The 206,862-nt window shown below is 62.5% G+C and carries 199 protein-coding genes, 5 tRNA genes and 2 riboswitches; of the genes, 104 read left to right on the plus strand and 100 right to left on the minus strand.

Annotation, left to right across the window (positions count from 1 at the left end; translation table 11 throughout):
* Positions 1 to 52 precede the first annotated feature (52 nt).
* The 3 genes from ABNW52_RS09020 to ABNW52_RS09030 all read right to left on the minus strand — a co-directional run bounded on the left by ABNW52_RS09020 (position 53) and on the right by ABNW52_RS09030 (position 320).
* Positions 53 to 128, minus strand: a tRNA-Val gene (locus tag ABNW52_RS09020).
* A gap of 29 nt (positions 129 to 157) precedes the next feature.
* Positions 158 to 234: transfer RNA gene (locus ABNW52_RS09025), tRNA-Asp, on the minus strand.
* 10 nt (positions 235 to 244) lie between these two features.
* Positions 245 to 320 (minus strand) — tRNA-Val (locus ABNW52_RS09030).
* A gap of 230 nt (positions 321 to 550) precedes the next feature.
* Between ABNW52_RS09030 and ABNW52_RS09035 the strand changes: the two genes are divergently transcribed.
* Together ABNW52_RS09035 and tilS are read left to right on the plus strand one after the other, a co-directional pair.
* Entirely contained in the window at positions 551 to 1,516 is a 966-nt protein-coding gene (locus tag ABNW52_RS09035; RefSeq protein ID WP_349586633.1) for an acetyl-CoA carboxylase carboxyltransferase subunit alpha, read from the plus strand.
* Positions 1,506 to 2,810: a tRNA lysidine(34) synthetase TilS gene (gene tilS, locus ABNW52_RS09040; RefSeq protein ID WP_349586636.1), complete on the plus strand. Its 1,305-nt coding sequence runs from the start codon at positions 1,506 to 1,508 to the stop codon at positions 2,808 to 2,810. The genes ABNW52_RS09035 and tilS overlap by 11 nt, the downstream gene beginning before the upstream one ends.
* A gap of 80 nt (positions 2,811 to 2,890) precedes the next feature.
* Here the strand turns inward: tilS and ABNW52_RS09045 are convergent, their stop codons facing one another.
* The 5 genes from ABNW52_RS09045 to pabA all read right to left on the minus strand — a co-directional run bounded on the left by ABNW52_RS09045 (position 2,891) and on the right by pabA (position 7,584).
* Positions 2,891 to 3,295 (minus strand): cytidine deaminase, encoded by a 405-nt coding sequence (locus ABNW52_RS09045; RefSeq protein WP_349586639.1) that lies wholly within the window; start codon positions 3,293 to 3,295, stop codon positions 2,891 to 2,893.
* 151 nt (positions 3,296 to 3,446) lie between these two features.
* A complete protein-coding gene (gene prmB / locus ABNW52_RS09050) occupies positions 3,447 to 4,397 on the minus strand; it encodes a 50S ribosomal protein L3 N(5)-glutamine methyltransferase (RefSeq protein WP_349586642.1) in 951 nt (316 codons plus the stop codon).
* 119 nt (positions 4,398 to 4,516) lie between these two features.
* Positions 4,517 to 5,890: a phosphomannomutase/phosphoglucomutase gene (locus ABNW52_RS09055; protein WP_349586644.1), complete on the minus strand. Its 1,374-nt coding sequence runs from the start codon at positions 5,888 to 5,890 to the stop codon at positions 4,517 to 4,519.
* Positions 5,891 to 5,966: 76 nt separating this feature from the next.
* A complete protein-coding gene (trpD, locus tag ABNW52_RS09060) occupies positions 5,967 to 6,992 on the minus strand; it encodes an anthranilate phosphoribosyltransferase (protein ID WP_349586646.1) in 1,026 nt (341 codons plus the stop codon).
* A gap of 22 nt (positions 6,993 to 7,014) precedes the next feature.
* A complete protein-coding gene (pabA, locus tag ABNW52_RS09065) occupies positions 7,015 to 7,584 on the minus strand; it encodes an aminodeoxychorismate/anthranilate synthase component II (RefSeq protein ID WP_349586648.1) in 570 nt (189 codons plus the stop codon).
* A 218-nt stretch (positions 7,585 to 7,802) separates the two neighbouring features.
* Between pabA and ABNW52_RS09070 the strand changes: the two genes are divergently transcribed.
* Positions 7,803 to 8,135 carry a rolling circle replication-associated protein gene (locus tag ABNW52_RS09070; protein ID WP_349586650.1) on the plus strand — a complete coding sequence of 111 codons (333 nt, stop codon included), beginning with the start codon at positions 7,803 to 7,805 and terminating at the stop codon, positions 8,133 to 8,135.
* A 23-nt stretch (positions 8,136 to 8,158) separates the two neighbouring features.
* Entirely contained in the window at positions 8,159 to 8,419 is a 261-nt protein-coding gene (locus tag ABNW52_RS09075; protein WP_349586653.1) for a hypothetical protein, read from the plus strand.
* Between the two features lie 111 nt (positions 8,420 to 8,530).
* Here the strand turns inward: ABNW52_RS09075 and ABNW52_RS09080 are convergent, their stop codons facing one another.
* Together ABNW52_RS09080 and ABNW52_RS09085 are read right to left on the minus strand one after the other, a co-directional pair.
* Positions 8,531 to 8,983, minus strand: a complete 453-nt coding sequence (locus tag ABNW52_RS09080; RefSeq protein WP_349586655.1) for a hypothetical protein — start codon at positions 8,981 to 8,983, stop codon at positions 8,531 to 8,533.
* Positions 8,984 to 9,121: 138 nt separating this feature from the next.
* Complete coding sequence (locus ABNW52_RS09085; protein ID WP_349586658.1) at positions 9,122 to 9,472, minus strand: hypothetical protein; 351 nt, start codon at positions 9,470 to 9,472, stop codon at positions 9,122 to 9,124.
* Positions 9,473 to 9,633: 161 nt separating this feature from the next.
* Here ABNW52_RS09085 and ABNW52_RS09090 point away from each other — a divergent pair, with 161 nt between their 5' ends.
* The 10 genes from ABNW52_RS09090 to ABNW52_RS09135 all read left to right on the plus strand — a co-directional run bounded on the left by ABNW52_RS09090 (position 9,634) and on the right by ABNW52_RS09135 (position 15,708).
* Complete coding sequence (locus tag ABNW52_RS09090; RefSeq protein ID WP_349586660.1) at positions 9,634 to 9,888, plus strand: hypothetical protein; 255 nt, start codon at positions 9,634 to 9,636, stop codon at positions 9,886 to 9,888.
* Between the two features lie 2 nt (positions 9,889 to 9,890).
* Positions 9,891 to 10,040: a hypothetical protein gene (locus tag ABNW52_RS09095; RefSeq protein ID WP_349586663.1), complete on the plus strand. Its 150-nt coding sequence runs from the start codon at positions 9,891 to 9,893 to the stop codon at positions 10,038 to 10,040.
* A 24-nt stretch (positions 10,041 to 10,064) separates the two neighbouring features.
* A complete protein-coding gene (locus ABNW52_RS09100; RefSeq protein WP_349586666.1) occupies positions 10,065 to 10,397 on the plus strand; it encodes a hypothetical protein in 333 nt (110 codons plus the stop codon).
* Between the two features lie 2 nt (positions 10,398 to 10,399).
* Complete coding sequence (locus tag ABNW52_RS09105; protein ID WP_349586668.1) at positions 10,400 to 11,557, plus strand: phage/plasmid replication protein, II/X family; 1,158 nt, start codon at positions 10,400 to 10,402, stop codon at positions 11,555 to 11,557.
* A complete protein-coding gene (locus ABNW52_RS09110) occupies positions 11,554 to 11,676 on the plus strand; it encodes a hypothetical protein (protein ID WP_349586670.1) in 123 nt (40 codons plus the stop codon). The genes ABNW52_RS09105 and ABNW52_RS09110 overlap by 4 nt, the downstream gene beginning before the upstream one ends.
* An 85-nt stretch (positions 11,677 to 11,761) precedes the next feature.
* Entirely contained in the window at positions 11,762 to 12,010 is a 249-nt protein-coding gene (locus ABNW52_RS09115; protein ID WP_349586672.1) for a hypothetical protein, read from the plus strand.
* A 24-nt stretch (positions 12,011 to 12,034) separates the two neighbouring features.
* Entirely contained in the window at positions 12,035 to 12,814 is a 780-nt protein-coding gene (locus ABNW52_RS09120) for a zonular occludens toxin domain-containing protein (protein ID WP_349586674.1), read from the plus strand.
* Complete coding sequence (locus ABNW52_RS09125; protein WP_349586676.1) at positions 12,808 to 14,232, plus strand: hypothetical protein; 1,425 nt, start codon at positions 12,808 to 12,810, stop codon at positions 14,230 to 14,232. Before ABNW52_RS09120 ends, ABNW52_RS09125 begins: the two co-directional genes overlap by 7 nt.
* A 2-nt stretch (positions 14,233 to 14,234) precedes the next feature.
* Positions 14,235 to 14,540 carry a hypothetical protein gene (locus ABNW52_RS09130; protein WP_349586678.1) on the plus strand — a complete coding sequence of 102 codons (306 nt, stop codon included), beginning with the start codon at positions 14,235 to 14,237 and terminating at the stop codon, positions 14,538 to 14,540.
* A gap of 877 nt (positions 14,541 to 15,417) precedes the next feature.
* Positions 15,418 to 15,708: a hypothetical protein gene (locus ABNW52_RS09135; RefSeq protein ID WP_349586681.1), complete on the plus strand. Its 291-nt coding sequence runs from the start codon at positions 15,418 to 15,420 to the stop codon at positions 15,706 to 15,708.
* Here ABNW52_RS09135 and ABNW52_RS09140 read toward each other — a convergent pair.
* From ABNW52_RS09140 to ABNW52_RS09195, 12 genes are all read right to left on the minus strand, one after another.
* Positions 15,698 to 16,024 (minus strand): hypothetical protein, encoded by a 327-nt coding sequence (locus tag ABNW52_RS09140; RefSeq protein ID WP_349586683.1) that lies wholly within the window; start codon positions 16,022 to 16,024, stop codon positions 15,698 to 15,700. The two genes, ABNW52_RS09135 and ABNW52_RS09140, sit on opposite strands and share 11 nt — an antisense overlap.
* Positions 16,025 to 16,214: 190 nt before the next feature.
* On the minus strand, positions 16,215 to 16,418 hold the full coding sequence (locus ABNW52_RS09145) for a hypothetical protein (protein ID WP_349586686.1): 204 nt from the start codon (positions 16,416 to 16,418) through the stop codon (positions 16,215 to 16,217).
* 68 nt (positions 16,419 to 16,486) lie between these two features.
* Positions 16,487 to 17,389 (minus strand): MerR family transcriptional regulator, encoded by a 903-nt coding sequence (locus ABNW52_RS09150; RefSeq protein ID WP_349586688.1) that lies wholly within the window; start codon positions 17,387 to 17,389, stop codon positions 16,487 to 16,489.
* Positions 17,390 to 17,424: 35 nt separating this feature from the next.
* Entirely contained in the window at positions 17,425 to 17,838 is a 414-nt protein-coding gene (locus ABNW52_RS09155) for a nuclear transport factor 2 family protein (RefSeq protein ID WP_349586690.1), read from the minus strand.
* Positions 17,835 to 18,608, minus strand: a complete 774-nt coding sequence (locus ABNW52_RS09160; protein ID WP_349586691.1) for an SDR family NAD(P)-dependent oxidoreductase — start codon at positions 18,606 to 18,608, stop codon at positions 17,835 to 17,837. Before ABNW52_RS09160 ends, ABNW52_RS09155 begins: the two co-directional genes overlap by 4 nt.
* On the minus strand, positions 18,605 to 19,144 hold the full coding sequence (locus tag ABNW52_RS09165) for a DUF3833 domain-containing protein (protein ID WP_349586693.1): 540 nt from the start codon (positions 19,142 to 19,144) through the stop codon (positions 18,605 to 18,607). The genes ABNW52_RS09160 and ABNW52_RS09165 overlap by 4 nt, the downstream gene beginning before the upstream one ends.
* Positions 19,111 to 20,364 (minus strand): MFS transporter, encoded by a 1,254-nt coding sequence (locus ABNW52_RS09170; protein ID WP_349586695.1) that lies wholly within the window; start codon positions 20,362 to 20,364, stop codon positions 19,111 to 19,113. The genes ABNW52_RS09165 and ABNW52_RS09170 overlap by 34 nt, the downstream gene beginning before the upstream one ends.
* Positions 20,361 to 20,813 (minus strand): chalcone isomerase family protein, encoded by a 453-nt coding sequence (locus ABNW52_RS09175; RefSeq protein ID WP_349586697.1) that lies wholly within the window; start codon positions 20,811 to 20,813, stop codon positions 20,361 to 20,363. The genes ABNW52_RS09170 and ABNW52_RS09175 overlap by 4 nt, the downstream gene beginning before the upstream one ends.
* A 46-nt stretch (positions 20,814 to 20,859) precedes the next feature.
* A complete protein-coding gene (locus ABNW52_RS09180) occupies positions 20,860 to 22,110 on the minus strand; it encodes a cyclopropane-fatty-acyl-phospholipid synthase family protein (protein ID WP_349586699.1) in 1,251 nt (416 codons plus the stop codon).
* Positions 22,076 to 22,924, minus strand: a complete 849-nt coding sequence (locus ABNW52_RS09185; protein ID WP_349586700.1) for a DUF1365 domain-containing protein — start codon at positions 22,922 to 22,924, stop codon at positions 22,076 to 22,078. Before ABNW52_RS09185 ends, ABNW52_RS09180 begins: the two co-directional genes overlap by 35 nt.
* Positions 22,921 to 24,234, minus strand: a complete 1,314-nt coding sequence (locus ABNW52_RS09190) for an NAD(P)/FAD-dependent oxidoreductase (protein ID WP_349586702.1) — start codon at positions 24,232 to 24,234, stop codon at positions 22,921 to 22,923. Before ABNW52_RS09190 ends, ABNW52_RS09185 begins: the two co-directional genes overlap by 4 nt.
* 294 nt (positions 24,235 to 24,528) lie before the next feature.
* Entirely contained in the window at positions 24,529 to 25,011 is a 483-nt protein-coding gene (locus ABNW52_RS09195) for a MarR family winged helix-turn-helix transcriptional regulator (protein WP_349586704.1), read from the minus strand.
* A 57-nt stretch (positions 25,012 to 25,068) separates the two neighbouring features.
* On the opposite strand from ABNW52_RS09195, the gene ABNW52_RS09200 reads away from it, so the two are divergent.
* Positions 25,069 to 26,199 carry a YbdK family carboxylate-amine ligase gene (locus ABNW52_RS09200; protein ID WP_349586707.1) on the plus strand — a complete coding sequence of 377 codons (1,131 nt, stop codon included), beginning with the start codon at positions 25,069 to 25,071 and terminating at the stop codon, positions 26,197 to 26,199.
* On the opposite strand, the gene tldD is transcribed toward ABNW52_RS09200, so the two are convergent.
* From tldD to ABNW52_RS09215, 3 genes are read right to left on the minus strand one after another with little or no spacing between them, the layout of a single operon-like run.
* Complete coding sequence (gene tldD / locus ABNW52_RS09205) at positions 26,196 to 27,638, minus strand: metalloprotease TldD (RefSeq protein ID WP_349586709.1); 1,443 nt, start codon at positions 27,636 to 27,638, stop codon at positions 26,196 to 26,198. The two genes, ABNW52_RS09200 and tldD, sit on opposite strands and share 4 nt — an antisense overlap.
* Before the next feature lie 12 nt (positions 27,639 to 27,650).
* The gene (locus ABNW52_RS09210; protein WP_349586712.1) at positions 27,651 to 28,460 is read right to left on the minus strand and encodes a carbon-nitrogen hydrolase family protein; all 810 of its coding nucleotides are present in this window, start codon (positions 28,458 to 28,460) and stop codon (positions 27,651 to 27,653) included.
* Between the two features lie 12 nt (positions 28,461 to 28,472).
* Positions 28,473 to 32,312 (minus strand): YhdP family protein, encoded by a 3,840-nt coding sequence (locus ABNW52_RS09215; protein ID WP_349586714.1) that lies wholly within the window; start codon positions 32,310 to 32,312, stop codon positions 28,473 to 28,475.
* A 28-nt stretch (positions 32,313 to 32,340) separates the two neighbouring features.
* On the opposite strand from ABNW52_RS09215, the gene glnE reads away from it, so the two are divergent.
* The 7 genes from glnE (at position 32,341) to ABNW52_RS09250 (ending at position 39,033) form a co-directional block, all read left to right on the plus strand.
* Positions 32,341 to 35,016, plus strand: a complete 2,676-nt coding sequence (gene glnE, locus ABNW52_RS09220) for a bifunctional [glutamate--ammonia ligase]-adenylyl-L-tyrosine phosphorylase/[glutamate--ammonia-ligase] adenylyltransferase (protein ID WP_349586715.1) — start codon at positions 32,341 to 32,343, stop codon at positions 35,014 to 35,016.
* A gap of 78 nt (positions 35,017 to 35,094) precedes the next feature.
* Positions 35,095 to 36,018 (plus strand): branched-chain amino acid transaminase, encoded by a 924-nt coding sequence (locus tag ABNW52_RS09225; RefSeq protein WP_349586717.1) that lies wholly within the window; start codon positions 35,095 to 35,097, stop codon positions 36,016 to 36,018.
* Between the two features lie 58 nt (positions 36,019 to 36,076).
* Complete coding sequence (locus tag ABNW52_RS09230) at positions 36,077 to 36,283, plus strand: zinc-finger domain-containing protein (protein WP_349586719.1); 207 nt, start codon at positions 36,077 to 36,079, stop codon at positions 36,281 to 36,283.
* A gap of 62 nt (positions 36,284 to 36,345) precedes the next feature.
* A complete protein-coding gene (gene waaF / locus ABNW52_RS09235; RefSeq protein ID WP_349586721.1) occupies positions 36,346 to 37,392 on the plus strand; it encodes a lipopolysaccharide heptosyltransferase II in 1,047 nt (348 codons plus the stop codon).
* 4 nt (positions 37,393 to 37,396) lie between these two features.
* Entirely contained in the window at positions 37,397 to 37,990 is a 594-nt protein-coding gene (locus ABNW52_RS09240; RefSeq protein ID WP_349586722.1) for a TetR/AcrR family transcriptional regulator, read from the plus strand.
* Between the two features lie 55 nt (positions 37,991 to 38,045).
* A complete protein-coding gene (locus ABNW52_RS09245) occupies positions 38,046 to 38,513 on the plus strand; it encodes a YbaN family protein (RefSeq protein ID WP_349586723.1) in 468 nt (155 codons plus the stop codon).
* Positions 38,500 to 39,033, plus strand: coding sequence for a hypothetical protein (locus ABNW52_RS09250; RefSeq protein ID WP_349586726.1), 534 nt, complete (start codon positions 38,500 to 38,502; stop codon positions 39,031 to 39,033). The genes ABNW52_RS09245 and ABNW52_RS09250 overlap by 14 nt, the downstream gene beginning before the upstream one ends.
* A gap of 7 nt (positions 39,034 to 39,040) precedes the next feature.
* On the opposite strand, the gene ABNW52_RS09255 is transcribed toward ABNW52_RS09250, so the two are convergent.
* The gene (locus ABNW52_RS09255; protein WP_349586728.1) at positions 39,041 to 39,223 is read right to left on the minus strand and encodes a hypothetical protein; all 183 of its coding nucleotides are present in this window, start codon (positions 39,221 to 39,223) and stop codon (positions 39,041 to 39,043) included.
* 112 nt (positions 39,224 to 39,335) lie between these two features.
* Between ABNW52_RS09255 and trxB the strand changes: the two genes are divergently transcribed.
* From trxB to ABNW52_RS09285, 6 genes are all read left to right on the plus strand, one after another.
* Positions 39,336 to 40,283, plus strand: a complete 948-nt coding sequence (gene trxB / locus ABNW52_RS09260) for a thioredoxin-disulfide reductase (protein ID WP_349586730.1) — start codon at positions 39,336 to 39,338, stop codon at positions 40,281 to 40,283.
* Positions 40,284 to 40,360: 77 nt separating this feature from the next.
* A complete protein-coding gene (locus ABNW52_RS09265) occupies positions 40,361 to 40,900 on the plus strand; it encodes a Smr/MutS family protein (protein WP_349587119.1) in 540 nt (179 codons plus the stop codon).
* A gap of 14 nt (positions 40,901 to 40,914) precedes the next feature.
* Positions 40,915 to 41,358, plus strand: coding sequence for a peroxiredoxin (locus ABNW52_RS09270; RefSeq protein ID WP_386107515.1), 444 nt, complete (start codon positions 40,915 to 40,917; stop codon positions 41,356 to 41,358).
* A gap of 46 nt (positions 41,359 to 41,404) precedes the next feature.
* Positions 41,405 to 42,808 (plus strand): PhoH family protein, encoded by a 1,404-nt coding sequence (locus ABNW52_RS09275; protein WP_349586733.1) that lies wholly within the window; start codon positions 41,405 to 41,407, stop codon positions 42,806 to 42,808.
* A complete protein-coding gene (locus ABNW52_RS09280) occupies positions 42,805 to 43,650 on the plus strand; it encodes an alpha/beta hydrolase (RefSeq protein ID WP_349586736.1) in 846 nt (281 codons plus the stop codon). Before ABNW52_RS09275 ends, ABNW52_RS09280 begins: the two co-directional genes overlap by 4 nt.
* A 54-nt stretch (positions 43,651 to 43,704) precedes the next feature.
* Complete coding sequence (locus tag ABNW52_RS09285) at positions 43,705 to 44,628, plus strand: DUF808 domain-containing protein (RefSeq protein ID WP_386107519.1); 924 nt, start codon at positions 43,705 to 43,707, stop codon at positions 44,626 to 44,628.
* A gap of 58 nt (positions 44,629 to 44,686) precedes the next feature.
* On the opposite strand, the gene ABNW52_RS09290 is transcribed toward ABNW52_RS09285, so the two are convergent.
* On the minus strand, positions 44,687 to 45,472 hold the full coding sequence (locus ABNW52_RS09290; RefSeq protein WP_349586740.1) for an enoyl-CoA hydratase: 786 nt from the start codon (positions 45,470 to 45,472) through the stop codon (positions 44,687 to 44,689).
* 289 nt (positions 45,473 to 45,761) lie between these two features.
* Here ABNW52_RS09290 and ABNW52_RS09295 point away from each other — a divergent pair, with 289 nt between their 5' ends.
* Positions 45,762 to 46,433, plus strand: coding sequence for a sulfite exporter TauE/SafE family protein (locus tag ABNW52_RS09295; RefSeq protein ID WP_349586742.1), 672 nt, complete (start codon positions 45,762 to 45,764; stop codon positions 46,431 to 46,433).
* Here ABNW52_RS09295 and ABNW52_RS09300 read toward each other — a convergent pair.
* From ABNW52_RS09300 to ABNW52_RS09325, 6 genes are read right to left on the minus strand one after another with little or no spacing between them, the layout of a single operon-like run.
* Complete coding sequence (locus tag ABNW52_RS09300) at positions 46,417 to 47,304, minus strand: metal ABC transporter substrate-binding protein (protein WP_349586744.1); 888 nt, start codon at positions 47,302 to 47,304, stop codon at positions 46,417 to 46,419. The two genes, ABNW52_RS09295 and ABNW52_RS09300, sit on opposite strands and share 17 nt — an antisense overlap.
* A gap of 9 nt (positions 47,305 to 47,313) precedes the next feature.
* Positions 47,314 to 48,186 (minus strand): metal ABC transporter permease, encoded by an 873-nt coding sequence (locus ABNW52_RS09305; protein ID WP_349586747.1) that lies wholly within the window; start codon positions 48,184 to 48,186, stop codon positions 47,314 to 47,316.
* Complete coding sequence (locus tag ABNW52_RS09310; RefSeq protein WP_349586749.1) at positions 48,183 to 48,929, minus strand: metal ABC transporter ATP-binding protein; 747 nt, start codon at positions 48,927 to 48,929, stop codon at positions 48,183 to 48,185. Before ABNW52_RS09310 ends, ABNW52_RS09305 begins: the two co-directional genes overlap by 4 nt.
* Positions 48,926 to 49,120 (minus strand): hypothetical protein, encoded by a 195-nt coding sequence (locus tag ABNW52_RS09315; protein ID WP_349586751.1) that lies wholly within the window; start codon positions 49,118 to 49,120, stop codon positions 48,926 to 48,928. The genes ABNW52_RS09310 and ABNW52_RS09315 overlap by 4 nt, the downstream gene beginning before the upstream one ends.
* A 1-nt stretch (position 49,121) precedes the next feature.
* The gene (locus ABNW52_RS09320) at positions 49,122 to 50,063 is read right to left on the minus strand and encodes a CobW family GTP-binding protein (RefSeq protein WP_349586754.1); all 942 of its coding nucleotides are present in this window, start codon (positions 50,061 to 50,063) and stop codon (positions 49,122 to 49,124) included.
* Positions 50,051 to 50,485 carry a Fur family transcriptional regulator gene (locus ABNW52_RS09325; RefSeq protein ID WP_349586757.1) on the minus strand — a complete coding sequence of 145 codons (435 nt, stop codon included), beginning with the start codon at positions 50,483 to 50,485 and terminating at the stop codon, positions 50,051 to 50,053. The genes ABNW52_RS09320 and ABNW52_RS09325 overlap by 13 nt, the downstream gene beginning before the upstream one ends.
* Before the next feature lie 154 nt (positions 50,486 to 50,639).
* Between ABNW52_RS09325 and ABNW52_RS09330 the strand changes: the two genes are divergently transcribed.
* Both ABNW52_RS09330 and ABNW52_RS09335 read left to right on the plus strand, forming a co-directional pair.
* A complete protein-coding gene (locus tag ABNW52_RS09330; RefSeq protein ID WP_349586760.1) occupies positions 50,640 to 51,071 on the plus strand; it encodes a c-type cytochrome in 432 nt (143 codons plus the stop codon).
* Positions 51,072 to 51,169: 98 nt separating this feature from the next.
* Positions 51,170 to 51,604 carry a c-type cytochrome gene (locus ABNW52_RS09335; protein WP_349586762.1) on the plus strand — a complete coding sequence of 145 codons (435 nt, stop codon included), beginning with the start codon at positions 51,170 to 51,172 and terminating at the stop codon, positions 51,602 to 51,604.
* A gap of 66 nt (positions 51,605 to 51,670) precedes the next feature.
* On the opposite strand, the gene ABNW52_RS09340 is transcribed toward ABNW52_RS09335, so the two are convergent.
* Positions 51,671 to 52,315: a cytochrome b/b6 domain-containing protein gene (locus tag ABNW52_RS09340; protein WP_349586765.1), complete on the minus strand. Its 645-nt coding sequence runs from the start codon at positions 52,313 to 52,315 to the stop codon at positions 51,671 to 51,673.
* 190 nt (positions 52,316 to 52,505) lie between these two features.
* On the opposite strand from ABNW52_RS09340, the gene tyrS reads away from it, so the two are divergent.
* The 3 genes from tyrS to ABNW52_RS09355 all read left to right on the plus strand — a co-directional run bounded on the left by tyrS (position 52,506) and on the right by ABNW52_RS09355 (position 57,458).
* The gene (gene tyrS, locus ABNW52_RS09345; protein ID WP_349586767.1) at positions 52,506 to 53,780 is read left to right on the plus strand and encodes a tyrosine--tRNA ligase; all 1,275 of its coding nucleotides are present in this window, start codon (positions 52,506 to 52,508) and stop codon (positions 53,778 to 53,780) included.
* Between the two features lie 385 nt (positions 53,781 to 54,165).
* Positions 54,166 to 56,679, plus strand: a complete 2,514-nt coding sequence (locus ABNW52_RS09350) for an EAL domain-containing protein (protein ID WP_349586770.1) — start codon at positions 54,166 to 54,168, stop codon at positions 56,677 to 56,679.
* A gap of 56 nt (positions 56,680 to 56,735) precedes the next feature.
* Positions 56,736 to 57,458, plus strand: a complete 723-nt coding sequence (locus ABNW52_RS09355; RefSeq protein ID WP_349587125.1) for a TenA family transcriptional regulator — start codon at positions 56,736 to 56,738, stop codon at positions 57,456 to 57,458.
* Positions 57,459 to 57,518: 60 nt separating this feature from the next.
* Here the strand turns inward: ABNW52_RS09355 and lipA are convergent, their stop codons facing one another.
* From lipA to ABNW52_RS09375, 4 genes are all read right to left on the minus strand, one after another.
* Positions 57,519 to 58,469 (minus strand): lipoyl synthase, encoded by a 951-nt coding sequence (gene lipA / locus ABNW52_RS09360; protein WP_349586772.1) that lies wholly within the window; start codon positions 58,467 to 58,469, stop codon positions 57,519 to 57,521.
* Complete coding sequence (gene lipB, locus ABNW52_RS09365; protein WP_349586774.1) at positions 58,466 to 59,089, minus strand: lipoyl(octanoyl) transferase LipB; 624 nt, start codon at positions 59,087 to 59,089, stop codon at positions 58,466 to 58,468. The genes lipA and lipB overlap by 4 nt, the downstream gene beginning before the upstream one ends.
* A 7-nt stretch (positions 59,090 to 59,096) precedes the next feature.
* Positions 59,097 to 59,375: an HP0495 family protein gene (locus ABNW52_RS09370; RefSeq protein WP_349586777.1), complete on the minus strand. Its 279-nt coding sequence runs from the start codon at positions 59,373 to 59,375 to the stop codon at positions 59,097 to 59,099.
* Between the two features lie 74 nt (positions 59,376 to 59,449).
* On the minus strand, positions 59,450 to 60,592 hold the full coding sequence (locus tag ABNW52_RS09375) for a D-alanyl-D-alanine carboxypeptidase family protein (RefSeq protein WP_349586779.1): 1,143 nt from the start codon (positions 60,590 to 60,592) through the stop codon (positions 59,450 to 59,452).
* 366 nt (positions 60,593 to 60,958) lie between these two features.
* Here ABNW52_RS09375 and ilvA point away from each other — a divergent pair, with 366 nt between their 5' ends.
* From ilvA to ABNW52_RS09390, 3 genes are all read left to right on the plus strand, one after another.
* Positions 60,959 to 62,488: a threonine ammonia-lyase, biosynthetic gene (ilvA, locus tag ABNW52_RS09380; protein ID WP_386107531.1), complete on the plus strand. Its 1,530-nt coding sequence runs from the start codon at positions 60,959 to 60,961 to the stop codon at positions 62,486 to 62,488.
* Between the two features lie 68 nt (positions 62,489 to 62,556).
* Positions 62,557 to 63,204 carry an HAD family hydrolase gene (locus ABNW52_RS09385; protein WP_349586783.1) on the plus strand — a complete coding sequence of 216 codons (648 nt, stop codon included), beginning with the start codon at positions 62,557 to 62,559 and terminating at the stop codon, positions 63,202 to 63,204.
* Positions 63,205 to 63,248: 44 nt separating this feature from the next.
* Positions 63,249 to 63,914, plus strand: coding sequence for a TetR/AcrR family transcriptional regulator (locus ABNW52_RS09390; protein ID WP_349586786.1), 666 nt, complete (start codon positions 63,249 to 63,251; stop codon positions 63,912 to 63,914).
* A 107-nt stretch (positions 63,915 to 64,021) separates the two neighbouring features.
* Here ABNW52_RS09390 and ABNW52_RS09395 read toward each other — a convergent pair whose 3' ends face one another.
* The 8 genes from ABNW52_RS09395 to ABNW52_RS09430 all read right to left on the minus strand — a co-directional run bounded on the left by ABNW52_RS09395 (position 64,022) and on the right by ABNW52_RS09430 (position 73,623).
* Positions 64,022 to 64,915, minus strand: a complete 894-nt coding sequence (locus ABNW52_RS09395; protein WP_349586788.1) for a shikimate dehydrogenase — start codon at positions 64,913 to 64,915, stop codon at positions 64,022 to 64,024.
* Between the two features lie 60 nt (positions 64,916 to 64,975).
* Complete coding sequence (locus ABNW52_RS09400; protein ID WP_349586790.1) at positions 64,976 to 65,986, minus strand: TRAP transporter substrate-binding protein; 1,011 nt, start codon at positions 65,984 to 65,986, stop codon at positions 64,976 to 64,978.
* A gap of 65 nt (positions 65,987 to 66,051) precedes the next feature.
* Positions 66,052 to 67,332 (minus strand): TRAP transporter large permease subunit, encoded by a 1,281-nt coding sequence (locus ABNW52_RS09405; RefSeq protein ID WP_349586792.1) that lies wholly within the window; start codon positions 67,330 to 67,332, stop codon positions 66,052 to 66,054.
* A 16-nt stretch (positions 67,333 to 67,348) separates the two neighbouring features.
* The gene (locus ABNW52_RS09410) at positions 67,349 to 67,852 is read right to left on the minus strand and encodes a TRAP transporter small permease (RefSeq protein ID WP_349586795.1); all 504 of its coding nucleotides are present in this window, start codon (positions 67,850 to 67,852) and stop codon (positions 67,349 to 67,351) included.
* 59 nt (positions 67,853 to 67,911) lie between these two features.
* Positions 67,912 to 68,358, minus strand: coding sequence for a type II 3-dehydroquinate dehydratase (gene aroQ / locus ABNW52_RS09415; protein WP_349586798.1), 447 nt, complete (start codon positions 68,356 to 68,358; stop codon positions 67,912 to 67,914).
* 407 nt (positions 68,359 to 68,765) lie between these two features.
* The gene (locus ABNW52_RS09420) at positions 68,766 to 70,652 is read right to left on the minus strand and encodes a bifunctional sugar phosphate isomerase/epimerase/4-hydroxyphenylpyruvate dioxygenase family protein (protein WP_349586800.1); all 1,887 of its coding nucleotides are present in this window, start codon (positions 70,650 to 70,652) and stop codon (positions 68,766 to 68,768) included.
* Positions 70,653 to 70,870: 218 nt separating this feature from the next.
* A complete protein-coding gene (locus ABNW52_RS09425) occupies positions 70,871 to 72,583 on the minus strand; it encodes a diguanylate cyclase domain-containing protein (protein WP_349586802.1) in 1,713 nt (570 codons plus the stop codon).
* On the minus strand, positions 72,580 to 73,623 hold the full coding sequence (locus tag ABNW52_RS09430; RefSeq protein ID WP_349586804.1) for an extracellular solute-binding protein: 1,044 nt from the start codon (positions 73,621 to 73,623) through the stop codon (positions 72,580 to 72,582). Before ABNW52_RS09430 ends, ABNW52_RS09425 begins: the two co-directional genes overlap by 4 nt.
* 378 nt (positions 73,624 to 74,001) lie before the next feature.
* On the opposite strand from ABNW52_RS09430, the gene hppD reads away from it, so the two are divergent.
* Together hppD and ABNW52_RS09440 are read left to right on the plus strand one after the other, a co-directional pair.
* Positions 74,002 to 75,078, plus strand: a complete 1,077-nt coding sequence (gene hppD / locus ABNW52_RS09435) for a 4-hydroxyphenylpyruvate dioxygenase (RefSeq protein WP_349586806.1) — start codon at positions 74,002 to 74,004, stop codon at positions 75,076 to 75,078.
* A 50-nt stretch (positions 75,079 to 75,128) separates the two neighbouring features.
* Positions 75,129 to 77,420, plus strand: coding sequence for a heavy metal translocating P-type ATPase (locus ABNW52_RS09440; RefSeq protein ID WP_349586809.1), 2,292 nt, complete (start codon positions 75,129 to 75,131; stop codon positions 77,418 to 77,420).
* 93 nt (positions 77,421 to 77,513) lie between these two features.
* On the opposite strand, the gene ABNW52_RS09445 is transcribed toward ABNW52_RS09440, so the two are convergent.
* Both ABNW52_RS09445 and ABNW52_RS09450 read right to left on the minus strand, forming a co-directional pair.
* A complete protein-coding gene (locus ABNW52_RS09445; RefSeq protein ID WP_349586811.1) occupies positions 77,514 to 77,819 on the minus strand; it encodes a DUF2325 domain-containing protein in 306 nt (101 codons plus the stop codon).
* A 393-nt stretch (positions 77,820 to 78,212) separates the two neighbouring features.
* Complete coding sequence (locus ABNW52_RS09450; RefSeq protein WP_349586814.1) at positions 78,213 to 79,175, minus strand: tRNA dihydrouridine synthase; 963 nt, start codon at positions 79,173 to 79,175, stop codon at positions 78,213 to 78,215.
* 212 nt (positions 79,176 to 79,387) lie between these two features.
* Here ABNW52_RS09450 and ABNW52_RS09455 point away from each other — a divergent pair, with 212 nt between their 5' ends.
* The 8 genes from ABNW52_RS09455 to recN all read left to right on the plus strand — a co-directional run bounded on the left by ABNW52_RS09455 (position 79,388) and on the right by recN (position 87,611).
* Positions 79,388 to 80,332 carry a nucleoside hydrolase gene (locus ABNW52_RS09455; RefSeq protein ID WP_349586816.1) on the plus strand — a complete coding sequence of 315 codons (945 nt, stop codon included), beginning with the start codon at positions 79,388 to 79,390 and terminating at the stop codon, positions 80,330 to 80,332.
* Positions 80,329 to 80,571, plus strand: a complete 243-nt coding sequence (locus ABNW52_RS09460; RefSeq protein WP_349586819.1) for a DUF1653 domain-containing protein — start codon at positions 80,329 to 80,331, stop codon at positions 80,569 to 80,571. The genes ABNW52_RS09455 and ABNW52_RS09460 overlap by 4 nt, the downstream gene beginning before the upstream one ends.
* A gap of 9 nt (positions 80,572 to 80,580) precedes the next feature.
* Complete coding sequence (locus tag ABNW52_RS09465; RefSeq protein WP_349586822.1) at positions 80,581 to 81,483, plus strand: histone deacetylase family protein; 903 nt, start codon at positions 80,581 to 80,583, stop codon at positions 81,481 to 81,483.
* Between the two features lie 5 nt (positions 81,484 to 81,488).
* Positions 81,489 to 82,025 (plus strand): peptide-methionine (S)-S-oxide reductase MsrA, encoded by a 537-nt coding sequence (msrA, locus tag ABNW52_RS09470; protein ID WP_349586824.1) that lies wholly within the window; start codon positions 81,489 to 81,491, stop codon positions 82,023 to 82,025.
* Between the two features lie 136 nt (positions 82,026 to 82,161).
* On the plus strand, positions 82,162 to 84,426 hold the full coding sequence (locus tag ABNW52_RS09475) for a CHASE domain-containing protein (RefSeq protein ID WP_349586827.1): 2,265 nt from the start codon (positions 82,162 to 82,164) through the stop codon (positions 84,424 to 84,426).
* Entirely contained in the window at positions 84,426 to 85,055 is a 630-nt protein-coding gene (locus tag ABNW52_RS09480; protein WP_349586830.1) for a response regulator transcription factor, read from the plus strand. The genes ABNW52_RS09475 and ABNW52_RS09480 overlap by 1 nt, the downstream gene beginning before the upstream one ends.
* Positions 85,056 to 85,066: 11 nt before the next feature.
* Positions 85,067 to 85,942 (plus strand): NAD kinase, encoded by an 876-nt coding sequence (locus ABNW52_RS09485; RefSeq protein ID WP_349586832.1) that lies wholly within the window; start codon positions 85,067 to 85,069, stop codon positions 85,940 to 85,942.
* A 7-nt stretch (positions 85,943 to 85,949) separates the two neighbouring features.
* Positions 85,950 to 87,611, plus strand: a complete 1,662-nt coding sequence (gene recN / locus ABNW52_RS09490) for a DNA repair protein RecN (RefSeq protein ID WP_349586835.1) — start codon at positions 85,950 to 85,952, stop codon at positions 87,609 to 87,611.
* A gap of 47 nt (positions 87,612 to 87,658) precedes the next feature.
* Here recN and ABNW52_RS09495 read toward each other — a convergent pair whose 3' ends face one another.
* The 3 genes from ABNW52_RS09495 to ABNW52_RS09505 all read right to left on the minus strand — a co-directional run bounded on the left by ABNW52_RS09495 (position 87,659) and on the right by ABNW52_RS09505 (position 92,164).
* Positions 87,659 to 88,957 carry a tetratricopeptide repeat protein gene (locus tag ABNW52_RS09495; protein ID WP_349586837.1) on the minus strand — a complete coding sequence of 433 codons (1,299 nt, stop codon included), beginning with the start codon at positions 88,955 to 88,957 and terminating at the stop codon, positions 87,659 to 87,661.
* A 308-nt stretch (positions 88,958 to 89,265) separates the two neighbouring features.
* Positions 89,266 to 90,624, minus strand: coding sequence for an aspartate aminotransferase family protein (locus tag ABNW52_RS09500; protein ID WP_349586839.1), 1,359 nt, complete (start codon positions 90,622 to 90,624; stop codon positions 89,266 to 89,268).
* 202 nt (positions 90,625 to 90,826) lie between these two features.
* Positions 90,827 to 92,164 (minus strand): glutamine synthetase family protein, encoded by a 1,338-nt coding sequence (locus ABNW52_RS09505; protein ID WP_349586842.1) that lies wholly within the window; start codon positions 92,162 to 92,164, stop codon positions 90,827 to 90,829.
* Between the two features lie 218 nt (positions 92,165 to 92,382).
* Between ABNW52_RS09505 and ABNW52_RS09510 the strand changes: the two genes are divergently transcribed.
* The gene (locus tag ABNW52_RS09510) at positions 92,383 to 93,033 is read left to right on the plus strand and encodes a GntR family transcriptional regulator (RefSeq protein WP_349586844.1); all 651 of its coding nucleotides are present in this window, start codon (positions 92,383 to 92,385) and stop codon (positions 93,031 to 93,033) included.
* 8 nt (positions 93,034 to 93,041) lie between these two features.
* Entirely contained in the window at positions 93,042 to 93,617 is a 576-nt protein-coding gene (locus ABNW52_RS09515) for a flavin reductase family protein (protein WP_349586847.1), read from the plus strand.
* An 84-nt stretch (positions 93,618 to 93,701) separates the two neighbouring features.
* Here the strand turns inward: ABNW52_RS09515 and selD are convergent, their stop codons facing one another.
* The gene (selD, locus tag ABNW52_RS09520) at positions 93,702 to 94,742 is read right to left on the minus strand and encodes a selenide, water dikinase SelD (RefSeq protein WP_349586849.1); all 1,041 of its coding nucleotides are present in this window, start codon (positions 94,740 to 94,742) and stop codon (positions 93,702 to 93,704) included.
* Between the two features lie 19 nt (positions 94,743 to 94,761).
* Between selD and mnmH the strand changes: the two genes are divergently transcribed.
* Positions 94,762 to 95,802: a tRNA 2-selenouridine(34) synthase MnmH gene (mnmH, locus tag ABNW52_RS09525; RefSeq protein WP_349586852.1), complete on the plus strand. Its 1,041-nt coding sequence runs from the start codon at positions 94,762 to 94,764 to the stop codon at positions 95,800 to 95,802.
* A gap of 144 nt (positions 95,803 to 95,946) precedes the next feature.
* Here the strand turns inward: mnmH and ABNW52_RS09530 are convergent, their stop codons facing one another.
* From ABNW52_RS09530 to ABNW52_RS09540, 3 genes are all read right to left on the minus strand, one after another.
* Positions 95,947 to 98,469 carry a PEP/pyruvate-binding domain-containing protein gene (locus ABNW52_RS09530; protein WP_349586855.1) on the minus strand — a complete coding sequence of 841 codons (2,523 nt, stop codon included), beginning with the start codon at positions 98,467 to 98,469 and terminating at the stop codon, positions 95,947 to 95,949.
* Positions 98,462 to 99,085, minus strand: a complete 624-nt coding sequence (locus tag ABNW52_RS09535; protein WP_349586857.1) for a TetR/AcrR family transcriptional regulator — start codon at positions 99,083 to 99,085, stop codon at positions 98,462 to 98,464. Before ABNW52_RS09535 ends, ABNW52_RS09530 begins: the two co-directional genes overlap by 8 nt.
* Positions 99,086 to 99,195: 110 nt before the next feature.
* Positions 99,196 to 99,681: an AtaL-like protein gene (locus ABNW52_RS09540; protein WP_349586860.1), complete on the minus strand. Its 486-nt coding sequence runs from the start codon at positions 99,679 to 99,681 to the stop codon at positions 99,196 to 99,198.
* Positions 99,682 to 100,000: 319 nt separating this feature from the next.
* On the opposite strand from ABNW52_RS09540, the gene ABNW52_RS09545 reads away from it, so the two are divergent.
* A complete protein-coding gene (locus ABNW52_RS09545; protein WP_349586863.1) occupies positions 100,001 to 100,876 on the plus strand; it encodes a hypothetical protein in 876 nt (291 codons plus the stop codon).
* A gap of 38 nt (positions 100,877 to 100,914) precedes the next feature.
* Here ABNW52_RS09545 and ABNW52_RS09550 read toward each other — a convergent pair whose 3' ends face one another.
* Both ABNW52_RS09550 and ABNW52_RS09555 read right to left on the minus strand, forming a co-directional pair.
* Positions 100,915 to 101,532: a helix-turn-helix transcriptional regulator gene (locus ABNW52_RS09550; RefSeq protein ID WP_349586866.1), complete on the minus strand. Its 618-nt coding sequence runs from the start codon at positions 101,530 to 101,532 to the stop codon at positions 100,915 to 100,917.
* On the minus strand, positions 101,532 to 102,779 hold the full coding sequence (locus ABNW52_RS09555) for an MFS transporter (protein ID WP_349586868.1): 1,248 nt from the start codon (positions 102,777 to 102,779) through the stop codon (positions 101,532 to 101,534). Before ABNW52_RS09555 ends, ABNW52_RS09550 begins: the two co-directional genes overlap by 1 nt.
* Positions 102,780 to 103,124: 345 nt before the next feature.
* On the opposite strand from ABNW52_RS09555, the gene ABNW52_RS09560 reads away from it, so the two are divergent.
* The 10 genes from ABNW52_RS09560 (at position 103,125) to ABNW52_RS09605 (ending at position 112,354) form a co-directional block, all read left to right on the plus strand.
* Positions 103,125 to 104,489: a deoxyguanosinetriphosphate triphosphohydrolase gene (locus tag ABNW52_RS09560; protein WP_349586870.1), complete on the plus strand. Its 1,365-nt coding sequence runs from the start codon at positions 103,125 to 103,127 to the stop codon at positions 104,487 to 104,489.
* A 143-nt stretch (positions 104,490 to 104,632) separates the two neighbouring features.
* Positions 104,633 to 105,505 (plus strand): AEC family transporter, encoded by an 873-nt coding sequence (locus tag ABNW52_RS09565; RefSeq protein WP_349586873.1) that lies wholly within the window; start codon positions 104,633 to 104,635, stop codon positions 105,503 to 105,505.
* Between the two features lie 77 nt (positions 105,506 to 105,582).
* Complete coding sequence (locus tag ABNW52_RS09570) at positions 105,583 to 106,221, plus strand: histidine phosphatase family protein (protein WP_349586876.1); 639 nt, start codon at positions 105,583 to 105,585, stop codon at positions 106,219 to 106,221.
* 49 nt (positions 106,222 to 106,270) lie between these two features.
* Positions 106,271 to 106,675, plus strand: coding sequence for a peptide-methionine (R)-S-oxide reductase MsrB (msrB, locus tag ABNW52_RS09575; RefSeq protein WP_349586878.1), 405 nt, complete (start codon positions 106,271 to 106,273; stop codon positions 106,673 to 106,675).
* Positions 106,676 to 106,859: 184 nt separating this feature from the next.
* The gene (locus ABNW52_RS09580; RefSeq protein ID WP_349586881.1) at positions 106,860 to 107,336 is read left to right on the plus strand and encodes an FKBP-type peptidyl-prolyl cis-trans isomerase; all 477 of its coding nucleotides are present in this window, start codon (positions 106,860 to 106,862) and stop codon (positions 107,334 to 107,336) included.
* A gap of 368 nt (positions 107,337 to 107,704) precedes the next feature.
* Positions 107,705 to 108,256 (plus strand): hypothetical protein, encoded by a 552-nt coding sequence (locus tag ABNW52_RS09585; RefSeq protein WP_349586884.1) that lies wholly within the window; start codon positions 107,705 to 107,707, stop codon positions 108,254 to 108,256.
* A gap of 534 nt (positions 108,257 to 108,790) precedes the next feature.
* Entirely contained in the window at positions 108,791 to 109,327 is a 537-nt protein-coding gene (locus tag ABNW52_RS09590) for a DUF2939 domain-containing protein (protein ID WP_349586887.1), read from the plus strand.
* Between the two features lie 584 nt (positions 109,328 to 109,911).
* Positions 109,912 to 110,373: a hypothetical protein gene (locus tag ABNW52_RS09595; RefSeq protein WP_349586889.1), complete on the plus strand. Its 462-nt coding sequence runs from the start codon at positions 109,912 to 109,914 to the stop codon at positions 110,371 to 110,373.
* A gap of 285 nt (positions 110,374 to 110,658) precedes the next feature.
* On the plus strand, positions 110,659 to 111,078 hold the full coding sequence (locus ABNW52_RS09600) for a LexA family protein (RefSeq protein WP_349586891.1): 420 nt from the start codon (positions 110,659 to 110,661) through the stop codon (positions 111,076 to 111,078).
* Positions 111,068 to 112,354, plus strand: coding sequence for a Y-family DNA polymerase (locus ABNW52_RS09605; RefSeq protein ID WP_349586894.1), 1,287 nt, complete (start codon positions 111,068 to 111,070; stop codon positions 112,352 to 112,354). Before ABNW52_RS09600 ends, ABNW52_RS09605 begins: the two co-directional genes overlap by 11 nt.
* A gap of 184 nt (positions 112,355 to 112,538) precedes the next feature.
* Here the strand turns inward: ABNW52_RS09605 and typA are convergent, their stop codons facing one another.
* Positions 112,539 to 114,353 (minus strand): translational GTPase TypA, encoded by a 1,815-nt coding sequence (typA, locus tag ABNW52_RS09610; protein WP_349586896.1) that lies wholly within the window; start codon positions 114,351 to 114,353, stop codon positions 112,539 to 112,541.
* Between the two features lie 111 nt (positions 114,354 to 114,464).
* Here typA and ABNW52_RS09615 point away from each other — a divergent pair, with 111 nt between their 5' ends.
* Positions 114,465 to 115,325 (plus strand): hypothetical protein, encoded by an 861-nt coding sequence (locus ABNW52_RS09615; RefSeq protein ID WP_349586899.1) that lies wholly within the window; start codon positions 114,465 to 114,467, stop codon positions 115,323 to 115,325.
* A gap of 84 nt (positions 115,326 to 115,409) precedes the next feature.
* Here the strand turns inward: ABNW52_RS09615 and ABNW52_RS09620 are convergent, their stop codons facing one another.
* On the minus strand, positions 115,410 to 116,399 hold the full coding sequence (locus tag ABNW52_RS09620) for an NAD(P)H-quinone oxidoreductase (RefSeq protein ID WP_349586901.1): 990 nt from the start codon (positions 116,397 to 116,399) through the stop codon (positions 115,410 to 115,412).
* A gap of 51 nt (positions 116,400 to 116,450) precedes the next feature.
* On the opposite strand from ABNW52_RS09620, the gene ABNW52_RS09625 reads away from it, so the two are divergent.
* The 9 genes from ABNW52_RS09625 (at position 116,451) to ABNW52_RS09665 (ending at position 127,650) form a co-directional block, all read left to right on the plus strand.
* A complete protein-coding gene (locus ABNW52_RS09625) occupies positions 116,451 to 118,898 on the plus strand; it encodes a heavy metal translocating P-type ATPase (RefSeq protein ID WP_349586903.1) in 2,448 nt (815 codons plus the stop codon).
* Positions 118,898 to 119,065, plus strand: coding sequence for a cbb3-type cytochrome oxidase assembly protein CcoS (ccoS, locus tag ABNW52_RS09630; RefSeq protein WP_349586905.1), 168 nt, complete (start codon positions 118,898 to 118,900; stop codon positions 119,063 to 119,065). The genes ABNW52_RS09625 and ccoS overlap by 1 nt, the downstream gene beginning before the upstream one ends.
* Positions 119,066 to 119,247: 182 nt before the next feature.
* Positions 119,248 to 120,618: a Trk system potassium transporter TrkA gene (gene trkA / locus ABNW52_RS09635; protein WP_349586908.1), complete on the plus strand. Its 1,371-nt coding sequence runs from the start codon at positions 119,248 to 119,250 to the stop codon at positions 120,616 to 120,618.
* Positions 120,618 to 121,010, plus strand: coding sequence for an SMU1112c/YaeR family gloxylase I-like metalloprotein (gene gloA2 / locus ABNW52_RS09640; protein ID WP_349586910.1), 393 nt, complete (start codon positions 120,618 to 120,620; stop codon positions 121,008 to 121,010). The genes trkA and gloA2 overlap by 1 nt, the downstream gene beginning before the upstream one ends.
* Positions 121,011 to 122,465 carry a TrkH family potassium uptake protein gene (locus tag ABNW52_RS09645; protein ID WP_349586913.1) on the plus strand — a complete coding sequence of 485 codons (1,455 nt, stop codon included), beginning with the start codon at positions 121,011 to 121,013 and terminating at the stop codon, positions 122,463 to 122,465.
* A gap of 2 nt (positions 122,466 to 122,467) precedes the next feature.
* A complete protein-coding gene (locus tag ABNW52_RS09650; RefSeq protein WP_349586915.1) occupies positions 122,468 to 124,351 on the plus strand; it encodes a transglycosylase SLT domain-containing protein in 1,884 nt (627 codons plus the stop codon).
* Between the two features lie 25 nt (positions 124,352 to 124,376).
* Complete coding sequence (locus tag ABNW52_RS09655; protein ID WP_349586918.1) at positions 124,377 to 125,318, plus strand: complex I NDUFA9 subunit family protein; 942 nt, start codon at positions 124,377 to 124,379, stop codon at positions 125,316 to 125,318.
* The gene (locus tag ABNW52_RS09660; RefSeq protein ID WP_349586920.1) at positions 125,315 to 126,541 is read left to right on the plus strand and encodes a multifunctional CCA addition/repair protein; all 1,227 of its coding nucleotides are present in this window, start codon (positions 125,315 to 125,317) and stop codon (positions 126,539 to 126,541) included. Before ABNW52_RS09655 ends, ABNW52_RS09660 begins: the two co-directional genes overlap by 4 nt.
* A complete protein-coding gene (locus ABNW52_RS09665) occupies positions 126,538 to 127,650 on the plus strand; it encodes a 2-methylaconitate cis-trans isomerase PrpF family protein (RefSeq protein ID WP_349586923.1) in 1,113 nt (370 codons plus the stop codon). The genes ABNW52_RS09660 and ABNW52_RS09665 overlap by 4 nt, the downstream gene beginning before the upstream one ends.
* Before the next feature lie 65 nt (positions 127,651 to 127,715).
* Here ABNW52_RS09665 and ABNW52_RS09670 read toward each other — a convergent pair whose 3' ends face one another.
* Entirely contained in the window at positions 127,716 to 128,261 is a 546-nt protein-coding gene (locus ABNW52_RS09670; protein WP_349586926.1) for a hypothetical protein, read from the minus strand.
* Positions 128,262 to 128,404: 143 nt separating this feature from the next.
* Here ABNW52_RS09670 and ABNW52_RS09675 point away from each other — a divergent pair, with 143 nt between their 5' ends.
* The gene (locus tag ABNW52_RS09675; protein WP_349586929.1) at positions 128,405 to 129,595 is read left to right on the plus strand and encodes an EAL domain-containing response regulator; all 1,191 of its coding nucleotides are present in this window, start codon (positions 128,405 to 128,407) and stop codon (positions 129,593 to 129,595) included.
* 21 nt (positions 129,596 to 129,616) lie between these two features.
* Here ABNW52_RS09675 and ABNW52_RS09680 read toward each other — a convergent pair whose 3' ends face one another.
* From ABNW52_RS09680 to ABNW52_RS09700, 5 genes are read right to left on the minus strand one after another with little or no spacing between them, the layout of a single operon-like run.
* A complete protein-coding gene (locus ABNW52_RS09680; protein ID WP_349586932.1) occupies positions 129,617 to 130,204 on the minus strand; it encodes a thermonuclease family protein in 588 nt (195 codons plus the stop codon).
* Between the two features lie 54 nt (positions 130,205 to 130,258).
* Positions 130,259 to 130,822 carry a cob(I)yrinic acid a,c-diamide adenosyltransferase gene (locus ABNW52_RS09685; RefSeq protein WP_349586935.1) on the minus strand — a complete coding sequence of 188 codons (564 nt, stop codon included), beginning with the start codon at positions 130,820 to 130,822 and terminating at the stop codon, positions 130,259 to 130,261.
* Positions 130,822 to 133,203, minus strand: coding sequence for a hypothetical protein (locus tag ABNW52_RS09690; protein ID WP_349586938.1), 2,382 nt, complete (start codon positions 133,201 to 133,203; stop codon positions 130,822 to 130,824). The genes ABNW52_RS09685 and ABNW52_RS09690 overlap by 1 nt, the downstream gene beginning before the upstream one ends.
* Positions 133,200 to 133,628 (minus strand): DNA polymerase III subunit chi, encoded by a 429-nt coding sequence (locus ABNW52_RS09695; protein ID WP_349586940.1) that lies wholly within the window; start codon positions 133,626 to 133,628, stop codon positions 133,200 to 133,202. The genes ABNW52_RS09690 and ABNW52_RS09695 overlap by 4 nt, the downstream gene beginning before the upstream one ends.
* Positions 133,615 to 135,177: a leucyl aminopeptidase gene (locus ABNW52_RS09700; RefSeq protein WP_349586942.1), complete on the minus strand. Its 1,563-nt coding sequence runs from the start codon at positions 135,175 to 135,177 to the stop codon at positions 133,615 to 133,617. The genes ABNW52_RS09695 and ABNW52_RS09700 overlap by 14 nt, the downstream gene beginning before the upstream one ends.
* A 166-nt stretch (positions 135,178 to 135,343) precedes the next feature.
* Between ABNW52_RS09700 and lptF the strand changes: the two genes are divergently transcribed.
* From lptF to ABNW52_RS09720, 4 genes are read left to right on the plus strand one after another with little or no spacing between them, the layout of a single operon-like run.
* Positions 135,344 to 136,453 carry an LPS export ABC transporter permease LptF gene (gene lptF / locus ABNW52_RS09705; RefSeq protein ID WP_349586944.1) on the plus strand — a complete coding sequence of 370 codons (1,110 nt, stop codon included), beginning with the start codon at positions 135,344 to 135,346 and terminating at the stop codon, positions 136,451 to 136,453.
* Positions 136,450 to 137,526: an LPS export ABC transporter permease LptG gene (gene lptG / locus ABNW52_RS09710; RefSeq protein WP_349586946.1), complete on the plus strand. Its 1,077-nt coding sequence runs from the start codon at positions 136,450 to 136,452 to the stop codon at positions 137,524 to 137,526. Before lptF ends, lptG begins: the two co-directional genes overlap by 4 nt.
* The gene (locus tag ABNW52_RS09715; RefSeq protein ID WP_349586948.1) at positions 137,523 to 140,099 is read left to right on the plus strand and encodes a [protein-PII] uridylyltransferase; all 2,577 of its coding nucleotides are present in this window, start codon (positions 137,523 to 137,525) and stop codon (positions 140,097 to 140,099) included. The genes lptG and ABNW52_RS09715 overlap by 4 nt, the downstream gene beginning before the upstream one ends.
* A 7-nt stretch (positions 140,100 to 140,106) precedes the next feature.
* Positions 140,107 to 140,556, plus strand: coding sequence for a MaoC family dehydratase (locus ABNW52_RS09720; RefSeq protein WP_349586951.1), 450 nt, complete (start codon positions 140,107 to 140,109; stop codon positions 140,554 to 140,556).
* A 24-nt stretch (positions 140,557 to 140,580) separates the two neighbouring features.
* On the opposite strand, the gene ABNW52_RS09725 is transcribed toward ABNW52_RS09720, so the two are convergent.
* From ABNW52_RS09725 to ABNW52_RS09735, 3 genes are all read right to left on the minus strand, one after another.
* Complete coding sequence (locus ABNW52_RS09725; RefSeq protein ID WP_349586953.1) at positions 140,581 to 142,194, minus strand: methyl-accepting chemotaxis protein; 1,614 nt, start codon at positions 142,192 to 142,194, stop codon at positions 140,581 to 140,583.
* A gap of 264 nt (positions 142,195 to 142,458) precedes the next feature.
* The gene (locus tag ABNW52_RS09730; RefSeq protein ID WP_349586956.1) at positions 142,459 to 143,409 is read right to left on the minus strand and encodes a GMP reductase; all 951 of its coding nucleotides are present in this window, start codon (positions 143,407 to 143,409) and stop codon (positions 142,459 to 142,461) included.
* A gap of 192 nt (positions 143,410 to 143,601) precedes the next feature.
* Positions 143,602 to 144,381 carry a nucleotide-binding protein gene (locus ABNW52_RS09735; RefSeq protein ID WP_349586957.1) on the minus strand — a complete coding sequence of 260 codons (780 nt, stop codon included), beginning with the start codon at positions 144,379 to 144,381 and terminating at the stop codon, positions 143,602 to 143,604.
* Here ABNW52_RS09735 and ABNW52_RS09740 point away from each other — a divergent pair.
* Positions 144,329 to 144,958, plus strand: a complete 630-nt coding sequence (locus ABNW52_RS09740) for an HAD family hydrolase (protein ID WP_349586958.1) — start codon at positions 144,329 to 144,331, stop codon at positions 144,956 to 144,958. The genes ABNW52_RS09735 and ABNW52_RS09740 overlap by 53 nt on opposite strands.
* Here the strand turns inward: ABNW52_RS09740 and ABNW52_RS09745 are convergent.
* On the minus strand, positions 144,942 to 145,874 hold the full coding sequence (locus ABNW52_RS09745) for an exopolyphosphatase (RefSeq protein ID WP_349586960.1): 933 nt from the start codon (positions 145,872 to 145,874) through the stop codon (positions 144,942 to 144,944). The genes ABNW52_RS09740 and ABNW52_RS09745 overlap by 17 nt on opposite strands.
* A 171-nt stretch (positions 145,875 to 146,045) precedes the next feature.
* Between ABNW52_RS09745 and ABNW52_RS09750 the strand changes: the two genes are divergently transcribed.
* The 5 genes from ABNW52_RS09750 to ABNW52_RS09770 are packed head-to-tail and all read left to right on the plus strand — an operon-like array spanning position 146,046 to position 148,731.
* Complete coding sequence (locus ABNW52_RS09750; protein WP_349586962.1) at positions 146,046 to 146,579, plus strand: septation protein A; 534 nt, start codon at positions 146,046 to 146,048, stop codon at positions 146,577 to 146,579.
* Positions 146,579 to 146,881: a YciI family protein gene (locus ABNW52_RS09755; protein ID WP_349586963.1), complete on the plus strand. Its 303-nt coding sequence runs from the start codon at positions 146,579 to 146,581 to the stop codon at positions 146,879 to 146,881. Before ABNW52_RS09750 ends, ABNW52_RS09755 begins: the two co-directional genes overlap by 1 nt.
* Positions 146,878 to 147,141, plus strand: a complete 264-nt coding sequence (locus tag ABNW52_RS09760) for a BolA family protein (protein WP_349586966.1) — start codon at positions 146,878 to 146,880, stop codon at positions 147,139 to 147,141. The genes ABNW52_RS09755 and ABNW52_RS09760 overlap by 4 nt, the downstream gene beginning before the upstream one ends.
* A gap of 4 nt (positions 147,142 to 147,145) precedes the next feature.
* Positions 147,146 to 147,934 carry a peptidylprolyl isomerase gene (locus ABNW52_RS09765; protein ID WP_349586967.1) on the plus strand — a complete coding sequence of 263 codons (789 nt, stop codon included), beginning with the start codon at positions 147,146 to 147,148 and terminating at the stop codon, positions 147,932 to 147,934.
* A 17-nt stretch (positions 147,935 to 147,951) separates the two neighbouring features.
* Entirely contained in the window at positions 147,952 to 148,731 is a 780-nt protein-coding gene (locus ABNW52_RS09770) for a peptidylprolyl isomerase (RefSeq protein WP_349586970.1), read from the plus strand.
* A gap of 67 nt (positions 148,732 to 148,798) precedes the next feature.
* Here ABNW52_RS09770 and ABNW52_RS09775 read toward each other — a convergent pair whose 3' ends face one another.
* Positions 148,799 to 150,052, minus strand: a complete 1,254-nt coding sequence (locus ABNW52_RS09775) for an Hsp70 family protein (RefSeq protein WP_349586973.1) — start codon at positions 150,050 to 150,052, stop codon at positions 148,799 to 148,801.
* Between the two features lie 73 nt (positions 150,053 to 150,125).
* On the minus strand, positions 150,126 to 150,653 hold the full coding sequence (locus tag ABNW52_RS09780) for an Mpo1 family 2-hydroxy fatty acid dioxygenase (protein ID WP_349586975.1): 528 nt from the start codon (positions 150,651 to 150,653) through the stop codon (positions 150,126 to 150,128).
* On the opposite strand from ABNW52_RS09780, the gene ABNW52_RS09785 reads away from it, so the two are divergent.
* The 3 genes from ABNW52_RS09785 to ABNW52_RS09795 all read left to right on the plus strand — a co-directional run bounded on the left by ABNW52_RS09785 (position 150,652) and on the right by ABNW52_RS09795 (position 152,877).
* Positions 150,652 to 151,383, plus strand: coding sequence for a Crp/Fnr family transcriptional regulator (locus ABNW52_RS09785; protein WP_349586977.1), 732 nt, complete (start codon positions 150,652 to 150,654; stop codon positions 151,381 to 151,383). The two genes, ABNW52_RS09780 and ABNW52_RS09785, sit on opposite strands and share 2 nt — an antisense overlap.
* 73 nt (positions 151,384 to 151,456) lie before the next feature.
* Positions 151,457 to 151,777, plus strand: coding sequence for a DUF2249 domain-containing protein (locus ABNW52_RS09790; RefSeq protein ID WP_349586980.1), 321 nt, complete (start codon positions 151,457 to 151,459; stop codon positions 151,775 to 151,777).
* Positions 151,778 to 151,893: 116 nt separating this feature from the next.
* Positions 151,894 to 152,877: a potassium channel family protein gene (locus ABNW52_RS09795; protein ID WP_349586982.1), complete on the plus strand. Its 984-nt coding sequence runs from the start codon at positions 151,894 to 151,896 to the stop codon at positions 152,875 to 152,877.
* Positions 152,878 to 152,925: 48 nt separating this feature from the next.
* Here ABNW52_RS09795 and ppnP read toward each other — a convergent pair whose 3' ends face one another.
* From ppnP to ABNW52_RS09810, 3 genes are all read right to left on the minus strand, one after another.
* A complete protein-coding gene (gene ppnP, locus ABNW52_RS09800; protein WP_349586984.1) occupies positions 152,926 to 153,237 on the minus strand; it encodes a pyrimidine/purine nucleoside phosphorylase in 312 nt (103 codons plus the stop codon).
* A gap of 91 nt (positions 153,238 to 153,328) precedes the next feature.
* The gene (locus ABNW52_RS09805) at positions 153,329 to 154,174 is read right to left on the minus strand and encodes an SPFH domain-containing protein (protein WP_349586987.1); all 846 of its coding nucleotides are present in this window, start codon (positions 154,172 to 154,174) and stop codon (positions 153,329 to 153,331) included.
* A gap of 100 nt (positions 154,175 to 154,274) precedes the next feature.
* Positions 154,275 to 155,414, minus strand: a complete 1,140-nt coding sequence (locus tag ABNW52_RS09810) for an HD-GYP domain-containing protein (RefSeq protein WP_349586989.1) — start codon at positions 155,412 to 155,414, stop codon at positions 154,275 to 154,277.
* A gap of 262 nt (positions 155,415 to 155,676) precedes the next feature.
* Between ABNW52_RS09810 and ABNW52_RS09815 the strand changes: the two genes are divergently transcribed.
* Both ABNW52_RS09815 and ABNW52_RS09820 read left to right on the plus strand, forming a co-directional pair.
* On the plus strand, positions 155,677 to 155,880 hold the full coding sequence (locus tag ABNW52_RS09815) for a cold-shock protein (RefSeq protein ID WP_174874128.1): 204 nt from the start codon (positions 155,677 to 155,679) through the stop codon (positions 155,878 to 155,880).
* Positions 155,881 to 155,981: 101 nt separating this feature from the next.
* Entirely contained in the window at positions 155,982 to 156,542 is a 561-nt protein-coding gene (locus ABNW52_RS09820; RefSeq protein WP_349586992.1) for a DUF1415 domain-containing protein, read from the plus strand.
* A gap of 52 nt (positions 156,543 to 156,594) precedes the next feature.
* Here ABNW52_RS09820 and ABNW52_RS09825 read toward each other — a convergent pair whose 3' ends face one another.
* On the minus strand, positions 156,595 to 157,143 hold the full coding sequence (locus tag ABNW52_RS09825; RefSeq protein WP_349586995.1) for a lysophospholipid acyltransferase family protein: 549 nt from the start codon (positions 157,141 to 157,143) through the stop codon (positions 156,595 to 156,597).
* A gap of 325 nt (positions 157,144 to 157,468) precedes the next feature.
* Here ABNW52_RS09825 and ABNW52_RS09830 point away from each other — a divergent pair, with 325 nt between their 5' ends.
* Entirely contained in the window at positions 157,469 to 157,636 is a 168-nt protein-coding gene (locus ABNW52_RS09830) for a hypothetical protein (protein WP_349586998.1), read from the plus strand.
* Positions 157,637 to 157,967: 331 nt separating this feature from the next.
* On the opposite strand, the gene ABNW52_RS09835 is transcribed toward ABNW52_RS09830, so the two are convergent.
* The 9 genes from ABNW52_RS09835 to ald all read right to left on the minus strand — a co-directional run bounded on the left by ABNW52_RS09835 (position 157,968) and on the right by ald (position 167,227).
* Complete coding sequence (locus tag ABNW52_RS09835; RefSeq protein ID WP_349587001.1) at positions 157,968 to 158,399, minus strand: GNAT family N-acetyltransferase; 432 nt, start codon at positions 158,397 to 158,399, stop codon at positions 157,968 to 157,970.
* An 83-nt stretch (positions 158,400 to 158,482) separates the two neighbouring features.
* Entirely contained in the window at positions 158,483 to 159,268 is a 786-nt protein-coding gene (locus tag ABNW52_RS09840; protein WP_349587003.1) for a TrmH family RNA methyltransferase, read from the minus strand.
* Positions 159,269 to 160,597: an HDOD domain-containing protein gene (locus tag ABNW52_RS09845; RefSeq protein ID WP_349587006.1), complete on the minus strand. Its 1,329-nt coding sequence runs from the start codon at positions 160,595 to 160,597 to the stop codon at positions 159,269 to 159,271.
* Complete coding sequence (locus tag ABNW52_RS09850; protein WP_349587009.1) at positions 160,584 to 161,333, minus strand: class I SAM-dependent methyltransferase; 750 nt, start codon at positions 161,331 to 161,333, stop codon at positions 160,584 to 160,586. The genes ABNW52_RS09845 and ABNW52_RS09850 overlap by 14 nt, the downstream gene beginning before the upstream one ends.
* Positions 161,334 to 162,242, minus strand: coding sequence for a flagellar motor protein MotB (gene motB, locus ABNW52_RS09855; protein WP_349587012.1), 909 nt, complete (start codon positions 162,240 to 162,242; stop codon positions 161,334 to 161,336).
* A 194-nt stretch (positions 162,243 to 162,436) separates the two neighbouring features.
* Positions 162,437 to 163,819: an aspartate aminotransferase family protein gene (locus ABNW52_RS09860; RefSeq protein ID WP_349587015.1), complete on the minus strand. Its 1,383-nt coding sequence runs from the start codon at positions 163,817 to 163,819 to the stop codon at positions 162,437 to 162,439.
* A gap of 105 nt (positions 163,820 to 163,924) precedes the next feature.
* On the minus strand, positions 163,925 to 165,259 hold the full coding sequence (locus tag ABNW52_RS09865; RefSeq protein WP_349587018.1) for a glutamine synthetase family protein: 1,335 nt from the start codon (positions 165,257 to 165,259) through the stop codon (positions 163,925 to 163,927).
* 72 nt (positions 165,260 to 165,331) lie between these two features.
* Positions 165,332 to 166,087 (minus strand): gamma-glutamyl-gamma-aminobutyrate hydrolase family protein, encoded by a 756-nt coding sequence (locus tag ABNW52_RS09870; protein ID WP_349587020.1) that lies wholly within the window; start codon positions 166,085 to 166,087, stop codon positions 165,332 to 165,334.
* 15 nt (positions 166,088 to 166,102) lie between these two features.
* A complete protein-coding gene (ald, locus tag ABNW52_RS09875) occupies positions 166,103 to 167,227 on the minus strand; it encodes an alanine dehydrogenase (protein ID WP_349587023.1) in 1,125 nt (374 codons plus the stop codon).
* A 210-nt stretch (positions 167,228 to 167,437) separates the two neighbouring features.
* Here ald and ABNW52_RS09880 point away from each other — a divergent pair, with 210 nt between their 5' ends.
* The 4 genes from ABNW52_RS09880 (at position 167,438) to ABNW52_RS09895 (ending at position 171,539) form a co-directional block, all read left to right on the plus strand.
* Positions 167,438 to 167,983 (plus strand): cupin domain-containing protein, encoded by a 546-nt coding sequence (locus tag ABNW52_RS09880; protein WP_349587026.1) that lies wholly within the window; start codon positions 167,438 to 167,440, stop codon positions 167,981 to 167,983.
* A gap of 45 nt (positions 167,984 to 168,028) precedes the next feature.
* A complete protein-coding gene (locus ABNW52_RS09885; RefSeq protein WP_349587029.1) occupies positions 168,029 to 169,516 on the plus strand; it encodes an aldehyde dehydrogenase in 1,488 nt (495 codons plus the stop codon).
* Between the two features lie 270 nt (positions 169,517 to 169,786).
* On the plus strand, positions 169,787 to 170,761 hold the full coding sequence (moaA, locus tag ABNW52_RS09890) for a GTP 3',8-cyclase MoaA (RefSeq protein ID WP_349587032.1): 975 nt from the start codon (positions 169,787 to 169,789) through the stop codon (positions 170,759 to 170,761).
* 115 nt (positions 170,762 to 170,876) lie between these two features.
* Entirely contained in the window at positions 170,877 to 171,539 is a 663-nt protein-coding gene (locus tag ABNW52_RS09895; protein WP_349587035.1) for a carbonic anhydrase, read from the plus strand.
* Positions 171,540 to 171,743: 204 nt separating this feature from the next.
* Here ABNW52_RS09895 and purU read toward each other — a convergent pair whose 3' ends face one another.
* Positions 171,744 to 172,604, minus strand: a complete 861-nt coding sequence (purU, locus tag ABNW52_RS09900) for a formyltetrahydrofolate deformylase (protein WP_349587038.1) — start codon at positions 172,602 to 172,604, stop codon at positions 171,744 to 171,746.
* Between the two features lie 229 nt (positions 172,605 to 172,833).
* Between purU and betB the strand changes: the two genes are divergently transcribed.
* Complete coding sequence (gene betB / locus ABNW52_RS09905) at positions 172,834 to 174,297, plus strand: betaine-aldehyde dehydrogenase (protein ID WP_349587041.1); 1,464 nt, start codon at positions 172,834 to 172,836, stop codon at positions 174,295 to 174,297.
* 136 nt (positions 174,298 to 174,433) lie between these two features.
* Positions 174,434 to 176,173, plus strand: coding sequence for a choline dehydrogenase (gene betA / locus ABNW52_RS09910; protein ID WP_349587044.1), 1,740 nt, complete (start codon positions 174,434 to 174,436; stop codon positions 176,171 to 176,173).
* A 112-nt stretch (positions 176,174 to 176,285) separates the two neighbouring features.
* Here betA and ABNW52_RS09915 read toward each other — a convergent pair whose 3' ends face one another.
* Complete coding sequence (locus tag ABNW52_RS09915) at positions 176,286 to 176,498, minus strand: hypothetical protein (protein WP_349587047.1); 213 nt, start codon at positions 176,496 to 176,498, stop codon at positions 176,286 to 176,288.
* 439 nt (positions 176,499 to 176,937) lie between these two features.
* A riboswitch (glycine riboswitch) is annotated at positions 176,938 to 177,035 on the plus strand.
* 1 nt (position 177,036) lies between these two features.
* A riboswitch (glycine riboswitch) is annotated at positions 177,037 to 177,136 on the plus strand.
* An 86-nt stretch (positions 177,137 to 177,222) separates the two neighbouring features.
* On the opposite strand from ABNW52_RS09915, the gene glyA reads away from it, so the two are divergent.
* Together glyA and ABNW52_RS09925 are read left to right on the plus strand one after the other, a co-directional pair.
* Positions 177,223 to 178,491: a serine hydroxymethyltransferase gene (glyA, locus tag ABNW52_RS09920; protein WP_349587050.1), complete on the plus strand. Its 1,269-nt coding sequence runs from the start codon at positions 177,223 to 177,225 to the stop codon at positions 178,489 to 178,491.
* Between the two features lie 2 nt (positions 178,492 to 178,493).
* The gene (locus ABNW52_RS09925; protein WP_349587053.1) at positions 178,494 to 179,894 is read left to right on the plus strand and encodes an L-serine ammonia-lyase; all 1,401 of its coding nucleotides are present in this window, start codon (positions 178,494 to 178,496) and stop codon (positions 179,892 to 179,894) included.
* 85 nt (positions 179,895 to 179,979) lie between these two features.
* Here the strand turns inward: ABNW52_RS09925 and ABNW52_RS09930 are convergent, their stop codons facing one another.
* From ABNW52_RS09930 to ABNW52_RS09990, 13 genes are all read right to left on the minus strand, one after another.
* Positions 179,980 to 180,393: an organic hydroperoxide resistance protein gene (locus ABNW52_RS09930; protein ID WP_349587055.1), complete on the minus strand. Its 414-nt coding sequence runs from the start codon at positions 180,391 to 180,393 to the stop codon at positions 179,980 to 179,982.
* 314 nt (positions 180,394 to 180,707) lie between these two features.
* Positions 180,708 to 181,646, minus strand: a complete 939-nt coding sequence (locus tag ABNW52_RS09935) for a choline ABC transporter substrate-binding protein (RefSeq protein WP_349587058.1) — start codon at positions 181,644 to 181,646, stop codon at positions 180,708 to 180,710.
* Between the two features lie 149 nt (positions 181,647 to 181,795).
* The gene (locus ABNW52_RS09940) at positions 181,796 to 182,779 is read right to left on the minus strand and encodes a GlxA family transcriptional regulator (RefSeq protein ID WP_349587061.1); all 984 of its coding nucleotides are present in this window, start codon (positions 182,777 to 182,779) and stop codon (positions 181,796 to 181,798) included.
* 128 nt (positions 182,780 to 182,907) lie between these two features.
* Positions 182,908 to 183,789: an ABC transporter permease gene (locus tag ABNW52_RS09945; protein WP_349587064.1), complete on the minus strand. Its 882-nt coding sequence runs from the start codon at positions 183,787 to 183,789 to the stop codon at positions 182,908 to 182,910.
* Positions 183,790 to 183,855: 66 nt separating this feature from the next.
* A complete protein-coding gene (locus tag ABNW52_RS09950) occupies positions 183,856 to 184,971 on the minus strand; it encodes a quaternary amine ABC transporter ATP-binding protein (protein WP_349587067.1) in 1,116 nt (371 codons plus the stop codon).
* A gap of 504 nt (positions 184,972 to 185,475) precedes the next feature.
* Entirely contained in the window at positions 185,476 to 186,579 is a 1,104-nt protein-coding gene (locus tag ABNW52_RS09955; RefSeq protein ID WP_349587070.1) for an FAD-binding oxidoreductase, read from the minus strand.
* A 148-nt stretch (positions 186,580 to 186,727) separates the two neighbouring features.
* The gene (locus ABNW52_RS09960) at positions 186,728 to 187,987 is read right to left on the minus strand and encodes an aromatic ring-hydroxylating oxygenase subunit alpha (protein WP_349587072.1); all 1,260 of its coding nucleotides are present in this window, start codon (positions 187,985 to 187,987) and stop codon (positions 186,728 to 186,730) included.
* 76 nt (positions 187,988 to 188,063) lie between these two features.
* Positions 188,064 to 188,837, minus strand: coding sequence for an electron transfer flavoprotein subunit beta (locus ABNW52_RS09965; RefSeq protein ID WP_349587075.1), 774 nt, complete (start codon positions 188,835 to 188,837; stop codon positions 188,064 to 188,066).
* Positions 188,837 to 189,958: an electron transfer flavoprotein subunit alpha/FixB family protein gene (locus ABNW52_RS09970; RefSeq protein ID WP_349587078.1), complete on the minus strand. Its 1,122-nt coding sequence runs from the start codon at positions 189,956 to 189,958 to the stop codon at positions 188,837 to 188,839. The genes ABNW52_RS09965 and ABNW52_RS09970 overlap by 1 nt, the downstream gene beginning before the upstream one ends.
* Before the next feature lie 14 nt (positions 189,959 to 189,972).
* Positions 189,973 to 191,859: a (Fe-S)-binding protein gene (locus ABNW52_RS09975; protein WP_349587081.1), complete on the minus strand. Its 1,887-nt coding sequence runs from the start codon at positions 191,857 to 191,859 to the stop codon at positions 189,973 to 189,975.
* A gap of 1 nt (position 191,860) precedes the next feature.
* On the minus strand, positions 191,861 to 193,921 hold the full coding sequence (locus tag ABNW52_RS09980; RefSeq protein ID WP_349587084.1) for an NADH:flavin oxidoreductase: 2,061 nt from the start codon (positions 193,919 to 193,921) through the stop codon (positions 191,861 to 191,863).
* 8 nt (positions 193,922 to 193,929) lie between these two features.
* Positions 193,930 to 194,466 (minus strand): DUF5943 domain-containing protein, encoded by a 537-nt coding sequence (locus tag ABNW52_RS09985; RefSeq protein ID WP_349587087.1) that lies wholly within the window; start codon positions 194,464 to 194,466, stop codon positions 193,930 to 193,932.
* Positions 194,467 to 195,338: 872 nt separating this feature from the next.
* A complete protein-coding gene (locus tag ABNW52_RS09990; RefSeq protein WP_349587090.1) occupies positions 195,339 to 196,028 on the minus strand; it encodes a Bax inhibitor-1/YccA family protein in 690 nt (229 codons plus the stop codon).
* A 160-nt stretch (positions 196,029 to 196,188) separates the two neighbouring features.
* Here ABNW52_RS09990 and ABNW52_RS09995 point away from each other — a divergent pair.
* Together ABNW52_RS09995 and ABNW52_RS10000 are read left to right on the plus strand one after the other, a co-directional pair.
* Positions 196,189 to 196,273 (plus strand) — tRNA-Leu (locus ABNW52_RS09995).
* A gap of 47 nt (positions 196,274 to 196,320) precedes the next feature.
* Positions 196,321 to 196,410: transfer RNA gene (locus tag ABNW52_RS10000), tRNA-Ser, on the plus strand.
* Between the two features lie 151 nt (positions 196,411 to 196,561).
* Here ABNW52_RS10000 and ABNW52_RS10005 read toward each other — a convergent pair.
* Positions 196,562 to 196,939: a site-specific integrase gene (locus ABNW52_RS10005; RefSeq protein WP_349587093.1), complete on the minus strand. Its 378-nt coding sequence runs from the start codon at positions 196,937 to 196,939 to the stop codon at positions 196,562 to 196,564.
* On the opposite strand from ABNW52_RS10005, the gene ABNW52_RS10010 reads away from it, so the two are divergent.
* From ABNW52_RS10010 to ABNW52_RS10035, 6 genes are all read left to right on the plus strand, one after another.
* Positions 196,914 to 197,966, plus strand: a complete 1,053-nt coding sequence (locus ABNW52_RS10010) for an MBL fold metallo-hydrolase (RefSeq protein ID WP_349587096.1) — start codon at positions 196,914 to 196,916, stop codon at positions 197,964 to 197,966. The genes ABNW52_RS10005 and ABNW52_RS10010 overlap by 26 nt on opposite strands.
* A gap of 263 nt (positions 197,967 to 198,229) precedes the next feature.
* The gene (locus ABNW52_RS10015; RefSeq protein WP_349587099.1) at positions 198,230 to 199,051 is read left to right on the plus strand and encodes a 5'-nucleotidase, lipoprotein e(P4) family; all 822 of its coding nucleotides are present in this window, start codon (positions 198,230 to 198,232) and stop codon (positions 199,049 to 199,051) included.
* Positions 199,052 to 199,310: 259 nt separating this feature from the next.
* Positions 199,311 to 200,090, plus strand: coding sequence for a slipin family protein (locus ABNW52_RS10020; RefSeq protein ID WP_349587102.1), 780 nt, complete (start codon positions 199,311 to 199,313; stop codon positions 200,088 to 200,090).
* A gap of 463 nt (positions 200,091 to 200,553) precedes the next feature.
* Positions 200,554 to 201,276: a GntR family transcriptional regulator gene (locus ABNW52_RS10025; RefSeq protein WP_349587105.1), complete on the plus strand. Its 723-nt coding sequence runs from the start codon at positions 200,554 to 200,556 to the stop codon at positions 201,274 to 201,276.
* Positions 201,277 to 201,422: 146 nt separating this feature from the next.
* The gene (locus tag ABNW52_RS10030) at positions 201,423 to 202,436 is read left to right on the plus strand and encodes a GlxA family transcriptional regulator (protein WP_349587108.1); all 1,014 of its coding nucleotides are present in this window, start codon (positions 201,423 to 201,425) and stop codon (positions 202,434 to 202,436) included.
* 633 nt (positions 202,437 to 203,069) lie between these two features.
* On the plus strand, positions 203,070 to 206,510 hold the full coding sequence (locus ABNW52_RS10035; protein WP_349587111.1) for a pyruvate carboxylase: 3,441 nt from the start codon (positions 203,070 to 203,072) through the stop codon (positions 206,508 to 206,510).
* Positions 206,511 to 206,862 lie beyond the last annotated feature (352 nt).

Consider the following 206,862-nt stretch of genomic DNA (forward strand, 5'->3'; position numbering starts at 1 on the left):
GGCGTGACAGGCCGGTATTCTAACCAACTGAACTACCGCTCCAACCTAAAGCTGGTGGGCGTTGACGGAGTCGAACCGCCGACATTCTGCTTGTAAGGCAGACGCTCTACCAACTGAGCTAAACGCCCGAAACTTGCTCGGTACTACTTTGTGTTGTTGGCGGAGCGGACGGGACTCGAACCCGCGACCCCCGGCGTGACAGGCCGGTATTCTAACCAACTGAACTACCGCTCCAACCTAAAGCTGGTGGGCGTTGACGGAGTCGAACCGCCGACATTCTGCTTGTAAGGCAGACGCTCTACCAACTGAGCTAAACGCCCTGAAATCTGGCTGCTGAACTAGTGCTTTTTTGCTGCGTCGTTCAGCGAGGAGGCGAATTAAAACACAGCAACGACGGGCCTGCAAGGGCTATTCGCAAATTTTTGCATGCAAATTTTCAAGCGTCTGTTTTTGCTATTAATGATGCCGTGGGCATTTTGTCGGACAGGGTGGTGCGTGATGTAAAACGCTCATGTATCATTGCTCGATTGTCCCTAATCGGAACCTAAGCATGAAGCCGACCTTTCTTGATTTTGAGCAGCCGATTGCCGAGCTCGAGAACAAGATAGAGGAACTGCGTTTCGTCCAAGACGATTCCGTCCTCGATATCTCGGAAGAGATTGCCCGTTTGCAGAAGAAGAGTCAGGAACTGACCAAGACCCTATATAGCAAACTGACGCCTTCGCAAATTGCCATCGTGGCACGTCACCCGCAACGCCCGTACACCCTAGATTACCTTGGCAGCCTGTTTACCGACTTCCAGGAGCTGCATGGCGACCGCTCCTATGCCGATGATCCGGCCATCGTCGGTGGCCTCGCGCGTTTTAATGGTCAGTCGGTAATGGTGATTGGCCATCAGAAGGGCCGCGACACCAAGGAAAAGATTTACCGTAATTTCGGCATGCCACGCCCGGAAGGCTATCGCAAGGCACTGCGCCTGATGCGAACCGCCGAAAAATTCGGCCTGCCGATCATTACCTTCGTTGACACACCGGGCGCCTACCCCGGCATTGGCGCAGAAGAGCGCGGCCAGTCCGAAGCCATTGGCCGCAATCTGTACGAGATGGCACGCCTGAAGGTGCCGGTGATCGTTACCGTAATCGGCGAGGGTGGCTCCGGTGGCGCGCTGGCGATTGCCGTGGGCGACTACGTCAACATGCTGCAGTACTCCACTTATTCGGTAATTTCGCCGGAAGGCTGCGCCTCCATTCTGTGGAAGACTGCCGAGCGTGCATCCGAAGCAGCCGAAGCGCTGGGCATTACCGCGCCGCGCCTGAAATCGCTGGGACTGATCGACCGCGTGATCAACGAACCGTTGGGCGGCGCGCACCGCGACCATCCGGCGATGATGGCCGCACTGAAGCGCGTCCTGCAGGAACAGCTGAAGGAAGCCAGCAGCCGCGACGTAACCGAGCTACTGAAAACCCGCTTCGATCGCCTGATGAGCTATGGCCGCTTCAAGGAAGATGCAGCCTGACCTGCTGCCACAGCTGATCGCCCACTGGCCGGACAATTTGTCCGGCCTTTGTCATTTGGAGCTGGCGCTGTCCGGCGGGCTGGATTCCTGCGTGCTGCTGCACCTGCTGTGCCGCTGGCGCGACGAGGCCGGCGGGCCGGCGCTGAGTGCGGTGCATGTGCATCACGGCATCAGTCCGCATGCCGATGCCTGGGCGTTGCACTGCGGCCAACTGTGTCAGCAGCATGGCGTGCCACTGCGGGTGGTACGGGTGTCGCTACAAAAATCCGCCGGCCAGAGCCTGGAAGCGGTGGCGCGCACGGTGCGCTACCGGGCGTTTGCCGAATCGTCGGCGGCGGTTGTGGCCCTGGCGCAGCACGCCGACGACCAGACCGAAACCGTGTTGCTGCAGTTGCTGCGTGGCGGCGGCCCGCGCGCGCTGGCGGCTATGCCGCTTAGTCGCGACTGGCAGGGCAAGACCCTGTGGCGGCCACTACTGCAGGTTGGCCGCAGCGAACTGCGCCAGTATGCTGCGGCGCATGGCCTACAGTGGGTGGAAGACGACTCCAACGCCGATGCGGCCAACTACCTGCGCAACCATCTGCGACTGGAAACGCTGCCGGCATTGCGCCAACGGGTGCCGCAGCTGGATGCGCAACTGCAGCGCAGCGCGCAGCGCATGGCCGATGCCGCGGCGATACTGGACGACATGGCGGCGCTGGATCTGCAGCAAGCTGCCCATGGTAACGCCCTGCTGCTGCCAGCCTTGCTGGCATTGAGTCCACCTCGACAGCGTAATCTGCTGCTGCACTGGCTATCGCAGGCCGACTGGCCACTACCAACACCAGATGCACTGAACGGTCTGCTGGTCGCACTGGCGGCCGGCGAGGCGGCGCGGCTGTCGCTGGCAACCGGCGAACTGTATGCCTACCGCGGCGAACTGCGGCGTGTACGGGCGCTGGCCACTCTGCCGCCATGGCCGCAGGCATGCCGAGTGGGCGAAGACTGGCGCTGCGCACATGGCGAGCTGCACTGGCAGCGCGGGCATGGCCTGCCGGCAAGCTGGCAGGGGCGGGCACTGCGATTGGCGGCGCGACAAGACGGCGATGCCTTACCGCACAAGGTTGGCCGCAAGGCGATCAAGAAGCTGTTCCAGGAGCAGGCGGTGCCAGCGCTGTTGCGTGCCGACTGGCCATTGCTGCGCACGGCCGACGGCGAGTTGCTGGGCGTGCCCGGTGTAGCGCTGGCCGAAGTCGGGCTGGAGGATGACGGCTGGTGGCCGCAATGGCTGCCGGCGGCAGTGAGTCGCACCTGACCCAGTCACTCACTGGGAAAACAAAAACCACCGCGCTCCAGATTTGGGGTGCGGTGGTTTTTTATTAGCAGACCTTGAGGTCAGGCCAGGTTTTTCGGGCCGAAAGCACCGGGCAGTAGTGCGTCCAACGTGGTGTTGACTTGCTCGACACCGTCGCAGATGGTGCGTACCGCCATTGTGGGGCCGAATTCGTTCAGCACCTGGCGACAGGCGCCGCAGGGCGGGGTGGGTACACTGGTGGGTGTGTAGATGCAGATGGCAACCACCTCGCTCATGCCGTCGGCACGCGCCGTGAAGATGGCCGTGCGCTCGGCGCAGTTGCTCAGACCATAGGAGGCATTCTCCACATTGCAGCCACGCACAATACGACCGTCACTGGTCAGCAGTGCGGCGCCGACGGCAAAGCGACTATAGGGCACATAGGCCTGCTTGGCGGCGGCACGCGCCTGCTTTTCCAGTTCTTCCCAGGGAATGGCATGGGTCATGAGCGTTCTCCTTGAAATGGGGGCGCGATACTCGGCTTCTCCAACTGGCGTGTCAATGGCCTTCCCGGACAGGGGGCGCGAGCGCAGCACTTTCGTTGTACAGCAAAAAGGCCGGGCAACGCCCGGCCTTTCGCGTGCCACGGACACAGACTTAGTCGTCGGCACTCACATCGGCAAAGTCGTCATCGTTCAGCGGATCGCCGAGACCGGCATCCACCAGCTCCTCGCGGGTGAGCAGGAACACGAAGCCATCGCCGCTTTCGGTTTCCATCCAGGTAAACGGCAGGCTGGGATAGGCTGCCTCCAGCACGTCGCGATTGTGGCCAATCTCCACCAGCAGCACGCCCTGCGGAGTAAGCAGGCGCGCGGCGTTCTGCAGAATCACGTGGGTGGCATCCAGGCCGTCTTCACCGGAGCCCAGTGCCAGCTCCGGCTCGTGCAGGTATTCCGCCGGCAGAGCGTCCACCGATTCCGCATCCACGTACGGCGGATTGGAAATGATCAGGTCGTACGGCTCTTCCAGGCCTTCCACCAGGTCACTGTGGATCAGCTGGATACGTTCTTCCAGGCCGTAGTTCTGAATGTTGATGCTAGCCACTTCCAGTGCGTCCAGCGAGATATCCACCGCGTCGATATTGGCGTCCGGATAGTGGTGCGCCAGCTGGATGGCCAGGCAGCCGGAGCCGGTGCACAGATCCAGCGCGCGGTTGACCAGCTCCGGATGCTCGATCCACGGCGCCAGCGGTTCACCCAGCAGCTCGAAGATGAAGGAGCGCGGCACGATCACGCGCTCGTCGACGTAGAAATTGAACTCGCCCTGCCAGGCTTCATGGGTAAGGTAGGCCACCGGCACGCGCTCTTCGGCGCGGCGCTCGATCAGGTCCACCACGTCCTTGACTTCGGTATCCAGCAGCTTGGCATCCAGGAACGGCTCCAGCCGGTCGATGGGCAATTTCAGTGCCGACAGGATCAGGTAAGCGGCCTCGTCATAGGCGTTGTCGGTGCCGTGGCCGTAGGTAAGGCCGGCATCATTGAAACGCGATACGGCAAAGCGCAGCAGGTCGCGCACGGTGTGGAAGCTGCTGGCGGCTTGTGCGTACATGGTCATCCTTTCAAAAACAGGGCGACCCGCGCCTGCGGGTCACGAAAAACGAAAGGTTGGCCGCGGCCAACCTTGTGCTGCTGGCGCAGCGCGTGGCGTCAAATGGACGCGATTATCGCTCAGAACGGCAGCGCTTCGCTGGTTTCCTTGGCCAGTACGCGGCGGAAGTCATCCTGGATGCGCGCCAGCGCGGCGGCGTTGTCGGCCTCGAAGCGCAGCACGATTACCGGCGTGGTGTTGGAGGCGCGCATCAGGCCGAAGCCATCGACGTACTCCACCCGCAGCCCATCGATGCTGATGATGTTCTCGGCGCCTTCGAACTGTGCACTGTGCTGCAGGCGGGCGATCAGCGCGTGGTTCTCGCCTTCCGCGGTCTTCAGGTTCAGTTCCGGCGTGGATAGCGCGTTGGGCAGTGCATTCAGCAACACCGACGGGTCGGCTACCTTGGACAGGATTTCCAGCAGGCGGGCGCCGGCATACAGACCATCGTCAAAGCCGTACCAGCGTTCCTTGAAGAACACGTGGCCGGACATCTCGCCAGCCAGGCCGGCATCCGGATGCTCCTTGAGCGCCGCCTTCATGAAGCTGTGGCCGGTGCGGTTGATCAGCGGCTCGCCACCGGCGGTACGAACGGCCGGCGCCAGCAGGCGGGTGCATTTCACGTCATAGATGATCTTGCAGCCCGGCTGGCGCGACAGTACATCCTGCGCAAACAGAATCAGCTGGCGGTCCGGCCAGATAATATTGCCATCCTTGGTCACCACGCCCAGGCGGTCGCCGTCGCCGTCGAAGGCCAGGCCAATCTCGGTGTCGGTGTCGCGCAGCGCCTGGATCACGTCCTGCAGGTTTTCCGGCTTGGCCGGGTCCGGATGGTGGTTGGGAAAGGTGCCATCCACTTCGCAGAACAGCTTGTGCACCTCGCACCCCAGACCGCGGAACAGTTCCGGCGCAAAGTCGCCCGGCACGCCATTGCCGCAGTCCACCACGATCTTCATCTGGCGCGCCAGCTTGATGTCGCCCCAGATGCGCGCCAGGTATTCGTCGACGATGTCGTGCGTGCGATAACCGCCGTGGCCGCTGGCAAAGTCGTTGTTGACGATGCGCTGATACAGCTTCTGGATCCAGTCGCCGGCCAGTGTGTCGCCGCCCAGCATCATCTTGAAGCCGTTGTAATCCGGCGGGTTGTGACTACCGGTAACCATCACGCCGGAGAAGGTTTCCAGCTGATAGGCAGCGAAATACAGCATTGGCGTGGCTACGCGGCCAACGTCGATCACGTCCACCCCGGTGGCGCGGATGCCATCCGACAAGGCGCCGGTCAGCTCCGGGCCGGACAACCGGCCGTCACGGCCAACACAGATGGTACTGACATTGCGCTCGCGCGCCTCGGAGCCGATGGCGCGGCCAATCTGGAAGGCGGCCTCGGCCGTCAGGGTGTCACCCACAACACCGCGGATGTCGTAAGCCTTGAAAATGGAAGCAGCGATAGTCATGACGGGGAAATCCATTACGGTACGTCTCAAAAGTGCGCCGCCGGTCAGCGCCGGCGGCGTGGGGCAGGGCAGCAGCTCAGGCGAAGGAGCGTGACAGCGCCACCAGTTCATCCAGCTTCTGCTGCGCCTTGCCGCTGTCGATGGCGGAACGGGCCATGGCCACCCCCTCTTGCAGGTTGGCCGCAATACCGGAAGTGTAGATAGCCGCAGCGGCATTCAGCAGCACGATATCGCGCGCCGGGCCCGTTTCACCGGCCAGCACCGCCTGCAGGATGGCTTTGGATTGCTCAGCGCTTTCGGCGCGAAGGGAGGGCAGTGCGGCATAGCCCAAGCCGAACTGCGCCGGATCAAGCCGGTATTCGGTGATCTGGCCATCTTTCAGCTCTGCCACCAGAGTATCGCCGGACAGGGTGATTTCATCCAGGCCATCTGTGCCGTGCACGATCATCACGCGATCGCTTCCCAACTCGCGCAGCACACGCGCCTGGATGCCCACCAAATCAGGATGGAACACGCCCATCACCTGGTTGGGGGCGCCAGCTGGGTTGGTCAACGGCCCCAGGATATTGAAGATGGTGCGCACCCCCAGTTCGCGACGCACCGGTGCCACGTACTTCATCGCAGTGTGGTGGTTGGGGGCAAACATGAAGCCGACGCCGATCTCGTCAATGCAGCGGCCAACCTGTTCTGCCGACAGGCTCAGGTTCACGCCCAATGCCTCCAGTACATCAGCGCTGCCAGAGCTGGACGACACCGAACGGCCGCCGTGCTTGGCGACACGCGCCCCCGCGGCCGCCGAGACGAAGGCCGAGGTCGTAGAGATATTAAAGGTGTGGCTCTTGTCACCGCCGGTGCCGCAGGTATCGACCAGGTTACGGGTATCCTGCACCGGCACCCGGGTGGCGAATTCACGCATTACCTGAGCCGAGGCCGCGATTTCCGACACGCTTTCGGTCTTTACGCGCAGGCCAACCAGAATGCCGGCAATCACCGTGGGCGGCACTTCGCCACGCATGATCTGGCGCATCAGGTCCAGCATTTCGTCATGAAACAGTTCGTTCTGGTCAATCAGGCGATTGAGGGCAGCCTGCGGGGTGATCATGTTGTTATTCTCCGTTGCGGGATCAGGCAAATTCTTTCAGGAAATTCTGCAGCATCTGGTGGCCATGCTCGGTGAGGATGGATTCCGGATGGAACTGCACACCTTCAATGGGCAGGGTCTTGTGACGCACCCCCATGATTTCGCCATCATCGGTCCAGGCGGTGATTTCAAGGCAGTCCGGCAGCGTCTCGCGCTCAATCACCAGCGAATGATAACGAGTGCAGGTTACCGGGTTGGGCAGGTCACGGAACATGCCGACATTGTGATGGTGCACCGGCGACACTTTGCCGTGCATCAGCTGCTTGGCGTGAATGATCTTGCCGCCAAAAGCCTGCCCGATGCTTTGATGCCCCAGGCACACGCCCATGATCGGCAACTTGCCGGCAAAGTGCTGGATCGACGCCAGAGATATGCCGGCTTCGTTCGGCGTGCACGGCCCTGGGGACAGCACCAGATACTGTGGTGCCAGGGCTTCTATTTCTTGCAAGGTAATTTCGTCGTTACGGAATACCTTTACCTCTTGCCCCAGCTCGCCAAAGTACTGCACAAGGTTGTAGGTGAAGGAATCGTAATTATCGATCATTAAGAGCATGATTGCGCCAAAAGCCTTATGTTTCGCGGCTTTTCGCGCCGCTGTCAGTAAATTTCATCCAGTGATTTTCTGTTCGGCCGCAAGCCGCCATGGCGCCAGCGGAACAGAGCTACAGGATAACATGATTGGAAATCGGACTGTTTCTTGCAACTTGAGCAGGCGAGATGCGGAACGTAAAGCGTTCCGCAGGGCCTGCCCTTACTGCCAAAGACATCACCATGCCCAAGCCAGACAAGCAGGGCTGGTGGCCTCACGGCATGACGAAATGCGAGTGGGCACGCAAGCCGGTAGGGTACGTTGCCAAGTACGCCAGCAAGGGTCAGCAGCACGATGACAACGGCAACGCATTGCCGATGCCTAAGAGGGCGCGGATTTACGGGCAGGGCGGGCTTGACGGTGCACAGCGCGATGAAAAGGCGTGGTGGATTTCGCCGGCGTGGGTTCGTGATGCCTGGATGATTCAAGACAGGCCGCGCCAGGCCATCGGTGGCGGCTGGTTCGCGCTGGAAACCGGCGACTGGCGACCTTCGCCGTTCGAAATCCAGTTTTAGCGGGTAGGGTGTATATACGGCGCGTGGTAGAGCAGGTGGTGTATCTGGATGGCTGCATTGGCCTGTCCATGCACACCGACGACACCGTGCGCGACTTCATCCAGACAGCACCGCTGGCCGGGTTCGACGTGAAGCTGTTCGACGGCCAGAAAGTTACTGCAGTAGAAATTGACGACAGCGTGACTGCGTTCCGTGGGCATGGTGACTTGGGCACCATGAATGCGGTGTATGAAGAGCAGGGCATCTATGAGGCCATGATCGAGTCTGGCCTGCGGCGAGGATAGAGCCAAGGCAGACCGTTTGATTGCATTCGAGATGACGCGCGATCGAAGCATATCGCCAGCCACTGCCACGGTTGAAGCACTGGACAGACTTCAACGTGACAGGTCTGGTTACTAGCTGAACAGCTGGTTAACGACCATGCCGAATCGAGCCTGCTGGTGGCACTCGCGGCGGTAGAAGTCCCGTTCGATGGTGAGGCGTTCGATTAGATCGGTCTGCAGGTGGTGCAAGTGGTACAGCCTGCGGTAGTCCGGCAGACGCTCCAGCTCGGCAAACTCCAGTGCAAGATCGTGGCCACAGTCTAGGTACAGCCGGGTGCCATCGGCGCGTGAGCCGTTCCAAGGGCCGGCGCATCGTAGCGTGTCTCCGGCATCGAGCACCTGCAGCAGTCTGACGGCCATCGGTGGCACGGCATCGTGTCCAGATTTCCAGCGTTCGATCTGGTCGATGGTGACAGCCAGGTCAACGGCGAGTTGCTGCTCGGTGCGTCCGAAATGAAAAAGCCAGACAAGAGTGTCTGGCTGGATGCTCACATCAGAGCAGTGGATTTTGAATTCTCTGCGCACAAGTCATTGCCTTATGTGTTGCAAATGACACAGACAGAATATTTGAACGAACTTCGTAAAGAATCGAGCGGAAGAGGTGTAGTAGCGCACGAAACGACGACGCAAATTTGACATAATAAACATTATACGACGTAACCACTAAACCCCTTGGGGGGCTTTAGCGCTTGTCTGGCTTGGGTTCACCAGCATCGTCAGTACCATCAGACCGGCGATGGCCAGCGCGCCGATCTTCCTTCGAAAATCCTGCCAAAAGTCCTTTCTGGCTTGGTTTTTCTCACGCTCCATGTTGGCCGCAGCAATGATTTCTAGGGCGTCAACGCCCAACAGATCGGCAATCACGATGCACGCATAGTCGTCCATGATGCGCTCGCCGTTCTTGTACGAAATCAGCGTGTTTTTGTGGATTTTTAGCGTCTCAGCTTTCTTGCCTTCAGGCATGTCCCCAAGCTTTTCCAGAGCTTCATGCAGGTAGTCAGTCGTTTTTTTCATGGCTTTTCCTTGAGCACACACATCCGTGTGACTATCATGTCTTTACACACACATGTGTGTGATTTGCCTCTATTTCCATTTTAGCAGGCTAGACCACGCGGCATGCACAACCGCGATGCCACACAAGCGCTAAACACCACGCCACGCAAGGAGATGCCGCCATGGAACAGCAACTGAACGTAAACGCATGGGACTTCGGGCCAGATCGTTACCAGCTTCACGATGCTTCTTATCGTCATTCGGTTGAGGTGAAAGACAAATTCCTCTGGCTCTCTGCTTCGATAGCTCGCATGGCGGTTGCTGGTGAGGTTGTACCCGCTTACATGTCTGAAAAATGGCATTCGCTTGATGAGTTAGATGATTTTTGCCGGGATCGCACCCTGAGAATTTTCTACGACACCATGTTGGATTCCTAACCATGCAATCCGCTCAGCTCCTGCTCTACGCCCTCGGCCTGCTGTCCCTGCTGTTGATCGCTCTCGGCGTTTCCATGTTCGTAAGCCGCCTGTCCAGCTTCCGCCATCGTTTTTCTAACTGCCTGCCGTCAGTCCACCACGGCCAACCCTGATTCGTGACATCAAAGGAAACCACCATGTCCAACATGAAAGCCGTAGCCATCGCCTTAACCAAGGCGCGTGGCGTAGCCAAGAAAACCCAGAAGCCTTTCGACATGCAGATGCTGTCCATCCTGATCCCCAACGATCAGGTGGCCACCGAAAACTACAGCAAGTTCGGCAAGGGCTTCCAGGTACTGGAAATGCCCGTCTCCGACGAGGGCTACCAAGCCTTGGCCATGCTGGAATACCCGATTGCTGCCGAGTTCACCACCGGCATGGTGCCGCGCTTTGGCCGCATGGAAACCATGGTTACAGGCGTCAGCGGTACGCCGCGCGTTATCGATATTTCAGGCGCAGCCAAGGCCTGATCATGTCCGCCATCTTCATCGACTTCATCCGCATCCAGCAGACACACCCCGTCGGCCACATGGCCGATGGCACGTTCCGCGAACGGCTGCCTGTCGTTGAAGATGGCATCGTCTACAAGTTCAAGCGCGACGAGTCCGGCAACTGGCCGCAGGACGACGAAGGCAATCCTATTCCCGAATACGAGTCCGTATCGCGCCGCTTCATCAGCGGCTCGTACGATTCCCTGTATGTCATCCGCTGTGATGGCGCCAAGGTCGAATTTGAAGGCAACGTTGGCCGCTTCTGCCGGCCTGACAATCTCTTCAACTTGGACTTCGATGCCACCGTTCAGAAGATCAACGAGATCCTGGCGACCTACGGTCTGCCCCCCTTTGATGCTGGCGACCCCTACTTCAAAACCAATCCGAGCGCCCACGACTACAAGCATGGCCTGCTAGTGGAATGGACCGGCGCTAGCGTGTCAGAAGTCCACATCACCCAGAACTACGCCACCGGCAACGCCGGCAATGCGCAAGCCGCCATCGACTGGCTGGCCTCGCAGTCCGTCAACCACATCAAGCGCACCCGCGCCCATGACACCACTGTGTCATGGGGCAAAAAATCCGGCCGCAAGTACCTCAAGGCCTACTTGAAAGCCCCGGAGATGCTCACCCATCGCCACGGCCGCAGCAAAACCGAAATCGAGCAAGACCCCGTTTACCAATACGCCAACACTCACGGCATTTTGCGCTTCGAACTGGAAGCAAAGCGCCTGCACCTCCGTGACCATCACTGCCGCTTCCTCGGGGAAATCACCATGGACAAACTCGTCCGTCTGTTCAACGAAGATGTTGAGCCGTTGCTGGGCCGCGTCAAAACCGACGTTACCCGCCTGGAGCTGGAAAGCCTGCCCGCCCCTGTTCGCATGACCGCCTCCGCTTACCTGCGCGGCGAGAACGTGCGCGCCCTCCTCGCCCGCGCCACCTTCTTCCGCCACCTGAAAGTGCTGCGCGACTACGGCCTGGACATCTCCGAGCCGCTGCCAACCCTGCACAAGTTCAGCCCGGTGATTCAAGTCATCCAGATTCAACCCGTCACCGAAGTGCCGGATTGGTACTGGAGTCACCAGCGCACCCTGTCGCTGCGCGCGGTGGAAGCCCCGGAAAGGGCTGCGGCATGACCTTCGATTTCCAATCGTTCATTGGCTACTGCATGGCTTCGTTCTTCGTCGGCTTTTTCATCCGCAAGATCTTCAAAACCGTGGCGCGACTCATGTCGGGCTCGTATTTCGATGGCTAGCAGGTGGCCGCCCTGTGCGGCCCCTGTAGGGGGCTGCACAGGGGGGCACCCTGCCTCTTTCTCTCTCTTTAAAAGGAAACACATCATGCAAATCAAACAACTGATCGCCAACGTTGTTAAGGCTCACGCTTCCAAAGTTGAAAAAGCTGCCCTGGGCGGTGCCATCTTCACTGCGGCGCAAGCGTCGTTCGCCGTGTCGATCATCAATTGGTCCACGCTGGCCAGCGGCGTTACCGAAGAAGCCACCGCCGCCATCACTGCCGGTATCGGCGTGCTGGCGCTGTTCCTCGGCGTGGCTGGTGGTACTCGCATGTTCAAGAAATTCATTGGCTAATTAGCCAGGTCGGAGGGTCTTGTCATGGCTTGGTTTATTGCAATGGGTACACTGGGCAGTGGCAAGACCTCTTGGGCTGTCTCGCGCGCATTACGCTACCTCAATAAAAATCGCCGCGTTGCGGCGAATTTTCCTTTGGACTTCACCGGCTTTGATTCGGCGCATAAAGATTCATACGCCACGATTCTGCCGGATATTCCTACCTCTGCTGATTTACACGCCCTTGGTCGTGGCGGCCCTAACGAACGCGAATCCGGGCTGCTGATTATCGATGAAGGCGCATTCGTGCTGAATGCCCGCACCTATAACGACCCCGACCGCATCAAGCTGATTGAATGGTTCGCCTTGTCACGTAAATTGGGCTGGGATGTGATTTTGATCATTCAGCACATTCAGGCTCTGGATAAGCAGATTCGCCTGCTGTTTGCCGAGCATGTCGTGATTTGCAAGCGTATGGACAAATTGAAACTCGGCGGCATTATTCCGCTGCCACCGATGCACCTGGCTGTCACGAAATACGGCTCTGAACAGCACGCACCGATTGCCGCCAGGGATTTCTATTTCCCAGCAAAGATTGGCAAGGCTTACGACACCGCCAAGCTGTTTTCCCATGATGGCGCGTCCGGCATGTATTGCACCTTGACGCCGCACCTGGCCGTCCGCCGTTATCTGCCGTCCAAGCCGACGCTCACGGCCAACCTGCTGCTGCCTCTTCAACTGGCGGCTTGGTTAGGCCTGATGGTTGTCTATCGCACCACTTCCACTAAAAAGATTCTGGCCAAGCTGGAGCTTGCATCATGCTGAACAAAATCAAGTCCTGGTTCGTCCTGGTATCGTTCGTTTTTCTGTCTGTGCTTATGCCGATCAAGGCTTATGCCTTTGTCCCCGCCATGCTTGGTTTTATTGGTGCCTATGATGCTGCTGGTGCGGGTGCACTTCTTGGCTGGCGCATCGGTCAGGGTTTGATCGGGCTGGGTATTGGTGGTGGTATTGCGGCTGCGGCAGAGGATCGTTATCCAGGCATTGGTAAGTGCCTCATGGTGGTCGCTTTGGGCAAGCCTGGTCTGTGTCAGCCTACTGGTTGGGGCAGGGATTCAACTGGTGCACCATCGCCACCTGCAACCAGTTCTCCGTCTTCCTTGCAGGATGCCGCAGTTGCTAAATGCAAAGATTTGGTCGCGGCCAACAGTACCGGCGGTATTGTTGTTACATATCAAGGCATTGGCCCCCTTGACCCTCCCGCTGCTGATGGCTCTGTAGGTTTTCGTTGCTACTGGTCTGCCAGCAATGGCAATAGTGGTAGCTGGCTGTCGCGTGCTTATCCTTCTTGCCCTGCTGGCTACGCCATGCAATCTGGCGCTTGTGTTCTTTCAAATGGCGCTTTAGTAAAAAAGCCAGCTGGTACGCCTTGTCAGTTGGTGCTGACTGCCGGTGTGGTTGGTTATGACCCGGATAATCCTTCTTGCCCAACTACTGCGCCGACCACAGTCACTATCAACGGCGTCAAGCTCACTGTCTCGTCTGATGGTAAGACCATCACCTTAGTCGGCCCCAACGGTGAATCTGGCGTTATCCAGATTGGTTCTGGCTCAATTGGTGTGGTTCAAAACGTACCAATGAACGATGACATCGGTTCGCCTATTACACAGATCGGCAATACCACGCTGGATAACAGCAGGGCCAAGCCTATCGTGACTACGCAAAATGTCGACTACAAAAAGGGGCAGGGCCAAACGACTACCGGTGACCCGGTGATTACGCCGCCCATTAGCTGCACCATGATTTCAAACTGCAATTGGGCCAACGCTCAAATTCAGCAGCAACAGCTTGAGCTGCAGAATCAGCAGCTCCAGTCACAGAATCAGACCAGGGATAAAGTCACGTCCATTTCGGATGCCATGACGCAAACGCGGGAAGCGCCGCCGTTGGCTACGCCGGCACAAACAGCCGCTGCCGTTGACCAGCTCAATGCAATGAAGCCAGACCCTGCCGGTTATGGCGGGCCGATTACTCAGATTCTCAGCCACATCGGCATTCCTGCTGGTGGCGGCTCCTGCACGCTTGCTAGGACAGTCACTATGTTTGGCCGCACCTTCACCATCAACTTTTTGCAGCCTGGCTTCTGCGAAACCTACCAACCCGTTGCCAACTGGACAGTGTGGGGCTTGGTATCGCTCTACGCGTGGAACACCCTGCGGCGACAGCACGTCAGCGAGGCCTAACCATGCCACTCGTTCTTGCCATCTTTGCGCCACTCCTTGAATGGGTGGCGAAGTTCTTCGCCGACAAGTCAATGGCGTATGCTCTGGCGGCATTCATGGCCACCGCCATGCTGGCTTACATCGGCGCCATAGCGGCCATTGTGGCGATGATCGGCAACACCGTGCCCGCATCCATCGCCGACGTGCTGAACGCCGTCCTGCCGTCGCAGTGGGCCGCACAATTGGCAACCATCGGATCTATCCAGGCAACCGCGGCACTGCAACGCACCTGGGAAAAGACCATCACCACCTTTGCGCAATCCCAGTGAGGCTTTCATGACTCCCGACCAAGCGACTGAACTCATCCAGATGATCCAGGTGGGCTTTTACCTGTTTGCCGGCTTCATCGGCTTCATGGCGGCATGATGTTGCTCAACGACGTCTGCCAGCTGCACGCCCTCGCTGTGCACCCTGCAGCCACCGCTAGCGCGTCTGTGTGGTACGAGGGCAGGATTGCGCACCCGGTGTGCGTAATCGTCTCTCAGGGCCGCACGCTGCGCCTGGAACTGCCACTCACGGGCGGCGTGCCGCCCGACTACGCCTTTACCGTCCGCTGGAGTGATGGCACTCGCACTGAGTCGCCCGCAGCGGCGCAGCCGCCCGGCGACTAAATGCAGGTTCTGTTTTCACGTTGGCCGCTTGCGGACAACGTGAAGGCAGGACCCGCCAAGCGTCAGCGCGGCAGCGACTTGAAACGTTTTTCGACTGAAGCCGCCGTTTGCCTTGACCACGCCTTGCCCGCCTGCCGCCTTTGACCTACCCGCCTTTGACCTACCCGCACTTGACCTACCCGCACTTGACCTACCCGCACTTGACCTACCCGCACTTGACCTATCCGCACTTGACCTACCCGCCTTTGACCTACCCGCCTTTGACCTACCCCGCCTTTGACCTACCCCGCACTTGACCTACCCCGCACTTGACCTACCCCGCACTTGACCTTGCCGTTTTGCCCTTCCGCCGTGCCACCAAAACAAAGCGCCCCCGACGGGGCGCGGCCTGCCTTGAAGTCAGACGGGTGACTGGTAATACCCGTCTTTTGTCTCATTTTGAGACTCCAGCCCCTTTTTCGGGGGTAGTCCAGCCCTTGCCAACCGGCCAGCTTCTGCCCCACCATGATGCCAACGACATTCAAGCATTGACGCCATGAAGCTGCTTCTGCTCTGCGCCTTTACGCTGCTGTTCATTGCAGTGGTGATCTCGATTTTCAGTCTGCCGCAAACGCACCGCGAAAAGTGGTTCCGCACCATGTCGAAGCGTGACCGACTGGCCCACAATCGGCTTGTGGCTGCCTGCGGCAACAATCCCGAGCTGGCCAACAAGATGATTGCCCACGAGCAGCTGATGAACGAGCGGCTGAGCCGCTATCACGCCACCATGGCCGCACTTAACCGCATCCAGAATTACCGCCGCCACGACCGGTTCACTACCCTTTGAACAGCCGGTTTATCATCATCCCGAACTTGGCCTCGCGGTGGCACTGCCGCCGATAGAAATCCCTCTCCACCAGCAGCCGTTCGATGGTCTCGGCCTGCTCCCTGACCAGCTGGTCAAGTCGGCGGTATTCCCGCAGCCGCAGCACGTCATCGAGGCCGATGCCGGCCCGGTACTCGTCCGACACGAGCCGGCCCCTGTCCAGGTAGAAACCAGCCCACTCACCCCACATGTCGGTGAGCACCGGCTTGTCTTGTGCCTGCAGGAAGGCGAACACCGCGAACGGCACGGCATCTGTGCCGATGCGCCAGCGTTCCACCTGGTCAACCGTGACATGGAGCTTGGCCGCAATGCCTGCGGCGTCGCCAAAGCAAACAACCCTGATGAGATCATCAGGGTTGCAGGGGAAGTCAGCGCGGGGGAATCGTCTTACTCGCATTGGTAAAAACGCAACAGCATATTACCGCGCCAATCTGTTTGACATATGACCGAATTATACGACGTAAACACTAAACCCCTTGGGGGGCTTTAGCGCTTGTCTGGCTTGGGTTCACCAGCATCGTCAGTACCATCAGACCGGCGATGGCCAGCGCGCCGATCTTCCTTCGAAAATCCTGCCAAAAGTCTTTCTTGGCTTGGTTCTTGTTGCCCGCAACAAAGTGGACTGAAAGTGAGGTTAAGAAATTGGCGAAACTCTGGGAGGCGTAGAACAAACCACCGCCATGACAATCAGGTCCACCACCAACGTTACAGACACAGCGCCGGCCCACTCATGCCGCACTCAAGCTTGCAGCCAGCACTCCACTAGCCCGTCCAGCTCGGTCAGTTCGCGCACATGGCTGACCCCCGGCGGCAAGTTGCTCTGTTGACGACAACCGCCGCCGCCCACCCAGAGCTGCGCCCGAGTAGGTAGTTGCTGCGCCAGTTGCGCCAGATCGGCAGCGATATTGCCCTGGTAAGACGGTGAAAACGACAACACCACCACATCCACCGCATGCTTGCCGGCGGCCTGCACAATATCGCTCAGCGGCATCTGCGCGCCAAAGGCAATGGTGTCACAGCCATGCAGCCGCAGTAGCGTCTCCACCATCAACAGACCCAGCACATGCTGCTCACCCGGACAGGTGGTCAGCATCACACGCGGGGTTTGCCGACCAGCCGGCACCGTGGACAGCGATTCACGGATCACCCGGGTGACCTCTTCCGAATACAGATGCTCTTCATACACCTGCAGCTCACCGCGCAACCAAGCCTCGCCCACCAGTTGATTGGCGGCCGGCAGGAACTCCAGCACGAAGTGGCGTAGGCCCTGCTCCAGCAATTGGTGACGCAGGTACTCCCGCGCCGCCGCGGCAGCGTGGCCCTGCAGTACCGCCACCAGACGGCTGCAGTTGGCCGGCACCTCCTGCATCGGGGTATGCACCGTGGTCAGCGCCTGCAAGGCGTCAATCTCCAGCCGCACCAGCTTGCCGGGGCGAAAACCGAGGTCGAGCAGCCGGCTGATCAGCCTGAGTTTGGCGACTTCTGCCGCCGAGTACTGGCGGTCGCCGGCGGCATCGCGCTGCGGCTGCGGAAAGCCGTAACGTCGTTCCCACATGCGCAGCAGGTCCTTGGGGATACCGGTTTCGCGCTCGACTGCGGCGATGGGTAGTCCTGAAGGGGCAGAAGTGGTAATGGCAGACATGGCAGGGTCAGCGTGAAGATGGCCAAAGGCGGGCATTATGCCATGCGCCGCTTGAGGCAGCGCAGCAGCCAGCCCAGCAGCGGCAGTTGCTCATATACGCCTTCGGCGGCGTCCCAGTAGTCGCGGTGCTCGCGGATCAGGCCGGCGTCATCCAGCCGCAACAGCGTACCGCCGTGGATCTGCAGCTGGCGGCCGTGCAGCGCAAAGCAGAAATCCCAGTTCACGAATGCCGTATTGCCCTGCTGCACCACCTCGCCGATGACGAAACGCGGCTGTGTCAGGGTGCGGAACATGCGCGCATACACTTCCTGTATGGCAGTGCGACCACGCAAGTGGTGAAACGGGTCGCGAAAGCTGGCATCGGCGGCATACACACGGTCGATCTGCGCCAGCGTGGCGGGCGACAGGCCGGCAAACCAGTCCAGGTGGCGGGCAAGCATATCGTTCATAAGCCGGTAACCTTGTGTGCCAGCCAGAAATACAGCCGGTAGGGCAAATGCGCCGCCAGCTTCAGCACCAGGCTGAAGCGGCGCGGAAAGTGGATGTCGAAATCGCCGCGCGCCAGGCCGGCCAGCAACGCGCCGGCCGCCTGCTCGGCACTGATCAGCGCCGGCATAGCAAAGTCGTTCTGCGCGGTAAGCCGCGTGGCGACGAAGCCCGGGTTGACCACATGCACGCCGATGCCGCGCGGCCGCAAGTCCAGGTACAGGGTCTGGGCAAAGTGGTTCACCGCTGCCTTGGTGGCGCCATACACCAGCCCGTTGGGCATGCCGGCCCAGCCGGCAACGCTGGCCACCAGCGCGATACTGCCGTGCTGCTGCCGCAGCAGCGCCGGCACCACGGCGGCGGTGCCATACATCACCCCCAGCAGGTTGACGTCCACCATGTGCCGCGCCAGCTCAGCCGTTAGCTGCCAGGCGCGCACCGCGCGGTAGTCGCCGGCCAGCATCACCACCAGGTCGATACGCGGCCAACGCTGCAACAGTTGGCCGCAGGCCTGCTGCCAGTCCTGCTCGCGGGTGACATCCAGCGGCAGCACCAGGCACTGCGCATCGTCGGCCGCCACCTCGCGCAGCGCATCCTCGCTGCGCCCGGACAAGGCCAGAATCGCGCCGGCGGCACGCAGCTGCCGTGCCAGCGCGGCGCCAATGCCATGACCGGCGCCGATCAGCCAAACATGCCGGCCCTGCCAGTCGCGCAGCCGGGGGTTGAGGCTCACGGCGTGTCCTCCTTGCGGATATACAGCGTTACCTCGCCCAGGCGCACGCCGAACTTGCTCATCACCGAGCGGTTCAGCACGCTGCGCTCGTCCAGCTGGTACATCCAGTCCGCAAAGCGGACCTCGTATTCCTTGCCATCCACCGGCAGGCGCAAGGTGTAGTCCCAGAACAGCGCAAAACCCTCGGCACGCCCGCTGGCCTCGCCCACCACATCGGCCGCCGTGCCGAGATAGCGGCCATCCGGCAGTTTTTTCAGGGTCCACACCCGGCGCTGGGTTTCACCATCGTCGTAGCGGAACTGTTCATCCAGCACGCCGGTGTCACCCTGCCAGCGTCCCTGCATGGCCACGGTAAAGCGGCGCAGCACCTTGCCGCTGCGATCCTGGAACATGCCATGCGCGGTGAGCGGGCCGGCAAAAAACTGCCGCAGGTCAAAGTTTGGCCGCGTGCCGCGGTAATCCTCGATGCCGGCAGTGGAACAACCCGCCAGCAGGCACAGCATCAGCACAAGGGCGGTACGACCGATTTGCCACATGGTGAAACTCCTGATTGCGGCAGGCGGCGCAACAGCCACCAGGCCGACAGTTTGCAGATCGCCGGCAGGCTGGCGTACAGATACAGCAGGCCGCCGGCAGCCTCGCCAGGCTGGTAGCCGCTCCACTGCGCCAGCGGCAGGGCGATGCCGGCAGCCAGCGCCAGCGCCAGCTTGCCCTGCATCGACACCACCCCGAAGGCAGCACCACCGTGGCGCGCCACGTTGTCGCCCAGTTCATCGGCCACCAGCGCACTGCCAAACGCCAGATCCGCCCCCAGCGCCAGCCCGGTCAGCACGCAGACCAGGGCAAAGCCGGCAATGTCCCCTGCCCCCAGCCACAACACCGGCACGAATCCCAGCAGCGCCAGCAGCATGCCGGCACGCCAGGCCAGCACCTTGCCGACACGGTCTGCCAGCCGCACCCACAGCGGCATGGCCAGCATGGCGGCCAGGAAATACAGCAGCAGCAATGGGCCGGCGGCACTGCTGTCCTGCAGCACATCGGCCACGTAGAACTGGAACAGCGTGGCAGGCAGCGCCATGGCCAGGCCATTGAGCAGCAGCACCAGCGCGGCCAGCTGCAAGCTGCGCGAGCGCCACCAGCCGGATGACTGCCGGCCTGCGGCCAACACTGCCGGTGCCGCCGGCGCCAGCGCCGTGGCCAGCAGAGCCAGCACACTGCACGGCAACAGCAGCCACAGGAACTGGCGCATGGCAGCCAGCTCGCCACTGCTTGCCGCCCACCAGGCGGGTAAGGCTGCTGCCAGCAACACGCCAATCACGCCCCAGCTTTCACGCCAGGCCGCCACCCGCATGCGCCCGGCCGGCGTGGGCCACAGCGCCGCGCCATAGCGCAGCAGCGCGATGTTCAGCCAGCCGTGCGCCAGGTACACCAGCACCAACGCTATCGCCAGCTGTGGCAGCAGCGCCGTACCAGCCTGCGGGTACAACAGCCAGCCATAGCCGGCCAGCCCGACCATGCCGGCCAGCAGGTTGGCCGCATGCAGCGGCACTGGCGCCAGTTTGTCCTGCCAGCGGCCCAGCAAGGGGTCGAGCAGCGTATCCAGCAGCCGGCAGGCGAACAGCACCATGCCAAGGCTGCCCAGCGCCACGCCGAATTCGCGGGCATACAGCGCCGGGGTGTGCACGTACAGCGGCAGCGCCACCATGGCCAGCGGCAGAGCGCCGATACCGGCCAGCGCCAGCTGCAGCGGCTTCACCCCTGGCTCCGCAGCAGCTGCTGGCGCAGTGCCGGCGCGCGCGATGCCGGGTCCAGCCAGATGCGGAAGAACATCCGCCCGAACAGCGGATCCTCCACCGTGGCGGTAAGCCGCCCGTTGTGCCAGAAGCGCACGCTGCCAGCCTGGTAAGCGCCGATGATTTCGTCACCCTGCTTCACATCGGGAAAGGCGCTCTGCATCAGCGCGCGCCAGCTGTTCTTGCGCTCCGGCGGCATGCCGTAGCGCTGCATCTCCTCCACGCTGGCGTCCACGATGCGTGCCGACGGAATATCCCGCGCGTAGCGCAGCGCCAGCGCGAACGGCTGATTCCAGTCAAACGCCTGCCCCTGCCGGGTATACAGCGTGGCGTCGTACAGCTTGAAGCCGAACCAGCGCAGATTGCCCGCCCCCAATGGCTGCAAGCCGTTCAGTTCTGCTGGTAGTGCCATGGCAGCCTCCGACCACAGTAACAAGGCCACGCCGCAGTGCAGCGCGCTAGGCACGACGCTGGATTTCCAGTTGGCAAACATCGGTCCTCCCCGCTTCGAACGCCGCAATGCAGTAGTACAGATAGAACTGCCACAGGCGGATGAAGCCATCGTCAAAGCCCTGGCGCCGGATTTGCGGCAGCGCCTGCTCGAAGCGCGCCAGCCAGGCGCGCAGCGTCAGCGCGTAATCGGCGCCGAAGGTGTAGCGATCGGCCAGATGCAACCCGGCACGCTGAATTTCCTGCTGCAACCGCGACGGCGACGGCAGCATGCCACCCGGGAAAATGTATTGCTGGATAAAGTCGGTACCGCTGCGATAGCGTGCGAAATGCTCGTCGCCCATGGTGATTACCTGCACCAGCGCCTTGCCGCCGGGCTTCAGGCAATCGCGCAGCTTGGCGAAGTAGCTTGGCCACCAGCGCTCGCCCACCGCCTCCAGCATCTCGATCGACACGATGTAATCGTACTGGCCGCCGACATCGCGGTAATCCTGCAGCCGCAGCTCGGCCTGCTGTGCCAGCCCGCCTGCGGCCAACCTTTGCTGCGCCCAGTCCAGCTGTTCGGTGGAAAGCGTCAGCCCGGTGACATGCACGCCGCACTGGCGGATCGCCTGCTCGGCAAAGCCGCCCCAGCCGCAACCGATCTCCAGTACGCGCTGCCCGGCGCTGGGCGCCAGTCGTTGCAGGATGCGCTGGTACTTGGCCTGCTGTGCATCCTCCAGCGACAGCGCGGCATTACCGGCATAGATACCGGACGAGTAGCTCATGCCCGGGTCCAGCCACAGCTGGTAGAAGTGATTGCCCAGGTCATAATGGGCATGGATGTTACGGCGGCTGCCACGGCGCGAATTGGCACGCGATAGGTGGCGCAGCAGGTAGCCGAGCGTGCCCAGCCAGCTACCGTGGATGGCACGCTCGAAAGCCGCCTCGTTTTCCAGCGCCAGCTTCAGCAGTGCCGGCCAGTCCGTTGCCGAGACCTGACCATCGCGCCAGGCTTCCGCCAGACCGATATCACCGGCCAGCGCAATGCGGCGCAGCGCGCGCCAGTCGTGCAGCTGCAGCTCGGCACGGCTGCCGTGATGGCGGCCGTTGAACAGCCGCTGGCCGCCATCCGGCGTGTGCAGCAGCAGTTCGCCATACAGCAGCTTTTCCATGCCGGCGAGCAATGGCCGCGCCAGCCAGGGCAGCTTGCCGGCTGCCTGCTGATACGCCGCCGTTGGCGCATCAGCGCGCCGCAGGGTGTCGGAAGCGGTATTCATGAGGTTGTTCTCTGTTGGGGGACGGTTGGGCTTGGTTGTTGGCGACTGCCGCTGGCTCGGCCAAGGCTTGGTGCGGCCTGTCGACACGGCCATCGCTGCCAAAAAATGGCGCCCCCTTGCGCCACAGCCGCCAGGCCTGCCAGTGAATGCGCAGCCACACGGCAAAGGTCAGCGAGGCGCAGGCCAGCACCAGGCGCCAGACGTTGGCCGCCGTGGCGGCTTGCGGCCAACCGTGCTGCCGCGCGGCAAAGTCGCGCCGGCTGCCATCACGGCTGTAGTCGATGGCGACGCTGAAACGGCCGGAGGCGGCATCGCGGTGAAAGCGGAAGCGGTATTCGCCCTCGACCTGGAAAAACGGCGATACCTGCAGCGCCTTGGGGGCGACAAAACCGTCGCGGGGCCGGATCGGCGCCAGGTCTGGATGGTGCAGGCAGTAGTCGTGGTGGGCGCCAAAGGTGTTGTTCACCTCCACCCACACCGCGCGCAATTGCTTGCTGCCATCCAGCACCAGGTAGAAGCTCACCGGGTTGAACACGTAGCCCAGCACCGCCGGCAGGGTATGCAGCTCGATGCGGCCAACCTCGTGCACCCCGTGTTCCTGCAGACGCTGGCATAGCCATGGCCATAGCGCGCTGCCATCGCGCGGACCGTGGCGGCGACGCTGCCAGCGCACCCCGGGCGCCAGCCGCAGCTGCGTCACATCCTGCTGCGGCAGGCTGATCGCCACCCAGGCATGGCGGTAACGGAACTGGTGCCGCACCGGCTGGCTGCGCCCGTGCCAGACCTCGCCCCGGTACAGTTGCGGCGGCTTCACGCCGCCTCCGCCGCTGCCAGTGGCGGCAACACTTCGTGCGCCTGCAAGGGCTGATCCAGCTGCCATGGGATCTCCGCCTGCAGGCCACGCGCCACCGCCATACCGGCCTTCAGGCCATCTTCATGGAAGCCATAGCCGGCCCAGGCACCGGCAAACCAGGTGTGGCGACGGCCCTGAATCTGGGCAATGTCGCGCTGTGCGGCAATGGCGGCGGTATCGAATACCGGGTGCGCATAATCGAACTCGGCCAGCACCTGCTCCGGCTCGCGATAGGGGTTCAGCGTCACCATCACCGGTTGGTTGAACGGCAGCGGCTGCAGCTTGTTCAACAGGTAGCTCACCATCACCGGCTGATCGCTCGGCCCCGGGCTGCCGACACGGTAGTTCCACGCCGCCCAGGCGGCACGCTGCCGGGGCAGGAAGCTCGCATCGGTATGCAGCAGCGCACGGTTGCGCTGATACGGTAAACGCCGCAGCACCCCTTGCTCGGTTGCATCGGCATCGCCCAGCAGCGCCAGCGCCTGATCGCTGTGACAGGCCAGCACCAACTGGTGGTAATGCTCCTCGCCGTGACGGCTGCTGACATACACGCCCTGCTCACTGCGGCGCACCTGCGTTACCGGCGTCTGCAGCCGCAGTTGGCCGCAGCTGGTCAGCATGCGGCGCACATACTCGCGCGAGCCGCCCAGCACCGTCTTCCACTGCGGCCGGTCCAGCACCTGCATCAGGCCATGATTGAGACAGAAATCAAAAAAAGTGGCAGCCGGAAACCGGGAGATGCCGCGGGTGGAGCAGGACCAGATCGCGGCCCCCATCGGCAGCAGGTACCAATCGCGCAGCGGCTGGCCAAACTGATAGCGATCCAGTATCTCGCCCAGCGTCTCACCACTGGCGTGCGCTTCCAGCTGCAGCCGCGGGGCAAGCCAGTGCAGCCGCAGAATGTCTCCCAGCATGTGCCAGAAACGGCCGCGCAGCAGATTGCGACGCTGCACGAACAGACTGCCCAGGCTGGTGCCGGCCCATTCCAGCTGCGGCTGCTCCAGCGCCACCGAGAAAGTCATTTCCGTCTCGTGTACCGCCACGCCCAGCAGGCGGAACAGGCGGGTCAGATTGGGGTAGGTGCGGTCGTTGTGCACCAGGAAGCCGGTGTCCACCGGGGCCGTCACCCCCTGCAAGGTAAGGTCCACGGTATTGCTATGCCCGCCGGCGTAGTCATTGGCTTCGTACACCACGACCTGGTGCCCGCTGCGGCTTAGCAACCAGGCCGCAGACAACCCGGCAATTCCTGCCCCCACCACGGCTATTTTCATTGACTCCTCCTTGGCACTTAAGCCGATGCAGCGACTGACATCTGGCCATGAACTGCAGTGCTGCATACATTTGTACAGTATTTGTACTGTACAAAAAACAAAAAATCAATAAAAAAAGCCAGTGGATGGCTCCGCAGTAGCTTTGCTACATAAGTCAGGATCGGCCTGCGTAGGGTGACATGGCCCCGCCTCTCCAGAGACCTGACCACAAGTTGGCTTGCCTATAGTTCCAGGCGCAACAAGGAGATAAGCCTGTTTGCTCTCACTATGGCAGCACGAGGGCGTTGCCCAATCTTATTCGGTAAACGGTAGCGGACTGTTACCGCCTACCTGCAGGTTCACATGCATGACAGACAGCAGCGCGGCAAGGCCTGTCGACAGGTCGGCAAGTTGCTGCGGTGACATGCGCGATAGCGCCTCCGGCAGCCAGCCACGTGGCGCATAGTCAGCTTTGCCGACCAACTCCCGCCCCGTATCGCTCAACACCACCTCGACGACCCGCATGTCCTGTGCATTCCGCTGGCGCTGCAGGTAGCCCAATTCATCGAGCCGCAACAGCATATTGCTGAGCGTTGCCGGTTTGATGGACATGCGGGCAGCCAGTTCGCCAGCCTTGAGTGGACCATTGTCACGCAGCTCAACCAGCAGCCAGGCCTGTGCGCCGGAAATACCCAGCAGCTTCTCGATATCGGCGGAATGCTGCTGTGCGGCGCGAAACACCACGCGGAACTGCTTGAGCACGTCCAGCGGTGCATTCGGAACTTTTGTATCGGTCATAAGCTCTGTTTAGAGGGTTTTTGTTTTTGTACAAAACAATAAATAGGGAGGCAAGACATGCATCTAGACGAATTTGCCCGTTCCGAGCTTGGCACCCTGGGAGTTGAACTGGAAATTCAGCTACTGGATCGCGACACGCTAGACCTCAAGCCCTGCGCGGAGGAACTCTTGGCAAAGCGGGAAAGCTGCGATTTTCCACATTTCAAACAAGAAGTTACCTGCTCGATGGTGGAAATCAACAGCAGCATTCACCACGACACGGCGACACTGGCAACAGAACTGCAGCACCTCGCCCAGCGCTTGCAACAGTTGGCCGCATCTTGCGGTGCCATCCCCTGCGGTGGCGGTACTCATCCGTTTCAGGACTGGCGTGAACGCCAGATCAGCGACAAGCCGCGTTACCAGGCGTTTGCCGAGCAATATGGCTACCTGGCGCGGCAGTTTACCGTGTTCGGCCAGCACATCCACATCGGTTGCCCGGATGGCGATACCGCGATCTGGCTTTGTCACGCGCTAGGCTATTACATCCCCCATCTGATCGCACTGTCGGCCGCGTCACCGTTTGTACAGGGCGAGGCAACATCGTTTGCCTCATCGCGCAGCAATACGGTGCTGGCATTCCCCAATAGTGGCCACCTGCCGGGCAACATCAAAAACTGGCAGGACTTCCAATCGCTTGCCACACAACTTGCCAGCTGCGGCGTGATTCAGTCGCTGAAGGATTTGTACTGGGACATTCGCCCCAAACCGGAATACGGCACGGTAGAGCTACGGATTTTCGACACCCCGTACCGGCTGACACGCGCGACGGAGCTGGCGGCAGTGGTACAGGCGCTGGCCCTCTATTTTGTCAGCACGCGCCCCATGTTGCCTGGCCGGGAGGCGCTGTACAGCGTGTATGCCTACAATCGTTTCCAGGCGGCACGCTTTGGCAGCATCGCCGAGTTCATCGACGTGCGCTGCGGCCAACGTCGTCCGCTACGCGACAGCCTGCTGCAGTTACTGACTGAGTCGGCCCCGTATGCCGCCAGCCAGCATGCCGCCGATTGCCTGCTGCGCTTGCAACAGGCAATCGAGCAAGACACGCTGGACTACCAGCGGGCCATGCGCCTGGCCGCGCAGCACCAGGATCTGCGTCTGGTGCAACAGCAGCTGGCCGCCGACTGGGTGGCTGCCTCGGCCAATTAGACGGCCGTGCCCCCCACGGTCAGCCCGCCGTCGATGCGCAGCGTGGGCTGCCCTACTCCCACCGGCACGCTCTGGCCTTCTTTGCCGCACACCCCCACGCCCTCATCCAGCGCCAGATCGTTGCCGATCATACCGACGTAATTCAGCACCTCCGGACCGTTGCCGATCAGGGTGGCCCCCTTGACCGGATAGGCAAGCTTGCCGTTTTCGATCTTCCACGCTTCGGAGGCGGAAAACACGAACTTACCGCTGGTAATGTCCACCTGGCCACCGCCAAAGTTGGCCGCATAAATGCCATCTTTCACCGAGGCGATGATTTCTTCCGGTGATTTGTCGCCGGCCAACATATAGGTGTTGGTCATCCGCGGCATCGGCAGATGGGCATAAGACTCGCGCCGGGCATTGCCGGTCGGGGCCATGCCCATCAGCCGCGCATTCATCGCATCCTGCATATAGCCTTTCAGGATGCCGTCCTCGATCAACGTAGTGCAGTGGGTGGCATTGCCTTCGTCGTCGATAGCCAGTGACCCGCGGCGCCCCGGCAAGGTGCCGTCATCCACGACCGTCACCCCCGACGCTGCCACGCGCTGGCCGATGCGGCCGCTGAATGCTGAGGTGCCCTTGCGGTTGAAGTCGCCTTCCAGTCCGTGGCCAATAGCCTCATGCAGCAGCACGCCAGGCCAGCCAGATCCCAGCACCACAGTCATGGCGCCGGCCGGCGCCGGGCGGGATTCCAGATTGATCAGCGCCTGGCGTACTGCCTTGTCTACGTGACGGGCAATAAAGTCATCACTGAAGCCGGTGAGGTCATAACGACCGCCGCCACCGCTGCTACCCATTTCACGGCGGCCATCCTGCTCGGCAATCACCGTTACCGACATGCGCACCAGTGGGCGCACGTCGCCAGCACGCACGCCATCGTGGCGCGCGATGTACACCACGTCGTATTCGGCCACCAACCCGGCCATTACCTGGATGACGCGCGAATCGCTGGCACGCGCCAGTCGTTCCACCTTTTCCAGCAACGCCACCTTGGCTTCAGCCGGCAGGCTGTCCACCGGATCCAGTGCCGGGTACAAGGCCTGTGCCTGGCGTGACTGCACCGCACCGGCATTGCCGTGGCCGCCCGCCGCGCCGATGGCGCGCACCGCATCGGCCGCCTGGCCCAAGGCAAAGGCGCTGATATCGTCGGAATAGGCAAACGCGGTCTTGTCGCCGGAAACGGCACGCACTCCCACGCCCTGATCAATGCTGAAACTCCCCGCCTTGACGATGCCCTCTTCCAGACTCCAGCCCTCGGTGCGGGTGTACTGGAAGTACAGATCGGCGTAATCCACCTGGTGGGCCAGCATGCGCCCCAACGTGGCGTCGATCACGCGCTCGTCGACGCCATACGGGGCCAGCAACAGGTTGTCTGCAATGGCTTGTGCGTTGCTCATAATCTTGTTCTTTCAGGAAAACACGCGATGCGCCAGCGCCGGCAAGCGCTCACGCACCGACTGGATCAGGTCGGGGTCGATCTCGGCTATCACCACGCCCTCGCCCTTGGGCAGTGCGGCCACAATGCGGCCCCACGGGTCGATGATGATGCTCTGACCATAGGTCTTGCGGCCGTTTTCGTGCTCGCCGCCTTGCGCCGAGGCCAGCACATAGCACTGGTTTTCAATGGCGCGGGCGCGTAGCAGCACTTCCCAGTGCGCCTCACCCGTTGTTGCGGTGAACGCCGCCGGCAGCACCAGCAGGTCGAATGGAGCCAACTGGCGAAACAGCTCGGGGAAGCGCAGGTCGTAACAAATACCGAAGGCGATATCCGCCAGTGGCGTGCTGACCTTCAAGGGCTGATCCCCGGCCGCGATGCTGTCGGATTCGCAGTACCGCTCACCCTGCCCGGTAAAACCGAACAGGTGAATCTTGTCGTAACGCCCGGCCACGCTGCCATCCGGCGCGAACAGCAGCAAGGTGTTATAGACCTTGTCCGGCTGCGGGCAAGCCAGCGGCACCGTGCCGCCTACCAGCCACACGCCGTGTTGGCGCGCCATGGCGGCCAGACCCTGCTGCAACGGGCCTTCCGCGAACGCTTCGCGAATCGCCACCTTGTCGCCATCCTGCCGGCCCATCAGGCAGAAATACTCCGGCAGCACCACCAGTTCGGCGCCCTGCGCCGCGGCCTCGGCAACCAGTGCGGCGGCACGTTGCAGGTTCTGCTGCGGGTCGGTGCCGGACACCATCTGTATTGCGGCGACCTTGAACGCTTTTTTCATGGATTGCTCCAGCTAGGGAGACGGCTTCGTCTCGGGTCGTTTTTCCACCTGCTGCCCGACTTTGCGCACTTGCGGCTCGTTCAGGCTACCGGTGATTTCGTATTCGTAGGACAGTATCTGACTGACAGGATCCTGCAACAGTTTCTGTGCCGCAAACGCCACCGCACCGGCCACCGGGTTCAACAACGTGGCACCGGTGATCACCGCCACGCTTTCCGACAGCGCGGGGGTGATCCGTACCAGCACCTGTTGCCGGTTGTTGGCCAGATCGGCTTCACCGCTCATCGCCACCTTGGCTGCCGGCCCCTGAATCCGCACATCGTTGGAGCGGAACACGCCGGAGTCAATGTTGGCCGTGCCGCGCAGACTGTCGAAGGCAAAGCCGCTGCTGAACACATCGGTGAAATCCAGGCGAATGCGGCGGGTCAGCGACTGCAGGCTGAGCAGGCCAAGCAGGCGACCGGCACCGGGATCGACCTGCGCAAACTGCCCCTTGCCCATATCCAGCTTCACGGTGCCGCTCAAGCGCGACAGATCGAATGCGGCCAACTGTCCCAGCCATTGCACGCTACCGGACATCTCGCCCGAGCCGCCCTTCAGCATGCCGGCCAGGCCAATGCGATCCAGCAACGCGCCGGCATTATTGGCCTGCAGGCTGAACTCCAGCTCGGTACGCCGCCCGCCGCTGCCAGCCCCTTCCGGCGCGGCGCCTTTCACCCGCAATTCGGCTTCCGGCGACTGCAACACCACCTCGTCCAGCAGCCAGAGTTGCGGTTGATGGTGCGCCTGCAGGCGCATGGCGCCAAGCTCGTGACCGGACAGCTGCAGGGCATCCACCTGTACATCCAGTGCCGGGATGGATTGTTGCGATTCGTCGACCGGTTCGCCCTCCAGCAGCGGCAGCGGCAAGGCCAGCCGTTGCATGCGGGCATGCAGCACACCACTGCCGGCAGGCTGGTAATTGAACTTGCCTTGCAGCTCCCGCGCCTGCAGCTGCAGGTCAAACGCAGCGGCGCCACCCTGCCAGTCCAGCTGTCCGGCCACATCGTGCAGCTGCTTGCCGCCGGCCTGCAGCAGCGGGGTATCCACCCGTACCCGCAGTGGTGGCATCGCCGTATCGCTATTGCCGCCGGCGGTGCTTACGGCGGCCAGCCACTCTTCCAGCTTCAGCTGCGGCACGCGGCCATAGATATCGATATTGTCCTGCGGCTCGGGTGAGGCCACGCCCACGCCAACCCCTACGCCTTGCAAGCCGCCATCTGCGGCCAACGTTACCACGCCGGCAGCGCGATCCTGCTGACGCCAATCCAGCCGCCAGCCACGCAACGCAGGGCGCAGGGCCAGCGTAAGTGGCCAGTTGTCCGGCGCCGCCTTGGTCAGCGGCGCCGGCGCCGTGCTGCTGATGCCTTGCAGGCTGGTCTCGATGGTCAATTCATCCAGATTGCTGCCGACTGTAAAGCGGGCCTGATATGGCGTGCTGCCACTGAGGTAGCGGCTGAGCAACGGCACGTACTGCGTGGTGACCTGTGGCAGCTCCAGCTCACCGCTGCTGACAAAATGCGACTTGCCGGCGGCATCCAGCGTGGCGGTGAGGTGGCTGCGGCCGCCAAAGGCGCTGTAATCGATGCCGGGGCTGGACACGCCGCGCTCATTGAAGCGCAGCACGCCGGCGACATCCTGCAGCACCGGCAGCGGCAGGCTGCGCAGCTGCAGGCGGTTGCCCGGTAGCGTCACGACGCCATCCACTTTTGTATCGGCCACGTGCGCCAGCGGAATATTCAGCCCCAGCTGCAGACTGCCGCGACCGGTGCTGTCAATGGTGGCAAGAAAACCATCCAGCCAGCCATCCACCGGGCTGGCACGGGTGTACGCCAGCATTTTGGTGAGTTCACCCTGGGCGCGGCCGTTGATCAGCAGGCGCTGGTCGCCGCGCGTGGTGTCCGGTAGCTCAGCGCTAACGCCATCCAGTGCCACGCCGGCGGTCTGCGCCCGCTCGGCATCGATGCGGATGTCGTCGTTGCGCATGCTGAACCGGCCCTGAATGGCGGTAATAGCCGGCCAGTCCGGCTCGAACTGCAATTTGCCATCCTGAATGTCAGCCGACACCTCGAACCGCCCCTGTTTGCCATCGGCAAAGGGAAACGCCACCAGATTGCCCTGCAGACTGGCACGCACCTGACGCGCCTCGCCACCCTGCAATGCGGCGCGCAGCCAGTGCACGGTGTCGGCGCCAATCAGCGCCGGCAGATAGGCCGGCACGCGGCTGGCCGGCACGCTGTCGGCCGCCAGCTTCAGGTCGCTGCGTACCGAGCCATCCGGCGGCAGCTGCAGGCTGCCGTTGATGGTGGCCGACAGATCCGGCGTGGTGATTGTTACCGTCGGCACCGCCACTTGCCAGCTGCTGCCGCTGCGCTGCCATTCAAGGTTGGCCGCAAGCTGCTGCATGGCGACCGGCTGCGGCAGTTCGCCGGGAATGGCCAGCTGCAGTTTGCGGCCATCCAGCTGCAGCTGCCCACCCTTGGCCGAGGCGCTGACGCGACCAGCCACGCCGCCATCCAGACGGATGCCGTTGTGCAACTGCAAGGTCAGACCGGCAAAACGGGTGGCAAATTGATAATCACGCAGCTGCTGCAGTTGGCCGCGCCAGCTGAGTTCCAGCTGCTGCAACTGGCCATCCACCTGCGCCAGCTGACTATCCGCCAGCGTCGGCCAGTGCGGCGACAGCAACGGCAACACTGGCGCCAGCGACAATCCGCTGATACGCACACTGCCACCCTGCTGCTCCTGCCACTGCGCATTGATGGCAGCATCGGCCAGCAGCTTGCCGTACTGGGTGTTGACCACCAGGTGGCTGGCCTGCAGTGCGTGGCTGCCCGGCTGTGCGCTCTGGTAATCCAGTTCGCCCGCCAGATGCGGCAACGGCAGCGCCTTACCTGCCAGCGACAGCGCCACCTTCTCTACCTGCCACTTGCCGGCCAGGGTAGTGACACGCCCTTCGGCAAACGCCATGCGCAACTGCGACGACGCCGCCCCACCTACCGAGAACGGCGCATCCGGCCAGTAACGCTGCAGCCAGTTCAGCTCCGGCGCGTCGGCTTTCAGCGCCACCTCGCCCGCCCACTCTCGCCAGTCGCGCATGCGGCCGCCGCGCCAACTACCCTCCAGGTCCAGCCGGGACAGCAGGGCGCTCTCCGGCTTGGCCTGCACCTGCAGGCGATGACTGAGCAGCCCGGCAAACAGCTGCAGGCGCATGTCGCGCGCCGACAATGGTGGCAGGCCCAGTAGCTGGTCGTGCCAGGTAAAGCGCTGCAGCAACACATCCACTTCGTCTTGCCGCAGCAGCCAGTCGAGAGCGGCACCGTCACCCTTGCCTTCGTCCAGCGCCACGCCGTTCAGGCGCAGGCGGCCATTCGACAGGCGCTGCAGGTCCAGCGCCAGGCCGCGCAGGGTAATGCGCGCCAGCCGCGGCTCCAGATACAGCAGGCTTTTCCAGGCCGGAACCAGCTGCGCTTCGCGCAGCAGCATCGGCGGCGCGTCACTACGCGGGCGGATGGACACCTGGCTCAGTGTGATTTGTGGCGCCCACACCTGCCATTGTCCGGCAATGCGGCCAACCGTAACCGGCATGCCGATACTGGCGCTGGCCCAGCGCTCGATGTCGGGGCGAAAGCGGTCCACATTGGGCAAAAACAGGAAGCGGAACAACAGAAAAGCGGCGGCCAGCGCCAGCGTCAACAGCAGCAATAGCAGGCTGCTCAGCCGCAGTACGCGCCGCAGCAAAGACACCACCCGCAGGCTGCGATCATCGCGCGCTGCGTTCGGGTCGGTAGAAGGGGTAGAATGGTGAGTCACGATTTCGTCATAGCGTTGAAGGCGCATTATGCCAGCAAACACCGCCGTCATCCCAGCAGCCAGAACATTCAGTTACTACCTCGATCGCCAGCTGTCCGCCTACCCGGAACAGCTTGCCCTGCTTACCGAACGGCTGCAGCTGCCATTCGACCAGGCGGAAATGCAGGCCTTTGCCGACTGGGACAGTGTGGACAGCATGGAAGTGCTGCAAACCCTGCTCCGCAAATTGCGCACCGCGGTCATGGCGCGACTGATTGCCCGAGACGTCGGCGGCCTGGCCGACCTGGACGAGGTGGTGCGCACCATCAGCCTGCTGGCCGACTTCGTCATCAACATCACCCTGCCGATTGCCAAGCGTACCCTGGCGCACTTTGGCGAGCCGATCGGCGAGGACAGCGGCGAGGTGCAGGAGCTGATCGTGGTCGGCATGGGCAAGCTGGGCGGCCACGAGCTGAATGTATCGTCCGACATCGATCTGATCTTCCTGTACCCGGAAGGCGGCGACACCAATGGCAGCCGCAAGCTGGCCAACCACGAGTACTTTACCCGGCTGGGCAAGCTGCTGATCGCCGCACTCAACGACCTGACCTTCGATGGCCAGGTGTTCCGCGTCGACATGCGGCTGCGGCCGTATGGCGATTCTGGCCCGCTGGTGATGAGTCTGGCGGCACTGGAAAACTACCTGCTGAGCCAGGGGCGGGAATGGGAGCGCTACGCCTGGATCAAGGCACGGGTAATCGCCGGCGATGCCAGCCAGCTGGAGCCGCTGACCCGCCCCTTCGTATACCGTAAGTACCTGGATTACGGCGCTTATGGCGCGATGCGAGACCTGCACGCGCAGATTCGCCGCGAAGTGGCACGCCGCGACATGGCGGAAAACATCAAGCTGGGGCCGGGCGGCATCCGCGAAGTGGAGTTCATCGCTCAGGTGTTCCAGCTGATCCGCGGCGGACGCGAGCGCCGGCTGCAGCTGAAAAGCACCCGCGACACGTATGCCGTGCTGGCCGAACTGCGCTTGCTGGAGCCGGACACCGTGACCGAACTGCTGCAGGCCTATACCTTCCTGCGCAATCTGGAGCACCGCCTGCAATATCTGGATGACCAGCAGACGCAGAACCTGCCGGGCAACGACGAAAACCAACGCCGCATTGCTGTCAGCATGGGCTTTGCCGACTGGCAGGCGTTTATGGACGAGCTGAACCAGCATCGTCGCAAGGTGGCGCGACACTTCGAGCAGGTATTCTTCCTGCCCACCGAAGGCGCACCAGCACATCCACTGGAAAGCCTGTGGCGTGACATTGCCGATACCGATGTCGACAGTCAGTTGGCCGCACTGGGCTATCAGGATGCCAGCGCGATCCAGACACAACTGCGCAGCCTGAAAGCCAGCCAGCGTTACCAGCAGCTGCCGGATGGCGGCCGCAAGAAACTGGACGCACTGATGGGGCCGCTGACCGAAGTCGCCGCCGGCTTTGAGAACCCGGACACCACGTTGTCGCGCGTGCTGACGCTGATCGAGGCCATCAGCCGCCGCTCCTCCTATCTGTCGCTGCTGCAGGAATACCCGCAGACCCTGCAGCGCCTGGCATCGCTGTGCTCCGCCAGCGCCTGGGTGTCCGGCTACCTCACCCGCCACCCCATCCTGCTGGACGAGCTGCTGGATGCCCGCGTACTGTATGCCACGCCAGACTGGCCACAGTTGGCCGCACAACTGCAACAGCAGCTGGAAGACTGCCAGGGCGATGTCGAGGCCAAGATGGACACCCTTCGCCACTTCCAGCATGCGCAGACCTTCCGGCTGGTGGCGCAGGATCTGGCCGGCATGTGGACGCTGGAGGCGCTGTCGGACGAGCTGTCGCGACTGGCCGACCTGGTGTTGGCTGCTACTCTGCAACATGCCTGGCAAGACATCCCCAAGCGCCATCGCGAGGTACCGCTGTTTACCATCATCGGCTACGGCAAGTTGGGTGGTAAAGAGCTGGGCTACGCCTCCGACCTCGATGTGATCTTCCTGTACGACGACGAGCATCCGGACGCCGCCGAACTGTACTCGCGGCTGGCGCGCAAGATGACCACCTGGCTCACCAGCACCACCTCGGCAGGCGTGCTGTACGACATCGACCTGCGCCTGCGCCCCAACGGCTCCAGCGGCCTGCTAGTCAGCACTACCGATGCCTTTCGCCACTATCAGCATCACGATGCCTGGCTGTGGGAACATCAGGCACTGACCCGCGCCCGTTTTGTCTGCGGCAATGTCGAGATCGGCGCGCGCTTCGACGCCATTCGCGAAGAGGTGCTGTCCTTGCCACGCGAACAGGCCAAGTTGGCCGCAGAAGTGGTCGCCATGCGCAACAAGATGCTGGAGACCCATCCGTCACGCGATGACGATGTAAAGCATGCGCGCGGCGGTATCGTGGATGTGGAGTTCATCGTGCAGTACCTGATCCTGGCGCATGCCCGTCAGGTACCGGGGCTGCTGGCCAACAGCGGCAACATCGCGCTGCTGGCCACCGCAGCCGACGCCGGGCTGGTGCCTGCGGCGCTGGCCAACCAGGCGCGCGATGCCTATCGCACCTATCGCCGCCTGCAGCATGCCAGCCGCCTGAACGACAGCAGCAAGGTCAGCCATGCACCGCTGGAGTGCTATCAGCAGGTACAGGCGCTATGGCTGGCGGTATTTGGTGCCGCCGCCAGCGCGCCATGAAAGCCATAACACTTTGCAGGATGGCGACTGTATAATCGCCGCACACTCGAAAAACAGGACAAGACGGAGAACTCACCCATGTCGATGGCAGATCGCGACGGATACATCTGGTACAACGGCGAACTCGTGGAATGGCGCAACGCCACCACCCACGTGCTGACCCACACCCTGCACTACGGCATGGGCGTCTTTGAGGGCGTGCGCGCTTACGAAACCGCCAGCGGCCCGGCGATTTTCCGCCTGCAGGACCATACCGATCGCCTGTTCCGCTCCGCCAAGATTCTGGGCATGAACCTGCCGTTCAGCAAAGAGCAGATCAACCAGGCTCACCTCGATGTGGTGAAAGCCAACAAGCTGCAGTCCTGCTACTTCCGCCCGATGGCGTTCTACGGCTCCGGCAAGCTGGGCGTGGCCCCGAAGCAGGACGACGTACAGGTGATCGTGGCTGCCTGGCCATGGGGCGCCTATCTGGGCGAAGAAGGCCTGGAGCAAGGCATCCGCGTGAAGACCAGCTCCTTCACCCGTCATCACGTGAACATCACCATGTGCAAGGCCAAGGCCAACGGCAACTACATGAACTCCATCCTGGCCAACAACGAAGCCACCGCCGACGGTTACGACGAAGCACTGCTGCTGGACGTGGATGGCTTCGTGGCCGAAGGTTCCGGTGAAAACGTCTTCATCATCCGCAAAGGCAAGCTGTACACCCCGGATCTGACCAGCGCGCTGGAAGGCATCACCCGCGACACAGTGGTGCAGATCGCCGGCGAAATGGGCCTGCAAGTGATCGAGAAACGCATCACCCGCGATGAAGTCTACAGCGCCGACGAAGCGTTCTTCACCGGCACCGCCGCCGAAGTGACGCCGATTCGTGAACTGGATCGCCGCAGCATCGGCGAAGGCAAGCGCGGACCGATTACCGCCGAGATCCAGAAACGCTATTTCGATTGCGTGAAGGGCCTCGACAGCAGCAAACAACACTGGCTGACCTACGTCGGCTGATCACGACACCCGGCGGCTCCGGCCGCCGATTATCGACCACACCGAAAGCAAGTTAAGCATGGCTGAACTGAAAGAAAACACCGCCCGCGTCATCGAAGTTACCGCCAAGGACCTGCCGCTGCACTGCCCGACGCCGGACCAGGTGAAGTGGAACTCCCATCCGCGCGTGTACCTGCCCATCCTCAAAAATGGCGGCGAGGCGCTGTGCCCGTACTGTGGCACGCAGTACAAGTTTACCGGCCCGTTGCCGCATGGCCATCACTAAGCCATCCACTCAATCGCCTGACTCAAAGGTGTAGCCTTGCTGCACCTTTTTTGCTTCTGTACATGATCAAGAAAATCCTGGTGATCGGCCCCTCCTGGGTTGGTGACAGTGTGATGGCGCAGCCGCTTTATCGCCGCCTGCACGAACGCCACCCCGGCCTGGAGCTACACGTATTTGCCCCAGCCTGGACCCTGCCGCTGCTGTCGCGCATGCCGGAAGTGGCCAAGGCCCACCTCAACCCGTTCGGTCACGGCCAGTTGCGCCTGAAAGAGCGCTGGAAAGTCGCCCGCCAGCTACGCACGGAGCGCTTCGATCAGGTGGTGGTACTACCCAACTCGCTGAAGGCGGCGCTGATCCCGTTTCTGAGTGGTATCCCGCTGCGCACCGGCTTTACCGGTGAACTGCGCTACGGCCTGCTCAACGATACCCGCGACTTGAACGAACAGGAGTTGCCCACCATGGTGGAGCGCTTCTGTGCGCTGGCAGAGGCGCCGGGTCAGCCGGTACCGCGGCCGATTCCGCACCCCAGCCTGTCTTCGCGGCGGGAGCAGCAGCAGGAAACCGCGCGCAAACTCGGCATCGACCTGCAGCAGCCGCTGATCGCCATGTGCCCGGGGGCCGAGTATGGCCCGGCCAAACGTTGGCCGGCACGGCACTTTGCCGAACTGGCACGCCGCTATCGCGCCGCCGGTTATCAGGTCTGCCTGTTCGGCTCGGGCAAGGACAAGGAAATCGGCGAGGAAATCGCCAGCCTGTCACAAGGCGCTGCGGCCAACCTTTGCGGCAAGACCGGGCTGGAAGAGGCCATCGACCTGATCGGCCTGGCCAAGCTGGCCGTCTGCAATGATTCTGGGCTGATGCATGTGGCCGCCGCGCTGGATGTGCCGCTGGTCGGCATTTACGGCTCATCCAGCCCGGACTTCACTCCGCCGCTGAGCAACAAGTCGGTGATCGTGTCGCTGAACATGGATTGCAGCCCGTGCTTTGAACGCAACTGCCCGTACAAGCACACGCTCTGCCTGGAAAACCTGCATCCGGCGCAGGTATGGCAAGCGGCGGACGGCCTGTTGCAGCAGGCGAACCCACCAGCAACCTTATCGCAAGAATGAACTCATGAAGCGCAACGAACTGCCCGCCACCCCGGAAGAAAACAGCCGCCGCATGGAACTGGTGCGCGCCGCCGCCCGCCTGTTTCGCGACCAGGGCTATGAGCGCACTACCGTGCGCGACCTGGGCAATGCGGTCGGCCTACAATCGGGCAGCCTGTTCTATCACTTCCGCACCAAGGAAGAAATTCTGGTGGCCGTGATGGCGCTGGGCATCACGGCTACCACCGAGCAGCTGGCCAGTGCGCTGGCTGGCGCCAAGGACACCCGCAGCAAGTTAGCCACCTTGTTCCGCGTCCACCTGCATTCGCTGCTGGGTGACAACCAGGCGGCGCTGGAAGTGATGCTGTACGAATGGCGCAGTGTTTCCGCCGCCGCCAAACCCGGACTGATCGTGCTACGGGACCGCTATGAAGCGCTGTGGCAGCAAGTACTGGATCAGGCGGCCAGTGAGGGCCTGGTCAAACAGGATACCCGGCTGTTGCGCCGCACCCTGCTGGGCAGCCTGCACTGGACTGTGCAGTGGTATCGCAACGACGGCGAACTCAGCGTGGCCCAGCTGGCCGAACGCATGCTGGCACTGGTTATACAGGAAAACTGACTTGCCAATGGCTGGCGTGTGCTCTTGAATGAAGAGGGTTTTGGAGGATTCATAAATGGCAGCACGCCGGCTACGCAAGCATGCTTGGGCAGTGCTGGGCTACCTTAGCCTGGGCTTGGGTCTGCTCGGCGCCGTCACGCCGTTATTGCCCACCACCGTGTTCATCCTGATGGCCGCCGCCTGCTTTACCCGCAGCCACCCGCAGCTGGAACAGCGCCTGCTGCAACACCCGGTTTTTGGCCAAGTTATCCACGACTGGCGCCAGCATCGCGGCATGCGCCGCGGCACCAAGCGGCTTGCACTGGGCAGCATGCTGCTTTCCTTCGGCGTCAGTATCGCGCTTTGCACCCAGCTGCCCTATGTGCAGGCCATGCTGGTCTTGTTGTGGCTGAGCCTGAGCGCCTGGATATTACACCTGCCCACCCTACCCGCCGGGCAGCTGCCACAGCCAATGACCGCGCCGCGGTGTACGCTGCGTAAGCTAACGACTCCGACCGAGGAATATCAAGATGGCCACCATTAACAGCAACTACAGCACCAGTAGCGCAAGTGATGTTGGCCGCAACCTCCAGCTGGACCGGCAACAGCAGGAGCGTCAGCGCCTGCAAAGCGATCAGGCGGCCACGGAATCGGCGCGGCAGGCCGATGTGCGCCAGAACGACACAGTACAAACTGCTCAGGCCGTGCGTGAAAGCGAGTCGGCCGCCGCCGTTCGCAACGGCACCAGCAGCCAGAGCACCCGGCAATTGGAAGACAGCCTCCAGGCGCAGCTGCTGAATACCCGCAACGCCTCGCAAACTGGCACGGTGAGTAGCGCCTCGTCCAACCAGCAAAGCGACGACAAGCCCAGCGGAGAAGACAACCGCCGCCGTGACACCCAGGCCAGTAATCGTCAAGCCACCGGCCAGCCAGTCCAACAGCAGGATACCAGCCGCGCGGAACTCAACGCCTACAGTCAGCAGGCAGCCGTGGCGCAGTATCAAAGCAGCCAGTCGCTACTGCAGGATGCCGGCCCAAGCAGCACGGTACGCACCAGCGCCTGAGCGGGGCTTATGCCCAGGCATCGATATGCTGCCCCAGGTTGGGCGGACTTTCCCGCAAGGTGGCTTCCTGTGTCGGCACTCCTTGCAGCAAGGCCAGCACCGAAGCTTCATCTGCTTGCTGCGCCTGCTTCAGCGCGTAGACCCCTGCCGCCGTCCTTACCCCTTCTGCCGCGCTGCCATTGATTTCCATCGCTACGCCCCCATTAGTGCAAAACTATCCCGTCATTAGCAACGCTTAATCAGCTTGCCCACCACATTATTGCTAAAATAGCGCCAATTCACCGACGCACAGGAAAACGAACATGAGCCAAACTCGTCACTGCCCGCTGTTGATCCTGGGTTCCGGCCCGGCCGGTTACACCGCAGCCGTTTACGCCGCACGCGCCAACCTCAAGCCGGTGCTGATCACCGGCATGGCCCAGGGCGGCCAGCTGATGACCACCACCGACGTAGACAACTGGCCTGCCGACGTTGCCGGCGTACAGGGTTCGGAGCTGATGGTACGCTTCCAGCAGCATGCCGAGCGCTTCGGCACCGAAATGATTTTCGACCACATCCACACAGCCAAGCTGGACGAGAAGCCATTCCGTCTGATCGGTGACTCCGGCGAGTACACCTGCGATGCGCTGATCATCTCCACCGGCGCTTCCGCCAAGTATCTGGGTCTGCCGTCGGAACAGGCGTTCTCCGGCAAGGGTGTCTCCGCCTGCGCTACCTGCGATGGCTTCTTCTACCGCAACCAGGACGTGGCGGTAGTGGGCGGTGGCGACACGGCCGTGGAAGAAGCACTGTACCTGGCCAATATTGCCAAGCACGTTACCCTGATCCACCGCCGCGATAGCTTCCGTGCTGAAAAAATCATGGTGGACAAGCTGAACGCACGTGTAGTCGAAGGCAAGATCACCCTGAAGCTGAACGCCAACCTGGACGAAGTGCTGGGGGACGACAGCGGCGTGACCGGTGCCCGCTTGAAATTCAACGACGGCAGCACGGAAGACCTCAAGCTGATGGGCGTGTTCATCGCCATCGGTCACAAGCCAAACACCGACATCTTCCAGGGCCAGCTGGAGCTGGATGAAACCGGCTACATCGTGACCCGCGGTGGCCGCGACGGCAATGCCACAGCCACCAGCGTACCGGGCGTGTTCGCCGCCGGTGACGTGCAGGATCATATCTACCGCCAGGCGATTACCAGCGCTGCCTCCGGCTGCCAGGCCGCTCTGGACGCCGAACGCTTCCTGGATCACTGAGCCCAACTGCATTGAAGTCGCTCAAGGAGCAACTCAAGCCGATCAAACCACAGGCAAGGCCCGCGAGGGCCTTGCCTGTGGTCGTTGCGGCCAACCCCGAGCCAGAGCCAGACTTCTCCAGCCTGATGCGCAATGTGCAGCCGCTGAAACCGGATGGCCGCGTGCAACACCCACTGCCCCGACCCAAGCCCCGACCGCTGCGTCAGCCGCACAGCAAGCAGGCAGCCAGCACGCCCGACGGCTTGTTTGCCCAGATGCTGGGCTGGTTCGAACCCGCCGACATCGCCCAGCAGCACCGCCGTCCCGGCATGCCCAGCGGTACACTGCGCAAGCTGCGCAGTGGCCACTGGCCGGTATGTGCCGAGCTGGATCTGCATGGCCTGGATCGCTTCGAGGCGCACGAGCGGCTGGCGCTGTTCCTGCACCGTGCACGGCAGGTCGGCCAGTGCGTGCGCATCATTCATGGCAAGGGTTTGAGTTCGCGCGGCGAACCGGTGTTACCCAAAATGGTCCGCGCCTGGCTCAGCCATCACCCGGATGTACTGGCCTTTTGCGAAACTGCCAGCCATCAGGGCGGCAGTGGTGCCGTGCTGGTACTGCTCAAACGCCCATCGTGACAAGGAATATAAGCATGGAAATCTGCCCGACTTTTACCGCACCCACCACCGCTGGCCAAACGATCAGCCTGCCCGATGGCCAGCTGACAGTGCTGTACTTCTACCCCAAAGACAACACCCCGGGCTGCACCACCGAAGCGCAGGGCTTTCGTGACCAGCACGCCGCCTTTGCTGCCGCCGGCGCGCGCATCATCGGCGTATCACGGGATAGCATCAAATCGCATGAGAACTTTAAAGCAAAGTTCGAATTGCCATTTGAATTGATCAGCGATCCGGAGGAAACTGTATGTAATCTGTTCGCTGTCATGAAGCTGAAAAACATGTACGGCAAACAGGTGACAGGGATTGAACGCAGCACCTTTGTGATCGACGGTGCCGGTAACATCCTTCGCCAGTGGCGCGGGTTGAAAGTGCCGGGCCATGTTGAAGAAGTGCTTGCGTTCGTGAACACGCTTTAAGCGGGGCGCACATGGGGTGGGCCCCGCCAGCCAAGGGGGCCCTATCATGGCAAGCCGCAAAAAGAGCAAAAACATCAAACTTTTCGTTCTCGACACCAACGTATTGCTGCATGACCCCACCTGCCTGTTCCGCTTCGAGGAACACGACGTCTTCATTCCCATCATCACGCTGGAAGAGCTGGACACCCACAAGAAGGGCATGTCCGAAGTGGCGCGCAATGCCCGCCAGGCCAGCCGCTTTCTGGATGAAATCGTCAGCCAGGCCGGTGCCGATATCACCGATGGCATCGAGCTGAAAAACGCCAGCCGCGAGGCCGCCACCGGCCGCCTGCTGCTGCAGACCCAGGCTATTCACGCCACGCTGCCGGCCTCGATGCCGGTGGGCAAGGCCGATAACCAGATCCTGGGCATCGTGATGGCGCTCAAGCAGCTGGAGCCGTCGCGCAACGTGATCCTGGTGTCCAAAGACATCAATATGCGCATCAAGGCGCGGGCGCTGGCGCTGGAGGCGGAAGACTACTTCAACGACAAGGTGCTGGAAGACACCGATCTGCTGTACACCGGCATGCGCGAGATCGACCAGGGCTTCTGGGACCGCAACGGCAAAGACCTCAAGTCCTGGCAAGAACACGGCCGCACCTACTACCAGCTGAAAGGCCCGGACGTGCCGGGGTTGATCCTCAATCAACTGCTGTGGCAGCAGGGCGAGCAGCTGCTGCAATGTCGTGTGATCCAGCTGGATGGCAAGACTGCGGTGCTGGAGACCCTGCGCGACTACAGCCATCAGAAGAACAATATCTGGGGCATTACCGCCCGTAACCGCGAGCAGAACTTTGCGCTCAACCTGCTGATGAACCCGGAAGTGGATTTCATCACCCTGCTGGGCCAGGCCGGTACCGGCAAGACCCTGCTGACGTTGGCCGCCGGCCTGGCGATGACGCTGGAGCAGAAGTTGTACAGCGAGATCATCATGACTCGCGTCACGGTGCCGGTGGGTGAGGACATCGGCTTCCTGCCCGGCACCGAAGAGGAAAAAATGATGCCGTGGATGGGGGCGCTGGAAGACAACCTGGACGTGCTGGGCAAGACCGAGGAAGACAGCGGCGACTGGGGCCGCGCCGCCACCCGCGACCTGATCCGCAGCCGCATCAAGGTCAAATCGCTCAACTTCATGCGCGGCCGCACCTTCCTCAACAAGTACCTGATCATCGACGAGGCACAGAACCTGACACCCAAGCAGATGAAAACGCTGATCACCCGTGCCGGCCCCGGCACCAAGGTGGTATGCCTGGGCAACATCAGCCAGATCGACACCCCGTACCTGACCGAAGGCAGCTCCGGCCTGACCTATGTGGTAGACCGCTTCAAGGGGTGGGATCACTCCGGGCACATCACGCTGCAGCGCGGTGAACGCTCGCGGCTGGCCGACCACGCCGCGGAAGTGCTGTGAGCGGCCAGGCACTGGAACTGCTGCACGCGGCAGCCAGCGGCGGAGCCAACGCGGCTCCGCCGCTGTTGTTTGTGCATGGCGCCTACAGTGCGGCCAACTGCTGGCAGCAGCACTTTCTGCCGTGGTTCAGCCAACAGGGTTACGACTGCTGGGCGCTGAGCCTGCGCGGTCACGGCAACAGTCCGGGCCGCGACCGGCTGCACAGTTATGGCATCGCCGACTACGTGGCGGATGTGGCCTGGGCCTGCGGCCAACTACCGCAGCCGCCGGTATTGCTGGGCCACTCCATGGGCGGCTTTGTCATCCAGCAATACTTGCGCCAGCACACCGCCCCGGCGGCCGTGCTGCTGGCCAGCGTGCCGCCGGGCGGACTGGCGCTGTCAACCTGGCGCCTTGCCCTGACCGCGCCGGACATTCTGCTGGGCCTGAACCTGTTCCAGCAGGGCAAACATCAGCCGACAGCGGAGGAAGTGCGCCGCATGTTGCTGTCGCCCGATGTCGACCCTGCCAGCGCGCAATGGCTGGCAAGCAACTGCCAGGTAGAAAGCCAGCGCGCGGTCATGGACATGACACTGACCACCGCACTGTTTACCCGTCACCTGCCCTGCCCGGCGCTGTCACTGGTTGGCCGCAACGATCTACTGGTCAGTCCGCTGGAGGCTACCTCCGGCGGGCACCTGCTCGGCATCAGTATCACCGTGCTACCCGAGCTGGGGCACATGCTGATGCTGGATCACCGCTGGCAAAGCGTGGCGCAGACCGTGGCCGACTGGCTGGCCCGGCAGTTTCCGCAACCGGCCGTAGTCCGCGGCCAACTTGCCGGGCGCGGCAAGGTTTGCTAGCGTGGCCGCCGTTTTGCATGCCGCAACACTACAATTTCTCTTACAGGAGTACAGATGGCTGGTAGTAGCCTTTTCATGCTGATTGACGATATCGCCACCCTGCTCGACGACGTGGCCGCCATGACCAAGGTCGCGGCCAAGAAAACCGCCGGGGTGCTGGGGGACGATCTGGCGCTCAACGCCGAGCAGGTATCCGGCATCCGCGCCGAGCGCGAACTGCCGGTGGTGTGGGCGGTGGCAGTCGGCTCGCTGCGCAACAAGGCGATCCTGGTGCCGCTGGCGCTGGCCATCGGCGCCTTCCTGCCGTGGTTGATTACCCCGCTGCTGATGCTAGGCGGAGCCTTCCTGTGCTTCGAAGGGGCCGAGAAACTGGCGCACAAGTACCTGCATGCGGCAGAAGAGCAGCAGGAGCACAGCGAGCGTCTGCATGCACTGCAAGACCCGGCGACGGACATGGTGGCGTTCGAACACGACAAGATCAAAGGCGCCATCACCACCGACTTCATCCTGTCGGCAGAAATCATCGCCATTGCACTGGGCACCGTGGCGACGCAGCCGTTTGGCACCCAGCTGGCAGTACTGGTGGGTATTGCCCTGGTCATGACCGTGGGCGTGTATGGACTGGTGGCCGCCATTGTCAAACTGGACGATGTGGGGCTATATCTGACGCAGAAACCACAGGCCATCAGCCAGGCCATTGGCTGCGTGCTGTTGAATGCCGCCCCACCGCTGATGCGCTTTCTGTCGGTTGCCGGCACGGTGGCGGTATTCCTGGTGGGCGGCGGCATTCTGACACACGGCTTGCCGACGGTGCATCACGCCATTGAAGCTGCCGCAGCGGCTGCGGCCAACCTTGGCAGCCTGCTGGCAGGCATGCTGCCAAGCGTACTCAACGGGTTGTTCGGCCTGCTGGTCGGGATGTTGCTGGTGCTGTTGCTGACGCTGTTTTCGCGCCTGCGCGTCGGCTTGAAAGCCTGAGCGCCGCGACAATAAAAAACCCGGGCTTACCCGGGTTTTTTTATTTACGGCGACAGCGTTAATCGTCGTCATCCGCCAGCCAGGATGGCTTGCGCTTTTCCAGAAAGGCACTCACGCCCTCCCGCTGCTCGTCGCCGCCCATCAGCTCCAGAAAAGCGGCCTTTTCCTGCAGCAGCTGCCGCTCCAGCGTGCCCTGCGGACTGCCTTCGATCAAGCGCCGGGCCGCCAACACGGCGGAGCGGGCCTGACGGGACACCTTGCCAGCCAGGCTGACCGCCATGATCTTGGCCAGCCCGGCATCCACCACCTCTTCCACCAGCCCGATACGCAACGCAAGGTCGGCATCGACCATCTCGCCGCCCAGGATGATGCGCTTGGCCCACGGCACGCCGACCCGATCCGCCAATGCCTTGGTGCCGCCGGCACAGGGAATCAGCCCTACCGATGCTTCCGGCAGACCCAGCTGCGCCCCGCGTTCCGCCACGATGTAGTCACAGGCCAGCGCACACTCCAGGCCACCACCCAGCGCATAGCCATTGATCGCCGCCACGGTCACGCCGTGAAACTGGCGGATACTGTTGAACGCCAGCGCGAAGGCATCCGCCACCCGGCCGGCCTGCTGATTGTTGCCGTTGGCGAACAGGCGCAGATCGGCGCCGGCGGAGAAGAATTTTTCCCCGGCACCGGTCAGTACCACCGCATTCACCTGCTGGTCGGCATCCAGCGATTCCATCGCCGCGGCCAGTGCCTGCAGCGATTCCAGCGTCCAGACATTGGCCGGCGGGTTGTTGATGGTCACAATCGCCGACTGCCCAAGATGCTCGATCACGATTTGATTGTTCATGTGTGCTTGCTCCCATCCCTGCACACCTGTCACGCGGGCAAGGTGCAGTTGATGCTACGTGACCGGCGACACCAGTCGACACCGTTCAAGGCGTGCCATTTTGTGGCCAAATGACAAGTTTATCTAGCTATAACGATGGACTATCCCACTGTTTTTTCAAGGTATCGCTTAGAAATAAAGCTAATTGCATTAATAATTTAATTGCATAGTCATTAAGCCTAAAAAGCGCAAAATTTCCGCGCCGCAACACCGCTGCTACAATGCCGTTTTACCTAGCGCTGCTGCCACCATGCTGGAAATCAGTCTGCTCTCGCTTTTTCTTACCGGCCTGCTGGGCGGAGTGCATTGCCTAGGCATGTGCGGCGGCATCGTCACCGCCATCTCGGTAACCGGGCAAGGCAGTAAACCGCTGTTGCTGCTGGGTTATAACCTAGGCCGGTTGGCAAGTTATGTCGCCATCGGCGCACTACTCGGCGGGCTGGCACAGTGGGGGGTGGCAGAAGCGGACTTCAGACCATTGCAACTGGGGCTGTTTGCTGCGGCCAACGTGTTACTGATCCTGCTGGGGCTGTATCTGGCGGGGCTGTCCGGCGCGGTGACGCGCATCGAAAAACTGGGGCAACCACTATGGCGCAGCTTGCAGCCGCTTACTCGCCGCCTGCTGCCGCTGCGCCATGGCTGGCAAAGCGTACTGGTCGGTGCACTGTGGGGCTGGGTGCCATGCGGGCTGGTCTACACCGCCAGCCTGTCGGCGCTGGCCAGCCAGAGTGCCGCCAGTGGCGCGTTGGTGATGCTGAGTTTTGGCCTCGGGACCCTGCCCAACCTGTTGTTGATGGGCGCCTTTGCGAGCAAGCTGGGGCAATGGAAACAACAACGGCCAGTCCGCCTGCTGGCGGGACTGACCGTCAGTGCTATGGGCGCATGGCATTTGCTGCAGCTGCTGCTTAACGCATCGCGCTGAGCAGGGTTTCGACGTTGCTGCGGAACAATTGCACATAGCTGCTGGCCTTGCCGTCGCTGGACAAGGCATCGGCATACAGCTTGCCGCCCACTTTCACCCCAGCCTCATTGCTCAGCTGCTGCAGCAGGCGCTTGTCGGCCATGTTCTCGAAGAAAATGGCTTTCACCTGTTCCTTTTTCACCTGCTGGATCAAGCGGGCCACCGCCTTGGCCGAGGCTTCCGCTTCGGTGCTGATGCCCTGCGGTGCCATGAAGCGGATCTGGTAACGCGCCGCCAGATAGCCGAATGCCTCATGCGAGGTCAGCACCTTGCGCTTGGCCACCGGCACAGTGGCGAACTGTTGCGCCGCCCAGGCATCCAGCGCCTTGAGCTTGGTCTTATAGGCATCGGCGCGCTGGCGGAAATAGCCGGCCCCCGCCGGATCGGCCTTGGCCAGGCCATCGGCGATGGCATCGGCGTACAGCATCACGTTTTGCGGGTTGTGCCAGGCATGCGGATCGACACTGCCATGGTCGTGACCATCCTGCTCATGGTGGCCTTCTTCCGCTGCGGCCAGCGGCTTCACCTTGGCGGCAGCAGTCACCGTCAGCCCTTTGAAACCGGCGGCGCGCGACATGCGCGGCATCCAGCCTTCAAAACCCAGCCCGCTCACCACAAACACCTTGGCGGCGGCCAACTTCTTTACATCAGCCGGCGCCGGCTGAAACACATGCGCATCCTGATCCGGGCCGACCAGCGACTGCACTTCCACCCGCTCACCACCCAGTTCGCGGGTAATGTCGGCCACGATGCTGAAACTGGCCACCACCGGCACCTTGGCCATGGCGAATAACGGCGACAGCAACAGCGTTGCCGCGATGAACTTGCGCATTGAAAACTCCTAGTTGGTCAGATGGCGGGAACGGAACAGTCGCGGTAGCAAGCCGCCGCGCGGTGCCAGCAACATGGACAATAGGTAGGCGATGCCTGCCAGCAGGATGATGGCCGGGCCGGATGGCAGCTCGGCATGGTAGGACAGCAGCAGGCCGCCTACCGCCGACAGGCTGGCGATCAACAGCGCCACCAGCAGCATGCCCCCCACCGAAGCCGCCCACAGTCGGGCCGCGATGGCCGGCAGCATCATCAAGCCCACCGACATCAGCGTGCCCAGCGCCTGGAAACCGGCTACCAGGTTCATCACCACCAGCAACAGGAACAGCAGGTGCCACAGCCCGCCGCGGGCGCCGATGGCGCGCATGAACACCGGGTCCAGGCTTTCCAGCAGCAACGGCCGGTAAATCGCCGCCAGGATCAGCAGGGTGACACTGGCCACACTGGCCACCAGCAACAGCGCAGCATCGTCCACCGCCAGCACCGAGCCAAACAGCAAGTGCATCAGATCGACATTGCTGCCGCTCTTGGAAACCAGCAGCACCCCCAGCGCCAGCGATAACAGGTAGAAACCGGCAAAGTTGGCGTCTTCCTTCACCTCGGTGTAACGCGTGGCCAGCCCGGCCAGCAGCGCCACCAGCACGCCGGCGACAAAACCGCCGGCACTCATCGCCGGCAGGCTCAGCCCGGCCAGCAGATAGCCCACCGCCGCCCCTGGCAATACCGCGTGGCTCATGGCATCGCCCATCAGGCTCATGCGGCGCATCACCAGCAGCAGCCCCACCGGCGCACTGCCCAGCACCAGCGCCAGACAACCCACCAGCGCCCGGCGCATGAAGGCGAAATCGGCAAACGGAGCAACAAGCACTTCGTGCAAGCTCATGGGCGGGCTCCTTGGCCATCCACGGCGCACACCGGAGCATTGGCCTGCCAGTGGGCGGCGGTTTCGGTGGCGCGTTTCAGGTTGCTATCGGTCAGCACAGTATCGGTTGCGCCCCAGGCCACCACCTCGCGTGCCATCAGCAGGGTCTGCGGAAAAAAGGCGCGCACCTGTTCGTAGTCATGCAGCACGGCAATCACCGTGCGCCCTTCTTCCTGCCAGCGACGCACCAGCTCCAGCAAGTCGAAAGTGGTACGTGCATCCACGGCGTTGAATGGCTCATCCAGCAGGATCAGCCGCGCGTCCTGCACCAGGATGCGGGCGAACAACACGCGCTGGAACTGGCCGCTGGACAAGGCCGACACCGGATGCAGTGCAAAGTCTTCCAGCCCGACGGTAACCAGCGCATTCCAGCTGGCATCGTCCAGCTGGCGGCCAACCCGGCCAAACAGCCCGCTTCGGCGCCAATGGCCACTGCTGACCAGATCGATCACCGATACCGGCAGGCTGCGGTCGATCTCCGACTGCTGCGGCAGGTAGGCGATGTCCTTGCGATTGAGGCCATCAAAGCGTACCTCGCCGCTATCCGGGCGGATGGCGCCCATGATGGTTTTCAGCAGCGTGCTCTTGCCGGCGCCGTTGGGGCCGAAAATGGCCGTTGCCTGCCCGGGAGCAAAGCGGCCGCTCACATGGTGAACGGCCGGATGGCGCTGGTAGGACACGGTAAGGTTATGTAGCGAGATCAACTTTCCCCTCCCAATGCCCACAGCACCAGCATCCACAGCAGCAGCAGCAGGCCGGACGCCAGCAGCAGGCGCTGCCCGGCCGACATGGCCAGCAAGCGCCAGCGCGGCAGGTGGCTATCGTCGCCGGCACCATGCGGATGCGGGTGGGAGTGAGCATGTTCGTGCTCGTGATGATGGTGGTGTTGCGCCATGTCAGTCCTGCGACCAGGGTTCGATGCAGGCACGTAGCGCCGTCTCGATGGCGGCAGCATCCAGCCCGTTGGCAATCAGTTCGAAGCGGTTGTCGCGGCGCCACGCCACCTGGTTGGCCGCCCAGCGGCCCTCGGTCCAGTTCAGCCACAGCCAGGAGTCCATCACCTGGAACACACCCTTGGCGCGCACCAGGCCATCCACCTTCTGCGGCAGCGTGTCGAAAAAGTCGGTCAGCGCCTCGCCGGAAAATGTCGTGCCGGCCGGGAAGGTCCAGCCCTGCGACTGCCAGCCCGGCGCGTCATCCTTGCGTACCGAGGGGCGATACTGCGGCTTGGGCGCCAGCGCGGCATCCAGCCATATCGGGTTGGCCGCACCATGGTGGATTTCCGCCACCAGGGATTTGGGTGGAAACAGTCCGGCAGCCTTGTCGCGGTATACGGCCAACGTATCGGCATCCGCCAGATCGCTCTTGGTAGCCAGCAGCACGTCGGCCACCATCACCTGGTCGCGGTACAAGGGCTGACGGAAGTAGTCGTTGTTGACGAACTGCCGCGGGTCCACCAGCGTCAGTACCGCACCGACCTCCAGCGCGTTGCCCAGCGGCTCGGTGCGCAGTTCGTCGATCAACCCAGCGGCATGGGCCAGGCCGCTGGCCTCGATGATCAGCCGGTCCGGCTTTTCGCGGCGCAGCAGGTTGGCCACCGTTACTGTCATCTGCGGCCCGGCCACGCAGCACAGGCAGCCACCGGCGATCTCGGCCACCGGCAGTTCGCCATCATCCAGCACGGCGCCATCGATGCCGATTTCGCCAAACTCATTGACGATGATCGCCCACTTCTCGTCGCGCGGACGGTGGCTGATCAGATGGCGCAACGCGGTAGTCTTGCCCACCCCCAGAAAGCCGGTCAGTACATTGACGCGGGTTTTTTTCATGCTTGGCATCCTTGGCAATGTCCCGTCAACAACAGGTTTTGCGGTGCAATGGAAAAGCCCTCGCCACCGGCCTGCTCGCGCAATAGCGCCAGCATCGGCGTGGCGTCCAGTTCTTGTACGCGGCCACACTGGCTACACACCAGGATCAACCCTTCGTGGCTGCAACCGACATGCCGGCACACGATATAGCCGTTCAGTGCGTCTACCTTGTGCAGCAGGCCGCTAGCCACCAGAAAATCCAGCGCGCGATAAACCGTGGGCGGCGCGGCAATGCCGCGCTGACGTTGCAGGTCGGCCAGCACCTGATAGGCCTTCACCACCCCGTCGTAGCCCAGCACCAGTTCCAGCACCTGGCGGCGCAAGCTGGTGAGCTTTACCCCCTGTTGCTGGCAATGCCGGTCGGCGGCCTCAAGAAAACATGCTGCATCCATGATTGACGGATACTTCAAATAAGTAACAGACGAATAATGTTACGGTATAACAGCACCATTAACAAGCCTTAACCAATCCGTCGGCAAACCGGCCACACGACTGTGCTAAGCTGCCGCCGTTCATTCGTTTGCCATTTCTGCCGGAATCTACGCCATGAAAAAATTTCTGCTGACCGCCCTGTGCTGTGCCGTACTCGCCCCCGCCTTTGCCGCCGATCCGATCAAGGCGCGCCAGGATGTGTTCAAGCAATACAAGCAGACCGTGGCCACCATGGGCAAGATGGTAAAAGGCGACACGGCGTTCGATCAGGCGGAGTTTGCCAAGTTGGCCGCACACATGGACGAGCTGGCGCAGCAACCGTGGCAGTACTTCACTCCGGGCAGCGATAAGGGCAAGACCGATGCCAAGCCGGAAATCTGGTCCAAGCCAGCCGAATTCAAGGCCGCGGCAGACAAGCACAAGGCCGAAGTTGCCAAAATGAAGGCCACGGCCGCCAAAGCCACCGGCATCAACGATGTCAAAGCTCAGTTCGGCGCCATGCAGCAAACCTGCAAAGCCTGTCACGACCAGTTCCGCGCCGACTGACATCCCGCCCACGGGCTCGCCTGTGTGAGCCCGCTTGCTTACGCCGCGAAACTTATTACACTCGCGCGGTCAAAACCCGTTTCCCTCTCCTTGCCATCATGAAAAAAAGCACCACCGCCCTGATCCTGGCCCTGGCCCTGCTGTGCAGTAGCGCCATAGCCGGCCCCGGCGAAGATCGCCAGAAAAGTTTCAAGAAGGTTCTGCTCAGTTTCGAGCCCATCGGCGTGATGCTGCGCGACGGCCCGTTTCGCCAGGACCAGTTCATCAAGCATGCCGATGCCCTGAAGGCGGCGGCGCCGGTGCCGTTCACACTGTTCAAGCCGAACAGCATTGACGATATCAGCCGTGCCAAAGCGGAAATTTGGAGTCAGCCCGCCAAGTTCAAGGCCGAGCAGGACAAATTCCTCGCCGCGGTCAATGCATTGCAAGCTGGCGCGCGCAGCGACGATCTGGCTGCGGTGCGCATCAAGTACACGGCGGTTACGCAAAGCTGTAAAAGCTGCCACGACAGCTTCCGCGGCCCGAAGAAGTAATACCGGGCGCGCCGCACGAAAAAAGGCATGCGCTAACGCATGCCTTTTTGTTTGCCCGCTCGCCAGCTATACCAGCGCCAACCCGCCTAGCACTACGCCCGCCACGGCGACCAGCAGCAGCACGGCCAGCCAGGGCGAGGCAAACGCCGGCTGTGGCATCTGCTGCATCACCTCCTTATGCCCGGTCAGCATCGGCTTCACCAGGTTTTCCCGGCGCAGCACGCGATAGCCGATGATGGCCAGCAGGTGTACACCTACCAGAGCCAATAACACATTGAACCAGGCCTCGTGCCACTCGCTGACCCGCTCAGCCAGTTCACTATCCAGTAGCTTCGCCAGCGGGCCATCGAAGGTATAGCTGTCCACATCCACGGCGAATAGCCCCAAGCCCAACTGCACCAATAGTGCGGCCAACAGTGCCAGCACCATCAATGCGCCCAACGGGTTATGCCCGATGCCGTCGTACTCGCCGCGCAGGTAGCGCTGTATCGCTGCCGGGCCGCGCACAAAGCTGCCGAACCGCGCGGTCTGGCTACCCAGCACACCCCACAGCAGGCGAAACAGCACCAGCACCAGCAACGCTACGCCGGCACGGGTATGCCACAGCAACTGTCCGTTTTCCGCGCTCCACCACATCAGCCCGAACAAAGCCACCAGCGACCAGTGGAACAAGCGCGTCGGCAGATCCCAAACCTTCACCCGATAATTCATTGCCCAGCTCCATATCATTGCCAACTGTTGGCAGTTTACCCGTGCCACCGTGGCGACCAGCAACAAAGCTTTAACGAATGTTGCGGCGCAAATGCCGGGGCTGCCGGACAGCAAAATCGGCTAGAATAGCCCCTTTGCCGCCATTGCCAGCCAAGGCAGGCACCGCACCAACCTCAGGAGAGTTTTCAAGATGCACCAGTCCGCCCTTATCCAGGATCTGCAAGCCCGTGGCCTGATCGCGCAACAAACCGACGCGGCAGCCCTCGACGAACTGCTGACCAAGGAAAGTGTGACGTTGTATTGCGGCTTCGATCCGACCGCCGACAGTCTGCATCTTGGCCACCTGGTACCGGTACTGGTGCTGAAGCGTTTCCAGCAGTTTGGCCACAAGCCCATTGCCCTGGTGGGCGGCGCCACCGGCATGATCGGCGACCCCAGCTTCAAGGCTGCCGAACGCAAACTCAACACCCCGGACGTGATCGCCGGCTGGGTAGAGAAAATCCGTGGCCAGGTGTCGCCGTTCCTGTCGTTCGAAGGCGACAACGCCGCCATCATGGCCAACAACTACGACTGGTTCGGCGGCATGGGCGCACTGGAATTCCTGCGCGACATCGGCAAGCATTTCTCGGTCAACCAGATGATCAAGAAAGAGTCGGTACAGCAGCGCATCAGCCGCGAAGACCAGGGCATCAGCTACACCGAATTCAGCTACAGCCTGCTGCAGGGTTACGACTTTGCCGAACTGTACCGTCGCCACGGCTGCGTATTGCAGATTGGCGGTTCTGACCAGTGGGGCAACATCACCGCCGGCACCGACCTGACCCGCCGCCTGCATCAGCACCAGGTATACGGCCTGACCCTGCCACTGGTGACCAAAGCCGACGGCACCAAATTCGGCAAAACCGAATCCGGCGCCATCTGGCTGGATGCCAAGAAGACCTCGCCGTACGCGTTCTACCAGTTCTGGCTGAATACCGCCGACGCCGACGTGTACAAGTTCCTGCGCTACTTCACCTTCCTGTCCATCGCCGAGATCGACGCCATCGAAGAGCAGGACAAGAGCAGTGGCGGCAAGCCGGAAGCCCAGCGCATCCTGGCCGAACAAGCCACGGCCCTGGTACACGGCGCAGCCGCGGTGGCCGCCGCGCAGCGCATCAGCGCCAGCCTGTTCTCCGGCAGCGTGACAGAGCTGACCGAATCCGATCTGGCGCAACTGGCACAGGACGGCATGCCCAGCATTCAGCTGACCCGTGACAGCAGCGGCCTGATCGATGCACTGGTAGCCGGCGGCCTGGCCAAGTCCAAGTCCGAGGCGCGCACCTTCATCCAGAGCGGCGCAGTCAGCATCAACGGCAACAAGGCCGACAGCCTGGAACACCAGATCGCCGATGGCGAGCGCCTGTTTGGCCAGTACAGCCTGCTCAAGCGCGGCAAGAAGAACCACACCCTGGTGTGCTGGCAATAAGCCCTCCTCTGCGGCCAACGTTGGCCGCATGCAAAAGGCAAGCTCGCGAGCTTGCCTTTTTTACGGACACAGCAAATTATTTGGCATGAGCGGGCATTGTTCGGCGCGAAACAACCGGCCTGCCCGCCTTCGTTGCCACCCGCCGCACGGCGGCAGCACCGCCTCCGCGCTTACGGTCAGCAGTTCCGGCTCATCGCCAGAAAAGCCACTATTCATTTCATACACAGGCGGCTATAACGCACAATGACATGGGCAATAATGCATAAAAAGCACATAGCCCGTTATCGCTACAGTATCGCCACACTGTCCGTGCCACCAGACGCGGACTGACCAGCGCACCGGTAAGCACAGCCGGGCCTTGCCACGTGAAAAGGTGATTCGACCCATGCGCCAAACCCCCACCCGCAATCCATCGCATCTGCTGGGCATTGTCTGGCCATTCATTGTCGTGGCATTGCTGCAGGCGGCCATCAGCGGCGTGAGCCTGAATGTCCTGTCCAGCGTGCGCGCCTATGTCAGCGGCGAAAGCCTGTGGTCCAAGGGGCAAAAAGACGCCATCTACAATCTCAAGCTGTACGCCGACACCCGCAATCCCAACTACTACCTGCAGTACCAGCGCGCCATCGCCATCCCGCTGGGCGACCACGAGGCCAGAATGGCACTGGATCGCCCGGAGCCGGACCTGGCCCGCGCCGAGGCCGGCTTTCTGCAGGGCGGCAACCACCCCCAGGACATTCAGGGCCTGATCTGGCTGTTTCGCAACTTCCGCCACTTCAGCTACCTGGAAACCGCGATTGAGCACTGGCGCACCGGCGATCGCTTTGTGCTGCAGCTCACCCAGATTGCCGAGCAGATGCACCGCAACCTGAGCCGGCAACAGGCCAGCGAGACAGACATCGCCCGCTGGGTGATGCAGATCCAGCAGATCAACGCGCAGGTCACCCCGATTGAAAAAGCCTTTTCCGACACCCTTGGCGAAGGCTCCCGTTTCATCCAGCTGCTGCTACTGGCGGCCAACCTTGCCGCCGCCAGCATCCTGATCCTGCTGGCGGCACTGCGCACCGGCAAGCTCCTGGCCCAACGGCAGTCGTTCGAAGCCGCCCTGCATGCCGAAAAAGAGCGCGCCCAGGTTACGCTGGCCTCAATTGGCGATGCGGTGATCACCACCGACGAAACCGGCTTCATCTCCTACATGAACCCGGCAGCCGAGCAGCTCACCACCTGGCTGGACGAACAGGCGCGCGGCCTGCCCCTCACCTCCATTTTCCGCATCATCGACGAGCACTCGCCACAGGATGACTGGCGGCTGATCGACCAGATCCTGGCCGGCGAATGCAGCGACGGCAATCTGCACGCCCAGTTGATGGTGCGGCTGGATGGCAGCGCCATCGCGGTGTCACTGGTGGCAGCCCCCATCCACAGCAACAACCGCATCAGCGGCGCCGTAGTGGTACTGCACGACATGACGCGCGAGCGGCAATATGTGGCCAACCTTTCCTGGCAGGCAACCCACGACGCCCTGACCGGCCTGGCCAACCGCCGCGAGTTCGAGCACCGGCTGGAGCAGGCGCTGGGCAAGCTGGAGCAGCACAGCGGCCAACATGCCGAACACGCACTGATGTTCCTGGACCTGGACCAGTTCAAGGTGGTGAACGACACCTGCGGCCATGCCGCCGGCGACGAACTGCTGCGCCAGATCTGCACCCTGCTGCAACAGCAACTGCGCGATGGCGACACCCTCGCCCGCCTGGGCGGCGATGAGTTCGGCATCCTACTGGAACACTGCCCGGCCATACCGGCCGAGCAGATTGCCGAATCTCTGCGCCAGACCGTGCAGGACCTGCACTTTGTGTGGCAAGGGCATCCGTTCAATGTCAGCGTCAGCATCGGCCTGGTACATATCAACCATGCCATGACCACGCTGGCCGAGGCACTGCGCGCCGCCGATGTCGCCTGCTACATGGCCAAGGAAAAAGGCCGCAACCGGGTACAGATCTACCATGCCGACGATTCCGAACTGTCGTTGAAATTCGGCGAGATGGCATGGGTGCAGCGCATTCACCTTGCACTGGAAGAACACCGCTTCTGCCTGTATGCACAGCAGATCGCACCGCTTGGCGACACGCTGGAGCCGGGCGCCCACATCGAACTACTGCTGCGCCTGCACGATGAATTCGGCCGGCTGGTACCGCCGATCAGCTTTATTCCCGCCGCCGAGCGCTATGGCCTGATGCCGCTGATCGACCGCTGGGTGGTGCAGAACGCCTTTACCATCCTGGCGGCGCGCCAGCGCTGCGGTAAACCGGAATCCATCACCACCTGCGCCATCAACCTATCCGGCACCACCATTGGTGACGATGCTTTCCTGGATTTTTTGCGCGACCAGTTCCGCCTGCATGCGGTCGTGCCGCAAACCATCTGCTTTGAAATCACCGAGACCAGCGCCATCGCCAACCTCAGCGATGCCATCCACTTCATCACCGAGCTGCAGAAGATCGGCTGCCGCTTCTCGCTGGACGATTTCGGCTCCGGCATGTCCTCGTTCAGCTATCTGAAACACCTACCGGTGGACTACCTGAAGATCGACGGCAGTTTCGTGAAAGACATGCTGGACGACCCGATCGACCACGCCATGGTCTCGGCCATCAACCACATTGGCCATGTCATGGGCAAACGCACCATCGCCGAATTCGTGGAAACACCGCAGATCATGCAGGCAGTGGCAGCGCTGGGCATCGATTACGCCCAAGGCTACGCCGTCATGCGGCCGCAACCATTTACCTGCGAATGCGAAGTGCAACACCATTTCCAGCGCGACTGTCTGACCGCACCCTCTTCCGCCATGCCGCTCGACATCCTGCAGCAGGATATGCAGACCACCAGCAAAGGAAGCCATTAGTGAATGAGTTTCAGCGCCGGGGGCCATTGCGGGCCGCTGCCAGCTATCCGCAGTGGATGCAGCAGTTGCTAAATCAGTGCCAGCCTGCCAAACAGCTGGTCGTGGAGCATGAACTGTTTCGCCGTATGGCGGCCGGAAAACTGGGCTTACCGGCCATGCGCCTGTTCCTGATTGGCACCTGGCCGGTGATTGAGCAGTTTCCACTGTACATGGCGCAGAACCTGCTGAAGACCCGCGCTGGCCGCCAGCGGGGCGAGGACATGGCCCGCCGCTACCTGGTGCGCAATATCCGGGTGGAGCAGAACCATGCCGATTACTGGCAGGCGTGGGCCGAGTGCTATGGCATCACCATGGCAGAACTGCAGGCACAGCAAGTGCCGCCGGAGATGCACGCCCTCAGCCACTGGTGCTGGCATTGCAGCGCCAGCGACGAGCTGCTGCTGGCCATGGCCGCCACCAACTACGCCATCGAAGGTGCGACCGGCGAATGGTCGCAGCGCATTTGTACCAGCGGGCGCTATGAAGCATCGCTGCCGGAAGCGCGTCGTAAGCGCAGCATGAAGTGGCTGAAACTGCATGCCCACTACGATGACGACCACCCGTGGGAGGCACTGGACATCATCTGCACCCTGGCCGGGGAACAGCCGTCCAGCTGCCTGCAATACCAGCTGCAAGCGGCCATCTGCAAAAGCTACAGCTATATGCTGCTCATTCTTGACCGCTGCCTGCAGCTGGAAGCCAGCCTCAAGCCGCCCAGGCATGCGGCCAACCTTGCCTGACGCGCCACAAATGAAAAAAGCCGGGTAGCAACCCGGCTTTCGTTCAACCCGACAGGGTGATTACACCACGCCGGCCTCATGCGCCTGCACGTCGGCGTGATAGCTGGAACGCACCATCGCTCCCACCGCAGCGTGCTTGAAGCCAATTTCGTAGGACTTGTTCTCGAAGGCCTTGAACAGGTCCGGATGCACGTAGCGCAGCACCGGCAGGTGACCGTCGGTCGGCTGCAGGTACTGACCGATGGTGATCATGTCGATGTTGTGGGCGCGCATGTCGGCCATCACTTCGTACACTTCCTCATCGGTCTCACCCAAGCCCACCATGATGCCGGACTTGGTCGATACATCCGGGCACAGCTTCTTGAAGTCCTGCAGCAGCTGCAGCGAATGCAGGTAATCCGCCCCCGGACGCGCCTGCTTGTACAGCCGCGGCGCAGTTTCCAGGTTGTGGTTCATCACATCCGGCGGCGTCTTGCTGAGGATGTCCAGCGCGATGTCCAGACGGCCGCGGAAGTCCGGCACCAGCACTTCGATCTGGGTATTCGGCGACAGCTTGCGGATCTCGCTGATGCAATCGGCAAAGTGCTGGGCACCGCCGTCGCGCAGATCGTCACGGTCCACCGAGGTGATCACCACGTACTTGAGCTTGAGCGCGGCCACGGTTTCGGCCAGATGCTTGGGCTCGTTCGGGTCCAGCGGGTTCGGGCGGCCGTGGCCGACGTCACAGAACGGGCAGCGACGGGTGCAGATGTCACCCATGATCATGAACGTGGCCGTGCCCTTGCTGAAGCACTCGCCGATGTTCGGGCAGGTGGCCTCTTCGCACACGGTATGCAGCTTCTGTTCGCGCAGAATCTGCTTGATCTCGTTGAAGCGCTGGCCATTGGGCAGCTTGGCGCGAATCCACTCCGGCTTCTTGAGCTTTTCGTCCAGCGGTACGATCTTGATCGGAATCCGCGCGGTCTTGTCGGCGCCCTTGTGCTTTACGCCGGCCTGGTTATCCAGTTTCATGCTGTCTCCTTGATCACCGTCAGGTTGCGCTCCAGATGCGGCAGCAACCGCGCGGCGGTTTCCGTCACGGTAAGCGATGCACCGTGATTCTTCAATTGCGTCACCTTGAGGCCGGCATAGCCGCAAGGGTTGATCCAGCTGAACGGGGTCAGATCCATGTCCACGTTCAGGCTCAGGCCGTGATACACCGCGCCGTTCTTGATGCGCAGCCCCAGCGAGGCAATTTTTTCGCCGGCCACGTACACGCCCGGCGCGTTCACATCGCCATAGGCTGCGATGCCCAGCTCGGCCAGCAGATCGATCACCGACTGCTCGATACGCCGCACCAATTCGCGCACGCCGATGCCCATGCGCTTGAAGTCGATCATCAGATACACCACCAGCTGGCCCGGGCCGTGGTAGGTCACCTGGCCGCCGCGGTCGCACTTCACCACCTCGATGCTGCTGGGCATGATCAGGTGCTCGGGCTTGCCGGCCAGGCCCAGGGTGTACACCGGCGGGTGCTCCAGGCACCACAACTCGTCCGGGGTATCGCCCGTGCGCTGGTCGGTGAACGCCTGCATGGCGTGCCAGGTCGGGGTGTAGTCCACCTGGCCCAGGTATTTGACGATGCGACTCATGGCAGCCTTACAGCACCCACTTCACCAGCGTATGGCTGGTCAGCGAGCGGTAGATATTGTCCAGGTGCTCACGCGAGGTGGCGGTCACGGTAATGGTCAGCGACACGTATTTGCCGCTGGAACTATCGCGTGAAGTGATGTGCGCGTGCTCCAGGTCCGGCGCATGCACGCGTACCACTTCGTAAATGGTGAGCTGGAAATCCGGGTGGCACTCGCCCATCACCTTGATGGGGAAGCGGCAGGGAAACTCCAGTACGTCATTGATATCGATTGCTTGCTTGCTCATGTTACTTCCTGTCCAGCAAAAGGTTGGCCGCATCCAGGGCCTCATGCCCCACTAAATGCGGCCAAGTGCGGGAATTACCAGCCCAGCCAGAGCTTGATGCTATCCCACAGGCGGCTGAAGAAACCACCCTCTTCCACGCCCTGCAGCGCAACGACCGGTTTTTCCGACAGCACCTTGCCATCCAGCGACACGGTCAGTTTGCCCACCTGCTGACCCGGCTTCACCGGCGCGATCAGCGGCTGCACCGTGCTCAGCTCGGCCTTCAGGTGGCCGGACTGACCACGCGGCACCGTGGCATAGACATCACGGGCAAAGCCGACCGGCAGTTGCTTGCTGGCGCCCTTGTATACCGGGATCTCCTTCACGGCCTTGCCGGCGCTGTACAGCTTCGGCGTCTCGAAGAATTGCAGCGCGTAGTTCAGCAGCTTGCTGCTTTCCACGGCACGCGCTTCTTCGCTGGCGGTACCCACCACCACCGATAGTACGCGACGGCCGTCACGCTTGCTGGAAGCGATCAGGTTGTAACCGGCCGAGTCGGTGTGCCCGGTCTTCATGCCGTCCACGTTCGGATCGCGGTACAGCAGCAGGTTGCGGTTCGGCTGGGTGATGTTGTTGTACGCGAACGACTTGATCGAATAGATCGGATAATACTGCGGGAAGTCGCGGATGATAGAGGTCGACAGCGTGGCCAGATCGCGCGCCGTGGTGTAGTGCTGCGGGTCCGGCAAGCCGGTGGCGTTGCGGAAGCTGGTGGCGGACATGCCCAGGCGTTTGGCCTCGGCGGTCATCATCTGGGCGAACACTTCCTCGCTGCCGGCAATGGCTTCGGCCAGCGTCACGCAGGCATCATTACCGGACTGCACGATCATGCCCTTGATCAGGTCGTCGACCTTGGCCGGCACTTTCGGATCCAGGAACATGCGCGAGCCTTCCTGCTTCCAGCCATGCTGGGACACAGTCAGCATCTGATCCATGGTCAGCCGCTTTTCCTTCAGCGCCTTGAAGGTCAGATAGGCGGTCATCAGCTTGGTCAGCGATGCCGGCTCGATACGCGAATCCGGGTCGCGCGCGGCGAGCACCTGGCCGCTGTAGAAATCGGTAACAAAATAGGCCTTGCCGGCAATTTCCGGCACCGGCGGGACAAACCCGGTCGCGGCTTGGGCCAGGGCGGACAGCGACAGGGTTGCCGCCAGCAATACGGTGGTGGTTTTTTTCATTGGAACATCTATGGACGTGAGTTGCCGCAAAACAGCCCGCCATTATACACGGCGATCAGCGGCTGCCCTGCCCGGCGGGATACAAAATGTAGCGTGACAGCCGCCACCGGCCACCACACCCGGAGCAAGCTTGACCGGACGCGCCGCGGCAAGTTTCGCGCACTGCAGTTTTTTGCCGCCGCGACAGCAATCCGCCGCACGGTTTCCACCGGACAAAACCAGCCAGCCGCCCCGCTTGCCGCGGCATTGCCAATCACCGCCGCCCGTGCATTGCGCTGCACAAATCTGTCCCGTTCAAGCATTCCACCGCCGGTGGGTTCCTGCTACTCTGCCCCTTCAGGGACAAAAAATACGGAATCACCAACCATGTCGCACCCTAAGGACTATCTGGAACGCATCCTCACCGCCAACGTCTACGACGTCGCCATCGAAACACCGCTGGACGTTGCGGCCAACCTTAGCCGCCGCACCGGCAACACCATTCTGCTCAAGCGCGAAGACTTGCAGCCGGTGTTCTCGTTCAAGCTGCGCGGCGCCTACAACAAGATGTCCAAGCTCACGCCGGAGCAGCTGGCCCGTGGCGTGATTACCGCCAGCGCCGGCAACCATGCCCAGGGCGTGGCACTGTCGGCACAGCGCATCGGCTGTGAAGCCATCATCGTGATGCCGGTCACCACCCCGCAGGTGAAGATCGACGGCGTCACCCGCCGTGGCGGCAAGGTGGTACTGGCCGGCGAATCGTTCAGCGATGCCTACCAGCACACCATGAAGCTGGTGGCGGAAAACGGCATGACCTACATCCCGCCGTTTGACGACCCGGACGTGATCGCCGGCCAGGGCACCATCGGCATGGAAATCCTGCGCCAGCACGCCGGCCCGATCGACGCGGTATTCGTCGCCATCGGCGGCGGCGGCCTGGCCGCCGGCGTGGCCAGCTACATCAAACGCCTGCGCCCGAAAACCAAGATCATCGGCGTGCAGCCGGTTGATTCGGACGCGATGAAGCAGTCCATCGCCGCCGGCCACCGCGTGGAGCTGAAAGACGTAGGGCTGTTCGCCGACGGCGTGGCGGTGAAGCTGGTGGGCGAGGAAACCTTCCGCATCTGCCGCGAGCTGCTGGACGAGATCATGCTGGTGGACACCGATGCCATCTGCGCCGCCATCAAGGATATCTTCGAGGACACCCGTTCCATTACCGAACCGGCGGGCGCGCTGGCGGTGGCAGCGGTCAAGGCCTACGTGGAACGCGAAGGCTGCAGCGGCCAGACGCTGGTGGCGATCAACTGCGGCGCCAACATGAACTTCGACCGCCTGCGTCACGTGTCCGAGCGCTCCGAGCTGGGCGAGCGCCGCGAGGCCATTATCGCGGTGACCATCCCGGAAAAACCCGGCAGTTTCAAGAAATTCTGCAGCGTGATCGGCAACCGCAATATCACCGAGTTCAACTACCGCTTTGCCGACCCCAGCATCGCCCACGTGTTCGTTGGCGTGCAGATCAGCGGCAAGGAAGACGTTGGCCGCATCGTGGACGATCTGAAATCCAACGAGCTGGATGGCCTGGACCTGACCGACAACGAGCTGGCCAAGTTGCACATCCGCCACCTGGTGGGTGGCCACGCACCGCAGCTGAAGGACGAGCGCGTGCTGCGCTTCGAGTTCCCGGAGCGCCCGGGCGCACTGATGCGCTTCCTGGAGGCGATGCACACCGACTGGAACATCAGCCTGTTCCACTACCGCAACCACGGTGCCGACTACGGCCGCGTGCTGATCGGCATCCAGGTGCCGGCGGAAGACAACGCCGCCTTCGCCGCCTTCCTCGACAACCTGGGCTACCCGTGGGTGGAAGAGACCGACAACCCGGCCTACAAGCTGTTCCTCGGCAAGACACTGCGTTAAGCCTGGCGTAAACTCATGCGGCCAACTGTCCAAAGGTTGGCCGCATTTCTTTTGGAGACCGCAGCACCATGATCAAGGCCGTACTGTTTGACCTTGACGGCACCCTGGCCGACACCGCCCGCGACCTGGGCGCCGCCCTCAACCGCCTGCTGGCCGAAGAAGGCCTGCCGCCGCAGCCGTATGAAGCGGTGCGCCCGATCGCCAGCCACGGCGCCCGCGGGCTGGTCAGCCTGGGCTTCGGCATCGACAAGAGCCATCCGCGCTTCGAAGAATACCGCCTGCGCTTTCTCGACCACTACGAGCACAGCTTCGCCGATGAAACCGTGCTGTTCGACGACATCAACCCGCTGCTGGACGCACTGACCGCACGTGACCTGCAATGGGGCATCATCACCAACAAGCCGATGCGCTTTACCGACCGTCTGGTACCGGCACTGCCGTTTGCCAGCACGCCGGCAGTGGTGGTCAGCGGCGACACCGTGGGTGTGGCCAAGCCGGACCCGGCGCCGATGCTGCATGCTGCCCAGCAGCTGGGCATCGCCCCGGAGCAATGCCTGTACGTGGGCGATGCCGAGCGCGACATGCAGGCCGGCCGTGCCGTCGGCATGAAGACCGTGCTGGTGAACTGGGGTTACATCTCCGACGAAGACGACACCGCCAGCTGGCCGGCCGACATCGCCATCGACCATCCGCTGCAACTGCTGCAGCACTTGTAAGCACGCTTGCCGGTCAAGCCGGCATGCCTGGATTCTGACCTGCCATGACTACCAACGACGCCGCCACGCCCAGCAAAAAAGCCGCCCCGCGCCGCAAGAACGACCCGGAGGGCATGAAGAAGCGCATCCTGGACGCCGCCGTGGCCGAGTTCGCCCAGGCCGGGCTGAGCGGCGCCACGCTGGATGCCATCGCCGACCGCGCCGGCACCATCAAGCGCATGGTGGTGTACTACTTCCGCAGCAAGGAAGAGCTGTATATCGCCGCGCTGGAACGTTGCTACGGCGAGATTCGCGACATCGAAACCGGGCTGGTCCTGAAAGACCTGCCGCCGGTGGAGGCCGTGATCCGTCTGGCCGAGTTCACCTTCGATTACCACGCCAGCCACACCGACTTCATCCGCCTGGTCAGCATCGAGAACATTCACCACGCCAAGCACATCGCCCAGTCGCAGAAGATCAAGTCGCTGAACCGCAGCATCATCAACGAGATCGACGCGGTGCTGTCGCGCGGCAAGGCGCAGGGGCTGTTCCGGCCGGAAGTGGACGCCACCGACCTGCACATGCTGATGAGTTCGTTCTGCTTCTTCCGCGTCGCCAACCGCTACACCTTCGAGACCATCTTCGGCCGCAACATGGTCAGCGATGCGGCGCGCGAATCGCACCGTAAGATGCTGGTGGAAGCGGTACTGGCCTACCTGCGCCAGCACTGAGCCACGCGCGGCCACACGTTGGCCGCAGGCCAAAAAAACGGCCTTGCCGGGGGAACCGGGCAAGGCCAAAGCAACGCCGAGAAGAAAACGGGAAAAACGTAACGGGATCAGCCCGCAGCGATCATGCTGCGGAAATGCTGCTCCATGCGCTGACTGTCGGGCGCGCGCCCAGTAAACAGCGCAAAGGCGCCCACCGCCTGCCATACGGCCATGCCACCGCCATCCAGCACGCGGCAGCCGCGCTCGCGCGCCAGTTGCAAGAGTTCAGTTTCCAGCGGGAAGTACACCACCTCCGCTACCCACAGGCCGCCGTGCACCAGCTCGGCCGGCAGCGGCAGGCCCGGATGGCCGTACATGCCGGTAGGCGTGGCGTGCACCAGCCCACTGGCCCCCTGCATCGCCTGCTGCACATCGGTCTGGCCGCTGACACGACGATCGGCAAAGAAGCCTTGCAGCCGTGCGGCCAACCCTGCGGCGCGAGCGGCATCCTGATCGACAATCACCAGCTCCTGCGTGCCCGCCACCAGCAGCGCATGCGCCACCGCCGAGCCGGCACCGCCGGCGCCCAGCAGCACCACACGGCGCAGGTCATCGCCGGCAAAGTGGCGACGGAACGGCTCGGCAAAGCCGGACCAGTCGGTGTTGTGGCCATAGCGCTTGCCATCGCGGAACACCACGGTATTCACTGCACCGATCTGGCGGGCGTCTTCCGACAACTCATCCAGATACGGTATCACTGCCTGTTTGCACGGATGGGTGATGTTGACGCCGGCAAAGCCACAGGCTTCGGCGGCGGCCAGCAGCTCCGGCAAGGCCTCCACTCCCTTGCCCAGCCGCGTCAGGTCGATCAGCTGGTAATGCAGGTGAAAGCCCGCGGCCGCCGCCTCCTGCTCATGCAGATAGGGCGACTTGGAGCGCTGGATGTCGGCACCGATCAGGCCGACCAGCACCTTGTCGTGTGCGGCTGCCTCGGTTGCGAAAGTGGATACTTCAGTGATCATGTGTTGCCTCGGTAAGTTAAGTCCGGCGCCGCCACGGCGCCGGATTGCGCCGCTACCGGCTTAACGCAGCTTGGCCAGCTCGCTGTTCAGCTCGCTCATCAGCGGCTCGCCGACATCGGCGCTGAACTTCTTGGTCACGCCTTGCAGCTTGATGCGGATGCGGGTTTTTTCGGCGGCCGACAGCTCGTTCACCTTCATGGTGGCCTTGAGTTTGGTCAGCGCCAGGCTGGTGGCTTCGCGGTTGACCTTGCGCTGGTACAGCGTGGCGTCACGCGCGGCCTTCTGGATCAGCGCCTTTTCATCGGCGGACAGCTGGCCCCACAGCTTCTGGCTCACCAGCAGCACTTGCGGGTTGTAGGTATGGCCGGTCAGCGACAGGTACTTCTGCACCTCGTTGAGCTTGGTGCCCAGGATGGTGGCTTCCGGGTTTTCCTGACCATCCACCGCCTTGGTCTCCAGCGCGGTGTACAGCTCGGTAAACGGCATCGGTACCGGGTTGGCACCCAGCACGGAGAACATCTCGATGTACAGTGGCGACTGCACCACGCGCAGCTTCAGGCCGGCGATGTCTTCCATCTTGACCACCGGGCGCACGTTATTGGTGACATGGCGGAAGCCCAGCTCCCAGTAGCCCAGACCCACCAGACCCTTGCCGTTCAGCTTGGCCAGCAGCTTGCTGCCTACCGGGCCATCGACGATGGCATCGGCCTCCTTGCCGCTGTTGAACAGGAACGGCAGGTCGAACATCACGAATTCTTTGGACTGGCTGGCCAGCAGGCCGGCGTTCAGCACGGTGAAATCCACGGTACCACCCTGCAGCGCCGACACGGTCTGCACGTCGCCACCCAGCATGCCGGACGGGAACAGCTTGACTTGGATCTTGCCGCCGGAGGCCTTGCCGATCAGCTCGGCAAACTTGGCGGCGCCCAGCCCCTGCGGGTGATCCTTGGCGTTCAGGAACGAGAAGCGCAGCGTGCGTTCCTTGATATCTGCGGCCAACGTTTGGCCACTGGCGGCCAGACCCAGCAGGGCCACGCCAGTCAGGATGGCGATCTTGTTGAATTTCAGCATGGTGTCTCTCCTAGTGTTATGAGTGCCCGGGTTCTCTCCTCCCCGGGGTACGGCTTGAAAACGGATCAGTGGGCGAACCAGGCGGCCGGCACGGTAACCAGGCTGGGGAACAGCACCAGCAGGAACAGCACCGCCAGTTCGGCAAACAGGAACGGGTTGATGGCGCGGATCAGGTCGCCCATCGAGGTGCGCGTCGCGCCGCACACCACGTTGAGCACCGTGCCCACCGGCGGCGTGATCAGGCCGATGGCAGTGTTGATCACGAACAGCACGCCGAAGTAGATCGGGTCGATGCCGGCTTGCTGCACCACCGGAATCAGCACCGGTGCCAGGATCAGGATGGTGGGCGCCATGTCCATGGCGGTACCTACGGCCACGATGATCAGCATGATCACCAGCATCAGCAGCGTCGGGCTGTCCATCAGCGGCGCCAGCAGGCCGGCCATTTGCGACGGCAGGTCGGCAATGGTGATCATCCACGCCGATACCAGCGAAGCGGCCACCAGGAACATCACCACACCGGTGGTCTGCGCCGACTGGGTAAACACGTGGAACAGCTGCGACGGCTTCAGCTCGCGATACACAAACATAGCGACGAACAGCGAGTACACCGCGGCCACCACGGCGGCTTCGGTAGGCGTGAAGATGCCGAACTTCAGCCCGCCGACGATGATGCCCGGCAGCAGCAAGGCCCAGAAGCCATCGCGGAAGGCGGTCAGCACCTCGGCACGCGACTTGCGCTCGGTCGGCTGGATATTCTCGCTACGTGATACCCACCACCAGGCCAGACACAGCGACAGGCCAATCAGGATGCCCGGCACAATGCCGGCCAGGAACAGCTTGGAGATCGACAGGTTGCCGGCCACCCCCAGCAGGATGAAACCGATACTGGGTGGAATGATCGGCGCGATGATGCCGCCGGCGGCAATCAGCGCACTGGAACGCGCCTGGTCATGGCCGGCACGCACCATCATCGGCACCAGCAGCACCGCCAGCGCGGCGGCATCGGCCACTGCCGAGCCGGACAAGCTGGCCAGGATGCAGGAGGCAATGATCGCCACATAGCCCAGGCCGCCCTTGACGTGACCCACCAGTGCCAGCGCCACGTTGACGATGCGGCGTGACAGGCCGCCGACGTTCATCACCTCGCCAGCCAGCAGGAAGAACGGCACAGCCAACAGAGTGAAGCTGTCCGCGCCATTGATCAGGTTCTGCGCCACGATCTGCGCGTCGAACATGTCCATGTGATACATCAGTGCCACGCCGGACAACAGCAGGGCAAAAGCGATGGGCATGCCGATCGCCATGGCGCCCAGCAGGGAGCCCAGGAAAATAGTCAGTACCATGATTGTGTGCTCCCGCTCATTCGGCCATGTTCAGCTGGGTACCGACATCGGACAGCGGTGCGCCGCCCAGTACCCGCACGATATCCAGTGTCACCAGCAACGCCGACAGCGCACTGAACACCACCCCGGCCGCGTACAACAGACCGGTCGGCAGGCCGGACATCGGCGCCGGCACGCTCATGTTGATCTGCATCTGCTGCCAGCTGCCGCTGCCGAACATCCACAGCAGGTACAGAATGGTGGCCTGGCACAGCAGGTGACAGACCTTTTGCCCGAACATGGGCAGGTGACGGGTCAGGCTATCGACATTGAGGTGGCCTTTTTCGTACACGGCCACGATTGAGGCGAGAAAGGTCATCCACACCATGCTCCAGCGTGACAACTCTTCCGACAGGGTGATGCCGCTGTTGGCGGCATAGCGCAGCACCACATTGGTAAACACCAGTACCACCATGCTGGCCAGCAGCAGGGCCATCATGCCCTTGAGTACCAGCAGCAGCCGTTTGATCCACTTATCCATACAACCTCCGCACAGGTTGGCCGCAGGCACTATCCAGCGCCGCGCCCTACCCGCTTCCGTTACGCTTGCTTGTTCAGATGGCAGGCCAGGTGATGCACTGCCAGGCTGTAACCGTTGATCCCCAGACCGCAAATCACACCACTGGCCACCTTGGAAACATAGGACAGGTGGCGAAAGGCTTCGCGGCGATGAATATTGCTGATGTGCACCTCGATAATCGGGCCGCTGAACGCGGACAAGGCATCCATCAGCGCGATCGAGGTATGGGAATAGCCGGCCGGGTTGATCACGATGCTGCGATGCTGTTCGCGCGCCTCGTGCACCCAGTCGATCAACTGCGCTTCGGCGTTGCTTTGACGGAAGTCGATGGTGAAACCGTATTCGCGTGCCACGCTGCGGCAACCGCGTTCGACATCGGCCATGGTTTCGTGGCCGTAGATATCTGGCTGGCGCTTGCCCAGCAGGTTCAGGTTGGGGCCGTTAAGCACCAGGATGTCGGTGGCCATGTCACACCACCTTCTGCGCGGCCGCGGGTTGCGGCGAAATGGAACGGAACATGCTGCTCTCCTCTTGGACTGTGTCGCTTCTTATATTTTATGTACCGCGTGGTACATAACTAGAGAATGGTACAGCCATTGATGTGTGTCAATGCGCAATTGCCGGCAAAACCAAGTTTTTGTACCGTGCGTTACATTATTGCCACGCTGCGGCGTCACGCACCAAACACATCATGCCAATAGCAATTCATATGAGATAACGGCATGACACCGGCGCTAGCAACATCGACAGCAATCGCGATCCGGACCGCAGCAGGCCAGCGCGCCGGACCGCGGCAACGGCAGCGCACGGCACAAAAAAAAAGCGCCCCGCAGGGCGCCCAAGGAGAGATTGCCGGCCAGGCCGGCAGAGAGCATCAAATGGTCTGGCGACGACGCAGCTGCGCCTGTGCGGCCAACCTTACCGGCGCGTTAGCGGCACCGTACTGGTCGTAGCTGCCGAGCCGCTGCACCATCTCGAAGAAGAAGCGCTCTTCGAACGGCGCCGAATACACATGCAGGAACTCGCCGCCCTGCGCGTCGCGGTCGTACAGCACGTTGTGCGCCTGCAGCCGGGCGACAAAATCATCATCCAGATTGAAACGTGCCAGCAGGTCGTCGTAGTAGTTGTCCGGAATATCCAGCAACGGCACGCCATTGCTGCGCGCCTGCGCCACGGCGGCAAAGATGTCGCTGGTGGAAAAGGCAATGTGCTGCAGGCCGGAGCCCTTGTAGGTGGAGACCGAGCGGGCAATGGCGGTGTTGCGGTTTTCCGAGATGTTCAACGGAATACGCACGCTGTCGTTGCTGCTGCGCACCACCCGGCTCTTCATCAAGCCGTACGGGTCCGGCAGCGTCCACTCGTGCTCGGTGACAAAACCGAACACTGCGCGGAAGTGCAGGATCCAGTTGTCCATGGTTTCCGCCGGCAGGCCGATGGCAAAGTGGTCGATGCGCTGCAGCAGCGCCGGCCCGGAGGTTGGCCGCAAGTCGAAATCCGACTCGTAGATCGAGCCTTCACCGGCATCCACCAGGTATTGCAGGCTGCCATCCGGTGCCCGCACCGCCGGGATGTGGCGCTCGTTCGGGCCAACCCGGCTTTCAAACGATTTGCAGCCATACAGCTTGGCGCGCTGCAGCGCCTGCTGGGCGTGGTCGGTACTGAAAGCCGCGGCGCACAGCGACGGGCCGTGCGACACGTAGAAGGCATGGGCGAAGGAGTCCGGCTCCGCGTTCAGGATCAGGTTGATGTCGCCCTGCTGATACAGCGTCACCGCCTTGGACTTGTGCTCGCCGCTGCGGCTGAAACCAAAACCCTGCAGCGCCTTACCCAGCCGCGCACCAGATTCCTCGTCCACCGCGAACTCCAGGAACTCCACACCTTGATACTGCGCCGGCGGTGGCGGTGCAAACAGCGGCACATCCGGCAGCGACTGTTGCTGCCGCACCAGCGTGGCTAGCGTCATTTCTTCCAGGTAACGCAACGAACGCAGGCCATCGCCTGCGGTGAGGCGGGTCGGCGCCGCGCGGAAGCCGTCATTGAAGATTTCCAGCGACAGCGGACCGCGATAGCCCGCTTGCAGGATCGGCGCCAGGAATGCGCCCAGATCGAAATCGCCCTGCCCCGGAAAACTGCGGAAATGGCGGCTCCACTCCATCACGTCCATGTTCATGATCGGCGCGTCGGCCAGCTGCAGGAACACGATCTTGTCACCGGGAATCTGCGACAGCAGCGACAGATCATCCTTGATCGACAGGGTATGGAAGCTGTCCAGAATGATGCCGAGGTTGGGATGGTTGGCCGCCTGCACCAGCTGCCAGGCATGGCGATAGGAGTAGATATGCTTGCCCCAGGCCAGCGCCTCGTAGCCGACCTGGATGCCGCGCTTGCCGGCCCGCTCCGCCAGCTGGAACAGGTCGTCGGCGATCAGCGCATCGTCGCGGCTGGTATCCGGCGCCACACTGCTGCATACCAGAATGCGGTCGGTGCCCAGTTCGCCCATCAGGTCGAACTTGCGCTCGGCGCGATCCAGATTGCGCCCCAGGCGCTCGCGCGGGCCGCCCTCGAAATCGCGGAACGGCTGGAACAGCATGATTTCCAGCCCCAGGTCGGCGCACATCTGCCGCACGGTGGCCGGGGTGCCATCGAAGTACAGCAGATCGTTTTCAAAGATTTCGACACCGTCGAAACCTGCGGCGGCAATGGCTTCCAGCTTTTCCGGCAGCGTACCGCTGAGTGACACGGTGGCAATGGAATGCTGCATGTCGTCCTCCATCTTGTGGGTTGCGTGGATTTATTATGTACCAAACGGTACATAATAAACAGCACAACCCCGCAGTCGCCTTGTCGCAAGCACCCGACGCCAGCCGCAAATCATTGCAAAGTCATTTTTGCGCAATAAAAATAATACTATGGGCAGTGAAGCAAATAAAAATGCCCGGCAGCACGGCCGGACATGGCACCAAGGAGTGGAGAGTCGTCTCAATCCTGCAACACGGCAAAACCAAAACCGCCACGACCGTTGGCCTTGACGCTGTACATGGCCCGGTCCGCCGCCATCAATAATTGCGGGGCGGTTATGCCATGCTGCGGGAAGATGCTGATGCCGATACTGGCTGCCACCCGCAAGGTTCCGCCCTGGAAGGGAATGCCCGGCGACAGGCAGTCGATCAGCTTGCCGGCAATCAGCGCAGCATCACGCTCGGTATCCGGCCCATCCAGCAACACCACAAATTCATCGCCCCCCAGCCGCGCCACGGTATCGGTGTCGCGCACCGACAGCCGTAGGCGCTGCGCTACGGCCACCAGCACGGCGTCGCCCGCATCGTGCCCCCAGCCGTCGTTGATGTCCTTGAAGTTGTCGAGGTCGATGAACAGCACCGCGGCGCAACCGCCGTGACGCCGGGCGCGGGCAATAGCCAGGTCGAGACGGTCCTGCAGCATGCGGCGATTGGGCAGCTCGGTCAGCGCGTCATACTGCGCCATCTGCTTGAGCTGCTCCTGGCTGGCATGCAGCGAACCAAGCTGCTCGCCGATCTGCCGCTGCATCTGCTGGAAGCTGCGCGCCAGCTCGCCGATTTCATCCTGCCGGTCCAATGGCAGGTAGCCGATTTCCTGCCCGCGGCCAAAAAGGTTGGCCGCAGCAATCAGCTGCCGCAGCGGCCGCAACACCAGCCGGGCCAAAAACAGCGTACCCAGCAGCCCCAGCAGGCCGAAGCCCAGCACGCTGATCATGATCAGCAGGCCCAGGTGCCGCGCCCCTTCCCGCACGCTGGACAAAGGCTGTGCCAGGCCGACATACAGCTGCCCCTCTTCCGAGCGCAGCTTCAGCGGCTGGCGCACAAAGGCCATCACCACCGGCTGCAGCAGGCCGTCGGTGGTGGGCTGCTGAAACACTACCTGGCTCGTCGCGCCCGTCACCAGGCTGCGCGTAGCGGCAAATTCATCCTGCAGCAACACGCGCCGGCCGCGATCGAAACCGAAGGTCTTGCTGTGATCCGGATGGATCAGGATGTCGCCCTGACCATTGGCCAGGAATAGGCGGAAATCCAGCGGCAAGTCCGTCGCCAGCAACGCGAACATGCCATCGACGTCCAGGTTGATCACCACCACGCCCAGCGCTTTGCCGTCGGTGTCGCGCACCGGCATGGCCAGCTGCATCGATGGCCGTTCGGCCCCGGTATAGACGCCACGCTCGTGGTTGATGGTGATGCGCGACATGTACACGGTGCCGCTGGGCAGCTGCAGCGTCTCGGACACGTAGGAAAAGTGCCCCTTTTCCTGCAGGTCGGCCTCCGGCACATTGATGAACGATGGTCCCAGGCGATCCACCCGCACCTGTTCCAGGCCGAAATTGTCGGCCGAGATCAGCCGGATCTGAAAGTAAGCCGGGTTGGCCTGCATCATCAGTTCAAACAGCTCGGCCAGCTGGGCATTCATCTGCGGGTCCGGCTGCTTGAGCGTGCGCCGTACCGACGGGTGGTTGGCCAATACCTGCAGGTTGCGGGCGATTTCCTCCAGCGAGGTATCCACCCGCCGGCCCAGCACCTGGGTGGCTGCCACCAGCGATTGCTGCGACGACTCCACCAGCAGGCTACGGCTGACGCCATAGCTGTAAGCACCGGTCAGCGCGGAGGCACAGATACCGACTGCGGCCAACAGCAGGGCCAGTTTGACCGCAATGCCGTACTTCATGGTTGCAATACCTTGCCAGCGCGATCCCCCGCCAGGATGCGCCCCCACAGCTTGTCGCGGCGCTCTTCGCTTTCCGCCGGCTCCAGCCAGACAATGCGCGCCGTATTCTTGAAGTACGGCGACGGCGATGTGGTATTCGCCAGCCCCTGCCGCTGCAGCAGCACCCGGCCCGGCATGTCGTCGAGCACGTAGTTGATCCAGCGCGTGGCCAGCGGCATATCACGCACGCCGCGGCTGATGGCCCAGCAATCCAGCCAGGCCAGCGCCCCTTCGCGTGGAATGGCATAGCCGACATCGACATTGGCCGCTTTCAACAGCTGCAGCTGCTGCGAGCCAAAGTTGGCAAACATCAGGGCAGCGCGACGCTCCTTGAACAGCGCGACCGACTCAGCCGGCCCGGTATAGAACGCGCTGGCATTGCGCCGCAGCGCAATCAGCTGGGCCACCGCGGCCGGCCACTGTTGCTCGCCGATATGGAACGGCGACGGCAGCGCCAGCACCTGCGCCGCCAGCGAGAAGCTGTGCACCCCGCCGTTATACGCAATGATCTTGCCCTGATAGCGCTTGTCCCACAGCGCGGTAATGCTGTCCGGCGCCACCGGGATTTGCTTGCGGTCGTAGATCAGCCCCATCTCGGAATAGGTGTAGGGGATGGCGTAGGTTTTACCGCCATGCACCAGGCCGGGAATGCCCTGCCGCTGTCGAAAGCGCGGCAGCTGCCGCGTCAGGTTGGGGATCGCCGCGGTATTGATTTCGGTTACCAGCCCCTGGTGGATATAACGCTGCAACTCGGCGGTATTGACGGCAAAAATATCGAAATTCGCGCCATTGTCCTCGTTCAGCTTGCGCCATAAATCCGCATCGGATTCAACAATGGTGACTTCGACTTTGCTATTGGTGCGCTGCTCGAATTCCTTTACCACATCAGCATCGGCATAACCCGGCCATGCCAATACCCGCAGCACCCCGTCGGCCAAGGCTGGCAGTGGTGATAGCAGCAAGAGCGCAGTGGTAAGCAGTCGGCGCCAGTCAGCAAGCATTTGTATTACTTTCCATTAACATATTGATATGTGCGGTAGCGGAGAATCATTTTCATTTAGCTGGCTAGTTTTGCCAGAAATATTAAAGATCCCGCCCTAATTAACGCGGTTACCTATTAAATATCACCGCTTAATCCGTAACGGCAAGCCTTCGACGTGCCCGCTAAAGTTTTGGCGGCCATTCATGTCATACAACTCATTTATGGCATATTTTGTATTGCCAAAATCGTGTTTTATCCGCAAAAACCTCACCGCATTACCGACACCCCGCAAACCCAAGCCACAGGCATAAACAGGCAACCGGCAACAACGCCAGCTATTGTTGTTGGTAAGAGCTGGACACTCGCCACAGCACGCACCCATTGAGGAGGCATCACCATGGCTGACCTGTTCGACAATCCCCTGGGCCTGATGGGCTTCGAGTTCGTGGAGTTTGCCTCGCCCGCCCCCGGCACGCTGGAGCCAATATTCACCATGCTGGGCTTTGCCAAAGTGGCGCATCACCGCTCCAAGGACGTAGATCTTTATCGTCAAGGTGGCATTAACTTTATCCTGAATAACGAACCGCACAGTCTGGCGGCGTACTTTGCCGCCGAGCACGGCCCCTCGGCCTGCGGCATGGCGTTCCGCGTACGCGATGCACACCATGCCTATCGCCGGGCGCTGGAGCTGGGCGCGCAGCCGGTTGACATCCCCACCGGGCCGATGGAGCTGCGACTGCCGGCCATCAAGGGGATTGGCGGTGCCCCGCTCTACCTGATCGACCGCTTCGAAGACGGCAAGTCCATCTACGATATCGACTTCGAGTTTCTGCCCGGTGCCGATCCACACCCGCCGGGCTACGGTTTCAAGCTGATCGACCACCTGACTCACAATGTGTATCGCGGGCGCATGAGCTATTGGGCGTCGTTCTACGAGCGACTGTTCAACTTTCGCGAGATCCGCTATTTCGACATCAAGGGTGAATACACCGGGCTGACCTCCCGCGCGATGACCGCGCCAGACGGGCTGATCCGCATTCCGCTCAACGAAGAAGGCGGCTCGGGCCATGGCCAGATCGAAGAATTCCTGATGCAGTTCAACGGCGAGGGCATTCAGCATATCGCACTGCTGACCGATGACCTGCTCGCCAGCGTGGACCAGCTGCAAGCCGCCGGCGTGCCACTGATGACGGCGCCTCCTGCCACCTATTACGAGATGCTGGACGAACGCCTGCCCGGGCACGGCGAACAGACGGTGCAGCTGCAGACACGCGGCATCCTGCTGGATGGCACGACGGGCGACGGCAACCGCCGGCTGCTATTGCAGATTTTCTCGCAGACCCTGCTGGGGCCGGTGTTCTTTGAGTTCATCCAGCGCAAGGGCGACGACGGCTTTGGAGAGGGCAACTTCAAGGCACTGTTCGAATCGATGGAGCGCGACCAGATACGCCGCGGGGTGTTGCAGAAACCCTGATACGGTCTGGCGCTTGCCCGACGCTGCAGCCCCTTACGGAAAGGCTAGTCTTGTCACTCCCCATTACCGCACGCCTGAATCATGTGCTGCTGCTGATCGCGATCGCCACCTTGCTGGCCGGTGGTGCCTGCTACTTACTGGCCGCCCCCGCCCTTGCGCAGCAGCTGTGGCTGGCCGGGGTGCTACCGGTGCTAATCGCGCTGCTGTACGACACGGTGCGCAGCCTGCTGCAACGCAAGGCCGGGGTGGATATTCTGGCGCTGCTATCCATCCTGCTGGCGCTGTCACTGGGCGAAGTGCTCACCGCCGCCGTCATCGGCCTGATGCTGGCCAGCGGCCGCACACTGGAAGACTACGCCGCCGCGCAGGCGCAGCAGGAAATGACAGCCCTGCTGCAGCATGCGCCACGCTACGCCCACCGTTTTGAAAATGGCCAATGGCTCAAGATCGACATCAAGGAGATTGCCGCCGGCGACCGCCTACTGGTGCGCAACGGCGAAGTCGTGCCTGCCGATGGCAACCTGCTTACCGCCGCCATCCTGGATGAATCCACGCTGACCGGCGAACCGCTGCCGGTAAAACGCGCCGCCGGCGAAGCCCTGCACAGCGGCGCCATCAATGCCGAGCAGGCTTTCGAAATGCTGGCGACCGCCAACAGCGAGCACAGTACCTTCGCCGGCATCGTGCAACTGATGCGCCAGGCACAACAGCAACAAAGCCCATCCAGCCGGATGGCCGACCGTTACGCACTGCTGTTTGTCCCGCTGACGCTGTTCATCGCCTTGTTTGCCTGGCTGATCAGCCAGGACTTGACCCGCGTACTGGCCGTACTGGTAGTCGCCACGCCCTGCCCGCTGATCCTGGCAGTGCCGGTGGCCATCGTCTCCGGCATGTCCAGCTGCGCCCGCCGTGGCGTACTGGTGAAAAGTGGTGCCGCGCTGGAGCAGCTGGCGCAGGCGGATACGCTGTTTTTCGACAAGACCGGCACGCTGACCGGTGGCCACGCCCGGCTGGCCATCATCCAGACCTCGACTGGCATCAAGGCCGACAACGTGCTGTGGTTGGCCGCATCGCTGGAGCAGGCCTGTAACCACGTACTGGCAGAGTCGGTCGTCAGCGCGGCGCGCGAGCACGGCATTGCACTGGCCCTGCCACTGCAGACCAAGGAAACCCCGGGCGCGGGCATTAGTGGCGACATTGCCGGCCATCACGTGGCAGTGGGCTCCTATGATTTTGTCAGCAGCCAGGCCATCCCCGCCCCCTGGAGTCCGCTGTTTCTGCAACGGCTGGGTTATGAAGGCGCCAGCGGTGTGTTTGTCAGCATGGATGGCTTCATGGTGGGCGCCCTACAGCTAATGGACAAGCTGCGACTGGATACCCCGCGCGCGCTACGCCGGCTGTCGCTGGCCGGCATGCGCCGCATCGTCATGCTGACGGGCGATCGCAAGGACATTGCCAACACCCTTGGCTCACAACTGGGCGTCACCGAAGTGCTGGCCGAACAAACCCCGGCGGATAAGCTGGCGGCGATCCGGCAGGCGCGCCAGCAAGGCATCGTGGTAATGGTGGGTGATGGCGTGAATGATGCCCCGGCACTGGCCGCCGCCGATGTCGGGGTGGCCATGGGCGCCCGCGGTGCTGCAGCGGCAGCGGAAGCAGCCGATATCGTGCTGCTGGTAGACCGGCTGGACCGGCTGGTAGAAGCGCTGCACATGGCCCGCCGCGCGCGGCGCATTGCCGCCCAAAGCGTCATCGTGGGCATGGGGCTGTCCATCGTCGCCATGTTGGCCGCAGCACTGGGGCACTTGCCGCCGATCGCTGGCGCACTGCTGCAAGAGGTCATTGATGTGGCCGTGATCCTGAACGCCTTGCGCGCCCGCCAGAGCGGGCCGAGTGCCGCCAATCAGATGTCGCCGCAAGATGCGGCAGAGCTGAGCGCCGAGCACCGCGAGCTGGAGTCACTGCTCGGCCAGGTGGCGCAGCTGGCCGACCGCCTGCCCGACCTGCCCGGCCCGCAGGCGGTTGCCGAGTTGACCAGCTTGCACCTGGCACTCAACGAGCAACTGCTGCCGCACGAACAGCAGGAGGATCACGAGCTGTACCCGCAACTGGCACGCAAACTGGGGGGTGACGACCCGATGGCGGCGATGAGCGGCACTCATCGCGAGATTTTCCGCATCACCCGGCTGCTGGACTGCCTGATTGGCGACTTGCCGGTCGATGGCCCCAGCCCGCAGGCAGTGCAAGAGCTGCAACGGCTGCTGTACGGCCTGGATGCCATCCTGCATCTGCATTTTTCGCAGGAAGAAGAGCTGTACCACAGCCTGAGCAACCCGCCCTGAGCTACGCCGGACAACGGAACCACCACCTGTTTCCACTGGTAACAGCCACTATCGAGCCAATATCCCGCTTGCAGCACAGCGCGCCGCCAGCGCTCAGCTAGCCTGCAACGGTTTGGCACAGCCACGACGCCCGGCTGCCGCATCCGGCTCACCCTGACGTTTGCGGCCAACATAGGCCACGCTGATCTGTCGCTCCCGCGCCAGGTCTTTCATGCGTCGAGCCAGGTTGTGATTGATGAAGTCCAGCATGATCACCATGTGCGCCACCCCGGCCGGCAGCGGCCGGGTGAGATCCGCCGGCTTCCGCCCGCTCCAGTGCACGATATCGCCATAGCCGGACGCCAGCAACGCACGCCGCGCGGTATCGATGCGATCACCTCCGACAATCATTGCCTTCATGGTTCACCTCCCTTGACATGACCACACTGTAGCCAGGCAAAGGTTGCCCGCAGAACCAAGAAAAAGCGCATTGCTTATCAGTGGATATCGCGCGAGCGGATGGCGTGCTTTGTTTGCGGTGCGGACCCGCGGATGGCTGACGGATGGGGATCAATCGTTCGGCTGCACATCGCGGAACGACGGCAGGTTGACGGCATCTGCGTGGCACACACAGTTGCATCTTGCGCAAGGAATGACGGACAAAAAAATAACCTCCTGAATCGTCACGTCCAGGAGGCTTTATAAGTTACGGACTCGCCGTGATTCCTGAACTGCTAGCGAGGAACGCGCAGTAATCCAAGAACTGTTTGAATGATACGTGCAGGACCCCGCTGCGACTATTCGTAAAAATACCTAGCCTTGTTGCGCGGCTTTTTGCAGCGCACTCACCAGCTGGGAAAAATCAGTCACAGCCTTGATTTCATTGAACATTTTATCTGCCGCGCAATAGTTGCGGCGCAACAACTTCAACCATTGCTTGGTACGGCTCAGTGCATAGTTGCCGTTGGCCGCACGCAAGTGACATTGTTCGGCCAAGTCCAGTATCCACGGCAGCATGTCATGCCATGCCATTGGCGGCGGGATTTCGCCATGCTGCTGCATGTGCTTGATGCGCAAAGCCAAGTCTGGTGCCGACACCAGGCCACGGCCGATCATGACGGTGTCGCAACCACTCACCTCGCGGATAGTGCGATAGTCTTCCGGCGTCCACACCTCGCCATTGGCGATAACCGGGATGCTGACGGCTTCGCGAATGCGCGCCAGCCACTCCCAATGCGCCGGCGGCTTGTAGCCCTCTACCTTGGTACGGGCATGCACGGTCAGCTCATCGGCCCCGGCGCTGGCAATCGCCTGTGCGCACGCCAGCGTCAGACTGGTGTCTTCGTAGCCCAGACGCATTTTGGCGGTAACCGGCGTAGCGGCAGGCACCGCCGCCCGCACCGCCTTGACGATCTGGTGCAGCAGTTCCGGCTCTTTCAGCAACACAGCGCCGCCGCGATGTCGATTGACAGTCGGCGCCGGACAGCCAAAATTCAGATCGACGGCAGTCGCCCCCAGCTCGGCAGCGCGCACCGCGTTGGCTGCCAGCCAGTCGATATCCGACCCCAACAGCTGTACGCGCAACGGCGTGCCACTACGGGTAAGGGAGGCGTTATCCAGTTCGGGGGCCAGGCGGTGGAAGGTACGCGTCGGCAACAGCGAGTTGGTCACCCGGACAAATTCGGTGACACACAGGTCGATGCCACCGATACGCGTCAGAACGTCGCGCATGATGTCGTCAACCAGCCCTTCCATCGGAGCCAGAACGATTTTCATGAAACATGCCAGTAAGCAGGAGCCCGGATTGTATACAAGCCACTCCAACCGCACCACGACAACCGGAGACCAGTAGCGGGATGCACAGGGCGTTACGCCAGGCCCAGGTCGGGGCAGCAACCACCCCTTGCCACAAGGACAGTAATGCTTGACGCCGCGTGGCAAAGCACAGATTCTCGCCCGTCTTTTACGGCACCAGGCACAAGAACATCATGACGGATAAACGCGCCATCATTATCGATACGGACCCGGGGCAGGATGACGCAGTGGCGATTCTGGCGGCCTTGGGCGCACCCGAGCTGGATGTACTGGGCATCACCGCCGTTGCCGGCAACGTGCCGCTGGCGCTGACGCAGCGCAATGCTCGCATCATCTGCGAGTGGGCCGGCCGGCCGGAAGTACCTGTGTTTGCAGGCGCAGCGAGCCCGCTGCTGCGCCCGCTGGTTACCGCAGAACACGTGCATGGCAAGACCGGCATGGATGGTGTCCCGCTGCACGAGCCCACCATGCCGCTGCAACCGCAGCATGCCGTCGACTTTATCGTGCACACCCTGCGCAGCCGCCCCGTCGGCAGCGTGACCCTGTGCGCGCTGGGGCCGCTGACCAACCTGGCGCTGGCACTGCGCCTGGCGCCGGACATCGCACCGCGCATCAAGGAAATCGTGCTGATGGGCGGCAGCTATTTCGAAGGTGGCAACATCACGCCGGCGGCGGAGTTCAACATTTATGTCGACCCGCACGCCGCCGACGTGGTGCTGCGCTGCGGCGCGCCCATCGTGATGATGCCGCTGGATGTCACCCACAAGGCGCGCACCTCGGCCGAGCGCATCGGCTGGCTGCGCGCCCTGCCCAACCGCGCCGGCAATCTGGCTGCCGACACCATGACCACGCTGGAGCGCTACGATGTGCAGCGCTATGGCGAGTTTGGCGCGCCGCTGCACGACCCGACGGTAATCGCCTACCTGCTGCAACCCGCACTGTTCAGTGGCCGTCAGGTCAATGTCGCCGTGGAGCTGGCCGGCGAGCTGACGTTGGGCGCCACTGTGATCGACTGGTGGGGCGTCAGCGGCCGTGCGGCCAACGTGCACTACATGACCGAAGTCGATGCCGACGGTTTTTTCCGGCTGCTGGCCAACTGCCTGGCGCAGCTGCCATGAACGAGGACACCAATATGACGCAACCGACACTGCCAGCCGGCCGTTACCAGCACTACAAGGGCGGCCTGTACCAGGTGCTGGGCGTGGCGCGACATTCCGAGAGCGCCGAATTGCTGGTGGTCTACCGCCCGCTGTACGGCGAGATGGCGCTGTGGGTACGACCGTTGAGCATGTTTACCGAGCAAGTACAGATCGCCGGCGAGTGGCAGCCACGTTTTCGCCTGTTGCAAGCCGATTAGCTGCGTCACATGTTGATCTTCCGCACCGACCAGTACCCGTTGCCGCTACCGGCCGGGCATCGCTTTCCCGCCGAAAAATATGCGTTACTGGCAGATGCCGTCGCCCGGCTGGCGCCCGCGCAGCTGGATATCGCGCCAGCCGCCACGCACGATGAACTAATGCTCGCGCATGCGGCCAACTATGTTATGGCCCTGTTCGATGGCAGCATCGACGCAAGCAGCATGCGCGAGATCGGCCTGCCGTGGAGCCCGGAGCTGGTGGAGCGCAGCGCCCGCTCGGTCGGCGCCACCATCGGCGCAGCCCGCAGTGCGCTGCAGTACGGGGCTGGCATCAATCTGGCGGGTGGCACGCACCATGCCGGCCATGCCAAGGGCAGTGGTTTTTGCGTGTTCAATGATGTGGCGGTCACCATTCGGCTGTTGCAACGGGAAGGCCGCATTCGCCGTACCGCGGTCATCGACCTGGACGTTCACCAGGGCAACGGCACCGCCGAGCTATTTCAGGGCGATGGCAATGTTTTCACACTGTCGCTGCATGGCGAAAAGAACTTCCCGTTCCGGCGCACGCCGTCTACGCTGGATGTGGGGGTTGCCGACAACACCAGGGATGACGCTTACCTGCAGCTGCTGGATGACGCGCTGCACACCCTGGCGGCCAACTTCCAGCCGGACCTGGTGTTCTACCTGGCCGGCGCCGACCCATATGCGGGCGACCGCCTGGGCCGGCTGTCGCTGAGCAAGGCAGGCCTGCTTGCCCGCGACCGCCGCGTGTTCGACCTGTGCGAACAGCGGCAATGGCCACTGGCGCTGGTGATGGCCGGTGGTTATGCCGTACCGATCAGCGATACGGTGGACATCCATGTGCAGACAGTGCGCGAGCTACTGTCGCGTCATCACCCGAAAGGAGGTTGATCTCTATGGAACCTGTAACCGCCACATTTGCCGGCGGCTGCTTCTGGTGTACCGAAGCAGTGTTTCGCCAGCTGGACGGGGTGGTCGATGTTACCCCCGGCTATATAGACGGACATCTGGAGGATCCGGATTACGAACGTGTCTGCCACGGCAATACCGGTCATGCCGAAGCCATCGAGCTGACGTACCTGCCAGACAGGGTCAGCTACCAGACTTTGCTGCAAGTGTTTTTTCTGACCCACGACCCCACTACGCTGAATCGCCAGGGCCATGACATCGGTACCCAGTACCGCTCGGCGATATTTGCCCACGATCAGGCACAGCTACAGGCAGCACGCGACATGATCGCCAACCTGGAAGCCTCCGGCAGTTACGACGCCCCCATTGTCACCGAAGTGAAAATGGCACCGCGCTTTTATGCCGCCGAGCACTTCCACCACAATTACTTCTCGCATAACCAGACGGCGGGCTATTGCCAGGTCGTCATCGCACCCAAGCTTTATAAGCTGCATGAACAGCACCCGGAGTTGCTGAAAGCCTGATGGCTGCGGGGCTGGCACGGCCAGCTCCGTTCGCACTCCCCTGCACATAGCCTTGCGCTACAATGGCGGCATTGCCTGCGCCAGTCACCTGTCATTGTCGATGCCCACCAAAAAATCAGAAAAGCTTTTCGCCAACATGCCGTCACTCGATTCGTGGTGGCGCATGATTGGCGACCTTTCCATGCGGGTAAAGGCCAGCTTTGTGTTGCTGTGGCTGCTGCTGTCACTGGCCATCCTGCTTGCCGCGCTGTTCCTTACCGAAGAGAGCCGCCAGCAACAGTTTGAAGCCGCCACTCTGCACATCAAGAAGACCCTGGAAGAACGGCTGCTGATCTGTGAAACCGCCATCTACGGCTTTGCCGAGCTGTCTGCGGCCAACTATGGTAGCGAACAGACCCGCCTGCGCCAGTTTGCGCAGAATATCGGCACCCGCTACCCCTACATCTACCTGATGGGTTTTCAGCCCACCGTCAGCCTGGCCGATCGCGAAGGCTTTGAAGCCGCGATGAGCTTTCGCAGCAAGCACCCGTTTTTCATCAAGGATTACAACGGCCAAAAGGACAGCGGCTGGCAGCAGGCCCAGTTCTGGCGCCCGGCCCCGGCCCGTCCGTACTACATCCCGCTGGTGGACGCCCAACCGGCCAGCGCCCGGCGTTACGACTTCATGACCGGCCTCGACATCGCCCGCGACCAGGTGCTGGGGCCGGCGGTACTGCAGGCTATTCGCAGCGGCGAGATCGAAGTCACCCCACCGTTCAACCTGCAGGACGGCGAACACGGTTTCGGCTACCTCAAGGCGGTGTACCGCGAAGGCGTGGCACCGGAAACCGTGGCCGAGCGGCAAGACAGCGTGATCGGCATCATCCTGCTGGGAGTACGTGCCGAAACCCTGCTGACCGTGCAAGGCGACAGCAGCCGCCAGCTGGACTTGCGGCTGCTGCCCAACGACCCGCAGCAGCCGCTTGGCAGCATCGGCACGCACCCGGCGGCCACCATCTCCACCGCCAGCAGCGGCTGGCTGCACCAGATGCTGTTCCCCTCGCGGCAGATGCAGCTGTCCATCGAGCGCGATTACTTCCCCTATCGACTGGAGGTATTTCGCGGTGACGATGCCAACCGCATTCCGCCGCCCCTGTACGGACTGGCCCTGGGCTCCGGCGCATTCATCGCCGCGCTGCTGCTGCTGATTGCGGCCTCGCAGAACAACGAGCGACTGCAAAGCGAGCGCTACCACGAGACCCTGCACCGCGAACGGCAGCAGGCGCTGATCACCCTGGAAAGCATCGACGATGCAGTACTGGTGATTGATGGCGACTACCGCGTGGAGTACCTCAACCCCAAGGCCGCCCTGCTACTGGGCGTATCGCAGCAACGCTCGGTCGGCATGCTGCTGAGCGAAGTGTGGAAGGTGCGCTTTGAACTGGCGCGCGGAGCGATTGCCGACCCGGTGGCGGCGTGCCGCCAGCAACTGCAGCGCATCGAGCTGCCGGAGAACGCCTGCCTGCTGCGTCCGGACGGCCAGGGCGCCTTCATCGAAGGCACCGTATCGCCGCTGCTGGATCAGGACGACAACCTGCGCAGTATCGTCATCACCTTCCGTGACATGGCGCCGCTGCGCCAGCGCATGGCCGAGGCGCTGGAACGCAGCGAACAGCGCCTGAAGCAGCACCAGGCCGAACTGGCGCGCGTCGCGCGCATCAACACCCTGGGCGAGATGACCTCCGGCATCGCGCACGAGATCAACCAACCGCTGTCGGCGATTGTCAGCTACAACGAAGCCTGCCTCAGCATGCTGGAAGACGAGGAGCCGGATCGCATCCTGCTCAAGACCGCGCTGTTCTCCTCGGTGAAACAGGCGCAAAGAGCTGGGCATATCGTCAAAAAACTAAGAGAATTCGTCGCCAGCAAGCAGGCCGAGCTGAGCGCAGTGGATGTCAATCAGGCAGTGCTCAATGTCATCACGCTGATTGAGTCGGAGTTGCGCGATCATGCCGTCACCGTCGACACCGACCTAGCCGGTGAACTGCCGCGCGTGCAGGCCGATGCCATCCAGGTAGAGCAAGTGGTGATGAACCTGTGCAAGAACGCCATGGAAGCGCTGATGGACCTGCCGGGCGAGCGCCGGCTGTTCATCTACAGCGAACCACGCGGCCAACGTGTGCGCGTCGGTGTGCGCGACAACGGCCCGGGCATGCCGGCCGACACGCTGCAAAAAGTGTTTCAGCCGTTTTTCAGCTCCAAGTCGCAAGGCATGGGGCTGGGGCTGACCATCAGCCATACCATTATTGAAAACATGGGCGGGGTACTGCATGCCGGCAACCTCGATACCGGCGGTGCCGAATTCTACTTCGAGCTGCCCATGATCAAGCCGCAGGGCGAAACAGAAGGAGCAAGAGCGTAATGCCAGCCATGACCCCGACAATCTTTGTCATCGATGACGACCCGGCCGTGCGCGATTCGCTGGCGTTGCTGATCGGCACCCAGGGCATGCGCGTGCAGACCTTTGAGCACGCCGAGGCATTCCTGCAGAAATTCCACCCGGACGAGATTGGCTGCCTGGTACTGGACATCCGCATGCCGGAAACCTCCGGCCTGGCGCTGCAGGATATCCTGAACCTGCGCAACATCCGCATGCCCATTATTTTCATTACCGGCCACGGCGACATCGAGGAATGCCGGCGCGCCTTCCGTGGCGGTGCGGTGGACTTCCTCACCAAGCCGATCAATGCGCCACAGCTGCTGGACAGTCTGAAAAAGGCCATCCGCATCAGCATCCAGCAGCAGGAGCAGGTATCCGCCACCCAGGACGTACGGCAGAAGCTGGAGCGCATTACCGACCGCGAGCGGCTGATCCTGCGCCACGTGGCCGAAGGCCTGTCCAGCAAGGAAATCGCCCGCGAGCTGGACCTGTCGCCGCGCACGGTGGAAGCCCACCGTGCCAAGCTGTTCGAAAAACTTGAAATCAACTCACTGGCCGAGCTGGTGCGCTTCTATCTGCACGCACTGGAAGCCACCCAACCCAGCCAATAGCAAGCCTCACCATGACCCGACTCTTCAACAAAATCGGCCTGGTTGCCCGCCACGGCAAACCGCACATCATCGAATCGCTGCTGGGGTTGGCCGCACACCTGACCAAGCGCGGCTTCCACGTTCTGGTCGACAAGGACAGCTGTGACAACACCCATGTCGCCGGCTACCCGATCGTCGACCGCGACGACCTGGGCAAGCTGGCCGATCTGGTGATCGTGCTGGGCGGCGACGGCACCATGCTGTCGGTTGCCCGCGTGCTGGCACCCTACCGCGTACCGCTGGTCGGTATCAATCAGGGCCGGCTGGGCTTCATGACCGACATTCCGCTGCACGAAATGCTGGTGGCGGTGGACGGCATTCTCGACGGCCAATTCGTGCCGGAAGAACGCATCCTGCTGCATGCCTCGGTGATCCGCGAAGATGCCGAAGTGGTCAGCGCCCTGGCGCTGAACGACGTGGTAATCAGCCGCGGCTCGCTGGGCTCGATGATCGAGTTCGAGGTGTTCGTCGACAACCAGTTTGTCTACAGCCAGCGCTCCGACGGCCTGATCATCAGCACCCCCACCGGCTCCACCGCCTACTCGCTGGCCTCCGGCGGCCCGATCCTGCACCCCACGCTGCAGGCCTTTGCGCTGGTACCGATCTGCCCGCAATCGCTGTCCAACCGCCCGATCGCGGTCAGCAACAACTGCGAGGTGGAGTTCATGCTCACCCGCGGGCTGGACACCAAGGTGCACTTCGACGGCCAGTCGCACTGCGACCTGATGGAAATGGACCGCGTGATCATCCGCAGCTACCGCAACACGCTGAAGATCCTGCACCCGGTCGGCTACAACTACTACGACATGCTGCGCCACAAGCTCCACTGGGGCGAGCGCCTGCTGTGAGGCATCCATGCTGCTTTCGCTGAACGTCAAAGATTTCGTCATCGTCGATCAACTGCAACTGGAGTTCGCCCCCGGCTTTACGGTACTGACCGGGGAAACCGGCGCCGGCAAGTCCATCATCCTCGATGCGCTGGGCCTGCTGTTGGGCGACCGCGCCGAGGTGAGCCAGATCCGCGAGGGCACCGAGCGCGCCGAAATCGCCGCCCAGCTGGACATCCGCCAGCAGCCGGACCTGACCGCCTGGCTGGCGGAAAACGCGCTGGCCGGCGACGACGGCGAGCTGTTGATCCGCCGCATCGTCGACCGCAACGGCCGCTCGCGCAGCTTCATCAACGGCATGCAGGCCACCCAGGGCCAGCTCAAGGCAATGGGCGAATACCTAGTGGACATCCACGGCCAACATGCGCACCAGTCGCTGGTGCGCCCGGACGCGCAGCGCGAACTGCTGGATGCCTACGCCGGCGCCACGCAGCTGGCACGCGATACCCGCACCGCCTGGCAAGACTGGCAACGCATCCGCAAGGTGCGCGAGGATGCCGATAAGCGCCAGCGTGAATCCGAAGTGGAACGCGAACGACTGACCTGGCAGATCAGCGAATTGAGCGAACTGGGCCTGACCGCCGACGAATGGCCGCAGCTGAACCAACTGCACAGCCGGCTGGCCAACGCCGCCGAGCTGGCGCAATCGGCACAAGCGGCGGTGGACGTACTATCGGAAATGGACGGCAGCTGCCTGACGCTGCTGTCGCAGGTGCAGAGCCGGCTGGGCAAGCTGTCCGGCTACGACACCCGGCTGGCGGAATCGCTGGCGCTGCTGGATTCGGTGGATGCCGAGCTGCGCGAAGTGGTGTACAGCCTGCGCGACTACGCCAGCGGCTTCGAGGATGACCCGGGGCAACTGGCCGATATCGAAGCACGCATCCACGCGCTGATGAGCGCCGCGCGCAAATATCGCTGCCAGCCGGAAGACCTGCCGAAAAAACTGGCCGACTGGACGCAACAACTGGCCGAGCTGGAAGCCGCCACCGACATCGAGGCGCTGAGCACCGCGGAAAGCGCCGCGCTGGCGCGCTACCGTGCCCAGGCCGAATCGCTGTCCGCCAAACGCCGCCAGGCCGCCGCCGAGCTGTCGGCGCGCATCGGCAACGAGATGCAGCGCCTAGCGATGGAAGGCGCCCGCTTCGCCATTGAGCTGTCCGCGGCCAGCGAGCCGACCGCCCACGGTCTGGAAACCATCGAATACCTGGTGGCGGCCAACCAGGGCAGCACGCTGCGACCGCTGGCCAAGGTCGCCTCCGGCGGCGAGCTGTCGCGCATCAGCCTGGCGATGCAGGTAGTGATCAGCCAGGTGGCCAGCGTGCCGACGCTGATCTTCGACGAAGTGGACGTCGGCATCGGCGGCCGCGTTGCCGAGGTGGTGGGCAAGCTGCTCAAGCAACTGGGCGAACGCTACCAGGTACTGTGCGTCACCCACCTGCCACAGGTGGCGTCATGCGGCAACCAGCACTGGCGCGTGAGCAAGGCGGCGGAAGGCGGCCGCACCGTCAGCCGCATCGCCGCGCTGGATGCCGAGGGCCGGGTACTGGAAATCGCCCGCATGCTGGGCGGCGAGGACATCACCGCCACCACGCGGCAACACGCCAGCGAGATGCTGTCCAGCAATGCCTGAGCGCAGCCTTGCTACAAGCTACCAGCCCGGCCCCGCGCCGGGCTTTTTCATGCCGCCAACCAGGCGCTGTACAGCTCGCCACGCATCGGCACCCCGGATTCCTGGCGCAGTATCACCGGCTGACTCTGCCAGCGGGCAAAACCGGCGGCGGCCAATTGCGCGACCAGATAATCCGGCGCGTGGCTGTAGCGGCCGCTGCTATTGAGGCGAAAACCGACGGCATCGTCGTCGCCTAGCCATTCGCTGGAAAACACCAGCTGCCCGCCGGGGCGCAGGCTATCGGCGATGGCCGGCAGTACGCGGGACAGATCACCGATGTAGATGAAGGTGTCCATGCACACCACCAGCTCGAACAACTCATCCTGCTCTTGCAGCCAGGCACCCAGCTCCGCCTGCTGCAACAGCTGGTAGATACCCTTGCCCCGCGCCTGCGCCAACATGCCGGTGCTCAGGTCCACACCGACCAGGTAACGGGCATACGGCTGCAGCACCTGGCCGACCAGCCCAGTGCCGCAACCCAGGTCGGCGATGCGCCAGCCGGCATGCGGCCAACCTTGCTCCCTCGCCAGCGCCGCCACCAGCGCCGGTCCCTGGTAGCCCAGCTCGGCCAGCTTGTGATCGAAATGGCCGGAAAACTGGTCGAACGCCTGTTGCACATAGCTGTCGCTACAGCGCGGCGGGGCGTCGCCCCCGCCGCAGGCCGCCAGCAGATGACGGGCGATGGCATTGTCCGGCTCCTGCTGCAGCCATTGCCGCAGCAGCGCCTGCGCCGCTTCTGGCTGGCCAATTTCGTGCAGCGCCTGCGCCAGCGTGGCCGGCGGATGCTTGACAGCCCCCTCACAGACGATGCCGCGATAGTTGCACTGCTGGGCAGCGGCAGCATCGCCGTTGGCCGCATAGTGGGCGGAGAGCAGAAACCAGGCATCCGGCAGCGCCGGCTTCAGCTGCAGCGCCTGCTGCCACGCCTGTTCCGCCAGCGCGCCATGGCCCAGCGCCGCCTCGCTGGCCCCCAGATTGGTCCAGAAGAAATACTGCCGCGCATCCAGCGCCAGCGCGGCGCGGAACGCCACCACCGCCTCGGCATAGTGCTGCAGGCTGGCACAGACGATGCCAAGACTGAACCACCATGCTGCCTGGCTATTGTCGCCCTGCACCGCCCGCTGCAGCCACGGCAGCGCCTCCGCATCCCGCCCTTGCTGGTGCAACACGCAACCCAGCCAATGCTGGCCGGCAGCATCGTCGGGGTAGGCCGCAAGATGCTGGCGGTACAGCGCCTCGGCGGCGGCAAGCTCGCCAGTCAGATGCTGACGCTGGGCAGACTGAAACAGGGTGTGGGTAGCAGGCATGGTGTGACGTGGTGCGGGAAAAGGCTGCCACTATATGAATTTTGCGGGGCGGGAGCCAGCGGCGGCGGCTGACAGCACTCGCCATCGCCCATGCGGCCAACAGTTGAGCGCCGCGAACAATCGCGCCATTCGTGCAGAGGGGGCGCTGCCATCACCCCGGATGTGCTGGCGACTTCGACGCTAGTGTCGGCAGACAACGCTGTTGCGGCACCAAGGCACAAGGGCATGCGGCCAACGGCCGCATGCCCTTGCTCTGCGCCACCCAGTCGATGCGGCGGCAGAATGCCCGACAATACCGGGTTACTGCGCTATTTCACCGCTGCCACGAAGTCGCCAAAAGCCGCCACCAGCCGGTCGACATCGGCCGCGGTGGTGTCCGGGCACACCAGAATCATGTTGTGGAACGGCGTGATCAGCAGACCACGATTGAGCAGAAACAGGTGCACGATGTGCTCCAGCTCGCTGTCCAGGATCTGGTCGGCCTCGCTGCCGTTGACGGGCGGCGTGGCGGTGAACTGGAACTCGGTGCGCGCGCCGATCTGCGTCACACACCACGGCAGCCCGTGCTGCGCGATGACGCCACGCAAGCCTGCGGCCAACCTTTCCGCCAGCCCGAACATGTACTGGTAGGCGCTGTCAGTCATCACCTCGGCCAGATTGGCGCGCATCGCCGCCATCGCCAGCAGGTTGGCGGTGAGCGTGGTGCCGATGCCGCTGTGCCCCGGCGGCGCGGTGCGCTTGGCCTCTTCCGCACGGCGCGCGGTCTGCTCGCTAAAACCATACACCGCACACGGCACGCCGCCGGCCACCGGCTTGCCGACCACCAGCAGATCCGGCCGCAGGTCGTGGGCGCGGGTGTAGCCGCCGGGGCCGCTGCTGATGGTGTGGGTTTCGTCGATCAGCAGCAGCGTGCCGTAGCGCTTGCATAGTTCTTGCGCCGCCTGCCAGAAACCGGGCTGCGGCAGCACCATGCCGATATTGGTCATCGCCGGCTCGGCCAGCAGGCAGGCCACCTCGCCGTCCTGCAGCGCGGCTTCCAGTGCAGCCAGATCGTTGAACTCCACGCTGCGGGTGTGCTGGGTGATGTCGTACACCTGACCCAGCAGACTATCGCGGGTCTGCGGCTGGCCGTCCACCAGGTCGACGAACACGTCGTCCACCGTGCCGTGGTAGCAGCCATTGAAAATCAGCACCTGGCTGCGCTTGGTGATCGCCCGCGCCCAGCGGATGGCAAAACGGTTAGCGTCCGAGGCCGACAGCGCGAACTGCCAGTACGGCAGGCCGAAGCGGCGCGCCAGCTCCTGTGCCACCCACACGCCGTCCTCGCTGGGCAGCATGGCGGTGTAGCCGCGCTGCGCCTGGTGGGCGATGGCATCGGCCACCGGCCTGGGGCTGTGGCCGAACATGGCGCCGGTGTCGCCGAGGCAGAAATCCACGTAGTCGTGGCCGTCCACGTCCTGGAAGCGTGCGCCTTGCGCCGCTGCCACGTACAGCGAGAACGGCGTCGACCAGTCGTTCATCCAGTGCAGCGGCACGCCGAACAACAGGTGGCCGGCAGCGCGCGACGACAGCTCGCGCGAACGCGGCATGCGGCCGATGAAGGCGTTGCGCTCGGCGACTTGCAGCGCCTGCGCCTTGTCCCAATTGATGCCATGGCGAGTGCTCATGGTGCTCTCCTTGTCTTGTATTGTGTGCCGGCGGCGGCCAAGGTTGGCCGCACGCCGTGAATTCATTCAGTGCGTAACCGAAAATCGGTTTACGAGCCAGCGCGAGAGCAGGCAAAAATGGAGGGGCGCGGAATCGACCTAGCGTCAATGCGCACTCTTGAGTCGAACTCGCGCCGCCGCGCCACCGATCGCCAGCGGGCTCTTAGACATGCAGCTGCAGGTGCTCGCGCTCCCAGGCGGTGATGCCGCGGCTGAAGGTTTCAAACTCCTTCTCTTTCACCGCGCAGAATGCCTGCACGAAGTCCTCGCCCAGGATCTCCGCCAGCTCCGGGCAGGCCTGCATCAGCGCCACCGCGTCTTCCAGGCTGCGCGGCAGCTCGTAGTCCAGGTCGTAGGCGCTGTCGTTCATCGGCGCCGACGGTTCGATCTGGTTCACCATGCCCAGGTAGCCGCAGGCCAGTGTCGCCGCCATCGCCAGATACGGGTTCACGTCCACGCCGGGCACGCGGTTTTCCACCCGCCGCGCAGCCGGGCCAGACGGCGGAATACGGATGCCGCAGGTGCGATTGTCATAGCCCCAGCGCACATTGATCGGCGCCGCGGTGTGGCGGCTAAGGCGGCGATAGCTGTTTACATACGGCGCGAACATCGGCATCGCCCGCGGCAGGTAGCGCTGCATGCCGCCGATATGGTGGAAGAACAGCTCGCTGGCGCTACCGTCTGCTTGCGAGAAAATGTTGTCGCCGGTTTCAGCGTCCACGATGCTCTGGTGGATGTGCATGGCGCTGCCCGGCTCGCCTTCCATCGGCTTGGCCATGAAGGTGGCGAAGATGTTGTGACGGTAGGCGGTCTCGCGCACCGCGCGCTTGAACAGGAACACCTGGTCGGCCAGTGCCATCGCGTCGCCGTGACTGAAGTTGATCTCCATCTGGCAGGCGCCCACCTCGTGGATCAACGTTTCTACGTTCAGCTTGGCCGCCTCGCAGAACGCCGACAGCTCCTGGAAGAAGGGGTCGAAATCGTTGACCGCGTCGATGGAGAACGACTGGCGCCCCACCTCGGAGCGGCCGGCGCGGCCGGATGGCGGGCGCAGCGGCTCGTGCGGGTTGTTGTTCTGGCGGATCAGGTAGAACTCCATCTCCGGCGCCACCACTGGGCGCCAGCCACGGTTTTCGTACAGCTTCAGCACCTTGCGCAGCACCGCACGCGGCGAGATGCCAACCGGGGTGCCGTCGAAATCCTCGCAGTCGTGGATCACCACCGCCACCGGTTCGATCGCCCACGGCACCAGGCGGATGGTAGACGGGTCCGGGCGGCACACCATGTCCGGGTCGTTGGCGCCGGCAAAGCGCTCGAACTCGGCGAACTCGCCGTTGACGGTGATGGTGAGCACCGCCTTGGACATCTTCATGCTGTCCTCGGCCAGAAACAGGTTCTTGGGCACGATCTTGCCGCGCGCCACCCCGGTCATGTCCGGTATCACGCACTCCACCTCGTGGATGTGGTGTTCGCGTATGAACGCGGCGAGTTGTTCATTCATGGTCATTCTCCTCCGGTATGCGATGTCGAGGGGCCGTTGGCTCCCGTCCCTGCCCAGCTTGCGCCATCCCTGGCAACTCAGAAAACCGCGGCAACTCGCAGATTGTGCTGCGCATGGTGAATTTGATCAAATTGTATTGTCAATATTTGATCAAATGCAAACTTGCACCCGCCGGCCGCTCTGCTATGCTTGCGGCCAACTTTGTTAGCCGCCCGATCATGAAGACCGCTTCCGCCTCTACCCTGCAGGACGACACCTACGACAAACTGCGCCACATGCTGATGCTGGGGCGCTGGCTGCCGGGCGAGCGCCTGAAGATCAACCACCTGGCCAGTGAGCTGGGCGTCAGCCAGATGCCGGTGCGCGCCGCGCTGCAAAGGTTGGCCGCAGAAAAAGCGCTGGTGAATACCCCCAACTGCGGCGTAACGGTGCCGCAGCTGACCGTAGCGCAGTTCGACGACATCCTGCAGAACCGCATCCTGCTGGAAGGCCAGGCCGCCTGGCTGGGCGCGCAGCGGCTGGATGCAGCCGGACGCGAGCAGCTGGTGGCGCTGTGCCAGGCGATGGCCGTCGCCATCGCTGCCGACGATGTAAAAGGCTACCTGGATGCCAACGAGCTGTTCCATCTACAGCTGTACCTGGCAGCCAACTCGCCGCTACTGCTGTCGCTGATTGAGACAGTGTGGCTGCACGTTGGCCCGATCTCCAACCAGCTGCACCAGGATCTGGCGGTATGGAAAACCATGAACGACGCCCACGACATGCTGATTACCGCGCTGCAAAACGATGATGCCGACGGCGTGCGCGCCGCCATCGCCCAGGATCTGCGCACCGCCGGCAGCTATCTGCGCCGGCTGTGCCTGCCATGAGAACCGCCATGCCCGATTACCAACCTGTCGACCTGACCAAATGCTACCGCCTGCTCAACCACGGCCCCACGGTGCTGGTAAGCAGCGCCCACGGTGGCCGCCACAACGTAATGGCCGCCGCCTGGAGCATGCCGCTGGATTTCAATCCGCCCAAGGTGGCGGTGGTGATCGACAAGGCCACGCTTAGCCGCCAGCTGATCGAGGCTTCCGGCGAGTTCGTACTCAACGTGCCGCTGCAGCCACAGGCGGCTGCGGTGCTGCAGGTAGGCTCGGACAGCGGACTGCAGGTGGCCGACAAGTTCGCCGCCAGCGGCCTTGTTGCCATGTCCGGCCACGCGGTGGCCGCGCCACATGTGGCCGGCTGTGCCGGCTGGCTGGAATGCAAGCTGCTGCGCGAGCCGCACAACCAGCAGCAGTACGACCTGTTCATCGGTGAGGTGGTGTCTGCCTGGGCAGACCCGGAACTGTTTGCCAATGGCCACTGGCAGCCGATTCTCGACGACGCCAAACGCACGCTGCACTACATCGCCGGTGGGCATTTCTTTGCCATTGGCGATGCATTCGATGTGAGCGTGCCGGACTAGTCGCGCCCGGTTTTCGGCAACAAAAAAGCAGCCAGACTGGCTGCTTTTTTTGTGCCTCGCGGCCAGGGTTGGCCGCAAGCCGTATCAACTCACGTGAATGCGCGGATCGCCCGCCGCCAGCACGCCGATGCGGCTGGCGTATTCAAAGCCGGCGGCATGGAACAGCTGCAACACCTGTTCCGCCGCCTCCGGCGCCACTGCCACCAGCAGGCCGCCGCTGGTCTGCGCATCGGCCAGCACCCGCAGCTGCCAGTCGGCCACGCTGTCGGCGCAGTGCACATCGGCACCGAAGCTGGCCAGGTTGCGCTCGATGGCGCCCGGACCGATGCCCTGCTCGGCAAAGCCGCGCGCCTCGCGGATCACCGGCACGCTGGCCATGTCCACATGGGCGGCAAGGTTGGAGCCGCGGCAGATTTCCAGCAGGTGGCCGAGCAGGCCAAAGCCGGTAACGTCGGTCAGCGCATGCACCGCATCCAGCGACGCCAGCTGCCCGCCCACCTTGTTGAGCTGGGTGGTGGAAGCGATCAGCGCGCGGTAGCCTGCATCGTCCAGCAGGCCTTTTTTCATCGCCTGCGCCAGTACGCCCACACCCAGACCCTTGCCGAGGATCAGCACGTCGCCCGCCTTGGCATCGCAGTTGCGCTTGATCTGGTCCGGGTGCATCAGCCCCATCACCACCAGGCCGTAGATCGGCTCCGGCGCATCGATGGAGTGGCCGCCGGCAATCGGGATGCCCGCCTCGCGGCACACCGATTCGCCGCCCTGCAGGATGTCGCGAATCACCTCCACCGGCAGCGTGTTCACCGGCATGCCGACAATGGCCAGCGCCATGATCGGCGTGGCGCCCATGGCGTAGATGTCGGAAATGGCATTGGTGGCGGCGATGCGGCCAAAGTCGTGGCCGTCATCGACGATGGGCAGGAAGAAGTCGGTGGTGGCCACCAGCGCCTGGCTGTCGTTCAGGCGGTATACCGCCGCGTCGTCGCTGGTTTCGCGCCCCACCAGCAAGTCCGGGTACGGCAGCAGGTCCTTGGCGCCGGCAAGAATCGATTGCAGTACGGACGGCGCGATTTTGCAGCCACAACCGCCGCCGTGAGACAATTGCGTCAATCTGATATCAGCCATCAAAGAAGCCCACAAAACCATGTTGTTCAAGGCCGCGACCGTAGCACAGCTGTCCCAGTTTGACGAGATCATCGACGTGCGCACGCCGGCGGAATTCGCCGAGGATCACATCCCCGGCGCCATCAACTGCCCGGTGATGAGCGACGAGGAGCGCATGCGGGTGGGCACCCTGTACAAGCAGGTGTCGCCGTTCGAGGCGCGCAAGGTGGGCGCCGCCATTGCCGCGCGCAACATCGCCCGCCATCTGGACGAACAGTTCGCCGGCCACCCCAAGTCGTGGCGGCCGCTGGTGTACTGCTGGCGCGGGGGGCAGCGCTCCGGCTCCATGGCCATCATTCTGGCGCAGATCGGCTGGGCGGCGCACCAGCTGCAGGGCGGCTACAAGGCTTATCGTCACCAGGTGCTGGCCGAGCTGGCCACGCTGCCCAGCCAGCTGCGGCTGCAGGTGATCGGCGGCCCGACCGGCAGCGGCAAGAGCCGACTGCTGGCGGCGCTGGCCCGCGCCGGCGCCCAGGTGCTGGATCTGGAACGGCTGGCGGTGCACCGCGGCTCGGTGCTGGGCCGGCTGCCGGATACCGAGCAACCCAGCCAGAAAGGCTTTGACAGCCAGCTGGCCGCCGCCATCAAGGCACTAGACCCGGCGCGCCCGGTATTCGTAGAGGCAGAAAGCAAGAAGATCGGCTTTGTCGCCTTGCCGGACGCACTGTTCGAGCGCATGCACCAAAGCCCCTGCCTGCAGGTGGAGGCACCATTGGCCGCACGCGTTGCCTTCCTGAAGCAGGACTACGACTTCTATCTGGCCGAGCCGGAACGGCTGGTGACCCAGCTGAACTTCCTGCGCAATGTGCACAGCAAGGCGCAGCTGGAGGCCTGGTATGCGATGGCGCGCAGCGGCGACTTCGACACCCTGGTGGGCGAGCTGCTGGTCAACCACTACGACCCGCTGTATCGCCGCTCGCAGGGCAAGCACTACACCGCCGGGCAGCAGACCCTGCTGCTACCGGCGCTGGACGACGCCACGCTGGCCACGGTGGCACAGCAGCTGACCAACGCCGGCTAAGCAGCGCCAGCTGCCGCTCCGGGATTACGCCGCCATGCCGTACTGCAGGCATGCTCGGCATCGGCGCCCCTAGGCCTGGGTACACAACACGGTTAGCAAGCAGCAGCCCGCCTGCGGCCAAGCTACCAGGTTGGCCGCACGGTTTTAGGTTTGCTCCAGCCGGCGCACAGTACCGCTACTGCCACACACCTCCACCAGCTCACCATCCTGCAACAGGGCCAGCACGCCCGGCAGGTTCACCACCGCCGGCACGCCGAACTCGCGCGCTACGATGGCGCCATGCGACAGGTAGCCGCCGGTTTCCATGATCAGCCCGCCGGCCTTGAGAAACAGCGGCGTCCACGCCGGGTCGGTGGACGGCGCCAGCAGAATGTCACCCGGCTGCAATCGCGCACCATCGGCGGGTTGCAGCAGCCGGCACACCCGTCCGCGCGCACGGCCGCTGGCGACGGGCAAACCTTGCAGCAGCTCGCCACTGACCGCCGCCACCGGCGGCGTGGCGGCATGGCTGGCGCCGTAGTGGATCACATCCGGCAGCTGCTGCGTCTGCCATGCCGCGCGCTGGCGCCGGCGGTCGGCGGCCAGCGCGGCAAAACTGCCGCCGCGCGCGCCGTGCAGCGCCTGCACTAGCTCGCGGCCGGTCAGGTAGAACACGTCGTCCCACTCGTTTAGCGTGCCTCGCTGCACCATGCGCTCGCCCGCCAACCGTAGCAGCTGACGCAGCGGCTCCAGGTAGGCCACGATGCCGCTGCGCGCCAGTTCGCGCTGCCCCAGTTCCAGCGCACACTGCCGTACCAACGGCCGCAGCAGCGGACGCCACCACCAGGGCAGCACACGGCGGGTAGCGGCATACGCCTGTTGCGCCTGCTGGCTGCGCCGTGCCGTCAGCGCCGCGGCATCCACCCGCACCAGACCGGCCAGCGCATCGAACAGATAACCAGGCGCCTCACGCCAGCGCGGCTGGCTGCTGTCGGACTCATAGACCGCGCGGTGGCCGTAGTCGTCGAGGAAGACGGCGAAACCATCGCCGAACGGCGTGCCCTGCGGCCAACGTTGCCGCCAGTTGTCGTTGTCGCGCCCGCTATCGTGCAGCCAGGCGGCCAGTGCCGGGTCTTGCCCCGCCAGTGCCGCCAGCTGCAGCAATTGCAGGTTCTGCTGCGCGGTGATGCTGAGCGGATTGTCGGCCAGCAGGCCGTTGCTCAGTGCATGGCTGCGTCCCGGCGCATGTTTGTCCAGCAGTTTGAGCAGCAGCGATAGCGAGCCGCCGCCGGATGCCTGCAGGAAGTGCAGCGAGTCGTTGGCATCCACTTGCTGCGTCAGTTGTAGCAAGGCCTGGCACAAGGCGTCGTCGCTGATGCCCGGGTGGATGCGCTGCCGCCAGCCGCACACCTCGGCCAGTGCCTGCCGGTAGTGCCGCTCTGCCCCACGGCGAATGCCGGCGGTGGCACGCATCAGTTTCAGCATGCGCCAGCCGATGGCCAGCCGCCGGCGCAGCGTGGCCGGCGCGGGAGTGATTTCCGGCTGGTAGCCGCCGGTCAGCTCGTTGATCACGGCGGGAGTCACGCCCAGGCTGTCGCACATTTCCCACTGGATCAGGCTCAGGTGCAGGTACAACCGGCCGGCGAACAACCTGCTGCGTTCCGCGCCGGGGTGCGGGCGGTAGCCGCAGTGGCGCATAGCACTGGTCAGCAGCCGGTTCACCAGTACGCGGCTGCTGCTCCAGTCCAGCGGCGTCATCACATAGGGCGCCACGTCTCGGCTGTTGCCGTTGGACCAGAAGCCGCCTTGCGGCGCCAGGCCGGGCGGCAGCGCCTCGTCCAGTTGCGTGACCGGACGCGCCTGTAGCAGCCAGAAGCGGCCACCACTGCGCAGCCATTCGATATCGAAGCACGGGCGGGTATCGTCCAGTGCCTCGGCCACGTCGCGGCACAGTTCCGCCAGCTGTTGCAGGCTGTCTTCATCCAGCACCCGCCCCTGCGGGCCGCCAGCCTGCAACGCCACCCGGCCATCGATCTGCACGCGGCTTTGTTGCTGCTTGCGGCCAACCCGGTAGTGCTCGACCGTGTGCGGGCCGTGCAGCGCGACGGTCAGCAGCGCCTCATCCGGGTCCGCCGCGCCGGCTACCAGTGCCTCCCCCAGGCCGAAAGTGGCCTGAATCAGCAGCTGATCCTGTCGGCCATTGGCCGGATTGCAGCTGAACGCCACGCCGGCGGCTTCGGCATCCAGCAGCGGCATGATCAGCACCGCCATCGCCACCGCCTGCTCGGCGATGTCAAAGCGCTGCCGATAGGCGTGCGCCTGCGGTGTATCGATGGAGGCGTATACCTCGGCTATCGCCTGCAGCAATGCCGCTTCGCCACGCACGCCCAGCACGCTGGCGTGGATGCCGGCAAAAGAGTACTCGCTGCCGTCTTCCGCCAGCGCCGAGGAACGCACCGCCAGCGGCAGCGCTCGCCATGTTGCCGGCAGCTGCTGCAAAGCGGCGACCAACGGCGGCCACTGCGCCAGTGCCGGGCGGCCTGCGGCCAACCATTGCCGATGCAGACTGGCCGGCAACACCCGGCCATCCGGCACCGGCAGTCCATACCCGGCCAGCTGCGCCAGCCTGGCCGCCTTGCCGCCGCTTTGCTCCGCGCCGGCGGCGCGTACTGCGCTCCAGTCAAGCATGACGCACCTCCGCTCCGGCAAAGAACAGCGCCAGCATGTCGTCCATGCGCTGCGTCAGGTCGTCGTCCTGCTCCAGCCAGGTCATCAACACGCCGGAGTACAGCATCTCCAGCGCCAACACCAGCTGCGGCAGCGGCAGATCCGCCCGCACTTCGCCGGCCGCCACACCCGCGGCCAGCAGCGAGCTCAGCAGCATGCCCAGCTGGCTGCGTTCGCGCTGTGCATCGAAGGCGGTGGCAAAGCGATAGCGCAGATACGGACGCAAGTAGCCGCGCTGCTGCCGCGACCAGGCCGCCGAGGCATGGAAGAAATGCCGCAGCCGACTGCGGCAATCTGCCAACTGCTGCAAATCATGCAGCAGCTGCGGGGCATCGGCCGCCAGCGCACGGTGGAAGCAATGCACCAGAATCGCCTCTTTGGCCGGAAACCGGCTGTACAAGGTGCCTTTGGCGACATCGGCGGCGCGGGCAATGTCTTCCATGCTGACCTGATCGTAGCCTCGCTGCTCGAACAGCGCATAAGCGGCATCGGCAATGAGGTCAGCACTTTCGCGCTGCTTGCGCTCGCGGCGGCTGAGGTTTTCCATGGCGGCACCAAAAATATGAACGTCGTTCATTTTTGAACGTCGTCTATATTTTTGCAAGCCGCAACTGTCATTCCCGCCGTGCGGCCATAAAAAAACCGCCAACGCTCAAGGCGTGGCGGTTTGATGGCGGCCAGGCGGGCTTAGCGGCTGCCCAGCACGCCCGCTACTGCCAGCTCCAGTATGCGCTTGGCCGTATCCATGTCGGCCTGGTGATAGGCAGACTTCAGGTACGGCACAAAATAGCTGGGGTCGTTGCTATCGCTGACATCCGGCTTTTCCGGCAAATCGTTGATATAGCAGAAGCGCAGAAACAGTTTCCCCGGCTGCGGCTCCTCGATGCGCATGCTCATGCGGCCACCGATGTGCTGGTCACTGGGCTCGGTGTGGTAATGCACCTCCAGCAGCTCGGTGAACTGCACCTGTTCGCGCACCACCAGCGCGCCGAACAACACTTCCCGCCGCAGTGTGTCATCGCTGCGCTCCAGGATGCGTACTTCGCTGATGTTTTCATCGAACCGCTGCGGATCCTCCGCACGCAACACCAAACCCTGCCATAGCTGGGCGCGGCTGATGTTCATGTCCAACGCTTGCGGGTTGCACATCTGTACCAAGTGCTCGTATTTCATTTGTCGTTCACGCCATGTAACCAATACTTTGATTGTAAGGCAGTCGCTAAAAAACAACAAAAGCCGCGGCTGTACACCCGCCTATTTGATAGCAAACGCTTTTGTTTAAACAAATTTCTAAGCCACATTAAAGCGAATGATTGATTTTATTTTGCCAATGGAATATTTATCAATATCTATAAATGCCATTAACATTTAAACTGTTTGTGTAATACGCTCACTGTGAGAGAATACTGCCATTGCTTTGCTAGCCCCCCTCATGACAGCCCATGGCTGCCTGTAGGCAAAGCCCATAAGCAATCAGGGTTACCCTCAAGAAATGACCAGCAAGAACCACTATCTGCAGCAGCCAGCTGTCGCCGAATTTGTCAGCCAGCTGGCCTGCTGGCTGGATGGCGAAAGTTTTGGCGAGCACCAGTTCAAAGTGCGCGACAAAATCCTGCCCGCCAACTACGACCGCGACTTCAACGCCAACACCCTCGAAGAGGCCTTTCAGCGCTTCTACTGGAACGGCCGGCATTTCGATGAAAGCCAGACACTACTGGACGACTACCGGCTGCGGCTGCGCTCCGCCCTGCGCGACGCAGACAGCCACTCCCTGCTGGCAGCCATCAACGATGTCCTGCTGTGGGGCTCCGGTGGCAAGGTCATCAAGCTCTACACCTATAACCGTGACTGGGCCACGGCGAACCACCCGCAGCTGCTGGACAAGCTGCGCCGCAGCCTGGACATCCTGCAGTCGGCCGAGCCGGACGCGGCGCCGTTTGACGGCGAGCTGCGCATGAATGCCGGTTTTACCAAGGTGTACGCGCTGGCCGGTGACAACATCATGATGTACGACGGGCGCATTGGTGCCGCCATGGGCTTTCTGGTACGCCAATTCTGCGAAAGCCGCCGCATGCTGCTACCCGAAGCCCTGTGCTTCCCGTGGGCCCCCGGCGCCTCTACCATGAACCGCAATCCCAGCACCGACATGCTGCACTTCAAGCAGCTGGCCAATCGCAGCCGCTTTCACGCCGAGTGGAAGATCCAGGCCAGCTGGATTGCCTGTGCGGCACTGCAAAGCGCTAGCGCAGCCTGGTGCCACGGCCCGAATGCGCTGCGCCACTTCGAGGCCGCGCTGTTCATGCTGGGTTACGAAATTCCGATGGCACGCCGCAAGGTTAACAAGCAGCGCCCGGCCCTGGGGCTATAACAAGCTCACGCCACAACACCCCGCGCTGCGGGGTGTTTTCAATTGTGCAGCGCACGGATGCGGTACACGCAGCGTTGCCCGCCTGCCAGCAGATGCTCGCTGCGTTCCACCTCCGCCACCCCGGCGAACAGGCGACGGAACTGCTGCAACTCCGCACGACAGAAACCCTGACAGCGACTGGCAGCGGCGCAGATCGGGCAATGATGCTCCAGCAGCAACCAATCGGCGCCCTCCTGCCGTACCTGCGCCATATAACCCTCCGCAGTGCGCAGCTCAGCCAGCTGCTGCAGCCGCGCCCCCGGCTCCAGCGCCGTCAGCGCTTGCCGATAGCGCAGCTCGGCCTCTTGTGTGCGTGCGACAATCAGCGCCTCCAGCCCGGCGGCGCCCAGCTGTTCGTCCAGCAGCTGCAGCAGCTGCACGCTCAACTCGTTGTGCCGGTCCGGGAAATAAGCGTGGCCCGCGGCGGTCAGCCGCCAGTATTGCGCCGGCCGCCCGACACCCTCGCGCCGCAGCTCGCAGGCCACCAAGCCTTCGGCCTGCAGCTGCAGCAACTGTTTGCGCACCCCCATCCCGCTCAGGCCACTCTCCGCGGCCAGTTGCTGCACCGTCTGGGCGCCAGCGGTCTTGAGGCGCTGCAACATGCCGTCGATCGCCATCAGGAGGGCTGCTTCACGGTATGCGGCATGGCGGCCAACTTGCCTAGCTGCCATACCGCCAGCAGGCACATACCACCACCCAGGGCGATGGTCAGCCGCGTATCCAGCAAGGTCAGCCCGCCGCCCAGCAAGGCCACCAGCACATTGCTGATGCAGAACACGGTAGACAGCAGCCCCATCACCGCGCCCTGGCCATAATGGGCAAACTGTTCGGCGCACCAGGCTGGCAGCAAGGCGTTGTAGATTGCCAGCGGCAAGCCCAGCGCCATCACCAGCAGCATGCCGGGCATGGCCGGCAACCCGGCCAGCAACAGCAGGCCGAGCGCGACAATCAGCGCATTGCGCCGGGCCAGCAGCAGCGGTTCACCGCCGTGACCGCGTTTACCCAACAAGGCGCTGGACAGCGTCATCAGCAGGCACAGGCCGGCCGTCACCCAGGCGATGCCGGTGCTGTCCAGGCGGGCGAACTCCACCAGCCACAGCGGATAGAATTCGTAGAAGGCATTGACGCCAAGGGCAAACAGCAGCTGCATCCAGAACAATGCGGCCAACAGTTTGTCCTGTCGCAACAGGCTGAAGGCGTGCTGCTTGCGTACCACCGCCAGCAGCGACAAGCCCTGTAACCCGCCGGCCTCGCCGGTTTCCGGCAGCACCCACAGCAGGATGGCCAGACATGGCAGCAAGGTAAACGCGCCGATCAGGAATGGCACCGGCTCGCCCAGCGGCAGGGTAAAGCCGCCGATCATCGGCCCCACCAGCCAGCCCATGTACAGCACAGCATTGAGAATGGCAAAGCTGCGGGCGCGATCCAGCTGTGGATGCAGATCCGCCACGATGGCACGCGCCACCGCCACATTGCCCTCGGTCACGCCGGTAAGAAAACGCGCAAACACAAACAGCAGGTACCAGCGCATGTCCAATGCCCAGGCGGTCAGCAAGTAGCCCAGCAAGGTCAATGTCAGCGTGGTCAGCAGGATGCGGCGGCGGCCAAGGCGGTCCGACAGCGCGCCGATGAAGGTGCTGCCCAGCAGGATGCCCAGCGGGTTGGCCGCCAGCGCCAGCCCCAGCAGCAGTTTGGGCGGCAGACCGGCAAAGTGATTGAAGGCATCCGCCGGCGCATCCACAAAGATGGGCGCCAGAATCGGGTAAGGCATGGCAACGCCGGCAGTGCTCATCAGCGCCACCAGGCAGACCGCCAGCAGAATCAGTTTTGGGTGAGCGACAGTCACGTCGTGGGCATCATTCATTCAAGGGTTACAAAGCCGGCACATGGACAAGACCACCCGCCGCGGCAAAACGCGCACGCCGTCGCCGGCCAGCAGCCAACCGTTACGCATTTGACGGGCGCCCCGTATTATCGGCATCGGCAGCCGCGCCGGCAGCTGTTCCAGCGGACAACACTATCAAGGCGTCAAGCAGGTGGCGAGCGCATCTAAACACAGCCGCTACAAACTGCCGCCACTACCGGGCGCATACACCGCCTGCCAGTATACGCCGCATTTGTCATATATAAACTTTGAGTTTACAAATTGCGCTGCAGCACCAGCTATGTTTCTGGCATCATGCAGGCAAACCTTCACCGGAACACCGCCATGAGCGCCAGCCGCATGCAATGGGAACAACTACTGTCCACCCGCCGCTTCAAAGTCCGCGATGGCGTGATCTGCGAGACCCACACCCCGGCCACGCTGGAAGGCGCCGCCGGCCTGCGCAGCGACTTTCACATCGACCACGACCGCGTGGTGTTTTCCAGTGCCTTCCGCCGCCTGGGCCGCAAGACCCAGGTGCATCCGCTGGCGCCCAATGACCATACCCACAACCGCCTCACCCACAGTGTGGAAGTCGCCAGTGTTGGCCGCAGCCTGGGCAACCGCGTCGGCGCCATGCTGCAAGCGGCCGGCAGCCTGCCGCCCGGTTACACGCCGTTCGACATCGGCGGCGCGGTACAGGTCGCCTGCCTGGCCCACGACATCGGCAACCCGCCGTTCGGCCACACTGGCGAAGACGCACTGCGCGAATGGTTCCGTGACCCGACCCACAGCCAATGGCTGCAGGGCCTGGGCGCCGCCGAACGGCAGGACATCCAGACTTACGAAGGCAATGCCCACGGCCTGCGCATGGTGTCTACGCTGGAGATGTATCGCGGTGAAGGCGGCATGCGCCTGACCTCGGCGGCGCTGGGCGCGCTGATCAAGTACCCGTGGACCTCCGATGCGCAACCGGCGCAGGCCCGCGGCAAGTTCAACCTGTACCGCACCGAACTGCCCTATTTTGAACGCGTGGCGGCCGAGCTGGGGCTGATCCGCAAAGGCGAACACGAGTGGGCGCGCCATCCACTGTCTTACCTGATGGAGGCGGCCGACGACATCTGTTACGCCATCCTGGACCTGGAAGACGCGGTAGAAATCGGCATCCTCGACGTGCATGAGTTCGAAGCGCTGTTCAGCCACTTCGGCGAGATGGAGCGGGTGTGGCACACCCAGGACATCACGCAAAAATGCGCGATGCTGCGCGGCATTGCCGTTGGCCGCTGCGTGGCGGAAGTGGCCGAAAAATTCATGCTGCATCAGGACACCCTGCTGACCGGGCGCTTCCCCGGCAAGGACCTGATCGATGTCTGCGCGCAGGACATCAAGCGCACGCTGCTGGATGCCAAGGCGCTGGCCAGCCAGAAGGTCTACCGCCACCGCACCAAGCTGGTCACCGAGCTGGCGTCCTACCCCTGCATCGGCACGGTGCTGGATATCGTGGTACCCGCGGTATACACCCAGGTAACGCAAGGGCCGCAGGCGCTGGGCGCCCGTCAGGCGCTGGCACTGGGCTTGCTGCCAGCGGCGCCGCTACACGGCAGCAGCCTGTACCTGGCCTATATGGCCGTGCTGGATTACATCGGCGGCATGACCGACAACTATGCGGCCAACCTGGCGCGCGAGATCTCCGGCGTCGGCATCCTGTAACTCTCCGCCGCAGCCGGCTGGCTTTCTGCTCGCCGGCTGCAGAACAAAGCGTTCTCCTCGCCGCCGGCAAACCGCGAGCAAACCCTTGCCGCAAGGTTGGCCGCACGCTGCACAATGGCAGCACCCACCCATCGAGCCCCACCATGTTCGAACGCATTCTCACTATCATCCTGCCGGTACTGGTCATCGTGCTGATCGGCTGGCTGTATGCCCGCCATGCACGGCCAGATATGCGCGCCACCAACAAGCTCAATATGGATGTCTGCGTACCACTGCTGGTGTTTTCGGCGTTGGCGGCGAAGGATTTCCATCTGGCGGCGCAATGGAAGCTGATGCCGGCGGCACTACTGGTGGTGTTGGTCTCCGGCCTGCTGAGCTGGCCAGTGGCCAGACTGGCCGGTATCAGTCCGCGTACCCTGCTGCCGCCGGTGATGTTCAATAATTGCGGCAATATGGGCCTGCCCTTGGCGCTGCTGGCGTTTGGTCGCGAGGGCTTCAACGCCTTTGTGGTGCTGTTCGTGATCTCCAATCTGCTGCACTTCACCCTGGGCGCCTTCATCTTCAGCCGCCACACCAGCCTGCGCAGCCTCGGCAAGAATCCCATCGTGCTGGCGACCGCGCTGGGCTTGCTGTTCGGCCTGGCCGGCTGGCACCTGCCGGACTGGCTGATGGGCGGCCTCAAGCTACTGGGCGAGATCACCATCCCGTTGATGCTGTTTGCGCTGGGCGTGCGCATGCTGGATGTCAGCTTCAAAGGCTGGCATATCGGCTTGCTGGGCGCGGTGCTGTGCCCGCTGACCGGGCTGGCTGCCGCCGCCATTGCCGTGCCCCTACTGCAGCTGGATGCTAGCCAGGCCGCGCTGGTGATCCTATTTGGCGCCCTGCCGCCGGCCGTGTTGAACTTCCTGATGGCCGAGCTGTACCAACAGGAAGCCGATCGCATGGCATCCATCGTGCTGATCGGCAACCTGCTGAGCCTGCTGTTCGTACCCCTCGGCCTGGCTTTTGCGCTGTAGGCCAAGGCAGGCTACAGTCTGTACTGCACTGCGGCGACCCGTTCGCCGCTTTTTCATCTGTCGTCTTCGGAGGCCGCGTGACCCAATTGACCCGCTTCTGCCTGGTACGCCACGGTGAAACCGCCTGGAATGCCGAACGGCGCCTGCAAGGCCAGACCGACATCCCGCTGAATGCCCAGGGCGAAGAACAAGCCAGCCACCTGGCGCAAGCCCTGCAGCGCCGCGGCCAACGTTTCGATGCCCTGTACAGCAGCGACCTGGCTCGCGCCCACTGCACCGCTCTGCCGGTGGCCACCGCACTGGCGCTGGACATCACTCTGCTGCCGGACCTGCGCGAACGCCACTTCGGCGCCCTGCAGGGCGTCACCCTGCATGCGGGCGCCAGCGAGCAGCCGGCTGCATGGCAGGCCTATGCCCGCCGCGATGTCGAGCACGACCTGGACGGCGGCGAAAGCCTGAACCAGTTCGCCCAGCGGGTGCGCACAGCGCTGGAGCGCCTTGCCGCCGACCACCACGGCGAAACGGTGCTGCTGGTAAGCCACGGCGGCGTGCTGGACGTCATCTACCGCATCGCCTGCGGCCAACCTTTGCATGAACAGCGCCGGGTACCCATCCCCAATGCCGCCCTGAACTGGCTTACTTTTGACGGCCAGCGCTGGCAGGTAGAACGCTGGGCCGACGAGTCGCACCTGGCGCAATCGCTGGACGAGCTGTAAGCAAACGCGCGCCCGTTCGACTGATCTCCTCCCGCCCCAGGAAAACATCATGAGCAGCAAAATCTTCAAGACCCCGCAGCAATGGCGCGAGCAACTCACCGCGGAACAATTCCACGTCACCCGCGAAGCCGGCACCGAGCGTCCATTCAGCGGCGAGCACTACTTTCACCAGCGCCGCGGGCGTTATCACTGCATCTGCTGCGACGCGCTGCTGTTTAGCTCCAGCAGTAAGTTCGACGCCGGCTGCGGCTGGCCCAGCTTCTGGGAAGAAGCCGTGCCCGGCAGCATCACCCGCCTGCGCGACAGCAGCCACGGCATGATCCGCACCGAAGTGCGCTGCGCCCAGTGCGACGCACACCTCGGTCACGTGTTCGAGGATGGTCCGCCGCCCAGCGGCGAGCGCTACTGCATTAATTCCGTGGCGCTGCACTTTGTGGCAGAAGACGAAGCGTAGTTACCCAATGACAGGTGACTAGCAGAACCTGCGCGTAGTATTCGGCGATCGCCTTTGCCATGCCACGTTGATAAAGCCAGATATTCGGCGCCCACCGGACGTGAGAGAGGCGACTCGCCCGCAGTTGACACTCCCCCGCTGAACTGCGAACCTTCCCGCCTCAATTTATTGGCCACTGCCCACCATGAAAATCACCCAAAACACCGCCGTCACTCTGCGCATGAAAGTCACAGACAGCCAAGGTCTGGTTTACGACGATGGCAAGAACCCAGTCTCCTACCTGCATGGCGATTACGACAATCTCTTCCCCAAACTGGAAGCCGCACTTGAAGGTCAGGAATCAGGCTTTCAAACCACGCTGGAACTCGCCACCGCAGACACCTTCGGCGAGCGTGACGACGCCCTCGTCACCACCATGCCCAAGGCCGACTTCCCGCCCGGCATCAAGGTAGGCGGCCAGATCCAGCGTATCGGCCCGGATGGCGAACCGCGCTATTACTTCGTTACCAAGATCAAAGGCCCGACCGTATTGCTGGACGGCAACCATCCGCTGTGCGGCAAAACCCTGCGCTTCGCCCTCACGGTAGTGGATGTACGCGAGGCGACTGCCGAGGAAATTGCCCATCAGCATGTACATGGCGAACACGGGCATCAGCACTGACACCACCCCGCCTTCACAAACAAAGCCCTCCCCAGCCGGAGGGCTTTGTTTTGTCTGGACCCCACCAGCCATGTGGAGTTGGGGTTGGCAATCGGCGCCTGATCCGCTCGCCAACTACAAGCCCAACTGCGAGGTCTCGACGCGCCTCCTCTCAGTGGCCACATTTGGTCGGAGCAGCATCGTGATGCGAAAAGACACATAGTCCTCAAGCATTAAGGTTTCTTGCGCGGATGTTCTCTCGGAAACTCGCAGCGAGAGGAAGCAGTCCGAGCGCTTGGATTGAGCTATATCTTGGTCAATAGCCAAAGAATCCTCCGATTGCGCAGAGCTTCCTTGGCACGACGCACCTAATCTGGAGGGCATGAGGTATGTTCAACAAGGATCGTTTTATCCAGGATTGTTTGAGCGCTCTTTCTGGGGGCCATGAGGCGATTAGTGAATTGATGGCCGAAGCGGTTTCGGATCGCACGGGAATCATGGCCGAGCTTGGCGAGCCGGAACATGCCGGACTTACGCCACTATTCAGATCGCCCGACCTTACCGTCATCAGCTTTGTCTGGGCGCCGTGCATGAGCCTGATGCCGCACAATCACCAAATGTTTTCGGTCGTCGGTATCTATACAGGGCGTGAGGACAACGTCTTTTGGAAGCGGACTGGCACGACGATCGCGGCAGCAGGTGCCAAATCGCTGGGGGCTGGAGATGTTGCCACGCTCGACCGCGACGTCATCCACTCAGTGCTGAATCCGATAGGGAAGATGACTTGTGCACTACACGTTTATGGCGGCGATTTCTTCGCCCCCCCCGTGCCGCGCAGTGAGTGGGACCACGAAACACTCATCGAACAGCCATGGAACGTTGAGCACGCAAAGTCGCTGTTTCGGGAGGCTGAGGCACGCTTTCGTGCAAGCCCCGGGTAGCCAGGTGAGATTGGCCACTCCAGGCACCTCGAAATGCACAATATACCGTTTCCCGCGGATTCCATTTATGGCACTGGCACGGCCACCAGGCCTCCAACGCTTGAGTTCACGAGCGCTCAGCAACGAAGAGTCACGGCTCGCATATGGCCATCGAACTGAAGAAGTCGCGGCTTTTCAAGAGCCGATGAAAGGTAAGCGACGCATTTCCGCCGATTCCGAGCCATGGAGCGATTGCTGCTATTAGCCGATGGCTTGCCAGCAAATTGACCGCAACTATGTCGTCAAGATTTTTTATCTGCTGTCCGGTAGGATCTCCAGCCACCGTCCGCCCTGGATTTGTAACGGTCGCACCCGCTCAATCGACTCAACGGCCTCTTTGGCCGGCCTGCAGCCTGCCCATCGGGATCACAGGCTGCTTGTCGGCTTGAGCGGTCATTCAGCAATACCCCCGATAGGCCAACAAGCCATTGCCGACGAAAGCAATGTGGTATCCAATCTGGATGACTACTCTTCAGACTTCAAACAGGAAGCACCATGGATAACAAGTTGAAAGGCGGCCTGACTCTTGCGGCTATCGCATTGACCAGCTGGTTCTACTACACGCCGTACCTGGCAGTACAAGGCATGCAAGATGCGGCACAAGAGCGCAATGCGACGAAACTAGCCCGCTACGTGGACTTTCCCGTCGTCAAAGAAAACCTGAAGGCCGAGTTGAACGGCCAGATGCTGCAGAAACTGCAGGGCAACCCGCTTGCAGCGGTGGGCGTGGTTTTTGCCGGGGCCATGGTCAATGCCATGGTTGATGCGATTGTTTCGCCGCAGGGGCTAGCCATGATGATGCAAGGCGAAAAGCCCCTGTCCACAACCACGGCGGAAGCCACTGCGCCCGGTTCGCAGGATGACCAGGCCAATACATCGAACAAAATCGAGACCAAGATGGGTTATGACGGACTCAGCCAGTTCATAGTCAAGGTCTATCAGCGCGATAAGCCAGAACAAGCGATCAATCTGGTACTGCAGCGGCACAATCTAGTGTCGTGGCAGTTGGCCGAGATTCGCCTACCGCACTAACCTGCTATCGAAGCAAAGCGTGGTCTGTCCGAGTTCTATCGGACAGTGAGATAAGGCAGCAGAACTACCCGACTGCTTGAGCCATCAACTTTGTTGAACGTCCATCTTGCTAACCAAGGTACTTCAGCTTTGCGGTCGGAAGTTCACATTAACCACACCAGGTATATGGACATTCCACGTAAATTGCTATGGATCGGCAGGTATCCTGAGCACTGTGGACCGACACGGTCGGCTACTTGCCGCTGAACACATAGCGAAACGACTAGGTGCAGATGAATCGTTTTAAATCGCGTGGCCTTGACCGGCAGGTCGCGGAGCTTCAAATCTGTGCAGCAATTCTGAGTCGCTTTACCGGCTTGGCACGCCGCAAATGGTACGCATGGGATAGGTCCGTCTGGAGACTGGATGCACCCGACATTTAATTGATTTTTGTGCAACAAGTTCCGTGCAAAATAAATGAAACCTTATCCAAAAAATCCGAATAGATGTATTGATATTGTGAATTTTGACAAAGACTTTGCTTTGGATTCTGCACGTGGAAAGTGTGGATTCGAATTGGACGACCACATCAAGGAGCTACCATTTTGATTGATTCAATTACTGGGAGTAAGGTATTGGTTGAGTCGGATCAAACTTATGGCTCGAAGGTAAGACTGTCTTGTTTTGAGGATTTTGATATTCTAGATGATTTTTTCAATGAAGATTTTCTAGTTCCAACATTTACCACCATGCAAAAAGAAAGTGACAGGGGATTTTATATTTATTTCGGTGTTTTGGCTAACTTGACTGTTTTGCAAAATGCTATTGACGGAGTAATTGAAAAGGTGAAATGCGATTTTCTTGAAGATTTTTATCTTGATCCAGTATATGGTGTAGCATTGAATTTCTATTGTTTAAGCGAGAAAATTAGAATAATTGATTTTTGTTATGAAAATAAAGTGGCTGTGGACTGGGTGCAAAATAGTGATGAAGGGGTTTTGTATTGGGGGCGTGCGGTTGGCTTGAGTGCAGTTAAAAGTTTCTTAAAAAAAGGGCTTTATGAATAGTGCACGAGATCGGGGCACGTCTGGATGTCTGTATATACCAGTCATTTCCCTATCTGTGCCACCTGTCCGCTTTGGCCGAAACGCAGCAGCCCGCATACCCCCTCTCCAGGCACTCCTCACGGGCTCCAACCCAAAAAGTAGCAGGGGCCGATAGCCCCCTCTCTTCGCTCAGACTCCCACAAGCTTTATTCTGGTCCGACAAACCCTATTTTCCGCAGTCAGCAACATCTTGATACATCAAGGGTTTTCTGCTATTTTGATTTTGTACATTATCAATAAAATCACATGAAACTCGCGCTCCTCTCCCGTCCGGCCCTGGCTGGTTTTCCATCGCCAGCGGCGGATTTGCCCACCGACGAGCTGGACCTCAACACCCTGCTCTGCCCGGACCGCATGGCCACCTTCTTCCTGCGCGCCCGCGGCGATGCACTGATGGACAGCGGCATCCTGGATGGCGATCTGCTGATTCTCAACAAGGGACTCACGCCGCAACATGGCGATCTGGTGGTGTACTGGGAAGAAAACGGCTTTGTCGTCCGCAAGCTCAGCCGCGTCAATGGGCAATGGTGGCTGGGACATCGCGATGCCCAGCGTCGTTGGCGGGAGCAACCGCCGCCCGCGCATTTTGATGCATTGCTGTGGGGTGTCATCGTCGGCGTCGCACGGCAATTGCATCGCCACACGGCAGCCGGCCATGCCCACTGAGCCGTGCTTTGCCCTGCTCGACGGCAACAATTTTTACGTTGCCTGCGAGCGGCTGTTCAACCCCGCCCTGCTAGGCATACCGGTGGTGGTGCTCTCCAACAACGATGGCTGCATCGTGTCGCGCTCGGCCGAGGCCAAGGCCATCGGTGTGCCGATGGGCGTCGCCTTTCACGAAGCGCGCAACTTGCTGTATCGCCATCGCGGCAAGGCACTGTCATCCAATTACGAGCTATACGGCTCGCTGTCACGCCGCATGATGACGTTGGCCGCACGCTATGCCAGCGCGCAGGAGATTTACTCCATCGACGAGTGCTTCCTGGATTTTGCCGGCCAGACCGACCCGCAACAGCAGGCCCGCCAGCTACGCCTGACCGTACAGCGCAAGCTGGGACTACCAGTTTGTATCGGCCTGGGAGCGAGCAAAACGCTAGCCAAGCTGGCCAATCAGGTTGCCAAGCAGCAAGCGCGTTTTGGTGGCGTGTTTGACTGGCGCATGCTGAACGCGACCGAACGTCAGCAACTGCTGCAGCACCTGGATGTGGGCATGGTGTGGGGCATTGGTTACCGCCTGCGCGAGCAGCTGCAGGGGCTGGGCATTGCCAGCGCGGCACAGTTGGCCGCGGCCAACCCGGCGTGGGCGCGGCAGCGTTTCGGCCTAGCCGTGGAACGTACAGTACGCGAACTACAAGGTGAAGCCTGCCTGAGCGTGGCGGACGTGACTCCGCCACGCCAGCAGATTCATTCCACGCGCTCGTTTGCACGGCGGTTGGATGATCCGGCCGAGCTGCAGGCAGCCATCAGCCACCACGTTGCCCGCTGTGCCGAGAAACTGCGCGCGCAGCACAGCGCTGCCCGCCTGCTGCACATCCTGCTGCGCACCGACCCGCCCGGCCGTGGCGGCGCCCTGCAGCAAAAACACTGGGCCAGCCTGCCGCTGCTGATGCCGACCACCGACAGCCGCCACCTGACCGCCCATGCGCTACAACTGTTGCAACAGCTGTACCAGCCGGGCGTGCGCTATCACAAGTGCGGGGTCATTCTGGATGAACTGGTCCCGGCCGATGCCAGCCGCCAGGGCGATTTGTTTCTGGCGGCGGAGCCGGCACGCAACCAGCAACTGATGCAGGCGCTGGATGGCATCAACCAGCGCTTTGGCAAGGACAGCATCCGCGTGGCCAGCAGCCTGCTGGGCAATGGCCGCTGGCATATGCGCCAGGATCAGCGCTCACCGCGCTGCACCACCCGCTGGGACGAAATACTGAGTGTCAGCACCTGAACAAGGTTGGCCGCAGCAACAAAATGCGGCCAACTATGGCCGCAAAAGGAGGAGGAGAAACACGGCACAACTCAGGGCACACACCAAAACGTATCTGACATAGCTTCAGCCTAGTCGTGTTTCCCGATAACACAAGCAAGAAAAACCCCGGTTTGCACCGGGGTTTTTTGCGTCAGGCAAAGGCTTAGCCTTCAACCTTGGACATACGACGACGGTCGTGCTCTTGCAGCCAGCGCTTGCGGATACGGATGGATTTCGGGGTGATTTCCACCAGTTCGTCATCATCGATGAACTCCACCGCGGATTCCAGCGTCAGCTTGATCGGCGTGGTCAGGCGTACGGCTTCGTCGGTGCCGGAGGCGCGCACGTTGGTCAGCTTCTTGCCCTTCAGCGGGTTCACTACCAGATCGTTGTCGCGGCTATGAATGCCAATGATCATGCCTTCGTACAGCTTGTCGCCCGGAGAGACGAACATGCGGCCACGGTCTTCCAGGTTCCACAGTGCATAAGCCACGGCTTCACCGTTGTCCTGCGAGATCAGCACGCCATTGTGACGGCCCGGCAGATCGGCTTTCACCGGTGCGTAGTCGTCAAATACGTGGCTCATCAGGCCGGTACCGCGGGTCATGGTCATGAAGTCGGACTGGAAGCCGATCAGGCCACGTGCCGGAATGTGGTATTCCAGACGGGTACGACCCTGGCCATCGGATTCCATATTGGTCAGCTCGCCACGACGACGGCCGATTTCTTCCATCACGCCACCCTGGTGTGCATCTTCCAGGTCGATGGTCAGGTTTTCGTACGGCTCGCACTTCTGGCCGTTGATTTCCTTGAACACCACGCGCGGCTTGGCTACAGCCATTTCGAAGCCTTCGCGACGCATGTTTTCCAGCAGAATGGTCAAGTGCAGTTCGCCACGACCGGATACGCGGAACACGTCGGAGTCCTCGGTGTCTTCCACGCGCAGCGCCACGTTGGTCAGCAGCTCTTTGGTCAGACGATCGCGAATCTGGCGCGAAGTCACGAACTTACCTTCGGTGCCGGCCAGCGGGCTGGAGTTCACCATGAAGTCCATGGTCAGGGTCGGCTCATCTACCGACAGCATCGGCAGGCCTACCGGCTGCTCCTTGTCGCAGATGGTCACGCCGATACCGATATCGTCCAGACCGGAGATGATGATGATGTCGCCGGCTTCGGCCTCTTCCACCGGCACGCGATCCAGACCCTTGTAACCCAGCACCTGGTTGATGCGGCCAGCTGCCACTTGGTCGTCATGGTTCATTACCACAACAGCCTGGCCCGGCTTGATACGACCGTTCAGGACGCGGCCAACACCCAGACGACCGGTGTAGGTGGAGTAGTCCAGTGCCGAAATCTGCAGCTGCAGCGGGGCATCGGCGCTACCAGCCGGGGTCGGTACGTGCTTGAGCACGGTCTCGAACAGCGGGCGCATGTTGTCGGATTCTTCTTCCAGCTCCAGCTTGGCAAAGCCGTTCAGGCCAGAAGCGTAGATGATCGGGAAGTCCAGCTGCTCGTCGGTGGCACCCAGCTTGTCGAACAGGTCGAAAGTCTGGTCTACCACCCAGTCCGGACGTGCGCCCGGACGGTCAACCTTGTTGATCACCACGATCGGGCGCAGGCCCAGGGCCAGTGCCTTCTTGGTCACGAAGCGGGTTTGCGGCATCGGGCCTTCTACGGCGTCAACCAGCAGCAGAACACCATCCACCATGCCCAGTACGCGCTCTACTTCGCCGCCGAAGTCGGCGTGGCCCGGGGTATCCACGATGTTGATGTGCACGCCTTCGTAATCGATGGCAGTGTTTTTGGCCAGAATGGTAATGCCGCGTTCTTTTTCCAGATCGTTGGAATCCATCACGCGTTCGTCAACCTGCTGGTTGTCGCGGAAGGTACCGGACTGGCGCAGCAGTTGGTCAACCAGGGTGGTTTTGCCGTGGTCAACGTGGGCAATGATGGCGATATTGCGAATTTGTCGGGTCATGGGTGCTCGGTGTTCAGCGAAAAAGTCGCGCGATTCTATCATGAACAGGGTGACACTGCAGTGAAAGCCGCTATTTTTCGGTACACTGCGCCGTTTTGGGGGGCAAGACATATGTATGACTGGAATGCACTGTGGCATGTCCATGACAACTACCGCACCGGTTATGCCGGGCCGGCGGCAGACATCAACCAGCTGGCCGACGAGCTGGGCGGCAAACTGGTGAAGTCTGCCCGCGACGAACACGACCTAGCGGTATACGACACCGGCGACGCCTACACCCTGCTGCGCCACGACAACGGGTTGCAGATGTTGAACCTGGCCAAGCGCCACCTGTTCGACATCGGCGTGCGCCTGGTCACCACCGATGAAGGCCAGGCGCTAGCGCTGCCATATCTGGAAGTGCTGGTCGACAATCTGGCCACCGGCGAAGAAGCGGCCTGGCGCGGCGAGGTGAGCTGCAATGCCGCTGGCGAGCTGGTGGTAAACGGCGAAACGCTCAGCCCGGACCTGCCGCCAAAGATGCAGTTCCAGCTGTCGTTCAGCAACGAGCAACGCTTCAGCGCCGCACTGCAGGAAGCGTGGCAGGAAGCCGCCGAGCACATCACGCTGGACGCCGCCGCCTGGTTCAACGCCGAGGCGCTGGAAGACGCACCGGAAGAACCGCCGCTGGATGCCCGCATCCAGCAAATGTGCGACCGCTACGCCGAAATCATCCGCCGTGAACAAGCAATGCTGTCGCGCCGCTTTGCCGACGCCGAGCTGCACCTGGTGGCCGAGGTGCTGCGTGGCGTGCATTTTGACAGCGCCGAATCCTGCCGCGGCCTGTGGCTGGCGGTAGAGGCACGCATCCTGCACGATGAACTGGACCACAAGTACAAGGTGGATGGCGAGGCGCTGCTGGAGAAGCTGCGCGTACTGAGTTACACCCAGGAAGTGGCGCTGATCGAGGCGCTGGCGCCGGTACAGCCATAACAGCTTGGCCGCAAGCAAACGGGCGACCGACGGCCGCCCGTTATTCTTTCCAACTGCGATGTTTTGCACGTTAACGCGTGCGACTCAGCCGGCAATCACCGGCATCAGACTCAGTACCACCTTGCCCAGGTTGCGATTTTCTTCCACATAGCGGTGCGCATCGGCCACCGCGGCCAGTGGGTAGATACTATCCAGCGTCACCTGCGCCCGGCCGTCCTGCAGTGCCGGCAATATCTCCTGCGCCAGCGCTGCGGCCAACCTGGCTTTTACCGCTTCCGGCTGACTGCGCAGCGTGGAGCCAATGATCTTCAGCCGCTTCACCAGCAGCAGGCCAAGGTTGAGATTGCCCTGCACCCCGCCCATGACACCGATCAGCACCAGCCGGCCATCCTGTTTCAACACCGCGATATTGTCGTCGAACAGTGACGCCCCCACCGGGTCCAGCACCACATCCACTCCGCCGTGTTCCTTTATATAGGCTGCAAATCCCGCCTGACGGCTGTCGATGACGTCATCCGCACCCAGCCGGCGACAGAAAGCACGCTTTTCGTCGCTGCCGGCACTAGCAATCACACGACAGCCCAGCAGACTGGCCAGCTGGATCGCCGCCGCGCCGACACCGCTGGCGCCGGCGTGAATCAGCACCGTTTCGCCGGCACGCAGCTGTGCAATTTCCACCAGGTTGAACCAGGCGGTCATCCACGCCTCCGGCAGACTGGCCGCCGCCGCCCAGCTCATCATGTCCGGCTTGGGAAGCGCCGCCGAGCTATCCAGCAACGCATACTCGGCATAGCCGCCGCCGGACACCAGCCCGAACACGGCATCGCCCTCCTGAAAACGCGACGGCCCGTTGACGGCATCCACCACCCCGGCCACCTCCAGCCCCAGAATCGGCGACGCACCCTTGGGCGGCGGATACTTGCCCTCGCGCTGCACGATATCGGCACGATTGATCCCGGCCGCCAGCACACGCACGCGCAGCTGCCCGGCAGCCGGCTCCGGCTTCTCCACCACGTCCAGCCGCAGGGTGTCCACCCCGCCGGCGCCGGACTGTACAACCGCCTGCATAGCCATGCTTGACCCTCCACAAACCAGGCAAATGTTCTTGCATTACAATAGCACGCCATGAACCAGCCCTGTTTCCACTGCCACCTGCCCGTACCCGACGGACAGGACTTCCCCATCCGCTATCGCCAACGTACCGAACAAGCCTGCTGTGCCGGCTGCCAGGCCGTGGCACAGACCATCATCGACAGCGGACTGGGCGATTATTACCAGCACCGCACCGACAGCCAGCAAAAAGCCGAAGCCCTGCCGGCCGAGCTGCTGCAACAAATCTCCCTCTACGACTCGGACAAGCTGCAGCAGAGCTTCGTTCGCCACGAAGACGGCGCCGTGCGCGAGGCCACACTGATGCTGGAAGGCATCACCTGCGCCGCCTGCGTGTGGCTGAACGAACAGCACGTGCGCCAGTTGCCGGGCGTGCTGAGCGTAGACATCAACTACAGCAGCCATCGTGCCCGCGTGCGCTGGGACAACAGCCGGCTGCAGCTGTCGCAGATCCTGCATGCCATTGCCGAAATCGGCTACCGCGCCCACCCCTACGACAGTGCGCGCCAGGAGGCGGTGCAGCAGCGCGAGCGCAAGCAGGCGCTGAACCGGCTGTGGGTGGCCGGGCTGTCGATGATGCAGGTGATGATGTACGCGGTGCCGATCTACATGGCGCCAGAAGGCGACATCGAAGCACAGTGGCTGTGGATCCTGCACTGGGCCAGTTTTGTACTGACCTTGCCGGTGATGGTGTACTCGGCGGTGCCGTTTTACCGCGCCACCTGGCGCGACCTGAAAACCCGGCGCGTGGGCATGGATACGCCGGTCACCATCGGCATCCTGACTGCGTTCTTTGCCAGCCTGTGGGCACTGCTGAACAAGGTGGAGCACGGCGTGTACTTCGACTCGGTGTCGATGTTCATCTTCCTGCTGCTGGGCGGGCGCTACCTGGAAAGCATGGCACGGCGCAAGACCGGCGAGGCCACCGAGCGACTGGTCAAGCTGGTACCCGCCTTCGTACACCAGCTGGATAGTTGGCCGCACAGCCACGAGACAAGGGAAGTGGCTGCGGCCAACGTGGTAGCCGGCGCGCAGCTGCTGGTCAAACCGGGCGAAACCGTACCCTGCGATGGCCTAATTCTGGATGGCCACAGCAGCGTGGACGAAGCGCTGCTCACCGGCGAAAGCACCCCCATCCGCAAAACAGTGGGCGACATGGTGATTGCCGGCAGCGTCAACCAGGCCAGCCCGCTGGTGCTGGAAGTCACCCAGACCGGTAACGATACCCGCCTGGCCGGTATCGTGCGCCTGCTGGATCAGGCGATGGCGGAGAAACCGCAGCTGGCCAAGCTGGCAGACCGCTTTGCCGCCTGGTTTGTCGCCCTGCTGCTCTTGGCCGCTGCCGGCACCTATCTCGGCTGGAGCCTACTGGACGGCCCGCAGCACGCACTGTGGATTACCGTGGCGGTACTGGTGGTGTCCTGCCCGTGCGCGTTGAGCCTGGCCACCCCGGCGGCACTGACCGCCGCCACCGGCCACCTGGCACAGATCGGCGTGCTCACCACCCGCGGCCACGCACTGGAAACACTGGCCAAGATTACCGACGTGGTATTCGACAAAACCGGCACTCTCACCTATGGCCGCATGCAGCTACTGGCCACGCAGGAAGCCGCACATGCCGAGCCAACAGCCGCCATCGTGCTGGCCGCCGCGCTAGAGCAATCCTCCGAGCATCCCATTGCCCGCGCGCTGAGCGCCGCAGCGCCGGATGTCGCCCTGCCCACCGTAACGGCATTACATAACCAGCCCGGCCGCGGCGTGGAAGGCAGCATCGCCGGCCAGCGCTGGCGGCTGGGCCAGCCGGATTTTGTCGGCGAGCTGAGCGGCACCGATGCCACCGCGACCATACCCACCGCCGCCATGCATGCAACTGCAACGCTTGTCGCGCTGGGCGATAGCCGCGGCGTCAAGGCCTGGTTCGCCTTCGGGGACCAGTTGCGTGACAGCGCCACCGCGCTGCTTGGCCGCCTGCAGGCGCAAGGCCTGCACGTACACCTGCTGTCCGGCGATGCCGAACTGGCGGTGGCCACGTTGGCCGCAGAACTCGGCATTGCACATTACCGCGCCGGCGCCACGCCGGAAGACAAGCTGGCCTATGTCAGCCAGCTGCAGCAAGGCGGCGCACGCGTGCTGATGCTGGGCGATGGCGTCAACGATGCCCCAGTGCTGGCGCGCGCCGACGTCTCGCTGGCAATGGGCGGCGGCACCGATGTCGCCCGCGCCAGCGGCGACATGGTACTGATGGGCGACGACATCGCCCAGCTGTCCAAAGCGCTGACACTGGCGCGGCGCACCATGCGCATCATCCGTCAGAATCTGCTGTGGGCCGCGGTGTACAATCTGGTGGCACTGCCACTGGCGATTACCGGCCACATCACCCCGTGGCTGGCCAGCCTGGGCATGGCAGCCAGCTCGCTGCTGGTAGTCAGCAACGCGCTGCGGCTAGTCAAACGGAGCCAGTAATGGAAAGCCTGTATTTATTGATTCCACTCAGCATCCTGCTGGTGTTCGTCATCGGCGTGCTGTTCTGGTGGTCCACCCGCTCCGGCCAGTTCGACGACCTGGAAGGCCCGGCACACCGCATCCTGATGGACGACGACAGCCCACCGGGCGAAGACGACGCACGCTGAGCATCGCCACTGCGGCCAACCTTGCAAGGTTGGCCGCAGTGCTATTGCGCCGCGATAGGCCATGACAATCGCCGGCGGAATGGCATAATCTGGCCGCGCCCACGCCGCCACGACGCGGCACACAACGTAAACCCAGCACAGTGCGCGCCCCCTGCGCGCGCTACCGGCACGGATCTCTCGGCATGAAAATCCTAATTCTCGGCGGCGGCCAGGTTGGCGCCAGCGTGGCAGAAAACCTGGTTGGCGAAGGCAACGATGTCACCCTGGTCGACCAGGACAGCAACCTGCTGAAGCTGCTGCAGGACCGGCTGGACATCCGCACCGTGCACGGCAATGCCGCCCAGCCGGCCGTCCTGCGCGACGCCGGCATCGAGGAAGCCGAGATGCTGCTGGCGCTGACCCGCAACGACGAAACCAATCTGGTGGCCTGCGCGCTGGCCGAGCAGCGCTATAACGTGCCCACCCGCATTGCCCGTCTGCGCGCCACCGATTACGTCGACGGCGAGCAGCCGGTGATGACGCAGTTCGGCGTCGAGCATGCCATCTGCCCGGAACAGATCGTCACCGACAACCTGCTGCGCGTGCTGGCCTATCCGCGCGCGCTGCAGGTGCTGGACTTTGCCGGCAGCCTGGTGCAGATGGTGGTTACCCGCGCCGAGGCCGGCGGCAAGCTGCTGGGCAAACCGCTGCGCCAACTGCGCGCCGACATGCCGGAAACCGACTGCCGCATCTGCGCCATCTACCGCAAGGACAAGCTGGTCTACCCGGATGGCGATACCGTGCTGGAAGCCGACGACGAGGTGTTCTTCATCGCCGCCCGTGCCGATGTGCCGGCCATGCTGAGTGAACTACGCGCCAGCGAGAAACCAGTGCGGCGGGTGATGATCGCCGGCGGCGGCAATATCGGCTACCGGCTGGCACGCATGCTGTCCGGCCATTACGAAGTAAAGCTGATCGAGCACGGCGCGCAGCGCGCGCGCTGGCTGGCGGAAAACCTGCCGCAGGTGCTGGTGCTGCACGGCGAGGCCACCGACGAAGGCCTGCTGGAAGGCGAAAACGTGGACGAGATGGACGTGTTCTGCGCACTGACCAACGACGACGAGGACAATCTGATGTCCACCCTGCTGGCCAAGCGCATGGGCGCGCGGCGGGTGATCGCGCTGGTCAACCGCGCCAGCTACGTGGACCTGCTGGAAGGCAACCGCATCGACATCGTGATTTCGCCCTACCTGTCCACCATCGGCTCCATCCTCGCCCACCTGCGCCGTGGCGACGTGGTGGCGGCGCAGCCGGTGCGCCGTGGCGCGGCCGAGGTAATGGAAGTGGTGATTCACGGCGACGAAAACACCTCCAGCCTGGTTGGTCGCACGCTGGAGCGCATCGCCCTGCCACGCGGCTGCAGCATCGTGGCGGTGCTGCGCGGCACGCAGGTGCTGATGGCGCACCACGACTTGCAGCTGCAGACCGACGACCACGTGATCTTTTTTGTACATGGCCGCCACAAGGTGCGGCAGATCGAAAAACTCACCCAAGTCAAACTGGGGTTCTTCTGATGGCCATCCGCGGCATCCACCACCTTGCCATCATCACCGCGGACTACCCGCGCGCCCGTGCGTTCTACATCGACACGCTGGGCTTTAGCGTGCTGTCCGAGCATTACCGCCAGCCGCGCGACTCGTGGAAACTCAATCTGGTACTGCCCGACGGCAGCCAGATCGAGCTGTTCAGCTTTCCCGCCCCGCCGCCACGGCCAACCCGGCCGGAAGCCTGCGGCCTGCGTCATCTGGCGCTGCGCGTGGCACAGCTGGATGAGGAAATCGCCCGCCTGCAGGCCGCCGGCGTTGAATGCGAGCCGGTGCGGGTGGACGAGTACACCGGCCAGCGCTTCACCTTTCTGGCCGACCCGGACGGCTTGCCGATCGAGCTGTATGAACAGGCGGACTGAATGAGCAAACTGCTGCCCATCCTGCATGTGCTGTCCAAGCTGGTGCTGCTGTACTCGCTGCTGTTCGCCGTCCCCTGCGCGGTATCCTGGCTGTATGACGACGGCACTGCCCGCCACTTCGCGCTGTCCGCGCTGGCCGGCGGCGCGGCCGGCAGCCTGCTGTGGCTGCTGACCCGCCGTTTCGAACGCGAACTCAAGCCGCGCGATGGTTTCATCCTGGTGGTATTGCTGTGGATCACCTTCGCGCTGATGTCGGCCATCCCCATGCTGCTGTACGTGCCCGGTCTCAGTTTTACCGACGGCTTTTTCGAGGCCATCTCCGGGCTGACCACCACCGGCTCCACCGTGCTGTCCGGGCTGGACCGCCTGCCGCCAGCCATCAACTTCTGGCGCCATTTCATCAACTGGGTGGGCGGCATGGGCATCATCGTGCTGGCAGTGGCGATTCTGCCGCTGCTGGGCATCGGCGGCATGCAGCTGTACAAGGCCGAGATTCCGGGACCGATGAAGGACAGCAAGCTGGCGCCGCGCATTGCCCAGACTGCGGCCAACCTGTGGTACGTGTATGCCGCGCTCACACTGCTGTGCATGCTGTGCCTGTGGCTGGCCGGCATGACGCCGTTCGACGGACTGTGCCATGCGCTGGCGGCGATGTCGCTCAGCGGCGTGTCCACCCACGATGCCGGCATCGCCTACTTCGACTCACCGGCCATCGAGCTGGTGCTGTCCTGCTTCATGGTGCTGGGCGCACTGAACTTTGCCACCCATTTCCTGTGCTGGCGCAACCGCAGCCTGAAGTTCTACCTGCTGGACGTCGAGGCTCGCCACATCCTGGCGCTGCTGGCCGGCAGCATCCTGCTGCTTAGCGGCTGGCTGTGGTGGCTGGACATCTACAGCTTTCACGCCGCGCTGCGCCACGTATCATTCAATCTGATTTCCATCGCCACTGATGCCGGCTTTGCCAGCGTGGATTACGCGCAGTGGCCGATAGTGGTGCCGCTGTGGATGCTGTTCCTGTCCTGCGTGACCGCCAGCTCCGGCTCGGTTGGCGGCGGCATCAAGATGATCCGTACCCTGATCCTGACCCGCCAAGGCTACCGCGAGATGAACAGCCTGCTGCATCCGCGCGCAGTGCTGCCGCTGATGATAGGTACACGGGTGATTCCAGACAGCGTGGCGTTTTCGGTGCTGGGCTTCATTTTTGTGTATTTCATCAGCGTGGTGCTGCTGACTTTCACCATGATTGCCAGCGGTCTGGATTTCATCTCGTCTTTTTCGGTCATAGTAAGCTGTATCAATAATGCCGGCCCCGCCCTCGGCCAACTGGGCCCGGCCAGCAACTATGCCGGCTTAAGCGACTTCCAGACCTGGGTCTGCAGCTTTGCCATGCTGCTGGGCCGTCTGGAAATCTTTACCATCCTGATACTGTTTACCCCTACTTTCTGGCGAAAATAATCATGCTGCACACCACCCCCACTGCCGGCGACCAACGCCGGCACGCCAGAGCATCATGGCTGCGCCCGCTGGCGCTTGCGCTGGCCCTATTGCCGGCCACCAGCCATGCCCTGAGCGACACCCAGCTGTTCGATGCCCGCGATGCCTACCGCAAGGGCGACGTCACCACCCTGGCCAGCATCAGCGCACAGGCCGACAGCGGCCTGCTGGACAACTGGCCGGCCTACTGGCAGGCGCTCAAGTCGCTGGAAAGCGGCGACAGCGTGCCGGCGCGCGCCTTCATCAACCGCTTTCGCAGCGGCTACCTGGTCGAGCGCACCCTTAACGAACTGATCGAGGACATGGGCCGCCGCTACCAGTGGGACGACCTGCTGCAGGCGGCGCCGGCGCTGTCTGACACCGCCCGCGACGAAGAAGCCGGCTGCTATATCAGCCTGGCCACTCTGCAGCGCCGCCAGAGCGTGCGCCCCGACATCGACTACCTGTCCACCACCCTGCCCGATGGCTGTGCCCGCCTGATCGACGAGCAGGCGTCGCGCCAGCTGCTTACCCAGCCGCAGGTGGCGGCGCGTCTGCGCCAGTTGCTGAACGGCAACTTCCAGACCACCGCACGCCGACTGGCGCAGGCCGCCGGGCTGGATGGCGAATTTTTCCGTCCGGGTGGCAACGAGCAGCAGGTGCAAGCCATCGTCAAGCTGGGCAAGAGCAACTACAGCAGCGCGCTGGACAGCCTGGCCCGCGCCCGCAGCGGCCTGTCTGATGCCCAGGCCGGCTTTGTCTGGGGCCAGCTGGGGCTGGCGGCGGCACGGCGGCTGGACATGCAGCAGGCACTGGACGCCTACGCGCAGGCCGACCCGGCACAGTTGACCGACGAGCAATGGGAGTGGTGGCTGCGCGCCGCGCTGCGGCTGCAGGACTGGGCCAAGCTGGAACAGATCAGCCGCGGTCTGCCGGCCGATCTGGCGGCCAAGCCCGGCTGGCAGTACTGGCGCGCCCGCGCCCTGCGCGCGCTGGGCCGTGGCACCGAAGCCACCCCGTTGCTGGTCAAGACCAGCTTCGAACACAACTACTACGGTCTGCTGGCACGCGAAGAACTGGGCTCGGCGCTGGAATCGCAGCCGGAAAAAGTGACCGCCAGCAGCGCCTTGCAGCAACAGTTGGCCGCAGAACTGCCCATCCGCCAGGCCATGGCGCTGTTTGCGCTGGCCGAGCGCAGCGGGCGCGGCGAATGGCGTGAAGAAGGCCGCCGCGTCTGGCGCTGGGCGATGCGCGAACGCAGCGACGAGCAACTGCTGGTCGCCGCCGAGCTGGCGCGCAGCCAGGGCCAGTACGACATGGCGATCTACGCGGCGGAACGCACCAAGACCAGCCACGATTTCGGCCTGCGCTACCTGGCGCCGTACCGTGACATCACCCGCCCCTACGCGCAGCAGCTGGAAATCGACGAGGCCTGGGTATACGGCCTGATCCGCCAGGAAAGCCGCTTCTACAATGTGGCGCGCTCCGGCGTGGGCGCCAGTGGCCTGATGCAGCTGATGCCGGCCACCGCGCGCTGGGTCGCCGGCAAGATCGGCCTGGGCAACTACCAGGTCAACGACATCGACACCAATATCCGCCTGGGCACCTGGTATCTGCGCTATGTGCTGGACAGCCTGCAGGGCCAGCCGGTGCTGGCCACCGCCGCCTACAATGCCGGCCCGGGCCGCGCGCGCGGCTGGCAAGCCAGCATGCCGCTGGAAGGCGCCATCTACACTGAAACCATCCCGTTCAACGAAACGCGGGATTACGTGCAGAAAGTCATGGCCAATGCGGTGTATTACGCCGGTGCCTTCCGCCAACCCGGCGGCTCGCTCAAGCAACGCCTGGGCGTGATTCCACCGCGCTAGGCCAGTCATACGGGGATTACACACGATGAAAATTGCCATTATTGGCGGTGCCGGATTTATCGGCAGCTACATCGCCGAACACCTTGCCCGCGACGGCCATAGTCTGGATATCGCCACCCGCAACCGCGAGCGGCACCGCGAGGCGTTCCTGCACCTGCCGACGGTGGAGCTGGTGGAATGCAATGTGCACGACCCGCAGCAGCTGCGCGCCTTGCTGGTCGGGCACGATGCGGTGATCAGCATGGTTGGCATCCTGCATGGCAGCCGCACCGCGTTCGAACGCGCCCATGTCACGCTGGTGGGTAATATCGTCGCCGCCTGCCAGCAGCTGGGCATCCGCCGCCTGCTGCACATCAGCGCCCTGGGCGCCGCGGAAAACGCCCCCAGCGACTACCAGCAGACCAAGGGCAAGGGCGAGGCACTGGTGCGGGCCAGCGGCCTCGACTACACCATTCTGCGCCCGTCGGTGGTGTTTGGCGCCGGCGACAGCTTCCTCACCATGTTCGCCACGTTGGCCGCCACCGCGCCACTGTTGCCGCTGGGCGGCGCCGACACGCGGTTTTCCCCGGTGTGGGTGGACGACGTGGCCCGCGCGATGGCCGCCTGCCTGCGCAAACCGGCCACCATCGGCCAAACGCTGGACCTCACCGGCCCCGGCACCTACACCCTGCGCCAGCTGGTGGCGTACGCGGCCACGCTGAGCGGCCATCCGCGCACCATCATCGGCCTGCCGGAAAGCCTGGCCATGCTGCAGGCCACGCTGATGGAGTGTCTGCCCGGCCCCACGCTGCTGAGCCGCGACAACGTGCGCTCGCTGCGGGTGGACAACACCAGCAGCCAGCCCTTCCCCAGCGACTTGCTGGGCTTTGCACCCGCGGCGCTGCAAAGCGTCGCCCCGCTGTATCTGGGCAACGCCGGCTTCAAGCGCCAGCTGGATGGCTACCGTGCCAAGGCGGCGCGCCGATGAAGTGCTACATCGTTGGCGGCGCAGTACGCGACCGCCTGCTGGGGCTGCCGGTAAAGGACAGGGATTGGGTAGTAGTGGGCGCGACGCCGCAAGCCATGCTGGCCAAGGGCTTCCGCCCGGTGGGTAAGGATTTCCCGGTGTTCCTGCACCCCAGGACGCAGGAGGAGTACGCGCTGGCGCGCACCGAGCGCAAGGTTGGCCGCGGCTATCACGGCTTTACCTTTCATGCTGCGCCGGACGTGACGCTGGAAGAAGATCTGATCCGCCGCGACCTCACCATCAACGCCATTGCCGAGGACGACGACGGCAGCCTGATCGACCCCTACGGCGGCATCGCCGATATCCGCGCACGCGTGCTGCGCCATGTCAGCCCGGCGTTTGCCGAGGATCCGGTGCGCATTCTGCGGCTGGCGCGCTTTGCCGCCCGCTTTGACTTCAGCGTGGCGCCGGAGACCATGGCGCTGATGCGGCAGATGGTGGCCGCTGGCGAGGTGGATGCGCTGGTGGCCGAGCGCGTGTGGCAAGAGCTGGCCAAGGGGCTGATGACCGACACCCCGTCACGCATGTTTCTGGTGCTGCGCGACTGCGGCGCGCTGGCGCGGCTGCTGCCGGAGGTGGACGCGCTGTTCGGCGTGCCGCAGCGTGCCGACTACCACCCGGAAATCGACACCGGCGATCACGTGATGCGGGTGCTGGACTACGCGGCGGCCAACCAGCAGCCACTGCCGGTACGCTTCGCCTGCCTGTTGCACGACCTGGGCAAGGCATTGACCCCGCCGGAGGTGCTACCGCGCCACATCGGCCACGAACAGCGCGGCGAGAAGCCGCTGCTGGCGCTATGCGAACGGCTGCGGGTGCCGACCGACTGCCGCGATCTGGCGCGCATCACCGCGCTGAACCACACCAAGGTGCACACCGCCTTCCAGTTGCGCGCCGATACCGTACAGCGCCTGCTGCGTGATTGCGACGCACTACGCCGGCCGGAGCGCTTCACCCAGATGCTGGCCGCCTGCCTGGCCGATGCCCGCGGCCGCCTGCACTTTGAACACGCCGACTACCCGCAGGCCGACTACCTGGCCGCCATGTTGGCCGCAGCCGCCGGCGTGGATGCCGGCGCCGTGGCCCGTGACTGCAGCGACAAAAAAACCATCCCGCAAGCGGTGGACGCCGCCCGGCTACAGGCGCTGTCGGCCTGCAAGCAGCAATGGGATGCCCGCCAATGAGCTATCGCAGCCTGCCGGTTACCCTGCTGCGTGGCGGCACCAGCAAGGGGCTGTTCTTCCGCATGGACGCGCTGCCGACCGACACTCCGGCGCGCGAGCGGCTGTTGCTGCGCGCGCTGGGCAGTCCGGACCCGTACGGCAAGCAGATCGACGGCCTGGGCACCGGCATCTCCACCACCAGCAAGGCGGTGCTGATCGGGCCGTCCAGCCAGCCGGATTGCGATATCGACTACCTGTTCGGCCATGTCTCCATTACCGATGCGCTGGTGGATTGGTCCGGCAACTGCGGCAACCTCAGCGCCGCCGTGCCGTTGTTTGCCCTGCAGCAAGGCATGGTGGCAGGCGTGGCCGCCGACGGCCCGGTCAGCGTGCGCATCTGGCAGGCCAATATCGGCAAACGCATCATTGCCGAGCTGCACATGCAGCACGGTGAGCCGGTCTGGTGGGGCGACTACCGCATCGACGGCGTGGCTTTTCCCGGCGCGCCAATCCGGCTGCGCTTCCTGGACCCGGCCGGCGGTGCCAGCGGGCGGCTGTTTCCCAGCGGCCAGGCATGCGATCTGTTAACGCTGCCGGATGGGCAACAGTTGGCCGCCACCCTGATCGACGCCGGCAACCCGACCGTGTTTGTACGCGCCGCCGACTTCGGCCTAGACGGCGAAGAGCGTGGCGACGAGCTGGATGCGGACACGCTGCAACGACTGGAGTGGGCGCGCTGTGCCGGCGCGGTACGCATGGGGCTGGGCAGTGACCCGCGGCAGATCAGCCGTGAACGGCCGGCAACGCCGAAAATCAGTTTTCTGTCGCCAACCCGCAGCGCCGATTGCGCGCTGACCGCCCGCATCCTGTCGATGGGGCGGCTGCATCATGCCTACACCGGCACCGGCGCCATCGCCCTGGCTGCCGCGGCCGCCATCGACGGCACACTGGTGGCCGAGCTGTGCGGCGGCAGCTGGCGCGACAAGCCACTGTGCTTCGCCCATGCCAGTGGCAGCCAGACGCTGTCGACAGTGCTCAGCGGCGAAGACGGCCGCTGGCATATCGCGGAAGTGGTCATGACCCGCACCGCCCGGCCGCTGCTAAGCGGCACGCTGTATGTACCGGATTAAGCGGTGCACAAAACAATGCGGCCAACCTTGTACAGGTTGGCCGCATTGTTTGCATCGCCGGTGTGTTAATCGCTGAAGCTGAAATTACCGCTGGCGTCGCGGCGCGGCTGCAAGGTCACGGTGAAATCCGGAAACAGGCCACGGCGCACATGCCAGGTAAGCAACAGGGTCAGCACCGCCAACAGCAGCAGCCATAGATTGAGCAAACCACCGGCCAGGGCCTGCTCCAAAAGCTGTGGCAGACGAATCAGCGTGTACAGCAGGTATACATTGAACGCCGCGGCCAGATAGCGTGAAAAGCCGGCGGCAAAGGCGATCGGCACCAGCGCATAAAACAATGCCATCCACAAACTGGCGCTGCCGCCCAGCAACTGACCACCGGCGTAGCCAGCAAACAGTGCCAGCAGCGCCTGCAACACCATCACCACGATCAACGCACGGTTTTTCGGCAGCAGCTGCGTCTTGCGCGCCGGACTGGCGCTGGCCGCCAGCAGATAGGCCAGCTGGGCATCATTGCCGGCACTGCCGCGCAACTCGGCATAAATCTCCTGCTTGGCACGCCCCGCCTGCAGCAGGGTGGCGATACGGTGGGAAAGTTCGGCATTCTGCATGATGTTCTCCGGCAATAAGGGCGGCATTGTGCCATGTGCCACGGCTTTATGGCGGCAAAAAACGGGCATGCCGACAAGGACAACTGGATAAGTAATCGGCGGCAGATTATATAGAATCAATTGTTATTCGATATGGAGCCATCATGCCCAGTCACGTCCTGATCGCGGAAGACAGCGGCAGCCAGCGCGCCATCTTGGCCGCATTGTGCCAGCAGCTGCCAGATGTAGAGGTGCACGAAGCACCCGACGGACGCTGGGCACTGCAGCGGGCGCGCCAGCTGCCGCAACTGGATCTGGTGGTCACCGACCTGAACATGCCTGGCATGGACGGTATCGAGCTGATCGAACAGCTGTCGCGACTGGTGCAGATTCCCACCCTGCTGCTACTCAGCGGCCACGTGCCGGAGCTGCTGGCCGGCTGCATGCGTGCGGCAGAAGAGCTGGGCTTTCCCGCCATCGCCTATCTGGCCAAGCCCATCGATGTGGACGTGTTTCAGAGCGAAGTTCAGCGCCTGCTGCTGGCGGCCAAACGCCCACCCAACCCGGAGCGCGCCATCCCGCTAGCAGAGATTTTCAGCGGATTGGCGCAGAACCAGTTCTGCGCTTTCTTTCAGCCCATCTACAGCCAGACGGAGCAACGCGCGGTGCAGATCGAAGCGCTGGCACGCTGGCAACATCCGGCCTACGGCATCATTGGCCCCGGCAGCTTTATCGACCGCCTGGAACACGAAGGCTTCATCGTGCTGCTGACGCGCCGTATCGTGCAGACCAGCCTGGATTTATTGGCGCGCGACCCGTGCGCGCAGGATCTGCGACTGTCGATCAACCTGTCGCGCAGCCTGCTGGAGGACGCGGATTTTTTCGACTGGCTGGTCGGCGAGGTAGCATCCCGCGGGCTGTCACCGCAGCGCATCGTGCTGGAAATCACCGAGACCATGGCCTTCAGTGACATGGGGCATACGCTGGTAACCTTGCTGCGGCTGCGCATGCGCGGCTTCGAGTTGTCGCTGGATGACTTCGGCACCGGCCACACCAATCTGGAGCAGCTGAAAGAGCTGCCGCTTACCGAGCTGAAGCTTGACCGCAGCCTGATTCGCGGCATTCACCATTCGCCGCGCAGCCAGAGCATCCTGGATGGCATCATCCGCATCGGCCGCGAGCTGTCGCTACGCATGGTGGCCGAAGGACTGGACAACAGCCACGACCTGGCCTATCTGCAAGGCCGCTACCCGGATCTGGAGCTGCAAGGCTTTCTGCTCAGCGTACCGGTCAGTGCCGGTGAGCTGTCGCAACACCTGGGGCTGGGCGAACAGGACAGCAGCGCACAGGCCTGAGCCAATACCTGTTTGCAGGCATTAGCCCGCTTCACGCTTATTGCGGCGCCAGTCCCACGGCGCCTGCGGCGTGGTTTGCTGCCACAGCCCCAGCCGATCATGCTCCGCCTGCTGCTGCGCCGCTTCATAGCGCGCAAAATCGCTGCCGCTCTGGGTTTTCTGCGCATATTGCCGGTAGTGCCAGGCATAGCCCTGCTGCACCAGCAGCAGGTTGATGTCCTGATCCTGACGCCACACGCGGCCAACGTTGCGGCCATAACGATCCTGCTCGATTACCTCCACCCGCACTGCCTGGTGAAACACCTGCTCGGATAAGGCCTGGCGTGCACGCTGACCATACGGCTGCGCCTTCTCAGGGGCATCGATAAACGCGAAGCGCACCTTGTGCTGTTGCTGGGCGGCATCTAGTACTGTCAGCGTATCGCCATCGGCGATCGCCACCACCGTTCCCTGCAGCTGCGCCCCTGTCTGCGCTCCACCGCCGGGTTGCGGCCACAGCCATGCCGCCAACGCGGCCAGCAGCACCAGTGCAGCCATAAATTTGCGTAGCGGGCTGGCATTGGAAAACAGGGTATTGATGGCAGCCAGCTGGCGACGATTGATAGACATGGGAGGTCCGGACAGAACGGTAAAATGAAACACGGCCCGCAGGCCGTGTGTGTATCAGCTTTCCTGCTGCAGGCGTCGTGGTCGCCACAGCACATCGCTAACGTTGGCCGCAGCATTGAGATGGCGCGTCAGGATGAACAGCACGTCGGACAGCCGGTTCAGGTACTGCCGCGGCAGCGCCGGCAGCGTGGTCTCTTCTTCCCCCAGCGCTACCACACTGCGTTCGGCCCGACGGCACACGGCACGCGCCTGGTGCGCCAGTGCCGCCGCCTTGCAGCCGCCGGGCAGGATGAACTCTTTCAGCATTGGTAAATGCTCGTTCCAGCTGGCGGCCTGTTGTTCCAGCATGGCCAGTTGTGTCTCCTGCAGTGCCTGATAACCCGGCACGGCCAGCTCGGAACCCAAATCAAACAGGTCGTGCTGCACCTCGGCCAGAAACGCATCCACCTCGGCGGGAATGCTCTCGCAGCGGATCAGGCCGACGATGCAGTTAAGCTCGTCTACTTCACCCAGCGAATGAATACGCGGCGAATGCTTGGAAACACGGCTGCCATCGCCCAGGCCGGTAGTGCCGGCATCGCCGGTGCGGGTAATGATGCGGGATAAACGGTGACCCATCAGTTGTCCTTGCTATGCCGGGGCGCCACTTCGTCGAGTGCTTCGCGTAGCGACTCTTTCAGCGACTGTGCCAGCATCATGTCAAAATCTTCTTTCATCTGTTGCATGACGCCGGAAATCAGCGATTTCGCCTGCTGCTCCAGCGCGTCTTGCATCCACAAGGTCAGTTCGACCTTCATGCGCGGCAACACCCGCGCATACAGCGCCTCGATCAGCGCGTCTTCATTCACATTACCGAGCGCCGAACCGGCCGCCAACGGCGGCGTTACCGACTCGACGCGAATGTCGGCACTGTCGACCGGCAGCGGCGTTGGCGCCATGGTAAACGGCGGCTCAACCGCCGGCGAAGGCTCGCTGCTTTCCGGCACCGGCTGGCGGCGCGAACGCATCACCATCGCCTCTGGCTCCAGCGCCATTGCCGGCGGACGCTGCGGCGCTTCCGCATGCAGGTCGCGCGCCCAGTCCAGCTCTACGTCGCGCTCGTCGGCGCTGCTGCGCAGCTGATCGCGCAGCGGCCAGGCTTCACCACCGGGCAGACGCTCGGCGGCGGCGCCCAGCTGGGCCGCCGCAGTTGCCGCAGCCGCGGTGCTGGCCAGGCCCAGGCCACCACCCAGCACCCCGGTCGGCAGACTATCCAGCGAGATGGTCTGCAACGGTGGTGCGGCATGCACACGCGGTGCATCCGGTGCCGCATCCAGCGTGGACCAGTCAGCGACTGCCTCGACGGTCACTTCAGCCGCGGACTCAAGCGGCGGCTCGTCTGCTGCCGGCAAAACCTGCTCCGCGCCGGCAAGACTGTCGGCCAGCACTGGCGCAAGCTCGGCCTCGGCTTGTTGCGGCCAAGCTTGCTCATCGTCGAGCGGTACTTCCGCTTCTGGCTGCCAATCGGCCGCATCCAGCGGCGCGGCGGCCGGCGATGTCGACATTGCGGGCGAGGCAGTCGGCTCCTCCGGCTCGGCTGACGCCATCTCTTGCGGCCAACCATCATCGTCGGCCAGCGAATCAGCCACGTCGGTTAATACCGGCACCGCCGCCGGTGCTTCCGGCACCTCCGACGGCAATGCCGCTGACATTGACACTACGGCTTCCACCGCCGCCTCGAGGCTCGGCAGGGCGGCATCCCCCTGTGGCGCCAATGATGCGGCGGTTACTTCCGGCTGTGCCAGCGGCTCCGCCAGCCAGTCCGGCACCATGGGTTCCCCCAGCGACCAGTCCGCATCGGCGGCAAGTACAGCATCTTCCGCAATGGCCGACAACGCCGCCGACTCCGGCAACTCGGCAACGGCGATAACCTCACCCGGCTCGCCAGCCTCAAGTTCGCCAGACATGGTCGCTTCCACCGCAAACGCGGCATCGACTGGCAGTGCCTCTGCGGCGACAACCGTGTCATCCCACGGGGCCGCATTGGTCGAGCTTGCCGCGTCAAGGTTGGCCGCATCGTCTGCCAGCTCAGTCGCAACCGGGGTTGCCATCTGCGGCGCCTCGCCAACCGTTACGGCCGGCTGCAACGCAGCCAGGAAATCATCCATCGACACGTGGTAGCTGCCGTCAACCTCGGGGGGCGGCACGACGGCTTCCTCCGCCAACAACGGCGGTTCTGCGGCCAACACGTCGGAAACGACCGGCGGCAGCACCTCGTCGGCGGGTTCCGGCAGTTGCGGTGGCTGCCAGCTGTCGGCCCATACCGGGTCGGGCTCGGCAGCCGGAATCAGCGTACCGTCAGTCACCACGTTGGCCGCAGCATCGGCCGCGCCGGCGACCAGAAACGCGTCGACAGGCAGATCCGGCATTTCTGCCGGCGCCGCAAACTGGTCCAGCTGTGCCGTCAGCACAGCCACGGCGGTCTCGTCATTGTCCACGCAGTACGGCTCGGCGGCGGCATCGCCCTCGGGTAAGACCGGCTCGAAACGCGCGCGGGCAAACAGGGCGTCGAGCCCGGCCTCGGCCGATGCCACCGGCGCCGCAGCCTCGGCGGCATCCAGCAGAAAGGCAAAATCCGTGTTCTCTGCCGCTTCGCCATCGCTGTCCGCCGCCATGGCCATGCCCGGCAGCACATCATCCAGCGTCAGCTCACCCGGCAGGTCTACTTCCAGGTCCAGCGACGGCAGGCTCTCGATCAGCTTGCTGGCATCCAGAGTCGGAGCCTGGCCGGCAGCACTGCCGGCGACCTCGCCCAGCACGTCATCCAGCGACAACTCGGGCGGCAGTTCCAGTTCAGGGACATCTTCGGGCGGCAGGCTGCGTGCCAGCTCGTCCAGTTCGGCGCTGAAATCAAAAGCCGGCACATCCAGGGTGCCGACATCTTCGTCGTCCACCACTTCGGTCAGTACCGGCAGGTTCTGCAGATTCCAGTCGCTTGCGCTATGTTTCGGATCGGTCATGCCACATCACTCATGTTGTGATGGTGAATGTCAAAGCCCAGGTCGAGATAGCGGCGGTAACGCTGACGCGCCACGGCCTTGGACGCCTCGTCCTGGCCCACCACTTCCAGAATACGGGTAAATGCCGCCGGATCGGCAGGCATATCGGGAGACAGATTCAGTAGCACCCGCCCGGCAGCGGCCTCGGGGAACTCCCCTGCGGCCAACCAGATCGGCGTCATCCCGGCTTCGGGCTGCTGCCACTGACAATGCGGGATAAAGGAGACATCGCCGAACGACCACAGTGCCTGGCTGAACGCCTGCAACGCAGGCTCATCCGGCAAAGCGATCAGCAGCGACTCTCCCTTGCGGTACACCGTTTGCGCTGCCCGGCAGGCAAAGTGCCGGGGCTGCGCAACGTGGGTGTAGAAATCAATCCGCGTCATCTTCTGCCGCTTCGACTACTTCGCGGCGAGGACGGCCACGACGCACGACGTTACCCAGCGCGATATCGGCACGATCCTGCAGGAATTGCACCAGCATCGGCACCGGACGACCGGTGGAACCTTTGTCCTTGCCGCTGCGCCAGGCGGTGCCGGCGATATCCAGGTGCGCCCAGTCGAAGGCCTTGGCAAACCGCGACAGGAAGCAGGCGGCGCTGATGCTGCCACCCGGACGGCCGCCGATATTGGCCATGTCGGCAAACGGGCTCTTCAGCAGCTCCTGGTATTCGTCCCACAACGGCATGTGCCAGGCGCGGTCGCCAACTTCTTCGCCCGCCTGCCACAGCTCCTTGGCCAGGCCATCCTGGTTGCTGTACAGGCCGGTCGCCACATTGCCCAGCGCAATCACGCAGGCGCCGGTCAGGGTGGCAACGTCCACTACGGTAGCCGGGTTGAAACGCTCGACATAGGTCAGCGCATCGCACAGCACCAGGCGGCCTTCGGCATCGGTATTCAGCACTTCCACCGTCTGGCCGGACATGGTGGTCACGATGTCGCCCGGCTTCAGCGCACGGCCGGATGGCATGTTTTCGCAGGTGGCCACCACGCAGATCAGGTTCAGCGGCAGCTTCATTTCCACCGCAGCGCGGAAGGCACCGAGCACGGCGGCGGCGCCACCCATGTCGTACTTCATTTCGTCCATGCCCTCGCCCGGCTTCAGCGAGATGCCGCCGGAGTCGAAGGTCAGGCCCTTGCCCACCAGCACCAGCGGACGGTCACCCTTGTCCTTGGCACCCAGGTGCTTCAGCACCACAAAGCGGGCTTCTTCTTCGCTACCCTTGGCCACCGACAGGAAGGAGTCCATCTTGAGTTCGGCGATTTCTGCCGGGCCCATCACCTCGGCCTCGGCGCCGAAGGACAGCGCCATTTCACGTGCGGTTTCAGCAAGGTAGCTAGGGGTGCAGATATTGCCCGGCATATTGGCCAGATCCTTGGCCAGCTTCATGCCGGCCGCGATGGCAAGGCCGCGGCCCAGGCCACGTTCGCCATCGGTCAGGTCACTGCGCCGTGGTACCGCCAGGGTGAACTTGCGTGGTTCCTTGGTTTCTTCCTGGCGCGACTTGAAGCGGTCAAAGCGATACAGCGCATCCTGGGTTACCACGGTTGCCTGCTCGATCATCCACTCCACGTCGTGCTTCTTCACGTGCAGTTCGGTGAGGTAGCTCACCACTTCGTTGGCTTGGGTGCTGGCCAGCGCTTTTACCGACGCGCGAATCGCCTCGCGGTATTCCTTGGCGCGGAAATCGCGCTCCTTGCCCAGACCCACCAGCATGACGCGGTCACACAGGGTGTGCGGCACGGAATGCAGAATCAGGGAAGAGCCCAGCTTGCCATCCATGTCCCCACGCTTGAGGACGTCAGCGATGAAGCCATTGGAGATGCGATCCAGCAGATCGGCAGCAAAAGACAGTTTGCGGGTTTCGTAAACGCCGACCACAACGCATGCTACGCGCTGCTTCTCAGGGCTCCCGCTTTTAATGTTAAACTCCATAAGACGCTCCACCGTGTGTGTTGGGTTCTTCAAGGCGCATTCCTGCAGGCTTGTGGCCCACTCGGAACCGGCCGCCAAGCCACGATTCCTGGCCGGCAATCAATCGATTGAAACCTTTCCAATTATCACTACCCTACCGACGGATTGTCAAAACAGGCCCGTTTTTATGCTTTTTCAAAAAAGCCTCAGCCGCGAGCTGACTTATACCAGTATCGGCGTTTTTTCCGTTTTATTTGCGATATTACTCTCCACCCAGACCATTAACATGCTGGGACGGGCGGCCCAGGGCCTGATTGCCAGTAATGCCATTTTTGCCCTGATCGGCTTCTGGTCCATCGGGTTTTTCCCGGTGCTGATGATTCTGACAATTTTTGTCAGCGTCATCGTGGTGCTGACCCGCATGTCGCGCGAGCAGGAAATGGCGGTCTGGATGGCCAGCGGCAAGTCGCTGACCGACTGGATCGCTCCGGTCATGCGCTTTGCCCTGCCCCTGTGCCTGCTGATTGCCGCCGGCACTACCATCGTCGAGCCGTGGGCGACACAGCGCAGCAAGGAGTACGCCGAGACCATGAAACAGCGCGAAGACATGACCGCGCTGTCCCCCGGCATCTTCAAGGAATCGCAAAGCGGCGACCGCGTGTACTTCATTGAAAGTTACTCGGTGCTGTCCGGCGCCACGCGCAATGTGTTCGTACAGGTCACCCGTAACGGTGAGGTATCGTCCATTTTCGCCAAGGAAGGCCAAGTCAGCACCGACGAAGAGGGTAACCGCATCCTGATACTGCAGGATGGCCGCCGCTATACCGGCGAGCCCGGCAATGGCAACTTCGAGGTACTGGAATTCAAGCGCTACACCGTCAAGATCACCGAGGCGGGCCAACTGGCGCGCCCGACAATCGACAGTGAGAGCCGGCCGACGCTGGAACTGCTTGGCAGCAGCAATCCGGCCGACAAGGCCGAGCTGGCCTGGCGTCTGTCACTGCCACTGTGTGGCCTGATCCTGGCGCTGCTGGCGATTCCGCTGAGCCACTACAACCCGCGCTCCGGCCACGCCTACAACCTGATCTTTGCGCTGGGCGCCTATCTGCTGTACCAGAACCTGCTCTGGCTGCTGCGCGACAGCATTTCCAGCGGCAAGATTCCCACCGCGCTGGGCATCCTACCCGCCCACTTGTTCATGCTGGCACTGGCATTGCTGCTGCTGCACTACCACAACCGACCGGCCCGCCCCATGCTGCAACGCCTGAAAAACCTGTTGCGGAGACAATCCGCATGAAGCTGATCCGCAACTATCTGCTGCGCCGCTTTACCGCCGCCACCGTCTTTGTGCTGATCAGTCTGCTGGGCCTGTACGGTTTCTTCGATGCCATCCAGCAGCTGCCCAGCCTGGGCAAGGGCAACTTCCATGCCGGCACGCTGATTACCTATGTGCTGCTGCAGGCGCCTGGCCATGCCTATGAACTGATGCCGCTGGCGGTACTGATCGGTGCCATGGTTGCCATGTCGCAACTGGCAGGCAGCTCGGAATACACCGCCATCCGCACCAGCGGCGTGTCGCTGCGCAATATCGCCAGCACCAAGCTGCTGTTCGGTGGCGTCATCGCCATCATCGCCTTGCTTCTGGGCGAATTCGGCGCCCCCTATGCCGAGCAGCAGGCGGAACGGATCAAGCTGCACGCCACCCACTCGCTGGTGGCGCAGGAATTCCGCTCCGGCCTGTGGGTCAAGGACGACAACAACATCATCAACATCGGCGAGATGCTGCCGGACAACACCCTGCTCGGCATCCGCATCCAGACCTATGACAAGGACTACCGCCTGACGCGCATCCGCTATGCCGAGCGCGCCCAGTACCTGCCGGACAGCCAGGAGTGGCGACTACAGAACGTGCGACAGTCCGATCTTGGCGCCGACAGCGTCAAAGTTGGCCGCATCGCCGAAATGAACTGGCACTCCATCCTGCAGCCAGAACTGCTGTCGGTACTGCTGGTGGTGCCGGAACAGATGTCGGCGCTGGACCTGATGACGTATATCGAGCACCTGCGCAACAACAGCCAGAAAACCCAGCGCTACGAGATCGCACTGTGGAGCAAGCTGTTCTATCCGCTGGCCTGCATCTCCATGGCCATGGTGGCACTGGCCTTCACCCCGCTGAACGGCCGCCATAACGACCTGGGCATCAAGCTGTTTGCCGGCATCTGCATCGGCATCGCCTTCCACTTCAGCAACCGGCTGTTTGGGCACATGGGCCTGCTGTACAACTGGAATCCGATCATTTCGGCCACCCTGCCCACCCTGCTGTTTCTTGCCGCAGGGGTGGCCGCCATCTCGCGACAGGAACGAAGATGAGCTCCGACAGCCGCAACGCCCATTGCAAACGCTGGCGACAGGCCCTGCAGCAAGGGCGTGAGGCGCTGGCCGCCGACTACCGCACCAGCCGCAATGCCCGCGACTACCTGCTGCGGCATGGCCAGCTGGTCGACGGCATCATCCGCTCGGCATGGGAAGTACTGGGCATGGGGCAGCGCGCGGCCCTGCTGGCGGTAGGCGGTTACGGCCGCGGCCAACTATTCCCGCACTCCGACATCGACCTGTTGCTGCTGCTGCCGGAAGCCACCTCGCAAAGCCTGAACGGTTTCGTCGAAGACTTCATCGGCGCGATGTGGGACATCGGCCTGGAGGTCGGCCACAGCGTGCGCACGGTGCAGCAGTGCCTGAGCGAAGCGGCACAGGACATTACCGTCGAAACCACGCTGCTGGAAAACCGCCTGCTGGCCGGCAACCCGGCGCTCTATCAGCAGCTGAATGCCGCGGTGGAAAAACATCGCGACCCGCTGGCGTTCCTGGAAGGCAAGCTGCTGGAACAGCAGCAGCGCCACACCAAGCATTTCGGCGTCACCAGTAACCTGGAACCCAACGTCAAGGAAAGCCCGGGCGGCCTGCGCGACCTGCACACCATTCTGTGGATCAGCAAGGCCATCGGCGTGGGCCAGAACTGGGACTCACTGACCCGCAACGAGATTCTCACCCCGTCGGAAGCACGCCTGATCCGCTACAGTGAACGCCAGCTGGAGCAGGTCCGCATCGACCTGCATCTGGCGGCGCGGCGCCGCGAAGACCGGCTGATCTTCGATCTGCAGCAGCAGGTGGCCACCATGGGCGGCCTGAGCGACAACAAGGCCAAGCGCGCCAGCGAACAGCTGATGCAGCTGTATTACAAATCCGCCAAGAACGTCAGCCAGCTCAACGGCATCCTGCTGCCCAATCTGCGCGCGCGCCTGCTGTGCGACGTGCCGCGCACCACCCAGCAGCTGGACCAGCACTTCTACAGCGTCAACAACATGCTGGGCATCTACGACAGCGACGTGTTCGACCGCGAGCCAGCCACCATCCTGCTGGCCTTCCTGCACATGCAGCGCCACAGCCTGAACGGCATGGCACCACGCACCTTGCGCGCGCTATGGCATGCCCGCCGCCAGATCAACGAGCGCTTCCGCCACGACCCGCAAAACCTGCAGCTGTTCATGCAGCTGTTCCGCGAAGGACGCGGCCTGACCCGCACCCTGCGGCGCATGAACCTGTACGGCGTGCTGGGCAAGTACTGGCCGGCGTTCGGTCGCATCATCGGTCAGATGCAGCACGACCTGTTCCATGTCTACACCGTGGACGAACACATCCTGATGGTGGTGCGCAACCTGCGCCGCTTCGCGGTGCCGGAGTTCAACCATGAATACCCGCTGCTGTCACGACTGATTGGTGATTTCGACAAGCCAGAGCTGCTGTACATCGCCGGCATGCTGCACGACATCGCCAAGGGCCGTGGCGGTGACCACTCGCAGCTGGGCATGGCCGACGCGGCGCAGTTCTGTGACACGCACGGCATTGCCGGCGACGACCGCGAGCTGGTGATCTGGCTGGTGCAGCACCACCTCACCATGTCCAGCATTGCGCAAAAACAGGACATCTACGACCCGGCTACCATCCAGCAATTTGCCGACCTGGCCCGAAATCCGCGCTGGTTGGCCGCACTCTACATCCTGACGGTGGCCGACATTCGCGGCACCAGCCCCAAGGTGTGGAATGCGTGGAAAGCCAAGCTGCTGGAAGACCTCTACCACGCCACGCTGCGCACGCTGACCCGCGGCGGCCAGATCAATGCCGACTCCGAACTGGAAGAACGCAAGACCGCAGCCCGCAAACTGCTGCGCCTGAACACTGTGCCGGAAGGCGCCGAACAGGCATTCTGGGCGCAGCTGGACATGGTGTACTTCCTGCGCCATGAACCGCGCGAGATCGCCTGGCACACCCGTCTGCTCAATCGCTGCCTGCACACCACCGAGCCGGTAGTGCGCGCCCGCCTGCTGGACGACAACAAGGACGGCCTGCAGCTGCTGGTCTACACCCCGGACCAGCCGGAGCTGTTTGCCCGTATCTGCGCCTTTCTGGGCCGCCACAACTACAGCATCGCCGACGCCAAGATCTACACTACGCGCCACAACTACGCGCTGGACACCTTCCATGTGTTCCTGCCGGAATACCACGACAGCAACTACCGCGACCTGATCAACTTCATCGAGTTCGAACTGGCCGCCACGCTGCAGCGACAGGACCCGATCCAGCTACCACCCAAGGGCCGCCTGAACCGCCACCAGAAGCACTTCCCGATCCGCCCGCAGGTGCTGATCCGCCCGGACGACAAGGGTCGGCACTATGTGCTGTCGATCACCGCTGCAGACTCCCCCGGGCTGCTGGCCCGCATCGCCAAGGTGCTGTCCGATTACCGGGTCAGCGTCGATTCGGCCAAGATCATGACACTGGGTGGACGGGTGGAAGACTCGTTCTTGCTGTCGTCCGCCTGCCTGGGAGACGACAGGACCCTGCTGGCGCTGGAAAACGATTTGATCAACAGCCTGCGCATCTAGACCCGCCATGCTCTATTTCGAAGACCTTACCCCCGGCCTGCGCTTTCACACCGCCAGCGTCACGCTGAGCGAGCAGGATATTCACGCCTTTGCCCATCAGTATGACCCGCAGTATTTCCATACCGACAACACCCGCGCCGAGGACAGCGTGTTTGCCGGCCTGGCGGCCAGCGGCTGGCATACCAGCAGCCTCACCATGCGTCTGGTGGTGGAAAGTGAATTTGGCCGCAGCGTCGCCAATGGCCTGATCGGCATGGGGGTCGACAAGATGCGCTGGCCGCGGCCAACCCGGGCCGGTGACACGCTGCAGGCCAGCGTGGAAGTGCTGTCGGGGAAACGTTCCGGCTCGCAGCCGGACTTTGGCGTGGTGAAACTGCGCTGGGTTACGCGCAATCAGCAGCAAGAAGAAGTGATGTCATTGGAAACGGCGATCTGGGTGGCGGTGCGCCAGCCCTGATCGTCGTCAGTCAACGGTTGCCGCTCAGCGGCCGTTGTTGTGCCACTTGCGATAATCGCGGGTGAGCTTGTCCAGATCGGATGCGGCCAACTCCAGGTGCTGCGAACTACCCAGCACTGCATCCGCGGTGGCGACATTCTGTTCGCCCAGCATCGCCAGCTGCTCAACCGAAGCAGCCACCTGATGCACCGACGAGGACTGCTGCGCCATCTGCTCAACCAGCGTGTGCGCAAACTGTCGCGCCTGATCGGCGATCTGCAGCAGATTCTGCAGATGCTCGCCCGACTGGCGAATCTCGTTGCTGACCTGTCCCACCTCGATAACCGACTGGTCCATATTGCCGCTGACGCTGTCGGTGATGGCCACGATATGCTGCACGGTCTCGGTAATGCCATCGGTGGCCTGCGCGGTGCGCTCGGCCAGCTTGCGCACTTCATCGGCCACCACGGCAAAGCCACGCCCCATCTCGCCGGCACGCGCCGCCTCGATGGCGGCATTCAGCGCCAGCAGGTTGGTCTGCTCGGCGATTTCATGGATCAGGTCGGTCATGCTGCTGATCTTGCCCATCGCCTGCTCCAGCTGCAGCAAGTCGGCCTTGGAACGATGCACCGAATCCACCGCCTGCACCGCGGCGTCTGCTGCCGTCTGCATCACCGCCTGCCCGGTGGTGGCTGCCTGCCGGGTGGCATCCGCCCCCTGCTCGCTTTGCTCAGCCATGGCCGCCACCTGCGCCACGCTGCCGCTGATCTCCTCCATGCTGGTGCTGATGTGATGCAGGCCAGTGCCCTGCTCACGTGCCCGCGCCACCAGGCCTTCCACCTCGCCGCTCAGACTGCGCGCCTGCTGATAGGTCAGGCCACCAGCAGACAGGCTGTCGGCCACCAGCGCGCGCTGATGCAGACGCAGCCCCTCCAGGCTATCCATCATGGCACCCAGCTGCCCGCCAAGATGGGTACGCAGCGGGTGCTCCAGCCGCCCTTCCGACAGGGCCATGAAACCATGGTGGATGCGTTCCATCACAACGCCTTCACGATGACGCCACCAGTAGGACGCCGCCCCCAGGCCCACAAAGCTGACCCCGCCAACCACCTGGCGCACCACATCGGCCAACCCCGGGCAGACTGCCGCAAACAGCAGCCCGGCACTGAAGATACCGGTCAGCACGAACCCGGCGCGACCGGAATCCGGGCGCTTGAGCAGTGCCTTCAGCGTCGACGGCATCGCCTCCTGCTTGTTGCGCAACTGCTGGTAAAACGCTTCGGCCGCCGCGATTTCATCGCGCTTGGGCGTGCTGCGCACCGAAATATAACCAATCAGCTTGCCATGCTCGGTCAACGGCGTGACATAGGCTTCCACCCAGTAAAAATCGCCACTCTTGGCCCGGTTTTTTACCAGCCCGCGCCACGGCTTGCCTTCCTTGATGGTGTCCCACAAATCGGCAAACGCCTCTGGCGGCATGTCCGGGTGACGTACGACATTGTGATTGCGGCCCAGCAGCTCTTCTTCGCTGTAGCCACTGATATCGATAAAGGCGCGGTTGGCGTAGGTAATGGCGCCTTTCAGGTCGGTCTTGGTAACAATCGGGCGGGCAGGATCAAGAAACAGTTCGTTGGCCGTTACCGGCATATTGATTTTCATAATGGTTTCTTAATGATGTGTGCGTGTTGACGGCAAGATTATCAAACAACGCTAATCAAGCCCACTGCTAAATACGGTGTTTGCTTGGGTATAGCGAAGGCTGCCGCGCTTTCCAACCAACTGCATCTGGCGGGCATCCAGTGGGCATTGTCAGCATCATGCCAAGACCGACAAACTGCGGTTTCATTATTGCGACCTGCCGACGTGCAGCGGCGACGGCGCGTAAGGACAAAGGTTGGCCGCATGCGGCCAACCTTTTATCGTTTAACGGGCCACGATAATCATTTCCACCGCGCGCAGCGCCAGCAAATCCTTGCCGCCGGCGTAGCTGATCGACGACTGCAGGTCTTCTTTCAACTCCACCAGCAGCCGCGCCATCGAGCCCTTGTATTCGACCAGAATCTTCTTGCCCTCGACGTTCTTGTATTCGCCTTTATTAAACTGCGAGGCGCTGCCGAAGTATTCCTTGTAGTGCTTGCCATTGATTTCGACGATCTCGCCGGCCGACTCGTCGTAACCGGCAAACAGCGAGCCGGCCATCACCATGCTGGCGCCACATGCCAGCGCCTTGGCCACATCGCCATGCTCGACGATGCCGCCGTCGGCGATCACCGGCACCGTTACCGCGGCGGCGCAATCACGCACGGTGGAAATCATCGGGCGATGAAAGCCGGTCTTGTTCTTGGTGATGCACACCCGGCCGCCGGCAATGCCGGCCTTGATCGCATCGCAACCCCAGGCCTGCAGATCGCGCGCAGCATCGGCGGTGGCGATATTGCCGCCAATGAGAAAACTGCCCGGAAACTGCTGCTTGACGTGGCGAATCATGCGCTCTGCCTTCACGCACCAGGCATTGGCGACGTCCAGAGTGATGTACTCGGGCACCAGCCCGGCAGCCTGCAATGCGGCCAACTGTTCCAGCGTATCGTCGTTTACGCCGATGCTGATCGAGGCAAACAGGCCCTTGGCCTGCATGTCACGCACAAAGCCCACGATGTCCATATTGAAACGGTGCATGGTGTAAAACCAGCCATGGCGGGCGAAGTATTCGCAGGTTTCGGCATCCACCACGCTCTTCATATTGGAGGCGTACAGCGGCATGTCAAAGCGGCGTGGCCCGAACTGGATTGCGGTATCGCACTGCTTGCGGCTGTCGACGACGGTTTTCCGGGGTACCAGATAAACATCGCCGTAATTGAGTTCGGTGTTGAACATGTGTGTGCTCCAAGTGTATTCAGGGTGGCATGCCGCCGTTCCGGAGTAGCGACATAAAACTGGGGGCCCCAAATAAAAAGCGGAAGCCGCATGGCTTCCGCTTGCAATTCTTCCTGCGCTTGCTCCGCAGAGCTGTCGCACACAAACCTTGTCAATCTATCGAAGCGGATACGGGGCGTCAAGCCACCGCCGTCAGTTATCCAGCCACTGCAAAATGCCGCGCCAGGCTTCCAAGTCCCGCGCCGCGCGAGAGGTGGGCAGGTCAAACAAGGTCATGCCGCTGGCCGCGGCCTGCACATATAGCTGCGTATCGCGCAGCCAACCCAGCACCGGCACATGCAGCTCGGCCAGAAACTGCTGCAGATCCCGCGCCGAGCGGGTGCGCGGATCGACCCGCATCCCCACCACCCCGACAAAAGCCCGCTGTTTGCGCACTGCCTTTTCCTGCAGCAGCTGCGCCAGAAACTCTCGGCTGGCCCACATATCAAACGGGGAAGGCTGGATCGGCACGATCACCCTATCCACCCGCGCCACCAATGCGGCCAACTTCTTGCCCTGCAGGCCCGCAGGACTATCCAACACTACCACCTGGGTGCCTTTTGGCGGCTTGGCCGGCTCACCCGGCGACACCTGCCAGCCATCGATATACGGTAGCGGGGTCGGCCGGCACGACAGCCAGGACAGCGAGGTCTGCTGCTTATCGACATCGCCCAGCATGACCCGCGAACCCTGCGCCGCATAAAAACCGGCCAGATTGGTCGCCAGAGTCGATTTGCCACTCCCCCCTTTGGGATTCGCAATCAGGATCGAATACGCCATACTGCCCTTCTTTTTATCGCGATGTCCTACATCACCTGTCACGATGCAATGTAACACGCCCACTTCTTTTGCCGCCCTGCTTTTCGACATGGACGGCCTGATGATCGATACCGAAAGCCTGTCGGCACGCGCCTGGCGCGATGCGGCAGCCATGCTGGCGATACCGCTGCAGCAAGCGCATATCGACGCCATGGTCGGCCTCGCCATGCCACTGTGCCTGAGCTATCTGATTGCCGAACTGGGCGACGAGGCGCAGGCGCGCCAGCTGGAAGCGCTCAGCCGCCAGCAGTATCACCGCGCGCTGCACCAGCAGGACATCCCGCTCAAGCCGGGCATTACCCAGCTGCTGGACTGGTGCGAAAGCCGGCAGATTCCGCGAGCGGTGGGCACCGCCACCCAACGGCAACTGGCCGACATCAAGCTGGGGCGCACTGGACTGGCACGCTACTTCGAGCACACCATTGCCGGCGATGAAGTCGCCCGCACCAAGCCGGCACCCGATGTCTACCTGCAAGCCGCCTCGCGCCTGCAAGTCCACCCCGAACACTGCATCGTACTGGAAGACTCGACCTACGGCGCCCAGGCCGCACTGGCGGCCAACATGCGCGTAATCGTGGTGCCAGACCTGCAGCAACCGCCGGCCGAGATAGCAAAACAGGCCCTGGCGGTATGCCAAGACCTGTTTGCCGCGCAGGCAGTGCTACAGCGCCTGCTCAACCTTCCGCATTGATACGCGCCACCAGCTGCTGCAGCACAGTGGCGGCCTGATCGTTGGCCACCTGGCAAGTGCCCGCCGCCTCGTGGCCGCCGCCGTCGTACTCCAGCATCAGCGCGCCAATGTTGCAGCGACTGCTACGGTCGATGATGGATTTGCCGGTGGCCAGCACCGTGTTTTGCTGGTTCAGCCCCCACATCACATGGATGGATACCTTGGCCTGCGGGTACATGGCGTAAATGGCAAAGCGGTTGATCGGGTGGATCAGCGCCTCATTGCGCAAATCCAGCACCACCACATGCCCCTGCACGCTGGCACAACGCCGCAATTGCTCCTTGGCCTGGATTTCGTGCTCGAAGTACAGTTCGACCCGCTCACGCACATCCGGTAACGCCAGAATTTCGTCAATGGAGTGATTACGGCAATACTGAATCAGGTCCATCATCAGCGCGTAGTTGCTGATACGAAAATCCTTGAAGCGCCCCAGCCCGGTGCGGGCATCCATCAGGTAATTGAGCAGCACCCAGCCCTTCGGGTTAAGGATGTCTTCCACGCTGAACTGCGCGGAATCGGCCTTGTCCACCGCCGTCATCATGTCCACGGCGATATTGGGGAAGCGCTCCTTGCCGCCGTAGTAGTTGAACACCACGCGCGCCGCCGAGGGTGCCGCCGGGTCGATGACATGGTTATCACGCCCGCCTTCATTGCGCAGGGTCTCGGAGAAATGGTGATCGAAGGCAAGATGGGCGCCGGGCACATACGGCAGGTTGGTCGTAATGTCGCGCGGGCCGATGTCCACCTTGCCATCCTGCATGTCCTTGGGATGCACAAACTTGATGTCGTCGATCAGGCCCAGCTCGTTCAGCAGCACCGCACATACCAGGCCATCAAAATCACTGCGCGTCACCAAGCGGAATTTCTCACTCGCCATACTTTTCTCCAATTATCGTCATGCTTAGGTGCATTCATCATAGCCAGAGTGCGCGTTTTTATCGAATGGCGGAATTGCCGGGGATTCACCAGCAACTGGTTACAAATGAACGAAACCGCGGCACGCCTGTCAGACTTGTGCTGCCCCTGCCCTGACCGCATAATCCGCCACATGAAATTCCTTACCGACCTGTTCCCCGTCATGCTGTTCTTTGGCGCCTACTGGCTGACCAAGGACATGTTTCTCGCTACCGGGATCGCCATTGGCGCCACCGTGGTTATCGTTGCCCTTACCTGGCTCAAACACCGCAAAGTAGACACCATGCAATGGGTCAGTCTGGCGTTGATCGTGGTCATGGGCGGCGCCACGCTGTTGCTGCACGACAAACACTTCATCATGTGGAAACCCACCGTGCTGTACTGGCTGATGGGTGGCGGTCTGCTGATTGGCCAGCTTACCGGTCGTATCGGCATGCGCTCGCTGATGGGCAGCCAGATGGCGCTGCCGGATAGCACCTGGAAAAAGCTCAACCTTGCCTGGAGCGTGTTCTTCCTGCTGCTGGGCGCGGTCAACCTCGTCGTGGCCTACCAGTTCAGCGAAGAAGTGTGGGTCAATTTCAAACTGTTCGGCGGCTTTGGCCTGATGATCATTTTTGTTATCGCCCAGAGCCTGTACCTGTCCAAATATATCGAGGAAACTCCCTGATGCTGTACGCCATTACCGGCCAGGACGTACCGGATTCCCTGACACAGCGCCTGGCCGCCCGCCCGGCGCATCTTGAACGCCTGCAGGCGCTGCAGGCAGCTGGCAAGCTGCTGCTGGCCGGCCCGTTCCCCGCCATCGACAGCAACGATCCTGGTCCGGCCGGCTTCAGCGGCAGCCTGATCGTGGCCGAGTTCGACAGCCTGCAAGCCGCCCAGAGCTGGGCCGACGCGGATCCGTATGTTGCCGCCGGCGTGTATGCCCAGGTAACCGTCAAGCCGTTCAAGAAGGTGTTGCCGGCATGAGCGACATCGCTACCCTGCTGCAGCAACGCCTGCAAAGCCTGTATCCGGAACACCTGCAAGTGACCGACGATAGCGCCGCCCATGCCGGGCATGCCGGCGCCAAATCCGGCGGCCATTTCGACATCGTGATTGTCGCCACCGCCTTTGCCGGCAAGAACCGCCTGCAACGCCAGCGTATGGTCTATGACGCAGTGGGCGATTTAATGCATCACGGCATTCATGCGCTGTCCATGCGCACCCTTACTCCAGAAGAAATCTGATTCCATGAAACTGACTACCAAACTCCTTGCCGCCGCCACCCTGGCGGCCGCGGCCAACTTGGCTGCTGCCGTACCAGTTGCCACCGTCAATGGTGTTGTCATCGACAAGGACACGCTGGATAAAGTCGTCGCCCAGGTGGTGCGCGAAAACAATGGCCGCCTGCAGGACAACCCGGCCCTGCGCGAAGAACTGCGCCAGACCCTGATCACCCGTGAGCTGGTACAGCAAGCGGCCACCAAGGGCGGCCTGGACAAGAGCCCGGAATTCATCCGCGCCCTGGAAGAATCGCGCAAGGATCTGCTGCAACAGGCATTCTTTGCCACTGCGGTAAAAAACCGCCCGGTAACCGACGCGCAGATCAAAGCCGAATATGAGCGCTACGCCAACCAGTTCAAGGGCGCCAAGGAAGTACAGGTACACCAGATCGTGCTGGCGGATGAAGCCGCGGCCAACAAGGTGATTGCCGAACTGAAAAAAGGCGGCAAATTCGATGCCCTGGTCAAGCAGTCCATCGATGCCAATAGCCGCAACCGTGGCGGCGACATGGGCTGGGGCAACCTGGCAACCATGGAACCGCCGCTGGCGGAAGCGCTGAAGGCCATCCCCAAGGGCCAGGTCAGCGCCAAACCGCTGAAATCGACCCATGGCTGGCATGTTTTCCGTGTGGATGATATCCGCGACGCCAAGGCCGCGCCGCTGGAAGCCATCAAGCCACGCATCGCGCAAGAACTGCAGAACAAAGTGATCCAGGACGCCGTCGGCGAGCTACGCCAGAAGGCCAACATTCAATAACCCAAAGAAAGTCAGCAATGAGCAAATTTTTCAAGCAGACCCTGATTGCCGCCGCACTGGCTACCGCCGCCGCTGCCGCGCTGGCTACCCCGACCGTTAACGGTGTCGGCATCAGCCAACAGCGCATCGACGCCGTGGTGAAAATGATGGAAGCGCAGGGTCAGCAAGCCAATCCGCAAATGGCGGAAATGGTGACCGACCAGCTGGTGACTGCCGAAGTGCTGCGCCAAGAGGCGGTAAAGAAGGGTCTAGACAAGTCGGCTGACTTCCTGGCCGAGATGGAAAACGCCCAGGCCATGTCGCTGGCCAACCGTTACATCAAGGAATTCATCCGCACCAATCCGGTCACCGACGCGCAGCTGAAAGCCGAATACGACAAGGTGAAGGCCGAGTTCCCGGAGAAGAAGAGCTACCACGCCCGCCACATCCTGGTGAAAACCGAAGCAGAAGCCAAGGCGGTGCTGGAAGCACTGAAGAAGGGCAAACCGTTTGACGCGCTGGCCAAGGAAAAATCCATCGATCCGGGCAGCAAGGTCAATGGTGGCGACCTGGGCTGGAACGAGCCGGCAACCTTCGTGGCACCGTTCTCCGAAGCCATGGTGAAACTGGCCAAGGGCCAGGTAAGCGCCACGCCGGTAAAAACCCAGTTCGGCTACCACATCATCAAGCTGGACGACGTGAAGACCGAAGCCGCACCGTCGATCGACCAGCTGCATCCGCAACTGGAGCAGCGTATCCAGTCCCAGCGCATCGAAGCGCTGATCAAGGACCTGAAGGCCAAGGCCAAGATTCAGTAAGTGCCCTCGCCCAAACAAAAAGCCCTCCACGCGGAGGGCTTTTTGTTTGCCTTACGTTGGCCGCAACTCAGCCAAAACGTCGCGCAGCATCCAGCGCCAGGCCGCTGCCGATACTGCCGTAGCGATCGCCCTCCACTGCGCGCGCATTGGGGAACATCGCCGCCACACGCTGGCGCAGCAGCGGCACGCCGCTGGAGCCGCCGGTAAAAAAAATGGTATCCACTTTGTCTGCCTGCAGCTGAGCATCCTGCAGCAGTCGCCCGATCGTACCTTCGATGCTGCCCAGCAGCTGGTCGATGGACTCGTGGAATGCCTCCCGGCTTACTTGGTGCTGCAGCCCATGCTCGATTTCCTGCATCGACAACATGGTACTGTCGCTGTCGCTCAGCGCGATCTTGGCGGTTTCCACCTGGATGGCCAGCCAATGGCCGGCGCGCTTGCTGATCAAATTGAACAGGCGATCCAGCTTGTCCCGCGCCAGCGCATCGGCATACACCCCCTGCAGCTCGGACCACACCTTGCGGCTGTAGGCAAAGTTGATGGTGTGCCAGGTCGCCAGATTGAAATAGTAGCTGGACGGCACCTCGGCATTGTTGCGCAGGCGGGTACGGTAGCCCAGCTCCGGCATCACCGCCTTGAGGCTGAGCTGCTTGTCGAAGTCGGTACCGCCAATGTGCACGCCGCCATTGGCCAGAATATCGTCCAGCCGCTCGATCCGCGTCACCCGGTCCGGCGACAGCCGCAGCAGCGAGAAGTCGGAAGTACCGCCACCAATGTCAACAATCAGCACCATTTCTTCGCGGGCGATCCGGCTTTCATAGTCGAAGGCTGCGGCAATCGGCTCGTACTGGAATGCCACCTCGGCAAACCCGGCGCGGCGGGCGATATCGCCCAAGGTGTCTTCGGCCAACTTGTCGGCCAGCGGGTCGTCATCGACAAAAAACACCGGGCGGCCAAATACCGCTTGGCTGAAGCCACGCCCGGCAGAGGTCTCGGCACGCTGCTTCAGCGAATTGATGAAATAGGACAGCAAATCCAGAAAGCGCAGCGGCCGACCATCCACCTCGGTCTGGCCATTCATCAGCCCGGTGCCGAGGATGCTTTTGAGCGAACGCATCAGCCGGCCTTCATAGCCTTCCAGATATTCGGTCAGTGCCGAGCGGCCAAAGGCGACGCTGTCTTCATCGGCGTTGAAGAACACCACCGATGGCAGGGTGGTTTTGCCGTCTTCCAGTGCCAGCAGCGTCCCCTGTCCCGGCCGCCACCAGCCCACCGTGGAATTGGAAGTGCCAAAATCCACGCCACAAGCTTTTACTGTCATGTCTCCCGCTCCCGGCGCAAAGGAGCGGGATTATAGCGAAAGCCACCCGTGACGGCGGCATTATTCGTGCTATTCAGTGAGGCAGCGGGCGGTGCTCGCGCCGACGCACCGCCCCGGCCTGCGCGTCGATTTGGCGTTGCAGCTCGCCCAGTACCCCCAGCAGGAATAGCCACTCGGCCACCACGAATAGCGGCCCGATAACCAGCCCCACCAGATCATCGACAAAGGCCGGCTTGCGCCCCTCGTACACATGGCCGACAAACTGGAACAGCCAGCCCAGTACGAACAGCCCCAGGCTCCAGCTCAGCCACGTCACCTGCGGCAATGCGGCCAACCTCAGCCCGCCCCACAGCGCCAGCAGCATGAACAACGCCATGCACAGCCCAAGCGCCCAGTACGCTCTCTGGCTCAGCCACAGGTAGTACAGCACCAGCAGCGCCACCACAAGGTGGGCCAGTGACACCCCCGCCAGCGCCGGACGCGCCAGCAAACCGGCCACCGCCAGCACGATCATGGGAATGCCGATGAAATGGGTGCGGATATTGCGTGGATCGCGGTGATAGCGCGCGTAATTGACTAATTGCTGCAGCACGGTTTTCATGGGGCCTCCTGTCGTTATCGGTATCGCCATCATGCCGTCAGCTGTCCAGCCATTCTGTCAAAACGGCGACACAAACCCGCCAGCCGCACTTGCCGCCAGCCCATGGTATGCGGCGGCACCGGTCGAGCTGCAACTGGCGCTGCAGGCACTGGGCCGTGCGCGCGCCCTCGACAGCGGCCAGTTCCTATTCCACCGCGGCGCACCGACGGACGGGCTGTATTGCCTGCTGACTGGCAGCATGCGCATCAGCTGCGTCAGCCGGCTGGGCAAGGAGGCACCGCTGGTACGGCTGCAGCCAGGCGACTGGTTTGGCGAGCTGGCGCTGTTCGACGACGGCCCGCGCACCCATGACGCCATCGCCAGCCAGCCGTGCACGCTGTGGCTGCTACCACAAGCCGCGCTGCTGGGCTGGCTGCAACAGCAACCGCAGCACTGGCGCCATCTGGGCCTACTGCTGGCAGACAAAACCCGGCGCTTGATGCAGGGGCTGGCACAGCAGACGCTGCTGGACATTCCATCGCGCCTTGCCCAGCGGCTGTGGCTGCTCAGCAGCGAGCAGCTGCCAGAACTGTTGCTATCGCAGGAGGAACTGGCTGGCATGCTGGGCATCAGCCGGCAAAGCTGCAATGCCGCCTTACAAACGCTTGCGGCCAACGGTCTACTGCAACTGGCTCGCGGCCGGATACGCATTGCCAACCGCCAGGCACTGGCCGACTTTGGCCGGCTGTAAATTCCTTATCCATGCTCAAGGAGCAGCAACGGGCCGGCTGGCACAGTTACACCATCACCTGATGGAGACTCTCATGCAAGCCCTGTCCGATACCGTTTTCACCTTCGATGCCCGCGGTGTTGCCAAGCGCTTCCGCCATGCTGCCATTTTCGGCGCGCTGGAAGCCCTGCACCACGGCGAAACCATGCGCTTTATCAACGATCACGATCCGCTGCCGCTACTGGGCCAGATCCAGCAGCGCTACGGTGAGCAGATCCGTTACAACTATCAACAACGCGACGCCAGCCAGGTCGTGATTGATTTCAGCATCCATCTGGCCGATGCCGAGCCGGCACCGCAACAGAACGCCGGCGGCTGCGGTGGTGGCGGCGGTTGCGGCTGCTCCGGCGGCTGATCTGCCAATGACAAGGGCGGTCCCAGTGGCCGCCCTTATCTTTTCTGAGCATAGTGCTTTCCCCTGCCACTGGCTTTACCTAGAATGCAGGCGTTGCCATCTGGACCACCCACTTCATGGGACGCGCGCTCGCCCTCAAACTGGTTTCCCTGCTTGGCCTGATCATGGCCGTGGTTGTCATGGGCACGCTGGGCTATCACCTGCTGGAAGGTTGGTCGGTATTCGACAGCCTGTACATGACGGTAATTACCCTGGCGACCATCGGCTACGGCGAGACCCACGCCCTGGACAACGTTGGCCGCATCTTCACCATCCTGTTGATCATCTTTGGCACCGGCGTGGTTGGCTACGGCTTGTCGTCGCTGACGCTGATGCTGTTTCAGGGCGACCTGCCCGTTTACCTGCGCAAGAAGAAAATGGACAAGCTGATTTCCCGCCTAGAGAACCATGTCGTGATCTGCGGGCTGAGCCGCAGCGGGCTGTATGCCCTGGAAGAGCTGCATCAGGCTGGCCACAACATCGTGGTGATCGAACAGAACGAAGCGCACGCCGCACAGCTGCTGGCCGCCTACGGCACACCGTATATCGTGGGCGACGCCACCGAGGACGCCAATCTGCTGGCAGCCGGCATCGCGCGTGCCCGCGCCTTGATCACCAGCCTGACATCGGATGCCAATAACGCTTTTGTGGTGGTGACCGCCCGCAGCCTCAATCCGCAGCTCACCATTGTCTCCAAGGCCGAGACCGAAAGCGCACGCAAGAAACTGCAAGCGGTGGGTGCCAACCAGGTAGTGATCCCGTCCTATCTTGGCGGCATGAACATGGCGTCACTGGTCGCCAATCCGCAGACCATGCACTTTTTCGAACGGCTGCATAGCCGCTACCCGCACGCCTTCCGCGCCGAAGTACTGCCCGTGCTGGACGAGTGGGTTGGCCGCAGCATTGCCGAATGCCTGCCAATCGCCGCCGGCAACATGATGGTAATCGCGGTGGAGCTGCCAGGGGGCGAAGTGCAATTCAACCCGCCGCTCGCCACCATCCTGCATCGGGACGAATCGCTGATGGTGATCGGGCAGCACGCGCAGAACGCCTTCAGCTAAAACAAAACCGGCCGCAATTGCGGCCGGTTTTGTCTGCGCACCCAGCGTTTAGCCGAAGTGGCAAACGTAATGCAGTGTGTCGGTCACTTCGATCTGGAAGCTGCTTTCACCCGGCACCGTGAAAGAATCGCCACCCTTGTAGCTACGCGCTTCGCTTTCGCCTGCCAGCGTCACCTTGCACTCGCCGGCCAGCACTTCCATGATTTCCGGCGCGCCGGTACTGAACAGCAGCTTGGCCGGCAGGATCACGCCTACCGATTTGCGCGTACCATCCGCCAGCACCACGGTGTGGCTGACACACTTGCCATCGAAATACACATTTGCGCGCTTTACCACGCTTACATTGTCAAACTGGTCCATGATTTCTCCTTGTCTTGGGCACGGCCGTTTCGGCTCTTGCACTGCATCATGCCTGCACGCCATTTGCAGCGTCAATGCCCATTCGCCAGCCTTAATTTACGCCGATCTGTACTGGCGGCTGCGGCTGGCTGCGCAGGTCCATCAGCACCAGCTTGCCCTTCTCGCTGGCGTACTTGATGGTATCCAGCCGGTTGGTCTCCAGTAGCAGCAACATGATGTCCTGTTCGTCGATACCGCTGCCACGCGCCTGGGCAATCGCCTCGGTCAGACTCAGCGCCAACACTGCGCGCGCCTTGGCCAGACCATCGGCACGCAACTGCTGCGCCTCGGCCTCGGCCCGCGCCTCCCCCAGAATCAACGCCCGCTTGGCTTCGGCTTCCTGCACGGCGGCCTCACGCTTGCGCTCGGAGGCGATCACGCTGTTAAACGCATGCTGTACTTCTTCCGACACCGTTGGCTGGTCGATCAGCACGCTGACAATTTCATAGCCATACACCCCCATGCGTTCGGCCAGATTGGTTTGCACCTGCTGCGCCAATTCATCACGGTCTTCGTACAGATTCATCAGGCTCATCGAGGCGGTAGACGAGCGCAAGGTATTGAGCACCCAGGTTTTTACCTGCTCCTGCGGTGCGGCCAACTGATAGTAGGCATCGGCCGCCCGCTGCGGCAGCACACGCACCATGATGGCCACCGGCAGGCTGACAAACATGTTGTCGCGGGTTTTCACCTCCACTTGCGCCGACAGCTCTTCCACCCGCAGATCCATCACCTTCGCCACCCGCTGGATACCCGGGAAAATCCAGTTCAATCCGGGCGTCAGCACCCGCGAAAACTTGCCAAAGGTTTCTACGATCGCCAGCGTCTGCTGACCGACAATACGCAAGCCCGCCAGCGCAAGCACCAGCAAGGGGGTCAACAACAGCATCACATCCATATTCGGAACTCCAGTTCAAGATGCGGCAAGGCCGCGTGCCGACATCATAAGCAGATGCCGGCATGCGGCCAACCTTCATGCCATTGGAGAGTAAAGCAAGCTAACGCACATGCGGCAGCATGGTGCCGGCATCCATCATATTGCGTACCACCTGGTTGAAATGGCCGATCCACAACGCGTCAAACTGGGCCTCGCCGGCGTTCACCTCCGCCACCGCCCGCAGCAAGGAACGCACCTGTCGCCGTTGACCATGCTTGAGGATCACGGCCTCAAAAGTATCGATAATGGCCAGCAGCTTGGCGCCATCACAGATTAGTTCCGAGCGCAGCCCGGCCGGATAGCCATGCCCATCCGGGCGCTCGTGATGCTCCCGCACGATGCGTGCTGCCATGTCCCAGCCCGGCATGCGCGCCAATATGTCCGCAGCCCAACCTGGGTGTGCGGCCAACTGCACCCGCTCCTCCTCGCTCAAGCGGCCCTGTCGCAGCCATAGCTCTTGCGGCAAGAACATCATGCCCACATCGTGCATGCATACCGCCGCCTCCAGCTGCAGCGGGTCGATCAGCAAGCCGGCTACCTGATTGCATGCAGCCGCCAATAACAGGTTGCGTTCGGTGCGGCCTTGAAACAACACCGAGCGCTGCTCGAATTGCAGCGCCAACGCACGGAAGAACGCCAGGTCGGCGGCCTGCAGCGCCGTGGCCATGCGCGGCTTGGCGGCTTGCCCCTGCTGCGGCACAAAGCCGGTCAAGCGCTTCACCAACAGCCAGGCCTGCGCATCAACCAACGTGGCCGGGGTCTGCCCAAGCTGCTGCAACTCAGCAACCAGGGCATTGAAATCCTGCAAGGAGATATCGCGCCCGCTATCGAGCTCGGCCATCAGCAACTCCAGCCGGTCCACCGCCAGCAGCAACACCTGCTCCAGTGCGGACCCAAACACCAATTCCCCAGCCTTGATGCGGACCAGAATATCTTCAGCCGCGTGTATCAGCGGCTCCACAAAATACAGCCGGCACAAACCGGCATCGCCTTTGATAGTGTGAAAAAGCCGCATCAGCTCTGCCAGCACGGCCTGCTCCGCCGGCTGCTGACGAAACGCCTGTAATAGGTTGGCCGCACGTGGCGCGTACTCGTTCAGCGCATAGAGGAAATCACCAAAACTTTCTTCATCCTCAATACGATAGTGCTCGATGGTCTCCAACATTGGCTTATATCCCCGCTCCGTTTTCTTTGACTGCACTATAGAGCGCCCTGCCCACCCATAATGATAAAAATACCCACTTGCTGCATGACAAGTTGTCATAGCCCACACTTTTTTTATGGACTTGGTGCAAAAAAGACTTGCTTGTACCCTGAAGCGCAGGCAGACTGCGACTTGCAGTTTTTCAAGTCGTGATCTGTACAGTTGTTGTAAAGGCTATCGCCGTACCACAGTTTGTCTTTTCCCTTGATTGACATGCGCTTTTCTCATACTCAACGCTTTCTCAATAAGGGAATAGAACATGGCAACCGGTACCGTAAAATGGTTCAACGACGCTAAAGGTTTCGGCTTCATTACTCCGGACAACGGCGGTGATGACGTTTTCGCTCACTTCTCGCAAATCAACTCCAAAGGCTTCCGCTCCCTGGCAGAAAACCAGCGCGTAAGCTTCGACATCGTTGATGGCCCGAAAGGCAAGCAAGCTTCCAACATTCAGCCGCTGTAATTCAGCACTGATTCGGAAGACAGAAAACCCGGATGCATGCATCCGGGTTTTTGCTTTTGCTGCCGCCGGCCACAGGCTGGCCCATGAACAGGAGCCGTATCATGGAAACCACCCACGACGACATTATCGCTAGCACCCGCAACTGGCTGGAAAAAGCCGTTATCGGCCTGAACCTGTGCCCGTTTGCCAAGGCGGTCTACGTCAAGGAGCAAGTGCGCATCGTGGTCAGTGACGCCGACACGCCACAGGCCCTACTGGAGCACCTGGTCACCGAGCTGCGCCTGCTGGCCGACAGCGATCCGGAAGAGATCGACACCACCCTACTGGTGCATCCTTTTGTGCTGCAGCGCTTCCTCGACTTCAACGAATTTCTTGGCGTGACAGATGCCGTACTGGCAGAAATGGCGCTAGAAGGCGAACTGCAGGTGGCCGAATTCCACCCCAAATTTCAGTTCGAAGGCACCACGCTCAACGACGTCAGCAATAACACCAATCGCGCCCCCTACCCCACGCTGCATTTGCTGCGCGAAGCCAGCATCGCCCGGGCAGTAGAAGCCTTTCCCGACCCGGCCTCGATCTACGAGCGCAATATCGAGGTAATGGAAGAACTGGGCCGCGCGGGCTGGGAAGCCCTGGACGTTGGCCCACACAAAGCCAAGTGAACTCCAGCAATAAAAAAGCCGGCGATGCCGGCCTTTTTATTGCTACCACCTGTTACTGGCAGTTCGGATGCTTGCCACGAATACCCTGATAACGCGCCCGGATCAGCGGCAAATCCTGCTCCACATCGCCACCCGGATAAAATACCTCCAGCACACCACCCTGTTTGCGCGCAAAGTCCAGATAGCCGAGCGCCACCGGCACCCCTGCACCACAGGCGATGTGATAGAAACCCGTCTTCCACTTGCTGACACGTGCGCGGGTGCCCTCTGGCGGAATGGCCACCACCAGCCGCTCATTGCGCTGAAATACCGCCACCATCTGCCCCACCAGCGAGTTGCTCTGGCGACGATCCACCGGAATACCCCCGAGCCAGCGCATGACTGGCCCCAGCGGCCCGACGAACAGCGTGTGCTTGCCCATCCAGTACAATTTGGCGCCACCGGCAAAACAGAACATCAACGTCAGGGGAAAATCCCAGTTGCTGGTGTGTGGCGCGCCGATAAGCACGTATTTATCCAGTGCAGGGAATGCGCCCTGCAGGCGCCAGCCAGCCAAACGCAACACGCCACACGACAGCCAATGCAGCAAGGTGCGCAGCACCGGGGTATCAAAAATCGTGTAATGCATGCAAAACCACCGCTCCGAGCAAAGCGGCGGACTGTACCCCAGTAGCCGTCATAGGTAAATCGCTTCGATCGCCACCTAACCGCAGCAGCGCGCCTTTATTTGCCCTGATGCAACACTATTCCACCCCGAAAACCCCGCTTTACCCGGCAAACCGTACACAGTATTGCATTCATGCAGCCACAGGCGTAGTACCGAATCTATTGGTATCTTTGCGCTGTCAGCGCCGGCTTTTGAGCCACCATCCCGGGTGCTGAACCCGCAGCGCTTGTCGCCGTTTCCTCATCAAGGAGCAGCCGCCATGTCGCATCATCAATCCAAAGCCGCCTACTTCGAGATTCGCGCCGAAGTACGCAGCAATATCCTCGCCGGCAAACCCATGCCGCGCAGCCGTCCGGAAGATATTCGCAACGCCAATGCCCGGCGGGAAATTGAACGGCGCCGACTAGAGCGCGAAGCCAAAGAGTAAGCCTGCCGCCAGCAACGCCACCACCCGGCGACCTGCCCGGCAAGCGAGCTGGTTCGGAATGTTCAAGCAAGCTGCTGCCGTAACAACGACTGCAGCGCGCCCACCGCTGTCGGTACAAGCGACACATCGCATGCCAAGAACCGCACGCCGCAACCAGATGGAGAAGAGACCACCATCACCCGCCACGCGACGTCAGCTCAACCCCCTCCACCAGCCACAACACTTAGCAGTGGAACAGGATGCAACGGATCGCACTGATGCCTGCCAGCCGCCCACAACAGCCTGCACTGCGGCCAACCTTGCTGACGGCACCATGCTCACCAGCCTGCCCTTACCGCGGCCAGCGATACCAAATATCCCACTCATCCTCGCCCGTCAGCACAAAGCCGTGCCGTTGGTAGAAGCGATTTGCCGGGCTATCGCGCAAGGCGCACAGGATGATGGCTTTTTCCTGTGCCGCCGCTTCCTGTTGCTGCGCCTGCAGCGCCCAGCCACCGGCACCCCGCCCCTGCGCTACCGGAAGAATGTAGAGATGATCCAGATAGCAACCGTCATCCTCATGGCGCATGGCGGTAAAGCCGATACGCTGCCCTTGCCACACGATCCAGTGCGTGACCTCGGGATAAAAACGACCAGCAAAGCGCGCCCGCGAGCGGACCGGGTCATACAGGCCAACCGCCAGCAGGCTGGGACGCATGGCCGCCAGCCGCAGCTGATGCAACGCCTCGAACTCCTCCGCACTTGCCGCTTGCCAACTGAACACCACTACCTCCTCAAATAAACCGCCAAACGGTGGCCACGCCACAAAGCACAAGGCCGCGCATGGCGCGGCCTTGTCGAGGGCAATCAACCTTCCTGCTGCCGCACCCGCTCGAACAGGCACACCGTGGCGGCCATCGCCACGTTCAGCGATTCGGCATGTCCAGGCATGGGGATGCGCACCCGCACATCGGCCTGCTGCAGCACGGCCTCGCTCACACCAGCGCCTTCGTTGCCAAAGACAAAGGCCACTGGCCCGGTGAGATCCTGACTGTACAGCGAGACACTACCTTCTAGGTGCGTCACCAGCTTGCGGCCTTGCCATGCGGCCAACCTTGCCGGCAGATCCTGTGCTTCGTGGATGTTCAGCACAAAATGCGCCCCCATCCCGGCACGCAACACCTTGGGCGAATACACATCTACACAGCCGCGGGACAAAAACACCTCGCGCACGTTGGCCGCAGCCGCACAGCGCAAAATAGTGCCCAGATTGCCCGGGTCCTGAATATCGTCCAGCATCACGCAGGCACTGCCGGCAGGCAGCGCCTGCACGGCCGGTCGCTCGCAGATGGCTAGCACTTCGGATGGTGTCGCCAGCGCGGTCACCTTGGCCAACACGGCCGTGGCGACCAGATGGCAGACGTGCGGATCAACGTGGGCCAGTAGCGACAGCAGCTCGCCCTTGCCGGCAGCTGCCTCGTTAACATACAGCGCCAGCGGCCGCCAGCCGGCAGCCAGTGCCGACTGCAGCAGGTGCAGACCCTCCAGCACGACGACGCCGTGCTTGCGGCGCTCGCGCGCGGTATCGAGCAGACGGGCCAACTGCTTCATCTCATCGTTGGCGGCCGAGGTAATGTGTTTGTGAAATGTCATTTACAGGGCAATCTGCGACACCCGCGCCACGGTTTCCTTGAACCGCTGGTAGGTATCGTCATCAATCGGTTTGTTGCTGCGGTAGTTGTCTACCACGAAGACACCCGCCAGCTTGTGGCCGGTAAACACGGACATGGCGGCAAAAGCACCATTGCCCAGCAGCGATAGGAACTCATCGCCGTAGCGGTGCGCCAGCTGCGGACGGGCGCCTGCCGGCGCATGGAAACTTTGCGCCTTGCTGGCCAGCAGGTTGAAAAAGCTGCCGGGCTCCAACGACACTGCCAGCTTGCGCAGCGGGTCATTATCATCCAGGCCGATCTGGTAGCGCAGTTTCAGCGTGTGACTGTGCTGCTCGTAGCGCAGGAAGAAAATACGCTCCAGCTTGAGATCATTGGCAAAGTGGCGAATGGATTCGCGCAGCGCCAGCTCCAGCTGCTCTTCGCCGCTGAGCGTGGCCACCGGATGCTGCTCGGCCACCTGCGGGAACGGCCCCTCCCGCCACAGATAGGCCCGGGCCGGGTAGGTATAGCCCGGCGCCCGCGGATTACGCGCCACTCGCAACACCGCATCCTGCACCGATTTTTGCGCCGCTTCGGCAGTACAGCCAATCAAGCGCGCCGCCGCTTCCACGCCGATGTTCCACTGCGAGCGCCAGCAACCCTGGTCGATACCATTGGCAGTGGCAATGGCCAGCTTCAGCAACTGCCGCCGCCGGCTGACCGGCCCGGTTCCCAATGTCGCCAGCAAACCACTGGGCAGTGGCATGCGCTGGATGAGCTGCTCCAGCAACTTGGGGTAATCCAAGCCGAATACGTCGGACACCTCCTGCAGCAACGGCCCCTGCGGCACCCGGTTACGGTAGATCAGATAGAGGCAGGCAGGCAGGTTGTACACCAGCGCGGCGATGAAACAATCCTCGACCCGCGTTTCGCCAATCATCGCCAGCCAGTCTTTGATCAGAAAGGCGGCGACGCGGCTTTTGCCGAGCCAGCCACCCAAGGCATCCAGCACCTCGGCATCCAGCTTGCCGCGACTGACCGCAAACGCCTGTACATAGGCGTAACGTTTCTTGACCGCTTCCAGCCCCAGCATCATCAGCATCTGCTCGACGGTAGGATTGGATTCGCTGCGTTGCACCGCACTGGACGCCCCGACCAGCCGCAACAGGTCCAGCAGCAGGAAGGGGTCGGACAGGGTGAGGTTGGCCAGCTCGGAGAACACAATGTCGTCCGGATGACGCAGCATCATGCGCCGCACCGCGCCGGCGGTGTCGGACAATACCGGCCAACGGTTTTCGGACAGCGAGGACAGCCAGTTAGCAAGTTCCATGCGGGTGACGCCAGATCAAGAGTTCGGTTTGCAGAGGGCCGGAGAGCGGCAAACGTTGCTGCGGTGCCATCCCTTGTATCATAAAAGTATTACTCACCAGTATGGCACCAGGGTGGCAGCAGCGCTGGAACTGCTGCCATACCCGCGCCATCGGTACCGGCGACAGGAAGGCATGCACCACGTCGTAGGACTGCCAGTCCAGCTGCCAGAAACTGCCAAACAGCAAGCGGGCATTGGCGGGCCGCCCGGCGCGCCAGTAGCGCCAGCGGCTCCACAGCCACGGCAGCAGCGCGTTTTCCACGCCGCAGACGGTCAGATCAGGGCGCAATGCGGCCAACTGCAGCACCACGCGGCCATCGCCACTCCCCAGATCCAGCACGCGCACACCGGTAGGCAGCGTCGCCGCCAGCGCAGCGATGCTTTCTTGCGATGACAGGTACAGCGGCACCTGCTCGGTAAGCGCGTTGCGTGACAACGACAGGGTCAGCAGCAGCCCTAGCAGATAGACCCAAGCGGGCAACTGCAGTTGCAATGCCAGCAATACGGCCGGTACAAACAGCACATGCAGGCCCAGCCCATAGCCACGCACGCCGGCAAACCAGGCCAGTAGCCCAGCGGCCAGTGCCTGCAGCACCCCCCAACGCCACGGCATGCCGATCGGCGCCACCACACTCCAAGCCAGCACCGCGGCCAGCAGCTGCACCAGCAGCACCCGCACGATGGCGCGCAGACGCACTTATTGACTACCCTCGGCGGCGGGGGCGGCACTCGGCTCCGCCTGCTGTGCTCCGCCATCGGTGCGGATGCGCTCTTCCGCTTCCTTGGTCAGGATCACGATGGCGATACGGCGGTTTTCCGAGCTGAACATGTTCTGCCGGTTGATCGGGTCCGCCGCGCCCAGCCCCACCACGCGCAGGACCTTCTCGTCGGCCATGCCGCCCGCCACCATCTCGCGACGAGCGGCATTGGCACGATCCGACGACAGCTCCCAGTTGGTGTAGCCGGCAGCACTACCGGTAAAGCGATTGGCGTCGGTATGACCGGAAATGCTGATCTTGCTGTCGATGCCGTTCAGCTCGCGGCCGATTTGCTGCAGGATGATGCGGGTATGCTCCAGCGGCACGAAGCCGCCGGACTGGAACATCGGCCGGTTCTGCTCATCAATGATCATGATGCGCAGGCCATCCGGCGTCATTTCCATGCGGATCTGTTTCTCCAGCGCTTTCAACGCCTCGTTCTTGCTCAGCGTCACATCCAGCTGCTGCTGGATACGCTGCTGCAGTTGACGCATTTTCTTGTCCTGCTCGCCACGGCTTTTGACATCGGCGGTTTCCTGTCGCGGGCTGCCGCGGGCGACTACCCCGGTCGACTTGGTCAGGTCGGTACCGCCGCCCTTGATCACCGAAGTCGAGGCGCCAGTGCCCTCACCGCCTTGCAGCGCGGTTTTCAGCGGGGTACGGAAGTAGTCGGAGATGCCGGCCAACATACCGGACGATGTCGAGCCCAGCAGCCACATCAGCAGGAAGAACGCCATCATCGCGGTAACGAAGTCGGCATAGGCAATCTTCCATGCACCACCGTGGTGGCCGTGGCCGCCTTTCTTGATTTTCTTGACGACAATGGGGCGTTGCGATTCGTCAGCCATGCTGCCTGCCTTTGTGCGTTTGCAACCATCCGGCCACCAGGTTGGCCGCGACAGTCCGTGCGTTGCGAGAAGAGATGCTGGCAGCACGCCGGTCATCCAGCATGCTGCCACCACGTCCTGCGATCAGTTTGAATAGAAAAAGCGGGTTTGATTGTATCAAAACCCGCTTTGGCTGAGTTGCTGCCGGAGACTAATCAGGCAAGACCGCGCTCACGCAGTTTCTGCTCGAAAGTTTCCATGCAGCGTGCCGCCGTCGCCAGCATGGTGTCGATCTCCGCCTTGGTGATCACCAGCGGCGGCGCGCAGACGATGTGATCGCCGCAGGCACGCATGATCAGGTTGCTGCCGAAAAAGATATCGCGGCACATCAGGCCGATCTCGCCCCAATTGTCGAACAGCTCGCGGGTGGCCTTGTTTTTCACCAGCGTGAACGCCTGGATCAGCCCCACACCGCGAATGTCGTCCACATGCTCGAACTGGCCGAAAGTCTCGCGCCAGCGCTTTTGCATATACGGACCGACATCCTCTTTCACGCGCTGCACGATGCCTTCGTCACGCAAGGCCTGCACGTTGGCGTGCGCCACCGCCGCCGCCACCGGGTGGCCAGAATAGGTAAAGCCGTGGTTGAAATCTCCGCCTGCGGCCAACGTTGCCGCCACGTCATTGCCGACGAACACGGCACCGATCGGCAGATAGCCGGACGACAGCCCCTTGGCGGTAGTGAAGATGTCCGGCTTGAAGCCGAAATGCTGCTGACCGAACCACTCGCCGGTACGGCCGAAACCGCAGATCACTTCATCGGCCACCAGCAGGATGTCGTACTTGCGGCAGATGCGCTCGATTTCCGGCCAGTAGGTGGACGGCGGCACAATCACGCCACCAGCACCCTGAATCGGTTCGCCGACGAAAGCGGCCACCTTGTCGGCGCCGATTTCCAGGATTTTCTCTTCCAGCCAGTGCGCGGCGGCCACGCCGAACTCCTCCGGCGTCATGTCCTTGCCGTGCTTGTAGTACCACGGCTGCTCGATATGGGCGATGCCCGGAATCGGCAGATCGCCCTGCTCGTGCATATAGCTCATGCCGCCGAGCGAGGCGCCGCCGATGGTGGAACCGTGATAACCGTTCCAGCGGCCGATCAGGGTTTTCTTCTGCGGCTTGCCCTTCACATCCCAGTAGCGGCGCACCATGCGGATCATGGTGTCCACCGATTCGGAACCGGAGTTGGTGTAAAACACGTGATCGAAGCCGGGCGGGGCCACTTCGACCAGCAGGCGCGACAGCTCCACCACCGCCGGGTGCGAGGTCTTGAAGAAGGTATTGTAGTAAGCGAGCTCGTCCATCTGGCGCTTGGCGACTTCAGACAGATCCTTGCGGCCATAACCAATATTTACGCACCACAGGCCAGCCATGCCGTCGGTGATCTTGTTGCCTTCGCTATCCCACAGATAGATACCGTCGGCGTGGGTAATCATGCGCACGCCTTGCTCGTTCAGCGAAGCGGTGTCGGTAAACGGGTGCAGGTGATGGGCCGCGTCCAATTCGCGCCACTGAGCGGTGCTGCGTTGTTGCTGCGTCATTTCTACTCTCCTAGGTAAGGCCACCTGCGGCCAGGTTGGCCGCAGGTGCATGCACCGTATTCGTCAGCCCTGCGGGCTGCGGTGCTTGTTATATCGCGTCAGCAGTTACACATGCAGCAGCAGGAAGCGACGTTCCCACGGGCTGATGACGCGGAAGTACTCGGCAAACTCTTTCTCTTTCATGCCGATGAACATCTTCACGAAGCGCGGCCCCAGCACCTCGGCCAGATCATGGCAGCGCGACAGGCGCTCCAGCGCTTCTTCGGTGCCACGCGGGAACTGGAACGGCAGCTCGTAGGCGTCGCTGGCCAGCGGATCGCGTGGCTTGATCTTGTTGATGATGCCCAGGTAACCGCAGGCCAGGGTGGCGGCCATGGCGATGTACGGGTTCACGTCCACGCCCGGTACGCGGTTTTCCACGCGGCGTGCCGCCGGCGAGGAATGCGGCACGCGCAGGCCGACGGTGCGGTTGTCGTAGCCCCACTCCACGTTGGTCGGCGCCGCGGTGTAGCGCGACAGGCGACGATAGGAGTTCACGTACGGCGCGAAGAACGGCATGCACTCCGGCAGGTAGTGCTGCAGACCGCCGATGAAGTGCAGGAACATCTCGGACGGAGTGCCATCCGGGTTACTGAACAGGTTCTTGCCGGTGTTGATGTCGGTCACGCTCTGGTGAATATGCATCGCGCTGCCCGGCTCGCCTTCCATCGGCTTGGCCATGAAGGTGGCGTACATATTGTGGCGGAACGCTGCCTCGCGCACGGTGCGCTTGAACAGGAACACCTGGTCGCACAGATCCAGCGCGTTGCCGTGCAGGAAGTTGATCTCCATCTGCGCGGTGCCGATTTCGTGAATCAGCGTGTCGACTTCCAGGTTCTGCGCGTGGCAGTAGTCGTAGATGTCTTCGAACAGCGGGTCGAACTCGTTCACCGCGTCGATAGCATAGGAGCGGCGGCCAAATTCGGCACGACCGGTACGACCGATCGGCGGGGCCAGCGGAATATCCGGATCCGGGTTCGGGGAAAGCAGGTAAAACTCCATCTCCGGCGCCACAACCGGAGCCCAACCATTGTCGGTGTACAGCTGCAGTACACGACGCAGCACGCTACGCGGTGCCACTTCCACCGGCGAACCATCGGCGCGGAAGGCGTCGAAAATCAGCTGCGCGGTCGGGTCGGTTGCCCACGGCACGAAGCGCAGGCTGTCGGGATCGGGCTTGAGCACCATGTCCGGATCGGTCAGATCCAGCATGCTGTCATCGGGGTAATCCCCGGTAACGGTCTGGATCAATACCGCTTCCGGCAGGCGCATTTCCGCTTCGGACACAAATTTGTCCTTGGGAACGATCTTGCCGCGTGCAACGCCGGTCATATCCGGAACAATGCACTCCACTTCAGTGATTCTGTGCTCTCGCAACCATTCGAACATTTGGTGACTCATGATGCTTTCCTCTTTTCTCCGGCCTCGCGGGCGGTCAGACCCGGGGCGGATGGTTTGCCGAGTACGAGCCGGCTATTGGTTCCGGCGCATACGGCGCTCTCGGCAGGCATCGCCGAAAGCCTTCAAAATCGCCTGGGATACTTTGTTATCCCAGTACTTCCACTCTGGATGCCACTGTACGGCAAAGGCAAAACTCTTGGCTCGGGCCACGCGGTAGGCTTCCACCAGGCCGTCTTCGGCCAGCGCCTCCACTTCCAGCCCTGGCGCCAAGCGCTTGATACCCTGCTGGTGAATAGAGTTCACCATCGCGCTATCGCAGCCCAGCCAACCCTGCAACAGCCCGCCTGCGGCCAACTTCACCGCGTGCGCCGGGCCATACATTTCTTCCACATCGCAGGTATCCGGCTCGCGGTGATCATTCAAGCCCGGCTGTTCCTGCACGTGCTGATGCAACTCGCCGCCCAGCACCACGTTGATTTCCTGGAAGCCGCGGCAGATGCCCAGCAGTGGCACGCCCTCGTCCACCAGCATGCTGATCAGCGGCAGCGTGGTAGCATCGCGCGCCACATCGTGCAGCGTGCCCTCGCGGCTGGGCTCCCCCTGATAGTGGTGCGGCTCGACGTTGGACGGCGAACCCGGCAGCAGCACGCCGTCGACCAGATCGACAATGGCGCGCAGCTGGGCGGCATCCCCCAGGGCAGGAATCAGGATGGCGATGCCACCTGCTCCGCCCACCGCGGCGGTGATGTACTTCTCACCCACCGCGTGGAACGGGAACAGCCCGATCTGCTTTACATCACATGGAATACCGATAATCGGTTGCTGCATGATTTCCTCGGTTGCTTAACTGGCAGCCTTAATCGCCGCCAACGGTTCTACATAGTCGTAACCCAAATCGCGCGCCACGGCGGCGTAGGTCACCTGGCCGCGGCACACGTTCAGGCCGTTGCGCAGGTGCGGGTTACTGGTTAACGCTTCGGCCCAGCCCTTGGCGGCCAGCTCCAGCACATAGGGCAAGGTGGCATTGGTCAGCGCCATGGTGGCGGTGCGCGCCACCCCGCCCGGCATATTGGCCACGCAGTAGTGCACGATGCCGTCCACGATATAGGTTGGGTCCTGGTGCGTGGTGGGACGGCTGCTTTCAAAACAGCCCCCCTGGTCGATCGCCACATCCACCAGCACCGCACCGGTCTTCATATTCTTCAGCATGCTGCGGCTGACCAGCTTGGGCGCCGCCGCTCCGGGCACCAGTACCGCCCCTACCACCATGTCAGCATCGCGGATCGACTCCTCGATGTTGGCCGCATTGGACATCAGTGTCTTGATGCGCCCCTGGTAAATGCTGTCGATCTCCTTCAGCCGCCCCAGCGACTTGTCCAGCAGGGTGACATCCGCCCCCAGCCCCAGCGCCATGCGCGCCGCGTTCAAGCCCACCACGCCACCACCAATCACCACCACCCGGGCCGGGGCCACGCCCGGCACGCCGCCCAGCAGCACGCCGCGGCCGCCCTGGGCCTTTTCAAGAGAATGCGCTCCGGCTTGCACTGCCATGCGGCCAGCCACTTCGGACATCGGCGCCAGCAAGGGCAGGCCGCCACGTTCGTCAGTCACCGTCTCATAAGCAATGGCAATCGCGTCGGATTCCACCAGCAAGCGAGTCTGCTCCGGGTCCGGCGCCAGGTGCAGATAGGTAAACAACACCTGCCCGGGACGCAACATGCGACACTCCACCGGCTGCGGCTCCTTGACCTTGATGATCATGTCGGCCGCGGCAAATACAGCCTCGGCCGATGCCGCGATTGAAGCCCCCGCCTGCAGGTAGTGCTCATCGGCAAAACCGATGGCAAGACCGGCGTGACTTTGCACCACTACCGCGTGGCCGGCGGCCACAATTTCACGAACACCGGACGGCGTGAGGCCAACGCGATACTCGTGATTTTTGATCTCCTTCGGAACGCCTATTAACATAGCTGTCTCCTTTGGGTGTGTCGTGATCTGTTGTACAGGTGTTGTTTAAAAAAATCTACAACAAGCTTGCAACCACACACTGATTTTGACTATAAATTGCACACGTTGCAAAGATTTTTCGTTATTGCATCGCAGCAAAGCAGCCAAAAGCGGTCAAAATCCTTATCATTGAACGTCTAAAATTATTAACATACGGATTGGACAGAAAGCATGGATGTCGGAGCACGACTACGGATGGTTCGCGAACGCATGGGTCTTTCCCAGCGCGAACTGGCCAAACGAGCTGGCGTTACCAACGGCACGATCTCTTTGATCGAGCAGAATCGCGTCAGCCCTTCGATCAGTTCGCTGCGCAAAGTGCTTGAAGGCATGCCGATGACCCTGTCGGACTTCTTCACCTTTGACGCAGACCCGCAACAGCCGCGCGTGTTCTACACCCACGACGAGCTCCCCAACCTGGGCAACGACCAGATTCAGCTGTTGCTGGTCGGCACGTCCCACGAGCGTCGCGACATCGCCATCCTGCGCGAGGTGTACCAGCCCGATGCCGATACCGGCCCGGAAATGCTGATGCACGAAGGACAGGAAGGCGGCGTTGTCCTGAAAGGCAGCATCGAAGTTACCGTGGGTAACGACGTGCGCGTTCTGGGGCCGGGCGACTCTTATTACTTTGATAGCAAGTTGCCACACCGTTTTCGCAACGTTGGCGGCGATACCTGCGAAATTGTCAGCGCAAGTTCGCCCCCTACGTTCTGACCGCCCCTGACACCGGGCGGGTAGACACAACAAAGGAGAATCACAATGGCTCGCACCCACGCTGAGTGGAAAGCCCTTTCCAGCGACCTCAAGATCGAAGGCCGCGCCTTTATCGACGGGCATTACGTCGACGCGGCCGATGGCCGCACCTTCGATTGCATCAACCCGGCAACCGGCGCCAAGCTCGCCAGCATTGCCTGGGCGGGTGAGCACGAAGTGGAGCTGGCGGTAACAGCCGCCCGCCGCGCCTTCGACAACGGCGGCTGGGCTGATCTGGCCCCGCTGGCCCGCGGGCGCATCCTGAAGCGCTTTGCCGCGCTGATTCGCCAGCATGGCGACGAGCTGGCGCTGCTGGAAACCCTGGACGCCGGCAAGCCCATTGGCGACACCACCACGGTGGATGTACCGGGCGCAGCCTATTGTGTGGAATGGTTTGCCGAAGCCATCGACAAGATCGGCGGCGAAGTAGCGCCGGTCGACCCGAAACTGGTGGGCCTGGTGACCCGCGAGGCCATCGGCGTGGTCGCCGCAGTGGTTCCGTGGAACTTCCCGATCCTGATGGCCAGCTGGAAATTCGGCCCGGCGTTGGCCGCAGGCAACGCGCTGATCCTGAAACCATCGGAAAAATCGCCGCTGACCGCCATTCGCCTGGCCGCACTGGCCAAGGAAGCCGGCATGCCGGACGGAGTGTTCCAGGTTCTGCCGGGTGCCGGCGATGTGGGCAAGCGCCTGGCCATGCACATGGACATCGACTGCATCGCCTTTACCGGCTCCACCGGCGTGGGCAAGATCATTGCCGCCGATGCCGCGCAGTCCAACCTCAAGCGCGTGTGGCTGGAGCTGGGCGGCAAGTCGCCCAACATCGTGCTGCAGGATTGCCCGGATATCGCCCGCGCCGCGCGCACCGCCGCCGGCGCCATCTTCTACAACATGGGTGAAATGTGCACCGCCGGCTCGCGCCTGCTGGTACATGAGGACATCAAGGATGCCTTCATCGCCGAATTCAAGAAGGCCGCCACCGGCTACACCCCGGCCGACCCGCTGGACCCGGCCACCGGCATGGGTGCCATCGTCGACCGCCTGCAGTACGACAAGGTGCTGTCCTATATCGACAAGGCCAAGGCCGAAGGTGCCGAACTGGTGTGCGGCGGCAAGGCGGCCCACGTCGACACCGGCCTGTTCATCGAGCCGACCGCCTTCGTGTGCCAGCGCCCGGACATGACCATCTGCCGTGAAGAAATCTTCGGCCCGGTGCTGTCCATCATCACCTTCAAGGACGTGGAAGAAGCGATCCGCATCGCCAACGATACCGAGTACGGCCTGGCTGCTGCGGTATGGACCAGCAATGTCACCACCGCACACAAAGTCTCCCGCCGCCTGCGCGCCGGCACAGTGTGGGTGAACTGCTACGACGAAGGTGGCGACATGAACTTCCCGTTCGGCGGCTTCAAACAATCCGGCAACGGCCGCGACAAGTCGCTGCATGCACTGGAAAAATACACCGAACTGAAATCGACACTGATCAAGCTGTAATCCAGCGCGATCCTTGCACCACGGGCCTGCGGGCCCGTTTTCTTTTTCCCCGCCGCGAACAAGCCCGCCGGCAAAATGTCGCAATAAGCAAAGCAGACCGACAGCAAGTCGCCGCATACTGTCAGCAAATGGCCGCCGGCCCGACTAAGTAGCGCCCCCAGGCAACCCCTACATCGAAAGAGGTAGCCGGCAGCCTACCACCGGCCAACTGGCAAGGCGTTTGCTTTGACCTACACTTTGTGCAACTCACCCGAACCCGGAAAGTGCCGTATGTTGTCCGACCGCTTTGGCAGAACCATCGAATACTTGCGCGTCTCGGTAACCGACCGCTGCGACCTGCGTTGCAGCTACTGCATCCCGAAAGGCTTCAAGGGCTTCGAAGAGCCGGAAAACTGGCTGACCTTCGATGAGATGACGCGCGTCATCGCCACCTTCGCCCGCCTGGGCACCCGCCGCTTCCGCCTGACGGGTGGCGAGCCACTGTTGCGCCGCAACCTGCCAGAGTTGGCCGCAAGACTGGCGGCGCTGCCCGGGGTGGAAGACCTGTCGCTGACCACCAACGGCACCCAGCTGGACAAGCACGCACAGGCGTTGTTCGATGCCGGCCTCAGCCGCCTGAATGTCAGCCTGGATTCGCTGCGCCGCGACTGTGTGCAGGAAATCAGCGGCAGCGACAGCCTGGACAAGGTACTGCATGGCCTGTCGGCGGCACGCGATGCCGGCTTCAAGACCATCAAGATCAATATGGTGCCGATGGTGGGCGTCAACGATGGCGACATCGAGGCGATGATTGCCTTCTGTATCGAGCACGGTTTCATCCTACGCCTGATCGAGGCCATGCCGATGGGCAGCACCGGCCAACACACGCAGGGCCTGAACCTGTCGCGACTACTGGCAGACCTGAGCCAGCGCTTCGAGCTGCAGGAAAGCTGCAAAACCCTGGGCGGCGGCCCGGCCCGTTACTGGGAAAGCCGCGATGGCCGTTTCACCCTGGGGCTGATCACGCCGATGTCGCAACACTTCTGCGCTACCTGCAACCGCGTGCGGCTGTCGGTGGATGGCACGCTGTACATGTGCCTGGGGCAGGAAGAACGCTTCGAGCTGCGCCCGCTGTTGCGCGCCGGCTGTACCGATGCCGAGCTGGAAGCCGCCATCCGCCACGCCATTGAACTGAAACCGGAAAAGCACGAATTCATCGAGCGCCCGAACCAGGTCGTGCGCTTCATGTCGATGACCGGCGGCTAGGCCGCCAGCGTTGGCCGCAACACGGCTGCCAGCCGACAGCCGGCAGCGGGCTCTGCTGCAGCCGGTTTTGCCTGGCGAGACCGGCTGCACCAGAACCCCTCAAGCGAGCCGCATCATGAACTCGGTCGAACCCCTGCTGGATGGCTTTCGCCGCTTTCAGCAAAACTACTTTTCCCCGGAACAAAACCTGTACGAAGCGCTGCGCCACGGCCAGCATCCGGCCACACTGGTGATCGGATGCTGTGATTCGCGCGTGCACCCGCCGGCACTGATGAGCAGCCAGCCGGGCGAGATGTTCGTGGTGCGGAATGTGGCCAACCTGGTACCGCCGTACGATGCCGGCAACCAGCACGCCAGCGTGGCGGCGGCACTGGAATTCGCGGTGCTGAGCCTGAACGTGGAACGCATTATCGTGATGGGCCATGCCGGCTGCGGCGGCATCCGTGCGCTGATGCAGCGCTCCACGCCACAGGACAGCGCCCTCACCCGCTGGCTGGACATCGCCGCGCCGGCGCGCGATTTTGTCTATCGCAGCTATGGTCACGAAGACGAAGCGCAGCGTCTGCATCGCTGCGAGCAGGCTGCCATCATGGTGTCGCTGGACAATCTGCTGTCCTATCCATGGCTGGCAGAAAAAGTGCAGGCCGGGCAACTGGTGCTGGACGGCTGGTATTTCGATCTCAACGACGGCGCGCTGTGGGGCTACGATGCCGCCGGCAAGGCGTTCGTACCGCTGGTGTGCCCGCTGCAGCCCAGACAGCAGGCTTCCGCCGCCTGAAGCAAGACCGGCCGCACCATGTGGCCAGCCTTGGGATAATTGACAAAGCCCTTGCGCTACGCGCAAGGGCTTTGTTGTGTGAACGCAAAAGTTACCACCTCAACGACCGGTCACGGCCGATAGCAACGGAACAAGTTGCCTTCTCGGCAGCCGGCAAGGTTGGCCGCACCATGCGGCCAACCTTGCCCCCCCTGATGCACCAAATCAGCGCAGCACGACGGTGCGATTCCCGTTCATGAACACCCGGCGCTCCAGATGGAAGCGCACTGCACGCGCCAGTGCCAGGCACTCCATGTCACGACCCACGGTCAGCAACTGCTCGGCACTGTGAGCGTGATCGACGCGCTCTACCACCTGTTCGATGATCGGACCTTCGTCCAGATCGTCGGTGACATAGTGCGCGGTGGCACCGATCAGCTTCACGCCGCGGGCATGGGCCTGATGGTAGGGTTTGGCTCCCTTGAAGCCGGGCAGGAAGGAATGGTGGATATTGATCGCCCGCCCGGACAGCAGCCGCGAGGTCTCCTGCGACAGCACCTGCATATAGCGCGCCAGCACCACCAGCTCAGCGCCGGTGGTCTCGATCAGCGCCAGCAGCGCCGCCTCCTGCTGCGGCTTGGTGTCCGCCGTCAGCGGCAGGTGGTGGTAAGGAATATCGTAGGCCTGCGCGATGGGCGCCAGGTCCGGGTGGTTGGACACCACCGCCACCACGTCCATGTCCAGATCGCCCATCTTGCGGCGATACAGCAGGTCGTTCAGGCAGTGGTCCAGCTTGGATACCATGATCAGTACGCGCGGGCGCACGTGGCTGTCGTGCAGCGTCCATTCCAGCACGCCCTGCTCGGTCAGGCCGCTCAGCGCCGTGCGCAGCCCGCTCTCGGTAAAGGTGCCATCCAGCGCGTGGAAGGTGCAGCGCACGAAAAAGCGCTCGGTGTCCGGGTCGTCAAACACCGCCAGTTCATCGATATAGCAGTGCTGCATGTCCAGCAGATGCGAAATGCGGGCGACCTGGCCCGGCCCGCTGCGACAAGTACAGGCCAGGGTGTAACGGTGGGATGCGGTCATGGTGTTGTCTCCTTGTGCCTGCAGTTCATATTGCCAGCCCGCTGGGGGCATTGCGGCCAACCTTAGCCTGCTGCTACGTTGCGTACTGGTCGCCAGCCGTCACCGGTTGGCCTTTTCTGGACATTCCCCTGGTCGGGCCGACATGGGTTGATGTCGGAAACAGACAGGAATCGCCGCGGCAGACGTGGCCCAATGCTGGCATATCATAGGCGACCAGCAAGGAGACGACGTGAACACCCCCATTCTGTGCAGTTATATCGGTGGCCGCAGCATCGACAATCCGGCACTGCCGCTGGTAGACAATATCGAGCCGGCTACCGGTAAAGTGCTGTGCCGCGTACAACAGGCTGGCGATGCCGAAGTGGCACTGGCGGTGGAGGCGGCACAGCAAGGCTTTGCCGTGTGGTCGGCCATGAGCGGTGCCGAACGCGGTCGCATCCTCAACCGCGCCGCACTACTGCTGCGCGAGCGCAACCGCCAGCTGGCGGAGCTGGAAGTACGCGACAACGGCAAGCCAATCCAGGAAGCCGAGGTGGTGGACGTACTGTCCGGCGCCGACTGCGTGGAGTATTTCGGCGGCCTGGCCGCCAGCATCCACGGCCAGCAATTCGCGCTCAAGGGCGCGTTTGCCTACACCCGCCGCGAACCGCTGGGCGTGTGCCTGGGCATCGGTGCCTGGAACTACCCGCTGCAGATCGCCTGCTGGAAATCGGCACCGGCGCTGGCCTGTGGCAACGCCATGATCTACAAGCCGGCCTCGCTCACGCCGATGACCGCCATCGAACTGGCCAAGATCTACACCGAAGCCGGCGTGCCGGACGGCGTGTTCAACGTGATCCTCGGCAGCTCCGCCCCGGCGCGGCAGCTGATCGCCCATCCGGGCGTAGCCAAGGTATCGGTGACCGGCTCGGTGGAAACCGGCAAGGCCATCATGGCCGATGCCGCCAAGACGCTGAAGCGCGTCACCATGGAACTGGGCGGCAAGTCGCCGCTGATCATTTTCGATGACGCCGACCTGGACCAGGCAGTATCCGCCGCCATGCTGGCCAACTTCTACACCCAGGGCGAAATCTGCACCAACGGCACCCGCGTATTCGTGCACGAGTCCATCCATGATGCCTTCCTGGAAAAACTGGTGACCCGCACCCGCAAGCTGAAGATCGGCGACCCGATGCAGCCGGACACCCAGGTCGGCGCGCAGATCTCCGGCGACCATGCGGCCAACGTGCTGCGCTACGTCGAGCTGGGCATTGCCGAAGGCGCCAGCCTGCTGGCCGGTGGCCAGCGCGTGGAAGTGCCGGGCTGCGAGGGCGGCCACTTCATCGCCCCCACCATCTTTGCCGGCTGTCACGACGACATGAGCATCGTGCGCGAAGAAATCTTCGGCCCGGTGATGTCGGTACTGAAATTCAAGGACGAGGCCGAAGTGCTGGCGCGAGCCAACAACACCCGCCTGGGCCTGGCCGCCGGGGTATTCACCCGCGACCTGACCCGTGGCCACCGCATGGCCGAGAAGCTGCAGGCCGGCGTGTGCTGGATCAACAATTACAACATCACGCCGATCGAAATGCCGTTCGGCGGGCTGAAGGAATCCGGCATCGGCCACGAGAACAGCCTGGTCACACTGGACTACTACACCCAGCTGAAGAGCGTGTACGTGGAGCTGTCGGGCGTCGCCTGCCCGTACGAATAAGACAGCACAGACAACACCACGCTCACCGCGTTGCGTCCCCAGGCTCGGGTACGCAGCGCGGTTTTGTCTGCCACGCCCGCGCTGACCTAGCGAAGCGCCCACCCTGAACGCGGCCCGAGGCCGCAAGAGAACGGTCATGAAACAGGAATTCGACTACATCATCGTCGGCGCCGGTTCGGCCGGCTGCGTACTGGCTGCGCGGCTGACCGAAGACCCGGGCGTGAGCGTGCTGCTGCTGGAAGCCGGCGGCCCGGACTGGCGCCTGGACTGGCGCACGCAGATGCCATCCGCGCTGGCCTACCCGCTGCAGGGCAAGACCTACAACTGGGCCTACACCACCCAGCCCGAACCGCACATGGGCAACCGCATCATGACCCAGGGCCGCGGCAAAGGGTTGGGCGGCTCATCGCTGATCAACGGCATGGTCTACATCCGCGGCAACGCCATGGATTACGACGGCTGGGCCGCGAACAAGGGGCTGGAGGACTGGAGCTACCGCGACTGTCTGCCCTACTTTCGCAAGGCGGAAACCTATGACAAGGGTGGCAACGACTATCACGGCAACAACGGGCCGCTGCACGTCACCACCCCCAAGGCCGACATCTCGCCGCTGTTTGCCGCCTTCGTCGCCGCCGGCGAGCAGGCCGGCCACCCGCGTACCGACGACCTGAACGGCTACCGCCAGGAAGGCTTCGGTCCGATGGACCGCACCACCACCGCTGACGGCCGCCGCTGCAGCACCTCGCTGGCCTACCTGGACACCGCGCGGCAGCGGCCAACCTTGCAGGTGAAAACCCGCGCGCTGGCCGACCGCATCCTGTTCGACGGCAAGCGCGCCATCGGCGTCAGCTATCTGCAGGGCGACAGCTGGCACGAGGCGTTCGCCAGCCGCGAAGTGATCGTCAGCAACGGCGCCATCGCCTCGCCGCAGCTGCTGCAGCGCTCTGGCGTCGGCAACGCCGACGAGCTGCGCGCCATGGGCATCAACAGCGTGGCGCACCTGCCGGGCGTGGGCGAAAACCTGCAGGACCACCTGGAAATGTACCTGCAGTACGAGTGCCTCAAACCGGTGTCGCTGTACCCGGCGCTGCAGTGGTGGAACAAGCCGCCGATCGGCATCGAATGGTATCTGCGCGGCACCGGCATCGGCGCCAGCAACCACTTCGAGGCCGGCGGCTTCATCCGCAGCGACGAAAGCTTCGCCTGGCCCAATCTGCAGTACCACTTCATTCCGCTGGCGATGAACTACGACGGCAGCAACCCGGTGAAGGCGCACGGCTTCCAGTGCCATGTCGGCTCCATGCGTTCGCCCAGTACCGGCAGCGTGAAGCTGAAAAGCTGCGACCCGCGCGACCATCCGATCCTGCGCTTCAACTACATGGCGCACGACACCGACTGGCGCGAGTTCCGCGCCGGGGTGCGCATCACCCGCGAGATCATCGCGCAGCAGGCGATGGACGAGTTCCGCGGCAAGGAAATCAAGCCGGGCATGATGATCAAGAGCGATGCCGAGATCGACGCCTTCGTGCGCGAACACGCCGAAACCGCGCTGCACCCGTCCTGCACCTGCAAGATGGGCGACGCCAGCGATCCGATGGCGGTAGTGGACAACGAAGGCCGCGTGCACGGCCTGAGCGGGCTGCGCGTGGTGGATGCCTCGATCATGCCGCAGGTCACCACCGGCAACCTCAACGCGCCCACCATCATGATGGCGGAGAAGATCGCCGACCGCATCCGCGGCCGTGCGCCACTGCCGCGCTCGCAGGCACCCTACTTTGTCGCCGGCCGGCAGCCGGCCAAGCTGGCCGAAGCCGCCGCCCGTGACCCGCAGGCGGCCCTGCTGTGGTATCCGCCCAGGGCCGAAGCCATTCGTTGACCCGACTCCACACCTGTCACGCGCACTCCGGTGCGCGTTTTTTATTTGCGCAGCCGGCAGTGCAAATAAAAATGGCCCGCCAGTTGCGAGCCGTTTTTCATATCCGAATATTTCAGCAGATGACTGCCAGATCTTCCTTCGACAACCAGTCGCTACCGCCACGCGGCCAGGCCACCAGTACGCCACGCGCCTTGTCGTAGGCAACCACGGTGCCGTCGAACTTTTTCACATAGCCATGCGGGGCGTAATTCACGCGCAGGCCGGCTTCCAGTTGAATGTTCTTGTTACGCAGCAGTGCCAGCAGGCTAGAGATAATGTATTTCATTTCAGCGTCCAATATGTTTTTCAGTCATCAAACTACACCGCAATTGTAGCGCCATCTTGTGCAATGCAACATCAAGATTGCGACACAAATGTTCGATACTGATCATATAAATGTATTTTTACGAATCGATTACAATCGATAACGAAAGTTCATCTCCGCCACATCACCGCAAGCGATAGTCGCCCGCAACACAGGCAGACTGTCGCAAAAAAGCCGCATTTCCCATAAAAATCAAAATATTATAATTGCCACACCATGCTGGCGAGCGGCGCCAAAGCATTGCCATAGCCGACCGCTTTCATGCCATGACCGACGCAATTCCGGCACTTTCCCGCCCTGCCCGCGCCGCCAGCCAAGACCCGCCGCCGGATGGCGAAAAAGCCGCCGACGGCACGCATTGACGCCCGTCAAGGCGCTCTCTAGATTGACTGACAGCCATGTCAGGCAGACAGGAGAGATCGCCCGGGTAGCCCCCAGCGGCGGCGCCGAAGGGGAATCGCCCCGAAAACTCTCAGGCAAAAGAACTGTCCTGCCCAGGCTCTCTGGAGAGCAGATGCGCCGCCCGCGCATCTCGCCGAAGGCAGCACGGCGCATCGTCAACCCGATGCGCCCAATCTCTCAGGCAAACGGACAGAGGGGGCAAGCACGGTCGCCAGCGACCACCCACCCCGTTTATCGGGCTTGCGGCCAACGTTGGCCGCAGCCCACCCGTTTGGAGAGCGCCATGTTTACCCAGGATATGCAGATTGCCGGTTTCGACGACGCCCTGTGGGCCGCCATGCAGGCCGAAGACCAGCGCCAGCAGGACCACATCGAGCTGATTGCCTCCGAGAACTACACCAGCCCGCGCGTAATGCAGGCACAGGGCAGCCAGCTCACCAACAAGTACGCCGAGGGCTACCCCGGCAAGCGCTACTACGGCGGCTGCGAACACGTGGACGTCGTCGAGCAGCTGGCCATCGACCGCGCCAAGCAGCTGTTCGGCGCCGATTACGCCAACGTGCAACCACACTCCGGCAGCCAGGCCAATGCCGCCGTGTACATGGCACTGCTGGAACCGCACGACACCGTGCTGGGCATGAGCCTGGCGCACGGCGGCCACCTCACCCACGGCGCCAAGGTCAACTTCTCCGGCAAGATCTACCACGCGGTGCAGTACGGTCTGAACCCGGAAACCGGCGAGATCGACTACGACGAAGTGCAGCGCATGGCCAATGAATACCAGCCGAAGATGATCGTGGCAGGTTTCTCCGCCTACTCGCTGGTGGTGGACTGGAAGCGCATGCGCGAGATCGCCGACAGCATCGGCGCCTACCTGTTCGTGGACATGGCCCACGTTGCCGGCCTGGTGGCCGCCGGCCTGTACCCGAACCCGATTCCGCACGCCCACGTGGTGACCACCACCACCCACAAGACCCTGCGCGGCCCGCGCGGCGGCCTGATCCTGGCGGCCAGCAACCCGGAACTGGAAAAGAAACTGAACTCGGTGGTATTCCCCGGCATCCAGGGTGGCCCGCTGATGCACGTGATCGCCGCCAAGGCGGTGGCGTTCCAGGAAGCGCTGCAGCCGGAGTTCGTTGACTACCAGAAGCAAGTGCTGGCCAATGCCCGCGCCATGGTGCATGTGTTCCAGACCCGCGGCTACAGCATCGTGTCCGGCAAGACCGATGACCACCTGTTCCTGCTGAACCTGATCGACAAGGGCCTCACCGGCAAGGCCGCCGATGCCGCGCTGGGCGCCGCCCACATCACCGTGAACAAGAACGCGGTGCCGAACGATCCGCAAAGCCCGTTCGTGACCAGCGGCATCCGCATCGGCACTCCGGCCATCACCAGCCGTGGCTTCAAGGAAACCGAAGCCCGCCAGGTGGCGCACTGGGTGTGCGACATCCTCGACGACATCGAGAACCCGGAAGTGAGCGCACGCGTGAAACGCCAGGTAGCGGAGCTGTGCGCCGCGTATCCGGTATACCGCGCAGTCAGCGAGAGCTGATCATGGCCATCAGCGTGTTTGATCTGTTCAAGATCGGCATCGGCCCATCCAGCTCCCACACCGTCGGCCCGATGCGCGCCGCGCGACAGTTCGTCGCCCGCCTGGAGAAGGACGGCCAGCTGGCCGCCGTAGCCAGCGTGCGTTGCGAGCTGTTCGGCTCGCTGGGCGCCACCGGCAAGGGCCATGGCTCCGACATCGCGGTACTGCTGGGGCTGCAGGGCGAACTGCCGGACGAAGTCGACACCGACGCCGTGCCGGCGATGGTGGCGGCGATTCGTGACAGCAAGCGGCTGCGACTGCTGGGCAGCCACGAGGTGCTATTCGCGGAAGGTGAACACCTGGTGCTGCACAAGCGCAAATCGCTGCCCTACCACCCCAACGGCATGACCTTCGAGGCGCGCGACGACCGCGGCGAAGTCATCGTCAAGCGGGCGTATTACTCGGTGGGCGGTGGTTTCGTGGTGGACGAAGCGGCGGTGGACGCCGGCTTCGTACCACCGGGCGCCACCGAGCTGCGCCACCCGTTCAAGAACGCGGCCGAGCTGTTGGCACTGTGCAAGGAGCATGGCAAGCCGATCAGCCAGATCATGCTGGAGAACGAGCTAGCCTGGCGCAGCGAGGAAGAAGTGCGCGCCGGCCTGCTGGGCATCTGGCACGTGATGCAGGCTTGCGTGCAGCGCGGCTGTGCGCACGAAGGCATCCTGCCCGGCGGCATGAAAGTAAAACGCCGCGCCGCCGACATGCACCGCAAGCTGCTGTCGACGCCGGAAGCCAGCCTGCGTGACCCGCTGACTGTGATGGACTGGGTGAACCTGTACGCGCTGGCGGTGAACGAGGAAAACGCCGGCGGCGGCCGCGTGGTCACCGCACCGACCAACGGCGCGGCCGGCATCGTGCCGGCGGTGTTGCACTACTACGCCCGCTTCGTGCCCGGCGCCAGCGACGACGGCGTGGTGCGCTTCCTGCTCACCGCCGGTGCCATCGGCATCCTGTTCAAGCTTAACGCCTCCATCTCCGGCGCCGAAGTCGGTTGCCAGGGCGAGGTCGGCTCCGCCTGTTCGATGGCGGCAGGCGGCCTGGCCGAGGTGATGGGCGGCACGCCGGAACAGGTGGAAAATGCCGCCGAGATCGGCATGGAGCACAACCTGGGCCTGACCTGCGACCCGGTGGGCGGCCTGGTGCAGGTGCCGTGTATCGAACGCAACGCCATGGCGTCGGTGAAGGCCATCAACGCGGTGCGCATGGCGCTGCGCGGAGACGGTCAGCATTTTGTGTCGCTGGACCGGGTGATCAAGACCATGCGTGACACCGGCCGCGACATGAGCACCAAGTACAAGGAAACCGCCCGCGGTGGCCTGGCAGTAAACATCGTCGAGGTACCGGTCAACATTGTCGAGTGCTGAGCGGCACTGCGGCCAACGTTGGCCGCCCCCACGACAAACGCCCGCAGCTGCGGGCGTTTTTTTATCTGCCGTGTGGACCGCTTGCTCAGGCCAGCTGCAGGCTGACCGCGATATTGCCGCGGGTGGCGCGGGAATACGGGCAGACCTGGTGTGCGGCATCGATCACCGTCTGCGCCGCCGCGGCCGCCACGCCCGGCAGGCTGATGTTCAAGGTCACCGCCAGGCCGAAGCCGCTATCGTCACGCCCGATGCTCACCGCTGCCGCTACAGCCGCGCTAGCCGGCAGGGCCACGCGCTGCTGGCCGGCGACCAGCTTGAGCGCCGACAGGAAGCAGGCGGCGTAGCCGGCGGCAAACAGCTGCTCCGGGTTACTGCCAGCGCCATTGCCACCCAGTGCTGGCGGCATCGCCAGTGGCACATCCAGTTGACGATCGTCGCTGACGGCGCGGCCATCACGGCCGCCAGTAGCGGTGGCATGGGCGGTATACAGAACTTGCATGGTGTACTCCTGGGCTGTGCGATTGGGGAGCCACAATGATCATACACAACTAAATTGCACACAACTTGTATTTGGCAATATCAGCCATTGCTCCACCCTATTGCCGGCCGCAAAACCGCCAGCGCCGGTGGTGGCTTTCAGGCGGCAACAAGGCACGTCTATCTACAACTGAGGGCTCCGGCGACACCAGCCGCCGCCAGAAAGCACGACAGCAGCTCGCTGTAGCCACCACAGCCCCATCCACTCAGCGCACGGGAGCAACAACGACAAAGCCGCCATCACAGGATGGCGGCTTTTGCACGGCAGACGCAGAATCAGTTGGCCAGGTGGTGCTGTACGGCAGCCATGCCGTCCTTGCCATCGAAGGTGGTCACGCCCGCGAGCCAGTTCTTCAGCACGAACGGGTTTTTCTTCAGGTAGTCGCGCGCGGCGGTTTCCGGCTTGACCTTGGCCATGATCGGGCCCATCACGCGGTTTTCGATGTCGGTGGTGAATTGCAGGTTGGTCAGCAGTTTCGCCACGTTCGGACAGCGGGTCTGATAGTCGGTAGCCAGCGCGGTGTACACCTTGGCCTCGCCGAAGTTGGGGCCGAACACGTCATCGCCACCGGCCAGGTAGGTCATCTTGAACTTCACGTTCATCGGATGCGGCTCCCAGCCCAGGAACACTACCCAGCTCTTCTGGCGGATCGCGCGTTCCACTTCCGACATCATGCCGGCTTCGCTCGATTCCACCAGTTTGAAGCCGGTCAGGCCAAACTGGTTCTTCTTGATCATGTCCTGGATCAGCTTGTTGCCGTCGTTACCCGGCTCGATGCCGAAGATCTTACCGTTTAGCTTGTCCTTGAACTTGGCAATGTCGGCAAAGGTTTTCAGGCCGCCAGCCGCCACATAGTCCGGCACCGCCAGCGTGTACTTGGCGCCCACCAGGTTGGGGCGATCCAGCACCTTCAGCTGCCCAGCCTTGGCAAACGGCTCGATCATCGGCGTCATACTCGGGTTCCAGTAGCCGAGAAAGGCGTCGATCTGCTTGTTCTTGATACCGGCAAAGGTGATCGGCACCGAAGCAATGGTGGTCACCGGTTTGTAGCCCAACCCTTCCAGCACCACGCTGGCCATGCCGGTGGTGGCAGCGATATCGGTCCAGCCGACATCGGCAAAACGCACCTTCTGGCACTGGGCGGATTCGGCCGCCAGCGCCATACTGCTGACGGTACCGATCAACAGCGCCCCCGCAATCTTGTAAGCATTCATTGTTTGGCTCCTGCTTCTGCTATTTATTTGGATGGCGCATGGCGCCGGGCTACGGCCATCGGGATGATGGCCTGTGCCAGATTGCCACGCTGCTTGCGGCCAACTTGCCTGCGCACGACTCGCAGTTGCCTACAAGCGGCGTCGAGGCATCACATGATGGCGGCTTCAAGTGCCAGCTGTTGCCGCTCACGGCTGGGTGGGTAGCCAAACAGGCTGCGGTAGGATTTGGAGAAATGCGACGACGACAGGAAGCCGGTGGCCACCGTCACTTCCATCACGCTCATATTGGTCTGCAGCAGCAGCTCGCGCGCGCGGCGCAGGCGCAGGTCCAGGTAGTACTGCGCCGGCGTGCTACCCAGGTAGCGCTTGAACAGCCGCTCCAGGTGGCGCAGCGATACCCCCAGCTCAGCGGCCAGATCGTCCAGCGGACGCGGGTTCTCGATGTTCATTTCCATCGCCAGCGCGGCGTCGATCAGCGATTCGTGACCGGTGCCCACCCGTGCCAGCAAGGGGATGTGCTGGTGGTCGTGCTGGTCGCGGATGCGGTCGACGATGAACTGGGCGGACACGTCTGCGGCCAACCCTTTGCCACCCTTGTAGCGGATCAGGTTGCACATCATGTCCAGCGGCGCGGTGCCGCCACTACAGGTCAGCCGATCGCGATCGATAACGAACAGCTCGCTGGAAAACTGGATCTTGGGAAACTCCTCGCGGATCGACGACAGGTTTTCCCAGTGAATACTGCTGCGGTAGCCGTTCATCACCCCTGCCTTCGCCAGCGCGAAGGGCCCGGTACAGACCCCGCCCAGCGGCACGCCGGCGGCGGCAAAGCGACGGATGATAGCGAGCGTGGCATCGCTGGTGGCCTCGCGTACCTGAATGCCGCCACAGACGATGAGCAGATCGTAGTCGCTCGGCTCCCCCGGCCCGGTGGTAGGGGCCAGCGCCAGACCGTTACTGGCCGCCACCGGCTGGCCATCGCTGGAAATCAGCGACCAGCGGTACAAGCGTTTGCGCGACAGTTGATTGGCCATGCGCAGCGGTTCTACCGCATTGGCAAAGGCGATCATGGAAAAATTGGGCAACATCAGGAAACCGATGTGGCCCAGCGAACCAAGTTGCTCAGGGCTCATGGTGACCTCCGGTAGGGGCTGTGTGTGGATGGGTCGCACCTCGTAGCGGGTGCTGTGTAAAACGTAAACCGGTATGTCGCAAATACCGGGCCAGCTGTCGCCGGCCCGGTCGTTTTATTTTTTGCCGCTTAGTGACCGCCCCCTTGCGGTGAACTCGGGCCTCGGCCAAAGCTCTCGGTCAGGCGGTCCAGAATGATAGCCAGCAACACTACCGCAAGGCCGCTCTCGAAGCCAAGTCCAACGTCCAGTCGCTGGATACTGGCCAGCACGTCGTTACCCAGGCCACCCGCCCCCACCATGGAGGCGATGATCACCATCGACAGCGCCATCATGATGGTCTGGTTGACCCCGGCCATGATAGCCGGCAGCGCGATTGGCAGCTGCACCTTGAACAGCAGCTGGGTCGGCGTGCAGCCAAAGGCATGGCCAGCCTCGACCTGCTCCTTGTTCACCTGGCGAATGCCCAGGCTGGTCAGGCGCACCGCCGGTGGCACGGCAAACACCACCGTGGCCAGAATGCCGGGCACGCGGCCCAGGCCAAAGAACATCGCCGCCGGAATCAGGTACACGAATGCCGGCATGGTCTGCATAAAGTCTAGCACCGGACGCACCAGCGTGTTGACGCGGCGGCTGCGGGCACACCAGATACCCACCGGCACCCCCAGCAACAGGCTGATGATGGTGGCAGACAGCGTAAGCGCCAGCGTGGCAATGGTTTGCGCCCAGAAGCCGGTACCCAGGATCAGCGCGAATGCCGCCAGTACGAACAGGGAGAAGCGCCAAGTCAAACGCCAGATGCCCAGCGCACAGAAGAAGCCAATCACCAGCCACACCGGCAGCGACAGCAGCGCCACTTCCACATTCTCGGCGAACAGGTCCACCGTCTTGCCGATGGCGTCGAAGGCGCCGCCGTTGTTATCCAGCAGGAAATGAATGAAGTCGTTGACCCATTCGCCAATGGGCAGGAAGTCGTGCGGGTTGGCGATAAATTTTTGCCAGAAGTCGTTCATGGCGTGTACTCCAGTACGGACAGGCCAGCGGCGCCGTCCTCGTCAATCGGGGAATCGGCTCGCGGCTTAGTGCACAGCCGTCTGCAGGCGGTGCTCGGACAACTTGGACAGTACGCTGGAAGCGGTAATCACCCCCAGGTAGCGGCCATCGTTGTCAATCACCGGCAGCGGCTCGCGCTGGCCCTGCAGGCGCTTGAGCACATCGGGCAGCGCCGAGGCCGGGGTGATCGGCGATACCGGCACACAGCGTTCGGCCGGGTTACAGCCCTCGGCACGCAAACTGTCGCGGCCAACCAGCCCCAGCAGCTTGTTGTCACCGGAAACACAGGCCACCCAGTTGTGGTGCTGCAAGTCGTGCGGGCCGGCGAGATTGCCGCTCACCATCACGCCCACGCCATGCGGGTCGAGCAGATCCTTGGCCAGCAGGTAGCGCGAGGTATCCACGCTCTTGAAGAATTCGCGTACATAGTCTTCAGCCGGGTTTTCGATGATTTCCTGCGGTGTACCCACCTGCACCAGACGGCCGCCTTCCATGATGGCGATGCGGGTACCGATGCGCAGCGCTTCTTCCAGATCGTGCGACACGAAGAAAATGGTGCGGCGGTGATCGCGCTGCAGTTGCAGCAGGATGTCCTGCATTTCGCTGCGCTTGAGCGGGTCCAGCGCCGAGAACGCCTCGTCCATCAGCATCAGCGACGGGTTGACCGCCAGCGCGCGCACCAGGCCGACACGCTGCTGCATGCCGCCGGACAGCTCGTGCGGCATCTTCCGGGCGAAAGTGGCCAGCCCGACCTGCTCCAGCACCTCCATCGCGCGTTTCTCGCGCTCCTTGCGGCCAACCCCGGCGATTTCCAGGCCAAAGGCGGCGTTATCCAGCACGGTACGGTGCGGCATCAGCGCAAAGCTCTGGAACACCATGCTCATGTCGCGGCGACGCAGCGACACCAGCTCGCTGGGCGACAGTTTGGTGATGTCCTGGCCATCCAGCAGGATGCGACCGTCGGTGGGGTCCATCAGCCGGTTGATCAGGCGGATCAGCGACGACTTGCCGGAGCCGGACAGGCCCATCAGCACGAAGATCTCACCTTCGTCCACCGAGAACGACACGTTGTTCACGCCAACCACTTGCCCGGTGTTGCGGAACACCGTTTCTTTGGTTTCCCCAAGCTTAAGCAGACGCATTGCGTCCTGCGGCTTGTCTCCGAAAACCTTGTACAGGTTTTCTACTACGATCTTGCCTGACTGCATTGCTTTCTCCTTTGCCCTGGCGAGGCTGCTGCACCGCAGCAAGCGCCGTGCCTTGGTGCACTGCGCAAACAACCGGCGTAACCACACCCAAGCTGTTGTAGTAATTGATATGTATCAAGGAAAAGATATGGATGATACGACTGGAGAAGCAATGACCAACCGACGCCTACCTGTCGTAAAACGACATTGCACCAATCAGTACCACAGAAGGGGCCAATATCGTTGTAATGCCCGCCAGACGGGCGCTTTCGTCCCCGTTACTGTGCATGCTGCAGTGGCGAAAAACACAGCGCCGGTCGTTCCAAGACAGGTCAGCATGCGCCTTTTTGTCGGTCTTGGCTGTACAAAAATTGCACACGGCTCCAGCCAAAGAGAAACGCCGCCCGGTGGGTACTCGAACGGCGTGAAATAAAGGGTAAATCGGCAGCCAAAAGGCCGTCAGCGGTCTAGCACCACCGGCGTCAATGGCACACTGCAACATGGCAGGATCCAGCCCTGGTCGATCTCGCGCTGGCGAATACCACCGCCGTGCTTCATGTCCACCTTGCCCTCCAGCAGCTTGGTCTTGCAGGTGCCGCACAGGCCCTTGGAACAGGACGACGGCACCCGCAACCCCTGCTGCTGCGCAGCGGCCAGGATGGTCTGCCCGGGCTTGGTATGCACCACGTCGCCCAGCTTGGCAAAGCGCACATCGAAGCCACCCTCGCCCTCGCCGTCGCAGGCGGTCGCCACATCCGGCTCCGGCGCGGCAGCCGAGGTCAGCTCGGCAAAGTTGAAGCTTTCTTCGTGGTACAGCGCCATGTCGAAACCGGCGGCCTGCAACAGCGCCCGCACGGCAGTCATGTACGGCGCCGGGCCACAGCAGTAGACCGCCCGCTGGCGGAAATCCGGCACCAGCCGTTCCAGCGCCGGCAGGTCGAGGAAGCCTTCCAGGCCATGCCATTCCGGCTCCGGATGGCGGCTCTGCACGATGGCGGCCTGGCGGAAGCCATTGCGCGCCCGTGCCAGCTGCACCAGCTCGTGGCGGAAGATCAGATCCGCCGGCGAGCGCGCGCTATGCACGAAGGCGACGTCCATGCTGCCGCCCAAGTCGCCCAGCGCACGGCTCATCGACATCAGCGGCGTGATGCCGCTACCGGCCGACAGGAACAGATAACGATCGGCCGGGGCGTGAGCGAAACTGAATTCGCCGGACGGCCCCAGCACGCTGATTTTCATGCCCGGCTGCAGATTGTCGTGCAGCCAGTTGGACACCTGCCCGCCCGGCACGCGCTTGACGGTGATGGTGACCGTGTCCGGCCGCGTCGGCGACGACGACATCGTGTAGCAGCGGTTGACGGTGGCGCCGTCGATCTCCAGCTCCAGGGTCAGAAACTGCCCCGGCAGGTAGGCAAAACGCCGCGCCGGTACGGCACGGAAGGTAAAGGTGCGCACATCGTGCGTTTCATCGTGCACCGACACGCACTGCAAGGTGTCATCGACACCGCTTTGCCAGTACGGCGCCGGTTCGGTAAAGGCGAAGGTGGGAGTGGCGGTAGTCATGATGGCACCCTGTGATGGCTGGGCCGACAAGGTTGGCCGCATGCGGCCAACCTGCCGGTGGTGTGTGTAGTACTGCCTTGCTTGCCGGCAGTCTGTGCGGGTGCGCAGGCTGCCGGCCGCAGGTCTCGTGGCTTGCTACCGGCTGCGCTTACTCCAGCGCGGCACCCAGGCGGCGGATATACCAGTCGGAAAACTTCTCCACCAGGGTTTCGGTAAACGGCGAGTACGGGCCCGGCTGGTACGCCGTGCTCTTGGCGCCGTGGTGCGACTCTTCCACCAGACGACGGTCCTGATCGTTGGTGGCGTTCCACACCGCGGTCAGGTTCTTCACGTCGTAATCCACGCCTTCCACCGCGTCCTTGTGCACCAGCCATTTGGTGCGCACCAGGGTGGTGTCGGCGGACAGCGGAATCACGCTGAAGGTAACGATGTGATCGGCCATGAAGTGATGCCAGGAGTTCGGCTGGGTCCAGAACGACAGACCACCGATGGAGGCATCCTTGAAGTCGGCCAGCAGTTTCTTGCAGGCGGCATTGGTATCCAGCGTCTGCGATTGCCCGGCACGGTCCAGCGGCATGCGCATGGTGCGGAAGCCAGACACGTCGGACAGCCGGTCCACTTCACTGGACGGCAGGCCACAGGACTCCCAGTGCTGATGGCGGTCGGCCACCATTTCTTCGTACTGGCGCAGGCCTTCGGCGGTGTCTTCCTTCGGCGCAAAGCCGTAGCTGTAGGCGAACAGCGATACCGTCAGTTCCGGGTGGTTGCCGGTACAGTGGTAGCACTCGCGGTTGTTTTCCAGCGTCAGCTTCCAGTTGCCCTGCTCGATGATGTCCACCTGCACCGCCACCTTGGTGTTGTCGATCTGGTGCGGTGCGATGTACGGGGTCATCACCTCGGCCATGGCGTCGAAGTCAGCCGGCGGCTCGTCGGCCAGACAGATGAACAGCAGGCCGGCCATATTGCGCAGGTGCACCGACTTCAGGCTGTGGTGCGACAGGTCGAAACCTTCCTGCATGTGATCGGCGAAGATCAGCTTGCCGGACAGGTCATAGGTCCACTGGTGGTACGGGCAGACCAGGTTGCCTACCGTGCCTTTTTCCTCGGCACACAGACGCGAACCGCGGTGACGGCAGACGTTGTGGAAGGCGCGGATTTCGTTGTCATCATCGCGCACGATCAGGATCGGCTGCTGACCCAGCTGCACGGTCATGTAGTCGCCCGGCTCCGGCACGTCTACCGACACGCCGACATAAATCCAGTGCTTGCTGAAGATGTGTTCCATGTCGGCATCAAACACCGCCGGCGAGGTGTAGAACGGGGCTTCCAGGCTGTAGCCCGGCACACGGCGGGCCACCAGTTCGCGCAGATTGACGGCCGGATGAAACGCGATCGTGCTGCTAGTCATGATGAACTTCTCCAAAAACAACGCGGGTTGTGGGTGTGCGCTGTTGCCGGGTGGGGCGGAAAACAGCAAGTAGTTGTCAGAAATCGACGAGATGATGGTCGCGCAGGTAATCCAGTAGAACTTGCGCTTTTTCGACAGGATCGCCCTGTTTTACGACCACGCCGCCGGCTTTGGCGCCATCGCTGGCAATCGCGCCCAGCATGCGCTCGTGACCACTGGCCTTGCTGGCCGCCACCAGCGGGCGGGCGCGGCGGTTGGCCGGCTCCAGATGGCAGACGCCAGGCGCCAGATTGGCAGGCGACAGGTGGCGGATCTGCCCCTGCTGCAGGCGCGCGTGGGCATACGGCAGCGGCGCGCTGGCGCGCTCATGCACGCTGACGATGGCCGGCAACGCCGCGGCCAACTGCCGGCGCTGACCCTTGGGCAGATACTGTTCCACTTCCACTTGTCCATTGCCGACCTTCAGCTGCAGCGCATCCGGCAGCAGCGGCGCTTCCAGCTCCTCGGCCAGCAGATAGGGCAGCATGGCGCTGCCCTGCCCGCCGCCGGCGCGTCGACCGCACAGCACCAGATCGACATCCTGCAGCTGCCGCGCCAGCACCCGCGACACATCGGCCCCGGCCACCGCCGGCAGCACGTTGACACAGCTGACACCCTGCGCCAGATACGGCGCCAGCGCACTATCGTCGGCATCGCCGGCATACAGCACCAGCAGGTGCTGCGGCGACGGCACCAGTTTCATCGCCAGCGCCAGCGCGGCGCTGTCGGCCGCGGCGGCACACGGCCGCCCGCTGACCGGATGGGTCCCCGGTGCCAGCAGCACCGCCACTTTCAGGTTCTGTTTGCTCATCACGCAGTCTCCAGCACAGGGTTGGCCGCACGTTCGGCGGCAAGCAGCTGGTTCAGGGCACTGATCAGCGCTTGGCAGTCTTCCACCAGGGTCAGATCGGCACGTTTGACGATGGGGGCGGCGGCATCCAGGTTGACGGCGATCACGTGCCGGCACTCCTTGATGCCCTGCAGGTGCTGCACCGCGCCGGAGATGCCGAACGCCAGATAGGCGCTGGCCTGCACAGTCTTGCCGGTGGCGCCCACCTGCTGCTCGCGGGCGAAGCGACCATCGTCCACCGCCACGCGCGAGGCACCCACGGCGGCACCCATGCGCTCGGCCAGCTGGCGCAGGCCGCCGGTGTCCTGCACGCCGTTGCCGGCGGAGACGATCAGGTCCGCCTCTTCCAGCGCCAGCTGCGACGCCGGGCAGCTGCGCGTGCCCAGGTCACGAATGCGTTCGCCGACATCCGGCAGCGCCAGTACGCCGCCATCATTGCCCTGACCGCGGAATGGCAGGCGGGCATCCGCCGCCTTGCGTGCCAGCAGCAGCACCGGCGGCAGCGGCTGCACCGCGAACTGGCCGGCAGGCGCCAGGCTGCGCACTTCGCGCCCCGGCACCACTTCGATCACATCACAGGCCACCGCCAGACCCTGGCGGCTGGCAAAACGCCGCCCCAGGTCGGCATCGGCGCCACGATCCGGCAGGCACAGCCGGGACGGCGCTTCGCGCTGCCACAGCTCGGCCAGCACCGCCAGCTTGCGCTGCGGTGCAAAGCCCGGGTCGGCGCACAGCAGCACGCGGTCGGCACCGGCCTCGCCGGCGGCGGCCACGCTGTCGGCATTACCGCCGAACAGCAGCGCCACCACTTCGGTGTCCGGGCTGGCCAGGATGGCGGCTGCGGCCAACGTTTCGCGCGCCGCCTCGTCCAGCGCGCCACGGTCGGTGTGCAGCACCACCAGGCTGCGCAGGCGGAACGGCCCTTGGCTGCGCTGTGGCTTGACGCTGCTGTGGCCGTGCGCGTTCTGCTGCAGCTCGCGGCTGCCCACTTCTTCGCCCAGCACGATACGTTTGAGTCCCGATGGCCCGATCACATAGGGGCGCCGCGGGTCGATACGCGGAATGGCTCTATCGTTGAACATGCTCTCCTCCGCTTTCATTTGGCCAGCCGGGCAGCGACCAGCTCGGCCAGTTCCACCACGTCTGCCCGCTCGCCGACCACGCCTTCCAGCATGGCGGTGCAGTTCGGGCACGCTACGGCCACGGTGCTGGCGCCGGTGGCACGAATGTCATCCATACGCATGTCCGGAATACGGCGCTCGCCCGGAATATCGGTGAACGAAGCCCCACCGCCCCAGCCGCAGCAACGCGCCTTGAGACCGGAACGCTCCATCTCCACCACCTTGATGCCGATGCCCTTGAACACCTGGCGCGGCGCGTCGGTTTCACCGTTGTAACGGCCCAGATAGCACGGATCGTGATAGGTGATGGTGGCGGCCTCGGCATCGGCCCGCAGCGGCAGCTGCTTGTTGGCCAACAGCTCGGCGATCAGCTGGCTGTGGTGCTGGATGCGGTAGTTGCCGCCCAGCGCCGGGTATTCGTTGGCCAGGCAATGGAACAGGTGCGGGTCCGGGGTCACGATGCGGTCGAAGCTGTAGTGACGCAGCGTGGACATCATCTTGTCGGCCAGCAGCTGGAAGGTCGCCTCGTCGCCCAGGCGGCGTGCCAGGTCGCCGCAATCCGGCTCGGCCTCACCCAGTACTGCCACCTTGAGATTAGCCGCTTTCAGCACCTGTACCAGTGCGCGCAGTGCACGCTGGTAGCGCATGTCGAAGGCGCCCTCGCCGGCCAGCAGCAGCCAGTCGGCGTGCTCGCCCGGCAGCAGCACCGGCACGTTCAGATCCACCGCCCAGTGGTAGCGTGCGGCCAACGGGTAGCCACCCACGGTGTCGGTATCGCGCAGATTGGCCAGCGCCTCGGCACCCTTGTTCGGCACCGTGCCGCGGGTCAGCGTGACATGGCGACGCAGGCTGACCACGGTGTCCACGTGCTCGATCAGCATCGGGCATTCCTGCACGCAGGCGCGGCAGGTGGTGCACGACCACAGTGTTTCTTCCGCCAGCAGGCCGCCGAGAATCGGCTGCTGCGCATCACCGCCGCGCAGCGCCTGCCCCGGGTGCGGGTTGCCGGCATAGCCCTGGCCATCGCCGGAAGCCAGACCGGTGACCATGTCCTGGATCAGCTTCTTCGGGTTCAGCGGCTGGCCGGCGGCATAGGCCGGACAGGCGGCTTCACACTTGCCGCACTGCACGCAGGCATCGAACGACAGCAGGCGGTTCCAGGCGAAATCCACCGGTTTTTCCACGCCGAAATCATTGCTATCCAGGTCCAGCGGCTTGAGGTCGGTGGAACGCTTGTTGCCGGAGAACCGCTCCTGGCGCGGGTGGAAAGCCAGGTGCAACAGGCCGGCCACCGCGTGCTTCATCGGGCCGCCCAGGCCAATGCCCAGCGCCAGCTCGGCGCCACCCAGCGTCAGCCCGGCCAGCGCCAGCAGTGCCAGCAGCTTGGCGGCACTACCCAGCGCATCGCCGCTCAGGGCCAGTACTGCGGCCAACCCTGCACCCACCGCGAACAGCAGCAGGCTCTTGGGCAGGCGGTTCCAGGCGCCCTTGGACAGGCGTGCCGGCGGCGACTTGCGCCGCGAGCGCACCAGCATGGCACCGGCGAACATCATCAGCGCGGCCAGCAGCATCAGCACATCCAGCGCCGGCAGATACAGCATCAGGCCATAGTTGGCCGCAGCCAGTGCCAGCACCGCCACCGCACCACCGGCCACGGCCACGTGGGCACGGGCAATGAACGGGTCGCGCGCCACCACGTGGTGCAGGTCGACAAAGTAGCGTTTCGGAATGGCAAACAGTCCGGACCAGGCTACCTGGGCATCGCGCCCCTGCCGCCACAGGGCGGCACGGCGTGCCAGCCCCAGCGACAGCAGAGCCGCGCCCAGCCAGAACAGGCCGGTAAGCGCGAGCGGGAGTGTCATGTCAGAAGTCCTTCACCAGACGCAGCGCGTCGTAGATTGCGCCGTGGATGTTGTGCATGGAGATGCAATCGCCCACCCGGAACAGCAGGAACTCGTCGCCTTGCAGCGGCTCGGACAGGCACGGCTGCGGCTGGGAGGCGAACAGGGTGTGCACGTCGGTAATGCCCTGGTTCTTGGAGCGTTCCTTCAGCGACCAGTACAGCGTGTCGTTGGGCAGAATGCCGTTTTCCACCACCACCTGGTCCACCGCGCGCTCTTCCAGAGCCTCGGTATATTCGTTGCGCAGCACCGCGATCAGCTTGTCACCTTCGCGGTAGACCTTGTCCATCCAGTAGTTGGGGGTCGGAATCATGCCCTGAGCATAGAGGCGACGATAGAAGATCGGGAAAGTGGTACCGCCGGTGTCGTCGCCCACTTTCACGTCCGGGGTAACGATCTCTACCTGGCTGCCGCGGCTGGCCAGGAAATCGGCCACACCAAAGCCGGCATGCCCGCTCACCGCGTCGTACACCAGTACGTTTTTCTTCGGCTCCACCTTGCCGGACAGGATGTCCCAGCCAGTCACTGCCAGGCCCTCGTCCACGCCCCAGCCTGGCACCATGCCGCTATTGGGCACGCCGCCGGTAGCCAGCACCACGATGTCCGGCTTCTCGGCCAGGATCATCGCTTCGTCGGCAGCGGTACTCAGGCGACGATCGACGCCCAGGCGCTGGGTTTCCATGTCCAGCCAGCGGATGATGCCGGCCATCTGCTCGCGCTGCGGCGCCTTGGCGGCCAGCACGATCTGCCCGCCGACCACGTCACTCTTCTCGAACAGCACCACATCGTGGCCGCGTTCTTTCGCCACGCGGGCGGCTTCCAGCCCGGCCGGGCCGGCACCCACCACCACCACCTTGCGCTTGTGCTTCGCTTTTTCGAAGGTGTGCGGCATGGTGGCTTCGCGGCTGGTGGCGGCATTCTGGATGCACAGCACGTCCTGGCCGAAGTATTGGCGGTCGATACAGTAGTTGGCACCCACGCACTGGCGGATCTGGTCTTCCTTGCCGTCGCGGATCTTGATCACCAGATGCGGGTCGGCGATGTGGGCGCGGGTCATGCCCACCATGTCCACCATGCCGCTGGCCAGAATGCGCTCGGCCTGGTTCGGGTCGCGGATACTTTGCGCATGCATCACCGGCACCTTGGATACCGACTTGATGCCAGCGGCCAGGTGCACGAACGGCTCCGGCGGTAGCGCCATCGGCGGCATGCAGTTGGCCAGGGTGTTGTGGGTGTCGCCACCGGAACCGACCACCGACAGGAAGTCGATCAGGCCGGTTTCCGACATCGCCTGCGCGATGTCCTTCAGCATGTCGTGAGTCAGGCCGTCTTCGTGGAATTCGTCACCGCACATGCGCAGGCCGACACAGAAGTCGCGGCCAACCTCTTCGCGGATCGCTTCGAACACCTGCATGCCGAAACGCATGCGGTTTTCCAGCGAGCCACCGTATTCGTCGGTGCGGAAGTTGGTACGCGGGCTCCAGAACTGGTCCATCAGGTGCTGGTGCGCGGCGGAGACTTCCATGCCGTCCATGCCGGCGGCCTTGATGCGGCGGGCGGCCTGTTTGAAGTCGGCGATGATGCGCTTGATTTCGTGCGGCTCGATGATCTTGGCGTTGCCACGATGCACCGGCTCGCGAATGCCGGACGGGCTGACCAGATGCGGCCAGTGCTCGCCGTAGTAGCTGGAGCGGCGACCCATGTGGGTAGCCTGGATCATGATCTTGGCGCCGTGGCGGTGCATGCTTTCCGCCAGCCGTGCCAGCGGATCGATGATCTTGTCGGTGGACAGGTTCACCGACTTCCACCAGCTTTGCGGGCTGTCGATCGACACCGGGCTGGAGCCGCCGCAGATGGCCAGCCCCAGGCCGCCCTTGGCCTTTTCTTCGTAGTAGCGGATGTAGCGCTCACCCGGCAGCCCACCTGGCTCGGCGTACACTTCGGCGTGGGCGGTGCTGACGATGCGGTTGCGGATGGTCAGCTTGTTGAGGGTAATCGGTTCAAACAGGTGCGGGTAACGCATGACTCACCTCACTTCGGCTCGACAGTGAACACACAGTAGTCGGCACCACTGCCGGCACACTGGGTTTCCGCGCTGATGGTGTGATAGTCGTGGCCCAGGTGTTCGCCCACCCAGTCCATGGCTCCGGAGAACCAGCCGGCAAACATGTAGCAGGCCATGCCTTCACTCTGCGGCGCACCGGCCACGCCCTGTGCCAGTACGAAACAGGAGTTATCGAGACGGATCTGCGCATTGCCGGTAGCCGGATCGGCACTAATAAAGGAGAACTGGCCCCAGCCGCGCTGCGACAGACGGTTCAGATAGTGTTCGAACACGGCCATGCCTTCCAGGCCATGGGTGCGCGCTTCGCTGTCGCACCAGAAGTAGGCCGAGCGGTAGCCGGCATCGTACAGCGCCTCGGAATAGGTGCCCTTGCCCAATGCCGCTTCGACGGCCATATGGTTGTTGACAAAGAAATGGCGCGGCACATACAGCATCGGCAGGCCATTGGTGGTCCACACGCCGGTATCCTGGTCGACGTCGATGGGTACGAGTGGTTGCATCATGAGTCTCCTGCACGTTGTGTTTGCGGGCGCGGGCTGCGCTCCGCCAGTCAGGAGAAATGTTGCATGAGGGCAATGCGGCCAACGTCGGCGGCAACGACCGGTATTTGCCGTCGCCCGACACGAAATGACGAAATCCGTCTTTCTTGCCCCACGCCGACAGCTGGCCGGGCAAGAAAGTGACACCGCCGCCACCACGGCAAGCCGACAAATGGCGACCGCGCGGGATGCGGCGACGCGGCCGGCCGGCCATGCCGGTGTGGGCGAATCGGCGGCGTGACCGCCAGGCGGATATAACGGTAGATCAGCAGCGGGCTGGCTGGATGCAAGCCGACAGCAGTCCGCCACGCCCCGCCGGCAGACCCGGCACTGGCCGCACGACCCGCCTGTGCGGCCAGGTTGGCCGCAGCAAGGGCATCAATATGGCAAACCGCCGAGCGTCGCTTGCAGTTAACCGCCGGCCTTACCCGCGGGCAATGCAACTGCAGCAGCGAATGCAACTGCGGCAGCGTTTGCCGTGCTGGCTGCCATCTTGTCGATTTTCAGCATTCGGCTGTCGTACCGCAGCCGTTCGCCAGTGTGGAGCGGCCTAGACTCCCGCTCAATATACGCGCAGCTCATCAATCGGAGGCCCCCATGCGTCTGCTACCACAAGTCCTCAAGGAACATGCCGCAGAGCTGGCTGCCATCGTGCTGATCGCCGCCACGCTGTATTTGCTGTTTTAAGCCGCCAGATCAACTTGCCCGCCCCGCCCGCGCTTTTTGCGCCACAGGCAGCAGCACAAATAAAAAGCCACGCTTGATTGCCAAGCGTGGCTTTTCGTATTGCGGGCTATTGCCGGACAAGGCAGTTAGCCCGCGCCGTGCATGCTGTCTTAATCGCGGTCACCGGCAAAGGCCAGCAGCAGCTGCAGCAGGCTGGTAAACAGGTTGTAGATGCTGATATAGATGCCCAGCGCCGCCGAGATGTAGCTGGTTTCGCCACCATCCACCACATTCTTTACTTCCCACAGGATCATCAGCGAGCTGAACAGCGCAAAGGCAGCGGCAATCGCCAGGTGCATGGCCGGCAGTTGCAGAAACAGGTTCGCCACCACGGCAACCATCAGCACAATGGCACCGACAGTCAGAAACTTGCCCATGCCGGACAGGTCACGCTTGGTGGTAGTGGCGATGCCAGCCATCACGGCAAACACCACCGCAGTCGCACCGCCCGCCACCATGATCAGCTGCGAGCCGTTGGCAAACTTCAGCGCGTATTGCAGCAACGGGCCAAGCAGCACCCCCATCAGGAAGGTGAAACCCAGCATCAGCGGTACGCCAAGCGCGTTATTGCGATTGGCCTGAATGGCGAAGACCAAGCCATAGAACACGGCCATGATCGCCAGTGAACCCATCAGCGGGCTACCCGCCAGGAAGGCAAAGCTCATCGAGCTGCCAACCGCAGCGCCGATGACAGTAGGAATCATCGACAGGCCCAGCAGGCCGTAGGTATTGCGCAGCACCTTGTGACGGCTGGCCGTGTAACTTGCAGTTTGGAATGCAGGTTGAAATTGCTGTTGCATGGCGACGTGGCTCCTCGCTCTGTAAGTAAAGTGTGGTTATGCAGCGTTACGACTACATCTGGTTACATAAGTTTCCATGTTGCTACGGATAGATGCAAGCACTTGCCAATTCACTATGTGCAGGCTACTATTCGACCCCTGCCAAGCAATGCTTGGCCGTGCGAGAGTGGCGGAATTGGTAGACGCACTGGATTTAGGTTCCAGCGCCGCAAGGCGTGAGAGTTCGAGTCTCTCCTTTCGCACCAACTTACAAATTACGGTACCGGACCTGCTGTTCGGCACCACTTCCAGCGGAAGCGTGGCCGAGTGGTTTAAGGCAGCGGTCTTGAAAACCGCCGAAGGTGCGAGCCTTCCGTGAGTTCGAATCTCACCGCTTCCGCCAATTCAAAACCCCCGAAATAACTTAGTCAGAAGCTGAAAATCAAGCACTGGCAAGGGATTGCGGGGGTTTTGTCTTTCTGCGCCACAGCAAGCCAAGCACGCCAAATAGCGCAAATTAGCGCCCCAAGTTGCCCCAAATGCGCCCCAAATTTTCAGCAACCCAATTCGCGGTACTCGCCTCGCAAGATTAGCCCGTCAGGCTGCTTGATGTAGCGCCCGTAGTGACGTCGAATCATCTCGACCGTTGCGTGACCCAACAGTTTCGCCACCGTCAATTCTGGCTCCCCGGCCATCAGCAGCATGGATGCAAACGTGTGGCGCGTCTGGTACTGGTTTCGGTAGCGGACCGTCGTTTCGGCCAGAATCCTGGTCCAGTGTGCAAGCAGCACCCTAACCGCAGTTTCCTGCGCGGCCATCACTTCCATCGCCTCGGTCAGGGCTTCCGGATGGTAGAAAAAATGCCCCAGTGCGATGCGTGCCAACTCCAGGTACTCGGGGTTGCAGATGACCTCGATCTCGGCCTCGACCACCTCTCTTACCCCTCGCCCGCACCATGCACTCAAAAAATTCCGCAATCAGCAGCTTGACTACCAGACCAGCTTCGGCCAGTTCGTAGACATCACCCTGGCTTACCTCCGGACGAAGCGCAGCGAGCCCAGCCCGCTTGGTGCCATGCCGATGCACACGCTGCGCATGCCCGACTTGCCGTCGGATGACGCCACCACACTGGTGCGACTTGGCCATTCCACGGTGCTGATCCGCATCGATGGCCAGTACCTGCTGACGGACCCGGTGTTTAGCGAGCGAGCCTCGCCGCTGCAGTGGGCCGGCCCGAAGCGCTTCCATCCGCTGCCGATCAGCATTGAAGAGCTGCCGCCTATCAAGGCAGTGATCCTGAGCCACGACCATTACGACCACCTCGACAAGCACACCATCCTGGCACTGGACCGCAAGGTGGAACTGTTCGTCACCCCACTGCGGGTTGGCGGTCACCTCCGGCGCTGGAGCATCAACCCACACAAGATCATCGAGCTCGACTGGTGGCAGCAGGTCAAGCTCGGCACACTGCGATTCACCGCCACGCCCGCCCAGCATTTTTCCGGCCGCGGCCTGCGCGACCGGGACCGCACCCTATGGGCGAGCTGGGTCATCGAAGGCAGCCGGGAGCGGCTGTTCTTCAGCGGCGACTCGGGCTACTTCCCCGGCTTTCGCGAGATCGGTGAACGCTGCGGCCCTTTCGACGTCACCATGATCGAGACCGGCGCCTACAACGCACTGTGGAGCGACATCCACATGCTGCCGGAACAGAGCGTACAAGCCCATATCGACCTGCGCGGCAAGGCAATGCTGCCGATTCACAACAGCACGTTCGATCTCGCTCTGCACGACTGGCACGAGCCGCTGGAGCGAGCCAGCAGCATAGCGGCAGCGCGAGGCGTCACCTTGCTCACCCCGATGATAGGTGAACCCTTGGCATTGAATGCCAGCACCACCGGAACGGCATGGTGGCGCACGCAGCCGGCTCCCGAACAGGGCCAGCTGGCCTGGCAGCCATGAAGCGGCGGCATTCCGTTACCACGCAGCACCCCGGCCGGCCAACGCCGACACGTTGGCCGCATCGACGCCCAGCCATGACAACACATCAACCTGCCCGGGCGTCCACCGTTACCACCTCGCCTGTTGCGGCGTACCGCGGCCCCGCGCCCGACAGTGCGACGCGCTTGGTAGCCATGGCGACATGGGCGCCCTCTTCTGGTCGTCAGTTTGTTACGGTTTTGTTTCCGGATGATTCCGGCACAACAAAATAAGGACAAACATAAATGAAGAGTCTCCTGAACACCGCACGCCTTACCTTGCTGGCAGGTAGCCTGGCATTGGGCACCAGCGCCCATGCCGACACTGCGGCCAACAACAACCTGCTGATTTCCGCCGTGGCCTGGAAGCAGACGGCCGCCGAATACAAGGCGCTGTACTACCAGGCTTACAACCTGGCACGAATGCAACTGGACCGCGCACTCGCTGGCCAGAAAAGTGGCGACAAGCCGCTGGCTGTGATCACCGACATCGACGACACCATCCTCAACGCCAGCAACTACTGGGGTTATCTGATTAACAACGGCCAGGACTTCTTTGACGATGCCGTATGGGACCGCTGGGTGCCGCGCAACCAGTTCACCGCCATGCCGGGCGCAGTGGATTTCTTCAATTACGCCAAATCGCGTGGCGTGGAAGTGTTCTATGTCAGTAGCCGCGACCAGGGCGACAAGACTTTCGACTATGCACTGGGTAACCTGAAATCGCTCGGCTTCCCCTACGCCGATGCCGAACATGTCACCATCCTGCGCGAAAGCTCCAACAAGGAGCCGAAGCAGAACGAGATCGCCCAGCACTACAACGTGGTGGTGATGCTTGGCGACAACCTCAACGATTTCCGCCGCAAGTACTACGTGAAGAATGTCGATGAGCGCACCCGGCTGATGGAGGAAGACCGCGAGCTGTTTGGCAGCAAGTTCATCATCATGCCCAACCCCACCGACGGCCACTGGATTCGCGCCATTTTCGGCGACTCTGAGCCGCCGGCCACCGATGCCAATCGCGCCAAATTCCGGGAGGCCGCCAGTAAATCTGCCTGGCAACCCTGAGGCAGTATCCATCCGTTGAAAACAGCCAGCCGACATGGCTGGCTGTTTTCATAAAGCGCATGAAAAACCTTTTCTTCACCGCTACCGACAATTGCCCTTGCCTGCGCATTTGGCGACCCGCCCCACTCAGCGACCTATACTTAAAAAGCGGCGCTAGCAGCGCCGGATGGCGCCTGAAAATCCGTCCGGTCTGCCGGTAAAGTCATGAGGCGCCAATCCTTGTAATGAGCTGGTCGCCATTTACCGTCAGGAGATAGCCATGTTCATCGATTCAAGCTGGACGCTTCCTATTGTTATCGTGGTGGCGCTCATCTGGTTATCAGCAGCATCGATTCGTATTTTCCGTGAGTATGAACGCGGTGTTGTTTTCACCCTTGGGCGTTTCTGGAAGGTAAAGGGACCGGGGCTGGTCATCATCATTCCAGCCATCCAGAAATCCATTCGTGTCGATTTGCGCACTGTGGTCCTGGAGGTGCCAACGCAAGATGTAATTTCGCGCGACAACGTTTCAGTAAAAGTCAGCGCGGTCGTTTATCTGCGCGTTATCGATCCAGAAAAGGCCATCATTCAGGTCGTGGACTACCTCAATGCCACCAGTCAGCTGGCGCAAACCATGCTGCGCTCGGTGCTGGGCAAGCACCAACTCGATGACATGCTGGCCGAACGCGAAAAGCTCAACACCGATATTCAGCAGGCGCTTGATGCACAAACCGACTCCTGGGGTATCAAGGTATCCAATGTTGAAATCAAGCAGGTGGACCTGACCGAATCCATGATCCGGGCCATTGCCCGCCAAGCCGAAGCAGAACGCGAGCGGCGTGCCAAGGTGATTCATGCCGAAGGGGAATTACAAGCATCAGAGAAATTGTTCCAGGCCGCCAAGGTGCTCGCCCAGGAGCCGCAAGCCATCTTATTGCGCTACCTGGAAACCCTGACCGTGATAGGCGCCGACAAGAACACCACCGTCGTGTTCCCATTACCAATGGACCTGATTGCCTCCCTCGCGGAAAAAACCAGGCCCCCGACCAGCAGTGCCTGATTCATACCAATCATGGCGCTAGCTAGCCCGCGGCGTCAGTCCGACCGCTCGGAACACGGGTGCGTCGCTGGAAATACGGCCTCTCAAACGCCTCCGGCGCTAGCCCATGTGCTGAGCGATGCCGGTGCTTCGGCTGGTAGCACCCCTCAGAGATGATCGAAGCCGGCATGGCGGGTGCCCCTCGGTTGTGACAGGTTTTTTCGCCTGATACGCTCCCGCTTCAGCAACGGGAATCAGCTTTATAGCGCCATCCGCAAGCCATGCCGCAGCGACCCTCTGCCGCCATGTGACTGCATCGCTCCGCCCGGACCGGTCGCGAGAACAGGTCGAGCACCACTAACTACAGCCTCTATGCGTGTGGATACGAGCAGATCACGGTTGTCGAACAACATTCATAGACACAAAAACTTCATGTAGACTACAATTTGTAGACAACACAGAAGCAATGAGCTCGGAGGCGCGTATGGGCAAGGCCATGATGCAGGACAAGCTGTTCAGCCCCCCGGCCACGTCGGACCGCAAAGCTGCACTGGCCCACGTGCTCCGGCAACGCATCCTGACGATGGAGCTTGCCCCGGGTGCAGTGCTTGACGAGATTGCGCTGAGCGAGGAGTTCGGACTGTCGCGCCCTCCCGTGCGCGAGCTCATGCGACAGATGGCGGCCGAAGGCTATATCGAGCTTGAGGCCAACCGTGCCGCGCGTGTTACGTCCATGAGCTACCAGTCCCTGCGCAATTTTTTCCTGGCCGCTCCACTGGTCTACGTGGCAACCACAAAAATCGCGGCCTTGAATGCATCGCCAGATGAAATACAAGGCCTGAAGCTGATACAAAACCGCTTCCGCCTGGCGGTTGAACAGTGCGACATTGATAGCCGGGTTTATTACAACGATCAATTTCACCTGGAAATTGGCAAAATGGCTCACAATCCGTACTTGATGCCAAGCCTTAATCGTTTACTGATTGACCATGCCCGGTTAGCAAAAACCTTTTACCAGCCCAACAATAGCCATATGCAAGCAGACCTGGAGTCTGCAGTACAACAACACGAAGAAATCATAGCAGCCATTGAACGGCATGATGCCGATGCGGCCGTAGAAATTGTTCGTGCCCATCTTGAATTATCACGGCGCAATATGGCAATGTACGTCGCCCCTGAAGGGCTGGAAGTCCCAGCGGATATCTAGCGGCGGCCAGTTAACAACCGAGAGCAGCAATAATAAAGGCCTTCTCTCGGCAGGAATGCGGCCAACCATCACGCCGTCAATTTGCAGTACCTGAATTTGAAATTCAACCACCCCCAGTGGCGCCTTCTAGTTGCCCAGGAAAAGCCATGAACAGCAATCACCCATCAAATCAGGAAAACAAGACCAAGCCGCTTTCAGTGGCCTTTCTGCTTTCCCCTGATTTCACCCTTAGTGCATTCTCGAATTTTGTGGATGCGCTACGCCTGGCAGCGGACGACGGCGATTTCAGCCGCCAGATACGATGCAAATGGAAAGTGCTCAGCTATAATAGCCAGCCAATCAGATCCAGCTGTGGCATCGAAATATCACCAACCGCCGATCTGGTTGAGCCAGGGCTGTTCGATTACATTGTTGTCGTAGGTGGGTTATTGCATTCCGGGAAAAAAATCGCACCACCCTTGGTAAGCTATCTAAAGAAAGCCGCAGAGCAGAACGTTCCACTCGTTGGGGTCTGCACCGGGAGTTTCATTCTGGCGCGCGCCGAATTGATGAATGGCCACAAGACCTGTGTAAGCTGGTTTCATCACCAGCAATTTGAAGCGGAATTCCCAAAGCTGCATGTAAACTCTGACAGCCTATTCATCAATGATGGCAACCGCATTACATGTGCCGGCTCGGCTGGCGTCATGCACCTCGCTGCCCACATCATTGAAAAGCACTGCGGCAAGCATGAGGCCAGCCGCGCCCTGCGCATTATGCTGGAAGAATTCCCCCTATCCGAAAAAACACCACAGCCGCAGCCATTCATAAAAAACAAAATATCCAACATCAATGTTAACAAAGCCATTTCTTTAATTGAAAGAAACATCAGCACCCCTCTTTCCATTGAAGAAATAGCAAACAAAGTAAACCTCAGCCATAGGCACCTGGAGCGGATTTTTCAAAAAGAGATCGGCATGTCCCCGGCAGAGTTTTCCATAAAAATAAGAATCAACCACGCCAAGAATCTGCTAATCAACACCAACAGCCAGGTTTCATTTATTGCAATGGAATGCGGATTTCTGGACACTTCTCACTTCTCGCGGCGCTTCAGAATAGAATTCGGGAAGTCGCCAACCGAAGTAAGAAAGGAAGCCATTCTGAAGCACGGCAAAAAGTAATTTCCACGCCAGCATCCGTTCATGCCTGCCCGGTGAAATCACGGCATGAACAAAACCGTACCACGGCAAAAGCATCATCCCCCTCACAAGCAACACGGGCAGTTGCTTGTCTAACCCGACTGGCTTCTTGCTACCCCCCAGCAGCGGAAAACCTGGACAGTAATCTGGCATTACTGCAGCCATCACCGCCCACTTGCCCATCAAATATCTTTTGACCCGGTGTCCGCAGAGCAGGCCAGGATGGTTTATCACCAGCCACATCAGCCCCCTACTTTCGCAGACCATCGCATCGCTCCCAACGCCGACACCCAGCACACTAGCGACTCCGACACCCAGAAACCACAAGCAGGCAACACACGGCAAACGCTCCAGAGCCAAGCGCGACAACAGGCTCAATCAGCACATTCTTTGTCGTATCTCGACAAGTCCACAGCAAACATTCGTAGTTCAATCAAAAAATACGTCAGGTCTTTTGTAGCCGAGTTTCAATTAGCCCACAAAACGATCATTTATAAGTACATATTAATTTAGTGGCGTTATCACTTCACTAATTACTAAAAATACAACTTTGCCGCTCTAGCCAAGCCGTCTTGGCTAGCTTTTCTTTTGGACCGCAACTCAGGCTGGAGTGACATGAACGCCATCCGCAGCATCCTGATCGCCAACCGCAGCGAAATCGCCATTCGTGTCATGCGCGCCGCCAGCGAAATGAACATTCGCACCGTCGCCATCTACGCCGAAGAGGACAAGCTCGCGCTGCACCGTACCAAGGCCGACGAGGCCTACCAGGTCGGCGCCGGCAAGAAGCCGATCGCCGCCTACCTGGACATTCCGGACATCATCCGCATCGCCAAGGAGACCGGCGTCGATGCCATCCACCCCGGCTACGGCTTTCTGTCCGAGAACCCGGACTTCGCCGAGGCCTGTGCCGCCGCTGGCATCACCTTCATCGGCCCCAAACCGCAGGTGATGCGCCAGCTGGGCAACAAGGTGGCGGCGCGCGAACTGGCGCAGGCTGCCGGGGTGCCGGTGGTACCGGCTACCGGCGCGCTGCCGTATGACGTGGCCGAGGCCAAAACGTTGGCCGCAGCGGTGGGCTACCCGCTGATGCTGAAGGCCAGCTGGGGTGGTGGCGGCCGCGGCATGCGCGTGGTGGAGCACGAGGGCGAGCTGGCCGATGCGATGGAGGTGGCGCGGCGCGAGGCGCTGGCGGCCTTCGGCAACGACGAGGTGTACCTGGAGAAGCTGGTGCGCCGCGCGCACCACGTCGAAGTGCAGGTGCTGGGCGACCAGCACGGCAACCTGGTGCACCTGTTCGAGCGCGACTGCTCGGTGCAGCGTCGCAACCAGAAAGTGGTGGAGCGCGCGCCGGCGCCGTACCTGAGCGAGCAGCAGCGCGCCGAACTGTGCGCGGCCGCCCTGAAGCTGGCGCGACAGGTGGACTACACCCACGCCGGCACGGTGGAATTCCTGCAGGATGCCGACAGCGGCCAGTTCTACTTCATCGAGGTCAACCCGCGCATCCAGGTGGAACACACCGTCACCGAGGCGGTGACCGGCGTGGACATCGTCAAGGCACAGATCCGTATCTCCGAAGGTGCGCGCATCGGCAGCGTGGAAAGCTTCGTGCCGGCGCAGGCCGACATCCGCCTGAGCGGCCATGCGCTGCAGTGCCGCGTCACCACCGAAGATCCGGAAAACGGCTTCACCCCCGACTACGGCCGCCTCACCGCCTACCGCAGCGCTGCCGGTTTCGGCGTGCGGCTGGATGGCGGCACCGCCTACGGCGGCGCGGTGATCACCCCGTTCTATGACTCGCTGCTGGTCAAGGTGACGGTATGGGGCCACACCGCCAGCGAGGCCAACGCCCGCATGCACCGCGCGCTGCGCGAGTTCCGCATCCGCGGCGTGTCCAGCAACCTGCCGTTCCTGGAAAACGTCATCACCCACCCCTTGTTCGTATCCGGGCAGTGCACCACCCGTTTCATCGATACCAGCCCGGAGCTGTTCCGCTTCTCCGCACGGCGCGACCGTGCCACCCGCCTGCTGAACTTCCTCGGCGAGGTGATCGTCAACGGCAACCCGGAAATGGCAGGCCGTCAGCATCCCAACCCACTGCCGGCGCAGCCACGGCTACCGGTGGTGACGACCCCGCCCCCCACCGTCAAAGGCAGCCGCGACCGCTTACAGGAACTCGGTGCCGAGCGCTTCGCGCAGTGGATGCGCGAGCAGCCGCAGGTGCTGATCACCGATACCACCATGCGCGACGCACACCAGTCGCTATTTGCCACCCGCATGCGCAGCGCCGACATGCTGGCGATTGCGCCGTACTACGCCAAGCTGGCGCCGCAGCTGCTGTCGCTGGAATGCTGGGGCGGTGCGACGTTTGACGTGGCGATGCGCTTCCTGAAGGAAGACCCGTGGCAACGGTTGGCCGCACTGCGCGAAGCGGTGCCCGGCACCCTGCTGCAGATGCTGCTGCGCGCCTCCAACGCGGTGGGCTACACCAACTATCCAGACAATGTGGTGCGCCAGTTCATCCAGCAGGCCGCCGCCGGCGGCGTGGACCTGTTCCGCGTGTTCGACTCGCTGAACTGGGTGGACAATATGCGCGTGGCGATGGACGCGGTGCGCGAATCCGGCGCGCTGTGCGAGGCCGCCATCTGCTACACCGGCGACCTGTTCGACAGCAGCCGCCCGCGCTACAACCTGCGCTACTACGTGGACATGGCCAAGCAGCTGGAACAGGCCGGCGCCCACATCATCGCCATCAAGGACATGGCCGGCATCTGCAAGCCGCGTGCCGTCTCGGCACTGGTCAGCGCCCTCAAGCAGGAAGTCGGCCTGCCGATCCACTTCCACACCCATGACACCTCCGGCATTGCCGCCGCCAGCGTACTGGCCGCCATTGATGCCGGCGTCGACGCGGTGGACGCGGCGCTGGACGCCATGAGCGGGCTGACTTCGCAGCCGAACATGGGCTCCATCGTGGCCGCGCTGGCCGGCGGGCCGCGCGACAGCGGACTGGACCCGCAGGCGCTGCAGCAGCTGTCGGACTACTGGGAACAGGTGCGCCGCAGCTACGCGCCGTTCGAGGCCGACATGCGCGCCGGCACCGCCGCGGTGTACCACCACGAAATGCCAGGCGGCCAGGTGACCAACCTGCGCGAACAGGCTCGCTCGCTGGGGCTGGAGGCGCGCTGGCCGGAAGTGGCCGAAGCCTATGCCCAGGTCAACCTGCTGTTCGGCGACATCGTCAAGGTCACTCCCACCTCCAAGGTGGTGGGAGACATGGCGCTGTTCATGGTCTCCAACGGGTTGACCCCGGCCCAGGTGGCCGACCCGCAACGGGCGATCGACTTCCCGGATTCGGTGGTGTCGCTGTTCAAGGGCGAGCTGGGTTACCCGGCGCACGGCTTCCCCGAGGCGCTGCAGCGCAAGGTGCTGAAAGGCGAGACGGCGCTGACCAAACGCGCCGGCGCACTGCTGCCGCCGGTGGACCTGGCGGCGGAGCAGCAAAAGTTGGCCGCCAGCCTTGGGCGTGAATGCACGGAACAGGAACTGGCCTCGCACCTGATGTACCCCAAGGTGTTCAAGGACTTCGCCACCCATGCGGCCAACTATGGCGACGTGTCGGTGCTGCCGACCAGCGCCTTCTTCTACGGCCTGAAGGAAGGCGAAGAAGTCTGCATCGAGCTGGAACGCGGCAAGACGCTGCTGCTGCAGTTGCTGGGCCGCGCCGACACCGACGACGGCCACGTGAAACTGTTCTTCGAACTCAACGGCCAGGCGCGGGTCGTCAAGGTAGCCAAGGCCGGCGCAGAAGCCGCCAGCAGCCAGCCCAAGGCGGAGGAGGACAACCCGCACCACGTCGGCGCACCGATGCCAGGCATGGTCAGCACCGTGCTGGTGGCGCCCGGTCAGACGGTGGCGCAGGGCGACACCCTGCTGACCATCGAGGCGATGAAGATGGAAGTGGCGATCAAGGCGGAGCGCGATGGCGTGATCCAGCAGGTGCTGGTGACATCGGGCAAGCGGATTGCCAATAAGGATTTGTTGGCCGTGTTTGCGTAGTTGCTTCTCTGTGGGTGCTTGTACCCTTACCCCGCCTCTTCCCCTGGCGGGGTTTTTTTATGCCATGCGCGGCTTGGTGGGCATCTCTATCGCCCCCAGACAGCCCGCCATGCGGCCAATGGTCCAGGCGCGACGCAATAAGCACGTAGCGTGTCCGTTTTGGTCAATCTTTAATTGCCCAGTTGGCCAACAATCAACTCACATCTGGCAACAATTATGGGGCGCTCCATGGCAAACCGTTACTCCTTCTGGAGCCTGCTCAAACACGGGCTCAAACATCACGAAACCTGGCAACCGGCCTGGCGTACACCGCAGCTCAAGCCACGTTACGACGTGATCATCATCGGCGGTG

Origin of the sequence: Vogesella oryzagri, assembly GCF_040148885.1 — a bacterium.
Lineage (GTDB): Bacteria > Pseudomonadota > Gammaproteobacteria > Burkholderiales > Chromobacteriaceae > Vogesella > Vogesella oryzagri.

Coding starts and splice junctions, on each gene's coding strand:
- ABNW52_RS09035 (WP_349586633.1), top strand. CDS start 551: ATGAAGCCGACCTTTCTTGATTTTGAGCAGCCGATTGCCGAGCTCGAG.
- tilS (WP_349586636.1), top strand. CDS start 1,506: ATGCAGCCTGACCTGCTGCCACAGCTGATCGCCCACTGGCCGGACAAT.
- ABNW52_RS09045 (WP_349586639.1), bottom strand. CDS start 3,295: ATGACCCATGCCATTCCCTGGGAAGAACTGGAAAAGCAGGCGCGTGCC.
- prmB (WP_349586642.1), bottom strand. CDS start 4,397: ATGTACGCACAAGCCGCCAGCAGCTTCCACACCGTGCGCGACCTGCTG.
- ABNW52_RS09055 (WP_349586644.1), bottom strand. CDS start 5,890: ATGACTATCGCTGCTTCCATTTTCAAGGCTTACGACATCCGCGGTGTT.
- trpD (WP_349586646.1), bottom strand. CDS start 6,992: ATGATCACCCCGCAGGCTGCCCTCAATCGCCTGATTGACCAGAACGAA.
- pabA (WP_349586648.1), bottom strand. CDS start 7,584: ATGCTCTTAATGATCGATAATTACGATTCCTTCACCTACAACCTTGTG.
- ABNW52_RS09070 (WP_349586650.1), top strand. CDS start 7,803: ATGCCCAAGCCAGACAAGCAGGGCTGGTGGCCTCACGGCATGACGAAA.
- ABNW52_RS09085 (WP_349586658.1), bottom strand. CDS start 9,472: ATGAAAAAAACGACTGACTACCTGCATGAAGCTCTGGAAAAGCTTGGG.
- ABNW52_RS09090 (WP_349586660.1), top strand. CDS start 9,634: ATGGAACAGCAACTGAACGTAAACGCATGGGACTTCGGGCCAGATCGT.
- ABNW52_RS09095 (WP_349586663.1), top strand. CDS start 9,891: ATGCAATCCGCTCAGCTCCTGCTCTACGCCCTCGGCCTGCTGTCCCTG.
- ABNW52_RS09100 (WP_349586666.1), top strand. CDS start 10,065: ATGTCCAACATGAAAGCCGTAGCCATCGCCTTAACCAAGGCGCGTGGC.
- ABNW52_RS09105 (WP_349586668.1), top strand. CDS start 10,400: ATGTCCGCCATCTTCATCGACTTCATCCGCATCCAGCAGACACACCCC.
- ABNW52_RS09110 (WP_349586670.1), top strand. CDS start 11,554: ATGACCTTCGATTTCCAATCGTTCATTGGCTACTGCATGGCTTCGTTC.
- ABNW52_RS09115 (WP_349586672.1), top strand. CDS start 11,762: ATGCAAATCAAACAACTGATCGCCAACGTTGTTAAGGCTCACGCTTCC.
- ABNW52_RS09120 (WP_349586674.1), top strand. CDS start 12,035: ATGGCTTGGTTTATTGCAATGGGTACACTGGGCAGTGGCAAGACCTCT.
- ABNW52_RS09125 (WP_349586676.1), top strand. CDS start 12,808: ATGCTGAACAAAATCAAGTCCTGGTTCGTCCTGGTATCGTTCGTTTTT.
- ABNW52_RS09130 (WP_349586678.1), top strand. CDS start 14,235: ATGCCACTCGTTCTTGCCATCTTTGCGCCACTCCTTGAATGGGTGGCG.
- ABNW52_RS09135 (WP_349586681.1), top strand. CDS start 15,418: ATGAAGCTGCTTCTGCTCTGCGCCTTTACGCTGCTGTTCATTGCAGTG.
- ABNW52_RS09150 (WP_349586688.1), bottom strand. CDS start 17,389: ATGTCTGCCATTACCACTTCTGCCCCTTCAGGACTACCCATCGCCGCA.
- ABNW52_RS09155 (WP_349586690.1), bottom strand. CDS start 17,838: ATGAACGATATGCTTGCCCGCCACCTGGACTGGTTTGCCGGCCTGTCG.
- ABNW52_RS09165 (WP_349586693.1), bottom strand. CDS start 19,144: ATGTGGCAAATCGGTCGTACCGCCCTTGTGCTGATGCTGTGCCTGCTG.
- ABNW52_RS09175 (WP_349586697.1), bottom strand. CDS start 20,813: ATGGCACTACCAGCAGAACTGAACGGCTTGCAGCCATTGGGGGCGGGC.
- ABNW52_RS09180 (WP_349586699.1), bottom strand. CDS start 22,110: ATGAATACCGCTTCCGACACCCTGCGGCGCGCTGATGCGCCAACGGCG.
- ABNW52_RS09190 (WP_349586702.1), bottom strand. CDS start 24,234: ATGAAAATAGCCGTGGTGGGGGCAGGAATTGCCGGGTTGTCTGCGGCC.
- ABNW52_RS09195 (WP_349586704.1), bottom strand. CDS start 25,011: ATGACCGATACAAAAGTTCCGAATGCACCGCTGGACGTGCTCAAGCAG.
- ABNW52_RS09200 (WP_349586707.1), top strand. CDS start 25,069: ATGCATCTAGACGAATTTGCCCGTTCCGAGCTTGGCACCCTGGGAGTT.
- tldD (WP_349586709.1), bottom strand. CDS start 27,638: ATGAGCAACGCACAAGCCATTGCAGACAACCTGTTGCTGGCCCCGTAT.
- ABNW52_RS09210 (WP_349586712.1), bottom strand. CDS start 28,460: ATGAAAAAAGCGTTCAAGGTCGCCGCAATACAGATGGTGTCCGGCACC.
- glnE (WP_349586715.1), top strand. CDS start 32,341: ATGCCAGCAAACACCGCCGTCATCCCAGCAGCCAGAACATTCAGTTAC.
- ABNW52_RS09225 (WP_349586717.1), top strand. CDS start 35,095: ATGTCGATGGCAGATCGCGACGGATACATCTGGTACAACGGCGAACTC.
- ABNW52_RS09230 (WP_349586719.1), top strand. CDS start 36,077: ATGGCTGAACTGAAAGAAAACACCGCCCGCGTCATCGAAGTTACCGCC.
- waaF (WP_349586721.1), top strand. CDS start 36,346: ATGATCAAGAAAATCCTGGTGATCGGCCCCTCCTGGGTTGGTGACAGT.
- ABNW52_RS09240 (WP_349586722.1), top strand. CDS start 37,397: ATGAAGCGCAACGAACTGCCCGCCACCCCGGAAGAAAACAGCCGCCGC.
- ABNW52_RS09245 (WP_349586723.1), top strand. CDS start 38,046: ATGGCAGCACGCCGGCTACGCAAGCATGCTTGGGCAGTGCTGGGCTAC.
- ABNW52_RS09250 (WP_349586726.1), top strand. CDS start 38,500: ATGGCCACCATTAACAGCAACTACAGCACCAGTAGCGCAAGTGATGTT.
- ABNW52_RS09255 (WP_349586728.1), bottom strand. CDS start 39,223: ATGGAAATCAATGGCAGCGCGGCAGAAGGGGTAAGGACGGCGGCAGGG.
- trxB (WP_349586730.1), top strand. CDS start 39,336: ATGAGCCAAACTCGTCACTGCCCGCTGTTGATCCTGGGTTCCGGCCCG.
- ABNW52_RS09270 (WP_386107515.1), top strand. CDS start 40,915: ATGGAAATCTGCCCGACTTTTACCGCACCCACCACCGCTGGCCAAACG.
- ABNW52_RS09275 (WP_349586733.1), top strand. CDS start 41,405: ATGGCAAGCCGCAAAAAGAGCAAAAACATCAAACTTTTCGTTCTCGAC.
- ABNW52_RS09285 (WP_386107519.1), top strand. CDS start 43,705: ATGGCTGGTAGTAGCCTTTTCATGCTGATTGACGATATCGCCACCCTG.
- ABNW52_RS09290 (WP_349586740.1), bottom strand. CDS start 45,472: ATGAACAATCAAATCGTGATCGAGCATCTTGGGCAGTCGGCGATTGTG.
- ABNW52_RS09295 (WP_349586742.1), top strand. CDS start 45,762: ATGCTGGAAATCAGTCTGCTCTCGCTTTTTCTTACCGGCCTGCTGGGC.
- ABNW52_RS09300 (WP_349586744.1), bottom strand. CDS start 47,304: ATGCGCAAGTTCATCGCGGCAACGCTGTTGCTGTCGCCGTTATTCGCC.
- ABNW52_RS09305 (WP_349586747.1), bottom strand. CDS start 48,186: ATGAGCTTGCACGAAGTGCTTGTTGCTCCGTTTGCCGATTTCGCCTTC.
- ABNW52_RS09315 (WP_349586751.1), bottom strand. CDS start 49,120: ATGGCGCAACACCACCATCATCACGAGCACGAACATGCTCACTCCCAC.
- ABNW52_RS09320 (WP_349586754.1), bottom strand. CDS start 50,063: ATGCCAAGCATGAAAAAAACCCGCGTCAATGTACTGACCGGCTTTCTG.
- ABNW52_RS09325 (WP_349586757.1), bottom strand. CDS start 50,485: ATGGATGCAGCATGTTTTCTTGAGGCCGCCGACCGGCATTGCCAGCAA.
- ABNW52_RS09330 (WP_349586760.1), top strand. CDS start 50,640: ATGAAAAAATTTCTGCTGACCGCCCTGTGCTGTGCCGTACTCGCCCCC.
- ABNW52_RS09335 (WP_349586762.1), top strand. CDS start 51,170: ATGAAAAAAAGCACCACCGCCCTGATCCTGGCCCTGGCCCTGCTGTGC.
- ABNW52_RS09340 (WP_349586765.1), bottom strand. CDS start 52,315: ATGAATTATCGGGTGAAGGTTTGGGATCTGCCGACGCGCTTGTTCCAC.
- tyrS (WP_349586767.1), top strand. CDS start 52,506: ATGCACCAGTCCGCCCTTATCCAGGATCTGCAAGCCCGTGGCCTGATC.
- ABNW52_RS09350 (WP_349586770.1), top strand. CDS start 54,166: ATGCGCCAAACCCCCACCCGCAATCCATCGCATCTGCTGGGCATTGTC.
- ABNW52_RS09355 (WP_349587125.1), top strand. CDS start 56,736: ATGCAGCAGTTGCTAAATCAGTGCCAGCCTGCCAAACAGCTGGTCGTG.
- lipA (WP_349586772.1), bottom strand. CDS start 58,469: ATGAAACTGGATAACCAGGCCGGCGTAAAGCACAAGGGCGCCGACAAG.
- lipB (WP_349586774.1), bottom strand. CDS start 59,089: ATGAGTCGCATCGTCAAATACCTGGGCCAGGTGGACTACACCCCGACC.
- ABNW52_RS09370 (WP_349586777.1), bottom strand. CDS start 59,375: ATGAGCAAGCAAGCAATCGATATCAATGACGTACTGGAGTTTCCCTGC.
- ABNW52_RS09375 (WP_349586779.1), bottom strand. CDS start 60,592: ATGAAAAAAACCACCACCGTATTGCTGGCGGCAACCCTGTCGCTGTCC.
- ilvA (WP_386107531.1), top strand. CDS start 60,959: ATGTCGCACCCTAAGGACTATCTGGAACGCATCCTCACCGCCAACGTC.
- ABNW52_RS09385 (WP_349586783.1), top strand. CDS start 62,557: ATGATCAAGGCCGTACTGTTTGACCTTGACGGCACCCTGGCCGACACC.
- ABNW52_RS09390 (WP_349586786.1), top strand. CDS start 63,249: ATGACTACCAACGACGCCGCCACGCCCAGCAAAAAAGCCGCCCCGCGC.
- ABNW52_RS09395 (WP_349586788.1), bottom strand. CDS start 64,915: ATGATCACTGAAGTATCCACTTTCGCAACCGAGGCAGCCGCACACGAC.
- ABNW52_RS09400 (WP_349586790.1), bottom strand. CDS start 65,986: ATGCTGAAATTCAACAAGATCGCCATCCTGACTGGCGTGGCCCTGCTG.
- ABNW52_RS09405 (WP_349586792.1), bottom strand. CDS start 67,332: ATGGTACTGACTATTTTCCTGGGCTCCCTGCTGGGCGCCATGGCGATC.
- ABNW52_RS09410 (WP_349586795.1), bottom strand. CDS start 67,852: ATGGATAAGTGGATCAAACGGCTGCTGCTGGTACTCAAGGGCATGATG.
- aroQ (WP_349586798.1), bottom strand. CDS start 68,358: ATGGCCACCGACATCCTGGTGCTTAACGGCCCCAACCTGAACCTGCTG.
- ABNW52_RS09420 (WP_349586800.1), bottom strand. CDS start 70,652: ATGCAGCATTCCATTGCCACCGTGTCACTCAGCGGTACGCTGCCGGAA.
- ABNW52_RS09425 (WP_349586802.1), bottom strand. CDS start 72,583: ATGAAGTACGGCATTGCGGTCAAACTGGCCCTGCTGTTGGCCGCAGTC.
- ABNW52_RS09430 (WP_349586804.1), bottom strand. CDS start 73,623: ATGCTTGCTGACTGGCGCCGACTGCTTACCACTGCGCTCTTGCTGCTA.
- hppD (WP_349586806.1), top strand. CDS start 74,002: ATGGCTGACCTGTTCGACAATCCCCTGGGCCTGATGGGCTTCGAGTTC.
- ABNW52_RS09445 (WP_349586811.1), bottom strand. CDS start 77,819: ATGAAGGCAATGATTGTCGGAGGTGATCGCATCGATACCGCGCGGCGT.
- ABNW52_RS09450 (WP_349586814.1), bottom strand. CDS start 79,175: ATGAAAATCGTTCTGGCTCCGATGGAAGGGCTGGTTGACGACATCATG.
- ABNW52_RS09455 (WP_349586816.1), top strand. CDS start 79,388: ATGACGGATAAACGCGCCATCATTATCGATACGGACCCGGGGCAGGAT.
- ABNW52_RS09460 (WP_349586819.1), top strand. CDS start 80,329: ATGAACGAGGACACCAATATGACGCAACCGACACTGCCAGCCGGCCGT.
- ABNW52_RS09465 (WP_349586822.1), top strand. CDS start 80,581: ATGTTGATCTTCCGCACCGACCAGTACCCGTTGCCGCTACCGGCCGGG.
- msrA (WP_349586824.1), top strand. CDS start 81,489: ATGGAACCTGTAACCGCCACATTTGCCGGCGGCTGCTTCTGGTGTACC.
- ABNW52_RS09475 (WP_349586827.1), top strand. CDS start 82,162: ATGCCGTCACTCGATTCGTGGTGGCGCATGATTGGCGACCTTTCCATG.
- ABNW52_RS09480 (WP_349586830.1), top strand. CDS start 84,426: ATGCCAGCCATGACCCCGACAATCTTTGTCATCGATGACGACCCGGCC.
- ABNW52_RS09485 (WP_349586832.1), top strand. CDS start 85,067: ATGACCCGACTCTTCAACAAAATCGGCCTGGTTGCCCGCCACGGCAAA.
- recN (WP_349586835.1), top strand. CDS start 85,950: ATGCTGCTTTCGCTGAACGTCAAAGATTTCGTCATCGTCGATCAACTG.
- ABNW52_RS09495 (WP_349586837.1), bottom strand. CDS start 88,957: ATGCCTGCTACCCACACCCTGTTTCAGTCTGCCCAGCGTCAGCATCTG.
- ABNW52_RS09500 (WP_349586839.1), bottom strand. CDS start 90,624: ATGAGCACTCGCCATGGCATCAATTGGGACAAGGCGCAGGCGCTGCAA.
- ABNW52_RS09505 (WP_349586842.1), bottom strand. CDS start 92,164: ATGAATGAACAACTCGCCGCGTTCATACGCGAACACCACATCCACGAG.
- ABNW52_RS09510 (WP_349586844.1), top strand. CDS start 92,383: ATGAAGACCGCTTCCGCCTCTACCCTGCAGGACGACACCTACGACAAA.
- ABNW52_RS09515 (WP_349586847.1), top strand. CDS start 93,042: ATGCCCGATTACCAACCTGTCGACCTGACCAAATGCTACCGCCTGCTC.
- selD (WP_349586849.1), bottom strand. CDS start 94,742: ATGGCTGATATCAGATTGACGCAATTGTCTCACGGCGGCGGTTGTGGC.
- mnmH (WP_349586852.1), top strand. CDS start 94,762: ATGTTGTTCAAGGCCGCGACCGTAGCACAGCTGTCCCAGTTTGACGAG.
- ABNW52_RS09530 (WP_349586855.1), bottom strand. CDS start 98,469: ATGCTTGACTGGAGCGCAGTACGCGCCGCCGGCGCGGAGCAAAGCGGC.
- ABNW52_RS09535 (WP_349586857.1), bottom strand. CDS start 99,085: ATGAACGACGTTCATATTTTTGGTGCCGCCATGGAAAACCTCAGCCGC.
- ABNW52_RS09540 (WP_349586860.1), bottom strand. CDS start 99,681: ATGAAATACGAGCACTTGGTACAGATGTGCAACCCGCAAGCGTTGGAC.
- ABNW52_RS09545 (WP_349586863.1), top strand. CDS start 100,001: ATGACCAGCAAGAACCACTATCTGCAGCAGCCAGCTGTCGCCGAATTT.
- ABNW52_RS09550 (WP_349586866.1), bottom strand. CDS start 101,532: ATGGCGATCGACGGCATGTTGCAGCGCCTCAAGACCGCTGGCGCCCAG.
- ABNW52_RS09555 (WP_349586868.1), bottom strand. CDS start 102,779: ATGAATGATGCCCACGACGTGACTGTCGCTCACCCAAAACTGATTCTG.
- ABNW52_RS09560 (WP_349586870.1), top strand. CDS start 103,125: ATGAGCGCCAGCCGCATGCAATGGGAACAACTACTGTCCACCCGCCGC.
- ABNW52_RS09565 (WP_349586873.1), top strand. CDS start 104,633: ATGTTCGAACGCATTCTCACTATCATCCTGCCGGTACTGGTCATCGTG.
- msrB (WP_349586878.1), top strand. CDS start 106,271: ATGAGCAGCAAAATCTTCAAGACCCCGCAGCAATGGCGCGAGCAACTC.
- ABNW52_RS09580 (WP_349586881.1), top strand. CDS start 106,860: ATGAAAATCACCCAAAACACCGCCGTCACTCTGCGCATGAAAGTCACA.
- ABNW52_RS09585 (WP_349586884.1), top strand. CDS start 107,705: ATGTTCAACAAGGATCGTTTTATCCAGGATTGTTTGAGCGCTCTTTCT.
- ABNW52_RS09590 (WP_349586887.1), top strand. CDS start 108,791: ATGGATAACAAGTTGAAAGGCGGCCTGACTCTTGCGGCTATCGCATTG.
- ABNW52_RS09600 (WP_349586891.1), top strand. CDS start 110,659: ATGAAACTCGCGCTCCTCTCCCGTCCGGCCCTGGCTGGTTTTCCATCG.
- ABNW52_RS09605 (WP_349586894.1), top strand. CDS start 111,068: ATGCCCACTGAGCCGTGCTTTGCCCTGCTCGACGGCAACAATTTTTAC.
- typA (WP_349586896.1), bottom strand. CDS start 114,353: ATGACCCGACAAATTCGCAATATCGCCATCATTGCCCACGTTGACCAC.
- ABNW52_RS09615 (WP_349586899.1), top strand. CDS start 114,465: ATGTATGACTGGAATGCACTGTGGCATGTCCATGACAACTACCGCACC.
- ABNW52_RS09620 (WP_349586901.1), bottom strand. CDS start 116,399: ATGGCTATGCAGGCGGTTGTACAGTCCGGCGCCGGCGGGGTGGACACC.
- ABNW52_RS09625 (WP_349586903.1), top strand. CDS start 116,451: ATGAACCAGCCCTGTTTCCACTGCCACCTGCCCGTACCCGACGGACAG.
- ccoS (WP_349586905.1), top strand. CDS start 118,898: ATGGAAAGCCTGTATTTATTGATTCCACTCAGCATCCTGCTGGTGTTC.
- trkA (WP_349586908.1), top strand. CDS start 119,248: ATGAAAATCCTAATTCTCGGCGGCGGCCAGGTTGGCGCCAGCGTGGCA.
- gloA2 (WP_349586910.1), top strand. CDS start 120,618: ATGGCCATCCGCGGCATCCACCACCTTGCCATCATCACCGCGGACTAC.
- ABNW52_RS09645 (WP_349586913.1), top strand. CDS start 121,011: ATGAGCAAACTGCTGCCCATCCTGCATGTGCTGTCCAAGCTGGTGCTG.
- ABNW52_RS09650 (WP_349586915.1), top strand. CDS start 122,468: ATGCTGCACACCACCCCCACTGCCGGCGACCAACGCCGGCACGCCAGA.
- ABNW52_RS09655 (WP_349586918.1), top strand. CDS start 124,377: ATGAAAATTGCCATTATTGGCGGTGCCGGATTTATCGGCAGCTACATC.
- ABNW52_RS09660 (WP_349586920.1), top strand. CDS start 125,315: ATGAAGTGCTACATCGTTGGCGGCGCAGTACGCGACCGCCTGCTGGGG.
- ABNW52_RS09665 (WP_349586923.1), top strand. CDS start 126,538: ATGAGCTATCGCAGCCTGCCGGTTACCCTGCTGCGTGGCGGCACCAGC.
- ABNW52_RS09670 (WP_349586926.1), bottom strand. CDS start 128,261: ATGCAGAATGCCGAACTTTCCCACCGTATCGCCACCCTGCTGCAGGCG.
- ABNW52_RS09675 (WP_349586929.1), top strand. CDS start 128,405: ATGCCCAGTCACGTCCTGATCGCGGAAGACAGCGGCAGCCAGCGCGCC.
- ABNW52_RS09680 (WP_349586932.1), bottom strand. CDS start 130,204: ATGTCTATCAATCGTCGCCAGCTGGCTGCCATCAATACCCTGTTTTCC.
- ABNW52_RS09685 (WP_349586935.1), bottom strand. CDS start 130,822: ATGGGTCACCGTTTATCCCGCATCATTACCCGCACCGGCGATGCCGGC.
- ABNW52_RS09690 (WP_349586938.1), bottom strand. CDS start 133,203: ATGACCGATCCGAAACATAGCGCAAGCGACTGGAATCTGCAGAACCTG.
- ABNW52_RS09695 (WP_349586940.1), bottom strand. CDS start 133,628: ATGACGCGGATTGATTTCTACACCCACGTTGCGCAGCCCCGGCACTTT.
- ABNW52_RS09700 (WP_349586942.1), bottom strand. CDS start 135,177: ATGGAGTTTAACATTAAAAGCGGGAGCCCTGAGAAGCAGCGCGTAGCA.
- lptF (WP_349586944.1), top strand. CDS start 135,344: ATGCTTTTTCAAAAAAGCCTCAGCCGCGAGCTGACTTATACCAGTATC.
- lptG (WP_349586946.1), top strand. CDS start 136,450: ATGAAGCTGATCCGCAACTATCTGCTGCGCCGCTTTACCGCCGCCACC.
- ABNW52_RS09715 (WP_349586948.1), top strand. CDS start 137,523: ATGAGCTCCGACAGCCGCAACGCCCATTGCAAACGCTGGCGACAGGCC.
- ABNW52_RS09720 (WP_349586951.1), top strand. CDS start 140,107: ATGCTCTATTTCGAAGACCTTACCCCCGGCCTGCGCTTTCACACCGCC.
- ABNW52_RS09725 (WP_349586953.1), bottom strand. CDS start 142,194: ATGAAAATCAATATGCCGGTAACGGCCAACGAACTGTTTCTTGATCCT.
- ABNW52_RS09730 (WP_349586956.1), bottom strand. CDS start 143,409: ATGTTCAACACCGAACTCAATTACGGCGATGTTTATCTGGTACCCCGG.
- ABNW52_RS09740 (WP_349586958.1), top strand. CDS start 144,329: ATGATCGATACCGAAAGCCTGTCGGCACGCGCCTGGCGCGATGCGGCA.
- ABNW52_RS09735 (WP_349586957.1), bottom strand. CDS start 144,381: ATGGCTGCCGCATCGCGCCAGGCGCGTGCCGACAGGCTTTCGGTATCG.
- ABNW52_RS09745 (WP_349586960.1), bottom strand. CDS start 145,874: ATGGCGAGTGAGAAATTCCGCTTGGTGACGCGCAGTGATTTTGATGGC.
- ABNW52_RS09750 (WP_349586962.1), top strand. CDS start 146,046: ATGAAATTCCTTACCGACCTGTTCCCCGTCATGCTGTTCTTTGGCGCC.
- ABNW52_RS09755 (WP_349586963.1), top strand. CDS start 146,579: ATGCTGTACGCCATTACCGGCCAGGACGTACCGGATTCCCTGACACAG.
- ABNW52_RS09760 (WP_349586966.1), top strand. CDS start 146,878: ATGAGCGACATCGCTACCCTGCTGCAGCAACGCCTGCAAAGCCTGTAT.
- ABNW52_RS09765 (WP_349586967.1), top strand. CDS start 147,146: ATGAAACTGACTACCAAACTCCTTGCCGCCGCCACCCTGGCGGCCGCG.
- ABNW52_RS09770 (WP_349586970.1), top strand. CDS start 147,952: ATGAGCAAATTTTTCAAGCAGACCCTGATTGCCGCCGCACTGGCTACC.
- ABNW52_RS09775 (WP_349586973.1), bottom strand. CDS start 150,052: ATGACAGTAAAAGCTTGTGGCGTGGATTTTGGCACTTCCAATTCCACG.
- ABNW52_RS09785 (WP_349586977.1), top strand. CDS start 150,652: ATGGGGCCTCCTGTCGTTATCGGTATCGCCATCATGCCGTCAGCTGTC.
- ABNW52_RS09780 (WP_349586975.1), bottom strand. CDS start 150,653: ATGAAAACCGTGCTGCAGCAATTAGTCAATTACGCGCGCTATCACCGC.
- ABNW52_RS09790 (WP_349586980.1), top strand. CDS start 151,457: ATGCAAGCCCTGTCCGATACCGTTTTCACCTTCGATGCCCGCGGTGTT.
- ABNW52_RS09795 (WP_349586982.1), top strand. CDS start 151,894: ATGGGACGCGCGCTCGCCCTCAAACTGGTTTCCCTGCTTGGCCTGATC.
- ppnP (WP_349586984.1), bottom strand. CDS start 153,237: ATGGACCAGTTTGACAATGTAAGCGTGGTAAAGCGCGCAAATGTGTAT.
- ABNW52_RS09805 (WP_349586987.1), bottom strand. CDS start 154,174: ATGGATGTGATGCTGTTGTTGACCCCCTTGCTGGTGCTTGCGCTGGCG.
- ABNW52_RS09815 (WP_174874128.1), top strand. CDS start 155,677: ATGGCAACCGGTACCGTAAAATGGTTCAACGACGCTAAAGGTTTCGGC.
- ABNW52_RS09820 (WP_349586992.1), top strand. CDS start 155,982: ATGGAAACCACCCACGACGACATTATCGCTAGCACCCGCAACTGGCTG.
- ABNW52_RS09830 (WP_349586998.1), top strand. CDS start 157,469: ATGTCGCATCATCAATCCAAAGCCGCCTACTTCGAGATTCGCGCCGAA.
- ABNW52_RS09840 (WP_349587003.1), bottom strand. CDS start 159,268: ATGACATTTCACAAACACATTACCTCGGCCGCCAACGATGAGATGAAG.
- ABNW52_RS09845 (WP_349587006.1), bottom strand. CDS start 160,597: ATGGAACTTGCTAACTGGCTGTCCTCGCTGTCCGAAAACCGTTGGCCG.
- motB (WP_349587012.1), bottom strand. CDS start 162,242: ATGGCTGACGAATCGCAACGCCCCATTGTCGTCAAGAAAATCAAGAAA.
- ABNW52_RS09860 (WP_349587015.1), bottom strand. CDS start 163,819: ATGACGCAGCAACAACGCAGCACCGCTCAGTGGCGCGAATTGGACGCG.
- ABNW52_RS09865 (WP_349587018.1), bottom strand. CDS start 165,259: ATGAGTCACCAAATGTTCGAATGGTTGCGAGAGCACAGAATCACTGAA.
- ABNW52_RS09870 (WP_349587020.1), bottom strand. CDS start 166,087: ATGCAGCAACCGATTATCGGTATTCCATGTGATGTAAAGCAGATCGGG.
- ald (WP_349587023.1), bottom strand. CDS start 167,227: ATGTTAATAGGCGTTCCGAAGGAGATCAAAAATCACGAGTATCGCGTT.
- ABNW52_RS09880 (WP_349587026.1), top strand. CDS start 167,438: ATGGATGTCGGAGCACGACTACGGATGGTTCGCGAACGCATGGGTCTT.
- ABNW52_RS09885 (WP_349587029.1), top strand. CDS start 168,029: ATGGCTCGCACCCACGCTGAGTGGAAAGCCCTTTCCAGCGACCTCAAG.
- moaA (WP_349587032.1), top strand. CDS start 169,787: ATGTTGTCCGACCGCTTTGGCAGAACCATCGAATACTTGCGCGTCTCG.
- ABNW52_RS09895 (WP_349587035.1), top strand. CDS start 170,877: ATGAACTCGGTCGAACCCCTGCTGGATGGCTTTCGCCGCTTTCAGCAA.
- purU (WP_349587038.1), bottom strand. CDS start 172,604: ATGACCGCATCCCACCGTTACACCCTGGCCTGTACTTGTCGCAGCGGG.
- betA (WP_349587044.1), top strand. CDS start 174,434: ATGAAACAGGAATTCGACTACATCATCGTCGGCGCCGGTTCGGCCGGC.
- ABNW52_RS09915 (WP_349587047.1), bottom strand. CDS start 176,498: ATGAAATACATTATCTCTAGCCTGCTGGCACTGCTGCGTAACAAGAAC.
- glyA (WP_349587050.1), top strand. CDS start 177,223: ATGTTTACCCAGGATATGCAGATTGCCGGTTTCGACGACGCCCTGTGG.
- ABNW52_RS09925 (WP_349587053.1), top strand. CDS start 178,494: ATGGCCATCAGCGTGTTTGATCTGTTCAAGATCGGCATCGGCCCATCC.
- ABNW52_RS09930 (WP_349587055.1), bottom strand. CDS start 180,393: ATGCAAGTTCTGTATACCGCCCATGCCACCGCTACTGGCGGCCGTGAT.
- ABNW52_RS09935 (WP_349587058.1), bottom strand. CDS start 181,646: ATGAATGCTTACAAGATTGCGGGGGCGCTGTTGATCGGTACCGTCAGC.
- ABNW52_RS09940 (WP_349587061.1), bottom strand. CDS start 182,779: ATGAGCCCTGAGCAACTTGGTTCGCTGGGCCACATCGGTTTCCTGATG.
- ABNW52_RS09945 (WP_349587064.1), bottom strand. CDS start 183,789: ATGAACGACTTCTGGCAAAAATTTATCGCCAACCCGCACGACTTCCTG.
- ABNW52_RS09950 (WP_349587067.1), bottom strand. CDS start 184,971: ATGCGTCTGCTTAAGCTTGGGGAAACCAAAGAAACGGTGTTCCGCAAC.
- ABNW52_RS09955 (WP_349587070.1), bottom strand. CDS start 186,579: ATGACTACCGCCACTCCCACCTTCGCCTTTACCGAACCGGCGCCGTAC.
- ABNW52_RS09960 (WP_349587072.1), bottom strand. CDS start 187,987: ATGACTAGCAGCACGATCGCGTTTCATCCGGCCGTCAATCTGCGCGAA.
- ABNW52_RS09965 (WP_349587075.1), bottom strand. CDS start 188,837: ATGAGCAAACAGAACCTGAAAGTGGCGGTGCTGCTGGCACCGGGGACC.
- ABNW52_RS09970 (WP_349587078.1), bottom strand. CDS start 189,958: ATGTTCAACGATAGAGCCATTCCGCGTATCGACCCGCGGCGCCCCTAT.
- ABNW52_RS09975 (WP_349587081.1), bottom strand. CDS start 191,859: ATGACACTCCCGCTCGCGCTTACCGGCCTGTTCTGGCTGGGCGCGGCT.
- ABNW52_RS09980 (WP_349587084.1), bottom strand. CDS start 193,921: ATGCGTTACCCGCACCTGTTTGAACCGATTACCCTCAACAAGCTGACC.
- ABNW52_RS09985 (WP_349587087.1), bottom strand. CDS start 194,466: ATGATGCAACCACTCGTACCCATCGACGTCGACCAGGATACCGGCGTG.
- ABNW52_RS09990 (WP_349587090.1), bottom strand. CDS start 196,028: ATGCAACAGCAATTTCAACCTGCATTCCAAACTGCAAGTTACACGGCC.
- ABNW52_RS10010 (WP_349587096.1), top strand. CDS start 196,914: ATGACCTCGATCTCGGCCTCGACCACCTCTCTTACCCCTCGCCCGCAC.
- ABNW52_RS10015 (WP_349587099.1), top strand. CDS start 198,230: ATGAAGAGTCTCCTGAACACCGCACGCCTTACCTTGCTGGCAGGTAGC.
- ABNW52_RS10020 (WP_349587102.1), top strand. CDS start 199,311: ATGTTCATCGATTCAAGCTGGACGCTTCCTATTGTTATCGTGGTGGCG.
- ABNW52_RS10025 (WP_349587105.1), top strand. CDS start 200,554: ATGGGCAAGGCCATGATGCAGGACAAGCTGTTCAGCCCCCCGGCCACG.
- ABNW52_RS10030 (WP_349587108.1), top strand. CDS start 201,423: ATGAACAGCAATCACCCATCAAATCAGGAAAACAAGACCAAGCCGCTT.
- ABNW52_RS10035 (WP_349587111.1), top strand. CDS start 203,070: ATGAACGCCATCCGCAGCATCCTGATCGCCAACCGCAGCGAAATCGCC.